Genomic DNA, 168,549 nt, shown 5'->3' on the forward strand with positions numbered 1-168,549 from the left:
GCTTGGGCAACAATCCTTTTAATCCAGCGATGGTGGGTTATGCCATCGTACTTGTGTCGTTTCCTGTACCGATGAGCCAATGGCTGGGCGTTCAATCCATTGTCGCATCTGGTGAAAGCCTGTCTTTCTTACAAAGCTTACAAGCTATTTTCCATCACTTACCCAATGTAGATGGTTACACAATGGCGACGCCGTTAGATGGCTTCAAGAATAAAGATTTGCTTGATAGCGCAACAGCATTCCAAACCATTGAAGCGCTGCAGAGCGCTAACCTTAATAGCTGGTTGTGGGTCAATATGGCTTACCTAGTTGGCGGACTTGGCTTGCTTTGGTTGCGCATTATTACTTGGCACACGCCTGTTGCCGTTTTAGGTGCTTTGCTTGTCATGGCTGGCATCTTCCACTTGTTTGACATGAGCAACACAGCAACACCACTGTTTCACCTGACAACAGGTGCTGCTATGTTTGGTGCCTTTTTTATCGCCACAGACCCTGTCTCTTCTTGCACCAGTAATCGTGGTAAATTGATTTATGGCGCTGGCATTGGCATCTTAATTTACATTATCCGTACTTGGGGCGGTTACCCAGATGGTGTGGCCTTTGCGGTACTGCTAATGAACTTCTCTGCGCCGCTGATTGACTACTACACTCAACCTCGTACTTATGGTCACAAAAAGGCCAAAAAAGGCTTGAAGATAGGAGAAGATAACTAATGGAATTATTAGCCTCTATCCGTCGTAATAGTCTTGGCCTGGGCATCTTTGCGGTGTTAACTGCTGGACTTATTGCTCTGACTCATCAGTTCACTAAAGGCACCATTAAAGACAATATATTGAATGCGCAAATCTCAGCCTTCAACGAAATTTTGCCTGCTGAATTATACGATAACGACTTAACAACAGACGTTGCGACCTTACCTTCAGATCCATTACTCGGCAGCCCAGAAGGGATCAAAATCCATATCGCCCGTAAAGATGGCGATGTCACTGGAATCATCTTTGAAACCATTGCTCCAAGTGGTTACAACGGCAATTTGGATTTGCTCGTTGCCATCGATAAAAACGGCGTAGTAACTGGCAGCCGCGTGATTAGTCATAAAGAAACACCAGGTTTAGGTGACAAGGTTGATTTAAAAAAATCCAATTGGATCTTAAGCTTTGCAAACACTTCCTTGTCCAATCCAACAATTGAAGGTTGGGCAGTGAAAAAAGATGGCGGTGACTTCGATCAATTTACAGGTGCGACAATCACTCCTCGCGCTGTCGTTCGTGCCGTGAAGAATACTCTCGTATATTTTGAACAACATAAAGATGCGCTGTTAGCGCGTTAGGATAAAAAAATGAGCGCTGAAACAGACACAAGTGACGCGGTTGATAACAGCAAACCAAGCACAAACTACGCTGAAATCGTTTACAACGGCATCTGGAAAAATAACCCAGCCTTAGTGCAGCTATTGGGATTGTGTCCAATGCTTGCTGTAACCAGCACAGTGGTTAACGCTTTAGGCTTAGGATTGGCGACTTTAGTGGTATTGGTTGGCTCTAACGTTGCGGTTTCTTTGATTCGAAACTACGTTGCCGATGCAGTTCGCTTACCTGCCTTTGTGATGATTATTGCTTCTTTCACAACCTGCATCGAATTGATCATGCAGGCTTACACTTATGAGCTGTATCAGATTCTGGGGATTTTCATCCCTTTGATCGTGACAAACTGTGCAATTCTTGGCCGCGCGGACGCCTTTGCAAGCCGCAACCCAATTATACCGTCAGCATTAGATGGTTTAATGATGGGATTAGGTTTCGGAGTGATTCTTGTTGCACTTGGCGCAATGCGTGAGCTGATCGGACAAGGTACGTTATTCGCTGACATGCAATTGCTATTTGGTGATATCGCCATCAACTGGAAATGGGTGGTTTTTGATGATTACCCAAATGTTTTATTTGTGGTTTTACCGCCAGGTGCCTTCATTGGTTTAGGCTTGCTTATCGCCTTTAAGAATTACCTTGATGAGCGCGAAAAGCAACGCCTTGCCGCACAAAAAGCCAAAGACGGCCCAAGTGAATCCAAACGTGTTCGTGTGACTGGGCAAGTTAGCTAAAATCTGAACAGAACGAAAGGCAATTTCAGGTGAATAAAGAAAAGCGCTACGAGATTTTTTCCCGCTTACGAGCAGAAAATCCAAATCCTGTGACCGAGCTAGAATACAGCTCGCCTTTTGAGCTTTTAATTGCCGTCTTGTTTTCTGCCCAAGCCACAGACGTAAGTGTTAATAAAGCGACCAGAAAACTTTTTCCTGTCGCAAATACCCCAGAAAAAATGCTCGCATTAGGCGTAGATGGTTTAAAAAGCTACATTAAAACCATCGGGCTTTTTAATGCCAAAGCAGAAAACGCCATCAAAACCTGCAAAATTCTCATTGAAAAGCATAACAGTGTTGTTCCTGAAACCCGTGAAGAGCTAGAGGCCTTACCTGGTGTTGGCCGTAAAACCGCTAATGTGGTATTGAATACCGCGTTTCGACAAGTAGCTATGGCGGTGGATACTCACATCTTTCGCTTTGGTAATCGCACCAAAGTTGCTCCAGGTAAAAACGTCTTAGAAGTAGAAATGAAGCTGCTGAAATTCGTCCCTAAAGAGTTTCTTTTAGATGCGCATCACTGGATGATTTTGCACGGTCGTTACATTTGTGTAGCGCGTAAACCCAAATGTGACGCCTGCATTATTGAAGATCTTTGCGAGTTCAAAGAGAAGACATCAACCTAGTTCTTTATCTATTCTCCTCAGAATATCTCTTTACTTCTAGGTTAAATAACGCCCACTTAGTTAACTTAATCCTAATCTAAAATTAAATAAGCTCGAATTTAATAAACCTTTCTAGCTCGGCATTCTCTATTTATCGATTTTATTTCTGAGACCTTACTTTTAGAGAATGTCCTTATGAGCCATATTGCTAAATCCCGCTTAACTCAAGCTCAGCTTGATGCCCATTGGATGTCTTACACAGGCAACCGTCAGTTCAAAAAAGACCCGCGTATTATTTCGTCTGCGGCCGGTCATTACTACACAGACATTGAAGGTCGAAAGATTTTTGATGGCTTGTCCGGTCTTTGGACTTGCGGCTTAGGCCACAGTGTTCCTGCCATCAATGAAGCGGTTGCCGAGCAAGTAAAAACATTGGATTACTCTCCTGCATTTCAATTCGGCCATGAGAAGTCATTTCTGTTGGCGGAGCAAATCACACAATTTATGCCGGACGGTCTGAACCGTATCTTCTTCACAGGGTCTGGCTCTGAATCTGTCGATACTGCTTTAAAAGTCGCTCGAGCTTATTGGCGCAAGAAAGGCATGGGCACGAAAACCAAGTTCATCGGCCGTGCAAAGGGCTATCACGGTGCCGGCATTTCAGGCTTCAGTGTGGGTGGTATTCCAGCAAACCGTACTTTATACGGCCAAGGATTAGAATCTTATCACCTGCCTCACACTCAAGTTCCAGGTACAGAATTCACAAAAGGCATGTCTGAGTTTGGCAAAGAGCGTGCTGAAGATTTGCTGAACCTTATTACTCTGCATGACGCTTCCAACATTGCAGCAGTCATTGTTGAGCCTATGTCCGGTTCTGGCGGTGTTATTATCCCGCCACAAGGTTATTTAAAGCGCTTACGAGAAATCTGTGACCAACACAATATCCTGTTGATATTCGATGAAGTCATCACAGCTTTTGGGCGAATGGGGGCGAAAACAGGCTCTGAAGCATTTGGTGTCACGCCAGATGTTATCACCATGGCGAAACAGGTAACAAATGGCGTTATTCCAATGGGAGCTGTTGCCTTTAAACAAGAAATTTACGACACCTTCATGGACACTGGCGGCCCAGATTACATGCTCGAAATCCCTCACGGCTACACTTATGCCGCTCATCCAATTGCTTGCGCTGCAGGTCTCGCGTCTTTAGAGGAAATCAAAAAACAGGGGCTAATAGAACGTGTAAAAAACATGAGTGGATTTTGGGAAGACAGCGTTCATCAACTAAAGGACACAAGCCCTATTATCACCGACATTCGTAACTATGGCTTCGCAGCAGGCATTACCATTGCGCCAGTGGATAATGAGCCTGGTAAACGCCCTTTCCAAATTGCCATGGACATGTGGGACAAAGGTTATTACGTTCGCTATGGTGCTGACACGATTCAATTAGCACCGCCTTTCACAACGGAGCAATCAGAAATAGACAGCATGATGAATGCTCTTGGAGATTCCATTCAAAAGTTAGGTTAGACATTCAGACTAAAAAAGTAAGCCCATTTATCCATGGGCTTACTTTTAAATAAGAGCACTTTCCCTATCTATAACAAAGCCTTATATCAATTCAAAGCACCTTCATTTCCTTTATTTAAATTGGATTTAACTTCATTACACTCAATATTTTTTGCTCTATAATAATCCTCAGGAATACGCCACACGGTGTTGGATCTTCATCTAGGAAAGGATAAATAATCAGTGTCGATAACTCACTCTCCTTACGTTCGTTGCTTCTGGACTGGCTCTCTCTATTTAACGAATGGCATTGTCATGCCAATTCATTGCACTCATATTTCGACAAAGAAAATAGAGATAGAAGCACCAAATGGGTTACAAGGTTCTAAAATGGTGAAGTTGGAGTTAAACGCTATTCATGAAGGAAAGGTGGCAAAAATTAAAATATTGTGTGATCCACTGGCTGACATATTTAATGAGCACGACAAGCACTATATTAAATTGGCATTTCACACGATTTCAGACAAGGATGTGAGCTTTATTAAAGAGTTTGCTGATGCACACTCTTAGAAAAAGCTAACGATAAAACGACCGGCGAAAGAAATGAAAAAGGGCTATATGAATAGCCCTTTATTTCTATAAACTTCGCTTTATTCTTCGGTATCGCTTTTCGCTGCAGAGGCATCTTCCGCTTTTTTCACACGGATCTTAGCGCCATCTACTTCTTTACCATTTAGCGTTTTAATAGCGGCTTTTGCTTCGCCGACTTTTGGCATTTCAACGAAAGCAAAACCTTTTGACTCGCCTGTCTCTTTATCCATTACCAAGTTGCAAGATTGCAAAGTACCATGCACAGCGAATAGGCTTTTTAATTCATCTTCCGTCGTGTTTCGGGCAAGGTTTCTTACTAATAATTTCATTCATATCACTCTTTTTTGAATGACTGCTAAGCAGCCTCTTCATTCATAATTACAAAACACAATGTCGTGCAAAGGCTTCAATAAAAAAGGCATGAAACCAGGGTTCCATGCCTTTTGATAACGCAATTCTAATGGTTTAAGACAAGGTTGTCTCGAACAGTTTCAGCAATCGCTCACTGTCCACTTCCATACACACTTGCGTCATAGGAATATCATTCCAATGTGGTGTTGGGAAATCCATGCCTTCTGGTGCAAAAATGGTTTGGCCGATACCAATACCTTCGCAAGCAACACGAACCGCGCCTAATTCAACACCAAAGATGCTTGGGTCAATCACATAAGCAATCGTTGATGCATCATGGAAGTAGCAGCCATCCATATCAAAACGGCTGCTGTAGAAGTTAATATAATGCTGTGCACAGTCGTATAAGAAACCACCTTCGGTTGGATTTGCTTCTCGAATACGTTCTAGAATTGGGTTGTCTAATAGAACCTGATGAGTAACATCTAGGCCAATCATAGTAACCTGCCAAGCTGCTGTGAAAACTTTATCAGCCGCATGTGGGTCATTCATAATGTTCGCTTCAGCGACAGGTGAAACATTACCGTATTCAATCGCTGTACCACCCATTAATACGACTTCGTCAACTAGACTTGCCACTTCTGGGTCAAGTTCTAATGCTTCTGCCAAGTTACCCAAAGGTCCTAACGCAATAATAGTCACTTCACCCGGGTATTTACGTACAGTATCGACAATAAATTGCGCGGCACTTTTATCAACTGCTTTGCCTTTTGGTGCTGGCCAATCAATATTACCAAAGCCGTCTTTTCCATGTACAAAGTCTGGATGTGGACGAGGATCGATCACACTAGGAACGGATACACCTTGCGCAACAGGTACATCTACTTTTGCAATTTCTGTCAGTGTAATGGCATTTTGTGTCGCCAAATTTACTGGCACATTTCCGAACGTCGTTGTTAAACCTAATACTTCAAGTTGCGGTGCTTGGAAGGCAAAAAAGATTGCCATTGCATCATCGATGCCCGGATCTGTATCAATAATAATTTTACGAGCCATTTTAAAAGTCCTTAATCATTGTCTGTCATAAACGACTGAGTCGTTTGAGTCTGTATTAGTTATGAGTAGAAAGAAAGGCATCTACTTCACTGGAATCTGGGATAGCGACCATGGCGCCAATTCGAGTCACACACAGGGCTGAAGCCGCACAACCTCTTTGCATGGCTTTTTCTGTATCAGCACCAGATAAAATGGCTGACATTGTAAAACCAATAAAGGTATCGCCCGCCGCTGTTGTATCCTGCGCGTCCACTTTAAACGCCGGAACGTATAGGTTTTCACCACGATCAAAATAGCGCACACCATCACTGCCTAACGTCATCAGAACGGCTAATTCTGGGTATTGTTCTGGCAACGCTTTCGTCGCGGCGTCGATTGAATCTACGCCAGCTAAATCCATGGCTTCTACTTCGTTTACAATCAATAAAGTTACATAAGGTAGGGCGGCTTTGGTTAATTCGGCGTCCATTGGCGCTGGATTGAAAGCGACTTTTAAGCCTTTACTGTGCGCCTGCTGAATAATGTAATCAACAAGGTTGGTCTCGTTCTGCAATAGCACCCAATCGTCTTGCGAAGCTTGATCTAAAATACGGTCAATATTCGCTTTTTCAAAACAATGATTCGCACCTTGGTACAAAATAATCGAGTTTTCAGCTTCTTTGGTTAACTGAATAATCGCGTGGCCCGTTGGCGTATCAATAGACTCAACCAACTCAACATTCACACCGTATTCTTGCAATTGCCTCAAAATTAATCGGTCAACAGAGTGAATAGCACCAACGTGTTTCACCTCTGCGCCGGCTTTCGCCAATGCGACGGATTGGTTCGCTCCCTTTCCACCCAACAGACACTGGTAACTGTCTGACGCCATGGTTTCACCTGGGCGCACAAAATGGTCCAGTTGGTAAAGGTGATCTAAATTAATAGACCCAAAGTTATAAATTGTCATATTTTCCTCAGGGCTTACTTAAGAGTGAACCTATCGTTTACTGTGCTAAATAGCATGTCATCAACATAGCGCAAGAATTAACATCTTGCTTCGATTGTATAAATTTCTGACCGATTGAACAAATATTTATTTATCTTCAAAAACCAATGAAACAACACCAATAAAAAAACGCCCCATCCTGAAGAATGGAGCGTTTTAATAAAGAAGCCTACTAGCTTATTTATCGCCGTCTAAAAAGCCACGGCCTTTTTGAGCAGCAATACGCATACGCAATGCGTTTAGCTTAATGAAGCCTGCTGCATCTTTCTGATCGTATGCACCCGCATCGTCTTCAAACGTCGCAATAGAGCTATCAAACAAGCTGTTTGGCGACTGACGGCCAACAACGCTAACGTTGCCTTTGTACAATTTAAGGCGAACAGTACCGTTCACGTATTTTTGTGATGCGTCGATCAATGCTTGCATCATACGACGCTCTTCTGACCACCAGAAGCCGTTGTAAATGATTTTTGCGTAACGAGGCATCATTTCATCTTTTAGGTGCATCGCTTCACGGTCTAGCGTAATAGACTCCATGGCACGGTGCGCTTTCATCATGATAGTGCCACCAGGTGTTTCGTAACAACCGCGAGCTTTCATACCAACAAAACGGTTTTCTACGATGTCTACACGGCCAATGCCGTTTGCGCCACCGATTTTGTTCAATGTTTCTAGCATGGTCGCTGGCGATAAAGCTTCACCATTCAAAGAAACTGGGTCACCATTTTCGTAACCGATTTCAATGTAAGTGGCTTCGTTTGGCGCATCTTCAGGAGACACAGACCAACGCCACATGTCTTCTTCTGCTTCTGTCCAAGGGTCTTCTAACTGGTCACCTTCATAAGAGATGTGCAATAAGTTAGCGTCCATGGAGTAAGGCGATTTCTTCTTCTTAGTCGAGAAATCAACCGGAATTTTATGCTCTTCACAGTAAGCCATTAGAGTTTCACGAGAAGTCAGATCCCATTCACGCCAAGGCGCAATCACTTTAACGCCTGGTTTCAAAGCGTAAGCACCAAGTTCGAAACGCACTTGGTCGTTACCTTTACCAGTCGCGCCGTGAGAAATGGCATCAGCACCGGTTTCGTTGGCAATTTCGATCAAGCGTTTCGCAATCAATGGACGTGCGATGGAAGTACCTAATAAGTACTCGCCTTCGTAAATTGTGTTAGCACGGAACATTGGGAAAACGAAATCGCGGACAAACTCTTCACGCAAATCTTCGATGTAGATTTCCTTAATACCCAACGCTTGAGCTTTAGCGCGAGCTGGTTCAACTTCTTCACCCTGACCCAAATCAGCGGTAAAGGTAACCACTTCACAGTTATACTCTTCTTGAAGCCACTTCACGATTACGGAAGTATCCAGGCCGCCAGAATAGGCAAGCACTACCTTCTTCACGTCAGACATTATTTCTATTCTCCTCAACGGGCTTGCGCTCCGACACCAATGTTTTAAAACCAATACATGGCGGCGCAAATGATTTATAAAATGGGCTGTAAGTGTAAGATTTCGGTTCTTGCTTAGCAAGTAAAAAGCCCTGTTTCCCTCATAAAATTGAGACAAACAAGGCCTTTTGATTATTCATTGATATAACGGAATCAGTTACTTTCAGATTTTTCCAAACGAATCGTTACTCGTCGATTTCGCTCTCTGCCTTGAGCCGTATTATTCGAAGCAGATGGGTAACGTTCACCATGATAACGAGAGACTATTTTTGCCGCTGGAACGCCTTTGTCGAGCAAATAAGCTGTTACTTTTTCCGCTCTTAATTTAGATAACTCACGGTTATCTCGGCGAGAACCAATTAAATCCGTATGACCATCAATATAGATGTATTCCACACTAGGATCAGAAGACACATACAAAGCGACTAAATCTAAACGAGCTTTTATTCGTTCCGTTAGATCTACGCCATTAACCGGAAACAATGCCGCTGTTCTTGCGATTTGGTCATAGTTAACAGGCAGCAAACCAGACAAACAACGACGAAATTCATTGTAAGCTGGAGCAAAGTTGATGTTCGACAAACCCACTTCAACGGTTTCTCGGTTATTTTCCCATGCGGTGCCAGCCACAACAGGATGACGACCTCGTTCCAAACTGGTCAGCATTCTTTCTGCTACTTTGCCACCCACTTCAACCGTTAGGCCATAACCTGGATAAGGTAGAATTTCTAAGGTTTCAGGCTTCACGCCAGGTGACCAACTCGGCGCTTGAGAGATAATGTACACTTGGCCTGGACCTAACTTCTCATTTTGCGGCTGCAGAATAAATTTCATTGGCTCTCCGGCTTCTTTTATAAAGTGCCCTTCGCCATAATGAGGAACGGGATGCGTTAAGCTACAAGAAAATATATCGCCTGATAACAGCCACTCAGAATCCGTAATGCCAGATTGATAATGTGTTAATGCGCTCACTTGCCCAAACGGCAAACAAGCTGTTAGCGTAAATACAGTACGAATTAGAAGTTGTTGGGTAATTCCCATTGAGACGTCTCGTTCAAGCATTATCAAATGTGTTATGATTCGATCCTATTATATACCGTCATTGTTCATCAAGCGGCAGAATTAAGGACCTTCTTTTGTCAAACCACGAAATTAAAGATCGATTCCGAGGTTATCTACCTATTGTTATCGACGTAGAAACCGCAGGCTTTAATCAAAAAACTGATGCTTTATTAGAAATGGCTGCCAGTATCCTAAGAATGGATGAAAATGGCGATTTTTATATCCATGAAACCTTAGAGTATATTATTAAGCCTTTTGAAGGTGCCAACTTAGAAAAGTCAGCCTTAGACTTTACGGGCATTGACCCTTTTGCACCTGGAAGAGAAGACATTACCGAGCAAGAAGCATTATCACAAATGTTTTCTAAAGTTCGTAAAGAGCTCAAATCCTCAGGTTGTAAACGCGCCATTTTAGTAGGTCATAACGCTGCTTTTGACCACGGCTTTTTAAATGCCGCCATTGAGCGTGCAGAAATAAAGCGCAACCCTTTTCATCCATTTTCTAGCTTTGACACAGCCAGCTTGGCAGGCTTAGTATTTGGACAAACCGTCTTAGCAAAAGCCTGTGAAGTTGCCTCGATTCCATTTAGCAACTCCGAAGCACACTCAGCTAAATACGATACAGAGAAAACAGCTGAATTATTTTGTGAAATGGTTAACCGCTGGAAGCAACTCGGTGGATGGCCACTGATTGCCAATGAAACAGAAGATGATATGGCGTCTATTTTCCACTCTGGGAAGTAAGATACACTGAAAACGAACCTTATTTCTTTCACCAAGCTAGGGTTCGTTTTTTATTCAGATGATGAGTTAACAATATGACAGGAAAGCGAATTTTATATTTGATTTTAGGGTGGCTTTCCTTAATCACAGGCATTATTGGTATTTTCCTGCCTCTACTACCAACAACCCCTTTGGTGTTACTCGCCGCTTGGTGTTTTTCAAAATCCTCCGACCGATTCCATGCTTGGCTACTCAACCATAAGTTTTTTGGCCCAATCGTAAAAGACTGGCAATCCTCTGATGGCATTCCGAAACGCTCCAGAAACCGTGCGATTATTTTCATGTGGGCAGGCATGGCGATTTCCATCACGCTTGTTTGGCGCTTTTGGGCTACGGTGGGTCTTATCTTTATCGGCATCTGTGTCAGTATTTATTTGCTAAGAATGCCTTTACGTACAGAATCTTTACCACCTAATTCGGTAGAAGATAAAGAAGAAAACCTTTAGTCTATTAAGCTGTTTTTTTATCTTCAGTGGCTAGAAAATACGCCTATACTGAACCATACTTTTTTATCTAAAGGCCACGTAATAATGACTCGCCGACACTTTCGGAACTTTATCTTTTTTCCCTTTTCAGCCTTAGTTATCATCGTCATCCTAATCTGGATTGCCACCCCTTTTATCGCCAAACACTACCTGACAACCTTCTTCCAAGAGCAAGGTGAAGAAGCGTCTGTCGATTCTATCTCTGTCAATTTTTTCCCTCCAAAAATTGATGTGAAAAATCTTGTTGTGACAAAGCAACAGCAGGAAACCTTATCTTTAAAACGCGCAACATTTGAAGTGGAAATTTGGCCTCTACTCACTCGTACAGTTCGCATATCAGAAGCCAACATTGATGGCTTCGAGATTGCATTGGCTCAGCAAGAAAAAGACTGGATCGTAGCGGGCATCAACACATCTCAATTCCTTGCTGAGGAAACGGAAGAAAAAGACCCCACTGTTGAAGAAACGCCTTCCGAGAACAGCGCTCCATGGTCTATTAACTTGCCTGTTTTCTCTTTCACTGACAGTCAATTTCATTTATCACGTCAACCAGACTCAAATACGCCAGCTCAATTAGATTCCCTCACTTTGAAGGAACTGGTTGTAAAAGACCTTTCTGGACAAGGAGAAAGCTGGAATGGAGAAATCAACCTGTCTGCATTAGTTAATCAAGCTCGTTTTTCAGTAAGCAGCTTATTTGATTATTCTCCTGACAAAACAAGCCTAGATGTAAAAATTGAAGACACCATTTTACCTATCAACAGCTTCCAGCACTTTATTCCAGAGCCTTACAATAAAACCATAGGAAAGCTGGGGCTAGATGGGCAATTCCAGTTAGAGCAAACCCAAGTAAACAATGAACCCTTCATTGAAATAAAGCAGCTTGTATTGAATTCCGTTATAGAAGACCTAGACCTCAGCCTAAACACTGAAGAAAGGATTCAAACAAAATCGACCGCCCTATCTATCAGCCAATCCGATATTCAATTTACGTCTGCTGAGCAATTAAAAGCCACAGCGAATGTTACCCTTAAGTCACAAGATCTTTCTTTTAATCAAGAGGATATCATCGCCAGTTATGAGTCATTTGATTTTGAAAACGCTGTGTCTGTCGAAATAAATGAAGGTTTACTCACTGCTCAAAACAATCAACTCAGTATTAATATTCAAGGATTAAAAGGCACTCTTGAGGAAGAAAAGAAGGTCTCCATTGAGGCGATTTCTTTAACCGCAGAAGAAATCAATGCCGATATAGACAACCAACAAGCGCCTTCTATCATTGGTACCAACCTGCAGTTTGAAAGCACATTTTTCGATAGTTTCTTAACAGATGATAAGCGTATCGCTTCATTCGACAAAGCAGGCTTCAATGGGTTGTCTTTCACTCAACAGGGTGAAGCATTTGACGTCGCATTAGATTTATTAGCTGTAGATAATTTAACATTTTCTGAGGCACTAACCGCATCAGGGGAAAGTCAAAAAACGCTGCCAGCTTTAACACATGTGAGCAAAATTCAAGTACAAAATATCAAAGCAGATTCCAAAGGTGCGAGCATCGATTCTATCGTCTCAGACGCCGTGAAAGTAAATACGATTATCAGCCCAAATAAAACATTGGCAAACCTCGTTTTCCAAGAGGAACAAGACTCAGAGTCAACATCAAACGCCCTACCTCCAGCGTCTTTGCAGGGTTCTGGATCACCAAAAGCCTCAGACGCTCAACACGCTATCGAAAATACACCAAACGCCGAACAAGAACCGGCATTCAAGGCACCTTATTATGTCGCTCTGAAGTCATTTGACATCACTGGAGAATCAGCGGTTTATGTACAAGATCAAAGCATTAAACCAGCACTACAACGAACTCTGAATATAGACACTCTCTCTTTGCGTGATCTAAATACACAAGATAAAGAACAAGCAACAGTATTATCTTTAAAAGCACGAAATGGGAAGTACTCAACGCTCGACAGCGACATTACAATTTGGCCACTAGCAGATGAACTTACGATGCAAAGTACATTGGTGATTAAAGAAGCCGAATTACCACCTTACTCATCCTATATTGCCAATGCACTTGGCTATCAAATTGACTCAGGGCAGTTAAATTTAGATTTAAAACTAGATGCAGATAACGGCGAATTAGATGGCAACTCTCATGTCTTACTCAGACAGTTTAACCTTGGTGGACGCCAAGAAAGCAGTTCCGTTATCAAAGCAGGCGCAGTACCTCTCAATATCGCAGTGGGAATATTAAAAGACAGCGATGACAATATTGACTTAGATATACCGCTTTCCGGTAATGTTAATAATCCAGAATTCGGCTGGAAGAGCTTTCTTGTTCAACCAGTGCGCACCGCTCTTTATAAAGTATCAAGTAACTACCTAATGCAAACCTTCATTCCTTATGCAAACGTCATTACTATTGCACAGTTTGCCGGAGAACAATTGCTTAAAGTGCGTGTAGAGCCCCTTATGTTCACACCAGAAGAGGCTCAACTAAATAGCTCGCAAGATACATTTTTAGAGCAGCTAGTTGCATTAATGAAAGACAAAGAAGAGAGCCAATTAAAGGCCTGTGGCGTCACAAGTTATGTTGATTTAGGGTTTGAGCAACCACCAGCAGAATTGAACGATGAAATGAAAGAACAAGCACTTCGTTTAGCTCAGGAACGTGCGGATAATTTAAAAGAGTTTTTGGTGGAGCAAGGCATTGATTCTTCTCGTATCTTAATTTGCTCCCCAGAAGTTGATCTATCGAGAAGCAGCCAACCTCGCGTAGAACTTAACTTCTAAACTCTACTCATCACACACTGTACAGTATCAATTTTTTAAAACTTGATACTGTACAGTGCTATTTCCTTACGCTATCAACGCAAGACAAATAAAAAACCATTGAGTTTTATTTTCTACCTGAACAGCACTTTTTATCACCATAGTAATTATCTCCATAATTACAGCTAACCTCTTGAGAGGTACGATGTCCACGCAGCAAACCTGAAAATCGTTGCCCCATGATAGTGATTAAGTCTCGCATTTCATTACTCCTAGTAAGTTTGTAGTCAGAATACTAATCAACGCCACAAAATCAGTAAAAGTTATAGCTTTTATAGTGCTAATAAAATTAGACTATTAAACTTCTATATACGACACACTACCATTTAACAAAAATGACTACCTCTATACCTTTCTTTTATTACTTTTTTAATTGCGCTTCTTTCTTATTCAGCCAAGCTCGAAGTAGACGACCAAGCTCCAGCACAATCAGACCAAAAATAATTCCGGCTACCCAATCAAACGCTAACACAAAGCCAAGCACTGCGATCATTCCATAACCATATATGAGGTTCGTTCGGGTTTTAGGTTTTGATTGTCGTGCAAACCAAGTGACCGCTAACAACAGCAAACTAAACCAAACGTAATATTCCACCAAAATTGGATATAGCATTCGATCCCCTATCTAGTTAATAATGATAGCTTACACCTTCTTTTGACGGGCATAGGCTATCGTTTTGTTTTCTCGATTAATTTTACTCTTTTTAATTGTCGTCTCCAACTTTACTTGGGGAGCAAGTGACGTTGCCATCATTGATGATGACAACAACACATTCAATATCGCGGAAAGCGGTTTCTTCTTCATCGACAAAAACAAAACGCTTTCCTTTGATGAAATACAATCAAGCGAATACGCCAAACAATTCCGCCCCATCAATCGCAGCTTTCTTCAGCTTGGCATAGTTGAAGGTAATATTTGGGTTCGCTCCGATATAGCTATTCGTACAACAACCAACATTCCCGTTGTTTTAGAAGTGAATTCCCCAAGAATCCAAAATTTAGAAATCTTCTTACCGACACTATACGACAATCAGATACAGGCAGAGTTCGGCAGCGCTCACACCTACAACAGCAAAGCAATCAAATCAGCAAAGTACTTATTTACCTTACCAACCAACACACCAGCGGTTTTTACCGTCTATTTCAAATTGTCTTCTCACCTTCCTGTGAATGCCCAAATAGAGCTTAAAACCTTATCGAAATTAAGTTCAGACTCTCAAAAGGACTTTATATTCACAGGTGTACTGATTGGTGTTTTATTAGCGTTGTTTACCTGCAATATCTTTTTCTACATCCGATCTCGCAACCTGATGTATTTAATTTATGCAGGGTTACTTGTCTCTATCATCATTTTACACCTAGCTCTCCACGACCAAATATCTCAGTTTTTCCCTAATAAAACAGGGATGCAAGAACGGATATACAACCTATCTTCTTTCCTCTGCCTTAGTACGATTGTGTTCTTTTCTCGACTTTATCTCGATACCAAACAACATCTTCCGATGTTAGACAAAGTCTTACTCGTAATAGGTTCGTTAAACGCTTTCTTCGCTATTATTTTCTCTACGGCACCAGAGTCGATGAACATTGTCATTCTGTCGATTATGGCTGTCGTGACCATCTCAACATTAACATTTCACGCCATTATCTCTTGCATCAAGAAAATTCCCTTTTCTGGCTATTACCTTGCTGCTCGTTCCATTCTATTAATCGGCCATTTAGCTTGGATCACGTCAGTTTATGGCCTTATTCCAAGCGCCACATTATTAGAGTGGGGATTATCCGTCACTATTATCATCGAGACATTAATCCATTTTACAGGAATGATTTCTCAGAAATCCCCCTTGCTCCAACCTCACATATATAAAGCCAAACACTCTCAAGATGAGATATTTGATCTTTTATCAGACCTGTCTAGCCGTTTACGTCGTCAAATCAACATCATTGGTGGCGGAATTACACATCTAGAACAAGCTGCTGTCTCTCCAGACACAAAATTGCTCATCGCAAGTACCCAGACAGCAAACAACAATTTGAAAAATTTGATTACCCGTATCGACTACCTAAGCGACCTTGAAGACAAGACCGCCTTTGAACAAACGACGCCTGTATCACTCAACCAGCTTATTGATAATGCCCATCACAACTTCCAACGCATTGATCAAGACAGTGCGCTCATTGAGATAAACACCAACAAAACAGACAAGGTTGAAATCTTAAACAATGCGCAAATACTGCAACATCTTATTGAAGTGTTGGCCGAAGAGTTTAAGCATTTCACCAATCAAACGCTGACCATTAACATCACTCATCATGATGTAAACCGAGAAGGCATAACTTTGTTGGAAATTGAGTGTTCTCCATTACCGACTAGAGCCAGCACTCAAACCTCAAGTTTCGATTTTGGCTCAGGCTATATCGAGTTATTAGTGCAATATTTAAATGGTGAGTGCCATTTATCTGACAACGACCAAACCAGCCGCCTTAATATCCAAATTCCGATTCAATCTCATATCCGAAGCTTGGCTCACAGAAGCGAACAACAAGGTCATTTTGATATTATTTTGCTTGGGCAAGAAGACGATGACCTACAAAAAACACTCACTCTATTGCAAAACTATCAAAACAAAATCGAGCATTTTGCCACGTTAGAATCCTTGCTGGATCACCTAAACCAGTCAAAGCAAAGAACATCTGGTCTGATTATTCTCGTGTTTGATAACGGTGGGCACATTCCTCACATCACTCAGCAAAGATTATTACCTTTGATGAACGTAGAAGATCAATGCCTACTCATCAGCAACAATGTTAAAATGTCACCGGATTATGCCAAAAAGCTTGGCTTTGATGAGATACTCCCTTGCTCGGAATTAGACAGCCAATTTAAAACAATGCTCTCTCGTTTAATTCAAAAAGGCGACAGATTAAAGAACACCTCTTTGTCACGCATCAAGCCTTTGAACAAAACGCCTTGATGCCAGTAAATGAACTCTGAATAATACAGATGAAAGGAAATGGTATGGATTGTTTATTTTGTAAAATAGTGAACGGAGAGATTCCAGCAACCGTATTGTATGAAGACGATGACGTCATTGCGTTTGAAGACATTATGCCGCAGGCGCCTACTCATTTTCTTGTTATACCTAAACGCCACATCAGCACCCTAAATGACTTAACAGATGACGATGCCGCCGTTGTAGGTAAGCTGCAAATAACCGCAGCCAAAGTAGCAAAACAAAAAGGTATCAGTGAAGAAGGTTATCGTGTTGCCATGAACTGCAACGAGATGGGCGGACAAACTGTTTACCATATACACATGCATGTACTGGGCGGTCGTCAAATGACATGGCCTCCAGGCTAATTAAGAGGAAATCCGAGTGATCTCTTTTCTAGACAAAGCCGTATTACAATTTGATCGAGCACTACAAACACTGGTTCCCCATGCAGCAAAAGCTTCTCGTGTTTCTCCTGCTAGCCAGATTGCCGAAGCAGAATTAACGTCTGACGAACGTAAACATGCTTCAGGGTTAATGCGTATAAACCATACTGGCGAAGTATGTGCTCAAGCGCTCTACGCTGGGCAAGCAACCACAGCCAAGCTAGAGGCCGTTCGTAAAGAAATGGAACACGCAGCGGATGAAGAGATTGATCATCTCGTGTGGTGCGAACAACGCCTTTATGACTTACAGAGCAGACCGAGTTTGTTAAACCCTTTATTCTACAGTGCGTCCTTTATGATTGGCGCAGGCGCAGGACTGATCAGTGATAAATTGAGTTTAGGGTTTGTCGCTGCAACGGAAGATCAAGTATGCGTGCATCTGCAAAAACACATGCAAGCATTGCCTGCGCAAGATGAAAAAAGCAAAGCAGTTTTAACACAAATGCACATAGATGAAGCCAAACACAAAGAAGCAGCATTAGACGCTGGCGGTTATGAATTTCCACAACCTGTTATGGCCATTATGACGCAAGTATCCAAAGTCATGACAACCACTACTTACCGGATTTAATTATGAACAGAGATCTCCACTCTATTCGACGAGACTATCAATTCGAAGACCTCTTAGAAGATCAAGCAGGCAATGATCCTTTAACTCTTTTTGATACTTGGCTAGAAAAAGCCATTGAAGCTTGTCCTGATGATCCAACCGCCATGACATTAAGTACAGTAGACAAAGATGGTTGGCCACACTCACGCATTGTTTTGTTAAAACAACGTAATGAATCAGGCTTTTCCTTCTTTACTAACTACAGCAGTGAGAAAGGTCAACAGCTTGTTCAGAACAACAAAGCCAGCATGACTTTTTTCTGGCCTGCACTGTCTCGCCAAATACGTATTGAAGGGACAATTGAAAAAGTAGCTCGTGATGTCTCTGAAACCTACTTCGCAAGTCGCCCTCGCGGCAGCCAGCTCGCTGCACGAACCTCACAACAAAGTGCTGTCATCCCTAACCGAGGGGCTCTGCAAAATGCTTTCAATGAAGAGGAACAAGCCTTTGATGGTCAAGAAGTGCCTTGTCCTGATAATTGGGGAGGTTATGTTTTAAAGCCAAGGTTCATTGAATTCTGGCAAGGTCGTCCGAGCCGTTTACATGACCGGATTTGCTATACATCTAAAGACGATAGCTGGGTACAAACACGTAAAGCCCCTTAATCAAAGCCCTTTCATTAAGGTCGTATTCCCTTCTAACGCCACAACAATCAAAGCAAGAGTCGGAAAGTTAAACTTATCCGCTCTTCTTTGATTCTTTTTCTAACAGGCAATGAGTGTTGCCACAATACTTGCGTTGACGTCCCCATAATCAGCCAACTGCCGTGCTCTAACGCCATACTATGTTTGGTTTTATGATCAGCTTTCAGTCGAAACAAAAAGTCTCGCGTCGCTCCAAGACTCAACATAGCAACAATAGGTGCTGGCCCTAATACCTTTTCATTATCAGAATGCCACCCCATATATTCCTCGCCGTCTCGATACCAGTTCAGCAATGCGGAGTTAAAAGATTGCTGTGACAAAGCCTCGGCTTCTGCTTTTATGGGCAATAACCATGCAGGCCAACCGGCTCCGTGATGATCTTTTCCAGAGTAACGATAACAAACACCTTCATCCGCAACAAAAGCCACCAGCCTTGGGACAGGCACATCTCGCCCAAACATAGACAAAACTTCCTTTTGCCAAGGCAGGTGCAATTTAAGCTCAGACATCAAGCTCGGTAAGCTTGAGCTAGAAAATGAGTATCGGTATGATGGCTTTGCTTCCATTTAACTAATTACCTTGGATTTCAATGCAACCTTCCCCAGCGAATGCGTTAGTAAAACGCAGTGATTTTTTAGATGCTTATCGTGGTTTAGCCGTTCTATTAATGATGGTATTTCACTTTTGTTGGGATTTACGGCATTTTGGCTTCCTAGAATATTCTATTTATGACCCTTTCTGGGTGTATTTTAGAAGTCTAATTCTTACCCTCTTCCTGACCGCTGTTGGCTGGTCAAGCTACTTAACCTTTAAAAAAGACAATTATTGGTCATTCTGGAAACGAGATATCAAGCTGTTTATTGCGGCTTCTGCTATTTCCCTAGTAACCTATCTTGCAGCGCCGGATCAATGGATCTACTTTGGCATACTGCATTTTATTTTCATTGCCTCATTATTGACTCGGCCATTGGCGAAGTGGCCTATTGCATCAGCAGCGATTGGCATCATCATTCTGCTGATTTATCACACCACACATTATTTAACCTTTCCAAATGTTTTCGGCACTATAACGAGTTTTCTCGCTCTTCCACAAAGAACACTTGATATTGTCTTTCCCTTTCCATGGATTGGGGTTGTCCTTCTTGGCCCTTTATTCGGCTATTTAAATCTTCATAAGTGCCAAACACCTAAAATAATACTCACTAGAATATTGGCACTTTTAGGTCGCTATGCATTACCAATTTACCTTGTCCATCAGGTGTTTTTATTTGCCTTAGTTGCTGGGTTCAAAATGGTGCTTTTGCAGTTTTCTTGATCGTTTTTTGTGCGTATCAAGGGTTCATTTATTAAGCCAAAAAATACAGAAAAAAATAGATAAAAACTCTTTTATGATCTTGCCAATCGCCAACTTTATACTTTTTGTGGCAGGGCAAGTAAGTGAGCACTTAGCCTTTATTTAATTCTCATTTTTACAGAGTTTTCAAGTCTTGATTTTACATCCATTGCACACTATTGTTCATCACAGATTTGAGGTAAAACACTACATATAGTGCTTTATCTTAAAAAGATACACTAGATAGAGTAAAGCACCTCTTTTTTCAACAATGCACTAATGGGAAGTTAAGGCATGAGCACTCTCACAGTTACTAAGCGTAACGGAAAGACCGAAAGTATCAATCTGGAAAAGATTCATAAAGTCATCATGTGGGCCGCTGAAGGTTTAGATAATGTCTCTGTTTCTCAAGTAGAATTAAAAGCACAAATCCAATTCTTCGAAGGCATTCGAACCACAGATATCCATGAAACTTTAATCAAATCCGCTGCCGACTTAATCTCTGAAAATACACCAGATTATCAGTACCTTGCAGCTCGCTTAGCCATCTTCCATTTACGCAAAAAAGCATTCGGTGATTTTGAACCACCACACCTTTATGAGCATGTCACAAACTTAGTGAAACAAAACCGCTACGACGCTCATTTGCTTGAAGATTACACTGAAGAAGACTTCAACCAGTTAAACGACATCATTGATCACTCTCGTGATATGAACTTCTCTTACGCTGCGGTTAAGCAATTAGAAGGTAAATATCTAGTACAAAACCGTGTGACTGGCGAAATTTACGAAAGCCCACAGTTTATTTATATCCTTGTTGCTGCTTGTCTATTTGCAAAATACGACAAAGCACAGCGTTTGGATTTGATTCGCCGCTTTTATGATGCGGTTTCTCAATTTAAGATTTCTTTGCCGACACCAATTATGTCCGGCATTCGCACACCAACTCGTCAATTCAGTAGTTGTGTATTGATTGAATGTGGCGACTCTCTAGATTCAATCAACGCAACCTCCAGTGCCATCGTTAAATATGTGAGTCAGCGTGCTGGTATCGGTGTAAACGCCGGTGCAATTCGAGCTCTTGGCAGTACCATTCGCGGTGGTGAAGCTTTCCACACAGGTTGTATCCCATTCTACAAACACTTCCAAACAGCGGTTAAGAGCTGTTCTCAAGGTGGTGTTCGTGGTGGTGCGGCGACTGTCTTCTACCCAATCTGGCACTTGGAAGTGGAAAGCTTATTAGTGCTTAAGAACAACCGTGGTGTTGAAGAGAACCGTGTTCGTCACCTTGATTACGGCGTTCAGTTCAACCGTTTGATGTATCAGCGCTTGATCAAGGGCGGCAACATTACCTTGTTCAGCCCTTCTGACGTACCTGGTCTTTACGATGCCTTCTTTGCAGACCAAGAAGAGTTTGATCGTCTATACACCATGTATGAACAAGATGACTCTATTCGCAAACAAACCATCAAAGCCACTGAGCTATTTACTTTGTTTGCTTCTGAGCGTGCTAGTACAGGTCGTATTTATCTTCAAAACGTCGACCACTGTAATACTCACAGCCCATTTGATCCGGCTGTCGCTCCAGTTAAGCAAAGTAACCTATGTTTAGAAATTGCATTGCCGACAAAACCTCTAGACAGTATCAATGACCCTGAAGGCGAGATTGCACTTTGTACTCTTTCTGCTTTCAACTTAGGCGCATTGGAAAACCTAGACGAGTTAGAAGAATTAGCTGAGCTAATCGTTCGCGCGCTAGACAGCCTATTGGATTATCAAAACTACCCAATTCCTGCGGCACAACGTGCCACTGAATTGCGCCGCACCTTAGGTGTTGGTGTTATCAACTACGCTTACTACCTTGCGAAAAATGGCGTTAAATATTCAGACGGCAGCGCAAACGAGTTAACTCACAAAACGTTCGAAGCCATTCAATACTTCTTGTTGAAAGCGTCTAACAAGCTATCAAAAGAATTTGGCCCTTGCTTAGCGTTTAATGAAACAACCTATGCGAAAGGCATTTTGCCGATCGATAGCTACAAAAAAGAAATCGACAATATTTGTCCTTCTGAGCTTTATTACGACTGGGAAGCCTTGCGTAGCGAGATCGTTGAACACGGTCTACGTAACTCAACCTTGACCGCTCTAATGCCATCAGAAACATCTTCGCAAATCAGTAATGCGACAAATGGTATTGAACCACCACGCGGATTCGTTTCTGTTAAAGCCAGTAAAGACGGCATTTTGAAGCAAGTTGTACCAGAATTCGAAAGACTGAAAGACAGCTACGAGTTGTTGTGGACGATTCCATCAAACGACGGCTACTTGCAACTTGTTGGCATCATGCAAAAATTTGTCGACCAAGCAATTTCTGCGAACACAAACTACGATCCACAGAAGTTTGAATCACAAAAAGTCCCAATGAAGGTGATCTTAAAAGACCTTCTCACCGCCTATAAACTCGGTGTGAAAACGCTTTACTACCACAACACAAGGGATGGTGCGGAAGACAAGCAAGAAGACATCGATGATTGCGCAGGCGGCGCTTGTAAAATCTAGTCAAACTAAAAACTAATAAGCTTCGTATTACACTGCGAAGCTTATTAGGTTTCTGGCATTCTAAATGTTCATTTTTATTTAATTGATTCACAGTATTAATAACTAAGGCCGATGTACTTTATCACTCGCCTTACGCATTAGAGGATATACCCAAGCAATGAGTTACTCGACGTTCAACCGCAAGCACTTCGATAGTATGAAAGAACCTATGTTCTTTGGTGAAAATGTCAACGTGGCTCGTTACGACCAACAAAAACACCCTATTTTTGAAAAGCTAATTGAAAAGCAACTGTCTTTCTTTTGGCGTCCAGAAGAAGTTGACCTTTCTAATGACCGTAAAGACTTTCAAAAATTGGAAGAGCATGAGAAGCATATTTTCTTAAGCAACTTAAAATATCAAACTCTGCTAGACAGCGTACAAGGTCGTTCTCCAAACGTTGCCCTATTGCCTATCGTTTCTCTTCCTGAGCTAGAAACCTGGATCGAAACTTGGTCATTCAGTGAAACCATTCACAGTCGCTCTTACACACACATCATTCGTAATATCGTGAATGATCCAACGCTGATTTTTGATGACATAGTCACCAATGAAGAAATCACCAAGCGCGCAGACAGTGTGTCGAAATACTATGACAACTTGATCGAAATGGTGAATCTATATAACACCATGGGATTTGGTACTTTTAACGTACCCGGCAAAGGCGATGTTGAAATCACTACGCCGAAGCTAAAAAAGGCGCTTTATCTTACTATTGCTTCCGTGAATGTATTAGAAGCCATTCGCTTCTACGTCAGCTTTGCTTGTAGTTTTGCCTTTGCTGAACGCACCTTGATGGAAGGTAACGCAAAAATCATCAAGCTAATTGCTCGTGATGAAGCCTTGCACCTGACCGGCACACAACACATGCTTAACTTAATGGCGTCCGGTAAAGATGACCCAGAGATGGCCATTATTGCCGAAGAGTGCAAAGACGAAATGCGCGATATCTTCATCGAAGCCGCGGAACAAGAAAAAGAGTGGGCGACTTACCTATTCCAAAGCGGTTCTATGATTGGCCTTAACGCGCAAATTTTGGGTCAATACGTGGAATACATCACTAACGTTCGTATGCAAGCCGTTGGCCTTGATGCGCACTTTGAGACGAAGCATAACCCAATCCCTTGGATTAATGCTTGGTTGGTTAGTGACAACGTTCAAGTCGCACCACAAGAAGCTGAAATCAGCTCTTACTTGGTTGGTCAAACAGATAACAACTTGGATGATTCAGACTTCGATGACTTCGATCTCTAAGCAAGAATCAGCAACAAAGAAAGAGCAAGTAGTACATCGTGTACTAATAGGTAAAAAACAGATTCTGGTAACAGAAGAAGAGCCTTTAATGGTTCAACTTGAACGGGCTGGAATACATGTGGAATACCAATGTCGCGAAGGCTACTGCTCTTCTTGTTCAGTGAAGCTTTTATGGGGAAATGTTATTTACCCTTTTGAACCCCTAGCTTGGGTTCAAAGTGGTTATTTACTGGCTTGCTGTGCCATCGTGAAAAGCGATATAGAAATTCAGTTTTTATAAAAATTTAAGGCCCTAATGCTGGCGGGCATAAGGGCCTTGAAAATCTTCTTCAGGAGCTTAAGAGATTATCTGGAGAAGTCACGCTTAGAGAACCTGTCCTTAGAAGAAATTCCGAGATCAAATAATGACTTTTTCTTTGGTGTGTGTCAATGAATCTCTACAGATAAAAAGGAGATCTCAATGCAAAAGTTTCAGATGTATTGGTCTATACTAATTGACTCGATTAAATTGATTATACTTTTAATTAAGTAATTTAGAGCTAAAAAAATGCCTTCTTTTATAAAGAAGGCATTTCCACTTAATTTCTTAAACAATCCACACTCTTTTCTATCTCAAAGTGCGATAACCTGCATAAATTCGTGTGGCTGTTGTAATCCAACAAATCGTTCCGAAGACATAAGCCAACACAACAAAGTGCGACGGCAACAAACAAATCAATACGAGAAAAGCGATGGTCTCTGCGCCTTCCGCTAAACCGCCAATAAAGTGTAACGACTTGCCGCCATAATCCAGATTTTCAATATGGCGCTTTTCCGCCATGATGGCAAAAGCCAAAAAGCTGCTACCCGTCCCCATAAAAGAGAAAATAACAAAGCTAGCCGCTAGTGCATTCTCTGCCGGATTTGCCAATGCAAAGCCAAAAATAACCGCAGAGTAAAAAATAAAGTCCAATGTAATATCAAGATAACCACCTAGATCTGTAGGCTCTTGCACTCGCGCTACGGCACCATCTAATCCATCCATCAAGCGATTAAGGATGATAAAAATCAAAGCGAGCCAGTAATATTCTTGACTCAAGGATGGCACAGACAAGATCCCCATCACAAAGCCAAATACAGTGATGTGGTTTGCTTTAATTCCCATTGCATCGAGCTTTAACGCGATCTTCCGCAAAGGTGCTTTCAATTGTTTAATAAAAAATGGATCTAACATAAATAGAACAACTCTCACTTATCAAGAATGACTCAGCCGCTATAGACTTGGTACAATGGCTTAAAACTTATCGAATGTAAGGCTCTTATGATACACGCAAAGCAATATAGTTCCTCTGGACCAAACCTTATTATTATTCACGGTTTATTCGGTAACGCAGATAACTGGCATTCCATTGCACAAGGCTTATCTGAACACTTTAATTTGTTTTGCATTGATTTACCCAACCACGGTCAATCATCTTCTATGCCAGACGCGACTTACCCAAAAATGGCTCAGGCTGTTTTAGATTGGGCAGAGTCTCAAAACATCAAATCTTTCCACTTGCTCGGCCATTCCATGGGCGGAAAAGTGGCTATGCAAATGGCTTCGCTGGCGGAGCAATCAAGCAATATTAAAATAGAAAAGCTCATTGTCGCCGATATTGCTCCTGTCGACTACAAACCAAGCCATACCGACATTTTGAAAGGTTTAAAAGCGGTTCAATCAAGTGATGTAAGCTCCCGTAAAGCCGCAGATGATATTTTAAGTCAGTATGAGCCTAGTCTGCCGATTCGACAGTTTTTATTGAAAAACTTGGTTAGAACAGAAGACAAACTGTATCAACTCGCCTTGTCCGTCAACAACATTGCCGACAGCTACAGTACGATATTGAAAAAGCCTGAAATAAGCCAAGCGGTTAATACCCCCACGCTATTCATCAAAGGTGAGCATTCAGACTATATCATTTCGGATTATCAACAAGACATTATGACCGCCTTTCCAAACGCTTCGTTTAAAATACTGTCCGGAACTGGGCATTGGCTTCATGCAGAAAAACCGCTGCCATTTAGCAGCTTAGTGAAGCGCTTTTTACAGCAAGATTAACATTGCGTGTCGGCACACAGTCCGTATTTGTCTTTTAAGTAAGATGCGGACGGTAAAACAACCCCATGAGATCGAATTAAATACGGGTTAAACGTCACTCGCAATGTGCCTGGATAATCAGCTTCTATCAAAAGTTTGCTGTCTTCCCACGCTCGAATCCTTTCCACCAAAGCTGTCAGTTTGGAACGGCTATCGGAATGAATAGCAAAAAGCGAACCTGCTCTAACAAAAGCAAATGAAGAGCCAATCATTATGCGTTGTTTATGGAATAAGAGCTTTAGAATATCTTGCGCGACCCCATCTTGATAAAGCTGTGTGTCCACCAAAGATAGAATCACTTCAGACTCTTCCAATAAAAAGTTGACCGACTTCAAGACAGACAAACGATCTGTGTCTGTTTTCAGAAAGCGTAATTCAAAACCGTACTCTGCGGCTTCTTTTTCCATTTTTTGCTGATCAATAAAAAGTGTATCACTATAAAGTACAGCCAATGGCTTTCGGTCAAACCAAACAGCATTAAGCAACGCAAAACGCTTATCCAAAGGCGCACCAGAAAACACACCACTACTTGGTATTAAGCAGTCTTTCTGAATATTCAAATACTCTTCTTGCCCAATGAAAGTGGCAATCACAATACCTGTATTAACGGTCGAGCAAATTTGGGAATAACTGTCTCTGCCTATAGTCACCAGAATATCGTCGTTTTTAAGCGCAGCTATATTCTGATAGAAAGCAGAACTTCGAACAGGTTTCGCCTGAAGAGAGGAAGGTAAAAGAGCAGATAGTTGAAACGTCAAAGAACGTACTGAACTTTCTTCAGCATCATGTATGACATACACGGAAGCAAAGACCTTAACGGACAGCAGCATTCCGATGAAAGTTACAAAAATCCTTTTCAACTTACTAATAATCCAGATTAAAAAGTAATATTGGTGAAGACATAGGCATAGCTGTCTTCGTCGTAATTATTATGTCTTGAAATAAGAGAGTTATTATCTAAACGTGTTTCTAATCCTATTCCAACTGTCGCCTTTGAATACCCACCTAAAGAGGTCTGATAAGATAACCAAGTATTAAAAAACTCATAGTCCTTATCCGCTAACTCTTTACCATACCAATAGTAGCCTTGATATGACCATTTTTCACTTAAAGGTAGACTATAAAAGAAGGACATGAGTATTGGTGGTGTCGTTTCGAGCAAACGCTCCAACTCCGTTTGCGTATCCTGATAAGCATAGGTGAAACGAGTCATGGCTCCTGAATCAAATCGCCAATCCAATTCCACTTCAACACCGTTTATATCTATGTCCTCTGTTACTCCTTCCTCGACCGGGGTATCCTCTAAAAAGCCGGTAAAGTGTTTTCTACTGAGTACAAGTCCTTCGACTTCATCATGGTACAAACGCACATCGAAAGATAAATCTAGAGAAGGCCAATAATGAAAGTAGCCAATTTCATAAGAAGTGACAATTTCTTCCTCTTCCCCCTCATCCGCATAAGTAACAGGTGAACTTTCACCTGTGGTGAGCACATAACGCCAATTAAAATATTGGTCTGATAGGTCAGGCGTTCGTACCGCTCGGGATGCATTCATGCGAATGGATTCGTGTTCAGATAGTTTGTACGTTGCACCAAATTTTGGTGATAAGAAAGTCCCAGCCATTTTACTGTGCTCTAACATAGCACCTGCGTTAATAACCCAACTTTCATTAGCGCGATATTCCATATTAGAAGACAAGCGGGTAATTTCATCATTCACTGTCCCACCAAAGTAATGTTCTGACTTTGCTTCATCATATCGATACCCCAAAGCAGAGATAACACGCAATCTCTCAGAAGAAGTAAAAGTACTTTGTAATTCAATATCGTGACGAGTTTCGCGTAGATCAATAATAAAAGACTTATTAACTGAATCTTCAGTATCGCCAGACACTACATTTGGAAAATAAATTGAGTCCTCAGCAGCTACACCATTAAATATTACATCGTAGAAAAGGTCATAAAGCACGACATCATGCTGCTCGTTAGCATCTGATTGATCATAGTAATATTGAAGCTTCAATTCATGATTTGAAGCCACTTGTTTGGCAAAACCAAATTTGATGTGCTCTCTTTCAACTTCATTCATTGGATTCGTTGAATCATAACCTCCAACATAATTTATTGTCTGACCGCCATAATCTACATCAACCGCGTAATCCACTTTATCCACATTCCCGTTGACATAACTCGCGCCAACGTCCAAATCAAAGAAGCTCGTGGAAGTTTCATGCTGAATGAAGACATTTCCCATTTCTGAGCGATGACCATCGTTGCGCTCATCCCCATAAAAATCTGTGTCGTACCCTTCTACAGAATTGGTCGAAGCGGAAGCTCGATAACTCCAATTTCCATTCAAGCCACTATGTTGACCATATATACGGTAGTCTCCCTGAGTCCCAGCGTAGGCACTAATACTGTTGCCTAAAGTCTCTAAAGGAGAACGAGTAATGATGTTCACTACAGCAAAAAAGGAATTCAGCCCATAGCTTGCAGCATTTGGCCCACGGTTCACTTCTACTCGTGCTATGTCTTCAATATTCAATGGCAGCATAGCCCATTCCACACGAGCCAGACCAGCACTGTAAACAGAGCGTCCATTTATCAATACTTGAATGCGACGATAACCAGTATATTCGGTACCATGATATGACGCAGACTTCTGACTAGAAGAAGTATAGGAAACAACAGTAAAACCAGGCACAAATTGCAGTAAGTCTTCCACATACTGAATATTAATTCGTCTAATAAAATCACCATCTAAAACAGACAAGCTGGATGACACATCGGCTCTCGGCTGCGATATTTTAGACGGCGTCACTACAACAGGAATGGTGTCTGAAAAGGTGTCATATTCATCTAAGCTGAACATGTCTGCTTGAGCTGATACGCTTACGAATAAACCCCATATAAGGCTGAAATACTTTCGCCACAATCTTTGTCTCATCATATTTACTTCAGCCTATAATCATCCGCAAGATAGGTCCCCAAGATGCGAACTTCCTCTGAGAAGAAACCAAGCTCTTCTAAGGCGGCTTGCATAGCAGATGATTGAAAGTGCGCCTCAACATCTACATAAAACTGAGTTGCGGTAAAGTTCCCGTTCACCATATAGCTTTCTAGCTTCAACATATTAATTCCTTGCGTCGCAAAACCGCCCATTGCCTTATAAAGCGCAGCAGGAATATTACGAACTCGAAACATAAAGGAAGTAATGTAAGTTTGGCCTTCTTCAAACACAGGCATTTTTTGTTGACGGGAAAAAACTAAGAAGCGAGTCGTATTTCCAACCGTGTCATTGAAATGGGTTTTCAGGATGTTCAAGCCGTACAATTCAGCCGCCAACTCAGACGAAATTACAGCGAGCCCAGGCTCTTCATTCTCAGCAATGTGTTTTGCAGCACCAGCCGTGTCATACATCGCCTGATTTTTTGCGTTTAGCGCCTTAATATTCGCATCACATTGCGCCAAGGCTTGAGGGTGACTGCCTATGCGATTTATTTGCTCAAGCGTCATACCATGACGAGCCATTAGACAATGATTCACTGGCTCAAAGTGCTCTTTTACGACATAAAGCTGAGTTCGTTTGAGTTCTCGGTAAATCTCTTCAACTCGCCCTGCTGTGGAGTTCTCAACAGGGATCATGGCGTAATACGCGTCACCTCGTTCAACCATTTTTAAGGCATCAGCAAAAGTTGCGCAATGGACACTGGTCCAGTCAGGAAAGGTGTGTTTGCAAGCAAGATGCGAATAAGCACCTGGCTCGCCTTGATAAGCAACGATTTTAGTTGCATCAAGAGTAAGATGTTGCTCTGGCATATTAAAAAGAATTCTGTGATATATTTCTTTTACAGTAACAAATAGGCGTGGCGAGATACATAAAAATGCGAAGATTTTGTCATTATATTGTAAGTATCTTGTCTTAAAAGTGGCTAATTAAACAAACGTACCCTGTGATGAAAAGCATATTTATATTATTGGTGAAAGCTTACCAAGTTGCCATTAGCCCATATATAGGAAGTAACTGTCGTTTTTACCCAAGTTGCTCCCATTACATGATTGAAGCAATCGAAAAAAAAGGCGTCATTAAAGGTGTGTACCTTGGCGTGAAGCGCTTATCAAAATGCCATCCTTGGGGTGAAAGCGGCCTAGACCCAGTTCCACCCTGCAAATGTGATAACGAAAAGCAAAACAAAGAGAGTTAGCTGGCGATTGATCCAATCTGCAGCTTTAAATCACTGGCAATCAACACAGCTTGTGTTCGATTGTTAATCTCAAGTTTACGAAAAATCGCTGTGATATGAGCCTTTACCGTCGCCTCAGAAATGGATAATTCAAAAGCAATTTGCTTGTTCAATAGGCCTTCGTGAAGGTAACACAACACTTTATATTGTTGAGGGGTGAGTTCTGCGACTTTATTCTGCATAGATAAGTCGGGCTTAGGTTGGCTTTCAACGGCTTGTTTTAAATTCTCAGGTAACCAAATATCACCGGCTAAAATCGCATTAATTGCTTGTACGTAAGTGGCAGGCTCACTGGTTTTAGGGATAAACCCCAAAGCGCCAGCATCGATCACTTTTGCAACCATGGCACTGTCTTCACTACCAGAAATAATGGCGACAGGCACATCAGGAAAGTCTTTTCGGATTCTAATCAACCCATATAATTCACCACTGCCTGGCATGTTTAAATCCAGCAAGAGTAAATCTAAATCATCTGTCTTCTCTAAACATTGAAGTGTGGAGTCTAAATCTTGGGATTCCGCTATCTCAACGCCCTGTATTTCTGCCCGTAGCGCACTGCTTAGTGCGCTACGGAACAGAGGATGATCATCCGCGATAATAAGTGATATCACTGCCTACCCTTTTAAATGTATAAAGTGTTACACATTTAAACGGTTTTCGATCAAATCATCAACCACACTTGGATCGGCTAGTGTACTTGTATCGCCCAATTGGTCATGTTCACTTGCTGCAATTTTTCTCAAAATACGGCGCATAATTTTTCCAGAGCGTGTTTTTGGCAACCCTTTACTCGCCCACTGAATCAAATCAGGTGTGGCAATTGGGCCAATCTCTTGACGCACAAACTGCTTCAGAGATTTAGTCAGCTCTTCGTCTGGCGTAACGCCAGCTACAGCACTGACATACACATAAATACCCTGCCCTTTAATATCATGAGGGTAACCAACGATCGCCGCTTCAGCAACGGCTGGGTGAGCAACCAAGGCGCTTTCAATTTCAGCCGTACCAAGACGGTGACCCGATACATTCAGCACGTCATCCATACGACCAGTTATCCAATAATGGCCGCCGGCATCTCTTGATGCACCATCACCAGTAAAGTACATACCGTCAAAAGTACTGAAGTAAGTTTGCTCAAAGCGTTCGTGATCTCCATAAACCGTACGCGCTTGACCTGGCCAAGAATCGGTAATGACTAAACCACCGTCAACTTGCACGCCTTGTTCATCAAGCTCAACGCCTTGCGCATCGACCAATGCAGGCTGCACGCCAAATAAAGGCCCAGTACAAGAACCTGGTTTAGCGTCACCTTGTACAACACGCGGTGTCATCATGATGCCACCGGTTTCTGTTTGCCACCAAGTATCAACAATTGGGCATGAAGCGTTACCAATTTCAGAGTAATACCAAGACCAAGCCTCTGGGTTAATTGGCTCGCCAACACTTCCCAAGACACGCAATGAATCACGCTTGCTAGAGCGAGTCGCTTCATCGCCTTTTGACATCAAAGCTCGGATCGCAGTCGGTGCTGTGTACAAAAGAGACACATTGTATTTATCAACAACACGACCAATTCGGCCAGAATCAGGGTAAGTCGGCACGCCTTCAAACAAGATGCTTGTTGTTGCATTGGCTAGCGGCCCGTACACCATATAACTGTGTCCAGTGATCCAGCCCACATCAGCAGCACACCAATAAATATCATCTGGTTTTAGGTCAAACACCAATTCATGAGTTAAAGAGGCATACACCAAATAACCGCCAGTAGTATGAACAACCCCTTTTGGCTTACCTGTGGAACCTGAAGTGTACAAAATAAACAAAGGGTCTTCGGCGTTCATCGGTTCAACTGGGCATTCTGTACTTTCATCTTTCGCTTCAACAGCCCAATCTAAATCTCGACCATCAAACCAAGGCACATCTTTCTGCGTGTATCGATAAACCAAAACTTTCTCAACAGAAGGACACGCATTGTTATCCAATGCCATATCAACGTTGTGTTTCAGTGGAATAGTATTGCCTGCGCGACGACCTTCATCTGCTGTAATCACCAGTTTCACTTCACAGTCATTTAGACGATCTGCGATAGCGTGGGCAGAAAAGCCACCAAATATAACGGAATGAATCGCACCAATTCGAGCACAAGCCAGCATGCTGTAAACCGCTTGTGGAATCATGGGCATGTAGATAGCGACACGGTCGCCTTTTTTAACGCCTTGTCGCTTGAGAAGATTTGTTAAACGACCTACTTCGTCGTGTAGGTTTTGGTAGGTAACGGCCACTTTATCATCGGTTTCGGCATCGCCTTCACAATAATAAGCCACTTTGTCTGCATGTTTCGCTAAATGGCGGTCAATACAGTTGTAAGCGACGTTCAGTTCGCCATCTTCAAACCACTTAATATTGACGTTACCACGTTGGAATGAGGTATTTTTCACCTTAGTGTAAGGTGTAATCCAATCTAAACGCTTCCCTTCTTCACCCCAAAATTCGTTTGGGTTTTCAATCGATTCTTGATAGCGTTTTTCAAACTCTGCCTGACTTACATTGGCGTTTTTTGCCGCCTCACTTGAGGTTGCGCTATATAATGACTTCATAACCCGCTCCATTGTTAAATTTGTTATTCGGATGCGAGACCACTATAACTCGCTCTATTTGCGAATCTATTCCACTTTAGTCTTATTAGCTCTTTCTACACCTCAAAACTCACCAAACTCTTCCTGCCTTAACAAAAAAGGGCAAACGCACGTCTTGCTTATGATGTGGGTCCGACCAAGCATCGCGAATAATAGGTTCTGCATTGAGCAAAAACTCATCCCCATGCTCTTGAATATATGACTGAGAGGCCGACCAAGTACGGATAAAATCCAGTGTTTGAGAAACCGACCAATGGCAATTTAACTCAAAATTCGGCACATTCATGAGTTCGAAAGGAAACTGAATATCATTGTATTGATTCCATAACACTCGGCTCTGGGAAGGCCAATAATTGCTAAGATGCGGCAAGATATTCTCTGAAATCACCTTGTCTTCCGCTTCCCCTATTTGCAACCAGTTATATCCCCAACACACAAACAAGCCACCGGGCTTAAGCACTCGGCGCAGCTCTTGCCAAAATTTATCCAAATCAAACCAATGTAGCGCATGAGCAACACAGACAAGATCAAAAGAATGATCAGGATAAGCAGTGCTTTCAGCCGAGCCAATTTGATAATTTACTTTACGATGAGGCGTTGCCGCATTGACTTGGGAAGCACTAATATCAGAGGCTTCGACCCTTTCAAAATACGCTGCAAGATCTAAAGAGGCTTGACCTGTTCCACAAGCACAATCCCACACGACACTGTTTGAAGGCGCTTGTTGAGATAACCAATAGTAAAGCTCAGCCGGATACATAGGGCGAGTTTTTGAGTAAATATTAGAAGACTGTCCATCAAACGTGCGCATAAAAACCTCAAAATTAAAGGGCGTTACTCCCTATTAAAACGATCTCTTTTATTGGGATAACACCCCATATTGATTGAGTACGGAACGAGCTTCCTCAACTCCTTTTACTCGATACGCCTGCATTCCCATGTCATTTGCTGTATCAATATTGACCTGATTATCGTCTATAAAGAGTATCTCTTTTGGTGCGACTTGTAATTGATCTAAGACGTGCTGATAAATGGTTTTATCTGGTTTCGTTGCTCCCACTAAATGGGACGCATAATAGCTATGAAATTTACCCGCTAAGCCCATTTCATCCATTAAACGTGGCCAATGTGCGGCATTCGTATTGGACAAAATCGCTCTATGGTATTCAGGCTTAACTGAATCCACCAGCGACAAAGCACCATCAAACAAGCCTCTTGGCCATGCCTTAAACGCCGTTTTAAATATTTCTTTATCAGTGTTACTGCCGACTTCTTTCAGTAAGGCTTCAGCAAAATGATCAAACGACACTCTACCGGAATCAAATGCGGCAACCGCTGGTGATTTAAGCCATTTTAACCACACTTCCGCTTCTTCACCTTGGGTATTCAGCATGGCATGCATTTCCGAAACATCACCCAAATCGACCAACACATTCCCTAAATCAAACAATACAACACGAATATTACGATTCTGTTCCATACGCCCTTCCTACCAAATTTCGGCCTTAACCTTAAACCATTGATCACCTTTTAGAAAACAAACCTGTCAAAAATAAACATAGACCATGGTCTATCTAGGAAGAGAGCACACCAATGCATACTATAGGCTTGTACTAAAAACACAGGAAAAGCATAAAAATAGAAGCACAACAGAACGAATTCAGCTATACCTTTACCTGAGCAACCCCAACTATAGGAGAAAAATAATATGAAATTGGGATTTGTGTCTAAAGCAATACTGTCCAGTGCAACCGCCGTTGCCCTTACTCTGTCTGCAAGCAGCTCATTCGCTGCTGACAATCGAGACTACATTCTAGCGACCGCTTCAACAGGTGGAACCTATTACCCCGTGGGTGTTGCGATTGCAACTTTGAGTAAAGTAAAACTTACCCCTAAATTTGGTTTCTCTGTTTCTGCAATCAGTTCTGCAGGCTCAGGTGAAAACATCAAACTGATCCGAGAAAACCAAGCGCAATTTGCTATTTTACAAGGTCTTTATGGCGCATGGGCGTGGAATGGCGAAGGCCCATTTGAAAGTTCCGGCAAGCAGACAGACCTACGTTCTGTTTCCATGCTTTGGCAAAACGTAGAACATCTTGTTTTACACACAGACCTAGTAAAAACAGGCACAGTTTCCGATCTAAAAGCCCTTGAAGGAACCAACAATAAATTCTCGATAGGCAGTAAAAACTCAGGTACAGAAGGTTCTGGTCGCCAACAGCTTAAAGGCTTAGACATTGACCCAGATAAATTCAACCTCGCTTACATGGGCTATGGTGCCAGTGCTGATGCGATGCAAAATGGCAATATTGAAGGCATGAACACTCCAGCGGGTGTACCGGTTAGCGCCGTTACTCGCCTTTATGCTTCTATGAATGGCAAAGTAAAAGTACTGGATTACACAGACGAGCAAATGAAAGCGGCCAACGGAAATTATGATTTATGGACGCGCTACGTTATTCCTGCTGATACTTACCCAGGCCAAACAAAAGCGATCAATACCGTTGCTCAACCGAACTTCCTAGCGACTCATAAAAACATGTCAGAAGAAGATGTTTATGAGCTAACAAAATCTCTTTATGAAAACCTAGCGTACTTAAGCGCAATCCATAAAGCGACCTCCGTTATGTCCATTGAAAAAGCCATTGCCGGACTCCCTGTGCCATTGCACCCTGGCGCAGCACGTTACTACCGAGAACGCGGTATTAATATTCCTGCTCGTCTAATCGCAGAATAAGTCCTCCCCATAAAACAACACCGTAGCGATTACGGTGTTGTTTTTGTGCTAATCGTTTTTTGTACATAATAAGGTCGCTTGTCTATGACTGCTTCATCGCAACCCAATGAGTCTCAAGAAATCAATTTAAGTGATTTTGAAACAACACACCGTTCAGGACCTTGGTTGAATCGTTTTGTTTTTACCCTTTCTGTTTTATTAGCGGTTGCCCATATTTATATCAATACTCTGGGAACATTGCCGGAGTTATGGGTGTCCGCTTTTCACTTTGCCGGATTTGGTGCCTTATGCGCCTTATTAATACCCGCAAATCCAAAATGGCGAAACAGCAAAATTGCCATGATATTTGACAGCGCCATTGTATTGGCACTGGTTGCAATGGTGTTCTATATCATCCTATTTGAAGACGCTTTGTATAACCGAGGCGTAACCTTTAACACTGGAGACTGGATTGTTTCCTTCGTCAGTGTGGCTCTGGCGCTTGAGCTTATTCGTCGTACCAGTGGTTGGTTTATCCCCTTTTTGATTCTGGTTGCCTTAACCTATGTGGTGATTTGGGGGCAATGGCTTGGAGGCATGTTCACCTTTCCCGGTTTAAGCCTAGAAACGCTCATGTATCGCAGCTTTTTCAGCACCGATGGCATGTTCGGTTCTATTTCCCGAATCTCATGGAGCTTCGTCTTCATGTTCATTCTTTTCGGTGCGTTTCTGGTGAAATCTGGCGCGGGGGATTTCATCATAGATTTGTCCCGCTCCCTAGCCAGTAAAATGATTGGCGGCCCAGGTTTTGTGGCGGTATTAGGATCAGGCTTGATGGGTTCTGTTTCTGGTTCTTCTGTTGCCAACACAGTTTCCACTGGTGTCATCACTATCCCTTTGATGCGTAAAGCAGGTTTTCCCGCTCGATTTGCTGCAGGCATAGAAGCGGCCGCATCAACCGGTGGTCAATTAATGCCTCCCGTTATGGGGGCAGGCGCATTTATCATGGCGTCTTATACGCAAGTTTCTTATGTCACCATCATCAGTGTCGCGGCGATTCCTGCCTTACTTTATTTCCTATCCGTTGGTTTCTTTGTACGTGTGGAAGCGAAACGAAGTAAGGTAATCTCCACCCAAGGTGATGATGAGATTGTGGTTTCAGAAGTCTTAAAAGGCGGATGGCACCATATTCTTCCCCTTGGTGTTCTTGTCACGCTACTTGTTCAAGGGTTTACGCCTACTTATGCTGCTGGCATTAGTATTCTTGCCGTCATTGCAGCTTCATTTTTGTCTAAAAAGCATCGTATGGGGCCTATCGAAATTTTAGATGCCATGGCTCAAGGCGCTAAAAACATGTCTACAACGGCGGTTTTGCTTGTTGGAATTGGATTGGTTGTCAATGTTATCAGTACCACTGGCGTAGGAAACACCTTCTCGTTATTGATTACTGATTGGGCCGGTGGAAGCCTTTTCTTCACCATTATCTTAATCGCTATTGCTTCCTTGATTCTTGGAATGGGATTGCCTGTTACAGCGTCTTATATTGTTTTGGGAACGCTATCTGCACCTGCTTTATATAACTTAATTGCAGAAAGTCAGCTTATTGAGATGATGGCATCAGGCACTCTTCCTGAAGCAGCAAATGCGATTTTCATGCTGGTTGATCCTGCAGCTCTTGCGACATTGGCACAAGGCATGCCAATCGAACAAGCGGAAGCACTATTGGCTCAGGTACCAAGTGATTTCAAAGGCATGTTAATGGATCAAGCGTTAGGTGCTCAGACAGTCGCTATGATCTTGGTGACAGCGCACATGATTATCTTTTGGCTCTCTCAAGATAGTAATGTCACGCCGCCTGTTTGCTTAACCGCTTTTGCTGCCGCTGCCATCGCCAAAACGCCGCCTATGTTAACAGGCATGACCGCTTGGAAATTGGCTAAAGGTCTGTATATCGTCCCTTTATTAATGGCTTACACTCCATTAATTGGCGGCGATGGTGATGAGTTATTGCGACTTACTTTCTTTGCTATTTTTGGAATGTATGCCTTAGTGTCGGCAATGGAAGGGTATTTGGAAGATAAGCTTTCTATCGTCACAAGAGCGCTAATGTTAGCAGCGTCATTTATGATGCTATGGCCAAATTTAGACTTATGGATTCAAGGGATTGGCTTGGCTCTATTTCTGGTTGTTTTCGTACTGGGAAATATTACCTATAAGAAAAAGGCGTAAGCTCACTTTTGAAGAAAATGAAATCGCCTTAATAAAACAAAACAAGCGTGCAGGATAAGCGCGCTTGTGTCTTTAACTGTGACAAAGAAGTGTTGAGCTTAACTTTCCCTAGCCATCATCTTCACCCAACTCGCAACATGCTGTTCATATTCCGCTTTCGCCTCAGATGGAATAGATTGAGTCGTTGGAATCTTAGTCGTCATTGGGTTCACTGGATGACCTTTCACATGCAATTCATAATGCAAATGAGCACCCGTTGTTCGACCCGTATTGCCAGATAAAGCAATGACTTGGCCCCGTTTTACTTTCTGGCCTTTTTTCACCAACACTTTACTTAAATGCAAGAACCGAGCGCCATAAGGCCCGTTATAATCAAGCACTAGGTATTTACCAGCGTATTTGTGAGTCGCAACACGAGTCACTATGCCATCCCCTGTTGCTAGTACTTTTGTGCCTGTTGGTGTGGCTAAATCCACACCATTATGTGGCGCAGGGTGCCCTGTAATTGGATGCAATCGGTTAGCATTAAAAGAGGAACTGATTCTGTATTCTTTTTCTGTAGGCCAACGTCTTAAGGATGGCGTCAGGCTGTTGCCTTCCTCATCATAAAATCGACCATCCGAGTGCAGAAAAGCTCGATAGGTTTCGCCTTTCACCGTCATCTGCAATGCTTCTAGCTGAGTGGTGCCGACCTGAATACCATCAATACTTCCCGTTTTCAGAACCAGATCGAATGCATCATTTGCTCTTAAGTCTTTGCGAAAATCCACACGACCTTCTAACACATCATGAATAATGAGTATGTTACTGTCCGACAAACCTATTTTCTTAGCGGACTCATAGAAGCTGTCTTCAATTTGGCTGTGTACCACCTGTTGAGAGTAATTCACAGGTGTGATCTGTTCCTCGTACGAATAACCACCGCTCTCGTGACGTACATAAGACACACTTTTGCTGATATCAATACGGCGAGTTAAAGAAACCAAACCGCCAGCTTCATCCAATGTGAAGGTGTATTTTTCTTTGGGTAATAAAGGTTCAAGCACCAGATATTCTTGATCCGCATCTAAAATGGCGTACATGGATTTTCTCGACAAACCAAGACGAGAAAAAATACGAGCCAATGAGTCACCAGATTTAATCACATAATCAATGGAGGTATAGTTAGAAGCAGGCGTTTCTTCAACAGCTGTTTGTAACGGAGGAGTCAGTATACTTTGTAATGTCGAGTCAATTATTTCCTGCAATGGATCGATAAAAGCCGAATCATCCTTGTGTTCACTTACGTTTGATTGCTGATTGTTTCCATTAGGCAAAACGTATTCGTCAAGATTATCAGCGGGCACAACTAGGGCTTTATAAACCAGAAAAAAAATGAAGAAGAGGCTGATATTGATGGTTAACCAAACTTTAGGTGCAGAAAAGCTCCAATGGGTAAGGCGTCTTATAAATTGCATAAACTAGCTCGTTAAACAAAAAGTGGCTCAAGAGGAAATAAGCTCCATGTCGATACCATCGACCACACTTATTCCAATAAATAATAAAAAGTAGAACCACACTTTGTAGTATTGGCATTCGCCTTACTACCGTTGGGAGGTAAATAATCCCACTCTATGCTTGATTCCTATAGAGTTTTACAAAACCCGTACAAAACATTATTGACATTAATAATCGGGGTAGAATACGGCATTTCCCCTTTTAAGGAAATACCCACTCTAACGAGAAAGCCACACTTGCCCATTAACTCCTTATTGAGGAGTTCATAAATGCTACTTATACACTCGAAAAATATTGGACGGCCTCTTTCCTGCTGAGTAGTATAAAGTTTAAGTTCCCTATCAGTAACACACTTACTTATGTCAGATTTTTCCGGTTACCAGATACGTTCATTTCATTATGGAACAGAATCAACAAGCCTAGAATCAGCCATTTTGGTGGAGGAAACCCCTCTCGCCATTAGTGTTGGTGGCATTGCCTACGCCGTCATGATGGTAACCCCTATTCATTTGGAAGAATTTGTCATTGGCTTTGCTTTAAGTGAAGGTATTATTGAAGACTTGTCCGACCTCCGTGATATCCATATTGAAGCCGTTAAAGCTCAATTGGACATTGATAGTATTTCGATCAATTTAGACATCAGTCCGCGCAGGTTTAATCATTTTAAGCAAAAACAAAAAACACATCTTGGAGCAACAGGGTGCGGTTTATGTGGTGTCGAATCCTTAGCTCAAGCCATTCCAGAGTTGTCCAAGTTAGTACCAAGCAACCCTATTGAACCCGACACACTCATTGCACTAAGACAGCAATTAAAAGAACATCAAAAGCTTGGTCAACTCACAGGAGCAATTCACGCGGCTTTACTTCTTTCTCCTGACAACGAGCCAATCTGTTGCATGGAAGATATTGGACGCCATAATGCTCTAGACAAGATAATTGGTTTTGCTAAAAAAAACGCCATAAGCTTACATAATCATAATGTGCTAATGTCAAGCCGATGCAGTACAGAATTGGTGCAAAAGGCAGTCCGTGTTGGTCTGTCTCAACTCATACATTTAGCATCACCTAGCACCCTTGCCGTAAAACTTGCTAAGCATTATGGGCTTACATTGATTCATTTACCTAAACAAGATGCACCTCGTATATTCGCACCTTGTATGCAGTCAGAGGACACAGTCAATGAGTAAAAACGCGACCAATGAAACAAAGAATTTTTACAAACCTTATAAAGGGCCAGCAGGTGGTTGGGGCGCATTGAAAAGCACCACAGAGCATTGGTTTAAAAGTGAAAACGCGGTGCGAAATATCCACACGCTTTTAAAAACCAACCAACCTCATGGCTTTGACTGTCCAGGTTGTGCTTGGGGCGAAAAGCACGATCCTGCCAAAATACGTTTTTGCGAAAATGGTGCTAAAGCCGTCAACTGGGAAGCAACATCCCGCAAAGTAGACGCTGCTTTTATGGCAAAACACAGTGTTTCTTGGTTAAACACACAAAGCGATTACTTTCTTGAATATCAAGGTCGCCTCACAGAACCACTTAGCTACAACCGAGAAACAGACCATTACGAGCCAATTTCTTGGGAACAAGCCTTTCAAAAAATAGGCGAGACACTGAAAGCTCAATCAAACCCAAACAAGGTCGCTTTTTACACCTCTGGCCGCGCGAGTAATGAAGCCGCGTTCCTCTATCAACTTTTTGCTCGCGCCTACGGAACCAACAACTTTCCAGATTGCTCAAACATGTGCCATGAAGCGAGCGGTTATGGGCTAACAAGCAGTATCGGCATAGGTAAAGGCACGGTAGAAATAGACGATTTTGAGAAGGCTGATGCCGTCTTTGTTTTTGGACAAAACCCCGGCACCAACCACCCTCGCATGCTAGAAACACTCAAAGAAGTCGTGCAGCGTGGCGGCCAGTTGATAAGCTTTAATACCTTGCACGAAAGAGGGTTAGAGCGCTTCCAGAACCCACAAAACCCAATTGAAATGCTCACCAATGGCTCAAAGCCAACCAGCACAAATTACTTCTGCCCTAAGATTGGCGGTGACATGGCAGTGGTTCGAGGCGTTGTGAAAGTATTAATCGAAATGGAAGAAGCCGCTCAAAAAGAAGGCAAAGCCATTTTTGATCATGACTTCATTAATCAACACACTCAAGGTCTAGAAGACTACCTAGAACAGGTGAAACAAACCTCTTGGTCTGACATCCTGCAACAATCTGGTTTAACCAAAGAAGACATTGTTCATACTGCCAATGTCTACGCCAAAGCAGAAAGTGTCATCATCACATGGGCGATGGGCATCACTCAACACCACCATTCTGTGGCAACCATTCATGAAATAGTAAACTTGCTTGCTTTACGAGGAAATCTAGGCAAACCGGGAGCGGGCGCCTGCCCTGTGCGAGGGCACAGTAACGTACAAGGTGACAGAACCATGGGCATTAATGAGTGCCCTTCTCCTGCCTTCTTAAATGCATTGGAAAAACGCTTTCAATTTACACCACCAAAAGAACACGGCTTAGCCGTCGTCGACACGATTCGTGCCATGCGAGATGGGAAAGTCGGCGTTTTTATTGCTCTCGGAGGTAACTTTGCGGCGGCAACGCCTGATACACAAGCAACAGAACATGCTCTTAAGCAATGTGAGCTGACAGTTCAAATCAGCACCAAGCTCAATCGCTCCCACCTGATTACAGGTAAAGACGCCATCATTTTACCTTGTCTTGGTCGTACCGATATTGATCATCAAGAAAAAGGTCAACAGAAGGTAACAGTAGAAGACTCCTTTAGCATGATCCATGCTTCTGGTGGCGTACTAGAACCGCTAAGCAAGCAGCAAAAATCTGAACCAGCCATCATTGCAGGCATGGCAGAAGCTACTTTAGGTAACTTCCCAATTAACTGGGCTGAAGCAATCGGTAATTACGATATTATTCGCGAACATATTGCAGCGGTCGTTCCAGGCTTCCATGGTTTTAATCAACGTATATTGGAAGATGGCGGTTTTTATCTTGGCAACAGCGCAAGAGAGAGAAACTGGAAAACGCCATCTGGAAAAGCCATTATTCACAGTCATCCATTACCAGAATCCATTCTGCCAAAACGTGCGCAAGACTTGTCTTCCGAGAAAACGCTTGTCTTGCAGACTTTACGATCACACGATCAATACAACACAACTATTTATGGCATGAATGACAGATACCGAGGCATAAAAGGCGAGCGTAATGTTGTCTTTATTAACCCTGCGGATATACAACGCCTAGGCTTTAAAGAAGGCCAAAGTGTAACATTACGGTCAATTTGGGATGATGAAACAGAGCGCAAAGTGAGTAATTTTAAACTGGTTCCCTACAGTATTCCTGCTGGTAACATCGCAGCTTACTACCCAGAAACCAATCCATTGGTGCCACTCGATAGCCTTGGAGAATTCAGCAATACTCCTACGTCAAAAAGCATCGCTATTGAACTAGAAGTCTACGAAGCAAACAGTGAAATCAATTTACAAACAACATAAAAAGCACATATAAAAAAACCGAGCTTAAGCTCGGTTTTTTTATGCTTTATTTCTTTATTCGGAGAACTGATTAGAGAACTGACTAACCGCATCCACAACGCGCTGTGCACCATCTTGAATTTCTATGATTACATGACCTGCTTCATTAGATAACGCCAAACCTTGTTCGGCCTGCTGCTTGCCTTCATTAATTAAGGCAACCGCTTTTTCTGCCAGCTCTTGGTTCTGCATAACCACTGCGACAATCTCTTCCGTCGCTTCACTGGTGCGTGAAGCCAACTGCCTTACCTCATCAGCAACGACAGCAAAACCTCGACCTTGTTCACCCGCCCGTGCGGCTTCAATCGCAGCATTCAAAGCCAACAAGTTAGTTTGGTCTGCAATTCCTTGAATACTTTGAATGATACTACCAACTAATTGAGACTGTTTATCTAGCTCGGAAATACCTTCCGCTGCTTGCGCCATCTGGTCAGATAATTGATGCATAACCTTCACTGTTTCTTTCACTACTTCACTGCCTTTTTGGGCACTGCTATCTGTTTGTTTAGACGTAGTAAAAGCAATATCAGCCGCTTCAGAAACCGCTATTTCTCGCATAACCTGATCTGTGATAATGGTGGCAAACTTCACAACTTTATAGAAATGACCATGAACATTTGAAATAGGATTGTATGACGCCTCTAACCATACTGTATTGCCTCGGCTATCAACTCGCTTAAAGCGTTCAGCTGCAAATTCACCTTTGTTCAAGCGTTCCCAAAACTGCTTGTAGGCTTCAGACGAAGACTCCTCAGGTGTACAAAAGATTCTATGATGCTCACCTTTAATCTGCTCTAAACTGTACCCCATTCCTTGTAGGAAAAGGTCATTCGCCGTCAAGATGTGACCTGTCATATCAAACTCGATAACAGCGGTAGACCTTTGCAATGCAGCGATGATATTTTCATCTTCTCGTGAGTTAGTAATGGTTCTCGTTAAGTCTGCACAATATAAAGTGAGCTCTTTAACTTGACCTGTTTTACTATAAAAAATAGGCTGAAAAATCCCTCTTAACCAAAGCACATTGTCGGCACTTTTTTCAACCTCTATGGCACCGACCCAATGCTTCTTATTTTTTATGGCATCTACAAAAGCGTTATAATGTCCAGTGTTTCTAGAATAAGCAGGAGTGAAGTCAGTTAACTTTTTTCCGATCAAGTCTTTTTCCGAAAATCCCAGATCATTGGTCACTTTTTGGTTAACAAAGGAGATAACCCCATCTTCGGTTAGCTTTATAACCAGCATCTCCAGTTCTAAGCTTTCTTTCACTTGCTTAAGTGAATGCAGCTGTTCCTTAACTAACTCGAGCTCATTCTTCAAATTTCCATTAAACATCCTAGTCTCCAAAGCGATTCGATATAAAATATAGGCGATAACCAAACAGTAATGAGAACAGTATAGCTCAGACCAATTTTTTTTCGGTTTTAATATAAAATTCAGATTAAATATTTTCTCACAAAGCCAAATAAAATCATTACAAAGGAACACTTCTTTACAATATTCAAAAAACCATTTACACGCGCAGTAATATAAATAAAAAAGTAGGCCTTACCATTCTTTTATTGCTCTACATCAAACGACTCACTAAAAGCAAAGCAACGACAAGGGTTTTGCGCTATAAATAAACCTTCTCTTTTCCAAAACGACAGGATTACGTTTATGAAAATCGCCGTTTTCTCTTGCAAGCCTTATGACAAGCGCACACTTTCTACTTATACACAAAATACAGATTTATCTATGAGCTATTTTGAAAGTCGCTTAAGCATGGAAACCATCGACTTAGTAAAAGGTTTTGATGCTGTGTCTTGCTTCGTCAACGACGATGTGAACGAAGATGTCATTAAGCGCCTGAAACAACAAGGCGTGAACACCATCGCATTACGTTGTGCTGGCTTTAACAATGTAGATTTAGAAGCGGCAAAACAAGAAGGCATCAAGGTGTTTCATGTGCCAGATTACAGCCCAACATCTGTGGCGGAACATGCTGTTGCTCTGATCATGACGCTGAACAGAAAAACCCACAGAGCTTATCATAGAGTCAAAGAAGGCAACTTTGCGCTAGAAGGCTTAATGGGGTTCAACCTAGAAGGCAGAACCGTCGGCTGCGTTGGAACAGGTCGAATTGGCGCGGCTTTTTGTCGCATCATGAAAGGGTTTGGTTGCGATGTTTTATGTTACGACTTATATCCTTCAGATGAGCTAATCAGTATAGGTTGCAAATACGTGTCTCTCGACGAACTATACAGCCAAAGTGACATCATCAGTTTGCACTGCCCATTAAATGAATCAACACATCACCTGATCGACAATCAGAGTTTGAGTAAAATGAAAGATGGCGTGATGATTATTAACACAAGCCGTGGCGCACTTGTTCATGCTCAAGAAGCCATTGACGCTCTTTACAGCAAAAAAATTGGTTATTTAGGCCTTGATGTTTATGAGCAAGAAAACGAAATGTTTTTTGAAGACATGTCTTCTCACATCATTCAGGACAGTGTTTTCCAACTCATGCTGACATTCCCAAATGTTGTGGTCACTGGCCACCAAGGTTATTTCACTGACGAAGCGTTAAGCCATATAGCAGAAACAACCGTTGATAACCTACTGCATGATCAAAATGAAGAAAGTCATCAACGCCAACTGGCTTAGTCAAAAATTGGCATTTAAGTATTTAGATGCCAACTCTCTTCCTCAGCGATAGACCCAAGCTCATCACTTAATTGAAATGATTTACTAAAAGTGCCAACAAACTGTCACCTTGATCACGTATAATTCATAACAGTTTGAATAAAAAAGGATGGCAAGATAATGAATTTCAACGAAAGCACTCAAAACCAACTTATAGAAATTGTTCGTCGCGCAGGACAAGAAATTGTCATGACTAACTTTCGCCAGTTGAGTTCTGCTGATGTTGAAACCAAAAGCAGCTTTAGCGATCTGGTGACTATTGCAGACAAAGCTTGTGAAGATTTCATTACTCAGAAAATCCAGCAACACTTCCCTGATTGGGCGATTGTAGGCGAAGAAGCCACCGCTGAAGACACGTCTACAACGGATAAGATCAGCCAGTCAGACATTTGCGTGATTATCGACCCAATCGATGGCACTTGGAATTACGCCCACGGCATTGCTGACTTCGGCATTATTCTCGCGGTTTTAGTACAAGGGGAAACACGCTTCGGTTTACTTTATGACCCAGTGAATGACGACTGGATCTATGCCAACAAAGGCGAAGGCGCTTTCTTCCAACGTACTTCTTTGAAAGAAAGAGGCACAGGGCAAATTCCAAGCCAAGCACCATTGGCATTAAAGATAGCAGCCGAAGCAGAACTGGAAAGACTTGCAGGCATTATGTCGATACACTCTTACACTGGCGAGAAACAAAAAGACTTCGCCATCAAGGCAACCCGCTTTGCTCGAATCAACAATCTGCCTTCTTGTCCTGCCTATCGCCAATTGTCTCTTGGGCATTTTCACTTCAGCCTTACCTACAAAATGCTTCCTTGGGATCATGCAGCAGGCGTACTTATTTACACAGAAGCTGGTGGTGTTTGCCGATTGTTGAATGGCACCGAATACAACCCAGCCATGTTAGAAGGCGAACTGCTTGCCGCTCAATCTGAAGCACAATGGCAAGCCATCGCAGAACACTTCAGAAAATAAAGTAATAATCCTAATCTAATAACAAAAAAAACCGTTACTCTGGCGCAACCAAAGTAACGGTTTTTTTTAGTTCTAAACCTATTTCTAGGAGATTATTTTTTCATCGCTTTAATGTAAGAATCCAGCGTTTCTTGGCTTGCTGCTTTTAATGTCATGCCGTTTGGACCCGCACCAATATTGCTAAATTGCTTCGCTGGCTCACCGTGTTTTTCAAAGAATGCTAAGTTCTCAGAACCGGCTTCAAAAACCCATAAACGACCATCTTCGATCTTTGTTGTAAAGCCATCTAAATCAAACTCTGATGCGAAAGCTCCCATGCTTAAAGACGCGCCCAACAATGCAGACATAATCACTTTAGATTTATTCATAACACACCTCATTTACTTGGATTGATAAAATTGATGAGGCTATCTTGCGATACTTTTATGTCAGAAAGATTACAGAAAACAGTGAAATATATATTTTTTCGTATATATTTTATTTCGTATATTAAAGCTGCTGAAAAGTCTCATATTTTCCTTTAAAACCGATCAGCACCCTTTCCCAACTATCTGTTAAACTAGCCAATATTGATCAATAAACTACAGAGAATAAACACGGTTGGTTTCCCCAAACAAACCTAAGGAAAACAATGGATCCGATTCAATTTTATAAATGCTTATCCGACGAAACTCGTCTACGCAGCATGTTACTAATTTATTTAGAGAATGAATTATGCGTATGTGAATTAATGATGGCATTAGATGAAAGTCAGCCAAAAGTATCGCGCCATCTTGCCTTATTAAGAAACTGTGGCCTCCTGACAGACCGTCGTCAAGGACAATGGGTGTACTACAAAATCAATGCTGCGCTACCAAAATGGGCACTCACAACGCTTGCAGAAACAGCAACAAACAACACCAAATTCATGAGCATTAATCAACAACGACTTAACGATATGGGCGATCGCCCAGAGCGAACGGTTACTTGCTGCTAATCACAAACTAGCATAAACACCTGCTAAAAAAAGAGCCGCCAACGAATACACTGAGTATTCATTGGCGGCTCTTTTTATCTTATCTAACCAGCCTTCACTGACGTTAAATCAACAAGCTTCTCACCTTGGCCGAAATGTATTCAGACACCACAACCGTCGCCAAAATCACCAGAATAATCAGTGTCACTTGAGGCCACGCCAACACATTCAACGACGATGACAAGAACAAGCCAATGCCGCCCGCGCCAACCAAGCCTAATATGGTGGATTCTCGAATGTTAATGTCCCATCGGAAAATCGTGATGCTTAAAAAAGCAGGCAAAATTTGCGGAATAATCGCGTAAGCAATGGTTTGAAAACGCGACGCGCCCGTCGACTCAATCGCTTCTACGCTGGTGCTGTTGATCTCTTCAATGCTCTCATACAGCAACTTAGCCACAAACCCGATCGACCTTAAACCAATCGCGATAATACCTGCCAAAATCCCCGGCCCTAAAATCGTCACCAATAACAAAGCCCAAATCAACGAATTGATAGAACGCGATGAGGCAATGATAAACAACGCAATCGGGCGCACAAACTTTGTGGATGGCGTGGTATTTCGTGCCGCCAAGAAAGCAACAGGAAACGCCAGAATCACACCAAGCAGCGTGCCTAAAGTCGCAATATTCAAGGTGTCCCAAAGGGCTTTATACAGTTTATTGATGTACAACCATTCTGGTGGAAACATGCGATCGATTAAATCCGCCGCTTGCACAGGTGCGTCATAAACAAAAAACCAAATTGTGTCTTCCGTCATTTCTAACCAGCAAAAAACGGTCAGTAACACAATGGAAAACCAAAATCCCCAAACGGTCCATGCTTTGCGCCTAGTATGACTTTCCCATACTAATTTTTGTTCTAACTCACCCATTTTCTTATCCATCCAGAAAGGTATTCACACGCCAACACAATAAGAATAATTAAAATGAGAATGGCACCAGCAGAATCGTATTCGTAACGATCAATCGAAGTATTCAAGGTCGCACCAATACCGCCTGCGCCAACAATGCCAATGACCGCCGATTCACGGAAGTTAATATCGAAACGATAAAACGACAAACCAATCATACGTGGCATCACTTGTGGCCAAATCGCGATGTGCATGCGTTGCAACCAAGACGCACCTGTTGAGGCGATGGCTTCCAATTGCTTTTTATCGATCTCTTCGATTTCTTCTGCGAGCAGTTTTCCTAGAAAACCAATTGTCGCGTAGGTCAGCGTTAAGAAACCCGCAAAGGCCCCGAAGCCAAAAAGCGCCACTAAAAAGATGGCCACAATGACTTCTTGCATAGAGCGAGAAACCGCAATAAAAGATCGACAAAACAAATAGATAGGTTTTGGAGAAATGTTACGCGCCGCGCCCATTCCAAATGGAATAGACAACAGAATTCCAACCACAGTTGAGGTCACCGTCATGGTTAAGCTTTCATAAATCCCAGAATAAATATCCGCCGCTCGACGAGTAAAATTAGGGTTCAAAAAGCCTTCGATAAAGCGACCACCGCGCTCCAAACCTTCGTAAACGCGTTGCCAATTCACTTCAATGCTGCCAATACCGACAATCAAATACAGAAAAAAGGCGATCCAAAGTGCGATACGCCAGCGTTTATCTGGCACAAGATAATGAGGCCTTTGCCAAGTTCGCATTAAGCGGCCTCCTCACTTTCCTGTTCATCGTCTTCGTCGTCTGGCTTAACGTCCGTCCAATCTTCGTCGCCATAAATGCGCGTCAGCACGTCTTCTGTTAATTCATCAGGCTTGCCGTCAAACACCACTTCGCCACCTTGAAGACCAATAATGCGATCCACAAACTGCATCGCCAGCGGCACATCGTGAATGTTGATAATCGCCGACAAGGCTTTTTCACGGCAAATAGACTGAATCAAACGCATGATTTGACGAGACGTTTTTGGGTCTAAACTTGCCGTTGGTTCATCCACCAGCAACAAACGAGGATCTTGCGCCAAGGCTCTGGCAATCCCCACGCGTTGGCGTTGACCACCAGACAATTCATCAGCACGTTTATTGGCATGATCAATCAAGCCAACACGATCCAAATACTCAAAAGCATTATCAATGTCTTCTTGTGGATAGCGACGTAAGAAAGAACGCCAAAAAGACAAATACCCCAATCGACCAGACAAGACGTTTTCCATCACGCTCAGTCTTTCAACCAAGGCGTATTCTTGGAAAATCATCCCAATGTGACGACGTTGCTCGCGAATTTTGCTGGAAGACAAACTGCTCAAGCTCACATCGTCCAACTGGATATTGCCTTCACTTGGATCGATTAGGCGGTTTACACAACGAATCATAGTGGATTTACCGGCCCCACTCGGGCCGATAAGTCCAACAATTTCACCGTCAGGAACCTCAAAACTAATGTCTTTTAAAACCCAAGGACCAGACTTATAACGCTTTTTTAAGTGTTCAATTTTAAGCACTGAAAGATCCTATCGGCAGTTGTATGACACGCCGTTTGCGTCATCAATTTTACGAATCACATTCCAGTGTTGCTTAAAGGTAATCGGCAAGAACTGACCTTCTTTCGAGAACTCTTCTTTCAGCTTACTGCCTTCCCATTTGTAAGAGAAAAACGCTTCTTTGATTTTTTCTTGAAGCTCAGGCTTAAGGTTGTAAGCCACGCCATAGCTTGTTGTTGGGAAAGTTTCAGATTTATAAATGGATTTTATTTGGCTGGCTTTCACAACGTCACGATCAATCATTCGATTTAATACAGAGTTTGCAACGGCCGCTGCTGGGTAATCTTTGTTTGCCACACCCAAAATAGAGTTGTCATGCTTACCAGAGAACTGAGGCTCGAAGTCACGCTCAGGAATCAAATCAAAATCCGCTTTTAGAATCGCAGAAGGCGCTTTAAAACCAGAGTTAGATGTTTGAGACGTAAAGGCTAACTTGCTGCCTTTAATGTCTTTAGGAGAATTGATACCAGAATTTGGGTAAGTGATGATTTCCATCTCATAACCAAAAGAACCGTCTTCTGCTGCCATCATAGTAAATGGACGATAACCCGCACAAGCAACAGCTAATGGGTTAGAACCTGTGTTGAAACCGGCAATGTGAAGACGACCAGCACGCATTGCTTCGATTTGCGCTGCGTTAGATTGCACTGGGAAGAAACGCACTTTCTTTCCTGTTACGTCTTCCATGTGCTCTAGGAACTCAGACCAAACATCCGCATAAACGGCAGGATCTTCGACTGGTGTATAAGCAAAAATCAAAGTACTAGGGTCGATTAACTTAGACTTATCTGTTGGGATATCAGCGATTAAATCTTTGTCTTTATCCGTGTAACGGCTGTCCAAAGAAAACTCTGCATTGGCTGCGCCTGCTGCAAACATTGACGCCAAAAGTACTGGGTATAACAGTTTCATAGTGTCGCTCCTGATTAAGTAATCACGAAACTCTACCCCTGCTTTATGACAGTTCAGTTAAAACATATAAATAAACATATATAAGAAACGATTCTCTTTTGAAGCTATAGAAACAGCCACACATAGTAAAAAAATAGCGGCTTGTGTATAAAAAGAGTTGAGAACAACTCAACCTAGATTCAACGTGTACACTGCTGCACAATAACGTGCTTTTTAAAATTAATTTTGCTTTTTCGGTTTCTCTTTTCAGACGCTTAAGGCGTCGGCATGAAATAATCTAAAAGGTCGTCTACTTCTTCCGCTTCCGTAATCTTCTTTTCAATTTCCACTTTCAACTCGGCCACGCCAAATGAATTTGTATCTAATTTATCGATTAACACCTTCGCTTCCAGCCAGTCACCATCTAAATATTTCATTAAAATACTGTCCATTAGTTCTAGTATCGCGGCTTGTGTCCCGTCCTTAAAAACTTATCAACTATTTATTAAATTGTACGGTAGGTAAGATAACGCGGGGTAAACGAAGACGCTCACATTGGGAGCTTAAAAATTCACGCCAATAAGGCCAAACATGAAAGCTGGCATTGTGCTGGGCGAACTCATCAATACATTCTTGCTCTAGGTCTTTAGCCATTTGGTATTCAGCAATAAAGTCCGCTTCAATAAAGGCTTTTATATCAGGCTCTTCATTATCATTTGGAGTAATCCAACGAGTACCTAAGCGAACATACATTCTAACAAGTAAGTCGCTTTCGTTTGCTTGTAATACTTCACATTTTTTTACTGAGTGCATCTGCTGAACAAGCAGCTCATCTAACTCTGTTGTTTTTGGGTCGAAATCTTCTTTGCACTCTGATTGTGTCGACTTTAAGTAAACGTCTTGAATGGTTAAGTTATCAATGGCCCGCTGCAGGTTCTTACTAATTTTAGTGGCCATAGAAAGCCTCATTTTCAACGGTGTTGGTCATAATAACTACGGGTTGTGTTGGCTTCTTATAATCTGAAAGGTTAATAATCGCCACATCATCCCAATGAACCGTTTGTTTAGACTGAATTCCAGCTTTGGCCAACAACCTATCTAATGCAACAGGAACTTCATCAGCCATTCGTAATAATTTGTCCATCGCATCAGATTGCATCACGTCATCGGCTTCATATTTAGAGAAAGCCACTGGACCGCCGCCAAATACTTTAGCCGCTTCGTCTTGATTCAAGCCCCATTTTTTACGCAACTCACGCACTTGTTTGCCAGTTAACAAACCTTGTACTTGTTTTTTGAACGCTATCATAGCGCGCTTATTAGAACGGGCTTCGGCTGTACCTGCTTGCTCACTACCACAAGCATTACATTCAGCATAAACACTTTCGATTTGACCCTGTTGTCCGAGATGTTCAACATCAATCCATTCGCTTTTTGTGTGCAGTTGGCCTGCTTCACAAATGGGGCACACTCCTTTTTTCATCACATTCTCCTACAGCGATAAATGGCAAGAAACCAGCAATAACAACTTGCCAGTCTTACCTATCGCAAATTTCACATAATATTCACACGGCAAGTTTTTATAGGCAGCATCATTCCATTCCTGCCGAGACAAACGATAACTGTCACAGGCGGCCCAAGGCCCTGTTGGTTTTTGAACACACCATTGAGAATTAATGTAATGACCTGTGGTCAAAGCTTGTGTCAATAATTCGCGCACATCCGCTATGTCAAACGCCAACGCTTGGACATCTTGTACGCAGTTTCGTGTCCACAACGTGGTACTGTTATCACCTTTCCCCAACAGAAGGAGAACATCGGCTTTATCGTATAAAGGGCCATTTCGTATATGAACTCTTTCCTTACCTACCTCAGTAGGCGGTTGCCCTTCTTAAGCGCTAAGATTGATTGCATTATTTACCATAATGGTAACTTTATCCAGTTAAATTCGTTCTTTCCTTAGTTAATGCAAAAAAGAGAGCTTGGCTCTCTTTTCACCCCTTTTCCTATAAACTCGCGCCATTCACTCAGCTCTATGTCAGAACAAGTATGAAGGCGGGATTTTCTACTATCCTTGTGAATCGTTTACTTTCTGAGAGACCTGTTGGTTAAAACAAATAGCTTCGATCTCTGGGTCAAGGTTCGGTTGTTTTTCCTTTTCTTGCTTTTCAGCTTTAGGGTTTTCGTAATGAGAAAAAGCACAGTTCGCACCGATTTTAGAGATATGAAGAAAGTAATCTTTCTTTCTTATAAAGAATGCATCGTTTGTTTCTAAAATAATCTCCCCCGTGAGAAGCAACCCATTTTTAGTAATTTGAACACATTCTTTTGATTTTTCATCAGTACCACAAAGTTCTTTTGATTTGATCTCTTTCATATAATCTTGGCCACTTTGATAGCCAAAAAGACCTGGAGCAAATATTAAAAGCCCAAAAATAAACAATAAAATTTTAAAATTTAATTGTATTAAAAACATTATCACAGAGATTGAGAATGCACCGATTAGCCCGATAAAGATTTTACATTTATTTCCGATATTATTTTTATCTTTAGGTTTTTCTTTTTTGCCTTTATGTTTAGATAGAATTATAGAAACCAATAAAAAAGATAAAATAATAAATATAAAAAAAGCAAAACCTAAAGAGAAAAATAAATTTTCTTTAAGTCCTTCAATCTTATTCAGTGCAACTGAAAAAGCAATATAATACATATCTTCAATATTATAGCTTACAGAAAAACCACCTAACCCCATTTCACTGATCATTCCTTTTTGGAAGGCAAAACCATAAATCCCCGATAATACACCAATAAAAATCGTATATTGAATAAGATTAGATATTTTAAATATTTTAAATATTTTCAAAAGCCAATCTTCATTCTTTTTTAAGGGCTTACTTTCATTTTCTATCTTTTCATAATCATTAGAAGATGATTCTGTTCTATTTTTTTCATCAGGGTCGTACTTATTATCTGAATTTAGGTGTACTGGAGCCTCTGCATTTCTAGTTATTTCCACTTCGCCTTTTAACGACCCGTCTTCTCCTTTTGATATGATGACATTTCCTTTAATAGACTCATGTGGGTTAGCATTTTCAATAGATTCTTTACACATCTCTTATCCTTGTAGATATTTTTTATTTAATTGATTCTAGTTTTTTACGAATTTTTCGATTCTTCTTTAATTGTTTTATAAACCACCTTTTTTAACGGATTTCTTAGCAGCTTTGACGAGTGCGTCGGCGTCTTGCTTGGCTTTGGCGATGCGCTCTAGCAGTTTGTCGGCGGGTTCATCGTTTGGATCTTGTGGCACGAGCTCACCACGGAAGGCTTTGGCCAAAATAGATTGGGTGAGTTTGTCGACGCGCTGCTGGGCGTTGTTCACCTGCTTTTCGATAGCATCGGCAAAGGCGAAATACTGGTCAACAAGGCGGACGATTTCGGTTTGTTCTTCGAGTGAAGGGAGGTTTACAGGTATCTCTCGAACTTTATTTAAGTTTAGATTAGGTTGATTTCCTCCAGCAGCAGATTTTCGAGTCTCTTCATAATTTTCTAAAAGCCGAAGTTTTACAAAGCTGATCAATGCCAACTCTTGGTTTACTGTTATTGCTGCACACGCTTGATTGCAAGTTGCCTCAAAAGTTAACTCTGTTACTTGACCTCTTGTTTTTCCTTCACCGTACATAGCTAAAAGTAAGGTGCCTTTACCAAACATTTTAAGTTTGCAGTCATCAACAGCGAATTGAGAAACATATTGTTCTGCTTCATTACAAAATAAAATGCCTGTTGCACTACTGGTTAACCAGGGAACGTCAGGAGTATCCCAATAACTGGGTTCAGTTCGCTTAGGTGTTTTGCCTGTGGCTACCAAGGCGATACTTCCTATACAAGACTCTTTCCAAGAGAAAGCGTGTTTCTCTCTCCACTCCTCAGTCAATTTCCCACTAACAGCGGAAGCGAGGACGGATTGGCGGAAGCGTTTGAGGGTGTTGGGGATGCTGTCGAGGCGAGCTTTGATGCTGTCTACATGCGCCAAGACTTCATCCAACTTCTCGACGATGCGTTTCTGCTCGGCTAGAGGGGGGAAACTTACAACTAATTCTTCTATTGCTGAAGCTGAAATATTAGGTTGAGCTCCGCCATACGCAATTTCTAAGAGTGTTGGGGATATATATTTCACTAAATAATTTCTAAAACTAGAATTGCATATTTCTGGTGCGTTTAATTTGAAATTACCAACTCGTTGATTTTGAAGTGCTGGTTCATTGCCATTATAAATTCCTATTTTTCCTGTGGTTGCGCCAGACATCGCGACTAAAAGGTCGTTCTTTACTACTTCAAACCCTGATATAGCTTTATCTACAGCAACATGATTTGCTTTTTTATCAGAAGCCCACTCACCATCTATATCTGAAATACGTATTACAGGAACGGTATTTTTACTAGGTTCCACATAATCATGACTTTTGAATGCATAACCATTTCTAAGATGAATATATTTACCTACTTTGTCCTCAACCCAACCTTTCGGTAATTCACTCACGCTTGGCCTCCCAAACGCTCATTTTGCTCTGTGGTGGTAGCCTTCTCTTCCAAACCAAAGGCTTGTTCTAGGAGTTGTTTTTGCGCTTCGGCTTCGTCGTCTGCGCCGAGGGCTTGCATCAGTTGGTACAGCTCGCCCATGGCTTCCGTGAGTTCCGCCATGGCTTCGCCTGCTAGCACATCTGGCTCTGGCAGGTTTTCGGAGTCGGTGGCTTCTAGGTCTTTGAGCCAACTGATGTCTAATGAGTCGCCTTTTTGCTCACGAATGTAATCGCGACTGAATTTACGCCAGCGGGCGGTGTCGTCACCTTCATCGGTAGAAAGCCCGTCGATTTCGCCAATTTGCTGGTAAACCCCTTGCGTGCGTGGCGATTGGCCGTTGGGATTGTCGCCATAAGCAGTGATAAATGCTTCAAAATGCTTGTCAGTTAACGTGCGACGTTTGCCGAAGGTTTGCATGTTGGTTCGCATGTCGTACACCCAAGTGTTCTCTGTGCAGTCTCTGTCTTGGTGTGGGTTGCTTGGCGTGCCTTTTTGGAAAAACAGCACGTTGGTTTTTACTCCAGCGGCGTAAAAAATGCCCGTTGGCAAACGCAGAATCGTGTGTAAGTTACACTTGTGCATGAGGTCGCGGCGAATATCTGTGCCTTTACCGCCTTCAAATAACACGTTATCTGGAATCACCACGGCAGCGCGGCCACCGGGTTCTAAGGTTTCGATTATGTGTTGGATAAAGCACAGTTGTTTGTTGCCCGTGGCATACAAAAAGGTACGGGTAATGTTGGTGCTGGCAGCGCTACCAAAGGGCGGATTGGATAACACAAGATGGGCAGAAAGGTTTTCACCATCGCTGCTTAAGGTGTTACCAAGACGAATCGCTCCGTCGTCATCGTCTCCTACAATGTCGTGTAATAAGCAGTTCATCAATGCTAAGCGGCGAGTTTCTGGCACTAATTCTAAGCCAACAAACGCGTGCTTCCTTTGGAAGTCGGCGTCATCGTCTGATAATACGGCTAAATCGTTTGTTTGGGCTTTGATGTATTTGTCCGCTTCGATCAAGAAGCCCGCTGTGCCTGCCGCTGGGTCTTGGATGATTTCTCGTGGCTGTGGCTTCATCAGTTCGACAATGGCGCTAATCAGCGGTCGCGGTGTGAAATATTGCCCCGCGCCGGATTTGGTTTCGTTGGCGTTCTTTTGTAGCAAGCCTTCGTACATGTCGCCGAAGTCGTCACGGCCTTTTTCGTACCAGTCTAGCTTGTCCATTTCCGTGATCAGCTCGGTTAATTGAGCTGGCTGGGTAATGGTTGTGGTGGCGTTTAAAAAGATGGCTTGTACGATCGCGTGATGATCGCCATCGAGTTTGTTTAATAGGTTCTTATAAAAGCTGTGCTGCTCAATCCCGCTTTTGATGGTTAGATCTTTCCAGCGATAGCCTTCTGGAAGTAAGGCTTCTTCTGAGCCTGTTTGTTCACACATTTTCAAGAAGAGTAAAGAGGCTAATTCGTTGACGTAGTTTTGGTAAGACACGCCGCCATCGCGTAGGTTGTCACACAGTTTCCAGAGTTTGGCGACCAGTTCGTTGTTGTTCATACAGTGTCTCTTTTTAGTGTTTCTTTTGTTTGGTTTTTTATAAGCGAGCGATGGTGCAAGTTAAGGTGCGCATCACTGTCTGTGATTTGCTGCTTATAAATGGCTACTTGTAAATTGCTGCTTGTAAATTGAATGTGGGCGCTATGATACCGAGCTATGCTCTTTCATCCCAGATGTACTCGCTGAATTTATGAAGAATGTCGTCCAGTTCGTTATTCAACGCTTCTTGCAGTTTGCGTTTGCCACCGAAGCGGGCGTAGTTGCCTATTTTGTAGACGTCGTCGTCAAGCACGACTTTGTCTTTTATGGAGCTAGCAAGGCGATCTAACCATTGGATTTGTACGCTGTTCCAGTCGTTCTCGCTTTTGATCTTTGCTAAGGCGTAATCAACACGCGTATCGAAAGGTTGTAAAACAGGGTTTTTCATACTGGCGCGACGAATATGACCAACCAGTTTGGCGGCTATTTCTTGGGTGGTTTTTTGCTTCCATGCTACTTGTAACGCCGATTCATCAAAATGTTTGGCGTCGAACCATTCTTGCAGTTCTACCAAACCTTTGCGGGTTAAATCTCGTGGGCGATTGATCACAGCGTCCAATGCGGTGAGCTTGTTGCTGTTGTCGTTTACCAACCGATCAAAGGCTTCTAGGAAGTCTTCTGCTTTGTTGTAATCACCAAATAGGGTTTCTACGCCGATCACTTCGTCTGGCATATCAGAAAAAATTGGGCGATCACGCAAACTGTTGATGGTGCGTTTTAAGTCTTCGACCTGCTCCACCAAGGTGGGCAGCTTTTCAAAATATTGGGCTGAGACTTTTGGCCCTTCATTTCGTAACGTTTTGGCGAGTTCCAAGAAACCACAAGGGACGACATTTTTTAAGCGTTCATCAATGGACTTAACGGCTTTTTCAACCTCTGGGCTACGAACTTGCTGATATTCGGCTTGTACAATGACTCGCTGTAACTTGGAAATCAGCTGTTCATGGCTGTTTTCTGCAAAGGATTTGTCGTTGGCTTCTATGACTTGATAGGTCTCTTCTTCGCTGATTTCTTTCACTAATGTGCTTAGGCTCACATTCGGACGAACGATCACAGATTGCATGGTGTCGACAGGTTGTAAGGTGGAATATAAATCCACAGCATCAAAAATACGGAAGCTGGTTTTGCCGACTTTTGGACAAAGGCGTGTGGCGCGACCTTTCATTTGCTCGTACAGAATACGGCTGCGTACTTTGCGTAAAAACACCAGATTACAAATGCTGGGGACATCAATGCCTGTGGTTAAAAGGTCTACGGTTACAACAATGTTGGGAATGCGAGGCTCTTTTTCAAACTTGACGATCAGTTCTTGCACCTTGCTGGCGTCTTTGTCTGAATTGCCAGTAATCTTCATGATGGCGTCGTGGGGAAGATCAGGATATTGGCCTTTGAACGCGGCGTGTAATTCTGCCACAACCGTGTCTGCGTGTTCATTATTCACACAGAATATAAGGGTTTTCTGTTCGCTGGTTGGGTCTAGGTATTTGGTTAATTCACCACAGATGGCTTTGGTGAAATTAGGCAAGATGATTTGTCGGTTGAAGTGATCGACTTCAAAATTCTGCTCGTCTTCTACTGTGTCTAATTCTATATCGCCTGTCACATTTAAACGCTCAACTTGTTCGCCTTCGGCAATGCAGACGCCTTGAGTATTGAGCTTGGTGTTGATTTTGATTGGCGGTTCGTAATCGTTCAAGTAACCGTCAATAACGGCGGTACGATAGGAATAGGTATAAATCGGACGACCAAATATTTCTGACGTGTGCGAAGCGGGCGTGGCGGTTAGCGCCAGTTTGAAGGCATCGAAGTGGTCGATGACTCGACGATAGGCGGAGATGTAATCTCTTTGATCACGAAACACCAGCTCACCTTCAGTTTGTTCTTTATCCAATATATAACCGCGGTGCGCTTCGTCTATGATGATGGCGTCATAAGTGCCAACGCCAACAAAATTATCACCCTGTAATACGCGCTTTACTAACGATTGCACGGTGGCTATGTGAACCTTAGTGCTGTCTTCTGGGAAGCGCTCTGTCAGTCCTTGAATATTGAATATTTCATTGAAGGTGTAACTTTGAATGCGTGTGCTTTCAAAAGAGTCCAGCGCTTGGTTACCCAGTGAACGACGATCGACCAAAAACAACACACGCTTAAAACGCTGGGATTGGATCATACGATACATGATTGCAATGGCAGTGCGGGTTTTGCCTGTGCCTGTTGCCATTGCTAGCAATGCACTGCGTTTACCTTCGATAACTGCCTGCTCTACGGCACGCACTGCGTCTTCTTGGAAGTAACGTAGCCCCAAATCGCTCATGTCAGGATTGGTTTTGAACCAGCTGTTTAATTTGCCTATTTGCTGCGCCAGCTTGCTTTGTAATTCTGCTGGTGTGAACCATTGATTTAAAGAGTCTGGTTGGTTGGTATCTAAGCGAACATCTCGATACCAAATACCGCTTTTGGTTTTTACCGCTGCACTGTGACCTCGTCCATTGGCGGAAAAACAAAATGGAATATGAAAGCCTGACGCATTGTATTGATTGGTTTTCATCTCGCTAACGTGTTTAAGAATGCCATCTTGATTGTGCTCGTCATTGGCGGCCAATTGCGCTAATTCGTTTTGGTACGCCAGCATGTCAAAAGTACGACTGTAACGGTAGGCTTCGTTGAGTTTATCGGCAACGTCTTGGTTATAACGCTTAGCTTCGATAACGCCAACAGGCGTTAAGCCGACAAACAACACATAATCGGCAAAGCCTTTCTTGCCGGTTTCATCGACACCTGTTGGCCATTCCGCAATGGCCATGTTTCGCCCTATTTGAGGCCGTGTGCCATTGCTGTATTTTAGATTTTCAGTGTCTGTTTCCCAGCCAGAAAGTCGTAGCTGTTCATCGATCAAGTAGCGAGTTTCTTGTTCGTTTAGATTGAGCGGCGTTTGATTCGCTTGTTTGATAGTTTTTTGGTGAAAGCTTTTTCGTTCTGATTCACTCAGCTTTGCCAATTCGACGTCTTTTTGTTTGAGTTGGGATTCTAGCGCTAAAATTCGCGCTTCATTTTGAGCAAGGGTTTCCTTCTCTTTGCTTTCGAGAACCGCTAATAACCCTTCAAGTTGAATCACTTTTGCTTGCTGTGCATCCAGTTCCGCTTGGCTTTTGTGTTCTTTTTGTGTGGCGTTGTTATTGGCTTCTAAAAGTTGCTTTTTTAGCTCAGCAATTTCTTGCTCTGCTTTTTGACTAGAGGCTTTGTCGATGGGCAATTTGAATAACGGCGCGGCAAAATCCTTGTCATTGCTCATCAGTCGGTAATACCAAACTGCCAATCGAAAAGACAAACGCAAACACATTTCCGCATCGTTTAGGTCGTTGTGGTATTTGTGAACCGCATCATTACCTAAGCTTCGTAGTTTATGAAAAATACTTAAAATGGATTCGTCTATTGGTGTGCGTTTTTCAATTCCTTGTAAGAGTGCATATTGGGTATCTTGTGGTTCTATATTGAGCAATTTGCCTAGGTGTTTGGCAACGTATTCGCCAGCAATGCGAAGCTTTACAAGTGTTGTATTGGCATCGTCAGGGTAATTTTTCTCAGCGGTATGAAGAATGGTAAATAAGAAGTCATCCGTTCCTTTTAAGAAAACAAAATTAGACTGCGTCATTTGTATCGAAATCCTTTCATTATTTATCACACTATGTCTTTGTCAGTTTAACCTGACAAAGACATCTTCGGAATCCCTTTTCCTTATTAATTGATTGTAGAAATGAAGTAGCCTATATCTGCCACGCAAATGTCAGTGTGCCATAGCTATTAAAGTCGTCTAATCTATGGTCACTGCTGCCGTTATATTGCAATGAGAAAGGCGTATTGATCGCAAAGGCGAGGGAGGAATTTCCCCAAGAGTAAGTCACGCCTAATGCTAAAATATTAATATTATGGTCATAGTCGATGGAGCGGCTATCGCTGAAGGTATTACCGTCGGTGTAAATTTGGTTAAAGTAGTATTTTAACGCCAGTCCAGAATACACAAACCATCCACCATTTACGGCAATAGGGTTCGATGTTCTTGAGTCTGCAAATAACGCGGTAGCATAAGAACTTTCTAAGTTTTTACCGTATCGAAAAACAGCGGCAGTACTAACACTACTGCTTAATGTACCAAGACCTATATTCCCTCCAAGTAAGATATCCGCATGGCCGCTGTCCGATATCCACTCTCGCCATATTCGCCCACGAGAAAATTCAAATACCAATTCATTATTTAATTGTGTATCCCAACCTTTCGGTTCTTGTGCAGAAATAATGGAATGGATGGCTTTCTGGCTTTCCTCTCCCAATGCAAGTGGTCCGACAATACCTAGGGTTGTACTGACTCTATCCGCATAACTTGGACCTGCAGATATGTAGGTATTGGTAAAGCTAATAACTGCCGAATAAGGCAAATCTGACTCGGATGGAATAGCTTGCGAAATATCATAAGGGGTCGTTAGTGTTTGACCAAAGCTGTACACATTTACAGCTCTATCAATCGAACGATTTGGCATACTCCACATTAAAGGTTTTACCCAAATATCCGCTTCATGCTGTGAATAGGAGCCATCATAAACATTGTATTTGGATACATAAATTCCGTTGGTGTAACCATTGTCTTCGCCAACAAAAAAGTCATTATCCAACGTGGCAGACATCCAACTAACATCGCTATAAGCCTGCGTGCCATACAAGAGAAACAAAATAGACGCGAAGGTTTTCAAGAAACTTTCCGCTTTTCTATTATTGTGACTTTTTCTGACTTTCATTTTGTTCACTTGGTATCGACTCACTATTTTTTCTTAAATTAAACAACTAAGGAGCAGCTATTATAAAGTTTACAAAGCGGAACATAGACCAAAAAGTATTGAATAATAATGGACTTATCAAGGATGAAACATTCTTTTTTTACATAGAAAAACACCACCTGAGGAAAGCCCAGATGGTGTTTTGAATTGTGTATTTCTTTCTGGATGAAAAGCCGTTCTTAGAAAATCAAGAAGCCTAATGAAATGATCACACCAGAACCAATTAAGGCCATCAAGCAATAACCCATTACATCTTTCGCGCCAAGCCCTGCAATCGCTAACGCAGGTAGTGCCCAGAACGGCTGAATCATATTAGTCCAAGCATCTCCCCATGCAATTGCCATGGCAGTTTTAGCTGCATCAACGCCCAGTGCTGCACCAGCAGGCATCATAACAGGTGCCTGAACAGCCCATTGCCCACCACCGGAGGGAACAAAGAAGTTCACAATACCAGCACTTAAAAATGTAAATAGAGGGAAGGTTGTTTCATTGGAGATAGACACAAAACCCTGTGAAATAACTGCTGCGAGAGAAACACCTGAGTCACCTGAAGCCGTCATCATGCCCATGATTCCTGCATAAAAAGGAAACTGTAATAGAACCCCTGAACAGTTACGAGCGCCCTGAGAAATCGACGTCAGCAAACTTTTCGGAGTACCATGCAGCAAAACAGCAGCAAACAAAAAGGTAAAGTTAACGATGTTTAAATTCAATGCAAAACCATTTGTCACGAAGTAATAAACCACATAAACAAAGCCCATAATGCCTAAAAGCAAAGAAAGAGTACGGCTACTTTCAAGACGTTCAGCTGGGCTCATTTCACTTCGATCCTTAACTTCTTCAACCTTATTTTCTTCCAAAAGCTCAGCATCAATAGTAATGGTATCTTGAGCCGCCGGGTGCATCAGGCGATTTAACAAAGGAATACTGACAAACATAACCGCTAGAATAGTTAGGTTCATTGGAGAGAAAATGGTTTCTGAGGTTGGAATAGCGCCGGTTACCGCACCATTTGTAACAGCAGTATTATTACCACCAGCAATCGACAACGGAATCGAGCCTGATAAACCCGCATGCCAAAATAGGAAACCACTGTAAGCGGAAGCGATTAACAATCGGTAATCTACACCCTTTACTCGTGAAGCGATTTCTCGGGCAAAAATAGCGCCTACGACCAAACCAAAGCCCCAGTTTACCCAGCATGCCATGGCGCTAATCGCCGTAACTAGAATAATGGCTTGCCCCGGTGTTTTAGCGACGCCAGCCAACATGGCTAGTTTGCGTTTAAAAGCAGGTGCACTTGCCATAGCGTGGCCCGTTACCACAACCATCGCCATCTGCATCGAGAAGCTTAATAAATTCCAAAAGCCACCCGCCCACGCATTGACGACCTGCATGGGGCCTTGCCCTGTGCTCGGCATCACTAATAAAAACACGACAAATGTGAGGATAATGGCAAAAATGAAAGGATCAGGAAGGTAGCGCTGCAACAGCAATACAAAGAACTGACTGACTTTTTGTAGACCTGTTTGTTTTTGTTGAATTGTATTCATGAGACTTTTCCTATTTTTATATTTTTTATTAGAAAAATAGTAAGAGAGGTATTCGAATCAGACACTTATGGCACCGACGAATCCTCTCTTCTATATCATGCACTTTTTGATCAATGCATTTTTTAACGCGACACTAACATGGCTACTCCCATACCACCGCCGATACACAAAGTAGCAAGCCCTTTTTCAAGATCTTGCCGTTGCATTTCATGAAGCAAGGTCACCAAAATGCGACAACCTGATGCTCCGATTGGGTGACCTAGAGCAACAGCGCCACCATTAACATTGACTTTATTAGCATCCAAACCAAGTTCTTTGTTGACGCATAGAGCTTGCACAGCAAAGGCTTCATTGGCTTCAACAAGGTCTAAATCAGCCACTTGCCAATTGGCTTTTTTAAGCACCTTGTTGGTTACCGCAATTGGTCCCGTTCCCATAATGTCAGGATCAACACCAGCAGAGCTCGCCGCTTCGATGACCGCTAAAATTGGCAAACCTAAACGTTTTGCTTCTTTATCCGTTGTCACAACCACCATCGCCGCACCATCATTTAATGTGGATGCATTCCCTGCCGTCACACTGCCTTCTTTGGCAAAAGCGGGACGCAGTTTCGCCAGTGATTCTGCGTTGGTATTCGGACGAATTTGTTCGTCAGCGTCGACAATCACTGGATCGCCTTTGCGTTGAGGAATTGAGACAGGAAGAATTTCTTCGACAAAACGCCCCGAAGACTGAGCTTGTGCCGCTTTGTGTTGTGATCGCTCTGCGAATTGGTCTTGCTCGGCACGGCTAATACCCCAACGGTTAGCAATATTTTCTGCCGTCTGTCCCATGTGGTAATTATTAAACGCATCCCATAGACCATCGCTCACCATGGAATCGACCAGCTCCCAGTTGCCCATTTTTTTACCAGAACGACTGTTAGGCAAAACATGCGCCGCTTGACTCATGCTTTCTTGCCCGCCAGCAACCACCATATTGGCATCGCCATTTAGAACCGCTTGCGCTGCCAGTTGTACGGCTTTTAAGCCAGAACCACATACTTTGTTTATTGTCATGGCAGAAACATGATTCGCCAATCCAGCGTGAATAGCCGTTTGGCGTGCCGGATTTTGCCCACAGCCTGCCGCCAAAACCTGCCCCAAAATGACGTCATCAATGTGATCTTTCAAAATAGGTTGTTTGGCCAACATACCAGACAAGAGCTGAGTACCGATTTGCACGGCACTTAACGAAGATAAGGCGCCATTAAAGGCACCAATTGGCGTTCTCGCCGCTGCAACGATAACCGCTTTCATATGATCTGCTCCTTAATAAAATTCTGTTTATTCTTCTAATTTTGAATAATAAGGCTTTATCTTAAGCAAAGACCATCTCGGGAACATGGTCTGGAACAATAAGCTTACCTTGCGTCTTTTCAATGATTTCGTCTGTGGAAACACCTGGCGCTCTTTCTTTAAGAACAAAGGCACCATTTTCAATTTCTAACCAAGCAAGATCTGTCAGCACTTTTTTGATACAACCCTTGCCAGTCAAAGGTAAAGAGCAGCTTTCTAGCAACTTGGACTCACCCGATTTAGAAGCATGCGTCATGGTGACAATGATGTTGTCTGCGCCAGCAACCAAATCCATTGCTCCGCCCATACCTTTCACCAATTTATTAGGAATCATCCACGAAGCAATATTGCCGTTTACATCTACTTCAAATGCACCCAAGACGGTTAAATCAACGTGACCACCACGAATCATGGCAAAGGATTCTGCGGACGAAAAAATAGAAGCGCCTTTGACTGCGGTGACAGTTTGCTTACCCGCATTGATCATATCTGCATCTATGGTGTCTTCCGTTGGAAACTCGCCCATACCAAGCAAACCGTTTTCAGATTGCAGCATGACGTCCATATTTTCTGGAACGTAATTCGCCACCAAGGTTGGAATACCTATTCCCAGATTAACGTAAAAGCCATCTTGTAATTCTTGAGCGACACGTTGTGCCATTTGTTCTCTTGTTAATGCCATGTCAAACCTCGTTATTATTTTGCTGCTTTTACGGTTCTTTGTTCGATACGTTTCTCAAATGAGCCCAACACAACACGATCCACGTAAATACCAGGAGTATGAATCTGCGTTGGATCAAGTTCTCCCACTTCAACAATCTCTTCTACTTCAACAACTGTGATTTTGCCTGCTGTCGCAGCGAGTGGATTGAAGTTTTGTGCGGTATGGCGATATACAACATTGCCGTAACGGTCTGCTTTCCAACCTTTAACAATGGCGAAATCCCCCGTAATAGCTTCTTCAAGCAAGTATTCTCTGCCATTAAATAATTTGGTTTCTTTGCCTTCAGCAACTGGAGTACCAACACCTGTGGCAGTATAAAAAGCAGGAATGCCAGCACCGCCTGCGCGCATTTTTTCAGCTAAGGTGCCTTGAGGGGTGAGCTCAACTTCTAATTCACCATCGAGCAATTGTTTTTCAAATAAAGCGTTTTCGCCGACATAAGACGAAATCATTTTTCGAATTTGTTTGTCTTCTAGCAAGATGCCTAACCCAAAGCCGTCAACGCCACAGTTATTCGAAACCACTGTCAGACCTTTTGTACCTTTGCGTTGGATCTCTGCGATCAGGTTCTCTGGAATGCCACACAAGCCAAAACCACCAGCTAGAACAATCATATCGTCTTCTAAACCAGCCATGGCTTCTTCGTATGAGGTAACCACTTTGTCAAAACCTGCCATTCCCTTTCTCCTGATTATTATTTTGAAGGAAGTTCAGTTTGACCCAAGAAGATAAATTAATTAAATTTGTTTTATATATTTATTAATAAGTTTTACAAATAAATAAAAACCAACAAAGTGACTCACAATGAATATTAAACAAGTTCGTGCTTTTCTTGCTGTGGCTCAATCCATGAGCTTCGCAAACGCAGCCAACCAACTGCACCTGTCTCAGCCTGCATTGAGCTTGTCGATCAAAAGCTTAGAAGATAGCCTAGGTGGGAAATTACTCACTCGAACCACTCGCAGCATCGCCCTCACTCCAGAAGGTGAAGCATTAGTGCCGATTGCTAGGCGCTTGCTGGCTCAATGGGAAAATGCTGAAGATGAGATGAAACAACGCTTTGCTTTGCAACTTGGTAAAATTACCATCGCTTCTATGCCTTCGTTTGCCGCGTCCTTACTGCCAAAAGCCATTCGCAATTATCATGCCTCGTATCCAGATATTCAGGTCGCTATTGATGATGTGTTATCAGACGTGGTGGTTGAAATGGTGCGAAATAATCAAGTAGAGCTGGGGATTTCATTTGAGCCTGTAGGCTTGCTTGAATTGGCGTTTTATCCATTATACGACGATCGATTTATTGCGATACTACCAAAAGATCATCCTTTAGAAGTGCATGAAAGCATCACTTGGGAAGCCTTGCTAGAGTACGATTTCATCACCTTGCAGCGCCCTTCTAGCGTGCGAACCATGATAGAAAAAACACTCAATGACGCCAACATAGAATTGAATGTCGCCTTTGACGCCCATCAGCTTGCAACCGTTGGGCGAATGGTCAGTGATGGGATGGGCGTTGCCGTTGTTCCTGCTCTTTGTCGTCAACAAGCCAAAGAACAAGGCGCAATTTGTCGACCTGTCGTAGAGCCAGAAATACATCGTCGCGTTGGTGTCATTTGTCAGCCAAGATCCAGTTTATCTATCGCTGCGGCCGCTATGTTGGATGTCTTGATTGAAACCTACGCAGGAGAAAATGCATTATAAATAATGCACTCTCCTTGTAAGGTTACGTGAATATATTTGTCGAGATACAACTCAAATTAGCGCCAGAAAAATCAAAATCCTGCTGGATTAAAACCCCATTCTTTTGGCATGACGGGCGTTAAAGAAAGCAGTTTCTTGGTGTACTCAGCTTGAGGGCGCTCAAATAAATCTTCCGTTTTACCCGCCTCTTCAATCACGCCATTTCGAAGCACCACCATTTCATCCGCCATTTGTCGCACCACTGAAAGGTTGTGACTGATAAACAAAATAGTCAGCCCAAATTTTGACTGCAGATCTTTTAAAAGGTTGAGAATCTCGGCTTGAATCGACACATCTAAAGCCGAAGTCGGTTCATCGCATATCAAGAATCTTGGTCGCGCTAACAAGGCACGAGCCACAGCAATACGCTGACGCTGCCCACCAGAAAATTGATGAGGGTATTTATCAATGGCATCTGGGGCCATTCCAACTAACGCTAGCATAGAAGCCACTAATTCTTGTCGTTTAACGGGATCTTTTTCCAAACCATAAAACCAAAGTGGTTCCATTAAAATAGAGCCAATTTTGTGACGTGAATTAAGGCTTGAATATGGGTCTTGAAACACCATTTGAATCAGTCGGCGTGAAGGATGTTTTCGATTACGAGCCTTTCCTCCTGGCAATAGCTCCTCACCAAGTTTCATGGTGCCGCCATTTGGCGTAATCAAACCTGTAATGGTTTTAGCGACTGTCGATTTCCCTGAACCACTCTCACCAACCAACCCCATAATACTACCGGGTTTGACGTTAAAGCTGATTTTATCGAGCGCAATAAAATCATTCGGTTTACGCCAAATCGACTTACGAGTACCAGCAAAACGAACATCTAATTCGGAAATAGAAAGCCCAATTGAAAGCTCTTTGTTTTCACCTTCTGGCAGTGCTTTTTCTTCAAGCAACCACTGCTCAGCAAGGTTGCCTGTGGCTGCACCTTTGGCTTCGACCTCTTTTTCCGTTGGCACACGGAATCGGTCAATTTTATGATCCATCGGCGGAACCGCGTCCATCAAGGCTCGTGTATAAGCATGTTTCGGTCGCCCAAGCACCTGAGGCGTTTCACCAGATTCAACCACTCGCCCTTTACGCATGACAGTGACGCAATCAGCAATTTGTGCAATAACACCAATGTCATGAGTAATCAGGATGAAGCCAATTTTGCGTTTATCGGCCAATGAGCGAATCAGTTCCAACACTTGGCTTTGTACTGCCACATCCAATGCCGTTGTAGGTTCATCTGCAATAATGAGTTCAGGATTGGTACAAAGAGCTAAAGCGATAACAACCCGTTGGCGCATACCACCAGAAAATTGATGTGGCCAAGATTTGATGCGTTCTGCCGCATTCTTGATACCAATCTCTTCTAGTAAATGAATGGCACGAGCGCGAGCCTCTTCTGCAGTAATATCTTCATGGGCTAAAATGGTTTCGATTAATTGATCTTCCACCGTCATCAGAGGATTTAGACTGGTTTGCGGATCTTGAAAGATCATCGAAATACGCTTGCCGCGCAAAGCATGAGCTTGATTGACGTCCAAAGCCCGCAAGTCTGTATCGCCCAACATAATCTTGCCATCCGCGATATAACCCGGCGTTTGCAATAAACCGATCACGACCGCGCCAACGGTGGACTTGCCTGCACCACTCTCTCCAACGAGACCATGTATTTCACCGGCTTGAACCTGCAAATTGATGTTTTCAATAGCCGTCGTATCACCAAATCGTGTTGGGAAGCGTACGGTTAAATTTTCCACTCTGAGCATTAACGTAACCCCGGATTAAAAACATCACGCATGAAATCACCAAGCGTATTAATAGAGACAACTAATGCCACAAGGAACAAAGTCGGTATCCATAAAATCCACCATTCACCAGACAACATAAACTGCATGCCAATGCGAATCAGTGTGCCTAATGATGGGCTGTCTGCCGCAAGGCCAATCCCTAGAAACGACAAAGTGGCTTCCAACAAAATAGCGGAAGCGAGATCCACCGTCATAATGACCAAAAGCGGCCCCAGAATATTCGGTAAGATATGGATAAACATAATGCGAATTGGGCGTTGCCCCATGATAATCGCCGCTTGCACGTATTCTTTATTCATCTCTACGAAAGTAGAAGCACGAGCAGTACGAGCAAAATTCACCCACAGAGACAGGGCAATCGCCAGCGTCAATACCACAACGCGTAAGTCCTGTTGTACTTCTGGCGGTAAAATTCCGCGAGCAATCCCATCAATTAATAAAGCCGTTAGAATGGCGGGTAAGGCAAGCTGAACATCAGCAATGCGCATGATAATCGCATCAAAACGACCACCATAAAAACCCGCCGCAAGACCAAGTCCAACACCTAATACAGTAGCAATTACCATTGCAGACAAGCCAATCAATAAAGACAAACGGGCGCCGTATAAAATCGACGAAATCATGTCTCGACCTTGATCGTCTGTGCCCAAAATGAACTGCGAGATTCCGCCTTCCTGCCAAACCGGAGGAAGCAGTCCGTCCATCAAACTAAAGGAACTCAAGTCGTAAGGATTGACAGATGCAATCCAAGGCGCAAAAGCCGCACCAATAAAAATCATAATGGCAATAACCGCAGCCACCATAACCGCAGGACTACGAGTAAACAGCCAAAGACCTTCCGAGCGTTTTATAAACTCTTTCATATTTATCTCCTGCCTACACTCGAAGACGTGGATCAATGGCCACATACAAAAGATCGACTAATAAATTCACCACGACAAAGAAGAAAGCGATGACGACTAAATAAACCCCCATCACAGGAATATCAACAAAACGAATCGATTCCAAAAACAACAACCCCATTCCGGGCCATTGGAAAACACTTTCCGTCACAATGGAAAATGCAATAACGCCACCAAACTGCAAACCAATAATAGTAATAACTGGCACCATGGTGTTCGCCAACGCATGTCGAAAATACAGCTGCTTCATTGGCACACCACGAGCCGTTGCAAAGCGAATATAGTCGGTTCGCATCACATCCATCATCTGAGCTCGAACCAAACGCATCGTCAATGTAAGCTGATAAACACCAAGCGTAATGGCTGGCAAAATAAGCGCTCGCCAACCGTCTATAGAAAATAACGAGCTTTCCCAGAAACCGATGCTAACGGTTTCTCCTCGTCCAAACGTAGGCAACCAACCAAGCTGAACACCAAATAAGAAAATTAGCATGATACCGATAACAAAAGTCGGGATTGAGATACCAATCAATGTGGTCATTAAAATGGTCTGAGTAATAACGCCTCGTGGCCGAAGCGAGGTATAAACACCAGCAGGAATACCAATAATAAGCGAAATCAACAGAGCAACGACGCCCAATTCGAGCGTTGCAGGAATACGACTCGCGATCATATCCGCCACAGGTTGACGAGTACGATACGAAAAACCAAAATCCCCTTGTAGCATGTCCGCAGTAAAACGTCCAAATTGGCTGATGAATGGGTCATTAAGACCCAATTCTTCACGTAATCGTTCTTGATCAGCAATAGAGGTTTCGACGCCTGTCATTTGGGTAATTGGGTCACCCACAAAGCGAAATAGTGAAAACGCCAAAAAAGCGACCGCAAGCATCACGAAAACGGATTGAATGAGTCGCTTAGAAATGAAATAAAACATCAATGTTCCATTCGTTTAGATAAATTTAAATTCTATTTAATCGTAACCCAGCGCAACATAAAGAAATTATCCGCACGTTGAGTTATGTCGATGTTTTCTTTTGTGGCCCAAATTAATGGTTGCGTATAAAGCGGAATATACGCCACTTCTTTTTGCGTTATAGCAACAACTTCATCCACCATAGCTTGGCGTTTAGCAGGATTAATCTCCTGCAATATAGATGGAAGCAATTCATCAACACGGGCATTTGAGTAATTACCAAAGTTCCAAGAGCCAAGTTTTTTCTCATTATCTTGCGTGTGCAATAAAAAGCGAATTGGATGCTCTACATCGAAGGTACCTGGAGACCAGCCAAGTAAGTACATATCAAAATCATCAGCACGTAATTGCGTCCAATAATCGCGAACTGGGCCTGTGCTCAGTTGTGCTTTTAATCCTACGGCACTGAACATAGAGGCTGCCGCACGACACAAGGCTTCATCATTAATGTAACGGTCATTGGTACATTTCAAACCAAAACTGAAACCGTTTGGATAACCAGCTTCCGCTAGCAACTCTTTCGCACGTTTTGGGTTGTATTCAGGACGTGCTGCATTTTTCTCAGAGTAGCCAGAAATACCCGCTGGCACTAATTGTGATGCGGCTTCAATTTTCCCACGGAATAACACTCGATCAATTGATGCCATGTTAATCGCATGAGCGGCGGCTAAACGAACTCGTGGATCTTTAAATGGATTGGCATCATTAACGTCGGATGAATAAAGCAATTTGTCATGTTCGTGACCAAAGCCAAACATAATGACACGAGTTTCTTCACCTTCTAAAACTTTGAAACCTTTACGGCTTTCAACCTGTTTAGCGTCTTGTAGTGGAATCGGTTGAATGAAATCAATTTCCCCAGACAACAACGCAGCAATGCCCGTCGCTGAGTTACCAATCGGAGTAAAAACCGCTTCCGTCACATTATGAGTTGCCGTGTCCCACCAGTTGCGGTAAGGCTTTAGAGTAGTTTTTACACCAGGATCGCGGCTAGACAAGGTAAAAGGTCCGGTGCCATTGGTATGAATCGTGGCGTAGTTTTGCGCATCCTTTGCTGGTAGCGCAGCGTTGTTTTGTTCAGCCCAGTCTTTATCCAAAATCATGAAATTCGCAATGGAATCAGGAAAAAGCGGGTTAGGATTATTGGTCACGAAATCAATTGTATAGTCATCAACCACAATCACGTCAGAAACAGGAGAAAACCATGAACGAACGTCGGCTACTTCATTAGAGGCTCGCAAATAAGAGAAATACACATCTTCCGCTGTAAAGGCAGCGCCATTTTGAAACGTCACATTTTCACGTAAATGAAAACGCCAGCCGTTTTTACCTTCCAATGGCTCCCATGATGTCGCCAAAGACGGTTCAATCGACATATTTTCACCACGTCTAACCAGTCCTTCGTAAATATTGTTCAAAAATGACAAGACTGGTGTGGAATTCACCGCATGAGGATCCATAGTTTGTGGGTCTGTATTGGAGGCCCAACGGAAAGTGTCTGCATTGGCGCCCGTTGCGGATAAAAGCAAGATGCTGGACAGTATAGCTGTAGGGCGAAAACTGGTTTTTTTCATAGCATTTTCCTAATGGGTAATTTTAATTAACGTGAGAATAAACAGCTTCTTAATTAAAGTCCACATGCAGACTTCATGCCCAAGATACTGAATTTGAAAGTATTTTATTTTAATCAAAGCCTTTTGTGCTCTATGACTATTTAAAAGACATCAGATCGATTGCGCAGCGAGTATTGCTTTCTCAACACAAATAGCAGCATGAGCGTCATTGGCGGCATAAAGGGTTTGTGAATTACTTAACGGGTAAGCGCCCCAATTCGATTTTTGCGCTCCTTTTCCTAGTCGAAACTTTAATACCATAGCAACCGCTGCACGGGCTCCAATGGCGTTTTTATCGCCAATCATGCGCTTTAGAGTAAAAGACAGATCTTGTGTATTTACTATGCCGATATCGAGTTTACTTCGAAGCTCTTTATTATCGCCTTTTATGCCGAACCCAACTTTCTGAATATCTGGGTTCATCAAAATTTCTGCTGCCGCGGCAACGGCGATAGGAAATCTTGCCGGAAACAAAAACGCCTTTGACTCGGTCGCAAGTTGAATAAGGGAAGGTCCAGGACTGGCCTGCCCTTTACGGAAAACCGGTTTGCTTTCCGTATCAAACCCTACACAAGGTTCATTTTCTAATATTTCCAGCGCTTGCTTTGCATCTGATTCATTTTCGACAATGACAATGTCTTTCAGTGCAAGGCCAACGTATGAAGGCAAAGCATTGATTTCTTCTTTCGTTGGACGTTCCATAAAATTCCGTTTAACCACTCTATTTAAGCCGTTGTCAGCTTTTTCAGCAGATCATGAATATCTGCTTTGAGTTCTTTATCAATAATTTTATTGCTGTGAATTTTAGCCTGTTCTAAATATTCAATGGCGCGCTCTTTATTACCCAAATCCACATGCAAACGTGCTGCAGAAAAGCCAATCGAAGACAGATAATCTTTTGAATTAATCGCTGAGGCTTTTAATAAGGCTTTATCGTAAAGGGAAAGCGCCTGTTCTAGATCGTCAGTAAAATCTGCCAGAGTTTCCCACTGAACAGGATGGTCTTTATCAGTGCCATCATTTTCGTCACATACTTTTTTCAATTCGGCATAGTAAGTATCGAAACGATTCTGATCTTTTTTATGGGCACAACTCATCAATTCTTTGGCTAAAGAAAGAACCTGTTTATATATTCTTGTATTCATAATGGACTCTAGATTAAGACTTTCAGCATTTTGGTGTCTCTATGGTAGTTTTAATGAGCGACTTATGACAGCTTTTCACCTTTTTCAAATCCATGAAAAAACCAGTATGGAATAAAACTCCACACTGGTTTTTTAGATAATTCGATTTCGCGTTATGAAACGCAACAAGCATTAAAGCGCGTTAAGAGCCGCAACTACTTCAGCTGGTTCTTGGCGAGTTGTGTAATCCGCATCTACGAACGCATTGGCAACAGTACCGTCTTGAGCAATCACAAAAGTGGCCGCTAATGGCAAATCGAATTGGCCTTCGCCATTATGTTTTTCAAGCTCGATACCAAAAGACTTGTAAATTGGACGTAATTCTTCAGCCAATGAGAAAACCAAACCAAGGCTTTTTGCATACTCTGCGTTAGCATCAGATAGAACTTCAAATTCCAATGCGTTTTTCTCTGCAGTAGACAATGACATGTCTGGTAATTCTGGAGTGATTGCAACAAGAGTAGCATTTGCTGCTTTAATATTAGCAAGCTGATCTTGGTATGCTTTCAATTCTAGGTTGCAGTATGGGCACCAACCGCCACGGTAAAATGTCATCACAACAGGACCTTTCGCCAATAAATCTTCTAGATTTACTGTTTCACCATTTTGGTTTGGTAATGAGAATGCAGGTAGTTTTTCAGATACTTTTGGCGCTTTATCAACAATGCCTGTTTCCGCTAGGTCTTTTGTTACCTGCTTCATCAGCTCTTGTACTTCTAACGGTGCTTTTTTAACAAACGCGGCTTTGTATTCTGCAATTTGATCTTGTAATGACATAGTAAACCTCATAACCAATAAAATTAACTTGAATAGTCATTCAAACAGCTTTTGAGTGATCATTCAACCAATTTTTGAATGATCACTCAAAAATTTGCAGAAGCCATAATTTACTCGTTATACTTGGTCATCATTCAGACACAAAAATGTATTAATCAAGAATAGGTAACCCAATGGCTAGAGTGCAGTTTGATAAGTCAAAAGTATTAGAAAGTGCGACTCACGCTTTTTGGCGCTTAGGATATACCGCTACTTCTATGCAAACTCTTGTAGCGCAAACGGGGTTGAAACCGGGAAGCATTTACCTCGCTTTTGGAAATAAAGAAGGCCTGTTCAAAGAGTCTCTTGATTATTACGCCGAACAGTCATTGGCAAACTTAGAAGCCATGCTCGCACAATACGAATCTATTGAAGAAGCGCTTCCGCATATTCTCTTAGCGCTTATTGAGGAATCCAGCCAATCAGAATATTGCAGCTGTTTTTTAGTCAAAAGCCAGCTAGAACTCAGCGATGAACAGGCAGAATTAAAACAACATGTCTCCCAACGACTTCGCAAAGTGGAGTCTCTTTATTTCGAGGGATTCTTGAAAAACAACAGCGAAGCCGAAGCAAGTGCCAAAGCAGCCAGTGTCATGATGCATATATTTGGAATACGAGTTTATGGCTACCACACAAACTCTAAAGAACAATTGATGAATGGCATTCGCCTTGGTCTGCCTTGGTTAGCATGGGAAACATTGCATTAAAAAAGCATTTAAGAGAATCACGCCCTTAAATGCTCTGTTTTCTTTAAGCCAATTTTTTTAAAGCTTCGATGATATCCGCAGGCTCAGAACGAGTTCTGTAGTCTACATCTACAAAGCGCCATGCGACTTTCCCATCGCGGTCAATAACGAAAGTAGCTGGAATAGGTAATACGTTACCATTGCCGTTATTAATCGCCTCCAGATCCAGTCCACGGTCAACTTTCATGTGGTTTACTAGATATTCTGGAACTTCCCAAGCGACACCATATTCCACAGCGACTTTTGCACTTTGATCAGACAAGACTTGAAATGCCATTTGGCTGATTTCGTCTTTACTCAATGAATCATCTGGCACTTGTGGGCTGATAGCTACCAACTCGGCTCCCAAGTCATTGAATTCCCCTAAACGCGCTTGCAGTGCTCGTAATTGTAAGTTGCAGTATGGGCACCAGCTACCACGGTAAAAAGTCACCACAACAGGGCCTTTTTCCAATAAAGCAGCCAAAGATGTTGCTTCTCCGCTTTGATTCGGCAATTCAAAATTAGGTGCTGTTGCCCCTAATGCAAGAGCATCAGCGCCTTGCTCGAATTGTTTGGCGCGTTCAATGGCTTCATCTACGCCTTTCATAAATTCAGGATTGGCTGCGCGGCCAGCCGCTACTTTCGCTTCTGTTTGCTCTTTTAAAGTGCTCATTTTGCCTCTCTAAATCAGTTAATTTTTTATGCTTTAAACAATCTTATTTATTATGAAGTACATTGACGCCGATTGGGTATGATCACCAATAAATCATTAGGAATTTCACTTTTCTTCAACTATGTTCATGGATACACTTTCGGCAAAACCCAATGCCACGTTAAAACTGGATAAATAATGAGCAAAACATTAGACACAACACCTAAAACTGACGCTTTTCGTATGCCAGGTGAACATGAGCCTCAAGACCAAGTATGGATGGCTTGGCCTGTTCGAAGGGACAATTGGCGATATAAGGGGTTATATGCTCAAAAGGAATTTATCGATGTGGCATCCGCTATCTCTAAGTTTACTCCAGTGACTTTTATTGTTGGGCCTAACGACTTTGAGCAAGCCCGCCAAGCCATTCCTGACAACATCAACTTGATAGAAATACCATCAGACGACAGCTGGATGCGTGACATTGGTGGCACTTACGTCATTAACAATAACGGCGAACGTCGCGCGATAAATTGGCAGTTTAATGCGTGGGGTGGAGAATTAGACGGCCTCTATGACAACTGGGAACTAGACAATGAAGTCGCCCAAAAAATGGCTGAAGTCACAGGTGATGATTTCTATGATGCACCGCTCATTTTGGAAGGCGGTTCCATACACGTAGACGGCGAAGGCACGCTTTATACAACGGAAGAATGCTTACTTCACCCAAGCAGGAACCCAACTCTAAGCAAAGCTGAAATCGAAAGCTTGCTAAAAGATTATCTTAATGTCGAAACCATTATTTGGCTGAAACAAGGTTTGTACAATGATGAAACCAATGGTCATATAGACAATATTTTGCATGTCGTTCGCCCCGGTGTTGTTGCTTTAACCTATTGCGATGACCCAGAAGACCCTCAATACGCCATTAGCCAAGCGGCTTACAAAGTTTTAAGCCAAGCAAAAGATGCAAAGGGACGATCTTTGCAGGTCATCAAATTGCCTATGCCAGGGCCTCTTTACGTAGCTCCTGAAGAAGCTCAAGGTCTTGCGCCTAGCGACTCAATGGAACGCCAAGCTGGTGAACGATTAGCCGCATCATACGCAAACTTTTTAATCAGTAACCAAGGGGTGATATTTCCCTTGCTTGATCCAAATCAGGATGACGAGGCCAAAGCCATATTACAAAAAGCCTTTCCAGATCATCATGTTATTGGCGTTCCAACTCGTAACATCTTATTAGGCGGCGGCAATATTCACTGCATTACACAGCAGGTTCCCACAAAGTCATAACGACAAAAACAAAAAGCCTAAGTTGAACACCATGTCCAACTTAGGCTCAGGCTTTAGCTTGCGACTAAAGCTTTCGCAAGCGCCTTATGCTTTTCAATCAAGCTCTCAATATCCAAGCCAACAATATGCCCTTCTTGAACTCGCCATTGCCCGCCGATCATCACATGCTCTGCTTTTTCTGCGCCACACAATAACAGAGCAGAAATAGGATCGTGGCTACCTGAAAAGCGCAGCTCGTCCATTTTATAAAACACAATATCCGCTTGTTTGTTCACGGCAATTTCACCAATATCAGAACGACCAAGAAGACGAGCCGAACCTTTTGTCGCCCAACCTAATACAAGCTCTGGGGTGATTTTCTCAGCGCCGTATTTTAGTCGTTGCAGATATAACGCCTGCCTCGCTTCATACATCATATTGGAAGCATCATTAGACGCTGATCCATCAACACCCAAACCAATGGTAGCGCCCGCTTGACTTAAATCTAAGGTTGGGCAAATCCCAGACGCCAAACGCATATTAGAAACCGGACAATGGCAAATCCCTGTTCCCGCGGCACCTAACCGTTTGATCTCTTCCTCATTAAAGTGAATCCCGTGAGCTAGCCAAGTTCGATCGTTTAACCAACCGACACTTTCTAGATAATCAACCGTCCGTAACCCAAACATCTTCAAGCAGAAGTTTTCCTCATCCAATGTTTCCGCCAGATGCGTGTGTAAGCGAATGTCTTCTTGTTTAGCAAGCGCAGCACTATCCATCATAATTTCACGGGTCACAGAAAAAGGTGAACAAGGCGCCAAAGCAATTTGTACTTGTGCGCCCTCTCCTCGCTCATGATATTGGCGAATCAAACGCTGACTGTCTGCCAAAATGGTGTCGCCATTTTGTACTGTGTGTTGTGGAGGCAAACCGCCTTCGTCTTCACCCAAACTCATCGATCCACGTGTCAGCATGGCTCTCATACCAAGTTTGCGTACTACTTCCACTTGCACATCAATAGCGTCTTCCATACCTGTTGGGAAAAGGTAATGATGGTCAGCCGCTGTTGTGCAACCTGATAAAAGTAACTCCGCCATCGCAACTTGAGTGGCAAGTGAAAGGGCTTCAGGGGTTAATTTCGCCCAAACTGGATACAAGGTTTTGAGCCAAGGAAAAAGCGGCACATTAACCACAGGCGCCCAAGCTCGTGTCAGAGTTTGATAAAAGTGATGATGGGTGTTCACCAAACCAGGTAAAACCACGAGCTCGCGAGCATCAAACACTTCATCGACTGGCTCTAATGGCGATTGACCCAAGCTAAGCACTTCTTTAATCACTGAGCCTTGAACGACTATGCCGCCGCGAGCGTCTGAGTCATTGCCCGTAAAACAGGCCAAAGGATGCTTTATCCAAATTCTTTTATTGGCGTTTGAAAGGGAGAATTGAGGTGTTTTTTTGGCGGCAGTGTTATCAAACATAAACAGGCTCCTTTGAATGATGATTTAATCAAATAGCCAGCTCAGTTATACCCTGTCTGCTGATCCAGGGAGTATCGTTCGAAATACAAGGCGTTACTTTACAATATTTATTTAAAAGCCTCTACTTGTAGCGTTCGTTTCTTATCTTTGATTAAACTCATACCTGCCAACGCGACCAAAGCCAACACCAACCAAGAGCCAATGATAACGCCTGTCCAGCCACCCGCTTGCCAAAATGGATCAAGATAAAACCCACCTAAGCTTGCACCAAGATAATAGAACACCAAGTACAATGAGGATGCACTGGCTTTGGCGTGTTTCGCATTTCGGCTCACAAAGCTGCTAGCTGTAGAATGACCTAAGAAGAACCCAAAGCTGTTAATCAACAAGCCTGCCAGAATGAAAAATAAGGAATCACCAAGAGTCACCAATGAGCCCAACATTAAGATACAGGTTCCTAACACCATCATATTAGGTTGATCCCAACGCTTAGCGAGCTTACCTGAAATCGCGGAACCCAAAGTACCAGATAAATAAGTCAAAAAGATCAATCCCACATATTTCGCGGATAAATTATAAGGCGCCGCTTCTAACACGAAGGTGATGTAACTGTACTGATTCACAAAGATGAAAAAACTAAAGCCACCAATTAGGTAACTGGTTAATAAGCGACGGTTCTGCATATGACCTTTCATATTGTTCACAATATGGCCGATCCGTAACGGCTTGGGTTCGAAGTGCTGAGATGCAGGTAACAAAAAGAAAAACACCAAAAGGCAAATCAAACTGATGCCACCCATTACAGCAAAGGTCGCTGAGTGCCCTATCCACTCTCCAAAAAATCCGCCGATCAAACGACCACCAATTCCACCTAAACTGTTACCGCTAATGTACAAACCTACAGCGACCATTAAGGCTTCTGGTGTGTATTCATCGCCCAAATACGCAACCGCGATGGCCGGCAACCCCGCGAGAAAGAAACCTTGTAGCCCGCGTAAAGCCAGCAAATATTCATAACTATGTACAAGAGAAAGGCAAAAAGTCGTGATGGTGATTCCGACCATGGTCATCACCATAATACCTTTGCGGCCAATGGCGTCGGAGATTGGCCCATAGAAAAGCAGAGAGATTCCCAAGGTTAATGTGGTGATGGTAAAACTGGCGCTGGCTTGAAGCGGGCTAATCGCATACTCATTTGCAATCATTGGCAACAAAGGCTGAGTCACATAGACATTCGCAAACACCATAAAAGAGCCAATAACAAGAGCCAAAGTCCCTCGCCAAAATGCCACACCACCTACTTCAATCAAGACAAACTCCATCGAGATAACTCGAAACAAACCAATATTGTCCGCCTACTATACGCCCAGCTTTTTTATCAATAAAATATATCTAACTTATCAAATCCATAAGGATTAATGATGGAGATAAAACCGCTCCGCTATCTCATTGCCATTGCGAAAACCGAAAGCTTTACAAAGGCAGCGCAACAACTCAATGTCGCTCAGCCGGCCGTTAGCATGGCAATTAAAAAGCTGGAAGCTGATTTAGGGCTAACGCTAATTCATCGAGCAGACAGAAACATAGGTCTAACGGACGAAGGCAAAAAGCTCCTCATTCATGCAGAAAAGATCATTCAATCTATGGATGAAGCACTGTTAGAAATGAGCGAGTTAAAGGGCTTAAATCAAGGCGAAGTCCGTGTTGGTATTCCAAGCATGCTTGGCTCTTATTACTTTCCGCCCATTCTCATGGCTTTTCGACACCGTTACCCAACCATCACCTTAAAAGTGATTGAAGGCGGAACATGGCAACTGCAACAAATGTTAGAAAGCGGCGAGTTAGACTTGAGTGTCATTGTTGCTGAAACTTTACCAGACAGCTTGCAAACGCAAGCCCTAATTCGAGAAGAAATGCTTGTCACCGTGGCGACAGACCACCCTTTCAGTCATTTAGAAAAAGTGTCTCCAGAAGCTTTTTTCGAAGAAGAATTGGTCATGTTTAAGGAAGGTTACTTTCACCGTCGGATCGTCGATAAATTGGCGAAAAAATGTAATATGACACCCAAGATTGGCTTTGAAACCAATCTTATCCCTTTAATCAAATCCATTACTCAGCAAGGCTTTGGTGTGTCTACTCTGCTCAATATGGTTATCGACGAGGACGACCAACTCATCACTCGATCGTTTGATCCACCAATATGGCTAGACCTAGGTATCGCATGGCGCAAAGACAGCTACCTTTCTAAGGCAAACCAAGCCTTTTTAGAGTTCGTGAGTGAGCATGGAAAGAGTGAATAAACGCCATAAAAAAACGGCCAAGCAATCAAATCACTTGGCCGTTTTAAAAGCGTTTTATCACTTAATTAAACAAGCGCACTTCAAGCAATGACGAAGACTTAAAGCGATTCAAACTTTTTGCTCCTGCAAGGACAGCAAGATCCAAAATAGGCTCAAGCAATACCACGCTCAAGTAAGCCAAACCAAAGGTCGCAACAGAACTCATATTCTCTGCGCCAAAACCTTGTCCGTAAAAAGCCCAGAAAGCTACCCAAGCAATGATGCCACCTTGGAAGGTCAAGGATAATTGCAAAGCTTGCTTATAGCTGATGTCTACATAGGCGGTGTTTTCGGCAATCGTACGACGCGCAACCGCGCCCATAGCAAACAAAGGCAATAACAAGGTTGTTAAGTTCATGCCGTATTGAGGCAAATCGAAAGGGGCAAAAAGCACGCCCTGCGCCAATAAGCCCAAACTCAAGCCAATCGCAGCGGCGGCTGGGCCGAACATCAAGAATAACGTCGAGCCTAAAATAAAGTGAACTTCTGATACACCAACAGCATGGTGAGGTAAAACTTCAAAGAAAACAAAAACAAGTAAAGTCGTCAGAGCACTGCGTCCAATTAAAGACATAAGACCGTCTTTTTTGATCATCTCGATCGATGCTTTCGCAGAAAGCCCAAGGGCAGCCAAAGCAGTTGCGTAGCTTAAAACAATTTTTGCGCCGTCAACGACGCCTGGTTCAATATGCATAATGTGTTTCCCAAATAGGATTCATACTCACCCGTACAAATCAAATTAGCGGATATTTCACTCAGTTCAATAAGTGAAATATCCTAATCAATAAAGGCCGGTCTCCGGACTCATAAGCATTTAATATGTGCTTTAAACACTTCATTCCTTCCCATTAAAAACAGTGGAACCAAGCTACAAACACACAACTTACATACCGTTGCGGGGGCAGTATAGGCTTTGTTAAAAACGCACCTATTTCCCGTTTCACCAGTAAAAAACTGACACCTTTACAAGAGTTGACCTTAAGCAAGCAGCCCATCAGTCAATCGAAGAAGAATACTTTTTAAACGGCATTTAAGCAATTCAATCTGCACACTTATGAACCTAATTGCGATTGAGTCCTATTGCTTAAAATTAAGCGGTTAAAAGATGTAAAAAATTGAAACTCTCGAAAAATTTACATTTCATTAGAACGACAAAAGCGATATTGTTTTGTATTAAGACAAATCAATAAGCTATTTATCTTATGGAAGCGATAATGCCTTTGAAAAGAGTGAAAATCCTCATCATAAGCCTAGTTTGCGCTTTAATGCTGTCGCTATTGCTCGGAGAAGCTGAAAGCAGACGGTTGTCATCAAACGAATCCAGTTTGGTAATGGCAAAGAATCAAAAGCAGATCGACTTCCTAGAAAACCTTTTCCAATCCATTACTCTCACCCTTAATAAAACAGCAACACTCTACAATGGAGCCTGTTCAGACAATTTAAAGATGTTCATGAGAAAGTCTATTTTCAATATTGATGGTGTCATAGAGCTGGGCATTATTCAGAGCGAAGGTAGCCAAGGTATGTTGATGTGCAACTCTTGGGGAAATGACAGTTTTAAAATGAAAAAACCAAAGAGCCATGATGGATTCTTGTTTTCTGGCCCTCACACTTCAAACATGTACGATGAGAAAATATTTGTCATCAAAAAAACGGTGGACGATTATGAGTTCAACGCTTTAATCAAACAACCATCGACCAAAAACCTGTTACAGAGTGTCAAACTCTCAACTGCTTCTAATAACTTGTCATTAGGGCCAATGGAGAAAGAAACGCCTTCCAATTTCATTTCTAATCTTTCCTATGTTTATCAATACAAAGCGGTAGTGAATACTTCTGGCTTATTTTACGCTTCGACCTTTCTTCTTTCCTTTGCGCTCTTTCAATTACTGATTATCCCCTATTTGATATTTACTTTTGATAAATCCAATCTCAAAAGAAGAATCATGCAAGGAGATTTCTTTAATGTGTATCAACCCATCATAGACGCCAGCAACGGTGAGATTTTTTCCTATGAAATTTTCACCAGAGCAAAAGGCCATGATAATGCCCTCAGCATTATAAAAAGCATAAAGCACTATAACCTTTATGTTGAGCACACGTTACGACAACTGGATAAACTGGAAGAAGAAAAAGCACAATTGGGTTGTCAAAACTTCCAAGTCAACTTGTCAGCCAAGCACCTTACAGACAAAAAGATCATCAATTATTTATCTAAAATTGCGACCGCTTCTAGAAGAGAAATCATCATTGAAATCACCGAAGATGAAGACCTTTTCAAACATCGCCTTAAAGTGAAAGAAGCCATGCGAAAGCTTAGAGAACTAGAATATCGCTTTGCACTCGATGACTTTGGCGCGGGCTTTTCAAATTTCTCTTATATTTTCGAGTTTGAGTTTGACTTCATCAAAATTGACAAGAGCGTATTGAAGTTTGAAAACACAGAGTTTTTCTTATCCTTAGTAAGAGTCTTCAACACCTTAAAAATGCCTTGCATCATAGAGGGTGTAGAAGACGACGCAGATAAGAAAAAACTGGACTTGATCGACATCAAATACCATCAGGGTTGGTTATACGGAAAGCCAGAAAAAGCACCGCAAGATAACCAAAACCCTGATTCAAAAGACGCTAACTAAAAAGATCTTCAATTTACCTAAAAATTCTATCAGACCAAACCGTTAAGCCAGCAGCAACACTGCCAAAGTGATCGCCATCCAAAACAGGCACATCACCAATGCGTTTTTGTATCGCATCACGAATAACAGGAGACTTAGCCGAACCACCTGTCATGTAAATCAAATCAGGTTGTTCGCCCGCTTGCTCAATCGCCGATGTCATTAACTTCAACATCTTTTCAAGCGGTGGCTCAATCGAAGCTGCTAGTCCGCCTCGACTAATCTCTTGCGCTAATTCTGATTCAATGTAGTCCATCAACACCTTATGATTCATGGTATCTGACAAAGCAATCTTGGCTTCTTCGGCGTTTCGCACAATATGATAATTGTGTTTTTCTTCTCGCATCAGCAGAAAACGCTCAATCAACTTAGGCTGTGCCGCATCTAAACGCAGCTGCTCAATTTGATGCTTTGTATCCATGCTGTTGAATGTAGCAATGGCGGATACATCGTTGGTTGTTACCGCATTCCAATAAAGCTGTGTCGGCATTGGCAAACCGTTTTTCAGCAAAGAATCCATGCCAAACAAAGGCATAAGGTGTTTACCCGCGATACGAATATCCAAGTCATTACCGCCCACACGTTCACCCGTATGTCCTAAGAAATCCGCATATCTGTCTTCTTTATTAAGATATTCCGGCCCCATTCTGACCATGGCACAGTCGGTTGTACCACCACCAATATCCACGACCAAAACCGTTTTATTCTCTTCTAGCTTGGTTTCAAAATCCAAACCCGCGGCGATAGGTTCATACAGAAACTCTATTTCCTTGAAGCCCGCTCGCTTTCCTGCGGCGGTCAGTATTTCTAATGCTTGTCGGTTACTGGCTTCGGAGTCGATGCCTTGGAAGTTCACCGGACGGCCAATCACAGTGTGAGTCACCTCATCGCCAAGATGCTTTTCTGCCCTTTGTTTGATGTTTTGCATCATGGCTGCAACAACATCTTCAAAGAAGTTAATGTGTTCAGTGCGCAATCCAGTTGCACCTAAAAAAGACTTAGGTGACTTTACGAAATAACCGTCTTCTGGCCATTCAAAATATTCTTCAAACGCTGCTCGACCAAAAAACAAGGTTTGATCACTGTCACTGATGTCTTCTTCACGACGTGCTCTTTGGGCACGAGCAAGAGCCGATTGGCGAGATGAAACAAAGGCTTGTCGAGCGCTTTGTTCCTGCATATTTCGGCCTACAAATTCCGTGATCAAATCACGGTCTAGCGCATACAAGGTAGAAGGTAAAAATGTGTGTTGCCCTTCTAAAGGCACGAGTTTAATTGCCGCGTCTTGAGATAACCCCAACGCACAATTAGATGTTCCATAATCGAAACCGCAGATCATTCTATTTTTACCTATTATTCAATTCGGATAATACAAGCAACCATCTTCCACATTCTTGATTAAAAGGAGCATAAAAATGGCGCTAAAAAGAACCCAATATAATAACAGGAAAATGGAAACACAGGATGAGGAAATGAACGCAAACTGTAACAATCATTTAGATGATGATTCTGCCATTTAGGTATAGTATATATCATCATACAAATAACATTATGGTCTCGAAATGGCCGTCATCTGGTGCCTTTTATGATTCAATCTCTACTGCCTAATATCCTTGAATTCATACACAACATAGATCCATTCGATAAATTACCTCCTGAATTACAAATGAAAATCGCAGGCTCTGTAAGCATTAGCTACTTGAGCCGTGGTGAAAAAATCGATTTCTACCCAGGTGACCCAAAGCGTTATTTATACATTATTCGTACTGGCGTTATGGAGCAGCGAAAACCAAATGGCGTATTACGAGCAAAGCTTGGCCCACAGGATTTATTCGGTTTTACCTTCTTAGATGATCATGCCGACGGCGAAGAAAGCTACAGCGCAATTGCCGCTGAATCGACTCTGCTCTACTTGATTCCCCATGAAGCACTGCAAAAGCTATTGGAAGAACACCCAGAATACGCAGAACACTTTGCATCACAAGCACAAATACGGATTCAAAATGCGCTTAACGTTGTCTGGTCCGACAACGACAAAGGCTTGTTTGTAAAAAAAGTCTCTGAAATCTCCACTACGTTTCCAGCCGTTGTGACATCTGACATGACGATTCAGGAAGTTGCCCATGAAATGCGTAACGTAGTGAGAACCTCCACAGCAGTCATCAAGAATAAAGGTCGAATTGTCGGTGTTATCACAGACCGAGATTTAACAAAACGAGTGATTGCCGAAGGCGTCAGCATTGATCGCCCTATTAGCGACGTAATGACAAAATCCCCGCTGACTGTTGGCCCAAATGACTTAGTGCTCACGGCGGCGTCTTTGATGATGCAAAACAACATTCGTAGTCTTCCGGTTGTCAGCGGTCACAAGGTTCACGGTTTGATAACACCTTTTGATATGGTGCAAAAAAACCGCGTTCAAGCGATCTTCCTTATCGACACAATGAAGCGCACCAAAACCATTGAGAAACTGGCAGAACTGACGTCTGAGCGCCAAGCTATTTTTGAAGCCTTGGTCGAAGGTAAAGTACGTTCAGAAATTATCGGTCAGGTTATGGCGATGATTTACGACGCTTACAACCGTCGCATTCTACAAATTGCAGAAGAAAAATTTGGCCCAGCACCCTGCAAATATTCTTGGATTGTCGCAGGCTCCCATGCTCGAAATGAAATCCATATTTCGTCCGACCAAGACAACGCTTTGATTATCGAAGACTCCGCTACAGAAGAAGACTTAGAGTACTTCAGAGAAATGGCAGATTTTGTGTGTCAGTCTCTCGCAAAATGCGGCTTTACCCTGTGTTCTGGGAACTTTATGGCATCTAATCCAAAATGGATGCAAAAGCTCAGTGTTTGGAAAAAATACTATCAGGAATGGATTACAACGCCAGACCACAACACTTTATTGAACGCCAGCGTATTTCTGGAAACTCGCAGTATTTATGGTGAACCATCATTTTGTGAGACTCTTCACCAACACCTTCATAAACTCATTAGTCAAAACAAAAATTTCTTGAGCATTCTCATTAACGATGCAACGTCTGTGTCTCCACCTTTAGGTATTTTCAACAATTTGGTGTTGGAAAAAGGCGGTGAGAACAGTAACACACTCAACATCAAGAAATACGCCATTACCTTGGTGGTGGATTTGGCGAGGATTTACGGCATTTCCGTAGGCTGCACCTCAACCAATACAGAAGAGCGATTCCGCTTCGCTCATAAAAAGAAGGTCCTCAGCGAAGATGCGTTGAAAAACATCATTGGTACTTATCGCTTTATTTGTCAGCTACGTTTCACACACCAATTTGAAGCACTAAAAAATGGCGATGAACCAAACAGCAATATCGACCCTCAATCATTTGGTAGCTTTGAACGCACACACTTAAAAGACGCGTTCCGCATTATTTCTAACCTGCAAGATGCAGCCAAACTTAAATTCAGTGGGGCTTAATTTTTGTGAAGAATTTATTCAATCGTTTTCACCCTATTCATCAGCTCGAAAAAAAGCGTGCGGCCTTAGTCGAAGAAGGTAAGCTGCCTAAACCCATTGCTGAGTTACTGAGCGAACCTTACCCTTTGCCAGAAACTAAGCTAAATGAGCTGGAGTTTTTAGTATTCGATTTAGAAACAACAGGATTAGACCCAAAAAAAGACCGTATTCTCAGTATCGGTCATTTGAAAATCCACAACATGCTGGTGGACATCAGCACGTCGGTTCACACCTACATCAAAGCGGAAAAATACGTTAAGCCAGAAGCAGCGGTGATCAACCATATCGTTCCTGAAATGCTCAGTGAAGGACAATTGTTTGATGAAGCCATGCACGATTTATTTCGTGCCATGAAGGGAAAAATCTTAATCGCTCACGGTACGGTTGTGGAAAAAAGCTTTATCGATGCTTATGTGAAACTGCGCTATGGATTGGATTCTTTACCGCTACTTTGGCTAGACACGCTCATCTTAGAAAAGTCTTTATTGCGGAACAAAAACGACACAGGCACTGGCGATTATCAGCTTGCTGCCGTTCGTGAGCGTCACAACTTACCGCCTTACTTAGCTCACAATGCGTTAGCGGATTCCATCGCGACAGGCGAACTCTTCTTGGTTCTAGTGAAGATAATCTACGGTAAATCCGTTCCTCTGCTGAGTAACGTCTACAAGCGAATTTACTGAGTAACATAAAAAATAAGGATTAAAGCCACTCAGACTTTAATCCTTATTTTTAACAGCACTGGATTCTTTATTAGGCTTACGCTTTCTTCACATACTTAGCTGTGATCATCATGTCGCCTGCACCATCTAGCTTACAATCCAACTGATGATCTTTCTTATCGTGAATTCTCTTGATCACGGCTTTGGTGCCTATTTTTAAACCTTGAGAACTGCCTTTTACTTTTAAGTCTTTAATCAGCGTAACCTTGTCCCCTTCGGCTAACAAAGCGCCGTTAGCGTCTTGAACTTTAACAACTTCCTCTTCTGCCAACGCAACAGGGTTCCATTCAAAGCCACATTCAGGGCAAACTAAAAGCTCTTGATCTTGATAAACGTATTCAGATTGGCAGCTCATACAAGGCGGTAAAGACATAATCACACTCTATCTAACAATATATTCTTTAATTAACAAATCGCATTTAGTGGAAAGGCGCAACGCCAATCACAGCTTCATGAAGGAAAATAACAATAGTAAACCAAGAAGCAACGGAAAAAGTCAGCGCAATAAGGTCGAATCGAAGGCTAGCTTCTTCTATTTTTATCCCAGCTTTACGATCACGACGACGGAAAACCGCGTAACTTGCAATCGCCCACACCAAGAAACTACCAAATAACAACACATCCGCTAAATTACCGTTGCTCAACAAATGCGCAAACGCCCAAACTTTAACAGCAAGGTAAATTGGATAACCTGTTACCTTTTTCATCATGGTTTTCGGGACGATGGAAGCAAACAATAAAAACAACGCCACCAGCATCAACAAGCTCGTAACGTGCGCCATGTGTACTGGCGGAAACCACAACCAAACGGGCGCTAAACGAGCCTGACCATAACCCATAGCAATAAAACCAAGAGACAATAAAGACAACATGCCAAAGCGCAATCGCCAACTCATCAGACCCGCTTTCGTCACGGCCATTTTTCGCCAATCAGGAATAAACAAACGAACACTATGTACTGCAAAAAATATCACTAACCCAACTATTAAAATCAACATACAAGGATGTTCCTTAAATCTTATAAAACAGATAAAACTGAGGCGCTCACTAAAACAAAAACAGCCAACACAATCAATGCATTGGCTATCAATATCCTTATAAATAACATGGTTAAGCGATTTATCGCCACTCGAATGCTTCCGCTCATCACAGAAGGCTTGTCGTCACTCTCTTTCTGACAGCACCTTTCGGTCAATAAAGCGGTATTTCTCTTCCGCACAAGCGTTCAAAATGAAATCCCAAGTCAGCTTTAAATCCTTAAACTGGTGCAAGTCTTTACTGGTGGATATCCACAATTCCCGATGCAATAAAAAGTCAGGCAGAACTGGCGACAAGACAGGATCACCATAAGCCACAAAGTGCGGCAAAATCCCAATACCCAAACCAGATCGAACCGCTTTGCGCTGAGTATGAATCGTTGTCGACTTATAAATAAACTGCAAATCTGGCGCGATTTCATTCTGATACTTCAACAAATCCGAAAACACTTGGTCTTCGATGTAACCAATAAAAGAGTGATTCTCAAGGTCAGACTGAGCCCTAATACTTTTATTCATCGACAAGTATTCAGTGGCCGCAAATAAGCCCAAGGTATAATCCGTGAGCTTTTTCTGAATGATATTTGAGCCTTTCTGCGGCCCGATTGTAATACTGATGTCCACTTCACCACTGGTAATCAAAGTGGCACCCGCCAATGAAATAAGCTCGATATCAATGTCTTTGCCTTTCACCCACATTGGCAGCCGGTCAGACAAATAATAATTACTAAAACCTTCTGTCACACCAATGCGAATTTTCGAGCGAATTTCTTTACCGCTACGATAGTTCTCATTCGCCAAACGTAAAGTACGCTCACACTTTTCCGCATAAGGAATTAAATTCTCCCCTGCTTTCGTTAAATGGAACCCTTTGCTGTTCTGATAAAACAGTCGAGTATCGATGGCCTTTTCTAATTGCTCAATACGATTTGCAATGGTGACATGAGTACAACCAAGCTTAGTTGCCGCCAAAGACAAGCGCCCATATCGCCACAGTGCTAAAAAATATTTTAGATCGTTCCAATTAATTTCCAGTAAATCTAAATTTTCATTCACGATTCGTTCCCCACAAAAAACGAAAAACACGATGCCATGACAGATCAATCACCCTCTAACGCACTCGCACGAAGCACATTTTTGGTGCAACAATGTCTTAACAAACAAGCCAAGCTGTAAATTTTATTTCATAAAACAAGCATTAGCCTATAGTTTAGAGCAAAAACCAACCTATCTAAAATAGGGCAAAGCCTTTAAAAAGGCACAAAACAGGTGCACTCACTTTAATTACTCAAAACCATCCTATAAAAAGGCTTTTATCAGGCCAACTCTATTGTAATTTTTTTTACAACCCATGTAATCAAAATGCTATTGTTTTTAAACCCTCGCAAGCCTAATTTTTAACTTCGACATAGAACCTCTGAGCATTCATCAGAATCTATACACAATCATATTTTTTGAAATAGGTAACTCATGATGAAAAAACCATTACTCACTACATTGGCACTATTACTAGGATCATCCGCTTTCGCAGCAGATTACAATTTCACGTTTGCTCACGTCCTAATCGACGAAACGCCTAACGGACAAGCTGCCTTAGCATTTGAAAAAGAGGTTGAAGAAAAGTCCGATGGTCGTATCAACATCAATGTCCTACCAGCCGCACAATTAGGTGGTGATGTAGAAATCATCGAACAGCTACAAATGAACTTGGTACAAATTGCTATTCCACCAACCGCAACACTGGGTAACTTTGAGCCAAGAGTACAAATTCTAGACTTACCTTTCCTATTACCTTCACAAGAATTAATGATGAAAGTCTTAGATGGCCCAGCAGGTCGTAAAATCCTAGACACGTTAGAAGGCCATGAAATGCATGCCGTAAACTTTTGGGGTGCAGGTTTCCGTCACATGACAAACAACGTTCGTCCAATTGAAACGCCAGAAGATCTTAAAGGCATCAAAATGAGAACGATGCAGTCGCCAATCCTTTTGAGTACTTACCGCAACTTTGATGCGAACCCAACAGCCATGGCTTACACCGAGGTTTATAACGGTCTACAGCAAAGCGTTATCGAAGGGCAAGAAAACCCTATCGCGAACATCACCAGTAAGAAGTTTTATGAAGTACAAAAGTACATGACGCTGACGTCTAACGCTTACCACGGTTACGCCGCTATTGTGAACAAACAAGCTTGGGATTCTTTGCCAGAAGATCTACAAGCCGTTATGACAACCGCCTTCAACAACGCCCGTGATCTGTCTCGTAAATTGACCAATGAATTAGAAGCTTCCGCTCTTGAGAACATCAAGAAATACACGAAAGTAACTGAATTAACAGATGAGCAAATGGCCGCTTTTGTTAAAGCCAGCCAACCTGTTCACGAAGAGTTCCGCGAAACCATCACATCCGACCTACTTGATGTTGTGTACGCTGAAATAGAGTCGAAATAATGACCAACGCTGCCTTGGCAATCTTAAGCAAGGCAGCGTATTCAGCCTTTCAAAGGCTAATAAATACGCACCGAGAAAAATATGTTCGAAAAAATTAATACCTATTTAGACACCATCGAAGGCTTTTTAATCGCCAGTATTCTTGCCACTGCATCGATACTTACGATTACCCAAGTTTTTTTCAGATATGTCCTGAATGACTCCATCTTTTGGGCAGAAGAAGCCATTCTTTATTTGATTATTACGATGAGCTTTCTGTGTACAAGTCTTGGTATTCGTAAAGGCTCTCACATCACAGTAGACGTTTTAAAGTCCTGTATTCCAAAGAGCTTAAAACCAACATTCAACCTAGTCGCAGCCATTTTAGGAATTATTTTCGCCGCTTCCCTTCTCTACTTTGGTGGCAGCTTATTTTTAACAACCTTAGCGCGTGGACAACTTTCTCCAGCGTTGCGAGTACCAATTGCAGCGATTTACGCCTTTATCCCAATTACAGCTTTGCTTCAGATGTTTCGTTATTCAGGAATCATCTATTCCGTATTTAAAAAAGTGCCTGAACAAAACCAGTCACAGAATTGATTTAAACATTTATCACGTACACCAAAGCCGAGGCTTTCATGATTACAATATTACTTCCGCTTTTTTTAATTCTGCTGTTACTTGGCTTGCCAATTTATGGCTCATTGGCTTTTTCCGTCATCGGCTCCATGGAATTGGCTGGCTCTATCAACCCAACCATCGTTCCGATGAGAATGTTCTCAGGCATCAACAACTTCTCATTAATGGCCATTCCTTTTTTCATCTTAGCGGCTGAATTAATGCGAGTTGGCGGCTTGTCTACTCGACTCATTAAACTGGCTCAAGTATTAATAGGTTGGGCGCCAGGTGGTCTGGCTTCTGCCGCTGTTTTGTCTTGCCTATTCTTTGGTTCTATTTCTGGCTCAAGCCCAGCAACCGTGGTTGCCATTGGCAGCATCATGTTTCCCGCTTTGGTTGAAGCAGGTTACAGCAAACGCTTTGCCATTGGACTACTAACAACCGCTGGTACTTTAGGGCCAATTGTTCCTCCTAGTATCGCTTTAATCATTTATGGTTCCGTCACCGCAACCAGTATTGGTCAGCTTTTCGCCGCAGGCATATTACCTGCTCTTTTGCTTGGCGGATTATTAATCATCTACTGCATGATTTATTCAAAAAAGAAGCAATACGCCAGAACGCCTTTTCCTACTTTCAAAGAAATCTCAGCGGCTTTTAAAGGCTCGGCTTGGGGCTTAGGACTTCCAGTCATTCTACTTGGCGGGATTTACAGCGGCATTTTCACTGCGACAGAATCCGCGGCAGTCGCTTGTCTTTATGGATTGTTTGTTGGCATGGTGATTTACAAACAAGTCAGTGCAAAAGACTTATGGGAAATACTGCAAAGCACAGGCTTAATTTCTGGCTCTTTATTGCTGATCACAGCCGGCGCGTCTGCTTTCTCATGGTTGCTAACTATTACAGGAACGCCATCAGCATTAGCCAATGCTGTGCTGTCTTTAAGCGATTCTTCTTTTGCGATTACCGCGTTGCTCAACCTTATCATGCTGATTGCAGGCTTCTTCCTTGATAGTGCTTCCGCGATCATCGTTTTAGCGCCATTAATGACGCCAATCGCTTCCCAAGTGGGAATTGACCCTGTGCATTTCGGGATTATCAATTTAGTGAACTACTCCGTTGGCATGATTACGCCACCCGTCGGACTGAACCTATTTGTTGCTGTCAGCATTTCTAAAATGGGACTTTTTGAAATATTCAAAGGCTGTATCCCTTTCCTACTCATCTTACTCGTCGGCCTCATGATCATTACTTATGTACCTTGGCTTAGCTTGGCAATCCCTAGCTACCTTTTTTAGCCGTCATCACATTTTAAACAGCACCTTATTCCACATGAGGTGCTCTTTACATCAACTCAAGGATTAAAATGAAATCACAAACTCGATTAAAAGTTGGCATTATTGGTTTAGGCGCAATTGGTGGTCATGTAGCTAATTGCATCGAAAAAGGTGAAGCAGGCAACGCGGAACTCGTTGCTTTAGTTTGCCGCGACAAAGAAAAGTACCTAACCATTAACAAGGATCAATCCAGTCATTTTAAATCATTAATCACAGATGATATCGAAACACTTTTTGCCGCAAAACCAGATATCGTTATTGAAGCCGCTGGCCAAGAATCTCTCAGCCAATACGGCATTGCCATACTGGAAAAAGGCATCGATCTTTTGGTATCAAGCATTGGGCTTTTCACCAACGACGACATACTCGCTGCCTTCACACAAACCGCAGAGCAATCTGGCGCGCAAATGTTATTGTCCGCAGGCGCATTACCCGCTTTGGATTGGATGTCTGCCTCTTCTTTATCTGAAGTAAGCAATGCCGCGATTACTCAAGAAAAACCTGTTATTTCTTGGAAAGGCACACGCGCTGAAGAATTAATCGATTTAGATTCTATTACTGAACCAACCTGCTTCTTTGAAGGAACGGCTCGCGAAGCCGCCAATATTTTCCCGAAAAGCAGCAACATCAGCGCCATGTTGGCCCTTGCTACCGTTGGACTCGACAATACAAAAGTCCGATTGGTCGCAGATCCTATCAGCCCAATCATGAACACGCTTATTGAATTTGATAGTGAAGTGGGTCAACTGCAACTGAACTGCCAAGGCATACCTTCTCCAGAAAACCCAAGCACCAGCACGGGTGTTCCCTTGTCTATCGTGAAATCCATACGCAATTTATCTTCGTCGATTCATTATGGAATTTAGCGTTTTATAGAAACGAATTTCCATAGACAGCAAACGAACTTCCGCAAAAACAAAGGCAGGCATTCGAAAATACATGAGCGAATGCCTGCCTTTCATCTAAAGTACATCAATAATCATCCCAATAAGGCGGATCGCCATAATAAGAGCCGATGAAATCAAGAAAGGCGCGAAGCTTCGGCGGCAGCAATTTACGGTGTGGGTAAACCGCATACAAGCCCATGGAATCCAAGGCGTAATCTTCCAAGATTGAAATCAGGCGGCCTTCTTTCAACGCCTTTCCCACAATAAACGTAGGCTGCAATATATAACCTTCTCCTGCGATGGCCGCCGTCATCAATATTTCGCCGTTATTCGCCACCAAACCAGATTGATTGTTCTGCGCGTGAGCCCGTAAAGTTTCCACTAATGGCTGCTCTGATGGCGCAAGGTTCATATAGCTGTAGCGCAGGAAATCCCCAGCGATCAAGTCATATGGATGATTTGGGTAACCGTTTTTCTCCAAATACGAAGGCGCGGCACACAAAGCCAGTTTGATCGGCGCGATTCTTTTGGCGATCAAAGAAGAATCCTTTAAATGACCAATTCTTAGTGCCACATCGACGCCTTCTTCGATCACGTCGACCTTGCGATCACTCAATTCCAAATGAACGCTAACCAAAGGAAACTGCTTTTTAAAATCCCGTATCAAGGGCGAAAGGTGAAGCGTGGAAAAAGACACAGGCGCACTAATGGAGAGCTGACCAGAAACCGTGCTTTGCAACTCACCAAAGTAACTGTCCATATCGTGAATGCTTTCTAAAATACTCACCGCATGCTGCAAACATTGCTCGCCTTCTTCCGTCAAATGAACACGCCGAGTGGTTCGGTTAAACAACCTCACGCCCAATTGCGCTTCAAACTGAGAAACGTACTTGCTCACTAATTGGTTCGAGAGCTGTAATTTTTCCGCCGCCTTGGTAAAGCTGCCCTCTTCTGCCACCGTGACAAACGCCTTCATTGTTTCAATACGATCCATCATGGCTCCCATTCTGCGTCTGAAATAGTCAATTTAATTGCAAACCCAATTACAAACAAAATGTTGATAATAATTCAACATATACTCAATTTATCAATTAAATCATAACCAATAATATACATCTCAATCAGATTGAGCCAGACACTCTGCTCCGTCTTTTCTTATTCGTGAACAACTTTAAAGGAGTCACCCAATGAACAAACAGAAGTTACTACAATCAAACGCAGGCTTAAGTGCTTTTATCCTAAGAATCCCCGTTGGTATAGTGTTAGCGGCACACGGCGCACAAAAACTCTTCGGTTGGTTTGGCGGTTATGGCCTAGAAGGAACAGGACAATGGATGGCAAGCATTGGACTTGAGCCGGGTTACTTTATGGCGTTATTAGCGGGCAGCGCAGAATTCTTTGGTGGCTTAGCATTGGTACTTGGTTTGCTGACTCGTCCAGCGGCCGCATTAAGCGCGTTTACCATGTTGGTTGCCATCTTTAGCGTTCACATTAGTCATGGGTTATTCATGTCGAACAATGGCTACGAATACGCACTGGTCTTGTTTGCAGCAACACTCGCCTTAGCGATTCAAGGCGCTGGCCGTTACTCTGTAGACAACGCACTTGTGAACAAAAATACATAAAAACGCATTCACATCATCTCTTCCCAGAACCAAGAAGAGATGATGTCACTAACTAGGAAGTAACATGACCTCGAATCGCAACATTGTTTACCTTTCCCATGGTGGCGGCCCAATGCCTTTGCTGAACGATCCAAGCCATGACGAGATGATCCAGACTCTGAAAACAATCGCCAAAGACGTTGGAAAACCAAGCGCCATCTTAGTAATAAGCGCCCATTGGGAAACCCAAATCCCTACCGTCACATCGGCGCGCTCTCCCGAATTAATCTACGATTATTACGGCTTTCCTGAAGAATCCTATCAAATACAATACCCATGCGCGGGCTCGCCTGAAATGGCACATGACATTCTAAACAGCTTACACAAACAAGGCATTGATGCCACGCAAGATGAACACCGTGGCTTCGACCATGGTTTGTTTGTGCCGCTTAAAATCATGTACCCAGACGCCGACATTCCATGTGTTCAGCTTTCATTGGCAAAAAGCCTCGATGCGGCATTACACATTCAAATCGGCGCAGCATTACAAACATTGGATTGGGACAATTTATTAATCATTGGTTCAGGCTTTTCATTTCACAATATGAAAGCGTTTTTCTCGAAAAACTCAAACCAAGCCGACGTGAAAAACATCGAATTTGATGATTGGCTAACCGCCACAATGGAAGGCAAAAACGTCTCTGAAGAAAACCGAAAACAGGCTCTGGTTAATTGGTCATCTGCGCCTTCGGCGAGATTTTGTCACCCTCGCGAAGAACACTTAATCCCGCTTCATGTATGCTATGGCGTAGCGAGTAAAGCCAGCGACCACACCTACAAAGCAAAGATACTAAACAAACAGGCTTCTATGTTTACTTGGCGGTGCTGAGGTTTTTTTATTTCAGAACTCTCACAATTCACGCCAAAACACTTAACTTTAAGCAAAAATACCAAGCGTAGAAAATCCCTCTTAAATTATTTTTTCGTTTACCTTTTGCACAAATCACACGATTTAATCGTATTGATCATTTCATGCGAATAACTATAATCTTATACTAGATCCATACTTGGAGATTGATCATGCACACATTAACTGCAAATGACGCTAAACGTAATTTTGGTGAGTTACTTCTTAACGCTCAACGTGAGCCAATTAAGATTAGCAAGAACAGTAAAGACGCCGTAGTTGTTATGTCTATTAAAGATTATGAAGAATTAGAAGCGATGAAAAGGGATTACCTTAAACATTGCTTCGAGTCTGCCAAGCAAGATTTAGCGCAAGGTAATGTCGTTGATGGTGAAGATTTTTTGAACGCCTTATAACCCATTATGCAGAAGAATAAATACAAGCTAAGTAAACAAGCTCAAGCCCATTTACAAAATATAAAAAGTTATACCCTTAACAACTTCTCCGAGTCTCAGTGGCAAAACTATAAAGAAGCGTTACTCAGCGGATTTCAGTTGCTAGCAGACAATCCAACAATTGGCCGTAGTTGTGATGACATTTACCCTAACGGGTTTTACTTTCCAGTCGCTAAACACACAGCCTATTTTACAAAAGAAGATGGCTTCATTTTGATTGTCGCTGTACTCAGTCATTCACAGTTTCCTCAGAATCACCTGTGATTAAGTTTGCTCTATGTGGGGATTTGGGTGATGGATTGGTGGGCTAACGCTTGGCTCAGGTGCGCCGTATGCGTCACCTGGAACCACTTGTTATACCTATTTTGCACCAGTAATAAGCATTTTTGTTCTTTTAGACCGTAGCGTACTTAGCCGTCGTCTAGTTAAATTTTGATAGCGCTGTATATCTTTTTTGTTTTTCGCATCGTATCCATTACTTCTGCTATTATTTTTCTCTGCTTGCTCTAATAGCTCAAGGCTGATTTCAAGAAACTCAATCTTTTTATCTATAATTTCTTCATCTTTCGCTTGGTAATATCTTGCTATCGCCTTTCTAAGAAGACAAAAAGAAAAGCTTCTTCCTGCCTTTCTAGCCTTATCAATATATTTATCTCCATCTGAGACATTTCCTAATCGATAATGAACAAGTGCGAGGCCAACGATTGCGTCACAATTGCTTCTATCAAGAGCTACTGCTTTCTCTGATATTTGCTTTGCATATTCGAAGTCGGTTGTTTTGTTCAATAATAACCAAGAAAACCTGTCATGTAGCGATGAGTTAACAGGATCATCTTCAATGGCTAATTCGTACATATCAATAGCATTACTGACATCACCTTTATCAACATATACCTTTGCAGCTTTGGCATACTCACTTCGGAATGCCTCAGCTACACGATCAGTCTTATACTCCTTGTCGATTTGCTCTCTCTCAGCCGCATAAGAATCAACAGAAGCAGCTACAGCTTTGAGTTTTTCTTTTTCAGATGGATCTAACTTTCCAAACTGTTGAAGGAAAAATCTTTGTGATAAATCTACAAGCTCTATAGTATATGTACGCCCATAATCTGTCAGAACTGCAAAGTGAGTTTCTTCAAGACCTCCTTGGAACTCGGTATGTTGTATACCGATTTCTTGACATGTTCTACTAATAGTATTTTGATCTAGCGGACTAGATAAGTGAATCAATGTCAGAAATACCTTTCTCTGAAGTTGGCTCATTCTTTGCCATGCATCTTCGTATAAGAACTCTAACAAATCTTCATTAGATTTTTTGAATACAGTGTCAATTGCGGCATCAATCCCAGAAGAACCACGAGCAACATATTTTACCAGAGCTTCTAAAAGAATTGGTTTATGCATCAGCTGAGCTGATACCTTTCGTAATTTGGCTTCTCCCGCCTGCTGAATAGGCCTTGCAGAAAACTCATCTGCAAGTCTTTTCATTAGGTTAACACCCTCAATTTCGGAAAGACCCTCAATAACTATTGGGGTGGCTTCAATGAACTCTCTTCTTCTTGATGTAATGATTACCCGTCCAATTAATTTTCCAACTGTTTTGAAGAAGGCACCTAGGTCTTTCACTTCTTGAGTGCTTGTTGCAAGGGTCTCTGTATTATCGATTATTAAGAGGACATCGTCGCGTGTAAGTTTGTTAGCGCGTAAAACACCAACTGTTTTATCAACTAACTGGCGTCCTGAGACGCTGTACCATTCATGCCCCAAAACTGGTTCGAAACATCTAACTAACTCTCTTAAGCATTCATCCATTACTGGTAGTATTCCAGTTAAATGAACTAACCCTTCATCAGTCCACCTAGTCATTTTAGCAGTGTGGTAGCTAATTATAGTGGGCAGAGGCTCGTTAAAGTCATACTGGCTTTCTAAAAAAAGATTCAACATTTCAAGAACCAAAGTAGTTTTCCCATAACCACCATCGCCATATACTAAACAGTACCTAGAATCTTCGTCATCAATCCATTCTTGAATTTGCTTTAATTCTACTTTCCTTCCTTCAAATGTGTCCGTTTGTCGAGTGGGTATATTGTGGAAAAAAGAATAACTTTTATTGTTAGAAATAATATCAGCTAGGTCGTATTCGCTAATTGGTTTTATTCCTCCAGTATTGAATACATTGTCTTCCTCAAGAGTAATTGTGAATTCATTTGCATTCTCTAAAGAAAGTAGCTGCCCCTTTAGTTTCCACGTTCCTTTTCTTGCAATAATACTTAAAACGACAATTGCACTATTGTTGACATACACTGGGGCTTTTATTTGAACCCCTTCAAATTTATTAAGAGGTAACACCCCTCCAACGCTGGTAAGAGCCGGCAGTATATCTGCAAATACAGTTAGGCAATCTTTGATTAGGTTTTCTGTTTTCGTTGACCACTCGTTTGTAATTTTCGAATCCAATACACCATGACCAGGTCTTTTATTTCTAAACTCTACCCATTGTGTTAATTGTTTAGATAAAGGTGTTTCTATATTATTTGTTATTTCAAACCACCCATGCAAATAATTTTTTGCTACAAAGCCTCTAATAATCGGGGCGAGTGTATCTAGAATTTGTAGTGGTATCCCATCTGATGGCTTACAAAAACGGTTGGTTAATGCGGGTAAATCAACTTCATCGCTGGGTGTTAAATTTTTGGTAATTTCAAATGAAGATATAACTGCTGTTTGCAGCAATGACCTTAAAACTGATGTTAAATAGGTTAACTTTTCAGAATGATTTTGTATCTTATCTGCTGTATCTAAATGGTTTTGATAAATATCTTTCATGAAACTGATTTTTAGTCCTAAAGAATAGAATGCTATCGTATATGTCGAATAAGAAGCATAACACTTTATTAATGCGCATGCGCGTTTACACATCTTAAAAACTATCTAAATATCTCTACAAAAAACTGAATTTTCAGTGTTTTATAAATCTATTCACAAAATTAAAAACTGGTAAAACAAGCTTGCGCTAGATTGAAAGGAATAAAAAAAGGGATTTGTCGAAGGTAAAGCATCCGTCATTCTCTGTATTTCTATTCCGTTATGAGGTTAATGTAGCGCGAGTTGATTGGTATTGCCACAGAGTATTTTGATAACTCGGGTCAAAGCCCTTTTCAATTCAGTTTTTCATACATTAATCGTTTTGTGGTTAGAAAAGGGGTTCAACCCTTGAGATGAAGACTACGTTCTCAGCATCAGATTACGGTCGTTCCGACCTTTATCGTGACCTACTTTTTTGGTTAGTTTATTAAAGTTTCTTTATATATCAACCACATAAATCCTTCTGTTTTTCTCTTTTAAAATTAAGTGAAAATATCCGTAATATTTTTTGCAGAGTGCTGTGTATAGCCCTATATTTAGAGCGCTGCCAGATGTTTAAAACTAATAAATCACTTATGTTTATTTATTTTATTTTTCTGTTAGAATCGCCCAATCTGACCAGTAGGTCAGCATATAAGCTTCCCCTAAATTAGCCATTTAGTCATCTCAAAAAGGTCCAAATAAAGTGTCTTTAAAACTGCGTCTTATCTATGCGTTTGTCATAGTGGTGTTGGTAACAACCATTTCTATGGGTTTGTTAAGTTTCTATCAAGCTAGATCCGTTATGTTAGAACGGACAACTACGACAGAACTGCCAGCTCAACTTACTCAAGTAAAAAACGAAGTTGAGAACCAAATCGAAACATTGGCTGTGAATGCTGAAATATTGGCAAACAACCCAATTATTTTGGATTGGGCACGAAATGGCTATCCTGAGTCTGGCGAGAAAAATCTTGTTGAATTATTAAACAATATTAAAAATCGCTTAGGGCTAGATGCTGCTTCTTGGGCAGACAGAGAAACGGCTAAATACTGGAACCAAGATGGCTTTTTGCGTGTCATGCAGCCAGGTCGCGATACATGGTTCTACGATTTCGTGGCGTCTTCTGATACTAAGAATGTCAGTGTATACCGCAGTAAAACCAGCGGTGAAGTACGATTATTTGTGAACTACCAAAATACGAGCGGTCGTGGATTAGCTGGTTTTGGTATGGATTTAGATAAGATGACGAATTATCTAAATAACTTCTCTTTTAATGGCAGCGGCTTTGTTTATTTAATCGACCAAGACGGCACATTAAAAATCCACAGAAATGAAAAGCTGTTGGAAACAACTAAAGTTGTAGATCTGTACGGTAAAAAAGTCAGCGACACGTTATTAAAGCGAGATGGCTTAAATATCGTTATGGCGGAAAATTCTGTTTTAGCCAGTCAGTACATTCCATCTATGGGCTGGATCTTGGTAGCAGAAATTCCTAATGAAGCCATATTTGGTGGTGTTTCATCAATGGGACACTCTCTGCTAATAATGGGTATTTTGCTAAGCATCATTACCATTGTTGCGGCTTTCCTTATTGGCTCAAGATTAGTTAAACAGTTAAGCGTGGTTGCCAACAACCTTAAAGAAATTGGTGAAGGTGAAGGAGATTTGAACCAACGCTTGGACGATGAAGGTCCAGTAGAGTTGGCGAATATCGGTAACGGCTTTAATAAGTTTGTTAGCATTATTCATAACTTGGTGAAACAAGTTAGCCAGACTAGCCGACAATTAAGCGATGCTTCTGGTCAAATGCTGAATTCAGCTGACGATATGTTAAACGATGCGAGACAGCAAAGTGAACGTACTTCTATGGTTGCCTCTGCTATCCATGAAGTTGAAGCGTCGGTAAGAGAAGTTTCTGCAAACGCTGCGGATGCAGCCAATACAGCAAATGAAGTCGAGCGTGAAGTAAAAGAAGGCTTGAGCGTGGTGTCTACTGCGAAAAACACAGTAGAAAACTTAGCAGAAGAAAGTAAGAAAACCGCGAAGATCATCGAAGAATTGGCGAAAAACTCAGAGCAAATCGGCGGTATTCTAGAAGTCATTCGCAATATCTCTGAACAAACAAACTTGCTTGCATTGAACGCGGCTATTGAGTCTGCGCGAGCAGGTGAACAAGGTCGTGGGTTTGCGGTAGTTGCTGATGAAGTTCGTAATCTTGCGAAGCGTACGGCTCAATCAACAGATGAAATTCAAGTGATGATTGACCAACTGCAAGCCGAGTCTCGCAAGGCCTTAACCGCGTCTCAATCTGGTCAAGAAATTGCGGGCGAAGGTGTTGGTTCTATGAAGATTGCAGAACAATCTCTGAACAGCATTTCTTTGCAAGTTAACGCTATGAACAAAACAAACCAGCAAGTTGCCTTGGCGACCGAGCAGCAATTGCTGGCAATTGAAGATGTTGCGAAAAACGTAACAGGCATTCAAAACGCGGTAGAAACCAGTGTGACAACCGCGAACAATTTATCTGGCAACAGCAAAATATTGAGCAGCTTATCCTCTACGTTGGATAAACTCGTTGCTGGCTTTAAAATCTAAAGTCACTAAGTAAAGACAAGCCCAGTTGGTGAAAGCCAGCTGGGCTTTTTACTGTCTAATAACGAGTGATAAAAGAGGCTTAAGATTGAGTTATTTCATTCACGGTAAATTCTTTTAACAAAGACACATATTACTTGAGCTTTGGATGATTAATTTCTTTCTGATACTTTGATTTTAGCTAGAAAAAGCCCCCTCCTTTCTCTAAAATACAGCGCTTTAACTTGTGGGCAGATTGCCATGATTAAGACTCCTTATTACCTTATCGACAAAGCCGCACTTCTCAAAAATCTTGAGAAAATTGCGTATGTTCGTCAGCAATCTGGCGCGAAGTCTCTACTCGCTCTGAAGTGTTTTGCAACTTGGTCTGTTTTTGACCTTATGCAGGAATACATGGATGGCACAACGTCTTCTTCTTTGTATGAAGTGAAACTGGGTAAAACCAAGTTCCAAGGGGAAACTCATGCCTACAGCGTGGCCTATGCGGATGATGAAATCGCAGAAGTGTTAGAGCATTCCGATAAAATTATCTTCAACTCCATTGGTCAGTTCACTCGCTTTAAAGACGCCAGTGAAGGCAAAACACGCGGTCTTCGAGTAAACCCTCAAGTGAGTACATCTGAGTTTTTAATCGCCGATCCAGCGCGTCCATTTAGTCGTCTTGGCGAATGGGACCCAGAAAAAATCGAAACCGTGATCAATGACATTTCTGGTTTTATGTTCCACAACAATTGTGAGAACGATAACTTCGACCGTTTCGATGAAATGCTTACTCTGATCGAGGAGCGTTTTGGCCATCTTATCCAAAAAGTGAAATGGGTCAGTTTAGGTGGCGGTATTCACTTTACAGGCGAAGGTTACCCAATTGACCAATTCTGCCAACGCTTGAAAGCCTTTTCAGAAAAATACGACATTCAAGTCTATTTGGAACCAGGCGAAGCCTCGATAACTAAGAGTACAACGCTGGAAGTGACTGTTTTAGATACCTTGTTTAACGGTAAAAACTTAGCTGTGGTAGACAGTTCCATTGAAGCCCACATGCTGGACTTATTGATCTACCGTGAAAATGCTAAAATGGCGCCTTGCGATGGCGAACACGAATACATGATTTGCGGAAAGTCCTGCTTAGCAGGAGATATTTTCGGTGAATTCAAATTTAAGCAAGCATTAAAAGTGGGTGACCGTTTGTCTTTTGAAGACGCTGCGGGTTACACCATGGTAAAGAAAAACTGGTTTAACGGCGTAAAAATGCCTTCTATTGCCATACGTCAATTGGACGGTAGCATTGAACTCGTTAGAGAATTTGATTACAGCGACTTTGAACAGAATTTATCTTAATTCTGTCCGACTCAAACCTTGGAGAATAGTTTAATGAAAAAGAATGTCCTAATTATTGGCGGCGGAGGCGTGGCTCGTGTTGTAGCCCACAAATGCGCCCAACACAATGACACACTGGGCAATATCGCAATTGCTTCGCGCAGCGTTACGAAATGCGACGATATTGTATCCAGTGTCCTCGACAAAGGCAGCATGAAAGTAGAGGGCCGCATTCAAGCATTCGCCCTAGACGCTCTTGATGTTCCAGCCACTGTAAAATTGATCAAAGAAACTGAATCTGAAATCGTGATCAATGTGGGTTCTGCTTTTATCAATATGTCTGTATTGGAAGCATGTATCGAAACGGGTGCTGCTTACCTAGACACAGCGATCCACGAAGACCCAGCAAAAATTTGTGAAACACCACCTTGGTACGCAAACTACGAATGGAAACGCCGCGATTTATGTAAAGACAAAGGCGTAACCGCAATTCTTGGCGTAGGTTTTGATCCAGGTGTGGTAAACGCGTACGCGGCACTTGCGTACAATGACTATTTCGACACAGTTAGCGATATCGATATTATCGACATCAACGCGGGCAACCACGGCAAATACTTCGCGACCAACTTTGACCCAGAGATTAACTTCCGTGAATTTACCGGTCGTGTTTACTCTTGGCAGAATCGCGCTTGGCAAGAAAACAAAATGTTCGAAATCAGCCGAACAGACGATTTGCCAGTCGTTGGTAAACAAACTGCTTACATGACAGGCCACGACGAAGTTCACTCTTTGTCTCAAAACCTAGACGTGCCAAACGTACGTTTCTGGATGGGCTTTGGTGAGCATTACATCAATGTTTTCACTGTATTGAAAAGCCTAGGTTTGCTTTCTGAGCAACCAGTAAAAACCGCTGAAGGTTTGGAAGTTGTTCCTCTTAAAGTGGTTAAAGCGGTTCTTCCTGATCCGTCTTCTTTGGCTCCAGACTACACAGGTAAAACCTGCATCGGTGATGTTGTGAAAGGCATCAAAGACGGCAAAGAGAAAGAAGTATTCATCTACAACGTGGCGGATCACAAAGATGCGTACAACGAAGTAGGCAGCCAAGGTATTTCTTACACTGCGGGTGTTCCACCCGTTGCAGCGGCCATCCTTGTTGCTAACGGCACTTGGGATGCAAAAGAAATGCGCAACGTAGAACAGCTTGATCCAAAACCTTTCCTAGGTTTGTTGAACGAGATGGGCTTACCGACTCGCATTAAAGATGAAGACGGCGACCGCCCTTTCACTCTTTAAAAACGAACGTCTAACGTTACGTTGAAGCAAAAAATAACCCCGTCATTCTTAGAGTGACGGGGTTATTTTTTATCTATTCAATGCTTAACTTTATCTATTCAAATTCTACTTTGTGCAATGATGAAACTATTGGTTCAAGGTCTGCGCGATGTTGTTCGCCATTGGGTCTATCACATCGTTAAACCAACTCTCTGATAAAGCCTGCACCATAGCAGCATAACCGTCCGATGTTAGGCTCTCTGTCACATAAAAGGTTTCAGAGGCAGACAGCACACCTGATGCAGACATCAACTGCCAACGTCCAGAAATATGAACCATGCCTTTTAAGTCGGCATAAAAGTCATCCACTTCTATGTTCAAAAGTGCAATGGCCTCCGCTGGTAATCTTTGACCACCAAACCAAGTCACATTTGGCAGGGCTTTTTCTAGGCGTTGTTGAGTCAATCTCGTCAATTGTGGCGACAAGGTTTCCGCCCATAAATTATTCGCTGACCTATGAACTTGGCCTTCTTCTGTGACTAACACGATTTCATTGCCTGCTAAATAATTCGCCACGGAAACAGGCATTATCTGTACAAACATATCTTCTGTGGCTCTAGTTTCCACCTTCATAATGTCGGCATCTATCAGCAAGTATTCGTTGCTTGGCGGTGTTGTACTCGCACAAGCTGTCACCAAGCCTGCAAGCATTAGAGTTAAACAAAGTCGCCATTTCATCATCATAATTTTTGTCTCTTTTCTATTTCGCTGCTTTCGGTTCAATGTCCGATCGTGTCTGACTGTCAAATATCAAAGTACTTGGGTTCTCTCTCAATTGACGTAACAAAGGTTGAAGCTCATTCAATGCTCGACCTAACGACACCATGTTTTCTCTTAATGGTCGGCCGATTTGTCCATTGGCTTGGTAAGTTTCTAAAGTCAGATTGAGCTCTGCCATCACCGCAGAAATGTCTTCAGGTAATTGCTGAGTTTCTGACTTTTCAAGCAACAAGGTCACGGTTTCGCTCATTTCTTGAAGCTGACGCAATGTTTGATTTGCTTCACCCATGGTTTGCCCAAGCTGCTCAAACGCGTCTTTAAGCGGCACTTCTGCTAAGTTATCCAATAAATTAGACACCTTACTTTCAAGATTGGCAAAAGAGTCTGGCCCTGTTGGAAAGACCTGATACCCTTCTAACTCTTGAAGCTCCGCTGCTGGCGGGTTATCCATGAAATCAAGGCTAATCACTTTGGCAGCATTCAAATAGTTACCGATTTCCAATCTTGCTCTCAGGCCTTTTTCGATTCGATCTTCCAGCAAGGCTTTCCATTGTTCTACTGACTGCCCTTCCGGCACACTAAAAGCGTTCAGGCGTTGTGGCTCAATACGAGCAAGCACCGGAATCACTGGGCGATCTTGAGACGCTAATGCATCAACAGATAAACCATTAAACGGCACTTCTAATACGCTTCCTACTCTCACGCCTCGGAACTCTACATCAGCACTCGCGGCCAAGCCACTCACGTTAGAGTCGAACAAGAAGACATACTCCGCAGCTTGCTCGTAAAAATGATTATCCGCATCGGTTTTGGAAGCGAACAAGGTGAAAGCTGTTAAGTCTTCTACCGGTGTTCCAGATGTTTTCCCTTTGCCTAAACCAAACGAAATACCGCCAGATAAGAAGGTTTCCAAGGAATCCAACTTCACTTCAAACCCTTGTACTGAACTTCTAAAAGACAAACCTGGCGTTATCCAAAACTGCACCGAGTTGTTAACTAACGCATCGTAAGGAGGCTGTACAACAATACGGTAAGTAATGGCTCCGGTGTTGGTATCAAAGCCGACTTCTTCCACGTAACCCACTTCATAACCGCGAAAATGCACCAAGGTTCCAACATCCAACTTTGCGCTGTCCATACTGTGCAATAAGATACGAATGCCTTCTTCGTTATTCGATAAAGGCGGTTGACTCAATAAAGTAAAACTCTCGCTTTCTCGCCCTTGCTCACCTGGCGACATATCAATATAAGCACCAGACAATAAAGTCCCCAAACCACTGACGCCATCTTTTCCGATACGCGGTTTCACCACCCAAAACTTAGCATCTTCCCGTAACATGCCTTGAGTGCCTTGATTCATTCGGACTTTAATAATGGCGTTGTCGTAATCATCGCTCAAACGGATATCAATCACTCGCCCCACATCGACATTTCGGGCTTTCAGCTTTGTCTGGCCTGCTTCTAAGCCGTCTGCGTTTGACGCGACCAAGGTAATAATCGGGCCTTGGCTCGACCAATTCTGATACAACATCCAACTGGCAACCAGAATCGCCACAGTAGGAACCAGCCAAATAGAGTTAAAATGCACTCGTCTCAGGCTTTCGATATTTTTGCGCTCTTCCATCATTCTACTTCCTCTGACAAAGACAACTTCACTTCTCTGTCTTTGTCCCATAATAATCGTGGATCAAACATCATCGCGGCTAACATGGTCAAAATGACCACAGCGGCAAAAGACAATACGGCGGGGCCGGGTAAAATTGAGATCAAATTCCCCATTTGTACTAAGCCAGTCAAAACGGCAACAACAAAAATATCTATCATTGACCAGCGCCCAACTACTTCCGTCATTCGATATAACTTAATTTTTTGCTGTGTTTCACGCTCTGTCGGCTTGTATGACTGCCAACACAACCAACTGAGTGAAAATATCTTTGCAAGAGGTATGACAACACTGGCGAGAAAAATCACCAAGGCGACAGGATAAGATCCCAAAGACCAAAGTAAAAAAACGCCACCCATGATAGTCGATGGTTCAGAGCCGCCTAAAAACGTCGTCTGCATAATAGGAAAAACATTCGCCGGAACAAACATGATAATAGCGGCAATCAAAAAAGCGATGGTGCCTGTCAAACTATTAGGGCGGCGACTATGAATCGAATGGCCACAACGACTGCAATGCTTGGCATGACCTTGTTGCGTTGCCCCACAAAAGTGACAGCCTATTAAATCTTCTTCCACTGCTGTGGTATTTTCAGCGCTGATAACCTGCTCTGGCCCCGGCCCTGCGACTTTATTCCACAACCAACGTCGATCTACCAAACTGATGGTTTTGACCAACAAAACCACATAACCGCAAAAAGCCCAAAAGGATAAACCCAGTTCAATATCGGCAAGGCTGTTCATTTTTACTAGAGCCACCAAAGCCCCAACGAGAAATACATCCACCATTAGCCATGGCTGAATACTAATCACCCAACGGGTAAAGTAACGCTTTAAGGCACTATTAATATTGTTATGTATAAAGGACCAAATTAAACAAGAAATAGCGAATAAATACGCGGCAGGAAAAACAAACAGCGCCAGACAAACAATCGCACTCAAGATTAAATAATCTTGCTGAATCAATACGGTTACGACATTAAACAAGGTAACACTGCGTTCAGCACCATTGGTGGAAAAGCCCAGAAAAGGGAAAATCAGCGCCAGTGCCAACATGAGAAGTGCCGATCCGGCAGTGCCTAAAATTCGCCCATAAGCATGTTCATGTACATTCAACAGAACATGCTGACAACGCTCACACTTAAAACGCTCTCCCCCTTTTAACGGCGGAATGCGGTGCAGCAAATCACACTCTTCACAAGCAGTCACTGTTTCATAGAATGACGAATAACGCATACCTTCCCAACATGCTTTCTAAACAACCACTTCTATAGGTAACATAAAAATATGACAAATAATCTCACTCTAACGATTTAACGTTTGTTGAGTTTGGTATTGCAGCGGCGTGGACTTCCAACCATCAATACTGGTATCAACATCTGCACCAATACTCACATCCACATTAATTGGATCAGAACTGGTCATCAAACGATATAGACTCATTCCCATGTCACTCATGCCAATAGACAAAGGAATGGTGAGTCCGCGTTTTTCACCTTGTGGTAAGTCGATGGCTTTTATATTGCCTTGCCCGATTGGCTTGCCTTCTATCGCCAACGCATAGTTCAAGTTGTTTAGATTAAGGTCAAACACATTCGGATTGGTGACCTCCAAATCGACACTCACTTGAGCGCCACTTAGGCCAATTGAATCCAGATTGAAGTTTTTCACTTCCACTTCTGGTTGCTTAGGAACAGGTAAAACACCTGTATAATCAACAGGTATATCAATATCGCCTAGAACAGGTAAGTTAATCGCGACCTTACCTTCAATACCATAATCGACTTCGGCTTTATCGCCCAATCCACTGACACTAGCGAGCACTTGGTCAAAGGTTAAAGTCACTGGCAACGTCATGTTATTGCTGCCTTTTGCTGGTAAAGACAAGCTTGCATCAGGCTGAGCAATGGTTGCTATCTTGCTCTTGTTAATCATTAAATCCAGATCAAATCCAGCAGTATTCAGCTTGAACGAGTTTGGGTTAGCGACATTTACATCCACCAGCAAGGTTACTGCGTCAGTGGATAAATCTTTAATAGACACGCCTGTCACGGAAGCTTCTGGCTTTTTCACATCCAATGTTTTTTGTAACGCGGAACAGCCCGATAGAAACACCACCAAAGCAATGAAAAATAATCGACTCAACCCCAAACCCTTCTGAAAAGACATACTCAATCCTTCACTTTAAAACATTTCTAATTGTTTATTTTTTGACAACTTCTGGCACAGAAGCTTGAATAAATTCCGGCAGAGCAAGCACCAGTTTCGCTCTCATTTTCTGCCAATAAATAGACAGTAATAACAAACAAGCGCCCATTACCACGCCCGTCACGGCAAAGCTGTAACCAATACCACCATAGCCTTCGATCAAGCTCGACAGCGCGTAAATCACATACACCAATGACGACACCATAAAAGCACGACGATCAATGGAAATCGACACCAAGGTCATAAACACATACAACAACACAATCATGAGCATATTCGCGAAGCTGTCATTCCCTTCTAATACGCCAAGGCTTGAAAAGATAGGATGAATAATCAAAGGAGCCGATAAAAGGTGCAGCCAAAATGCCACATCGGATTTTCTGGTTGTGCGGGTTCTATCGGACGAATCCCAATACATAGCGCATACAAAAGCAATGCAACCGCAGAAGAAAACCGTCGCCATTAAAATGCTCGTACTTGCTGGAAAAATACTCACAACGACAGAAGCCAACAAGGCCAAAGCCGCTCCTGTTCCCACAGCAATCGTGACAGGCACTTTGAAACGTCGCCAATGTAAATACGCCGCCAGAGTAGATAACGCTGTTGAAATAACCGGTGTTGACGTCAACACACTGCCAAACAAGGCTTGTGAAAAAGCGAATACGCCACCGACAAACGCCAGCAGCAACACAATCGCAGGCAGTGCCATTTTACGTTTTAAAATGAAGACTTCCGCCAATCCCCAAGATAAGCCAGCAAACACCAAGTAGCCTAAAACGTCACTTACGGAGCCCACTACCCAAAGAGATGAAAAAAGTAATAAGGCGCAGGCAATCACAATAAAAATATCGTTAAAACCACCCACTAAGCGAAAGTTCTCTTCATCCACTGCAGGCGAACCATTGGATGATGACACCATGTTACGAAATGCCGCTACGGACTCAGGCGAGAAAACCTTTTTCTCAATCGCCCGATTTAAATCTTCATCTGTGTACATAACATCCTTTAGAACTGAGATAAGACAGGTTCAATCCAATATAAAAAAGGAACACCGAAGCATTCCTTTTTCACTTATTTATGGCCTGCAGCCGCACCGCCACCATGATTTCCACCATGACTATGCGGTCCACCCGGCATAAGTACGCAAGCAGTTACGCTAAAAGATAAGACAACAAAAAATACAGGTCGTGCTAAAAACTTAATCATTTTCATAAAAAACCTCCTTATAAAGATTCAAAAACCAATAATAAAAGCCTAAGAATAGGGATACAAATCCAGACTTTTAAATACCTTCAAATATCCTTAGTACGGAACAAAAGCCCCATAAAACTTACATAATTTAGCTCAAGCCTAAGCTTTTCTGCCCTTTGGTGGACGCTGCCCTTTGCCTGCTGGCTTGCCTCTTCCAGAAGGCTTGCCGCCATTTGGCTTACCACCGCTAGGAAACTTGCCATTTCCCGCTGGCTTTTTTGAATCACCAAATGGGCGTTTGTCTTTTCCTTTGGAAGATCCCGAAGGTTTTCGATCATCAGGTCTAGGATGCTTAGTATTGCCTCTTGGGGCTTTGGGCTTTCTCCCATCGCCAGACGTTTTAGCGGGATTGTTTTTGGATGGATTGTTTTTACGTGGCGCATTGCGAGACTTTTTCGCTGGCGCGCTACTTTCTGACGAAGAGTCTTCTACGGCTTTTAATAAAACCGCCAGCTCTTTCTGGGTTAGATCTCGCCATTCGCCAACGGGTAAACCTTTGAGGTTCACATTCATAATGCGTGTGCGTTCGAGCTTCATGACTTCGTAGCCAAAATGTTCACACATACGACGAATCTGACGATTTAATCCTTGCACCAAGGTGATATTAAAGACGTTGGCCGCCACCTTTTTCACTGGGCATTTCTTCGTCATGGTGCCTAGAATAGGCACACCGCCAGCTAAACCTTGGATAAAATCGTCCGTGATTGGTTTGTTCACCGTAACTAAATATTCTTTTTCGTGATTGTTACCCGCACGCAGCACCTTGTTTACAAGATCGCCATTGTTGGTCAAAAAGATCAAACCTTGGGAATCTTTATCCAAGCGGCCAATAGGAAAAATCCTCACGCCGTGGCTAACAAAATCAACAATGTTATTTCGCTCAGAGCTTTCTGTTGTACTGACAATCCCAACCGGTTTATTCAAGGCAATAAACACAAAATCATCTGCATCTTGTGGTTCAATCAACTGACCGTTTACTCTTACCGTATCGCCCGCCATGACTTGATCGCCAACTTTGGCGCGTTTGCCATTGATAAAAACATTGCCTTGCTCAATAAAGCGATCGGCATCTCGGCGAGAGCAAATACCGCTTTCACTGATGTATTTATTTAAACGGGTGGAGGAAACGTTAAACATAGAGTGTCGTCTTTTATCTGTTAGAAAATCGTTTAAAAAGCCAAAAACGAGAATGGCCGTATTATATAGGAAACCATGACGACATTTTAGAAGAGAAGAAAACTAATCCACGAATATTTCTGTTCTTTATTGATGGGGTCGCCAATAGGACACGTCTACATTTGAAAGCCAAGGAACACAGACATTCACTTGGTTGTTCTTTGGCATGGAATGACATTCATGAGCAAAGCCATAAATGCTTATAAGGTTTTACGTTTAGAACGGATAAATATCGATCTAACCTGAGGCCAACGGCTAGTTAACATAGCAATAAAGACCAAAAAGCAGCCAATTGTCTGCCCTATCGTCATTATTTCATTGAACCAAAGCATGGCAAAAATCGCCGCCCAAACCGGCTCTAAATTCAAAATCACCGCACCATGACTCACGGGCGCTAAACTCATAGCATACATTTGTAATAAGTATCTCAAACTGGTTGAAATTAATGCACTGCATAAAAGCCAACCCATAATATTGATACTAATACCCGACGGTGTACCTTCCACAAATAAAGACACGATTAATAGCAAAACACCCGTTGTTGTCAGCTGAATACTCGTTAACACCAAAGCGTGCATACTAATCAGAAAGCGAGATAACAGGTTAAGCTGAAAAGCGACACAAATCGCCGTTCCTAAAAAATACAAATGAGAAATTTCCAGCTCTAAACCATCGCTGAGTGCTAAAAAAGCGAGCCCCAACACAGCAATGGGTAACGACAACCAAATACTTAATGTTGGGCGATCACCAAACAGTAACCGACCAATAAAAGGAACGAAAACAACACCAAGGCAGGCTATAAAAGCCCCAACACCCAGATTCGAACTTTGTTTGAGACCCATAATCCAAAATAGCATGGCCATCGCCATAACCGCGCCAATTAAGATAACAGGAAATACTTCACGCCATTGCACACCGTGGAAATACTTTTTCCCGATAAGCAATAAAGCACCGCCCCCAATTAAAAAGCGCATAGCGATGAAAAATAAAGGCGGCATTCCGGCGAGAGACTCTTTTGAAAACACCCAACCAAGTGCCGCAAAAATAGTCACCAATATAAGAAGCAGTTCTGCTTTAAACGCAAAATTTTGATTCAAAATGTATCCTTACTTATTTTTATAATTGATAAAGAATCTATCTAACAAAGAACTCTGTGTCACCTTTCCTATACATTGTCTCTTTTTAAGCAACGACCTCTCGGTTCGTCCCCTTCGTGCAACACAAGATCCGAATGCAAAAACTCAGCGGCTTCAGCTGAACCTTCTACTTTCACCGCACTTCGTTCTAACATCTCAGCTTCAAATTCAGTTAAGACGCTTTTTCTCAAACCAGCTTCTCGCCATTGAGACAAAGACCAGCACCCCTTGGTAATACTTCTTGCCAAGGCCAATGCGTCCAACAAGGCTTGGTTCGCGCCTTGACCTTTGAATGGGCTCATTGGATGCGCAGCGTCTCCAAGCAAGGTGACGTTATTGCCTTTTTCTAACCGTTCCGATGTGAGTAACTCACGATCATAAACAGGATATCCAGATACTTGCGCAGCTTTTGTTGCAGATAAGATTTGAGGAATAGGAGCATGCCATTGGGTTCGTCGACAGGCTTCTTCTTTCAGCGCTTCGGGGCCTTTTGCACTCAATGCTTTGGCATCCTCTTCTGACATAGGAAAACTCAGCTGCCACATCACCGAATCCGCAGCATACGGCATCATGTAGATTCGCTCGTTGCCATTAGCTGTTTGGAATACCGTTGCTGAATCCAACAAATCACTTTCAACGCCTTCAAGCTCACTCAAAGGACAAATCCCTAAGATGACAATGCAACCTAAGTAACGCAAAGGCGTTGTCTCTTCGCCAATCAACTGCTTACGCACCACACTGCGAATGCCGTCTGCTCCGACCACCAAATCCGCCTTGGCTCGCTTCTTTTCACCATGAACAAGAAACGTCAATTCAACGCCGTCTTTGTTATCCGTAAAATCGAGCAGCTGATGATTCCATTGCACGCTAGCATGACCTTCCAACTGCCCAAGTATGGCCAAACGCAAAGATTGACGAGCAATGTGCATATTGGTTCGTTTTGGCGATGCTTGTCTTGATGGTTGTGGATTTGTAGCGTCATCGGACTGCATCCATTTGCGCATGCCCCATTCGCCTACGACTTTTCCTTCTGGGGTATGAACCAAGTGTCTTGTGGACACAACACCGTCTTTTAACGACGTAATGCCCAAACCTTCAACCGCTCTTGTTGCTTGCTGCAAGGTCAACCCATAACCCTGAGAGCGAGCATCAAAACCACTGTCTCGTTCATAAAGAGTAAAAGGAATACCGCGGTGTAAGCAGGCTACAGCCAAAGCCACGCCACCAATGCCTCCGCCAATAATGGCAATATGAGGATAGTTGTCACTCTTGGAAGACGGTGGGTTTAGCGCAGGTAACACTCCCGTTCCTGCACACTTTGAACAAGACTCAAGATGACCTTTAGGACGCACTGGCTCAACGCCTTCACCGCCCGACTTTTCATATTCGGCCAGCTGTTTTAGGTAAAGCAAACGCACTTTTTTACGGAGTCGTCGACTGCGTTTCCCCTGCCCCTGACAATCAGAACACGCTTCCCAGCTCGCTTCTTTATTCACTTTTTACAACTCATTAGGAATCGAATTCCGCGTGTTCATCAATGATGTCTGCTTCATTGGCACTGTGAAAAGTCACGGTAAACCAATCTTCTTGTTCACCTGCACAAGGGAAATGCCAAGTATTTTTTGGCACCACATCCCAGCAATCCGTATAGGGCGTCGTGCTGTCAACTGGACTATGAATCGCACAAGGAGAAAAGCTTTTATCAATTCCACCTGGTTGAGCTGAATGAATCGCACCCTTGCCTTTATAAGACACCAAACGCTGAATACTGTTACGATGGATTTCCGCCTTTGGCATCTGGCAACCCGCCTTCAAAATAAAGACTCGGCACAGTCCCACTCGCCCTTTTTCTTCAGAAGACAAAGACGCTTCAAAATGCGTAATCGGCAAATTGTATGAAACATAAGGCAAGGCATAATCTGGCTCATCAAACTGAGCCAAAGCGCGATTAAAACCATCTTCTATTAACGCTTGAGTCTCTGCATTTTGAAACACAAGAGCATGAAGCTGCTCGATGAGTTGAGCATCGCTATTACTGACTTTTGGCAAACTAAAGACCTCTTTACTGCAAACAGGTTATGTCATATTCGACAAGATAAAACGTTTCATCTCTTCATTTCGTCTTACAAGGACGACACTCGCTCTATATTAAACCCTTCTCCTCTCGAAGGTGGAGAAAAATATGCCGTCATCTTTTCAAACATCTCAACCGTATCGGTCGCCGCTCGTTCAGGTTGTTCATGACGTCGTTTTTCTATTCGCTCCAAACAAACCTCATTCGCCACATCAATGAAGATAAGGCGATGCGGGGCATCGATTTCAGAGAAAATTTCGTTAAACCAAGCCCGTTGATTCGACGTATTCGCTGGAAAATCCATCACCACATCCTTTCCTGATAACAGAATGGACTGCACCAACTTTTTCATCTGTGGTTTGAGTAAATTGGAATAGTAAACATAATCCTGCAAAGACAAGATTTTCTGAGGGTACAAGGAAGCTAACCATTCATCTTCAGACAACAAAATGGCATTTAATTCTTCCGTAATAAGTTTGGAATAGGTCGTCTTCCCTGCTCCCATCTTGCCACTGAAAAATACCAAAGTACCTACTTGCGATTTCATATTCACTCCCTTTAAAACCTGAATTTAGATAATAAATCCGACATAGTAAAACAACCAGTTTTGAGTCAATGGTGGTTGTTTAAAGAAAGGTAGATAGATAAAAGGGAAATAAGGTGGAACGGGCAATGCCTACCTCCATTGTGCGATACGATTTTATTAGACTTTTACTCTGACCTTAATTATTCACTTTGCACTAATGTCATGGGCACAAATCGAATGCCATTAAAATCTGTTTCTTCGCCTGTCACCACAAAATTATGACGCTCATAAAAACCCACCGCATTAACAGACGAACGTAAACTGACGTCCTTTGCCTCTGTTGCATTCAATAAAAAGTGAAGTAAGTGACGACCCACTCCTAAACCTTGTGACGACTTAGAAACAAACAAATGCGTTAGGTAGTTACCATCTCGTAATGCTGCAAAACCAAGCAGCTTACCATCTGAAACCGCCTTAATAGACAAAAATATCTCCTCATCAAACGCCATCGTTAAATCAGGTAAAACACGCTCTTTGTATTCTTTCTGACCTTGTAAACTGAACAAAGGAAGCACATCGACTTCCGACACTTCTTTCACAAGAACCATCACCGCTTCTAAATCCGTTGAGGTTATTTTTTGAATTTCCATGTTACTTCTAAATCCCTAAGTATTTAACAAATCGACTATTAAATAGCTTTTATAGATACATTACACATGTATAGATTCGAATTTAAAGTTTACTCTGAGTCGAATTATTATAGGATATTGAAAAAATCCAATATCAATATTTTGTATGATATGGGGGAAATAATAATTAGCTAACAACGGCACTATCTTTCGTAGAGGTGCGTTAAATCCATCTAAAAAGCGATCAACTATGTTGCTTAGATAATCGAATTATATGTTTCTAACGAGGTTAGATCACAAAAAATTAACAAGGAAGGTGTTTTATGGATACGCAAGTTCCAATACCACATAAAGGTATGCCAGAAGAAGTAAGAAAACTTTACGTTGAAGCTAAAAGCTTTTTCTATCAATTGCCAGATTTATCTCAAGCAATGCTTTATGCCGCTTTAAATAAAATGTTGAAGATACTGGGGGCTCGAGGAAAGAAAAGCCTAAATGATACTTTGATCGAGCTTCAGGAAAACAAGCAGATTTTTATGTCTCCTTCTTTAACCAAAAGATTTGATTACTTTTTGAAGTTTTCAGATCTAGGTTCGGTATCAAATGCTGAATTTTCTGATATTGAGGGTTTTAACCTAATTAATGAATTAATTGCCTCCACTGGACACTTCAACGAAGAGTATAAGAAACAACTATTAAGGGAATTCCATAAAAAATTTAATGGGATCATATCTGAAGCCTACAAGCGCCCTTTCACCTCACAATTATATAGAGGGGAGAGTAAAAATTACTATGAGACTGCCATGTTGCAGGGTATTGCTAGGGCGCCTTTTGGTAGTACAGACCCCAATAGCGGTTTGTTTACAAAACTAGGTTATCAGGATGAGGAACTACTAAACGCGTTCAAGCGAAAAGCCAGTGAGTTACTCGGTATTCCAACCTCATCCAAGAAAAATCCAGAATGGTGGATCTTAGCACAACACTATGGAGTGCCGACAAGATTACTTGATTGGACGACTAACCCATTAGTTGCTTTATATTTTGCTGTTGAAAAGCGGGATACCTCATTGACAATTACCAAGCCTGATTGGGACGATGGAAAGTTATTTTATCTTAAAGATGTTTACGTTTTCGACAGTCTAGGTGACTTTGAATTGCAACCTATCGGAATGTGGGAGCATAAAGAACATTCAGATCCAGAAATTAATCTAAGTGGATTAAACTACTATGACGATGAGATTTTTTTTATTCGGCCGGAATATTTGGATACACGGTATAAAAATCAATCGACAGTTCTCATGTTTCCTAAAGATCAGTATAGGGATCATAAGAATACACTGAGTGCTGAAAGCCTTTCTATACCTAAAGAGATAAAACATGAACTTAGGGCATATTTGAGATCCCTTGGTATTACTAGTGACTTCATATACCCGAGTTTAGATGGTGCTGCTGAAGCATCTAAGACAGAGCTTCTAGACAAATTCGGCCCAATTATAGGCGTGACAGGTTAACTGTCCGCTAGTCGCTTTGTTTTCGCTCCATTATGACGTTAATGTAACCTGTGTTGATTGGGATTTCCAGATTAAGGCCAGAACCAAAGAATGATTGTCGAACTAAAATTCGACCTACGACAATAAGGTCATGTGGAGCAAAACGAGGCTAAATGCCGTGTATTGCAATTGCACATGACAGAGGTATACTTAATTCACATCTTAGCCTCTGGTAACTCCTCCCACAATCCGGGAAGTGACGACCCAGAGGCTTCTTACATTATAAGGATATAAAAATGGCTCAAAGGACTGTAGCTATCTTTGTTGACGCTGGTTTTTTCATTCGAAATTTCACCAATATTGCAGATCCCGATATGTCTGCTGAACCACAACAATTAGCGAAAGCTATGTGGCATTATTGGATAAAGCATGTAGACAGAAAAAATAACGAAGAATTATATCGTATCTATTTTTATGATTGCCCTCCTCTATCGCACAAAGCGCATCACCCAATAACCAATCAACTCATTGATTTCTCTAAAAGTAATATCACACAATATAAAAATGCATTGCATGAAGCACTCCTTCATCAACCTTATGTTGCTTGCAGAATGGGACATTTAAGCCTAACGGATAATGAATGGGGTTTTATCAGGAAAGATAAAACTCACAACTTTAATAAATTAATTCGTGGAGACGTCGACCCCAAAGAAATTAACCCTGATAACGTATCTTTAAGACCCAGACAAAAAGGGGTAGATATGAAGTTAGGAATTGACATAGCAAGTGTCGTACTTAAGAAATTGGCAAATAAAATAGTGTTGATTTCTGGAGACAGTGATTTTGTACCCGCTGCAAAATTAGCACGAATTGAAGGTGCACACTTTATTCTTGATGCTATGGGACGCACTGTAAAAGGTGATTTATCTGAACACATCGATGGCTTAAAAACCTTCAAAAATCAAATAACGAAATGCTGAAATCGAGCTCAGAATAAAAGCCCTTTAACGGTATCGAATTCAATCGCTTAGGTAACTTGTAGCCAAGATGCTTTTTTTGTAGTCTATTTTCGTGCTTAAAGGTCATTCCAAGTTTTCTCGGTGCTTCACAGCCAACAGCCCCCCTCTAACCAAAGCCAGAAAGGAAGATATGATGAGACAGATGCGATTTGGACTTATCGGAATACTTATACTTGTTTCAGGAATCGCGACAGCGGGAGCTCCCAACCTGCAAACACCAAACCCCGTAATTTATCTCGCCGATAATCTCGATGAAAAAGACAATCTAGGATGGTGCATCGACACACTGGGGCGCGGTTTTAGTGAAAATCTGCAAACCCATTCTTGCAAACCAACAGGTGGAGATGTTCAGTTTTCATTTGAGGAAGACACTGGACTAATACGTTCTGTCGCCTATCCTGATTATTGTATGCAATATAACGGCGGCTCTAATCCAGTTTTTGGACTTGTCACTTGCGAGGCAAGCAAAAGCACCCAAGCTTTCAGCTACAACAGTGAATCCATGACAATCTCACCTGCAAATAATGCAGAGCAATGTGTCAGCGTCGGACAAGCCAGTAAGTCAGCTGGCCCGTTTATGTCTCGTACTTTAGAGCTAACCGCTTGCGCAGAGACAGACCCGTTATACCGTAAATGGGTCGTCGCTCATGATTAAAAAAAATAATTCTATTTCTCGCAGAAACATTCTTAAACTCGGAGCAGGCACAGGGCTGTTTAGCCTTCTCTCAACATCTGTCCCAGCTCTTTTAACCAGCACTATTGCGCGAGCACAAACCAACCCTACTGTGTTGCGCGTTCAGGAAGTGAATGGACGACCAACCTATAACGGTGTTTCGCCAGGGCCGAGTTTCTTTTTAGATCCTGGTGACACTTTAGATGTTGAACTCGTTAACGATTTACCCGCGTTAAACGACGACTGCACGACCAATATGAACAGCTTCCACGGGATTAATACAACCAATTTGCACACCCATGGCCTGCATGTTTCACCAACGACAGATTCCTCAGGTCAGTTTGACGCAGACAATGTTTTTGTCAGCGTGGTGCCGAAAGAGCAAGTCGCGCCCTGTTTATCAGGTAAAGAGACATTACGTCGGCATCGGACAAATTACCGCTTTGAAACAGCCGACGATCATCCGTCAGGTACATTCTGGTATCACGCTCATAAACATGGTGCCACTTCGCGACAAGTTGGCAGAGGTTTGGCCGGTCCGCTGATCATTCGAGACAAACCGGGCACCATGCCGGATTACATTGCACAGGCGCCTGAGAAAATCCTCATGATCATGAATCGTGGATTGGTACTGGCCGAACCTGAGGGCGGCGGTCAGTCATCGCCCACTATCACCATGCGCCCGGGTGAGGTGCAGCGTTGGCGTATCATTAATGCACAGGCAGCGGGCGAAACCTTTGCCTATTTTTCCTCTAACATCACCAATCTAGACGCCTATCAAATTGCCTTTGACGGCATTACTTTACCAAAGCGAATACCCGTTGAGTTTTCAGACAATCGCGAGCCATGGTTCAATCCTTCTGCCTTAGCACCGGGCAACCGTATGGATATTATTGTGCGCGCACCAAAAGATTCAAAAGAACGTCTTATTCCAGTTGGCATTACCACTGGCATTAAAGATTTGCTCAACTTCAATAGTGCGACTGAGAACGTAACACTGACAATTAAAATCGCTGGCGACCCAATCGACGCGGCTTGGTCTGATGACGATGCCCTACCCGGCCCCGCATTACCAGACTTTGACGACAAAGCGCTGCCAAAACGGGTTATCGATTTCACTCCAAACTTTTCAATAGATGGTCAAAAACACAACGGCACCATCGCCCATCAAATGAAACTTGGAACAGAAGAAGAATGGACCGTGACCAACTCTACGCCCGGTGTTCATGCCTTTCACATCCATGTGAATCCATTTTTTATCACCCACATCAATGGTGTAGAATTGCCAAAAGATAGTCCCTTGCGGCGCTGGCAAGATACTATTGGCTTACCCTTTCGTGACGGTGGCCGAGATGGTTCTGTCACCTACAAAACTCGGTTTGAAACCTTTAAAGGTAAGTTTGTTATTCATTGCCATGTTTTACGTCATGAAGACTTAGGCATGATGCAAACAGTTGAGGTTATTTAAGAATGATATCTAATAAAAACAAGACCTTTTTACACAAAAACTGGATGCTGCTTTCAGGGCTTATAGCCGCCGTGATTGTAGCCATTTGGTTTGCTACGCAGGTCATTATAGAATTTCTGTATTTTAACGACCCAAAAAATGTCGACGTTGATTTGAAACGCTGGATGACGCCACTATACATTGTTGAGACATACGATCTTCCGCGCCCAAAAGTGTTTGAAATTCTACAAATAGATCTGGAAGCGGATCGTGGTCGTAGATTGGGACGCATCGCTCAGCGCGATGGAGTCACAATGGAAGAATTGACGGAGAAAGTCAGGGAGGGCGCCGCGCAATACCGAGCGCAGCAACAATGACAGAAACCGTACTTGCTCTCGTACCAGATTACGGACTCATTCTGGTTTTCGTCGTAATAATGTTGGCCAGTTTGGCCGTGCCACTGCCCGCTTCTGTGCTAGCACTCACTGCTGGTAGCTTTGCTGCCGTCGGTGATTTGTCTCTGCCTTGGGTGATCGCAACAGGGTTTTCAGCCTTTGTCATTGGTGATCAAATTGCCTTTTTCATAGCCTCTAAATTTGGCACCAAGTTAATTGCCAAAGGCAAACAATCAGAACGACTGGCACCTGTCATTGAGCGCAGCGAAAACATGCTGGAAAAACGCGGGGCAACGGCCGTGTTCCTGAGTCACACCATTCTCAGTCCAACCTGCCCTTATGTCACCTATCTAAGTGGCGCGGGTGGATTACCTTGGAAAAAGTACGCGACGGTTGCTGGTATTGGTGCTCTTCTATGGACGCTGAGCTTCGTAGGCATTGGCTATGCGCTGTCATCGCAATTAGAAGCGGTGGCCTCTTTAATTGCGAACTTCTTTGGTGTCGTACTGGCTTGCGCCGTTGCTGTTGTCCTTTTGGTCATTCTACGAAATCGCTGGCGATCTTATAGAGAAACCGACACAGAGGAAACACCCGACACAACGCTAACCCAATCAGAAAGAAACACACCATAAAAAGGAAACTGTCCCTAGCAGTAATATGCTTACTGCTCACTTAAACGGCATAGGCAGTTTTAGACTCAGGGTCAAAGCCCTTTTCCAGAAGGTTTTGTTGTGTCCAACAGCAGCGTTTTGGAAAGAAAAGAGGTTCACGCCTTGGTGTTTGGGTTATGGATACAGAAGACTTGTTCGCACAGCCCTTAATTTTATGTCATAAAAAAGCCTCCCAAAGGAGGCTTATATAAGGTTCAAAAAGCATTTAATGAAGCATTAAAAAGCGGCTTCTATTGTGCCTTTGTAAGTTGTATCGATAAAGTCACGAACAGCTTGTGACTGGAAAATCTCAACAAACTTTTTATAAGTTTCGTTGTCTTTATCTTCTGCACGAGAAGCTATCTGCATTACCGCGAACTCAGCATCTTTGGATTCAAGATAAATACCTTGTTCCGCAGGGTTTAAGCCTGAAGACATTACATAGTTCATCGTAATAACAGATGCATCAACATCATCAAGTGTACGTGGCAATTGCGCTGCTTCTACTTCAACAAATTCAAAGTTCTTCGGGTTTTCAACAATGTCGTATATCGTTGTTTTTGAATCGGCATCCGCTTTTAAAGTAATTAAATCCGCATCAGCCAATAAGATTAATGCTCGGCTACCATTGGTTGGATCATTTGGAATTGAAATACGAGCGTTATCAGGTAACTCTTCAATAGCGTTATATTTAGAAGAATAAACTCCCATTCGCATCAAGATAGAACGACCAATTGACGTCAGCTTTTGCTCACTATTGTTATTAAAGTTATTTAAGAATGGCTGGTGTTGGTAACTGTTTAGATCCAAGCTACCATCAGCCAATGCTGCATTCGGCGTAATGTAGTCAGAGAAGATAACTACTTCCACATTCAAACCCTGTTTTTCAGCTTCCGCTGCTACAGCTTCAACTACTTCTGCATGTGGACCAACCGTCGCACCCACTTTGATTGATTTAGTGTCTTCATCACTACAAGCGGCCAACGCAACAACGAAGGGCAAAACACTTAACAATTTAACAACTTTCTTACTAAACATTACTGCTTCCTTTTAAAATAATAGATACGGCATCTAAAGTGGGTTCAAATTACCAACCTTTAACAACACCGTTTTTGAAAATTTTCATTGCAGCTTGATAAACCGCTTCAGACTGATAGGCCTTAACAAAGTTCTTAACATTTTCAGCAGCTACGTTGTTTTTACGAGCCACAATTAAGTTCACATAAGGAGAGTCTTTATCTTCTACAAAAAGGCCATCTTTCTCAGGGGATAGATCAATGCTACTTGCATAAGTTGTATTGATAATCGCAAGAGCAACATCTCCTAAAGAACGAGGAAGTTGCGCTGCTTCTAGTTCAATAATCTTTAGGTTCTTTGGATTATTAACAATATCCAGCACAGTAGCACTTAAACCAACACCCTCTTTTAGCTCAATAAGATTTTGCTTTTCAAGCAAGATCAAAGAACGAGCAAGGTTTGTTGGATCACTTGGTATCGCAATCTGGTCACCATCTTTGATTTCATCAAGTGCTTTTATCTTATTGGAGTACCCTGCAATAGGATAAACAAAAGAATTACCCGCGATAGCAAACTCATAACCTCTGTCTTTCATTTGCTGATCAAGATAAGGCTTATGTTGGAATGCATTGATATCAATAGAGCCTTCATCTAAGGCCGCATTCGGTGTGATGTAATCAGAAAAAATAACCAACTCTACCTCTAAATTGTATTTTTCTCTTGCCACTTTAGCGGCTTCCTCTGCCACTTGAGCCTCAGCACCCGCAATCACACCAATCTTAATTTTGCTCATATCCCCAGTGGCTTCTTTATCACTACAACCGACAAATAATAGTGTTAACGCAAGACCAACAAGAGTAAAAAGGCCTTTAACAGTGAAACGCATTATCTTTTCTCCTTATATCGAGAACAATTTATGACTAAAAAATAAATTAAACTATTAACGGTGGTCGACACGCTTTACTAAATAATCGCCGACCGATTGAATGATTTGGACAAGCACAACAAGCATAACAATAGTCATCATCATAACTGCCGCATCAAAGCGCTGATAACCATAGCGAATTCCCACATCACCTAAACCACCTCCGCCAACTGTGCCAGCCATAGCGGAGTAACCAACTAGGGTAACTAACAGAATAGTGATCGCATGGATAATGCCAGGTAATGCCTCTGGAAGAAGTACCTTTAATATGATCTGCCTAGGTTTGGCGCCCATTGCTTGCGCCGCTTCTACTAATCCAGCTGGCACTTCTAACAAAGCTCCTTCAATCAATCGAGCAATAAAAGGAATCGCCGCAATAGAAAGAGGCACGACTGCCGCAGCTGTACCAATAGAGCTACCCACAACAAAACGAGTAAAAGGAATAATGGCCACCAATAGAATAATAAAAGGAATGGAGCGACCAATATTCACCATGATACCTAGCGTTTTATTTAAGCTTTTATTCGCTAATAAACCGGACTCTTTACTCAGGTGAAGTAGCACCCCCAACGGAATACCAAATATCAACCCAATAAAGCCTGCAGAAAAAACCATTACTATGGTTTGCCATAAAGCCGTTACTAATAGGTCAATTAATCGATCATTATTTACCCACCAGTCCAACACAATATCAAGCGACATAACCTAATACCTCTACTTCAATTTTATTCTCTTTTAGAAAAGTGATCGCTTGTTCCGTTGCTTCTGGTGTGCCAAAAAACTCTGCCAACATCAGACCAAACTTAATCCCGCCCACATAATCCATATTGGAGCTCAAAATACTGATATCCAGATTAAACTCTCTCGCCACCTGACTGATAATAGGCGCATCAACAGATGCACCTGTAAACTCTAAACGTACAAGTGGATGACTATTCTCTTCTGGAATTGCAGACAAGCGTTCGGAATAATCAACAGGGATAGAGAGATCTAATGTCGAACGTATAAATTGGCGGGCCAATTCTGTTTTCGGATGGGCAAAAATATCCCCTACCGCCCCCTGCTCAACCAATTTACCAGCACCAATAATAGCGACATCAGAACAAATACTTTTCACCACTGCCATTTCATGGGTAATCAATAAAATGGTCAGATTGAATTCTTTATTGATTTTACGTAGTAATTCCAGAATAGATTGCGTTGTCGCAGGATCTAATGCACTGGTTGCCTCATCACATAATAAAACTTTAGGATCCGATGCTAACGCACGAGCAATAGCCACACGCTGTTTTTGACCACCACTCAAATTAGCAGGATAGCTGTCTTTTTTATCAGCTAACCCCACCAACTCTAATAAGCTATCAACTTTTTCTTTAATGGCTTGCTTACTAATGCCAGCCAATTCAAGTGGAAAACCTACGTTATCAAATACATTCCGAGATGACAGAAGGTTAAAGTGTTGAAAAATCATACCGATTTTACGGCGAGTGAGTGTTAATTCATTGCTAGAAAGAGTATTCAGCTCAACACCATCAACCCACACACTACCTTCGGTTGGCCGTTCTAATAAGTTAACACAGCGAATGAGTGTACTTTTCCCCGCTCCTGAAGAGCCAATAACACCATAGATAGTGCCTTCAGAAATCGTAAGATTAATGTCATCAAGTGCCTTGATCGCACGGCCACCTTGATAAAAAACCTTATTTACATTTTTTATCTGTATCATCAAAAATCCCGAAACTTATAAGCTTTTATACTTAAACAGCTTGTCTTGAGCATGGAAAATATAGATGTATTTTTCATGCTCCCATAAATAATAGCGCGACCTTAAAGTGTCTCGGCCATTTAGTCAATTAACAGGTAATACCTAATAAGAGAATGCTTATATTGCTTCGCTATATCTTCTTCAAAAGCCTATGAGAGAAAACTAAGTATGACGGTTTTTTAATGCCAATATAGGCAATTAATTTCATGATGAGATGAATGATTCCAAGGTAAGAAAGCAGAGACTTAAATTAAGTATGTAAGTTAAGGAAAATAGATTACGCTTCGCTCATCACTCTTACTAGAACAAAAAACGAAGCGCAATTTAGGCGTATAACTTATTTATGAGCCAAGGCGGTTTTGGTGCAGTCGCCGTCGATACGGTGTTTTTCTTCTTCCAAGATTTCTTCCGTAAATTGCCCCATGAAGCAGCAGCAGATGCCTTCACCTATCATGGTTCTTGGCCCCATTGGGTGTCCAATGTGTTTATACACTCCGTGGGAATGCCCGTGCCCATGGCTGTGAGAATGGCCATGTGAGTGGTCATGACTATGAGAGTGGTCATGACTATGAGAGTGATCGTGAGAATGTCCGTGGTCGTGGCTATGATCATGAGAATGACCATGGTGGTGGTGATGAGAATGCGAATGCCCATGGGCTTTGTCTGTTTCTGCAACGCCTTGGGTATCGTCTTCTGGATCGACGTATTCTGCATGATGGTGATGAACATCCACTTCGCCAGCCGCCAAGCGACGTTTGAAGGAGTTCATCAGGGTTTCTTCACCAGAATCCAATGCGCCTTGCATGATTTCTTCCACGCGATGTTGGAAAGCGTCAATGACTTTCGGGTGGTCGCTCAGATAAGGCGTATTAATAAATTCGATCTCTGGATTTGCTTGGGCGACTTGGTTCACGTAGCCTTGAATACGCTTGATCAATCGACCAGTGAATAAGAAGTAAGGCGCAACGACGATGCGCTTATAACCTAGCTTCATGAGCTTTTCTAACCCAACACCAACGGATGGATAAGTGACACCAGAGTAAACGGTATCGGCCCAGCCAAAGCCCATGTTTTCATTGACGATACGAGTCAATTTCGCGGCTTCCGCATTCGCCGAGGTGTCTGACGTTCCGCGGCCAACCACAACTAACATGGTGTCGTATAAATTTTCAGGTGGGTTTTCTGGGTCCAATCCTAACGACTCATAAATACGCGCTTGGAAGGCGTCAATCATGTCGTCCTGCAAGCCCAGCTCACGACCGTAAGTCACTTGAAGACCTGAGTTCTTTTCTTCGTAGGTTGTGAGCACCGACGGAATGTCGTTTTTCGCGTGTGTCGCAGCGAAGAGCATGCCTGGAACGGCGTAGATTTCCTCCACACCTTGGTCAAGCAAACTGTTTAATCCCATGTGAATATTGGGTGCAGAAAATTCAAGAAAACCGTATTCAACAGGCAAATCAGGAAAGCGTTCTTTTAGGCCTTTTGCCACTAGACCAAACTCGCGCTCCGCATCTTTATCACGGCTTCCGTGACCACAAATCATAATGCCTTTTTTGACTGTCTTTGTATTACTCATTCTCTCTCTCTTTGTTGTTTGGCTTCTGCCCAAGCCCACTATTTTCATCGATTAGGGACTAAAGCCCGTCATGATAGTTTATCTTGCTTGCTCCTGCTGCTGATCTAAATCAAGCAACAGAGACTGAATTTTGCCTTCATATTGATCGGCATTTTGCCACATGCCGCGCTGGATTGCTTCCAATAAGCGTTCGCCCATTTCTTCCAATGCATGAGGATTATTATCACGCATAAAAGCTTGGTTTTCTGGGTCGAGCAACAAACGATCAGTTACTTGTTCGTATTGATAATCGGCAACCAAATCCGTTGTGGCGTCATAGGCGAACAGGTAATCCACCGTGGCGGTCATTTCAAACGCGCCTTTGTAGCCGTGGGTTTGCATGGCTTCAATCCATTTAGGATTCAAAACCCGCGAGCGTACGACTCGGTTTAACTCTTCTTTTAAGGTACGAATTTTCGGTGAACTCGGATTAGAATGATCGCTGTGATAAACGCTTGGCGCTTGCCCGCTGAACTCCGTCACCGCGTTAGTCATGCCGCCTTGGAACTGGTAATAATCGTCCGAATCCAGAATATCGTGCTCGCGGTTGTCTTGGTTTTGCACCACAGCATCGAGTTGCGACAAACGCTCGACAAAAGCAGATTTCGCCTCGACGCCATCTTGCTCGCCGTTATAAGTATTGCCATCGTAAGCGTAACCGCCCCAATTCACATAGGCTTCAGCAAGGTCCGCTTTGGTGTCCCAACAACGCTCGTCAATCAAACCTTGTAAACCTGCGCCATAAGCGCCCGGTTTGCTGCCAAAAACGCGATACGTTGCTTGGCGGTTGGCAAGTTCTTCGTCCATACCTTGAGCAAGCAAGGTTTGCTTTCTGGCTTGTACATTGGCGCGAATGGTATTGCTTGTGCCCGGCTCTTCATACTCAGCGATGGCTTGAACCGCCGCGTCATAAAGTCGCATCACATTGGCAAACGCATCACGGAAAAAACCAGATACTCGCAGCGTCACATCAACTCTAGGACGCCCCAATTGCATACTCGACATGACTTCAAAATCCGTCACGCGATTTGACCCCGGCGCCCAAATAGGACGAACGCCCATGAGCGCGAAAGCCTGCGCAATGTCGTCTCCGCCAGTTCGCATGGTGGCGGTTCCCCACACAGACAAACCTAGGTCTTTTGGATAATCGCCGTGCTCTTGAAGGTGTCGTTGAACCAAGGCTTCTGCGGACTCTTTGCCAATCGCCCACGCCGCTGGCGATGGAATGGCACGATTGTCTACCGAGAAAAAGTTGCGCCCTGTTGGCAAGGTGTCTAATCGACCTCGAGTTGGCGCACCGCTTGGCCCAGGAGGAATAAAGCCGCCAGACAAACCTGTGATGAGCGCTGATATTTCATCGCCTGCACTTTGTTCTAATGCCGCCATCAAGGTCTTTTTACTGTGAGCTAAAAGCACCGCCGTTTCAGGCAACAAGACTTCGATCTCATTCAAAGGTTTCCCTTGAATAAGGTGTGTCATCACCAAATTTTGTGCGAGCAATTCCAAGCGTTCTTTGGTGTCCGCATGCGTTCGCCATTGAGCATTTGCAACCGATAAAAGTACTTCTGGCTGTTTTCCAAACCAAGGAGTACGAAGGCTTTGCATAGGATCAAAGCCGTCGCTCTCCAAATTCAAGTCTTTGGCTAAGGCATGAAGAATGCCTTGGCTGGTCAAGTCGCTGCCACGAGGCAAACGCAATAACGCCACCAGCGTGTCGGCCAGTTTGTCGTCTTCTGGTAGTTCCCCAAGGCGATGCAAACCATGGCGAATTTGCGCTTCTTTTATCTCACACAAATAAGCGTCTAAACCTTCTAAAACTGAGGTTTCGTCTTCTGCATCTGTGTCGGTGAGTTCTTCTAATAAATGACTGCTTTGGACTTTTTTAAGAATCTGCTCTTTTAACCAAGTTTCCCGTCGAGCATCCATTCCCATGGCTTGGTAATATTCGTCCACCAAGTTTTCTAATTCCGCCATGTCGCCGTAAGTTTCGGCGCGTGTCATTGGCGGCATCAGGTGATCAATAATAGTTGCTTGTGTACGGCGTTTCGCCTGCGCACCTTCGCCCGGATCATTGACAATAAAAGGGTAAAAATTCGGCATTGGCCCAAGGGTAATGTCAGGCCAACACATGTCAGACAAGGCCGTGCCTTTTCCCGGTAGCCATTCGAGGTTGCCATGTTTGCCCACATGAACAAAGGCATCCACTTTATAGACATGGCGCAACCAAAAATAAAACGCCAAGTAACTGTGTGGCGGAATCAAATCTGGATCATGATAATTGGCCACCAAGTCGAGATTGAAACCGCGCGCAGGTTGAATGCCAACAAAGGTTTCGCCTAATCGAATGCCAGCCAACATGATGCGCCGTTGGCCATTTTGCTCTCGGCATTTGTGGTCGTCTTCTGGCGGCCCCCAACGATCCCAAACCGCATTTTGGCTTTCTAGCGGCAACTGATAAAAATAAGTTAAGTAGTCTTCTAAAGACAAACTTTGCCAGCAACCACGTTCATGAAGTGTATTTGGATTGTTCGTCACCGCGCCTAATAATGCTTCAATTAGGGCGTTGCCGTTTTCTGGAATCTCTTCGATTGGATAGCCAGCTTCTTGCAAAGCCGACAATAAATTTACGGTAGAATGAGGTGTATCAAGACCGACACCATTACCGATTCGTCCATCTTTAGTCGGATAATTCGCCAACACAAAGGCAATGCGCTTTTCTTTATTCGGTTTGCTCGCTAAGTTCGCATAGCGTTTCGCCAGTTGCGCCACAAAACGCGCTCGCTCTTCGTGTAATTCATAACGCACCAAATCAACTTGAGCCGTTTCATTGTAATGGCTTAAGGCTTTGAAGCTCACCGCACGAGTCACAATACGTCCGTCCATTTCTGGCAATACAATTTGCATCGCCACATCACGGCTTCGTAAACCTTGTGTTTGTGCTTGCCAATCTTCTTGCGTACTGCCAGATAAAATGAGCTGTAAAACAGGAATAGGAGAATCAAAAGCAGATTGAAAATCGGTTGGCTCAGACGCCAGATCCGGGCTGCCCACTCGATTTGCGGCAAAGCCTGTAGTGTTTAAAATCACTTTGGCTTGAGTTTGTTCAGCGAGGCTTTCGACCAAACCCACAGACACATTGTCTTTTAAGGAGCTGACTGCAATAGCCAAAGGCACCAAACCTTCTTGCTCCATAATGCTCAGAAGAGCATCGAACATGGCGGTATTACCCGATTGCAGATGGGAACGATAAAACACCACCAACGCCACAGGCTTGTCATCTAATGATGACTCATAATAACCACGCCATTCATTCAAGCTGGCAGCACGACCTTGATTCTCACCATTAGCTCGAAAATAGATCAATGCGCTGGGCAAAGGAGCCGGCTCAAGCCAAGTAAGCGGCTCATGAGATGACTCTTGATTAAAAAATTCTTGTGTCAGAAAACGCAGGCATTGTTCGTTATTCGCCTGACCACTCTCCCGTAAATATCGCCATACACGATGCGCATCTTCCATTGAGCAGGTTGACGACTTCATTAACTCAACATCTGGCGTGTCGTCTCCGGGAACCAAGATCAAGGTACGATTCGATTTGGCGCTCGCCCAAGCCTGTAAACGCTGAAAACCATAAGGCCAATAATGCTCGCCACCCAACAAGGAAACGACCACTACTTTGGCCTTTTCTAGTACCTTGTCTTCATAAAGGTCATACGCGGCTGGCTTGGCTAATTGCATCCAATTGGCAAGGCGAACACTGGGCAAGATTGCGGCAAGTTCATCTATTGAATGCAACACATCCAAGGCGTTTCCAAGCGCACCAAGCACAGAATCCGCCGCAGCCAAGATCACCAGATCCGCAGGGCTTTGTCCTAAATCGACAATGCCTTCATCGTCTACAAATCCGCCCGGTTTGGCTGCCAGTAAATGCATACTTCGACTATTTCCTAAGAAGTAAGAGCATTATGCAGAGCACTTTCGATGCTCTCTTTTGTGATGCCTTTACCAATAAACACCAATTGCGTTTGGCGGATTTCATCGGCTTGCCATAACCGATCGAAATAACGGTCTAAACGTTTGCCAACCGCTTGAAACACTTGTCGCATTGGCTTGCCATGAACAGCGGCAAACCCTTTGATACGAAAAATATTATGCTCTTCCAATAACTGAGAAAGAGTTTCCTGCAATAAGTCAGATTGCACTTCGCCAAGGCTCACCACAAAAGAATCAAAATGATCGTGGGCGTGATCGTGATGTTCGCCGTGCGCGTGATGATGATCATGATGATTGTGCACTTCGTCGATTCGACTTTCTGTCGCGGCATCAATACCTAATAAAGCATCCAGCGCCACTTCGCCATTTTCGATGTAGGCAGTCTTCACGCTTTTTGGCACTTCATGACGAATGATGCTTTGTACACGAGTACGAGCTTCGTCATCTAATAAATCGTTTTTCGTCACCACCACAAGATCCGCAGCGCTTAGCTGATCATCCAATAACTCTTGCAAACTTGGGTCATGATCAAGGCTGTCGTCTGCTTCTCGCTGAGCTTGTACTTTATTTTCATCGTGAGCGAAACGACCTGCGGCAACCGCCGCGCCATCAACAACCGTGATCACCGCATCCACTGTGCAATGTTCTTTAATGCCCGGCCAATTAAAGGCTTGCACCAAAGGCTTAGGCAAGGCCAAACCGCTGGTTTCAATTAAGATGTGGTCAATGTCGTCACGACGCGCCACCAGCTGCTCCATCACAGGTAAAAACTCTTCTTCTACCGTGCAACAAATACAACCGTTCGCCAGCTCATAAAAGCCATCGTCACTGCGTTGGCCGCTTTCTTGCTCGTCGTCACAATCCAAAGGACAAGAACGGAGCAATTCTGAATCTATGTCCAATTCACCAAATTCATTCACAATGACCGCAATGCGTTTGCCTGCGGCTTGCTTTAACACATTAGACAGTAAAGTGGTTTTACCGCTTCCTAAAAAGCCAGTGACAATCGTTGTTGGAATTTTATTAAGTTGCATGATTAACCCTGCTCTTTGGAGTTTTTGTTTTTAGGTTTATGTATTTTTCTGAAGATATGCGCTTGCCCTTTATCGTATAAATAAGAGTCGGCGAAATCGTCGGTATCCAGTACTTTCCCAACCAAAATCAAGCTGGTGCGAGTGAATTTTTTCTCACGGACTTTCGCAACGATGTCCGCCAAGGTGCCAACCACATAATCTTGATCTGGCCAGCTGGCTCGATAACACACCGCCACAGGGCAATCTTCGCCATAATGGGGAATCAGTTCTTCAACGATTTTATGAATGCGTGTGATGCCCAAATGAATGGCCAAGGTCGCGCCACTTTGTGCCAACGCGGGTAAACGTTCACGCTCTGGAAATGGAGTTTTGCCTTCATAGCGCGTCATAATGACGGTTTGTGATACGCCCGACAATGTCAGTTCTTTTTTCAATAAGGCCGCAGACGCTGCCACGGCGCTGACTCCCGGAATTACTTCATAGTCTATATCGAGTGCTTCCAAGCGACGAATCTGTTCGCCAATAGCGCCATATAAAGCCGGATCGCCAGACTGCAAACGCGCAATGTCTTTGCCCTCTTTCGCGGCTTGTTCGATGACAGCGGTGGTTTCCTCTAGGTTCATTTCAGCGGTATCGTAAATGGCTTCCGCCGTGCCACGAACACTGTCAATCACTTGCGTTGGAATCAAAGAACCCGCGTATAAAATGACCGCGCAACGTTCGATGGTTTTCACGGCTTTCACTGTCATTAAGTCAGGATCACCCGGCCCTGCGCCAATAAAATAGACTGTCATGTATTATTACTCATTCAGTATGCGATGGATTTCCTAGAGTTTTTTCGAATAGCCGCGAGGTGTGTAAATCCATTCTTTCTCGCCATTTACTATGTGTTTGGAATCTGAATTCCCCACACTCACCATGGTAAACATGTCCACATCTTTGGCGTCTAATTCTCCCAGCGTCGTGAAAGTGATGTCTTCTTCTGGTCTGGTTAATTGACGGCCAATCATCACAGGCGTGCTTGCAGGACGATATTGCAACAAGACATCACGGGCGTGATTCAATTGCCAGTCGCGCTTTTTAGAAACAGGATTATAAAAAGACACAACAAAATCGCCCATACCACAAGCATGAAGGCGTTTATCTATGGTTTCCCAAGGGGTTAATAAATCCGATAAAGAGATCGTACAGAAATCGTGGCCTAACATAGCGCCAACTCGGCTTGCGCCCGCTTGCATCGCGGAAATACCTGGAATCACTTCAATATCAACATCGAGCCATTCTGGGTGATTTTCTTTGCCTTGAAGTTGTAAATCTAAGAGTTCAAACACTAAGGTCGCCATGGCATAAATGCCAATATCGCCACTGGAAATAAGTGCTGTATTTTTACCTTGTGCTGCAAGCGTAAGTGCCAAACGCGCTCGACCGATTTCTTCGCCTAACGGCAAATCGTGGAAGGTTTTTCCGTCACTTAATTCACCCAGCAACTCTAAATAGTAACCATAAGCGACCCAGTCACTGCAGGCCGTTAATGCTTTTGTTGCATTCGGCGCAACCAAACCTAGATCACCGGGCCCCATGCCCATTACAAATAACTTGCTCATTCATTCTCTACATATAACAGAGCGCAACCTGCGCGAATGGCGTTATTGTACACGGAATGGAGGCTTAACGAGATGAAAAGGCTGGAATTTAAAGTGAGAGATGTTCAGGTAAAAGCAGATTAAGAATCAACATGCAGCAAAAGGCATTGAATCTCTTTTGCGCTTTTTGTGCTTAACACGGCTTTTTCACTTTGAATGACAAAGGACAAAGACTCTCCTAGGAAAGAAGATCCTGACGCACTCACAGCATGATTCAGTAAGTGTGTTTCATTTTTCCATGTTAATTCTGCTTGATCACCATGAAAGTAGACATTCAGCAGCTTATCATCACAGGAATAAACAGCAGCGTTAGTCTGCACCACATCCTCAATTTCATAAACTTCCTCCTCAATAACCTTCTCGTTATTGACGGAAGAACAAGCTACAACAGCAAGTGCCATAAAGGTAATCAGTGTGCTGCGCAAAAATAAAATAAGCGACGTCATAATGTAGTACTCCTTGCTGACATTAACCCTTTATTCCATATAATACATTTAAACATAAATGGCTGCTTTATCTATCTTACATCGACGATACTTTTGAAATGTGTATTGTATCAGTAGGAATGAGTAACTTTTTGTTGCAGCCTTAGCCTATCTCAAACGCTTCCTAAATTTCATCACATTTACTCCTTATCTTGCTTTGACACAAGACAACAAATAAAAGTATATTCAGCCCATCGGAAAAATTCCGATTTCGTTCTCGGGGCGGGGTGAAACTCCCCACCGGCGGTAAAGATAATACGTAAACGTAGCATCTAAGCCCGCGAGCGCCTTTTAGCATTTTTATATAGAAGTGCTTTTAGGGTCAGCAGATCTGGTGAGACTCCAGAGCCGACGGTTATAGTCCGGATGATAGAGAGCGTGTCAGACAAAACCTCTAGCAGAGTCGTATTCTTACGTCACTGTATTAAGGTATGCCATTTACATGGTGTTTTTGCCTGCCCGTTCGCCCTGATTCACCTTATATTTATAGGATTTTAAAATGAATCAGAGCTCAACGAATCACATTGATTTCACACCAGCAACAAAACGTATTGCGATACTTCACGCCGCTTGGCATGAAGAGATCGTATTGAATTGCGTTAACAGTTTCAAAGATGAGTTAATTTCTCGCGGATACGATGCATCACTTATTGATGTCATTCCTGTACCCGGTGCTTATGAAATTCCTCTACAAGCAAAGCTATTAGCAAAAAGCGGTCAATATGCCGCCATTGCTGGCAGCGCATTGGTTGTTGATGGCGGAATATATCGACATGATTTTGTCGCGCAAACAGTGTGTAATGCTCTTATGCAAGTGCAGTTAGAAACTGAAGTACCGGTTTTAACCGCTGTACTGACGCCTCATAATTTCCATGAACATGATGAGCATAAAGATTACTTTAGTCGTCATTTTGTGAAAAAAGGGGCCGAGCTTGCCAATGCATGCGATCAAGCGATTCGCTTAACAGAAAGTGCAAAAGCCTTTGGCTAAAGCCAACTTAGCCCTAAATTAAAGCCCTGTGCATAGCCTATGCTCAGGGCTTTTTTATTTTCTTGTTCTCTTCTTATGCGCCCTTTCATTAAATGCTCTAAGCACTATTACCTATAAAATATCTGAGCACTATAAATTCACTTTATATTACAAATTTCATTGTGATACTTATTGTTTAAATCAAAAGTTTACAACACACTGCTACAATCATGCACGATTGATCTGACCAAATAGACAGAAAGGCAACTTATCCATGAACGCAACACAAAAAACCTTGAAGAACGACCTCTTTATATATCGACTATTGATGAGCCAGGCTCCAATTTTGCTTATCAGTGGTATGCTAGGAGAAAAGCTTTTCTCATTTTCGCTTGTGGCTGCCGCCATTATCGTGGTCGCAACTCAACTTTTTTATAGCCTCTTCAAAGGCACCATTGGCTTCTCCATTGCGGCTGGTGTCATCATTATGCTGGTGTCATCCTTCCTCATTCAAAGCCAATTAGGCTTAATTGAGATGCACTTTCATATCTTTAACTCTATGGTCATGCTGCTAATTTATCAGAAGTGGCAACCTATTCTTGCTGCATTAGTCACAACGGCTCTCTACCACATTGGTTTTATGTTTGTGCAAATGGCAGGAGTTCATATTGGCGATATGCCGATTATGGTGTTTTCAGGCCATCACAGTTTAGGCTTAATGATCGTCCACTGTATTTTCGCTATCGCAGAAGCAAGCTTACTTATGTACATGGCACATCTTATGACAAAGCAATCCGCTGCCAATGTCAAAATTGCCAATACAATTGAGCAGATTTCCAAAAAGAATGATCTTTCTTTAAGAATCGATAAACCGACTTCGGATGGAGAGATCGCACTTAACAACTTATTAGAAAAGCTATCTAATCTGTTTTCAGATTACCAACGCATCGCTTTGTCCTTAGTTCAATCAAGTAAGCACATCAGCCAAATCACAACTGAAGTTAACTCAAGTGTCGATACCAGTAAGCAACGCTCGGACGATACAGTTACTGCTTCTGAAGCGGTTGCCCAATCTATGCAGCATATTTCTCAAAAGAGCTCTGATTCCGCTGAGATTGTTAGTTACTTAGAAAAAGACACACTGAAAGACAGCGAACAAGCACTCACCATCGTAAACGATATGGAATTGCTGGCTAAAGACACGGCTTCTATTGCTGAGTCATTACAGGCTTTAACCTCTGATGTTGACTCCATTACTCAGCTACTGCAATCCATTAGAAGCATCTCAGAGCAAACTAACCTATTGGCTCTGAACGCCGCTATTGAAGCCGCAAGAGCGGGAGAAACCGGACGAGGCTTTGCCGTTGTAGCAGATGAAGTACGAGCACTTGCTCAGCGCTCTAGTGATTCTACGGATGAGATCGAAAAAGTCCTTGAAAACCTTAATAACAGCGTGAGCAAAACCGTTAGTTCCATGACTTCTGGACAAGAAAAAACCCACGTAAATATGGAGCATACGTTAAGTATTTCAGAAGGACTTAATAAAAGAGCTCAGGATGTCAGCCAAATTGCTCAATCCAGCCAAGACATTGCACACAGCACATTGGAGCAAGAACAGGTTATTCAATCCATTAATAACAAGGTTCACCAAAACGCCCAAGCTATCCTTCAATTGGTTGATTTAATGGAGCGCCTAACGAAAAGCAGTGAAGAGATCTTCCAAGTTACGGCAGAATACCAAGACAAAGCCACACTTTTTAAAGTCTAATTGATTAACTAAAAAAATAGAAAAAACTGTTTAACAGCAAAAACATTTAAAGTGTTATTAAGCCTGCGGACATAGTTGAAAAACGATACCGCAGGCTTAATTTTTATAAGTGCTTCACTTCAGAACTCAATACAGATTTTTGCCGTTTAATCTTATTAATTCAAACGACGCAAACTCAACTCTTTATATTTAGCACTCACTTTATCAACATCGACACACAAGCTCAGCATATCATCAATAAAAAAACCAAGCGCTCGCTGCTCTATTACCTCAATCCCTTTTTGCTGATCCAGTGGCAAATTGCCATATTTAGAAGCAGCGCCAAAGTCACCAAATAATACGTGTCCCTTTTCATTGATTAATATATTGTGAGCATACAAGTCGCCATGACTAACCTTACATTTATTAAAATGCAGTACTAAATCATCAACTTGTTCAATGATATGAGCAATCTTTTCAATTGAAAAAGAGAGATCGTCAGCAAATGTATCTCGTGTACAAGAGACCAAACTAGGCGGCATACCTAAATTAAAATAATCTTCGGGAATGAGTTCCATTACTAAAGAAGCTCACCCCTCATCTGGCACTTTTGCTAATGGTTTTACTAAATTGTGATGATTGCCAACAGCTAGGCAAGCATCCAACTCATCTTCTGGATAACCATCACTTGTCACTTCTCCTTTAAAAACTTTGACCGCAACCTTGTCAGGAAAAGCAAACTCATTTCGTTTCCAAGTCGCTAGAGAGATGACTCCTGAAGCGCCTTGCCCCAATACTTGATGTAAGTTGAGGTCGCAGAACTGAACTGTTTTAAACTCTTCATGAGCATCTCGCTGACTACAAAAAGGGTTTCCAGAAAAGGCCAACCAAGCCAAGCGTGGAAGACTTAAAAGCTGATCAGGAAAAGCTTTAAGCTGATTCGCTGAAAGTCGAATTAACTCCAATTTCTGGCAGTTAACGAGAGATGTAGGAAGCGAGGTTAAACGATTTCCAGCTAATGCTAATTTTTGCAAACGAGTTAAACGACCAAAATCATCTGGCAATGCTTCGATCTGATTATCCGTCAAAATCAACCAACGAGTTTGATCTGGCAAGGATGCCGATGGCACATGTGAAATTTGATTGGTTTTAAAGCCTATCATTTCTAGGCTTTTACATTCACCTAACACACTCGGCAATTCTGTAAAACGATTATTTGAGCAAAATATAATACGCAGCTTTTTTAGTCTATAAAGATCATCCGGCAGCTGACTCAGACAATTATTGGATAAATCCAGCACTTCTAAGCTATCCGCAAGGTCAAAAATAGCATTAGGAAAAGAGGTTAAATTTTCACTGATTTGAAGCCGAACAATACCTTTCAAATCACCATTATTTAACTTAGAAAGAGTTTGCAAAAAACCATCCTATTAAATCGTTTTATTCTGAATTATTAATAAAAGCGCAACAAATAAATAAGAAAAATCTAATGAACGCTTTCTTCATAAATTTGCATAATTTTTACACAAAAAAGATAAACTCCATAAAAATTACACTTTACTACAAAAAACCACAAAAAAAACAACTCAAATTATCAAATAGTCAAAAGAGCAATTTAAATATCTCTTGGTTATTTTTTGTAACATAAATATAATCCCCCCGACATTTAAGCTACATTCTTGATGTAAGAAAAATGCATAGCCTTCTACTCAAATAAGCCAAGTAGAAAGACCGATCTTTATCAATAGAGAATCTACGGACAATTAAATGACAACATCAACCCAACGCACTTTAAAAAGTGATTTATTTATATATTGGGCCCTACTAGCACAAGTACCTGCATTGCTGCTTAGTGGGCTTATTGGTGAAAAATTATTTTCTTTTACTCTGGTTGCTTCTGTCATTTTGGTAGTTGTAACACAATTTGCTTACAGTCTACTTAAAGGCCAACTAGGGTTTTCTATTGTGGCAGGCATTTTAATGATGCTTGTTTCATCATCAATGATTCAAAGCCAGCTTGGTTTAGTCGAAATGCATTTCCACATTTTTGCGACGATGGCATTCTTTCTTATTTACCAAAAATGGCAGCCTATTATCGCTGCGCTGTTAACAACTGCGGCTTATCATATTGGTTTTATGTATGTACAAATGGCTGGAGTACATATAGGTGATATGCCTATTATGGTTTTCTCTGGTCATCATGACATGGCGATTATGATAGTACATTGCGCTTTTGCAATTGTAGAGGCTGCGGTTTTGATTTACATGGCTTATCTAATGTCTAAAGAGTCTTCCGCAAACATCAAAATTGCGTCTGCCGTTGAAGAAATATCAAGCAATAATGACTTATCCGTTCGTATAAAAGGCGCTAAATCTCCTGCTGAAATTTCATTAAATACGTTACTAGACAAACTCTCTAGCCTATTTGCTGACTATCAAGAGATTGCTAAGGTTCTAGTAAGCTCTAGTAACAAAATTCATGACATCAGCAAAAATGCCAGCATGAGTGTAGAATCCAGCAAACATCGCTCGCAAGAAGTGGCCGCAGCCTCTGAGCAAGTCTCTCAATCTATGAAGACAGTGGCACAAAGCAGTACTCATTCATCAGACATCGTTCGTGTTCTTGAGCAAGATACAATCAAGGATAGCCAACACGCGATGACGATAATGGAAGACATGAAGCTTCTAGAACAAGATACAACAGCTAGTTCAAACTCACTGCAAACATTAACGAAAGATGTTGAAGCCATTACACAGCTACTGCAATCTATTAGAAGTATCTCTGAACAAACCAACCTACTCGCTTTAAACGCTGCCATTGAAGCAGCACGCGCAGGTGAAACCGGACGAGGGTTCGCTGTTGTTGCAGATGAAGTCAGAACATTGGCGCAGCGCTCAAGTGAATCGACGGATGAAATCGAAAAAGTACTCACTAACCTAAACACGAGCGTTAATAAGACCGTCAGCTCAATGGAATCTAGCAAAGAAAGAACAGTCATCAGTGTTAAGCACACACTTGAAATTTCAGAAGGCTTAACAAGAAGAGCAACTAACGTAAGTGAAATAGCACAAATAAGCCAAGAGGTAGCGAAAGAAACCCTTGAACAAGATCATGTAATGACTGCTATCAGTGAAACAATTAACGAAAATGCTCAAGACATTCAGTTACTTGCTGAAAATATGGTTAGCCTTGCTCACAGCAGTGAAGATATCCATAAAGTAACTAAAGAGTATGAAGTGAAAGCTTCTACCTTTAAAATTTAATCCAAGATAAAACCAATCGACCATATTGTATTTGATATGGTCGATTCTTCTGTGCATTTATTTTTGTACTTCCGTCTCTAGCTTTGCCTTACAATCAGCCAAAACTAATTCCAATGCTTTAACAGCAACCGCACTGTCTACGTTATTTATTTCAAGCAATTCAATAAGATCCACAGCTAATTGAACATGGGCTGGCGCATCGTCTAAAGACATAATAAAACCACACTTAAAATGAAGTAATTGATGTGTAAAAATAGTCAACAAATGACTTAAAAGTATTGTCTAAGTCTATACTGGGATGAGTCTTATCAAAAGGCCCTTTGCTCCATCACCTATTTTCTTATATGAGGTCACTGTGATTACAAATGATTTTTGGTTAGATAGATGGCAAACGGGAAGGATCGGCTTTCATCAAGAAGGCGTTGACCCTAAGTTGGTCGAGTTTTGGCCTACACTACCCAAAGACAGCCGAGTACTTGTGCCATTATGTGGCAAATCAAATGATATGATTTGGCTAGCTGAACAAGGCTATCAAGTAACAGGAGTTGAGCTCTCCCCCTTGGCTGTTATCCAGTTTTTAGGGGATAACGACCTAACGTACGACACTCATCAAGATGGCGAACTAAAAATCCATACTGTTCAAGGCTTACCACTCCGCATTATCGAAGGGGATTACTTTCAGTTTACCGAGACAGGTTTTGATGCCTGCTACGATAGAGCTGCTATGGTAGCCATGTCTGATTCCAAGCGAGCAGATTATGTCACTCATACACTTGAGCGTTTAGCCGCATCCGCCAATGTACTTTTAATTTCTCTATATCATGATGGTGATAATCAAACTCCGCCTTTTTCCGTTGAGGAAGCGTCCGTCATTTCTTTGTGGGGAGAGAATATTCAGAAACTGGCTTCTGAGAATTTAGTGCAAACCATACCCAGATATAAAGAACGTGGTCACGCATTATTTGAAGAAAGTGTCTGGCGTATCAAACCCTAGATTAGACTGTCTACCAAGATACTTTTCTGGGATAATGCAGCACGATTTTTTACCGATAAACCATGTATTCTCATAATTACAGCGTCTTTTGCTGAAACTTATGCCAATACCAAGAGCGAATGATGATTAAACGACATAAAACAGCCAAACAACTCTTCTCTTATCCCCTTTACTGGGCAGAGTGCTATGGCGTCTCCCCTTTTCTTCCTACAACACGTGAAGAGATGGATGCTCTTGGTTGGGACAGTTGTGATGTCATCATAGTGACAGGCGATGCATACGTAGATCACCCTAGTTTTGGTATGGCTGTACTAGGTCGTTTATTGGAAGCTCAAGGTTATCGCGTCGGTATTATTGACCAACCGGATTGGCGAAATACTGATGACTTTATGCGCCTCGGCCGCCCGAATTTATATTTTGGTGTGACAGCTGGCAACATGGACTCGCTTATCAATCGCTACACTGCAGATTTAAAAGTTCGTAACGACGATGCTTACACACCTTACGGTGTTGGCGGAAAACGACCAGATCGAGCAGTGATTGTTTATTCTCAACGCTGTAAAGAAGCCTTTCAAGATGTGCCAGTTATGGTTGGTGGGATTGAAGCCAGCTTACGCCGTATTGCTCAATATGATTACTGGAGTGATGAAGTTCGACGCTCAGTGTTGATTGATTCAACCGCTGACATCCTGCTTTATGGCAACGCTGAGCGTGCCATCATGGAAGTCACCCACGAAATGGCAATGGGCAAAACCCTCAACGAATTAACTAATATTCGTGGCACCACTATTGTCAGAGACACACCACCTGGTGGTTATACCGAAATCGACTCAACACGAGTCGATTGGCCAGGTAAAATAGATAAAATTTACAGCCCTTATGAGTACATTCCTGAAGGGAAGTGCCAAACTAAAGATGATAGTGAAGATTCGGATGTTATGCCGATTCGAGTCATTCCTGCGCCTTTACGACGCGGGGAAAAGCTCGATCCAGATAAAACTTACATCCGTCTTCCGTCTTTTGAAAAAGTCTCAAAAGACCCTGTTTTATACGCCCATACCTCACGTATTTTGCACCTTGAATCAAACCCACATAACGCCCGCGCCTTGATTCAAAAACATGGCAAAAAAGAAATCTGGGTCAATCCACCACCAATTCCGCTGGAAACACCAGAAATGGATGGCGTGTTCGATTTGCCTTATGCTCGAGTGCCTCACCCGAAATACAAAAAAGCACGTATTCCCGCTTATGACATGATCAAGACATCGATCAATATCATGCGTGGTTGTTTTGGTGGCTGTACTTTTTGCTCAATCACAGAACACGAAGGCCGGGTTATTCAATCTCGCTCACATGAATCTATCTTGAGTGAAATTGAAGACATAAAAGCAAAAGTACCAGGGTTCACAGGTCATATTTCTGATCTAGGCGGACCAACATCCAACATGTACACATTGAATTGTAACGATGACGAGGTTCAAGCCTCATGCCGTAAGCTATCCTGTGTCTACCCAACTATTTGCTCAAATCTAAATACGGATCACAGCCCAACAACTCAACTGTATCGCAAAACTCGTGCAGTAGAAGGCATTCATACTGTTTCCATTGCATCTGGCTTGCGTTACGACCTTGCAGTTGAAGACCCAGAATACGTTCGTGAGCTTGTAACCCATCACGTTGGCGGCTTGCTGAAAATCGCACCTGAGCACTCAGAGCAAGGCACTTTGTCAAAAATGATGAAGCCAGGAATGGGAACATACGATCGTTTTAAACGTATGTTTGATAAGTATTCTAAAGAAGCTGGCAAAAAGCAGCATTTGATTCCTTACTTCATAGCGGCGCATCCAGGCAGCTCAGATGAAGACATGATGAACCTTGCTCTTTGGTTAAAAACTAACGACTTCAAGCCTGATCAGGTACAAACCTTCTACCCTTCTCCAATGTCTCTTGCGACCGCTATGTATCATTCCGGTAAAAACCCACTCAAGCCGGTAACTTATAAGAGTGAAGATGTTTATACGCCAAAGGATGCAAAACAGCGCACAGTGCAAAAAGGCTTCTTACGTTATCACGACGCAAACAACTGGAAGGATCTGCGTAATACTCTCATTCAAATGGGACGTGCAGACTTAATCGGCAATGGTGCTAATAAGTTGGTACCATCAGCGGATAAAGACATTCAAACACCTCGTCGCCCTAAAAACGCTAAACCGGGACAAACAACAGGTGCTTCTCATACATCTAATCGCCCAACAATGGCGAAAAATGCGGCTAACGAAAAAGCACGAGCAAAAAGAAATAACAATACGGCGACAGGTAGAGCATCAGGGACGCCGACAAATGGCAATACAGCTAAACGCCGTAAACCAAAAATCAAATCCCGTTAAAAAAGCACTTAATGAAATTAAAATACTTCATGCTTTAGCAGCATGAAGTATTTTTTTGCTCTGAAGAAAAGAAACGAGGCGTAACGGCAAGTGAGTATTTTCTGCGCTTCAAGCAAACCAACACTAGCTCAACAGCTGATATCAAAACCAAACTATACCCAAAGGTCTCAATCCCCTCTTCCACTATATTTTTAACAACTCGTATATAGGAATCCCCCATTACAGATTGCCAAAAAGATGAGCGCCCCATCAGTCTTGAAAAAGCTAATAAAGTAACAAAGCCTGCTAGAAAAATCCCCGCGCTTGCCTGCAATGAATATTCGGTTAATGAAGCATAAGCCTTAGAAAGCTTGCCTCGCAAAAAAACAGCCACACAGGCAAGAATCAATACAACAATCACCTGCCAAGCACCATCAAAGACATATTGATCTAATAAAGCATCTGATTCACGGACAAACATCATGCCCAACAAAGCCGCAAGGAGCACAGAAACAATGTGAAGTTTATCGTCTAAGCGTGACGCATAAAAAAACAAGATACAGCTCAGAAGCGCCATCACGTCTTGCATGTATTCTGTCAATGAATGCTCACTGTATTGAGCAAGAGCCAATGCACGATAGCCCTCTAAAGAAACAAGCTGAGCAATACCAGCAATAGCAAAAAGATAAAAAAGACTACGGAAAATAAACATAAAAAACCTCAACTGATGAAGCCGAGATTCTATTGAAAGGACTCAAAAAATACGACGCTATAAAGTGTAATAACATGATTGTTACTGTCTTTATCCTGAAACAATCCTACATCTTGTCAAAGTGTCAAACATTGCAATACCACTATTCCTTCCCCTTATTTAAGATATAAAAGTGATGATATTCAGAATAAAAAAATCCCCAAGAACTTTCTATTGTAGAAAATGCTCAGGGACTTAGTATCATGAACCTAATTGCAAAAAGAAATATTATTTCTTCGGAGCAAATGGGTTTTCAGAAGACTTAAACTCAAAAATAATAGGCGTACCTGTAATATTCAGTACGGTTCTAAATTTATTTTCGAGATAACGTTTATAACTACCAGGCAATGAATTCGTTTGGTTACCATGAACAACAATACGTGGCGGGTTAGATCCACCTTGGTGTGCGTATCTTAGTTTGATTCGACGACCATTTACCATTGGTGGCTGATGCTCTGAAACCGAGTCTTCCAATATGCGCGTTAAACGATTGGTCGACCACTTAGAATAGCAAGACTCGTAAGTGCTTTGAATTGTGTCATATAAGTCACCAACACCCGTTCCGTGCAAAGCTGAGATGTAATGTACTTTTGCATAAGGCACAAAACCTAAACGGCGCTCAACTTCGCTCTTAATGTGTTCACGCTCATCTTTTTGTAAGCCATCCCACTTATTAATCGCCAGAATCACGCCTCGACCAGCATCCAATACATAGCCGATCATATGCAAATCTTGCTCAACCAAGTCTTCATGGGAATCAATTACCACAATAACAACATTGGCATCTTGAATGGCTTGAAGCGTTTTAACAATCGAGAATTTCTCAACCGCTTCTTTCACATGCTTACGACGACGTACACCTGCAGTATCAATTAAAGTGTACTCTTGATCATGGCGTACATAAGGAATGTAGACGCTATCACGAGTTGTTCCAGGCATGTCATACACAACAACACGGTCTTCGCCTAGCATGCGATTCACCAAGGTAGATTTACCTACATTTGGTCGTCCAACCACCCCGATGCGAATGCCACGAGATTCTAGGTTAATCTGATTTTTTGCTTCTGCAACCTTTTCAGCAAATGGCAACATAACCTTATCAATTAGGATATGAACACCCTTACCATGAGAGGCTGCAATTGGGTGCAATTCACCAAGACCTAATGAATAAAAATCGGCCAAGGCAATATCTTCATTAATACCGTCAGTTTTATTCACAACCAGAGAAACTGGCTTATTAGATCGACGTAGATGATTTGCAATCATTTCATCTGCAGGATTTAAACCGTGTCGACCATCAACTAAGAACAAAACGGCATCAGCTTCTTCAATGGCTAACAATGACTGACGCGCCATTTTTTCATCAATACCTTGCTCATCACCACTGATACCACCGGTATCAATAACAATAAACTCGTGCTCTCCAATCTTCCCGTCACCGTATTTACGGTCTCTCGTAAGTCCTGGGTAATCTGCTACCAAAGCATCACGAGATCGAGTTAATTGATTAAAAAGCGTAGATTTGCCAACATTGGGTCTACCTACCAATGCAATTACTGGAATCATTTTTTTACCTATAAAAATACAAAGCGGCCACCATCCCTTTTGGAATGGTAGCCTCTTAAAAAGTCGCTAAAAAAGATTAAGACAATCTCAATAGCTCAGTGCCGTCACATTAGAGTCCGGCGTAAGAATAAATAACAGTTTACCATCTGCCACCATACGACTACCTGGTGGAACATCATCATCTGCTAACTTGTATGCAACAACGTCACCAGTTGTTAAATCAAGCAAGTGCACATAACCAGCTCGATCCATTACAGCAACATAGTCACGATAAAATTCTGGAGAAATTAAGTCTCGGTCGAGAAGTGTTGTGTTTTCCCAAATTTCTGAACCATTTTTGGCATTTAAAAGAAAAACATTACTTTTCATATCGACTACGGCAAGCAACTCATCTTTCAAAGCAAGACCTACAGAGCTCGCAATGCTTCTTTGCCATAAAGGACGACCAGTATCAATGGATAAAGCCGCCAAGGTGCCATTATAAGCAATAGCATAGACAACACCATCTTTTACAACCAAACGGCCATCTAAGTCGCTCAATCGCTCAATTTCATAACGGCCTTCAGGTTTGCCAACTTCATAAGACCAAATCAAGGCGCCACTCTGTAAAGAATAGGCGTTTAGCTTACCATCAGCAAAGCCAGCTATTACTTTACCTTCCTCAATAATGGGAGCACTTGTACCACGCACAGTTAAAGACGGCAAATCTTCTTTAGCGCGCCAGAGTATATCACCTGTCCCAGCGTCTAAAACGCTTAACCAGCCATCCGACGTTTGTACTGCAAGTTTTCCAGCGGCATAGGCTACTTCCGACAACACTTCAGAGCTTAGTTTCTTTTCCCATAATACAGAGCGGCTTTCTAGAGAAACAGCGACCAATTGAGCATCGTAAGTACCAAAATACAAAACATCGCCATTACGTGTCACACCAGCACTTGGTGTGTACTCTGTAGGAATAACGCGTATTTTGTTTCCTTTTGCTTGCCCTAACTCATAAAGACTTCCTTCGTCCGTTGCGAAGTATAATGAACCATCTTCAGCAACAAGATTAAAGCGCTCGCTAGACTCACCGAAGTTACCGTCAACACCAGTTCGCCAAGCTTTTTTGAAACCAACTTTATTTTCCATTTTAGGAAGCTTTTCTAATGCTGGGCGCGCATTAGAGCAACCTTGAATCACTAAAACAGCAGATAGAAGGACAAACAAAAGAGACTTATTCATATTTAGCCTTTCACCAAGTCCTGAAGTTTAATATCAAGCAAAGGATGATTTACACCTGCAGCCAATGCTTCACTTGCTTTTTCATAAGCGATTCGAGCATCATCACGCTTGTCTTGAGCCAAGTAAATATCCCCAACAAGTTCTTGCTGTTGAGCAACAAACTCTTCTTCCGATACTTTTTCTGCTCTTGCCATAGCGCTTGTGTAATTTTCTTTCTGAAGCAGTAGACGAGCTGCGCGGAGATTTGCAATCGCGATAAAAGAAGCATCATCTGTGCTAGCAATTGCATTATCTAATGCAACAATCGCTTCATCATATTGACCATTTTCAGCAGCCACTCGTGCTAAAAACAATTGACCAAATGTAGCATAGCCAGTGTCGCCGTAATCTTCAGTAAGCTGTTTAGCAATAAAAGTAACTGTTTGCTTATTGTCTTCATCACTTAAATCAGCGGCTGCTTGCACCAAATTCTGATATAGAGCCGATGCTTCGCTTGTGTAATTCGCTTGGTTATTTTTCCAAGCCTGAAAACCAAAATAACCACCTGCAATAACAGCAACAGCGGCAATCAGCATAACGCCGTTTTTCTTCCACCATGCTTTAAAGGCTTCAATTTGTTCTTCTTCAGTCTTTAATTCAGACACATCTACTTCCTCATTCAAGGTGTCGCCGATTCAACAAAGCGACACTCTGTTAAATCAAATTATAATTTGTTGCTGATGTATGAAACCACATCATCAAACGCACAAGTTTCTTGCTCACCAGTTAACATATCTTTAACTTGGCAAACACCTTGATCTACTTCATCTTGCCCAATAATTAAGGTCAATCGAGCTTCTGAGCGATCCGCTTTTTTCATCTGATTCTTAAAGTTTCCGCCACCACAATGGCGTAAAACAACATAATCTGAATCCGTTTCACGTAGTTTTTCAGCCAATACAAAAGAAGTCAGCTCAGCAGCTTCTCCCATACTGACAATAAAGACATCTGTTGAGAATTTTGCTGCAGCCGGAACCAAGTCCAGCGTTTCGAGCAATAGGATCAATCGCTCAATTCCCATCGCAAAACCAACACCTGGTGTCGCCTTACCGCCCAACTGTTCAACAAGACCGTCATAACGGCCACCAGCACACACAGTCGCTTGCGCACCAAGATGAGTTGTCACCCATTCAAATACTGTCTTACCGTAATAGTCCAAACCACGAACAAGTCGGTGATTAATAACATAAGGAATATCATTGGCTTTTAGAATCGCTTGTAGGCGTTCAAAATGTGCTTGAGATTCGTCACCAATAAAGTCTTCAAGGTTTGGTGCACCTTGTAAAACGGATTGCGTTGACTCATCTTTAGAGTCCAAAATTCGCAATGGATTGGTGGTCAAACGACGTTGGCTATCTTCATCTAATTGATCTTTGAACTCAGTTAAATATTCAACCAATGCTGTTTTAAAAGCTTCACGTTCAGAAGCCAAGCCAATGGTATTCAACTGCAATTCAACATGCTCAAGAAGCCCCAATTTCTGCCATAAACGAGCAGACAAGATAATCAACTCTGCATCGATATCAGCAGAGCTTATACCAAAAGCTTCCACACCGATCTGATGAAATTGGCGGTAACGACCTTTTTGTGGGCGCTCATAACGGAACATTGGCCCCGTGTACCATAAACGCTGCACTTGATTAAATAATAATCCTGCTTGATCAGCTGCACGCACACAGCTGGCCGTACCTTCTGGGCGTAAGGTTAAAGACTCGCCATTACGATCTTCAAAGGTATACATCTCTTTTTCTACAATGTCGGTTGTCTCACCCACACCACGTTTGAATAAATCGGTACTTTCAACAATAGGGAAGCGAATTTGTTGATAACCATAAGATTTAACAACGTCGGCTACCGTTTTTTCTAAATATAGCCAGACAGAAGATTGATCAGGAAGAATGTCGTTCATTCCTCTAATCGCTTGAATTTTTCGAGCCACTATGGATCCTTAATTTTTCACAATGATGTTGGCTAGTTCCCGCTCTTTTAGGGCCGCCTTATCACGAATCATTTTTTCTAAATCATCAACCAAGGTTTCATTTTTGGTTTTGCTATTCGGCTTACCATCTTGATAAATGAGATTATTGGGAGAGCCACCAGCCAGACCGATATCAGCCTCTTTTGCTTCGCCAGGGCCATTAACGACACAACCAATAACAGCAACGTCCATCGGGATCACAACATCCTCCAGACGCTCTTCTAATTGATTCATGGTTTTAATCACATCAAAGTTTTGGCGAGAGCAGCTTGGGCAAGCAATAAAGTTAATACCGCGATTACGCAACTTCAAGCTACGTAACATATCCCACCCAACTTTTATTTCTTGAACCGGATCAGCAGCAAGTGAAACCCTTAACGTGTCACCGATACCATCCATTAGCAACAAGCCAAGTCCAATAGAGGATTTTACTGTTCCTGAGCGCAAACCACCCGCTTCCGTGATCCCCAAATGCAATGGGTTATCTATTTGGCTAGCGATTTTACGGTACGCTTCAACCGTCATGAAAATATCAGAGGCTTTTAGACTTAATTTGTATTCATGAAAATCCAATTCATCAAAATACTGAATTTGACGAAAAGCCGATTCAACCAATGCATCAGGAGTCGGTTCGCCGTACTTCTTCTGCAAGTCTTTTTCCAAAGAGCCAGCATTTACGCCAATCCGAATAGGAATATTCTTATCACGAGCACAATCAACAACAGAGCGCACTCGATCTTTATTACCAATGTTACCTGGGTTAATACGTAAGCAATCCACTCCGTACTCTGCTACTTTCAGAGCAATTTTATAATCGAAATGGATATCTGCAACCAAAGGAACGGAAACCGATTCACGTATTTTCTTAAAAGCTTCTGCGGCATCCATTGATGGGACAGAAACACGAACTATATCTGCCCCAGCGCCTGCAATGGCACGTATTTGTGCCACAGTTGCATCCACATCACAGGTTTCCGTGTTTGTCATACTTTGAACACTGATTGGCGCACCACCGCCAACCGGCACATTCCCGACCATAATCTGACGGGAATGACGACGTTTTATAGGTGACTCAAAATGCATAAGAATCTCTACTTGAGCTCAAAACGAGCCAAATCTTGACGAATAAAAGAAGAAAATGCGAACTCCTCACCTTTATATTTCAAAGATGAAACGCCTCTTGCATAGCCTAGCACGACACGATACGGAGCATTGCCTGATAATTTCAAAGTTTGACCTGCTGTTTTCACACCAGAGAACAAAATTCTACCACTTGCGTCACGTATTTCTGTCCAACAATCTTCCGCAAATGCAATATCAATATCATGAGTATAAGTTGGTGTTGATGGCTTCTCTTCTACAGGCTCTGGAGCAGGAACAACTTGAGTTGCCTTAACAACTTCATCTGGGCTAACACCTGCTTCTTTAAGAATAGCAACCGTCTCAGGAGACAAACCAGTAACCACATTATTCTCAGGTTCACTCGTTACGACAGCCGCTTCTTCAACAGGCGTACTAGGTACAGGTTTAGCAGCATCATCAGCCTCTGCCACTTCATCTTCATTTTGCACACTAGACAAAGAAGGATCAGGAGTAAGAACAGGCTCTTCTGCTTGCGCTATTTCAGCAGTTTCATTTATAGGGCTTTCATCTGTAATAACCGATTGTGTAGACTCAGATGGCCACCAGAAAACGAGGAACATCAAAACCGCGACAATAACAACCGAAATGAAGATAACGATAGGATCACCCAAATGGGTTTGCTTGTTTACCTTATCGACAGGTTTGATAGTGGACTCTTTACTGTCTCGATTACTATCAAAAATGCCTAGAATTTCCATTTGATTAAGACCAACAACTCGACAATAGCTTTTTAGGAAGCCGCGAGCAAAAGCAACGGAAAGGAAGTGGTCAAAATTGTCAGTTTCAAGTGCTTTTACTTGATCAAGGGAGATTTTTAAACTTGTCGCTATATCTTGTTCAGTAAGCCCTAACTCTGTTCTTTTTGCTTTTAAGGTTTGACCAATAGTAAGGTTGTTTTCTGTTGTGTCTGTTGCAGTTATATCGTTCAAAGTATCCGTTTTCTCATCTGTTGTAATGTTGTCATTTGCACCTATGACATCCATATTATTTGTTGTTTCAATGCTATTGGTATTCTCTGGATTATTTGTCGCTTCTAAATTTTTTTTACTTTCAGGAACATCAGTTGTCATTTTAATACCTTGAGCCATGCAGGCATGTATAAATACTCGTCGATGGGTACTTTGTAGGGTCAGACTCGTGTGCACTTAATTGCCACGACAGACAGTTGTACTCATCAAAATGAACCGATCCGCTGGTAATTCCATCACCAGATTGGATATTGTTAAGGATTGTTCGAGCTTCGATAATATTACCCTGTATTAAAACAAGATTGAGCTCTGTCATCAAACCAATAAGTGGCAAATCCTCAATTTCTTTTGCTTGTTTTAAGTAGGTCTCAGCCAAATTTACGTGATTTTGACGTAATGCACATCGAGAAAGGTTAATTTGCACAGATTGGCGCGCTATGAAAGCATTTTCACTGGCTTTCAAAAACACTTTACATGCTTCTGTCCAGTTTCTCTGCTGTCCCAACAACACACCATAATTGTTCAAAATAAAACTATCGTTTGGGTATTTTTCCAAAGCATTTTGATGTGTAGAAAAAGCCACTTCATACTCACCAGAACTTAACCAATACAAACTGACCAACCGCCAATAATCCCGACCTTGATCAAGCTCATCAATCTGATCTAATTGGTTTTTGGCCATTCCAACCTGCCCCAATAGCAAATGCGCTTGAGCAAGTGACAGTCTTTTTTCTACAGATACAGGAGGAGAATCAGATAAAACAGGTTGGTAGGCACAGGAAGCACTAAAGAAACAACACAATAAAAAAGGCAATCGAAATATACGCATACTGACATCCTTGTCATGTATTCAATAATTTAGCTTTATAAATTAGCTATTTATCTCTCGCAACTCAATGTATTTTTGGCTACGACGTGTTTTGTCATGAAAATCGCCAACCAATTGACCACAAGCGGCATCGATATCATCACCACGTGTCGTCCGAACCGTGACAGTGTAACCAGCATCAGCCAATATTTTCTGGAAGCGACGAACACGATTATTCGACGGCTTTTCATAACCAGAATGCGGGAATGGATTGAATGGTATAAGGTTAATTTTACACTCTAGATCTTTGAGTAATTCTGCCAATTGGTGAGCTTGCTCTTCATTGTCATTCACGCCAGACATCATTGTATATTCAATGGTAATGTGTCGCTTATCTGGCAAGTTAGCCAAATAATGTTGACAAGATTCAAGCAATTCAACGATTGGGTATTTCTTATTGATTGGCACTAATACGTTACGTAAGTCATCGGTTGGAGCATGCAAAGAAATAGCCAAAGACACATCTGTGCGTTTCACTAATTCATAGATTTTAGGAACAACACCAGAGGTACTTAACGTCACTCTGCGCTTAGACAATCCATAAGCGTGGTCATGCATCATCAAGATCATTGAATCAACAACTGGCTCGAAGTTCATCAAAGGTTCGCCCATCCCCATCATAACGACATTCGTCACTCGGCGAGGGCCATTAGGATCCATAGGACCAAAGGACTTAATAGCAATCCAAACTTGACCAATAATTTCAGCAGGAGTTAGGTTACGGTTAAAACCCTGTTTCCCTGTCGAACAAAAGCTGCAATCTAGCGAACAACCAACCTGAGAAGACACACACAAAGTCGCACGGTCGCCATCTGGAATCAAAACCGTTTCAACACAGTCGTTCTTTCCGCCATCCGTACGAATAATCCATTTACGAGTTCCATCTTTGGAGATATTTTGAGAAACCACTTCAGGGCCACGAATCTCACAAATTGTCTCTAATTTGGCACGCAACGCCTTGCTGACATCCGTCATCTCATCAAAGCTCTCTGCGCCTTTTTGGTGAATCCATTTGAGCACTTGAGTCGCTCTGAATTTCTTTTCACCGATCGACTCAAAGAATTCAATCAATTTATCTGGAGATAAACCCAATAGGTTTACTTTTTTTGTGTCAGTCATAATCAGGATCGCTTGCTATGTTTTAGCATTAAGTTTAAACGAAAAAAGCCTCTGAAAAGAGAATGTCTTTTCAGAAGCCTCTGCAAAAAGGCGGACTAACGTCCGCCTTCTCTATTTCGGATGGGCGATAAACCCTACCGATCAATTACTTACCGAAGAAGTAAGCAATTTCACGAGCTGCAGATTCAAGAGAATCAGAACCGTGAACAGCATTGGCATCGATAGATGCAGCGTAATCTGCACGCAAAGTACCAGCAGCCGCTTCTTTAGGGTTAGTAGCACCCATTAGTTCACGGTGACGAAGAACAGCGCCTTCACCTTCAAGAACAGAAACAACAACAGGACCAGACGTCATGAAAGCAACCAAATCTTTGTAGAATGGACGCTCTTTGTGCTCAGCGTAAAAACCGCCAGCCAATTCGTCATCCAATTGAATCATTTTTGCTTCAACGATTTTAAAACCAGCACGCTCAAAACGAGTGTAGATCTCACCGATTACGTTTTTTGCAACAGCATCAGGCTTGATGATTGATAGAGTGCGTTCTAACGCCATGATATAACTCCAAATTAGATTTTAAAGGGCGATGACTAGCATAGCGATAACCATAAAAAGCCATGACCCAGGACATAAAAGTTTAGCGCGTGGATTATACGCACCAATTGATGAAAATTGTATGCTCAAAACAAGATTATTTACGTCTTACAACATAAAAACTTCTTTTATCCTTTTTACCTTAGAGATCTCAACTTGGAGACAGCAGTTTTAATTGTCTCAGCGGCAAAATCTATCTCTTCTTCTGAAGTAAAACGCCCAACAGAAAGACGTAAAGAACTATGAGCCAATTCATCATTTAAGCCGATCGCACGTAATACATAAGACGGCTCTAAGCTCGCCGATGTACAAGCAGAACCAGAAGAAACCGCCACGTCACTTAATGACATCAAAAGCACTTCGCCATCTACATCAGCGAAGCCAACATTAATCACACCAGCAACGCGGTTTTCTGAATCGCCATTTAAGTGAACACCAGGCAACTCATTTAAAGAAGACCATAATCGCTCACGCAATGCTTTAATACGGACGCAATCTTCTTGCATATCTTCCGCTGCGATGCGATACGCCTCTCCCATGCCAACAATTTGGTGTGTCGCCAATGTGCCTGAACGCATACCACGCTCGTGCCCACCACCGTGAATCTGTGCTTCTAATTTGATTTTTGGTGAACGTCGAACATACAAAGCACCAATGCCTTTTGGTCCATAAGTTTTGTGTGCAGTAAGAGACATTAAATCGACTTTCATGGCATTAACATCAATCGTAACCTTACCTGTTGTTTGTGCAGCATCAACATGTAAAAAAATACGACGAGAAGATGTCATTTCACCAATAGCAGCAATGTCCGTCAAAACACCCAATTCGTTATTACCGTGCATCAAAGACACAAGAATTGTATCTTCTCGCAGAGCCTCAGCCACTTGAGCCGGAGAAATGGCACCATGTTCATCTGGCTGAAGATAAGTCACTTCAAAACCTTCTTTTTCCAATTGCTTGCAAGGATCAAGTACGGCTTTATGCTCAATCATAGAAGTAATGATATGACGGCCTTTTTGACGATAAGCATAAGCAATACCCTTTAGCGCCAGATTATTTGCCTCAGTCGCACCTGATGTCCAAACGATTTCACGAGAGTCAGCATTAATGAGATTCGCCACTTGCAACCTAGCTTCTTCTACCGCTTCTTCCGCACGCCAACCAAAAAGATGAGAGCGGGACGCTGGATTACCAAAATTACCATCCTGCGTTAAGCAAGCCATCATTTTCTCAGCAACCCTTGGATCTACCGGTGTTGTGGCAGAATTGTCTAGGTAAACCGGGGTCTTCATTTAAAACGCTCCAAAACTCTATTAAGTAACAAAAACATCTAACAAAATACAAAGCGCGGGCTAACTACACCGCCGCCTGTGCAATACTTTTAATTCGGCTAACAATAGAACGCAGCCCGTTGCCTCGGGTTGGACTCAAATGACGTTCAAGATCCAATTCTGCAAAATAGCTTGAGATATCAAACTCTATAATTTCTGCTGGTGTTTTATGGTTCAAAGCCGCCAATACAAGACCCAATAAACCACGAACAATAATGGCATCACTGTCCACAGAGAAAACCAAAACTTCGCCTTTAGCTGCATCTTGCTCTGTACCAGGTTGAATCCAAACACTACTCTGACAACCTTTCACTAAACGCTCAGATGTACGCCAGTCTTCATCAAAGGCAGGCAAAGATTTACCTAGATCAATTATGTACTTGTACTTATCTTCCCAATCATCAAAAAACAATAGGTCATCTACGATATCTTCTGTACTAGGTAAGGACATGACTCCCCTCTTTTGGATTAACACCACAAAAATAGAAAAACGGCACTTAGTCTATTACTAAGGCCGTTTCGTATTATATTCGACTTCACTTATCTACATAAGGCTTAGCCAAGAAGCATTAGAAGAAAAGCCCTGCTTCTAACTGCGCTTCTTCGCTCATCATTTCACGCGACCAAGGTGGATCAAATACCAACTCAACTTTGACGTCTTGAACATTCGGCACTTTCGCCACTCGGTATTTTACGTCGCCAACTAACACTGGTCCCATACCGCAACCTGGCGCAGTTAACGTCATATCAATCAAAACGGTTTTGCTTGCTTGGTCCAATTCAACTTTATAAACCAAACCAAGAGACACTAAACTAATCGGAATTTCCGGATCAAAAACCGTGTCTATTGCCTGCCAAACTTGCTCTTCATTGATATCACTGGTGCCCAAGTCTGCAAACTCTAAAACCTCTGGCTGCTGACCAATTGCTTCTGCATCGGTGCCATCAATACGCAACATATTACCTTGCCACGTTACTGTGTAATTACCACCAAGGCTTTGATTAATAGTAATAAATTGACCTTCTGGAATGCTAACCGGTTCACCGCTTGGCACTCGACGTGCAGGACAAGCACGCTGTGTTACGACCATTTTCTGCATGAAAGATTAACTCACACTAAAGCTTTCGCCACAGCCGCATTCAGCCACAACGTTAGGATTGTTAAACTTCACAACTTCGTTAACGCCTTCGCGCACTAAGTCAATCTCTGTGCCATTTAGCATACCAACCGATTTTGAATCGACAGCCAGTGTGACGCCATCAAAAGATAAAACCGTATCTTCACCAAAGGGTTCACTCACTATGTCCAAAACATAAGAAAAGCCAGTACAACCACTTTCTTTAGTACTTAAACGAATCAATTTACCCGGCTGCTTAACCAGTTTAGAGGCAAAATATTTCTGCGCAGAAGCGGTTAAAGACACGCTAGAGGCAGGATCAAACGTTGTTGCTGTCATTGAAACCTCCTAAGCCAACATTGTGCGCACTTTTTTCAGCGCAACAAACAAAGCATCGACTTCTTCTAATGTATTGTAAATTGAGAAAGACGCACGCGCAGTGCCAGGCACATTAAAACGCGCCATTAAAGGCTGTGCACAATGATCTCCGGTACGGATGGCAATACCTTGGCGATCCAATAAAAAGCCAATATCCGCTGGATGACCTTGATCCATCACAAAACTCAAAACGCCAATTTTATTCTTTGCAGTACCAACAATGGTCAAACCTTCAAATGCTTCTGCTAATTCAGTCGCACGGTCTAGCAGAGCTTTCTCGTGAGCCGCTACGGCCTCTTGATCTAATGCACTAAACCAACGAATCGCTTCACCTGTCGCGATAGCATCACCCACATTAGGCGTTCCTGCTTCAAAACGATATGGCAATACGTTCCACGTTGCTTCCTCTAAGGTTACCGTGGAAATCATCTCGCCACCGGTACGCCATACAGGCCAATTTTCAAGAACGGATTCTCGCCCCCAAAGGACACCAATACCCATCGGCCCATAAAGTTTATGCGCTGAGAAGACATAAAAATCACAACCAATATCTTGCACATCAGCCCAACCATGCGCCGCACCTTGTGCACCATCAACCAACACCCAAGCACCAAACTCTTTTGCTTTAGCGGTCATTTCTTTAATTGGGTTAATCGTGCCTAATGCATTGGATACATGAGGAAAAGCCACAAATTTGGTTTTATCACTCAACATCGCATCATAAGCGTCTTGGTCGAGTTCACCTTCATCTGTTACAGGAACTGTTTTTAAAGTTGCGCCAGAAGCTTTACACGCTTGTTGCCATGTCACCAAGTTCGCATGATGATCCATGCCTGTTGCAATCACTTCATCACCAGGTGACAACAATGAGCCAAGACCGTTAGCAACAATATTAATGCTTTCTGTTGTACCGCTTGTCCAAATCACTTCTTCGCGTTTTGGCGCATTAATAAAGTCTTTAACAATGTCACGAGCCGCTTCAAATCGACGAGTGGCCTCATCCGCAAGACGATGTGCACCACGGTGAACGTTAGAATTACACGTCGTATAGTACTCAACCAAGGCATCAATAACGCATTGTGGTTTTTGTGTCGTGGCTGCGTTGTCTAAATAAACTAAAGGTTTACCATCAATTTCACGCTTAAGAATAGGAAACTGATCACGGATAGCTGCTACATCAAAACTCATTCAACTCTCGCTTATTTCACTTCCATCTGCGAAAAACGTTCACGAATAATAGGACGAACCCATTCCGCTAACGCTGCATTTGGCATTAAATCAATCAACTCATTAATGAAACCAAAGTTGAGCATCACCTGTGCTTTTGAGCGGCTCACACCGCGAGTTTGCAAGTAATACAAAGCCTGCTTATCAATTTGAGCTACCGTTGCCCCATGAGCACAACGCACATCATCGGCGTAAATTTCAAGCTCAGGTTTAGTGTTAATTTCCGCTGTATTCGACATTAACAAATTGCGGTTATTTAACTCTGCCAATGTTTTTTGGGCATCACGATGAATGTGAATACGACCATTAAAAACAGCACGGGCAGAATCTGCAGCGATACAGCGCACATTCTCTTCTGTTGTGCCATTTGGCATAGCATGTTCAACCGTCGCATGAAGATCGAAAAGCTCCTTGCCATCTAGCAAATACATGGCATTCAACTTAGCATCAGCAAATTCGCCAGCATGAATAATATCTGTATCAAGACGAGACAAATCACTGCCAAAAGCAACGATCGTACTGTGCATGGTTGCATGATCCAGTAGATTAAAGTGACTACCGCCAATCGCAACATTTGAACCCGTTTGCAACGCAAAGCGATAATGTTCAAGGTGTGCTTTTTTAGCAATGCCATATTCAACAAAAGCTGTGTTTAGCGTTTCACCAGCAGCTTGCACATCTTCAATAACCGTTAAGCGAGCCCCTTCAGCCAAACTAACTTGAACACGAGTATGTGATTCTGCACCTTGGCTTAATAAAGAACTGATTCGAATAGGTTGAGTAATTTCAGCACCTTCAGCAACCGAAACGATAACCACGTCTTGAGCAAGCGCATCATTGACTAAACCAAACATGTGACGCTCAGGTTTAATGCTTGAAAATGCATCTAGCGCTTGAGTCTTTTGAGCATCATCAAGATTTTGACCAAGAGAGATAGACAAACCTTCTGGTAATGTTTCTGCTAATTGAGAAGCATCAAACTTGCCATTCACAAATACCAACTCAATTGCTGACAAGCCAGCCACTTCAACAGGAGACAGCTCACTAGAACCCGCTACAGCTTGCGCCATTGAACGCTCAACAGGACGCAGCGGCGTATAACGCCAAGCTTCCGTTTTACGGGTTGGCCATTTTGTATTCGATAATAATTCAACGGCATTCGCTCGTTTAGGCGCGAGCCAATCATTAATATCTTGCGCTCGAGTAATGGCGCTTTCTAACCATTCACTCATGTATTACCCCTCAAGCTCATCTTCAGCAGGCCCACTTTGCAACCAAGCATAACCTTGCGCTTCTAATTCATGAGCAAGAGAAGCATCACCGCTCTTCACAATTTTGCCATCAGACAAAACATGAACAAAATCTGGCTTAATGTAGTCAAGCAAACGCTGGTAATGGGTAACAACAATGAAGCTACGATCAGCAGAGCGCTGGCTATTTACACCTTCTGCAACCACTTGTAGCGCATCAATATCTAGACCAGAATCGGTTTCATCAAGAATACAAAGCTTCGGCTTCAGCAGTAACATTTGCATAAGCTCGTTACGCTTTTTCTCACCACCAGAGAAACCTTCATTCACGCCACGTTTAAGGAATGAAATTGGCAAGTTAACTTGCTTACAGGCTGCTTTTGCTTCTTTCAAGAAGTCAGCAGATGTAATGGCTTCTTCGCCACGCGCTTCGCGTTGAGCATCTACAGATGCTTTCAAAAATTCTAAGTTACTAACGCCTGGAATTTCTACTGGATATTGAAAAGCAAGAAACAACCCAGCACGAGCGCGCTCTTCTGTTTCCATTTCAAGCAGATCTTCACCGTTTAATTCAACGCTACCACCTTCTACGCTATAACCATCACGTCCAGACAACACATAGCCTAACGTACTTTTACCAGCACCGTTTGGCCCCATAATGGCATGCACTTCGCCTGGTTTAATGTCTAGATTTAAACCTTTAATAATCTGTTTTTCTTCTACACTGGCGTGTAAATCTTTTATCGTCAGTAAACTTTTGCTATTCGACATCTTCAACAATTCCTTAACCTACAGAGCCTTCAAGGCTAATTTCTAGTAACTTGCCAGCTTCTACGGCAAATTCCATTGGTAATTCTTTAAATACTTCCTTACAAAAGCCATTAACGATAATAGAGACAGCTTTTTCAGGGTCTAGACCTCTTTGACGGCACAAAAACATTTGCTCATCACTCACCTTGGAGGTGGTAGCTTCATGCTCAACAATGGCTGTCGGGTTACGACTTTCCACGTAAGGGAATGTATGGGCACCACACTGATCGCCAATCAACAATGAATCACACTGAGTAAAGTTACGTGCGCCTTCCGCTCCTGGATTCATTCGTACAAGACCACGGTAGCTGCCGTTACTCTTACCAGCTGAAATACCTTTGGCAATAATGGTCGACTTGGTGTTTTTACCAAGGTGAATCATTTTTGTACCAGTATCTGCTTGTTGACGCCCACGCGTTAGAGCAACAGAGTAAAACTCGCCCACACTGTTATCGCCTTTCAAAATACAGCTTGGGTATTTCCAAGTGACAGCAGAACCTGTTTCCACTTGTGTCCAAGAAATTTTGGCGTTGGTGTGGCAAATTCCACGTTTGGTTACAAAGTTATAAATACCGCCTTTGCCGTCTTCATCACCTGGGTACCAGTTCTGAACCGTTGAGTATTTAATCTCTGCGTTATCCATTGCAACCAATTCAACAACTGCCGCGTGCAATTGGTTTTCATCACGTTGAGGCGCGGTACAACCTTCAAGGTAACTCACATGACTGCCTTCATCAGCAACAATCAGAGTTCGCTCGAATTGGCCTGTATTTTGTTCATTGATTCGGAAGTAAGTAGACAATTCCATTGGGCAGCGAGTGCCTTTAGGAATGTAAACAAAAGAGCCATCAGTAAATACTGCGCAGTTTAATGCCGCGTAGTAGTTGTCTTTTTTAGGAACAACGCTGCCGATGTATTTTTTGACAAGTTCTGGGTATTTTTGAATCGCTTCAGAGATTGGGCAGAAAATAACGCCAGCTTCTTCCAGTTTCTCTCTAAAAGTCGTTACAACTGACACCGAGTCAAATACAGCATCAACTGCCACACCTGCTAGCATTTGTTGTTCTATAAGAGGAATACCAAGCTTCTCATAAGTACGCAGTAATTCAGGGTCAACCTCGTCCAAAGACTTAGGTTTGTCTTTCATACTTTTTGGCGCGGAATAATAGGAAATCGCCTGAAAATCTATTGTTGGGTAATCAACCAAAGCCCAATCCGGCTCTTCCATTTTAAGCCATTCACGAAATGCGCTTAAACGCCATTCAAGCATCCATTCAGGTTCGCCTTTCATTTCGGAAATACGTCGGATGACACTCTCATCCAAACCAGGCTCAAACGTTTCTGATTCTACATCAGACACAAAACCAGCTTCGTATTCCCTTGCCAGCGCCTTATCTATCTGCTCAGTCATATAAAAACTCACTCATTATAGGAACAAACACACCGAACATCAGTGGGCTAAGTTCTACTAAAATTATTCTTCACTTAATCAATAATTGCCGCGCTAATCATGTGGCTATCAGCGCCACCTTGTCGGCTTTCTATGTTCTGTCGGTCGGCAACTTGCCTAACATCATTTCTACGGACCAACTGAGCCAAACTAATTTGGCTCAAAAAATCATGTATCTGATCACTTAAATCACACCATAAATGATGTGTTAGACACGTGTTGCCACTCTGGCAATCACTGCGCCCTTTGCATCCTGTTGCATCAACTGATTCATTTACCGCATCAACTATTTGAGCAACAAAAATATCTTCATTTGAACGACTAAGGCGATATCCTCCACCCGGACCTCTCACACTTGTCACCAATAGCTTTTTACGAAGCTTGGAAAACAACTGCTCAAGATATGAAAGTGAAATCCCCTGCCGATTAGAAATATCAGATAAAGACACTGGCCCTTGATCCGAATGCAATGCCAAATCCAGCATGGCGGTTACCGCATAACGACCTTTTGTTGTCAGGCGCATAAGCTATCCAATTAAGACGATTCTTTGAGGACGTAAATAGTACACAAAACCTACTGTTTTTATCAAGTATTTACCTGACTAATTTAGTAGGTTATTGCATCAGTTAATAATCGTGGCGTATTTTACGTGTTACAGTAGAAAAACTAAACTATAGAATGTGTCATTATGGTGAATAAGGACACGGCACTTCAGGTTTAAGACAGATCTCTCAAATAAAAGCACTTCTATCTCTTGCCCTTTTCCCATAAACAAGCAAACTAATATATGAAGTAACCAATAAATGTGAATATCTCATGGCTAATAACGAAGACACTCCGAAAAAAAGCTCTAAATTAATCTGGGTTGGATTTATCCTATGTTTCATTCTCAGTGTGGGGGCATCCGCTGGCGTCACCTTCTTTTTAACTCAACCGAAAGAAGCGGAACCCGTCACCTCAGCAAAAGATACAGAACAAGATGCTTTATTACTCAATCTGAAGTCATCCATTGCCCAGCAAAATAGCCAATTAGCTGAATTGAAAGCTCAGAATGACGTATTAAAGCTATATTTGAGACACAGCAGCTCAACCGCACTGAAGAACATTCTCATTAATCAAGAACAAAACATACAAGCTTATTTAGTCTTGATGAAATCGGCGATGGGAGACTTGTCCAATATTGTTCAAGGTGCTTCGGACTGGGATAACAAATATCAGTACCAGTTAGATATTGCCCAAAAGCGCAGTATTGAAAGAGAAGACTTATTAAAGCTATTAAAAACGGGCGAGCCGAACGACACAGAGTAAAAGCACGACTTCTAAAGCATATTCTCAGGTAAGGCGAGAACACGACTGCCTTATCTGAGAATACTGTCCAGAACTTTCTTCAGGAAAGCAACCTAAATATCAACCGCTAAAAGCGTTCCTTGTTTAATTGCACGCTTCGCATCCAGTTCAGACGCTACATCGGCACCGCCAATCAGATGTACCTTTTGATTGATTTCACTTTCCAATAACCTATTCGGCTCTTGTCCTGCACAAACCACCACGGTATCCACTTCCAGACATTGATCTACACCATCAATAGAAAGATGGAGCCCTTCATCATCAATACGTTGGTATTCACATTTAGAATGAAATACCACACCTTTCGCGAGTAACTCGGCCCTATGTATCCAGCCTGTTGTTTTACCTAACTGAGATCCAACTTTGCTTTTTTTACGCTGCAGCAAAAATACTTCTCTTTTCGCTTTTTCAAAGACAGGCTTCATACCTTCAACGCCACCTCTGGCCGCTAGAGTCATATCAACGCCCCACTGCTCCATAAAGCTTTTAATATCTTGCTGCTTATGTGCCTTTTTATGTATTAGGTATTCCGACACATCAAAACCAATCCCGCCAGCGCCAATGACTGCAACACGTTGACCAACATGAGCACCATTCATGACATCCAAATAACTCAACACTTTTTTATGCTCAATACCTGCTATTTCTGGTGTTCTTGGCAAAATCCCTGTGGCTAAAACCACTTCATCATATTGAGCCTCATTGAGAAGTTTTCCATCTACGCGAGTGTTTAGCTGCAGATCCACTCCTGTAATCTCAATTTGTTTTTGAAAATAGCGTAAGGTTTCAAAAAACTCGCCTTTTCCGGGAATACGCTTGGCAATATTAAACTGCCCACCAATTTCACTTGACGCATCATACAAGGTTACCGAATGACCTCGCTTGGCGGCAGTTGTAGCAAACGCCAATCCTGCAGGACCTGCCCCAATAACAGCAATGCGCTTTGATTTATCAGCAGGGCTGATGATTATCTCTGTCTCATGACAAGCTCTAGGGTTTACAAGACAAGATGTCAGCTTGTTGGCAAAGGCATGATCTAAACAAGCCTGATTACAACCAATACATGTATTAATTTCATCGGCGCGGTTTTGTTCGGCTTTTAAAACAAATTCAGGATCCGCAAGGAAAGGTCTGGCCATGGATACAATATCAGCATCGCCACGGGCCAGGATTTGCTCTGCCACATCTGGCGTATTAATTCGGTTTGACGTTACTAATGGAACCGTTAACAATTTACGCAACGCAGCGGTAACCCAAGTAAATGCCGCTCTGGGCACCTTAGTTGCAATCGTTGGCACTCTCGCTTCATGCCAGCCAATTCCAGTACTTATGATATTCACGCCTGCTTTTTCAATTTCTAACCCAAGCTCGACCACTTCATCCAGACTGCTACCGCCTTCGACTAGATCCAGCATGGATAGTCGATAAATGATAATAAATTGCTCACCAACAGCTGCTCGAATTCGCTTAATGATCTCAATAGGTAATCGAATTCGATTGGCGTATTCCCCCCCCCAATCGTCTTCACGGTGATTCGTTTTTGAGGTAATAAATTGATTCAAAAAATAACCTTCAGACCCCATTACCTCAACGCCATCATATCCAGCTTTTTGAGCCAGAATAGCCGTTTTTATAAAATCTGATATTTGCTTTTCAATCCCTTCTTCAGTTAATGCTTCTGGCTCAAAAGGGTTTATCGGCGCTTTAATCGCAGATGGCGCAACCGATTTTGGGTTATATGCATAACGCCCTGTATGCAAAATCTGCATGCAGATTTTTCCACCTTCTTTGTGAACAGCATCCGTTATAGCGCGATGTTTTTCAGCATCTTGTTCGGATGTCATTGCCGCCGCACCAGCATAAACAGCACCTTCAGCATTAGGGGAAATACCGCCTGTCACAATGAGCGCGACACCACCTCGTGCTCGTTCAGCATAGAAAGCCGCCATACGCTCAATTCCACCTTTCATTTCCTCTAAGCCTAAATGCATAGACCCCATTAAAACTCTATTTTTTAACTTTGTGAAACCTAGGTCTAATGGCTCAAATAAGTGGGGATAGGTTGAATGACTCATAATGACAACTCTCTCTATTTATTATTTTTTTGATTTTGACACCGTCAAGATAGTTTTAAATTTTGACAGTGTCAAGATAAGAGGTTTTAATAAAAAGATGACAACATCAAAAAAACAATATCATCATGGCGACTTAACCAAGTCACTACTAGAAGCTGCAGCCTTGATTATCAAAGAGCAAGGCGTAGAAAGTCTTAGCATGCGTAAACTGGCCGACCTAGTTGGCGTTTCAAGAACAGCGCCTTATCATCATTTCAAAGATAAAAATACGCTACTTTGTGCCTTAGCCGAACAAGGTTTCTACGAGCAAGAGCAAATCCTAAGTAACCTAATGAAGCAAGAACACTCAGCAAGAGAACGCTTTACTAAGTACGTTTATCTCTATTTGGAATACGCTCAGCTACACAGTGAAACTTATGACTTGATGTATGGCAGAACAATCTGGAAAGCAGGCAAGCCAAATGAAGCGTTAAAATTAGCCTCTAAACGAACATTTAAAACATGGATTGAATGGGTAGAAGTGTTACAAGCCCAAAAAGTGCTAACCGACAGCAATACACCATTAAGGATTGGCCAAACAACATGGGCGAGCCTACATGGGCTCGCTAGGCTCTTTATAGACGGAATATATCTAGAGCAATCAGACTTATCCGATATGATAGAACAAATGGTAAAAAACTTATGTGTCGATGAATCAACCAGCGCCTAAGTTGGATCGCACATTAGATAATAATTGCTCCTTACGTAACCTCTTAATATCTTGATGACTCAAATACAGTAAAGGTAAAACCACAAAGAGCGAACCAATCAATAAACCAAGGTCTGGCTTATCACCAAAAGCGAACCATCCCATCAGAAAAGCAAAAATAAGGCCTGAATATTCCGCACTTGTCACTTTACTGGACGCCACATAGCGATACCCAATCAAACAAGACACACTGTATAAAATGGAACAGATAGACGCCAGAGCGGCGTAAATCAACAAGTCTAATTGCAGAGCCTCACCTTCCATAAAAGCCAATATTGCCGCTAATGGCAAAGCTGAAAATTGAGTAATGCACAAACCACAAAGCATATCCTGATTCTGTGGCAGCTTTTTAATTAACAAACTGTTCGCAGCCAACACAATCGCAAAAAGAATAGCGCTGACCATTCCCAAACTTATTTCAGTCGGCCTTAGAATAATTAAAATCCCAATAAAACCTAATAAAGCAGCACCAATCACTTCAAAAGTTAAGCGCTCTTTAAAGAAAATAGCGCCAAATAACATGATAAAAATCGGCGCAGTGTAAAAGACCGAATTGGCCGTTGCCAACGAAAGCTCAGACAAGGAGACAACAAGCAAGACAGCGGCTAAAACCCACATATTTCCACGTAAAAAATGCAGTCTCAACCCGACTAAAATAGGCGACTTAGGACGATATATCTGCCGAATAAATACGATTGGCAATAACATCAAAAACATAAAAACAGCGCGAAAAAAGGTAAATTGAAAGATAGCGACATCAGGCCCTGCTAACTTAATAAATACATCGCATAAAGTAGCAAAAAAGCTTCCCAAGATTAGAACAAAAATAGCGCTAGCAACGGTGCGTCCAGACATAACACCTCCCCCCTTAAATTGCATTAATCGCTGAATTTTAAAGGCTTATATTTATTAGATAAAATGATATATTTAGACTAAATATTAGTTATTTGGATAATAAAATATGCTACCACCCCTCAAATCACTTCCGGTATTTGAAGCCGTCGCTAGACTAAATAGCTTCTCATTGGCAGCCGCTGAGTTGAATGTTAGTCAGAGTGCAGTATCCCACCAGATAAGAATATTGGAGAATCACCTTGGAGAGACTCTTTTTAATCGCCAAGGTCGTAATTTAGAATTAACAACGGAAGGAAAGCGTTATCTCGATGTTATAAGTAACTCTCTTCTACAAATAGCTCAAGCTACGAATCAAATTAAAGGTGAACAAGAAACCCATATAAGATTGGCTGTGTATAGCTCGTTTGCTGTTTATTGGCTCATTCCACGATTACCCGAACTAAAACGCTTATACCCAAATTTAGAGTTGAGCATTGAAATGAGTCATGGCTCTCCTGACTTATCTGACCGCACAGCTGATCTTTTTATTACTACTGAAAAAGAAAAAAGAGGATTTTTCTTTGAATCACTTTATCAGGAAGAATTATTTCCTGTTTGCAGCCAACATTATCTTGAGGCAATTAAAAGCAGGTTAAACGTCACTTCAGATAAAGAACTCACTGATAAACTGAACGAAACACCTAGCCCTTTAGCTCAGTTTTCACTTATCACCTCCTATAGCATCTATGATCGCCATACAGAAGATTGGAAACGCTGGTTTTCAAACCTTAAACAGCCATTACCAAACACCATACAATTCCATCGATTTAGTCATCTAATGCTAGCCTATGAAGCTGCGAAGCACTCTCTTGGCATCGCACTTGTTAATGACTATATGATGAACGAAAAAAACGACGAACAAGCACTGGTTAAACTGCCTTGCAGTGGTTTCGAAACAGGTGATAATTTTTATTTAGCTTATAAAGAAAGTCGTAAGAATGAAGATATAATTCGATATTTAAGAAAATGGCTACTTGAGGAAGCTAAGACATTAGCCTAAGCCACAATATCTAAAGTCGAATAGAGAATCGAAAAAATAAAACTAAGAAATAACAAAATAGAGAAGGATTTTCTGCTGCATCCATGCAGCTCTGAATCATCATGAAAAGGAGACAGGGCCTCCACCTTGGAGGCTTGGGCATTCCATTGCCCCCTGTCTGTAAATAACACTACCAAACAGTGAATATATTATGCAAGAAATAAATACACTTTTTCTTGTAAATTAATTTTCTATTAAGGAAGCTACCTTAATACAGACTCTAAACATTTACACTAACGCATCTACAAGGCATGAAATAAGTGAGGCAATAGAGTGTCTTGGTGGTCGTTTACGCAGACGCGTTGAGGTACGAAACAGGCGCAAGTAAATGACCACTAAGACGCTCTTGTTTCTAATCTGATCTGTTCCTATCTCATTGTTTCTAAATCAGATCTTCCATTTCCTACAGACGAAAAAAAGCCCCGACAGCTTAGCTATCAGGGCTTTCTTAATTATAGACTTAACGACTTACTGCTCTCACATGCATATCTGCAATAAAAAACCCCACACAGCATTTGCTATGTAGGGCTCTTAGTATTATAAGCTTGACGACGACCTACTCTCACATGGGATCTCCCACACTACCATCGGCGATGGCGCTTTTCACTTCTGAGTTCGG

At 42.4% G+C, this 168,549-nt stretch carries 156 protein-coding genes, 1 rRNA gene and 2 riboswitches (1 of these 159 running past the window's edge); of the genes, 58 read left to right on the plus strand and 99 right to left on the minus strand.

Going from position 1 to position 168,549, the window contains the following annotated elements:
- From rsxD to ACMUMQ_RS05405, 6 genes are all read left to right on the plus strand, one after another.
- Positions 1–713: the 3' portion of an electron transport complex subunit RsxD gene (gene rsxD / locus ACMUMQ_RS05380; RefSeq protein ID WP_414680982.1), read on the plus strand. It extends 346 nt beyond the left edge of the window; only the last 713 of its 1,059 coding nucleotides appear in the window; its start codon lies beyond the left edge, outside the window; its stop codon occupies positions 711–713.
- Positions 713–1,330 carry an electron transport complex subunit RsxG gene (gene rsxG / locus ACMUMQ_RS05385; RefSeq protein ID WP_414680983.1) on the plus strand — a complete coding sequence of 206 codons (618 nt, stop codon included), beginning with the start codon at positions 713–715 and terminating at the stop codon, positions 1,328–1,330. Before rsxD ends, rsxG begins: the two co-directional genes overlap by 1 nt.
- Positions 1,331–1,339: 9 nt before the next feature.
- Positions 1,340–2,098, plus strand: a complete 759-nt coding sequence (gene rsxE, locus ACMUMQ_RS05390) for an electron transport complex subunit E (RefSeq protein WP_414680984.1) — start codon at positions 1,340–1,342, stop codon at positions 2,096–2,098.
- 29 nt (positions 2,099–2,127) lie between these two features.
- On the plus strand, positions 2,128–2,763 hold the full coding sequence (gene nth / locus ACMUMQ_RS05395) for an endonuclease III (protein WP_414680985.1): 636 nt from the start codon (positions 2,128–2,130) through the stop codon (positions 2,761–2,763).
- A 174-nt stretch (positions 2,764–2,937) separates the two neighbouring features.
- Positions 2,938–4,275 carry an omega-aminotransferase AptA gene (gene aptA / locus ACMUMQ_RS05400; protein WP_414680986.1) on the plus strand — a complete coding sequence of 446 codons (1,338 nt, stop codon included), beginning with the start codon at positions 2,938–2,940 and terminating at the stop codon, positions 4,273–4,275.
- Positions 4,276–4,497: 222 nt separating this feature from the next.
- Entirely contained in the window at positions 4,498–4,824 is a 327-nt protein-coding gene (locus ACMUMQ_RS05405) for a hypothetical protein (RefSeq protein ID WP_414680987.1), read from the plus strand.
- An 80-nt stretch (positions 4,825–4,904) separates the two neighbouring features.
- On the opposite strand, the gene ACMUMQ_RS05410 is transcribed toward ACMUMQ_RS05405, so the two are convergent.
- From ACMUMQ_RS05410 to ACMUMQ_RS05430, 5 genes are all read right to left on the minus strand, one after another.
- On the minus strand, positions 4,905–5,174 hold the full coding sequence (locus tag ACMUMQ_RS05410) for an RNA recognition motif domain-containing protein (protein WP_414680988.1): 270 nt from the start codon (positions 5,172–5,174) through the stop codon (positions 4,905–4,907).
- A gap of 136 nt (positions 5,175–5,310) precedes the next feature.
- On the minus strand, positions 5,311–6,252 hold the full coding sequence (locus tag ACMUMQ_RS05415; RefSeq protein ID WP_414680989.1) for a nucleoside hydrolase: 942 nt from the start codon (positions 6,250–6,252) through the stop codon (positions 5,311–5,313).
- A 55-nt stretch (positions 6,253–6,307) separates the two neighbouring features.
- Entirely contained in the window at positions 6,308–7,201 is an 894-nt protein-coding gene (locus ACMUMQ_RS05420) for a ribokinase (protein WP_414680990.1), read from the minus strand.
- Positions 7,202–7,417: 216 nt separating this feature from the next.
- A complete protein-coding gene (locus ACMUMQ_RS05425) occupies positions 7,418–8,650 on the minus strand; it encodes an argininosuccinate synthase (RefSeq protein WP_414680991.1) in 1,233 nt (410 codons plus the stop codon).
- Between the two features lie 191 nt (positions 8,651–8,841).
- Complete coding sequence (locus ACMUMQ_RS05430; protein ID WP_414680992.1) at positions 8,842–9,729, minus strand: flagellar protein MotY; 888 nt, start codon at positions 9,727–9,729, stop codon at positions 8,842–8,844.
- Between the two features lie 95 nt (positions 9,730–9,824).
- Here ACMUMQ_RS05430 and rnt point away from each other — a divergent pair, with 95 nt between their 5' ends.
- From rnt to ACMUMQ_RS05445, 3 genes are all read left to right on the plus strand, one after another.
- Positions 9,825–10,493: a ribonuclease T gene (rnt, locus tag ACMUMQ_RS05435; protein WP_414680993.1), complete on the plus strand. Its 669-nt coding sequence runs from the start codon at positions 9,825–9,827 to the stop codon at positions 10,491–10,493.
- A 74-nt stretch (positions 10,494–10,567) separates the two neighbouring features.
- Positions 10,568–10,978, plus strand: coding sequence for a YbaN family protein (locus ACMUMQ_RS05440; RefSeq protein WP_414680994.1), 411 nt, complete (start codon positions 10,568–10,570; stop codon positions 10,976–10,978).
- An 84-nt stretch (positions 10,979–11,062) separates the two neighbouring features.
- The gene (locus tag ACMUMQ_RS05445; RefSeq protein WP_414680995.1) at positions 11,063–13,813 is read left to right on the plus strand and encodes a DUF748 domain-containing protein; all 2,751 of its coding nucleotides are present in this window, start codon (positions 11,063–11,065) and stop codon (positions 13,811–13,813) included.
- A 400-nt stretch (positions 13,814–14,213) separates the two neighbouring features.
- On the opposite strand, the gene ACMUMQ_RS05450 is transcribed toward ACMUMQ_RS05445, so the two are convergent.
- Positions 14,214–14,465, minus strand: a complete 252-nt coding sequence (locus tag ACMUMQ_RS05450; protein WP_317004592.1) for a hypothetical protein — start codon at positions 14,463–14,465, stop codon at positions 14,214–14,216.
- 64 nt (positions 14,466–14,529) lie between these two features.
- On the opposite strand from ACMUMQ_RS05450, the gene ACMUMQ_RS05455 reads away from it, so the two are divergent.
- From ACMUMQ_RS05455 to pdxH, 4 genes are read left to right on the plus strand one after another with little or no spacing between them, the layout of a single operon-like run.
- Positions 14,530–16,827: a sensor histidine kinase gene (locus ACMUMQ_RS05455; protein WP_414680996.1), complete on the plus strand. Its 2,298-nt coding sequence runs from the start codon at positions 14,530–14,532 to the stop codon at positions 16,825–16,827.
- Between the two features lie 44 nt (positions 16,828–16,871).
- Positions 16,872–17,213, plus strand: coding sequence for a histidine triad nucleotide-binding protein (locus tag ACMUMQ_RS05460; protein ID WP_414680997.1), 342 nt, complete (start codon positions 16,872–16,874; stop codon positions 17,211–17,213).
- Positions 17,214–17,229: 16 nt separating this feature from the next.
- Positions 17,230–17,862, plus strand: a complete 633-nt coding sequence (gene coq7 / locus ACMUMQ_RS05465) for a 2-polyprenyl-3-methyl-6-methoxy-1,4-benzoquinone monooxygenase (protein ID WP_473505862.1) — start codon at positions 17,230–17,232, stop codon at positions 17,860–17,862.
- 2 nt (positions 17,863–17,864) lie between these two features.
- Positions 17,865–18,506 carry a pyridoxamine 5'-phosphate oxidase gene (pdxH, locus tag ACMUMQ_RS05470; protein ID WP_414680998.1) on the plus strand — a complete coding sequence of 214 codons (642 nt, stop codon included), beginning with the start codon at positions 17,865–17,867 and terminating at the stop codon, positions 18,504–18,506.
- Positions 18,507–18,553: 47 nt separating this feature from the next.
- Here the strand turns inward: pdxH and ACMUMQ_RS05475 are convergent, their stop codons facing one another.
- Positions 18,554–19,111 (minus strand): alpha-ketoglutarate-dependent dioxygenase AlkB family protein, encoded by a 558-nt coding sequence (locus ACMUMQ_RS05475; RefSeq protein ID WP_414680999.1) that lies wholly within the window; start codon positions 19,109–19,111, stop codon positions 18,554–18,556.
- A 23-nt stretch (positions 19,112–19,134) separates the two neighbouring features.
- Between ACMUMQ_RS05475 and ACMUMQ_RS05480 the strand changes: the two genes are divergently transcribed.
- From ACMUMQ_RS05480 to yfaE, 4 genes are all read left to right on the plus strand, one after another.
- Positions 19,135–19,860: a heparan-alpha-glucosaminide N-acetyltransferase gene (locus tag ACMUMQ_RS05480; protein WP_414681000.1), complete on the plus strand. Its 726-nt coding sequence runs from the start codon at positions 19,135–19,137 to the stop codon at positions 19,858–19,860.
- A gap of 312 nt (positions 19,861–20,172) precedes the next feature.
- Complete coding sequence (gene nrdA / locus ACMUMQ_RS05485; protein ID WP_414681001.1) at positions 20,173–22,437, plus strand: class 1a ribonucleoside-diphosphate reductase subunit alpha; 2,265 nt, start codon at positions 20,173–20,175, stop codon at positions 22,435–22,437.
- Between the two features lie 157 nt (positions 22,438–22,594).
- A complete protein-coding gene (gene nrdB / locus ACMUMQ_RS05490; protein WP_414681002.1) occupies positions 22,595–23,728 on the plus strand; it encodes a class Ia ribonucleoside-diphosphate reductase subunit beta in 1,134 nt (377 codons plus the stop codon).
- The gene (gene yfaE / locus ACMUMQ_RS05495; RefSeq protein WP_414681003.1) at positions 23,712–24,008 is read left to right on the plus strand and encodes a class I ribonucleotide reductase maintenance protein YfaE; all 297 of its coding nucleotides are present in this window, start codon (positions 23,712–23,714) and stop codon (positions 24,006–24,008) included. The genes nrdB and yfaE overlap by 17 nt, the downstream gene beginning before the upstream one ends.
- Before the next feature lie 327 nt (positions 24,009–24,335).
- Here the strand turns inward: yfaE and ACMUMQ_RS05500 are convergent, their stop codons facing one another.
- The gene (locus ACMUMQ_RS05500) at positions 24,336–24,941 is read right to left on the minus strand and encodes a CDP-alcohol phosphatidyltransferase family protein (RefSeq protein ID WP_414681004.1); all 606 of its coding nucleotides are present in this window, start codon (positions 24,939–24,941) and stop codon (positions 24,336–24,338) included.
- An 87-nt stretch (positions 24,942–25,028) separates the two neighbouring features.
- Here ACMUMQ_RS05500 and ACMUMQ_RS05505 point away from each other — a divergent pair, with 87 nt between their 5' ends.
- Positions 25,029–25,808, plus strand: a complete 780-nt coding sequence (locus tag ACMUMQ_RS05505; protein ID WP_414681005.1) for an alpha/beta fold hydrolase — start codon at positions 25,029–25,031, stop codon at positions 25,806–25,808.
- Here the strand turns inward: ACMUMQ_RS05505 and ACMUMQ_RS05510 are convergent.
- The 3 genes from ACMUMQ_RS05510 to ACMUMQ_RS05520 all read right to left on the minus strand — a co-directional run bounded on the left by ACMUMQ_RS05510 (position 25,805) and on the right by ACMUMQ_RS05520 (position 29,666).
- Positions 25,805–26,647, minus strand: a complete 843-nt coding sequence (locus tag ACMUMQ_RS05510) for a hypothetical protein (RefSeq protein WP_414681006.1) — start codon at positions 26,645–26,647, stop codon at positions 25,805–25,807. The genes ACMUMQ_RS05505 and ACMUMQ_RS05510 overlap by 4 nt on opposite strands.
- 77 nt (positions 26,648–26,724) lie before the next feature.
- A complete protein-coding gene (locus ACMUMQ_RS05515) occupies positions 26,725–28,797 on the minus strand; it encodes a TonB-dependent receptor plug domain-containing protein (RefSeq protein WP_414681007.1) in 2,073 nt (690 codons plus the stop codon).
- A 2-nt stretch (positions 28,798–28,799) separates the two neighbouring features.
- Entirely contained in the window at positions 28,800–29,666 is an 867-nt protein-coding gene (locus ACMUMQ_RS05520; protein WP_414681008.1) for a prephenate dehydratase, read from the minus strand.
- Between the two features lie 137 nt (positions 29,667–29,803).
- On the opposite strand from ACMUMQ_RS05520, the gene yidD reads away from it, so the two are divergent.
- Positions 29,804–30,052, plus strand: coding sequence for a membrane protein insertion efficiency factor YidD (gene yidD, locus ACMUMQ_RS05525; RefSeq protein WP_317004609.1), 249 nt, complete (start codon positions 29,804–29,806; stop codon positions 30,050–30,052).
- Here yidD and ACMUMQ_RS05530 read toward each other — a convergent pair.
- The 4 genes from ACMUMQ_RS05530 to ACMUMQ_RS05545 all read right to left on the minus strand — a co-directional run bounded on the left by ACMUMQ_RS05530 (position 30,049) and on the right by ACMUMQ_RS05545 (position 34,207).
- Positions 30,049–30,702: a response regulator gene (locus ACMUMQ_RS05530; RefSeq protein ID WP_414681009.1), complete on the minus strand. Its 654-nt coding sequence runs from the start codon at positions 30,700–30,702 to the stop codon at positions 30,049–30,051. The two genes, yidD and ACMUMQ_RS05530, sit on opposite strands and share 4 nt — an antisense overlap.
- A gap of 27 nt (positions 30,703–30,729) precedes the next feature.
- Complete coding sequence (gene acs / locus ACMUMQ_RS05535) at positions 30,730–32,688, minus strand: acetate--CoA ligase (protein ID WP_414681010.1); 1,959 nt, start codon at positions 32,686–32,688, stop codon at positions 30,730–30,732.
- Between the two features lie 109 nt (positions 32,689–32,797).
- A complete protein-coding gene (locus ACMUMQ_RS05540) occupies positions 32,798–33,538 on the minus strand; it encodes a class I SAM-dependent methyltransferase (RefSeq protein WP_414681011.1) in 741 nt (246 codons plus the stop codon).
- Between the two features lie 48 nt (positions 33,539–33,586).
- Positions 33,587–34,207 carry an HAD family hydrolase gene (locus tag ACMUMQ_RS05545; RefSeq protein ID WP_414681012.1) on the minus strand — a complete coding sequence of 207 codons (621 nt, stop codon included), beginning with the start codon at positions 34,205–34,207 and terminating at the stop codon, positions 33,587–33,589.
- Between the two features lie 228 nt (positions 34,208–34,435).
- On the opposite strand from ACMUMQ_RS05545, the gene ACMUMQ_RS05550 reads away from it, so the two are divergent.
- A complete protein-coding gene (locus ACMUMQ_RS05550) occupies positions 34,436–35,464 on the plus strand; it encodes a TAXI family TRAP transporter solute-binding subunit (protein ID WP_414681013.1) in 1,029 nt (342 codons plus the stop codon).
- A gap of 84 nt (positions 35,465–35,548) precedes the next feature.
- The gene (locus tag ACMUMQ_RS05555) at positions 35,549–37,672 is read left to right on the plus strand and encodes a TRAP transporter permease (RefSeq protein ID WP_414681014.1); all 2,124 of its coding nucleotides are present in this window, start codon (positions 35,549–35,551) and stop codon (positions 37,670–37,672) included.
- 98 nt (positions 37,673–37,770) lie between these two features.
- Here the strand turns inward: ACMUMQ_RS05555 and ACMUMQ_RS05560 are convergent, their stop codons facing one another.
- On the minus strand, positions 37,771–39,129 hold the full coding sequence (locus ACMUMQ_RS05560) for a peptidoglycan DD-metalloendopeptidase family protein (RefSeq protein WP_414681015.1): 1,359 nt from the start codon (positions 39,127–39,129) through the stop codon (positions 37,771–37,773).
- A 399-nt stretch (positions 39,130–39,528) separates the two neighbouring features.
- Here ACMUMQ_RS05560 and fdhD point away from each other — a divergent pair, with 399 nt between their 5' ends.
- Together fdhD and ACMUMQ_RS05570 are read left to right on the plus strand one after the other, a co-directional pair.
- Positions 39,529–40,356: a formate dehydrogenase accessory sulfurtransferase FdhD gene (gene fdhD / locus ACMUMQ_RS05565; RefSeq protein ID WP_414681016.1), complete on the plus strand. Its 828-nt coding sequence runs from the start codon at positions 39,529–39,531 to the stop codon at positions 40,354–40,356.
- Complete coding sequence (locus tag ACMUMQ_RS05570) at positions 40,349–42,688, plus strand: FdhF/YdeP family oxidoreductase (RefSeq protein ID WP_414681017.1); 2,340 nt, start codon at positions 40,349–40,351, stop codon at positions 42,686–42,688. Before fdhD ends, ACMUMQ_RS05570 begins: the two co-directional genes overlap by 8 nt.
- A gap of 54 nt (positions 42,689–42,742) precedes the next feature.
- Here the strand turns inward: ACMUMQ_RS05570 and ACMUMQ_RS05575 are convergent, their stop codons facing one another.
- Entirely contained in the window at positions 42,743–44,062 is a 1,320-nt protein-coding gene (locus ACMUMQ_RS05575) for a methyl-accepting chemotaxis protein (RefSeq protein ID WP_414681018.1), read from the minus strand.
- 324 nt (positions 44,063–44,386) lie between these two features.
- On the opposite strand from ACMUMQ_RS05575, the gene ACMUMQ_RS05580 reads away from it, so the two are divergent.
- On the plus strand, positions 44,387–45,376 hold the full coding sequence (locus ACMUMQ_RS05580; RefSeq protein ID WP_414681019.1) for a 2-hydroxyacid dehydrogenase: 990 nt from the start codon (positions 44,387–44,389) through the stop codon (positions 45,374–45,376).
- A 159-nt stretch (positions 45,377–45,535) separates the two neighbouring features.
- A complete protein-coding gene (locus ACMUMQ_RS05585) occupies positions 45,536–46,390 on the plus strand; it encodes an inositol monophosphatase family protein (RefSeq protein WP_414681020.1) in 855 nt (284 codons plus the stop codon).
- Between the two features lie 92 nt (positions 46,391–46,482).
- Here the strand turns inward: ACMUMQ_RS05585 and ACMUMQ_RS05590 are convergent, their stop codons facing one another.
- Positions 46,483–46,758 carry a hypothetical protein gene (locus ACMUMQ_RS05590; protein ID WP_317004621.1) on the minus strand — a complete coding sequence of 92 codons (276 nt, stop codon included), beginning with the start codon at positions 46,756–46,758 and terminating at the stop codon, positions 46,483–46,485.
- Positions 46,759–47,021: 263 nt separating this feature from the next.
- Between ACMUMQ_RS05590 and ACMUMQ_RS05595 the strand changes: the two genes are divergently transcribed.
- Complete coding sequence (locus tag ACMUMQ_RS05595; protein ID WP_414681021.1) at positions 47,022–47,366, plus strand: metalloregulator ArsR/SmtB family transcription factor; 345 nt, start codon at positions 47,022–47,024, stop codon at positions 47,364–47,366.
- A gap of 103 nt (positions 47,367–47,469) precedes the next feature.
- On the opposite strand, the gene phnE (ACMUMQ_RS05600) is transcribed toward ACMUMQ_RS05595, so the two are convergent.
- From phnE (ACMUMQ_RS05600) to ACMUMQ_RS05680, 17 genes are all read right to left on the minus strand, one after another.
- Positions 47,470–48,279, minus strand: a complete 810-nt coding sequence (gene phnE / locus ACMUMQ_RS05600) for a phosphonate ABC transporter, permease protein PhnE (protein ID WP_414681022.1) — start codon at positions 48,277–48,279, stop codon at positions 47,470–47,472.
- Positions 48,267–49,055 (minus strand): phosphonate ABC transporter, permease protein PhnE, encoded by a 789-nt coding sequence (gene phnE, locus ACMUMQ_RS05605; RefSeq protein ID WP_347982459.1) that lies wholly within the window; start codon positions 49,053–49,055, stop codon positions 48,267–48,269. Before phnE (ACMUMQ_RS05605) ends, phnE (ACMUMQ_RS05600) begins: the two co-directional genes overlap by 13 nt.
- Positions 49,055–49,852 carry a phosphonate ABC transporter ATP-binding protein gene (gene phnC, locus ACMUMQ_RS05610; protein WP_414681024.1) on the minus strand — a complete coding sequence of 266 codons (798 nt, stop codon included), beginning with the start codon at positions 49,850–49,852 and terminating at the stop codon, positions 49,055–49,057. The genes phnE (ACMUMQ_RS05605) and phnC overlap by 1 nt, the downstream gene beginning before the upstream one ends.
- A 9-nt stretch (positions 49,853–49,861) precedes the next feature.
- A complete protein-coding gene (phnD, locus tag ACMUMQ_RS05615; RefSeq protein WP_414681025.1) occupies positions 49,862–50,803 on the minus strand; it encodes a phosphate/phosphite/phosphonate ABC transporter substrate-binding protein in 942 nt (313 codons plus the stop codon).
- A 254-nt stretch (positions 50,804–51,057) separates the two neighbouring features.
- Complete coding sequence (locus ACMUMQ_RS05620) at positions 51,058–51,219, minus strand: hypothetical protein (RefSeq protein ID WP_414681026.1); 162 nt, start codon at positions 51,217–51,219, stop codon at positions 51,058–51,060.
- 61 nt (positions 51,220–51,280) lie between these two features.
- Positions 51,281–51,739, minus strand: a complete 459-nt coding sequence (locus tag ACMUMQ_RS05625) for a hypothetical protein (RefSeq protein ID WP_414681027.1) — start codon at positions 51,737–51,739, stop codon at positions 51,281–51,283.
- Positions 51,729–52,265: a type II toxin-antitoxin system MqsA family antitoxin gene (locus ACMUMQ_RS05630; RefSeq protein WP_414681028.1), complete on the minus strand. Its 537-nt coding sequence runs from the start codon at positions 52,263–52,265 to the stop codon at positions 51,729–51,731. Before ACMUMQ_RS05630 ends, ACMUMQ_RS05625 begins: the two co-directional genes overlap by 11 nt.
- Before the next feature lie 9 nt (positions 52,266–52,274).
- Positions 52,275–52,559 carry a hypothetical protein gene (locus tag ACMUMQ_RS05635; protein ID WP_414681029.1) on the minus strand — a complete coding sequence of 95 codons (285 nt, stop codon included), beginning with the start codon at positions 52,557–52,559 and terminating at the stop codon, positions 52,275–52,277.
- 291 nt (positions 52,560–52,850) lie between these two features.
- Positions 52,851–53,894 (minus strand): hypothetical protein, encoded by a 1,044-nt coding sequence (locus ACMUMQ_RS05640; RefSeq protein ID WP_414681030.1) that lies wholly within the window; start codon positions 53,892–53,894, stop codon positions 52,851–52,853.
- Between the two features lie 75 nt (positions 53,895–53,969).
- Positions 53,970–55,322: a restriction endonuclease subunit S gene (locus tag ACMUMQ_RS05645; RefSeq protein WP_414681031.1), complete on the minus strand. Its 1,353-nt coding sequence runs from the start codon at positions 55,320–55,322 to the stop codon at positions 53,970–53,972.
- Positions 55,319–56,911, minus strand: a complete 1,593-nt coding sequence (locus ACMUMQ_RS05650; protein ID WP_414681032.1) for an N-6 DNA methylase — start codon at positions 56,909–56,911, stop codon at positions 55,319–55,321. Before ACMUMQ_RS05650 ends, ACMUMQ_RS05645 begins: the two co-directional genes overlap by 4 nt.
- A 154-nt stretch (positions 56,912–57,065) precedes the next feature.
- Complete coding sequence (gene hsdR / locus ACMUMQ_RS05655; protein WP_414681033.1) at positions 57,066–60,605, minus strand: type I restriction-modification system endonuclease; 3,540 nt, start codon at positions 60,603–60,605, stop codon at positions 57,066–57,068.
- Positions 60,606–60,717: 112 nt separating this feature from the next.
- Positions 60,718–61,743, minus strand: a complete 1,026-nt coding sequence (locus tag ACMUMQ_RS05660; RefSeq protein ID WP_414681034.1) for a lipid A deacylase LpxR family protein — start codon at positions 61,741–61,743, stop codon at positions 60,718–60,720.
- Positions 61,744–61,961: 218 nt separating this feature from the next.
- Positions 61,962–63,335 carry a short-chain fatty acid transporter gene (locus ACMUMQ_RS05665; RefSeq protein WP_414681035.1) on the minus strand — a complete coding sequence of 458 codons (1,374 nt, stop codon included), beginning with the start codon at positions 63,333–63,335 and terminating at the stop codon, positions 61,962–61,964.
- 122 nt (positions 63,336–63,457) lie between these two features.
- Entirely contained in the window at positions 63,458–64,633 is a 1,176-nt protein-coding gene (locus ACMUMQ_RS05670; protein WP_414681037.1) for an acetyl-CoA C-acetyltransferase, read from the minus strand.
- A 61-nt stretch (positions 64,634–64,694) separates the two neighbouring features.
- The gene (locus ACMUMQ_RS05675) at positions 64,695–65,354 is read right to left on the minus strand and encodes a CoA transferase subunit B (protein ID WP_414681038.1); all 660 of its coding nucleotides are present in this window, start codon (positions 65,352–65,354) and stop codon (positions 64,695–64,697) included.
- Between the two features lie 14 nt (positions 65,355–65,368).
- Complete coding sequence (locus ACMUMQ_RS05680) at positions 65,369–66,073, minus strand: CoA transferase subunit A (RefSeq protein ID WP_414681039.1); 705 nt, start codon at positions 66,071–66,073, stop codon at positions 65,369–65,371.
- Positions 66,074–66,200: 127 nt separating this feature from the next.
- On the opposite strand from ACMUMQ_RS05680, the gene ACMUMQ_RS05685 reads away from it, so the two are divergent.
- Positions 66,201–67,097, plus strand: coding sequence for a LysR family transcriptional regulator (locus ACMUMQ_RS05685; RefSeq protein WP_414681040.1), 897 nt, complete (start codon positions 66,201–66,203; stop codon positions 67,095–67,097).
- Between the two features lie 71 nt (positions 67,098–67,168).
- Here the strand turns inward: ACMUMQ_RS05685 and ACMUMQ_RS05690 are convergent, their stop codons facing one another.
- The 7 genes from ACMUMQ_RS05690 to ACMUMQ_RS05720 form a co-directional block, all read right to left on the minus strand.
- A complete protein-coding gene (locus ACMUMQ_RS05690) occupies positions 67,169–68,896 on the minus strand; it encodes a dipeptide ABC transporter ATP-binding protein (protein WP_414681041.1) in 1,728 nt (575 codons plus the stop codon).
- Complete coding sequence (locus ACMUMQ_RS05695) at positions 68,896–69,801, minus strand: ABC transporter permease (RefSeq protein ID WP_414681042.1); 906 nt, start codon at positions 69,799–69,801, stop codon at positions 68,896–68,898. The genes ACMUMQ_RS05690 and ACMUMQ_RS05695 overlap by 1 nt, the downstream gene beginning before the upstream one ends.
- Positions 69,802–69,814: 13 nt before the next feature.
- A complete protein-coding gene (locus ACMUMQ_RS05700; RefSeq protein ID WP_414681043.1) occupies positions 69,815–70,777 on the minus strand; it encodes an ABC transporter permease in 963 nt (320 codons plus the stop codon).
- A 32-nt stretch (positions 70,778–70,809) separates the two neighbouring features.
- Complete coding sequence (locus tag ACMUMQ_RS05705) at positions 70,810–72,390, minus strand: ABC transporter substrate-binding protein (protein ID WP_414681044.1); 1,581 nt, start codon at positions 72,388–72,390, stop codon at positions 70,810–70,812.
- 150 nt (positions 72,391–72,540) lie between these two features.
- On the minus strand, positions 72,541–73,131 hold the full coding sequence (locus ACMUMQ_RS05710) for a 3'-5' exonuclease (RefSeq protein ID WP_414681045.1): 591 nt from the start codon (positions 73,129–73,131) through the stop codon (positions 72,541–72,543).
- Positions 73,132–73,154: 23 nt separating this feature from the next.
- Complete coding sequence (locus tag ACMUMQ_RS05715; RefSeq protein WP_414681046.1) at positions 73,155–73,574, minus strand: tetratricopeptide repeat protein; 420 nt, start codon at positions 73,572–73,574, stop codon at positions 73,155–73,157.
- Between the two features lie 171 nt (positions 73,575–73,745).
- Positions 73,746–74,390 (minus strand): peroxiredoxin-like family protein, encoded by a 645-nt coding sequence (locus ACMUMQ_RS05720; protein WP_414681047.1) that lies wholly within the window; start codon positions 74,388–74,390, stop codon positions 73,746–73,748.
- Positions 74,391–74,563: 173 nt separating this feature from the next.
- Here ACMUMQ_RS05720 and ACMUMQ_RS05725 point away from each other — a divergent pair, with 173 nt between their 5' ends.
- On the plus strand, positions 74,564–75,136 hold the full coding sequence (locus ACMUMQ_RS05725) for a TetR/AcrR family transcriptional regulator (RefSeq protein WP_414681048.1): 573 nt from the start codon (positions 74,564–74,566) through the stop codon (positions 75,134–75,136).
- Between the two features lie 43 nt (positions 75,137–75,179).
- Here the strand turns inward: ACMUMQ_RS05725 and ACMUMQ_RS05730 are convergent, their stop codons facing one another.
- On the minus strand, positions 75,180–75,830 hold the full coding sequence (locus ACMUMQ_RS05730) for a peroxiredoxin-like family protein (RefSeq protein WP_414681049.1): 651 nt from the start codon (positions 75,828–75,830) through the stop codon (positions 75,180–75,182).
- A gap of 177 nt (positions 75,831–76,007) precedes the next feature.
- Between ACMUMQ_RS05730 and aguA the strand changes: the two genes are divergently transcribed.
- Positions 76,008–77,102: an agmatine deiminase gene (gene aguA, locus ACMUMQ_RS05735; protein ID WP_414681050.1), complete on the plus strand. Its 1,095-nt coding sequence runs from the start codon at positions 76,008–76,010 to the stop codon at positions 77,100–77,102.
- Positions 77,103–77,155: 53 nt separating this feature from the next.
- Here the strand turns inward: aguA and ACMUMQ_RS05740 are convergent, their stop codons facing one another.
- Both ACMUMQ_RS05740 and ACMUMQ_RS05745 read right to left on the minus strand, forming a co-directional pair.
- A complete protein-coding gene (locus tag ACMUMQ_RS05740) occupies positions 77,156–78,559 on the minus strand; it encodes an 8-oxoguanine deaminase (RefSeq protein WP_414681051.1) in 1,404 nt (467 codons plus the stop codon).
- 107 nt (positions 78,560–78,666) lie between these two features.
- Complete coding sequence (locus tag ACMUMQ_RS05745) at positions 78,667–79,869, minus strand: MFS transporter (RefSeq protein WP_414681135.1); 1,203 nt, start codon at positions 79,867–79,869, stop codon at positions 78,667–78,669.
- A 111-nt stretch (positions 79,870–79,980) separates the two neighbouring features.
- On the opposite strand from ACMUMQ_RS05745, the gene ACMUMQ_RS05750 reads away from it, so the two are divergent.
- Complete coding sequence (locus tag ACMUMQ_RS05750; RefSeq protein WP_414681136.1) at positions 79,981–80,859, plus strand: LysR family transcriptional regulator; 879 nt, start codon at positions 79,981–79,983, stop codon at positions 80,857–80,859.
- 61 nt (positions 80,860–80,920) lie between these two features.
- On the opposite strand, the gene ACMUMQ_RS05755 is transcribed toward ACMUMQ_RS05750, so the two are convergent.
- Positions 80,921–81,592, minus strand: a complete 672-nt coding sequence (locus ACMUMQ_RS05755) for an energy-coupling factor ABC transporter permease (RefSeq protein WP_414681052.1) — start codon at positions 81,590–81,592, stop codon at positions 80,921–80,923.
- Between the two features lie 78 nt (positions 81,593–81,670).
- Positions 81,671–81,878: riboswitch (cobalamin riboswitch) on the minus strand.
- Between the two features lie 234 nt (positions 81,879–82,112).
- Here ACMUMQ_RS05755 and ACMUMQ_RS05760 point away from each other — a divergent pair.
- Positions 82,113–83,534 carry an EAL domain-containing protein gene (locus ACMUMQ_RS05760; RefSeq protein WP_414681053.1) on the plus strand — a complete coding sequence of 474 codons (1,422 nt, stop codon included), beginning with the start codon at positions 82,113–82,115 and terminating at the stop codon, positions 83,532–83,534.
- Positions 83,535–83,547: 13 nt separating this feature from the next.
- On the opposite strand, the gene yegD is transcribed toward ACMUMQ_RS05760, so the two are convergent.
- Positions 83,548–84,912, minus strand: coding sequence for a molecular chaperone (gene yegD, locus ACMUMQ_RS05765; protein ID WP_414681054.1), 1,365 nt, complete (start codon positions 84,910–84,912; stop codon positions 83,548–83,550).
- Between the two features lie 246 nt (positions 84,913–85,158).
- Between yegD and ACMUMQ_RS05770 the strand changes: the two genes are divergently transcribed.
- The gene (locus tag ACMUMQ_RS05770) at positions 85,159–87,024 is read left to right on the plus strand and encodes a DUF294 nucleotidyltransferase-like domain-containing protein (RefSeq protein WP_414681055.1); all 1,866 of its coding nucleotides are present in this window, start codon (positions 85,159–85,161) and stop codon (positions 87,022–87,024) included.
- Positions 87,025–87,029: 5 nt separating this feature from the next.
- On the plus strand, positions 87,030–87,746 hold the full coding sequence (locus ACMUMQ_RS05775; RefSeq protein WP_414681056.1) for a 3'-5' exonuclease: 717 nt from the start codon (positions 87,030–87,032) through the stop codon (positions 87,744–87,746).
- A 76-nt stretch (positions 87,747–87,822) separates the two neighbouring features.
- Here the strand turns inward: ACMUMQ_RS05775 and ACMUMQ_RS05780 are convergent, their stop codons facing one another.
- The 3 genes from ACMUMQ_RS05780 to ACMUMQ_RS05790 form a co-directional block, all read right to left on the minus strand.
- On the minus strand, positions 87,823–88,158 hold the full coding sequence (locus ACMUMQ_RS05780; RefSeq protein ID WP_414681057.1) for a zinc ribbon domain-containing protein YjdM: 336 nt from the start codon (positions 88,156–88,158) through the stop codon (positions 87,823–87,825).
- A 46-nt stretch (positions 88,159–88,204) separates the two neighbouring features.
- Positions 88,205–88,783, minus strand: a complete 579-nt coding sequence (locus ACMUMQ_RS05785; protein WP_414681058.1) for an NnrU family protein — start codon at positions 88,781–88,783, stop codon at positions 88,205–88,207.
- 165 nt (positions 88,784–88,948) lie between these two features.
- Positions 88,949–89,878, minus strand: coding sequence for a LysR family transcriptional regulator (locus ACMUMQ_RS05790; RefSeq protein ID WP_414681059.1), 930 nt, complete (start codon positions 89,876–89,878; stop codon positions 88,949–88,951).
- A gap of 414 nt (positions 89,879–90,292) precedes the next feature.
- Between ACMUMQ_RS05790 and ACMUMQ_RS05795 the strand changes: the two genes are divergently transcribed.
- From ACMUMQ_RS05795 to ACMUMQ_RS05810, 4 genes are all read left to right on the plus strand, one after another.
- Positions 90,293–91,273: a TRAP transporter substrate-binding protein gene (locus ACMUMQ_RS05795; protein WP_414681060.1), complete on the plus strand. Its 981-nt coding sequence runs from the start codon at positions 90,293–90,295 to the stop codon at positions 91,271–91,273.
- An 81-nt stretch (positions 91,274–91,354) separates the two neighbouring features.
- Positions 91,355–91,852 (plus strand): TRAP transporter small permease, encoded by a 498-nt coding sequence (locus tag ACMUMQ_RS05800; RefSeq protein ID WP_414681061.1) that lies wholly within the window; start codon positions 91,355–91,357, stop codon positions 91,850–91,852.
- A 38-nt stretch (positions 91,853–91,890) separates the two neighbouring features.
- Positions 91,891–93,165, plus strand: coding sequence for a TRAP transporter large permease (locus tag ACMUMQ_RS05805; RefSeq protein ID WP_414681062.1), 1,275 nt, complete (start codon positions 91,891–91,893; stop codon positions 93,163–93,165).
- 68 nt (positions 93,166–93,233) lie between these two features.
- Entirely contained in the window at positions 93,234–94,070 is an 837-nt protein-coding gene (locus ACMUMQ_RS05810) for an aspartate dehydrogenase (protein ID WP_414681063.1), read from the plus strand.
- 106 nt (positions 94,071–94,176) lie between these two features.
- Here the strand turns inward: ACMUMQ_RS05810 and ACMUMQ_RS05815 are convergent, their stop codons facing one another.
- Entirely contained in the window at positions 94,177–95,088 is a 912-nt protein-coding gene (locus ACMUMQ_RS05815) for a LysR family transcriptional regulator (RefSeq protein ID WP_414681064.1), read from the minus strand.
- Between the two features lie 190 nt (positions 95,089–95,278).
- Here ACMUMQ_RS05815 and ACMUMQ_RS05820 point away from each other — a divergent pair, with 190 nt between their 5' ends.
- The 4 genes from ACMUMQ_RS05820 (at position 95,279) to ACMUMQ_RS05835 (ending at position 97,321) form a co-directional block, all read left to right on the plus strand.
- Entirely contained in the window at positions 95,279–95,716 is a 438-nt protein-coding gene (locus ACMUMQ_RS05820; RefSeq protein WP_414681065.1) for a DoxX family protein, read from the plus strand.
- A gap of 64 nt (positions 95,717–95,780) precedes the next feature.
- Complete coding sequence (locus ACMUMQ_RS05825; protein WP_414681066.1) at positions 95,781–96,584, plus strand: DODA-type extradiol aromatic ring-opening family dioxygenase; 804 nt, start codon at positions 95,781–95,783, stop codon at positions 96,582–96,584.
- 191 nt (positions 96,585–96,775) lie between these two features.
- Positions 96,776–97,018, plus strand: a complete 243-nt coding sequence (locus ACMUMQ_RS05830) for a type II toxin-antitoxin system Phd/YefM family antitoxin (RefSeq protein ID WP_414681067.1) — start codon at positions 96,776–96,778, stop codon at positions 97,016–97,018.
- 6 nt (positions 97,019–97,024) lie between these two features.
- Positions 97,025–97,321, plus strand: coding sequence for a type II toxin-antitoxin system RelE/ParE family toxin (locus ACMUMQ_RS05835; RefSeq protein WP_414681068.1), 297 nt, complete (start codon positions 97,025–97,027; stop codon positions 97,319–97,321).
- A gap of 96 nt (positions 97,322–97,417) precedes the next feature.
- Here the strand turns inward: ACMUMQ_RS05835 and ACMUMQ_RS05840 are convergent, their stop codons facing one another.
- Complete coding sequence (locus ACMUMQ_RS05840; RefSeq protein ID WP_414681069.1) at positions 97,418–99,883, minus strand: hypothetical protein; 2,466 nt, start codon at positions 99,881–99,883, stop codon at positions 97,418–97,420.
- Positions 99,884–100,607: 724 nt separating this feature from the next.
- Between ACMUMQ_RS05840 and ACMUMQ_RS05845 the strand changes: the two genes are divergently transcribed.
- The 3 genes from ACMUMQ_RS05845 to ACMUMQ_RS05855 all read left to right on the plus strand — a co-directional run bounded on the left by ACMUMQ_RS05845 (position 100,608) and on the right by ACMUMQ_RS05855 (position 105,107).
- On the plus strand, positions 100,608–102,500 hold the full coding sequence (locus ACMUMQ_RS05845) for a methyl-accepting chemotaxis protein (protein ID WP_414681070.1): 1,893 nt from the start codon (positions 100,608–100,610) through the stop codon (positions 102,498–102,500).
- A gap of 237 nt (positions 102,501–102,737) precedes the next feature.
- On the plus strand, positions 102,738–103,835 hold the full coding sequence (gene nspC, locus ACMUMQ_RS05850; RefSeq protein ID WP_414681071.1) for a carboxynorspermidine decarboxylase: 1,098 nt from the start codon (positions 102,738–102,740) through the stop codon (positions 103,833–103,835).
- 33 nt (positions 103,836–103,868) lie between these two features.
- Positions 103,869–105,107 (plus strand): saccharopine dehydrogenase family protein, encoded by a 1,239-nt coding sequence (locus tag ACMUMQ_RS05855; RefSeq protein WP_414681072.1) that lies wholly within the window; start codon positions 103,869–103,871, stop codon positions 105,105–105,107.
- 126 nt (positions 105,108–105,233) lie between these two features.
- Here the strand turns inward: ACMUMQ_RS05855 and ACMUMQ_RS05860 are convergent, their stop codons facing one another.
- From ACMUMQ_RS05860 to ACMUMQ_RS05915, 12 genes are all read right to left on the minus strand, one after another.
- Positions 105,234–105,830, minus strand: a complete 597-nt coding sequence (locus ACMUMQ_RS05860) for a PqiC family protein (protein ID WP_414681073.1) — start codon at positions 105,828–105,830, stop codon at positions 105,234–105,236.
- A gap of 16 nt (positions 105,831–105,846) precedes the next feature.
- On the minus strand, positions 105,847–107,493 hold the full coding sequence (gene pqiB, locus ACMUMQ_RS05865) for an intermembrane transport protein PqiB (protein WP_414681074.1): 1,647 nt from the start codon (positions 107,491–107,493) through the stop codon (positions 105,847–105,849).
- Entirely contained in the window at positions 107,490–108,764 is a 1,275-nt protein-coding gene (locus ACMUMQ_RS05870) for a PqiA/YebS family transporter subunit (protein ID WP_414681075.1), read from the minus strand. Before ACMUMQ_RS05870 ends, pqiB begins: the two co-directional genes overlap by 4 nt.
- Before the next feature lie 69 nt (positions 108,765–108,833).
- Positions 108,834–109,697: an LEA/WHy family protein gene (locus tag ACMUMQ_RS05875; RefSeq protein WP_414681076.1), complete on the minus strand. Its 864-nt coding sequence runs from the start codon at positions 109,695–109,697 to the stop codon at positions 108,834–108,836.
- Between the two features lie 34 nt (positions 109,698–109,731).
- Positions 109,732–110,733: a hypothetical protein gene (locus tag ACMUMQ_RS15850; RefSeq protein WP_527195807.1), complete on the minus strand. Its 1,002-nt coding sequence runs from the start codon at positions 110,731–110,733 to the stop codon at positions 109,732–109,734.
- Between the two features lie 74 nt (positions 110,734–110,807).
- Entirely contained in the window at positions 110,808–110,948 is a 141-nt protein-coding gene (locus tag ACMUMQ_RS05885) for a hypothetical protein (protein WP_414681077.1), read from the minus strand.
- A gap of 138 nt (positions 110,949–111,086) precedes the next feature.
- Positions 111,087–112,124 (minus strand): 23S rRNA pseudouridine(2604) synthase RluF, encoded by a 1,038-nt coding sequence (rluF, locus tag ACMUMQ_RS05890; RefSeq protein ID WP_414681078.1) that lies wholly within the window; start codon positions 112,122–112,124, stop codon positions 111,087–111,089.
- A gap of 239 nt (positions 112,125–112,363) precedes the next feature.
- A complete protein-coding gene (locus tag ACMUMQ_RS05895; RefSeq protein ID WP_414681079.1) occupies positions 112,364–113,260 on the minus strand; it encodes a DMT family transporter in 897 nt (298 codons plus the stop codon).
- A 68-nt stretch (positions 113,261–113,328) separates the two neighbouring features.
- Complete coding sequence (locus tag ACMUMQ_RS05900; RefSeq protein ID WP_414681080.1) at positions 113,329–114,795, minus strand: FAD-dependent oxidoreductase; 1,467 nt, start codon at positions 114,793–114,795, stop codon at positions 113,329–113,331.
- 13 nt (positions 114,796–114,808) lie between these two features.
- Complete coding sequence (locus ACMUMQ_RS05905) at positions 114,809–115,348, minus strand: hypothetical protein (protein ID WP_414681081.1); 540 nt, start codon at positions 115,346–115,348, stop codon at positions 114,809–114,811.
- 74 nt (positions 115,349–115,422) lie between these two features.
- Positions 115,423–115,920, minus strand: a complete 498-nt coding sequence (locus ACMUMQ_RS05910) for a P-loop nucleotide/nucleoside kinase family protein (protein WP_414681083.1) — start codon at positions 115,918–115,920, stop codon at positions 115,423–115,425.
- Between the two features lie 179 nt (positions 115,921–116,099).
- Complete coding sequence (locus ACMUMQ_RS05915; RefSeq protein WP_414681084.1) at positions 116,100–116,549, minus strand: GNAT family N-acetyltransferase; 450 nt, start codon at positions 116,547–116,549, stop codon at positions 116,100–116,102.
- A 302-nt stretch (positions 116,550–116,851) separates the two neighbouring features.
- Here ACMUMQ_RS05915 and ACMUMQ_RS05920 point away from each other — a divergent pair, with 302 nt between their 5' ends.
- The 6 genes from ACMUMQ_RS05920 (at position 116,852) to ACMUMQ_RS05945 (ending at position 122,184) form a co-directional block, all read left to right on the plus strand.
- On the plus strand, positions 116,852–118,039 hold the full coding sequence (locus ACMUMQ_RS05920; protein WP_414681085.1) for an FRG domain-containing protein: 1,188 nt from the start codon (positions 116,852–116,854) through the stop codon (positions 118,037–118,039).
- Positions 118,040–118,314: 275 nt separating this feature from the next.
- Complete coding sequence (locus ACMUMQ_RS05925; protein ID WP_414681086.1) at positions 118,315–118,998, plus strand: NYN domain-containing protein; 684 nt, start codon at positions 118,315–118,317, stop codon at positions 118,996–118,998.
- Between the two features lie 169 nt (positions 118,999–119,167).
- Complete coding sequence (locus tag ACMUMQ_RS05930; protein WP_414681087.1) at positions 119,168–119,692, plus strand: ricin-type beta-trefoil lectin domain protein; 525 nt, start codon at positions 119,168–119,170, stop codon at positions 119,690–119,692.
- A complete protein-coding gene (locus ACMUMQ_RS05935; protein ID WP_414681088.1) occupies positions 119,685–121,178 on the plus strand; it encodes a multicopper oxidase family protein in 1,494 nt (497 codons plus the stop codon). The genes ACMUMQ_RS05930 and ACMUMQ_RS05935 overlap by 8 nt, the downstream gene beginning before the upstream one ends.
- A gap of 2 nt (positions 121,179–121,180) precedes the next feature.
- Positions 121,181–121,534 (plus strand): hypothetical protein, encoded by a 354-nt coding sequence (locus tag ACMUMQ_RS05940; protein ID WP_414681089.1) that lies wholly within the window; start codon positions 121,181–121,183, stop codon positions 121,532–121,534.
- Complete coding sequence (locus ACMUMQ_RS05945; protein WP_414681090.1) at positions 121,531–122,184, plus strand: DedA family protein; 654 nt, start codon at positions 121,531–121,533, stop codon at positions 122,182–122,184. The genes ACMUMQ_RS05940 and ACMUMQ_RS05945 overlap by 4 nt, the downstream gene beginning before the upstream one ends.
- Positions 122,185–122,439: 255 nt before the next feature.
- Here ACMUMQ_RS05945 and ACMUMQ_RS05950 read toward each other — a convergent pair whose 3' ends face one another.
- The 10 genes from ACMUMQ_RS05950 to ACMUMQ_RS05995 form a co-directional block, all read right to left on the minus strand.
- A complete protein-coding gene (locus ACMUMQ_RS05950) occupies positions 122,440–123,240 on the minus strand; it encodes a MetQ/NlpA family ABC transporter substrate-binding protein (protein WP_414681091.1) in 801 nt (266 codons plus the stop codon).
- 49 nt (positions 123,241–123,289) lie between these two features.
- Positions 123,290–124,105, minus strand: coding sequence for a methionine ABC transporter substrate-binding lipoprotein MetQ (locus ACMUMQ_RS05955; RefSeq protein WP_414681092.1), 816 nt, complete (start codon positions 124,103–124,105; stop codon positions 123,290–123,292).
- A gap of 54 nt (positions 124,106–124,159) precedes the next feature.
- On the minus strand, positions 124,160–124,846 hold the full coding sequence (locus ACMUMQ_RS05960) for a methionine ABC transporter permease (protein WP_414681093.1): 687 nt from the start codon (positions 124,844–124,846) through the stop codon (positions 124,160–124,162).
- Entirely contained in the window at positions 124,836–125,870 is a 1,035-nt protein-coding gene (gene metN, locus ACMUMQ_RS05965; protein WP_414681094.1) for a methionine ABC transporter ATP-binding protein MetN, read from the minus strand. Before metN ends, ACMUMQ_RS05960 begins: the two co-directional genes overlap by 11 nt.
- Before the next feature lie 376 nt (positions 125,871–126,246).
- A complete protein-coding gene (locus ACMUMQ_RS05970; RefSeq protein WP_414681095.1) occupies positions 126,247–127,485 on the minus strand; it encodes a sirohydrochlorin chelatase in 1,239 nt (412 codons plus the stop codon).
- A gap of 78 nt (positions 127,486–127,563) precedes the next feature.
- On the minus strand, positions 127,564–131,454 hold the full coding sequence (gene cobN, locus ACMUMQ_RS05975) for a cobaltochelatase subunit CobN (RefSeq protein WP_414681096.1): 3,891 nt from the start codon (positions 131,452–131,454) through the stop codon (positions 127,564–127,566).
- A gap of 14 nt (positions 131,455–131,468) precedes the next feature.
- Positions 131,469–132,548: a cobalamin biosynthesis protein CobW gene (cobW, locus tag ACMUMQ_RS05980; protein WP_414681097.1), complete on the minus strand. Its 1,080-nt coding sequence runs from the start codon at positions 132,546–132,548 to the stop codon at positions 131,469–131,471.
- A 2-nt stretch (positions 132,549–132,550) separates the two neighbouring features.
- Positions 132,551–133,342: a precorrin-4 C(11)-methyltransferase gene (cobM, locus tag ACMUMQ_RS05985; protein WP_414681098.1), complete on the minus strand. Its 792-nt coding sequence runs from the start codon at positions 133,340–133,342 to the stop codon at positions 132,551–132,553.
- A gap of 33 nt (positions 133,343–133,375) precedes the next feature.
- Positions 133,376–134,152 (minus strand): precorrin-3B C(17)-methyltransferase, encoded by a 777-nt coding sequence (gene cobJ / locus ACMUMQ_RS05990; protein WP_414681099.1) that lies wholly within the window; start codon positions 134,150–134,152, stop codon positions 133,376–133,378.
- Between the two features lie 119 nt (positions 134,153–134,271).
- Entirely contained in the window at positions 134,272–134,637 is a 366-nt protein-coding gene (locus ACMUMQ_RS05995; protein ID WP_414681100.1) for an MliC family protein, read from the minus strand.
- Between the two features lie 248 nt (positions 134,638–134,885).
- A riboswitch (FMN riboswitch) is annotated at positions 134,886–135,058 on the plus strand.
- Positions 135,059–135,175: 117 nt separating this feature from the next.
- On the opposite strand from ACMUMQ_RS05995, the gene ACMUMQ_RS06000 reads away from it, so the two are divergent.
- Entirely contained in the window at positions 135,176–135,667 is a 492-nt protein-coding gene (locus ACMUMQ_RS06000; RefSeq protein ID WP_414681101.1) for a 6,7-dimethyl-8-ribityllumazine synthase, read from the plus strand.
- A gap of 253 nt (positions 135,668–135,920) precedes the next feature.
- On the plus strand, positions 135,921–137,414 hold the full coding sequence (locus ACMUMQ_RS06005; protein ID WP_414681102.1) for a methyl-accepting chemotaxis protein: 1,494 nt from the start codon (positions 135,921–135,923) through the stop codon (positions 137,412–137,414).
- Positions 137,415–137,569: 155 nt separating this feature from the next.
- On the opposite strand, the gene ACMUMQ_RS06010 is transcribed toward ACMUMQ_RS06005, so the two are convergent.
- Together ACMUMQ_RS06010 and ACMUMQ_RS06015 are read right to left on the minus strand one after the other, a co-directional pair.
- Complete coding sequence (locus tag ACMUMQ_RS06010; protein WP_414681103.1) at positions 137,570–137,971, minus strand: lipopolysaccharide kinase InaA family protein; 402 nt, start codon at positions 137,969–137,971, stop codon at positions 137,570–137,572.
- A gap of 12 nt (positions 137,972–137,983) precedes the next feature.
- A complete protein-coding gene (locus ACMUMQ_RS06015; protein WP_414681104.1) occupies positions 137,984–138,811 on the minus strand; it encodes a leucine-rich repeat domain-containing protein in 828 nt (275 codons plus the stop codon).
- 349 nt (positions 138,812–139,160) lie between these two features.
- On the opposite strand from ACMUMQ_RS06015, the gene ACMUMQ_RS06020 reads away from it, so the two are divergent.
- Positions 139,161–140,657: a methyl-accepting chemotaxis protein gene (locus ACMUMQ_RS06020; RefSeq protein WP_414681105.1), complete on the plus strand. Its 1,497-nt coding sequence runs from the start codon at positions 139,161–139,163 to the stop codon at positions 140,655–140,657.
- Positions 140,658–140,714: 57 nt separating this feature from the next.
- On the opposite strand, the gene ACMUMQ_RS06025 is transcribed toward ACMUMQ_RS06020, so the two are convergent.
- Positions 140,715–140,870 (minus strand): DUF2496 domain-containing protein, encoded by a 156-nt coding sequence (locus tag ACMUMQ_RS06025; RefSeq protein WP_414681106.1) that lies wholly within the window; start codon positions 140,868–140,870, stop codon positions 140,715–140,717.
- A gap of 142 nt (positions 140,871–141,012) precedes the next feature.
- On the opposite strand from ACMUMQ_RS06025, the gene ACMUMQ_RS06030 reads away from it, so the two are divergent.
- Both ACMUMQ_RS06030 and ACMUMQ_RS06035 read left to right on the plus strand, forming a co-directional pair.
- Positions 141,013–141,651 (plus strand): class I SAM-dependent methyltransferase, encoded by a 639-nt coding sequence (locus ACMUMQ_RS06030; protein WP_414681107.1) that lies wholly within the window; start codon positions 141,013–141,015, stop codon positions 141,649–141,651.
- A gap of 122 nt (positions 141,652–141,773) precedes the next feature.
- Positions 141,774–144,038, plus strand: a complete 2,265-nt coding sequence (locus ACMUMQ_RS06035) for a YgiQ family radical SAM protein (RefSeq protein ID WP_414681138.1) — start codon at positions 141,774–141,776, stop codon at positions 144,036–144,038.
- A 34-nt stretch (positions 144,039–144,072) separates the two neighbouring features.
- On the opposite strand, the gene ACMUMQ_RS06040 is transcribed toward ACMUMQ_RS06035, so the two are convergent.
- From ACMUMQ_RS06040 to iscR, 19 genes are all read right to left on the minus strand, one after another.
- Positions 144,073–144,729, minus strand: coding sequence for a hypothetical protein (locus ACMUMQ_RS06040; protein WP_414681108.1), 657 nt, complete (start codon positions 144,727–144,729; stop codon positions 144,073–144,075).
- Between the two features lie 267 nt (positions 144,730–144,996).
- On the minus strand, positions 144,997–146,334 hold the full coding sequence (der, locus tag ACMUMQ_RS06045) for a ribosome biogenesis GTPase Der (protein ID WP_414681109.1): 1,338 nt from the start codon (positions 146,332–146,334) through the stop codon (positions 144,997–144,999).
- Between the two features lie 87 nt (positions 146,335–146,421).
- A complete protein-coding gene (gene bamB, locus ACMUMQ_RS06050; protein ID WP_414681110.1) occupies positions 146,422–147,555 on the minus strand; it encodes an outer membrane protein assembly factor BamB in 1,134 nt (377 codons plus the stop codon).
- 2 nt (positions 147,556–147,557) lie between these two features.
- A complete protein-coding gene (locus tag ACMUMQ_RS06055) occupies positions 147,558–148,199 on the minus strand; it encodes a YfgM family protein (RefSeq protein WP_414681111.1) in 642 nt (213 codons plus the stop codon).
- A gap of 59 nt (positions 148,200–148,258) precedes the next feature.
- On the minus strand, positions 148,259–149,533 hold the full coding sequence (gene hisS, locus ACMUMQ_RS06060; RefSeq protein ID WP_414681112.1) for a histidine--tRNA ligase: 1,275 nt from the start codon (positions 149,531–149,533) through the stop codon (positions 148,259–148,261).
- Between the two features lie 9 nt (positions 149,534–149,542).
- A complete protein-coding gene (gene ispG / locus ACMUMQ_RS06065) occupies positions 149,543–150,655 on the minus strand; it encodes a flavodoxin-dependent (E)-4-hydroxy-3-methylbut-2-enyl-diphosphate synthase (protein WP_414681113.1) in 1,113 nt (370 codons plus the stop codon).
- An 8-nt stretch (positions 150,656–150,663) separates the two neighbouring features.
- Positions 150,664–151,785, minus strand: a complete 1,122-nt coding sequence (locus ACMUMQ_RS06070; RefSeq protein ID WP_414681114.1) for a RodZ domain-containing protein — start codon at positions 151,783–151,785, stop codon at positions 150,664–150,666.
- Between the two features lies 1 nt (position 151,786).
- Positions 151,787–152,512 carry a tetratricopeptide repeat protein gene (locus tag ACMUMQ_RS06075; RefSeq protein ID WP_414681115.1) on the minus strand — a complete coding sequence of 242 codons (726 nt, stop codon included), beginning with the start codon at positions 152,510–152,512 and terminating at the stop codon, positions 151,787–151,789.
- Between the two features lie 42 nt (positions 152,513–152,554).
- Positions 152,555–153,670: a dual-specificity RNA methyltransferase RlmN gene (rlmN, locus tag ACMUMQ_RS06080; protein ID WP_414681116.1), complete on the minus strand. Its 1,116-nt coding sequence runs from the start codon at positions 153,668–153,670 to the stop codon at positions 152,555–152,557.
- A gap of 145 nt (positions 153,671–153,815) precedes the next feature.
- Complete coding sequence (gene ndk, locus ACMUMQ_RS06085) at positions 153,816–154,223, minus strand: nucleoside-diphosphate kinase (protein ID WP_414681117.1); 408 nt, start codon at positions 154,221–154,223, stop codon at positions 153,816–153,818.
- A 176-nt stretch (positions 154,224–154,399) separates the two neighbouring features.
- On the minus strand, positions 154,400–155,554 hold the full coding sequence (locus ACMUMQ_RS06090) for an IscS subfamily cysteine desulfurase (protein WP_414681118.1): 1,155 nt from the start codon (positions 155,552–155,554) through the stop codon (positions 154,400–154,402).
- A 64-nt stretch (positions 155,555–155,618) separates the two neighbouring features.
- Positions 155,619–156,044, minus strand: a complete 426-nt coding sequence (locus ACMUMQ_RS06095; RefSeq protein WP_414681119.1) for a SufE family protein — start codon at positions 156,042–156,044, stop codon at positions 155,619–155,621.
- Between the two features lie 118 nt (positions 156,045–156,162).
- On the minus strand, positions 156,163–156,693 hold the full coding sequence (gene sufT, locus ACMUMQ_RS06100) for a putative Fe-S cluster assembly protein SufT (protein WP_414681120.1): 531 nt from the start codon (positions 156,691–156,693) through the stop codon (positions 156,163–156,165).
- A gap of 6 nt (positions 156,694–156,699) precedes the next feature.
- On the minus strand, positions 156,700–157,050 hold the full coding sequence (locus ACMUMQ_RS06105) for a HesB/IscA family protein (RefSeq protein WP_414681121.1): 351 nt from the start codon (positions 157,048–157,050) through the stop codon (positions 156,700–156,702).
- Positions 157,051–157,059: 9 nt separating this feature from the next.
- Positions 157,060–158,277, minus strand: a complete 1,218-nt coding sequence (locus tag ACMUMQ_RS06110) for an aminotransferase class V-fold PLP-dependent enzyme (RefSeq protein WP_414681122.1) — start codon at positions 158,275–158,277, stop codon at positions 157,060–157,062.
- A gap of 11 nt (positions 158,278–158,288) precedes the next feature.
- The gene (gene sufD, locus ACMUMQ_RS06115; protein WP_414681124.1) at positions 158,289–159,548 is read right to left on the minus strand and encodes a Fe-S cluster assembly protein SufD; all 1,260 of its coding nucleotides are present in this window, start codon (positions 159,546–159,548) and stop codon (positions 158,289–158,291) included.
- 3 nt (positions 159,549–159,551) lie between these two features.
- Complete coding sequence (sufC, locus tag ACMUMQ_RS06120; protein ID WP_414681125.1) at positions 159,552–160,337, minus strand: Fe-S cluster assembly ATPase SufC; 786 nt, start codon at positions 160,335–160,337, stop codon at positions 159,552–159,554.
- Positions 160,338–160,350: 13 nt separating this feature from the next.
- Entirely contained in the window at positions 160,351–161,787 is a 1,437-nt protein-coding gene (gene sufB, locus ACMUMQ_RS06125) for a Fe-S cluster assembly protein SufB (RefSeq protein WP_414681126.1), read from the minus strand.
- Positions 161,788–161,861: 74 nt separating this feature from the next.
- Positions 161,862–162,350, minus strand: a complete 489-nt coding sequence (iscR, locus tag ACMUMQ_RS06130) for a Fe-S cluster assembly transcriptional regulator IscR (RefSeq protein WP_414681127.1) — start codon at positions 162,348–162,350, stop codon at positions 161,862–161,864.
- 293 nt (positions 162,351–162,643) lie between these two features.
- On the opposite strand from iscR, the gene ACMUMQ_RS06135 reads away from it, so the two are divergent.
- Positions 162,644–163,135 (plus strand): hypothetical protein, encoded by a 492-nt coding sequence (locus ACMUMQ_RS06135; RefSeq protein ID WP_414681128.1) that lies wholly within the window; start codon positions 162,644–162,646, stop codon positions 163,133–163,135.
- 92 nt (positions 163,136–163,227) lie between these two features.
- On the opposite strand, the gene ACMUMQ_RS06140 is transcribed toward ACMUMQ_RS06135, so the two are convergent.
- Positions 163,228–165,249 carry an oxidoreductase gene (locus ACMUMQ_RS06140; RefSeq protein ID WP_414681129.1) on the minus strand — a complete coding sequence of 674 codons (2,022 nt, stop codon included), beginning with the start codon at positions 165,247–165,249 and terminating at the stop codon, positions 163,228–163,230.
- Positions 165,250–165,346: 97 nt separating this feature from the next.
- Here ACMUMQ_RS06140 and ACMUMQ_RS06145 point away from each other — a divergent pair, with 97 nt between their 5' ends.
- Positions 165,347–165,958, plus strand: a complete 612-nt coding sequence (locus ACMUMQ_RS06145) for a TetR/AcrR family transcriptional regulator (protein ID WP_414681130.1) — start codon at positions 165,347–165,349, stop codon at positions 165,956–165,958.
- Here ACMUMQ_RS06145 and ACMUMQ_RS06150 read toward each other — a convergent pair.
- A complete protein-coding gene (locus ACMUMQ_RS06150) occupies positions 165,944–166,852 on the minus strand; it encodes a DMT family transporter (RefSeq protein ID WP_414681131.1) in 909 nt (302 codons plus the stop codon). The two genes, ACMUMQ_RS06145 and ACMUMQ_RS06150, sit on opposite strands and share 15 nt — an antisense overlap.
- Positions 166,853–166,958: 106 nt before the next feature.
- On the opposite strand from ACMUMQ_RS06150, the gene ACMUMQ_RS06155 reads away from it, so the two are divergent.
- Complete coding sequence (locus ACMUMQ_RS06155; RefSeq protein WP_414681132.1) at positions 166,959–167,891, plus strand: LysR substrate-binding domain-containing protein; 933 nt, start codon at positions 166,959–166,961, stop codon at positions 167,889–167,891.
- Between the two features lie 582 nt (positions 167,892–168,473).
- Here the strand turns inward: ACMUMQ_RS06155 and rrf are convergent.
- A 5S ribosomal RNA gene (rrf, locus tag ACMUMQ_RS15855) occupies positions 168,474–168,549 on the minus strand; the annotation flags it as partial.

Source organism: Marinomonas algae (assembly GCF_047525555.1).
Lineage (GTDB): Bacteria > Pseudomonadota > Gammaproteobacteria > Pseudomonadales > Marinomonadaceae > Marinomonas.

What these genes read in the sequence shown, in the direction of transcription:
- metN (WP_414681094.1), bottom strand. Translation starts at nt 125,870, where the DNA reads ATGATACAGATAAAAAATGTAAATAAGGTTTTTTATCAAGGTGGCCGT.
- ACMUMQ_RS05665 (WP_414681035.1), bottom strand. Translation starts at nt 63,335, where the DNA reads ATGAATACAATTCAACAAAAACAAACAGGTCTACAAAAAGTCAGTCAG.
- ACMUMQ_RS05795 (WP_414681060.1), top strand. Translation starts at nt 90,293, where the DNA reads ATGATGAAAAAACCATTACTCACTACATTGGCACTATTACTAGGATCA.
- ACMUMQ_RS05700 (WP_414681043.1), bottom strand. Translation starts at nt 70,777, where the DNA reads ATGTTTTATTTCATTTCTAAGCGACTCATTCAATCCGTTTTCGTGATG.
- ACMUMQ_RS06075 (WP_414681115.1), bottom strand. Translation starts at nt 152,512, where the DNA reads ATGCGTATATTTCGATTGCCTTTTTTATTGTGTTGTTTCTTTAGTGCT.
- cobJ (WP_414681099.1), bottom strand. Translation starts at nt 134,152, where the DNA reads ATGAGCAAGTTATTTGTAATGGGCATGGGGCCCGGTGATCTAGGTTTG.
- ACMUMQ_RS05570 (WP_414681017.1), top strand. Translation starts at nt 40,349, where the DNA reads ATGAGTAAAAACGCGACCAATGAAACAAAGAATTTTTACAAACCTTAT.
- cobW (WP_414681097.1), bottom strand. Translation starts at nt 132,548, where the DNA reads ATGCAACTTAATAAAATTCCAACAACGATTGTCACTGGCTTTTTAGGA.
- ndk (WP_414681117.1), bottom strand. Translation starts at nt 154,223, where the DNA reads ATGGCGTTAGAACGCACTCTATCAATCATCAAGCCTGATGCTGTTGCA.
- phnE (WP_414681022.1), bottom strand. Translation starts at nt 48,279, where the DNA reads ATGGGTGAGTTAGAACAAAAATTAGTATGGGAAAGTCATACTAGGCGC.
- fdhD (WP_414681016.1), top strand. Translation starts at nt 39,529, where the DNA reads ATGTCAGATTTTTCCGGTTACCAGATACGTTCATTTCATTATGGAACA.
- ACMUMQ_RS05475 (WP_414680999.1), bottom strand. Translation starts at nt 19,111, where the DNA reads ATGGAAGCAAAGCCATCATACCGATACTCATTTTCTAGCTCAAGCTTA.
- ACMUMQ_RS05480 (WP_414681000.1), top strand. Translation starts at nt 19,135, where the DNA reads ATGCAACCTTCCCCAGCGAATGCGTTAGTAAAACGCAGTGATTTTTTA.
- rsxG (WP_414680983.1), top strand. Translation starts at nt 713, where the DNA reads ATGGAATTATTAGCCTCTATCCGTCGTAATAGTCTTGGCCTGGGCATC.
- ACMUMQ_RS05545 (WP_414681012.1), bottom strand. Translation starts at nt 34,207, where the DNA reads ATGGAACAGAATCGTAATATTCGTGTTGTATTGTTTGATTTAGGGAAT.
- sufC (WP_414681125.1), bottom strand. Translation starts at nt 160,337, where the DNA reads ATGTCGAATAGCAAAAGTTTACTGACGATAAAAGATTTACACGCCAGT.
- ACMUMQ_RS05650 (WP_414681032.1), bottom strand. Translation starts at nt 56,911, where the DNA reads ATGAACAACAACGAACTGGTCGCCAAACTCTGGAAACTGTGTGACAAC.
- nrdB (WP_414681002.1), top strand. Translation starts at nt 22,595, where the DNA reads ATGAGTTACTCGACGTTCAACCGCAAGCACTTCGATAGTATGAAAGAA.
- yfaE (WP_414681003.1), top strand. Translation starts at nt 23,712, where the DNA reads ATGACTTCGATCTCTAAGCAAGAATCAGCAACAAAGAAAGAGCAAGTA.
- ACMUMQ_RS06135 (WP_414681128.1), top strand. Translation starts at nt 162,644, where the DNA reads ATGGCTAATAACGAAGACACTCCGAAAAAAAGCTCTAAATTAATCTGG.
- ACMUMQ_RS05550 (WP_414681013.1), top strand. Translation starts at nt 34,436, where the DNA reads ATGAAATTGGGATTTGTGTCTAAAGCAATACTGTCCAGTGCAACCGCC.
- ACMUMQ_RS05625 (WP_414681027.1), bottom strand. Translation starts at nt 51,739, where the DNA reads ATGGCCACTAAAATTAGTAAGAACCTGCAGCGGGCCATTGATAACTTA.
- ACMUMQ_RS05815 (WP_414681064.1), bottom strand. Translation starts at nt 95,088, where the DNA reads ATGATGGATCGTATTGAAACAATGAAGGCGTTTGTCACGGTGGCAGAA.
- ACMUMQ_RS05520 (WP_414681008.1), bottom strand. Translation starts at nt 29,666, where the DNA reads ATGCCAGAGCAACATCTTACTCTTGATGCAACTAAAATCGTTGCTTAT.
- ACMUMQ_RS05630 (WP_414681028.1), bottom strand. Translation starts at nt 52,265, where the DNA reads ATGAAAAAAGGAGTGTGCCCCATTTGTGAAGCAGGCCAACTGCACACA.
- ACMUMQ_RS05500 (WP_414681004.1), bottom strand. Translation starts at nt 24,941, where the DNA reads ATGTTAGATCCATTTTTTATTAAACAATTGAAAGCACCTTTGCGGAAG.
- ACMUMQ_RS05705 (WP_414681044.1), bottom strand. Translation starts at nt 72,390, where the DNA reads ATGAAAAAAACCAGTTTTCGCCCTACAGCTATACTGTCCAGCATCTTG.
- ACMUMQ_RS05955 (WP_414681092.1), bottom strand. Translation starts at nt 124,105, where the DNA reads ATGCGTTTCACTGTTAAAGGCCTTTTTACTCTTGTTGGTCTTGCGTTA.
- ACMUMQ_RS05505 (WP_414681005.1), top strand. Translation starts at nt 25,029, where the DNA reads ATGATACACGCAAAGCAATATAGTTCCTCTGGACCAAACCTTATTATT.
- ACMUMQ_RS05425 (WP_414680991.1), bottom strand. Translation starts at nt 8,650, where the DNA reads ATGTCTGACGTGAAGAAGGTAGTGCTTGCCTATTCTGGCGGCCTGGAT.
- ACMUMQ_RS05910 (WP_414681083.1), bottom strand. Translation starts at nt 115,920, where the DNA reads ATGAAATCGCAAGTAGGTACTTTGGTATTTTTCAGTGGCAAGATGGGA.
- yegD (WP_414681054.1), bottom strand. Translation starts at nt 84,912, where the DNA reads ATGATCTGCGGTTTCGATTATGGAACATCTAATTGTGCGTTGGGGTTA.
- bamB (WP_414681110.1), bottom strand. Translation starts at nt 147,555, where the DNA reads ATGAATAAGTCTCTTTTGTTTGTCCTTCTATCTGCTGTTTTAGTGATT.
- ACMUMQ_RS06105 (WP_414681121.1), bottom strand. Translation starts at nt 157,050, where the DNA reads ATGACAGCAACAACGTTTGATCCTGCCTCTAGCGTGTCTTTAACCGCT.
- ispG (WP_414681113.1), bottom strand. Translation starts at nt 150,655, where the DNA reads ATGCATTTTGAGTCACCTATAAAACGTCGTCATTCCCGTCAGATTATG.
- cobN (WP_414681096.1), bottom strand. Translation starts at nt 131,454, where the DNA reads ATGCATTTACTGGCAGCCAAACCGGGCGGATTTGTAGACGATGAAGGC.
- ACMUMQ_RS05825 (WP_414681066.1), top strand. Translation starts at nt 95,781, where the DNA reads ATGACCTCGAATCGCAACATTGTTTACCTTTCCCATGGTGGCGGCCCA.
- ACMUMQ_RS05995 (WP_414681100.1), bottom strand. Translation starts at nt 134,637, where the DNA reads ATGACGTCGCTTATTTTATTTTTGCGCAGCACACTGATTACCTTTATG.
- ACMUMQ_RS05805 (WP_414681062.1), top strand. Translation starts at nt 91,891, where the DNA reads ATGATTACAATATTACTTCCGCTTTTTTTAATTCTGCTGTTACTTGGC.
- ACMUMQ_RS05415 (WP_414680989.1), bottom strand. Translation starts at nt 6,252, where the DNA reads ATGGCTCGTAAAATTATTATTGATACAGATCCGGGCATCGATGATGCA.
- ACMUMQ_RS06070 (WP_414681114.1), bottom strand. Translation starts at nt 151,785, where the DNA reads ATGACAACTGATGTTCCTGAAAGTAAAAAAAATTTAGAAGCGACAAAT.
- ACMUMQ_RS05660 (WP_414681034.1), bottom strand. Translation starts at nt 61,743, where the DNA reads ATGAAAGTCAGAAAAAGTCACAATAATAGAAAAGCGGAAAGTTTCTTG.
- ACMUMQ_RS05760 (WP_414681053.1), top strand. Translation starts at nt 82,113, where the DNA reads ATGCCTTTGAAAAGAGTGAAAATCCTCATCATAAGCCTAGTTTGCGCT.
- ACMUMQ_RS05675 (WP_414681038.1), bottom strand. Translation starts at nt 65,354, where the DNA reads ATGGCATTAACAAGAGAACAAATGGCACAACGTGTCGCTCAAGAATTA.
- sufB (WP_414681126.1), bottom strand. Translation starts at nt 161,787, where the DNA reads ATGACTGAGCAGATAGATAAGGCGCTGGCAAGGGAATACGAAGCTGGT.
- ACMUMQ_RS05740 (WP_414681051.1), bottom strand. Translation starts at nt 78,559, where the DNA reads ATGTTTGATAACACTGCCGCCAAAAAAACACCTCAATTCTCCCTTTCA.
- ACMUMQ_RS05945 (WP_414681090.1), top strand. Translation starts at nt 121,531, where the DNA reads ATGACAGAAACCGTACTTGCTCTCGTACCAGATTACGGACTCATTCTG.
- ACMUMQ_RS05670 (WP_414681037.1), bottom strand. Translation starts at nt 64,633, where the DNA reads ATGAAAGCGGTTATCGTTGCAGCGGCGAGAACGCCAATTGGTGCCTTT.
- ACMUMQ_RS05730 (WP_414681049.1), bottom strand. Translation starts at nt 75,830, where the DNA reads ATGAGCACTTTAAAAGAGCAAACAGAAGCGAAAGTAGCGGCTGGCCGC.
- ACMUMQ_RS05590 (WP_317004621.1), bottom strand. Translation starts at nt 46,758, where the DNA reads ATGAATAAATCTAAAGTGATTATGTCTGCATTGTTGGGCGCGTCTTTA.
- ACMUMQ_RS05875 (WP_414681076.1), bottom strand. Translation starts at nt 109,697, where the DNA reads ATGTCTTTTCAGAAGGGTTTGGGGTTGAGTCGATTATTTTTCATTGCT.
- ACMUMQ_RS06010 (WP_414681103.1), bottom strand. Translation starts at nt 137,971, where the DNA reads ATGGAACTCATTCCCGAAGATTATTTTAATTTAGGTATGCCGCCTAGT.
- sufD (WP_414681124.1), bottom strand. Translation starts at nt 159,548, where the DNA reads ATGAGTGAATGGTTAGAAAGCGCCATTACTCGAGCGCAAGATATTAAT.
- ACMUMQ_RS06040 (WP_414681108.1), bottom strand. Translation starts at nt 144,729, where the DNA reads ATGTTTATTTTCCGTAGTCTTTTTTATCTTTTTGCTATTGCTGGTATT.
- ACMUMQ_RS05440 (WP_414680994.1), top strand. Translation starts at nt 10,568, where the DNA reads ATGACAGGAAAGCGAATTTTATATTTGATTTTAGGGTGGCTTTCCTTA.
- ACMUMQ_RS05830 (WP_414681067.1), top strand. Translation starts at nt 96,776, where the DNA reads ATGCACACATTAACTGCAAATGACGCTAAACGTAATTTTGGTGAGTTA.
- ACMUMQ_RS05715 (WP_414681046.1), bottom strand. Translation starts at nt 73,574, where the DNA reads ATGAATACAAGAATATATAAACAGGTTCTTTCTTTAGCCAAAGAATTG.
- ACMUMQ_RS05770 (WP_414681055.1), top strand. Translation starts at nt 85,159, where the DNA reads ATGATTCAATCTCTACTGCCTAATATCCTTGAATTCATACACAACATA.
- ACMUMQ_RS05755 (WP_414681052.1), bottom strand. Translation starts at nt 81,592, where the DNA reads ATGCATATTGAACCAGGCGTCGTTGACGGCGCAAAAATTGTTTTAAGC.
- iscR (WP_414681127.1), bottom strand. Translation starts at nt 162,350, where the DNA reads ATGCGCCTGACAACAAAAGGTCGTTATGCGGTAACCGCCATGCTGGAT.
- yidD (WP_317004609.1), top strand. Translation starts at nt 29,804, where the DNA reads ATGAAAAGCATATTTATATTATTGGTGAAAGCTTACCAAGTTGCCATT.
- ACMUMQ_RS05840 (WP_414681069.1), bottom strand. Translation starts at nt 99,883, where the DNA reads ATGAAAGATATTTATCAAAACCATTTAGATACAGCAGATAAGATACAA.
- ACMUMQ_RS05725 (WP_414681048.1), top strand. Translation starts at nt 74,564, where the DNA reads ATGGCTAGAGTGCAGTTTGATAAGTCAAAAGTATTAGAAAGTGCGACT.
- rluF (WP_414681078.1), bottom strand. Translation starts at nt 112,124, where the DNA reads ATGTTTAACGTTTCCTCCACCCGTTTAAATAAATACATCAGTGAAAGC.
- ACMUMQ_RS05680 (WP_414681039.1), bottom strand. Translation starts at nt 66,073, where the DNA reads ATGGCAGGTTTTGACAAAGTGGTTACCTCATACGAAGAAGCCATGGCT.
- phnD (WP_414681025.1), bottom strand. Translation starts at nt 50,803, where the DNA reads ATGAAACTGTTATACCCAGTACTTTTGGCGTCAATGTTTGCAGCAGGC.
- ACMUMQ_RS05685 (WP_414681040.1), top strand. Translation starts at nt 66,201, where the DNA reads ATGAATATTAAACAAGTTCGTGCTTTTCTTGCTGTGGCTCAATCCATG.
- nrdA (WP_414681001.1), top strand. Translation starts at nt 20,173, where the DNA reads ATGAGCACTCTCACAGTTACTAAGCGTAACGGAAAGACCGAAAGTATC.
- der (WP_414681109.1), bottom strand. Translation starts at nt 146,334, where the DNA reads ATGATTCCAGTAATTGCATTGGTAGGTAGACCCAATGTTGGCAAATCT.
- ACMUMQ_RS05750 (WP_414681136.1), top strand. Translation starts at nt 79,981, where the DNA reads ATGGAGATAAAACCGCTCCGCTATCTCATTGCCATTGCGAAAACCGAA.
- acs (WP_414681010.1), bottom strand. Translation starts at nt 32,688, where the DNA reads ATGAAGTCATTATATAGCGCAACCTCAAGTGAGGCGGCAAAAAACGCC.
- pdxH (WP_414680998.1), top strand. Translation starts at nt 17,865, where the DNA reads ATGAACAGAGATCTCCACTCTATTCGACGAGACTATCAATTCGAAGAC.
- ACMUMQ_RS05885 (WP_414681077.1), bottom strand. Translation starts at nt 110,948, where the DNA reads ATGAAAATGATTAAGTTTTTAGCACGACCTGTATTTTTTGTTGTCTTA.
- cobM (WP_414681098.1), bottom strand. Translation starts at nt 133,342, where the DNA reads ATGACAGTCTATTTTATTGGCGCAGGGCCGGGTGATCCTGACTTAATG.
- ACMUMQ_RS05920 (WP_414681085.1), top strand. Translation starts at nt 116,852, where the DNA reads ATGGATACGCAAGTTCCAATACCACATAAAGGTATGCCAGAAGAAGTA.
- ACMUMQ_RS05720 (WP_414681047.1), bottom strand. Translation starts at nt 74,390, where the DNA reads ATGTCATTACAAGATCAAATTGCAGAATACAAAGCCGCGTTTGTTAAA.
- ACMUMQ_RS06155 (WP_414681132.1), top strand. Translation starts at nt 166,959, where the DNA reads ATGCTACCACCCCTCAAATCACTTCCGGTATTTGAAGCCGTCGCTAGA.
- ACMUMQ_RS05800 (WP_414681061.1), top strand. Translation starts at nt 91,355, where the DNA reads ATGTTCGAAAAAATTAATACCTATTTAGACACCATCGAAGGCTTTTTA.
- ACMUMQ_RS06140 (WP_414681129.1), bottom strand. Translation starts at nt 165,249, where the DNA reads ATGAGTCATTCAACCTATCCCCACTTATTTGAGCCATTAGACCTAGGT.
- sufT (WP_414681120.1), bottom strand. Translation starts at nt 156,693, where the DNA reads ATGCAGAAAATGGTCGTAACACAGCGTGCTTGTCCTGCACGTCGAGTG.
- ACMUMQ_RS05540 (WP_414681011.1), bottom strand. Translation starts at nt 33,538, where the DNA reads ATGCGCACGTTTGATGGACAGTCTTCTAATATTTACTCAAAAACTCGC.
- ACMUMQ_RS05835 (WP_414681068.1), top strand. Translation starts at nt 97,025, where the DNA reads ATGCAGAAGAATAAATACAAGCTAAGTAAACAAGCTCAAGCCCATTTA.
- ACMUMQ_RS05515 (WP_414681007.1), bottom strand. Translation starts at nt 28,797, where the DNA reads ATGATGAGACAAAGATTGTGGCGAAAGTATTTCAGCCTTATATGGGGT.
- ACMUMQ_RS05940 (WP_414681089.1), top strand. Translation starts at nt 121,181, where the DNA reads ATGATATCTAATAAAAACAAGACCTTTTTACACAAAAACTGGATGCTG.
- ACMUMQ_RS05585 (WP_414681020.1), top strand. Translation starts at nt 45,536, where the DNA reads ATGAATTTCAACGAAAGCACTCAAAACCAACTTATAGAAATTGTTCGT.
- ACMUMQ_RS05860 (WP_414681073.1), bottom strand. Translation starts at nt 105,830, where the DNA reads ATGATGATGAAATGGCGACTTTGTTTAACTCTAATGCTTGCAGGCTTG.
- ACMUMQ_RS05560 (WP_414681015.1), bottom strand. Translation starts at nt 39,129, where the DNA reads ATGCAATTTATAAGACGCCTTACCCATTGGAGCTTTTCTGCACCTAAA.
- ACMUMQ_RS06025 (WP_414681106.1), bottom strand. Translation starts at nt 140,870, where the DNA reads ATGTCTTTAGACGATGCGCCAGCCCATGTTCAATTAGCTGTGGATCTT.
- aguA (WP_414681050.1), top strand. Translation starts at nt 76,008, where the DNA reads ATGAGCAAAACATTAGACACAACACCTAAAACTGACGCTTTTCGTATG.
- ACMUMQ_RS05640 (WP_414681030.1), bottom strand. Translation starts at nt 53,894, where the DNA reads ATGTGTAAAGAATCTATTGAAAATGCTAACCCACATGAGTCTATTAAA.
- ACMUMQ_RS05855 (WP_414681072.1), top strand. Translation starts at nt 103,869, where the DNA reads ATGAAAAAGAATGTCCTAATTATTGGCGGCGGAGGCGTGGCTCGTGTT.
- ACMUMQ_RS05460 (WP_414680997.1), top strand. Translation starts at nt 16,872, where the DNA reads ATGGATTGTTTATTTTGTAAAATAGTGAACGGAGAGATTCCAGCAACC.
- ACMUMQ_RS05695 (WP_414681042.1), bottom strand. Translation starts at nt 69,801, where the DNA reads ATGAAAGAGTTTATAAAACGCTCGGAAGGTCTTTGGCTGTTTACTCGT.
- aptA (WP_414680986.1), top strand. Translation starts at nt 2,938, where the DNA reads ATGAGCCATATTGCTAAATCCCGCTTAACTCAAGCTCAGCTTGATGCC.
- ACMUMQ_RS05420 (WP_414680990.1), bottom strand. Translation starts at nt 7,201, where the DNA reads ATGACAATTTATAACTTTGGGTCTATTAATTTAGATCACCTTTACCAA.
- ACMUMQ_RS05785 (WP_414681058.1), bottom strand. Translation starts at nt 88,783, where the DNA reads ATGTTGATTTTAATAGTTGGGTTAGTGATATTTTTTGCAGTACATAGT.
- ACMUMQ_RS05450 (WP_317004592.1), bottom strand. Translation starts at nt 14,465, where the DNA reads ATGCTATATCCAATTTTGGTGGAATATTACGTTTGGTTTAGTTTGCTG.
- ACMUMQ_RS05950 (WP_414681091.1), bottom strand. Translation starts at nt 123,240, where the DNA reads ATGTTTAGTAAGAAAGTTGTTAAATTGTTAAGTGTTTTGCCCTTCGTT.
- ACMUMQ_RS05445 (WP_414680995.1), top strand. Translation starts at nt 11,063, where the DNA reads ATGACTCGCCGACACTTTCGGAACTTTATCTTTTTTCCCTTTTCAGCC.
- ACMUMQ_RS05970 (WP_414681095.1), bottom strand. Translation starts at nt 127,485, where the DNA reads ATGAGTAATACAAAGACAGTCAAAAAAGGCATTATGATTTGTGGTCAC.
- ACMUMQ_RS05690 (WP_414681041.1), bottom strand. Translation starts at nt 68,896, where the DNA reads ATGCTCAGAGTGGAAAATTTAACCGTACGCTTCCCAACACGATTTGGT.
- nspC (WP_414681071.1), top strand. Translation starts at nt 102,738, where the DNA reads ATGATTAAGACTCCTTATTACCTTATCGACAAAGCCGCACTTCTCAAA.
- ACMUMQ_RS06150 (WP_414681131.1), bottom strand. Translation starts at nt 166,852, where the DNA reads ATGTCTGGACGCACCGTTGCTAGCGCTATTTTTGTTCTAATCTTGGGA.
- ACMUMQ_RS06095 (WP_414681119.1), bottom strand. Translation starts at nt 156,044, where the DNA reads ATGTCCTTACCTAGTACAGAAGATATCGTAGATGACCTATTGTTTTTT.
- ACMUMQ_RS05925 (WP_414681086.1), top strand. Translation starts at nt 118,315, where the DNA reads ATGGCTCAAAGGACTGTAGCTATCTTTGTTGACGCTGGTTTTTTCATT.
- ACMUMQ_RS05580 (WP_414681019.1), top strand. Translation starts at nt 44,387, where the DNA reads ATGAAAATCGCCGTTTTCTCTTGCAAGCCTTATGACAAGCGCACACTT.
- ACMUMQ_RS05915 (WP_414681084.1), bottom strand. Translation starts at nt 116,549, where the DNA reads ATGGAAATTCAAAAAATAACCTCAACGGATTTAGAAGCGGTGATGGTT.
- ACMUMQ_RS05430 (WP_414680992.1), bottom strand. Translation starts at nt 9,729, where the DNA reads ATGGGAATTACCCAACAACTTCTAATTCGTACTGTATTTACGCTAACA.
- ACMUMQ_RS06035 (WP_414681138.1), top strand. Translation starts at nt 141,774, where the DNA reads ATGATTAAACGACATAAAACAGCCAAACAACTCTTCTCTTATCCCCTT.
- pqiB (WP_414681074.1), bottom strand. Translation starts at nt 107,493, where the DNA reads ATGATGGAAGAGCGCAAAAATATCGAAAGCCTGAGACGAGTGCATTTT.
- ACMUMQ_RS05620 (WP_414681026.1), bottom strand. Translation starts at nt 51,219, where the DNA reads ATGAAATATTTAGATGGTGACTGGCTGGAAGCGAAGGTGTTAATCGAT.
- ACMUMQ_RS05820 (WP_414681065.1), top strand. Translation starts at nt 95,279, where the DNA reads ATGAACAAACAGAAGTTACTACAATCAAACGCAGGCTTAAGTGCTTTT.
- ACMUMQ_RS05710 (WP_414681045.1), bottom strand. Translation starts at nt 73,131, where the DNA reads ATGGAACGTCCAACGAAAGAAGAAATCAATGCTTTGCCTTCATACGTT.
- phnE (WP_347982459.1), bottom strand. Translation starts at nt 49,055, where the DNA reads ATGCGAACTTGGCAAAGGCCTCATTATCTTGTGCCAGATAAACGCTGG.
- hsdR (WP_414681033.1), bottom strand. Translation starts at nt 60,605, where the DNA reads ATGACGCAGTCTAATTTTGTTTTCTTAAAAGGAACGGATGACTTCTTA.
- ACMUMQ_RS05780 (WP_414681057.1), bottom strand. Translation starts at nt 88,158, where the DNA reads ATGTCTTTACCGCCTTGTATGAGCTGCCAATCTGAATACGTTTATCAA.
- ACMUMQ_RS05935 (WP_414681088.1), top strand. Translation starts at nt 119,685, where the DNA reads ATGATTAAAAAAAATAATTCTATTTCTCGCAGAAACATTCTTAAACTC.
- ACMUMQ_RS05595 (WP_414681021.1), top strand. Translation starts at nt 47,022, where the DNA reads ATGGATCCGATTCAATTTTATAAATGCTTATCCGACGAAACTCGTCTA.
- ACMUMQ_RS05930 (WP_414681087.1), top strand. Translation starts at nt 119,168, where the DNA reads ATGATGAGACAGATGCGATTTGGACTTATCGGAATACTTATACTTGTT.
- ACMUMQ_RS06110 (WP_414681122.1), bottom strand. Translation starts at nt 158,277, where the DNA reads ATGAGTTTTGATGTAGCAGCTATCCGTGATCAGTTTCCTATTCTTAAG.
- ACMUMQ_RS05810 (WP_414681063.1), top strand. Translation starts at nt 93,234, where the DNA reads ATGAAATCACAAACTCGATTAAAAGTTGGCATTATTGGTTTAGGCGCA.
- ACMUMQ_RS05575 (WP_414681018.1), bottom strand. Translation starts at nt 44,062, where the DNA reads ATGTTTAATGGAAATTTGAAGAATGAGCTCGAGTTAGTTAAGGAACAG.
- ACMUMQ_RS15850 (WP_527195807.1), bottom strand. Translation starts at nt 110,733, where the DNA reads ATGTACACAGATGAAGATTTAAATCGGGCGATTGAGAAAAAGGTTTTC.
- rsxE (WP_414680984.1), top strand. Translation starts at nt 1,340, where the DNA reads ATGAGCGCTGAAACAGACACAAGTGACGCGGTTGATAACAGCAAACCA.
- ACMUMQ_RS06000 (WP_414681101.1), top strand. Translation starts at nt 135,176, where the DNA reads ATGAATCAGAGCTCAACGAATCACATTGATTTCACACCAGCAACAAAA.
- ACMUMQ_RS06145 (WP_414681130.1), top strand. Translation starts at nt 165,347, where the DNA reads ATGACAACATCAAAAAAACAATATCATCATGGCGACTTAACCAAGTCA.
- ACMUMQ_RS06005 (WP_414681102.1), top strand. Translation starts at nt 135,921, where the DNA reads ATGAACGCAACACAAAAAACCTTGAAGAACGACCTCTTTATATATCGA.
- ACMUMQ_RS06020 (WP_414681105.1), top strand. Translation starts at nt 139,161, where the DNA reads ATGACAACATCAACCCAACGCACTTTAAAAAGTGATTTATTTATATAT.
- ACMUMQ_RS05870 (WP_414681075.1), bottom strand. Translation starts at nt 108,764, where the DNA reads ATGCGTTATTCGTCATTCTATGAAACAGTGACTGCTTGTGAAGAGTGT.
- ACMUMQ_RS05555 (WP_414681014.1), top strand. Translation starts at nt 35,549, where the DNA reads ATGACTGCTTCATCGCAACCCAATGAGTCTCAAGAAATCAATTTAAGT.
- ACMUMQ_RS05960 (WP_414681093.1), bottom strand. Translation starts at nt 124,846, where the DNA reads ATGTCGCTTGATATTGTGTTGGACTGGTGGGTAAATAATGATCGATTA.
- ACMUMQ_RS06090 (WP_414681118.1), bottom strand. Translation starts at nt 155,554, where the DNA reads ATGAAGACCCCGGTTTACCTAGACAATTCTGCCACAACACCGGTAGAT.
- ACMUMQ_RS05410 (WP_414680988.1), bottom strand. Translation starts at nt 5,174, where the DNA reads ATGAAATTATTAGTAAGAAACCTTGCCCGAAACACGACGGAAGATGAA.
- rlmN (WP_414681116.1), bottom strand. Translation starts at nt 153,670, where the DNA reads ATGACTGACACAAAAAAAGTAAACCTATTGGGTTTATCTCCAGATAAA.